Raw genomic sequence first — 220,610 nt, 5'->3', positions numbered from 1 at the left:
AACTCCCGTGCGGGCCAGGCGTGCCACGCTCCGCACGGCCCACCCAGCAGGGCTCACGCCACAAGCAGCAGCAACAGGGAGGGGTGGTGACGGGCAGTCGGGACGGGTGAGGGAGTACGGGGCCGGCCTCTCGGGCGAATGGTGCGGATTGAGGGCCCGTCAAGGCCCCTCGGGGGCTTGCGATAGAGAAAGACTAACAGCTTTCGGCCACGTTCGGGGGAATCTCGGGATTCCGTGTGTCTCTTTTCTAGGACAGGGATAGACTCTGGACTCAGAGCACCCCACCCCGGAGCGCTCCGAGAGGTTTTCGAGATCCACCGCACGGCCCGACCGGTGATCGGTGAGGCAGAGTCACAAGCCGACCGCGCCAGTTCGACCCTAGCTCTCCACAAGCTCTCTAGGTGCAGGTTTCCCGTTTCCCGCCGCTCCAGTCGACCGGACGGCATCCACGAGAAGGCAGACCGATATGTCGACCACTAACCGCGTTGACCAGCGCGAGGCAGCCCAGCGAGAAGCCATTGACGCGGTCGTGCGCGCCCTCGAATTGCCTGCAAGATCACTTGTGCCCGAGCGAGGGCTCCGGACGCAGGTGATCATGGCGACCGGGTCCGGGAAGACCCGGGTGGCGGTCCGCAGCGCGGAGGAGCTCCACGCGGGCCGTGTGCTGGTGCTCGTGCCCTCGCTGGACCTGCTCGCCCAGACCGAGTCCGCGTGGCGCGAGGGCGGCCGCCGGGGGCCGATGATCGGGGTGTCCTCCCTGCGGGGTGAGGAGGTGTCCTTCCCCAACACCACGGACGTGGACGAGTTGGTGGAGTGGACACGGGGCCTGGACAAGGTCACCGTCTACGCCACGTACGCCTCGCTCGGTCTGGGCACGCTGGAGCGGGCGCACGCCGGGGGCCTCGCGGCCTGGGACCTGATCGTGGTGGACGAAGCCCACCGCGTTTCGGGCCGGATCGGGAAGCCGTGGGCGGTCGTCCACGACAACCAGAAGATCCCCTCGTTGCGCCGTCTCTACATGACGGCCACGCCCCGGCTGTGGCAGCTCGGGGACGAGGACGAGGCCGGCGCCCCGGGCGAGCTGGTGGCGAGCATGGAAGACGACCCCGAGGGCCCCTTCGGCAGCCGCTGCTTCACCCTGACCCTCTCGGAGGCCATCGACCGGGGAATCTGTGCCCCCTACCAGGTCGTGTGCGTGGACGTCACCGACACCGCGCTCCAGGCCGCGCAGCTCCTGGGCGCGGAGGGCCGCTCGGCAGAGGTCCGCGGGGCCCGGCTCGCCGCGCTCCAGACCGCCCTGGTGAAGGCGTCTGCGGAGGAGAACTTCCGGCGCACGCTCGTCTTCCACCACGTGGTGAAGGAGGCCGAAGCGTTCGCGGCCGGCCTTCCCGACGTCGCCGCGCAGCTGCACGCCAGCGACCCCGTGCTGTACCCGAAGACGATCTGGGCGGACTGGCTGTGCGGGGACCACAAGCCGCTCCACCGCCGCCGCCTCCTGGGCGAGTTCGCCGCCGGGGTCGCCACGGACGGCACCGTCGTGGAGAAGTGCTTCCTCTGCTCGGTGAAGGTCCTGGGCGAGGGCGTCGACACCAAGAACTGCGACTCCGTGTACTGGGCCGACGTGCGCGGCTCGATGCCCGACCTGGTCCAGGCCGTGGGCCGGGCGCTGCGGATGCAGCCGGGCGAGGGCAAGATGGCCAGCCTGGTCGTGCCGGTCCTGCTCGGGCCGGGCGAGACGGCGGACAACATGCTGACGTCCCGGGCGTTCGGCGGGCTGGCCAAGCTGTTGGAGGCGCTGCGGGCGCACGACGCGCGGATCGTGGAGACGCTCGCGGAGCAGCAAGCCCCGAGCCGCTACAAGCCCGTCAGGAAGGACGAGAGCGGGAAGAGCACGGGCGGGAGCGGCGAGGGCTCGGGGGGCGTCAGTGCCCCCGCCAAGGCCCTGCTGAAGTTCAGTACGCCGCGCGACCCGGCCGCCCTCGCCGCGTTCATCAACCTGCGCGTCCTCAACCCCGAGCACGAGCACTGGCGGCGCGGCGTGGAGGCGGCCGTGATCTACGCCCGCGAACACGGAGACCTGCGCGTCCCGTTCACGTTCCGCGTTCCCGCCGCCGCCGTCGACGGCCAGGAGGCGGAGGGCGCGGTGTGGCCGGCCTCGCTCGCCAACTTCCCGCTGGGGCAGTGGACCGCCGACGCCCGCCGGTTCTACGCCCGCGGCGAGATGGACGAGGACCGCGTCGCGCAGCTGGAGAAGCTCGGCATGATCTGGAGCCATTTCGACGTCGCCTGGGAGGAGGGCCTCACGGCCGCGCGCGGATGGGCTGCCGAGAGCGGGCACCTCCTGGCGCCGCTGGACGCCACCTTCCAGGGCGCGGCGGTGGGCATCTGGCTCAAGAACGCGCGGGCCGCCGCGAGGAAGGCCGCAGAGAACGAGCGTCGGCGCGCGGAGGGTCTGCCGGTGGAGTCGTCGGCCGGGGCGCTGTCGGACGAGCGGCGTGAGCAGCTGGAGGAGATCGACGCCTCTTGGTGCCCGTCGTGGCCGGTGACCTGGCAGCGGGCCTTCCACCTGGTGCGTATGCACCTGGACGCGGGCGAGGCGCTGCCCACCGAGGCGGGCGACGTCCTGCGTCAGGGCGAGGACCTGGGGCGGTGGGTGCAGTCGGTGCGGTACGGGTGGGACGAGCTCACGACCGTGCAGCAGTGGATGTGCGAGCAGGTCCTCGGGATCGAGCCCGCGCCCGAGGAGGAGAAGCCGCAGCGGCCCCGTACGCAGGCCGACAAGTGGGCCCTCAACTACCAGGCCGCCAAACAGTACTACCAGCGCGAAGGACACCTACGGGTACCGAGGAAGCACATCGAACGGATCACCACCGGCGGCAACGGGAGCGGCGGCAGCGGCGACGACCAAGAGGTTCGGGAGCTTCGGCTCGGTGCATGGATCGGAAACCAGCGCTCCCGGGCGGCGACGCTGACACCGGAGCGAATGGAGCTGCTGTCCGCGATCGGGATGCGGTGGTCGTAGTTGTGGAGGCCGGGGAAGAGCCAGGTGAGTGCATATGCTGCATCGCAGGCGGGCATGCACTCACCCATCCTTGGCAGCCTGGCTCTCAAGATCGGCGTGTCTCTTCCACGGGTAGCTGTCCCAGGCCGCATCCAGAATCGCGTTGCGGCCGCCGTTCCGGCCGACGAGAGAAGTATTGAGGGAGTACGTCGACGTCAGGGGGTCCCCGTGTCGTTCGAGGAGGAGCTGGCTTGCCGAGGTGTCCCTCAACGTGACGAGGTGCTCGAGTTCTGTGGCGCTGCAGACGGTGACAGGTATGTCTGTGCTCGGCCGCACTTCCTTCTGGAATGGCGCGTTGGCAGTGTGGAAGGGCTCCATGGTCACAACCAGACCGTGCATAGGCCGGTCTACGGGGATGTGCCTGAAGCTCGGATTTCTATCGGTGATCAGCGCTGCGGTGGTCTCCAACTGCTTGTAGGCGTGCTTGATCTGGCGTAGGGCCGCGCTGGTGCGATCCAGTACGCCGAGCCGTAGCTGTTGGGTTGGCCGCGTGGACTTCACTTCGACAAGCAGGACCAGATCCTCGAAGAGGACGATCCAGTCGACGCTGCGTCGCTCGTCTCGGTAGACGATCTCGGCATGGACCTCCGCGTCGGGAAGCTGGCGCAGCTGGCGTCCTACGTACTGCTCGAACAGGTCCCCGAGCTCCCGGGCGAAGTCGTTCCCGAAGTGGGCCATGCCCATGTAGTACAGACCGAGAGGGCTCCCCTTGGGAATGATCAAGTGTGATGAGGGGGCCAGATAGCCCGTGCCGAAGCCGGACAAGAAGGGGCGCCCTCGCAGCGGGTTGTACTCGAAGTGGCGCAGGTGGGGATCTCGGCTAAGCCGCCGTGCCTCGTTATCGGCTTTGAAGGCCTTCTGGTCGATGACGAAGTGACGCTCAGTAACTTCCCGTATGGTGCGTTCGGGAATGACGGAACAGATCTGCTCCATCTGGGGCTGGCGCAGCCAGGCCGGATCGAAGCGGCCTTCGTTTCGTAGTGCCGACACCTGCAGGAGTTGGGTGACGCCGACATAGTCGGCCAAGGAGCAACCAAGAAGTTCCTCGTCCCATCCGTCGACAAGACATCTCGGTGTACGGGTGGAGGACGTCTGGCTGAACAGGGCGGCGGTCCGGGCAAGATCGTTGAATCCGAACTCCTGGTAGGTGAACTGCTCACCTGAAGTACGCAGCAGCCAGCTGGCGATGGATTCGGTACTACCGTTGTCACGGACCATAAGATCGGTCAACGCCGCGTATGCGGCAAGCATGCTCAGTAGGTCGCGCTCAGTACACCCGCCGTCCCCGCGGTACTCATTTCCGTAGGCAAGGCTGGTGCGAGCGACATCGGCGAGAGCCCACGGCGTGTATTTCCGGGCCGGGCTGTTCCACCATGTGTCGCTGTGCCAGTGAGCTGATGCTGCGGCGATGACGGGCAGCAGGGCACTGGGGCGCTGCTGCCTGACTCGCTGTACGTACTCGTGATCCGTGACCATCCGGTCGTAGAGATATGCCGCCACTGACCAAGCGTGGCTGACTGAGTGGGGCGTTGTCGCAGGATTTTCCCACTCTGAGCCAGCCAGGCGGGCGTCTCCCCCAGCTCCAGCGAGGTGTACGTACTTCAGGGCGTCCCAATCGGTGGCCATGAGGTGGAAGCTCTTGCCGAGTAAGCCAGCTACAGCGGGTGCTCCTCACGGTCCACCTACCACCCTGGCAGCCGCTGCTGACGGGGACCAAGCGCGTCGGCAGCGGCCTCCCTGACTTGTTGGATCACTGCTCCCAGGGGGCTTTGTGCCCCTCGGGATCCAGTGCTGCGGCTGCACGAAGATCCCGTTCATTCCCCTTGGCTCGCTCGCGATCCCAGTACGCAGTCCGCGCGGGATCAGCATCAAGTGGCCGCCCAAGCATCTGATACGTCTCACTCCGTGCGCGAGCATGCCCGTCGCTGGCCCGCGCCTCGACGGCAGCTCGGAGCTGGCGAGCAGCTTCAACCTCCCCAATACGGTGCATATGAGCAAATGCCTGCTTAACGAAGGTCGCGCAGTCCTCCCAGCCCGTGCGTTCTGTCATCTGGTAGGTGGCAATCACCGCAAAGAGCAGTAGTTCCTGAATCCCACCTTGATCGCCCCATACCTTTGGAGCGATTGCCTGCATGACGTAGGCGGCGCCGTAGTCCGCCCTCTCTCTCAGGTTGGGATCACGGCGGGCTTCGACCAGCAGGCCGTAAGCGTGTCCCTCTGGGTCTTCGAGACCAGCGAGCCACTCCTCTACATAGGCACGGAGGTCTCGGCCAGCAACGACGTATTCGTGGTCGTCTGTCACGGGCACTTCCTGTTCGTCTAGTCCCTGTCTACCTGTGCGCACCGCACCGCCATTGTGGCGCTCAGCACCGACAGCGCGGTCGTCCAGAACCACCGCGCTGCGTCAGCACCCGGATCATGCGCGGAAGCGGGAGAGCCATGTGCCGCCGGCCTTCTGCTCGGGCACAGCTTGGTCGTGCTCCTGGTGCTCGGGCCCGGCCTGCTCGACTTGGTGTTCGGCAGTGATGGCGCGCTGCTTGCAGCGGTCGCACAGGTGCAGGTGGGTGTCGCGTGGGGCGCCCCACCCGGAGGGCTCGATGGCCTTCCACCGTTCGTCGGTGAACCGGGTGCCGCAGCCGGCGCACACCGGGCGGCTGGCCTCGCGCTCGGCCTTGTGCTGCGCGGCGATGCGGCGCAGCTCCTCCTGGTGCTCCCGCTGGCGGGCGGCGTACTCGGCCTGCCTGCGGGCGTCGTGGGCTTCGCGGCGCGGGTTGCCCCGAGGAGCGTCTGGTTCTGCGGTCGTCCGAAGCGCCGGAATACCGCTCCGGCCGGGCCGTGCTCCTGGAGCTGCTTCATGCCGGTGACCACGATGGGCAGCGTGCCGTCGTACATGTGGAAGCCGCCGTCGTACGCGGTGCCCTTCCAATGCCGCTCTGTCAGCTCGGCCAACTGCGTGATGACGGTGTTGGGATTGCGGGGGCCGATCCGGTTGAAGACGAGCAGCAGCGGCGGGTGCGGCTGGTCGCCGTGGCGGCACAGGACGAGCGTCATCGACGCGACGAACACCGAGCCGCGAGTCCGGGCTGACCTCGTGAGTGCTTTGGCAAGTGGAATCGGCATGATCAACGCTCATCGGTTACTTGCGCTCTAAACACGGATGATCACGGGCAAGACACCTCCGGTTGCTTCACGGACAAACAATCCATACCGCGGCGAATACGGCTTCAGTGCCGGGCGCCGCGTCGGCAGGCTCCATGAAAGGCGGAAGTCATGAGCATGATCCAGACCGGCAAGGTTCAGCTGAGCTCCTCCAGCGCTGCGGAGACCACCGGGGGTGCCACCTCGACGTTCACCCAGGTCACCTTCCCCTCGCCCTTCCCGGACAACGCGTCGGTGATCGTGGTCCCGTTCGTCCAGACCTTCAACGGCCCGGACACCCCGGGCCTGCGGATCGCGGACGTCACCACCGCCGGCTTCAAAATCCGCATGAATGAACTGGTCGGCGGCGGCAAGGCCATCTCGGACGGCCTCCACACCTCCGAGACGGTCGGCTGGATCGCCAGCACTGTCTGACCCCGCCGCCCGCAGGACCATGCGCTGCCCAGCCCGCACCCGGGGACGCCGCGGCATCGGATGCACTCAATGGCCGGCCTCCCGGCCGCGGTGCGGTCCGGGCTCCTGCGGGCGGTGCGCCCGCTGGTCGTCCGGGCGCACCGGGTGCACTGCATCGGCATCGTCCGGTGCGGTCCAGCGGGCCGCGCGGGCGCGGGCGTCCTCTCCCGCCTTGGTGTACACGTCCTGAAGGTGGCGCAGCCGATCGAGGGATTCCACATCCGTACGGGACGCCCGCACGGCCCGCAGCACCGTCATGTCGATCGCGTCGCGGCGGCCGGGCTTCGGCTCCTGGTCGTCGTGCTCGGGGTCGGCCGGCTCGGGTGCGAGCAACTCCTCGGGCATCGCCGCCTGCTGATGGGCGACGACGTCGTACGCCCGGCCCCGCACGGCGGTCGCGGTGGTGGTGCGCAGCTTCTGCCGGACCGCCGCGCCGGCGAGGACGGCGCGCTCGCACGGGAGCGGGATGCGGGGGATCTCCCACTCCCCCGCGTCCTGGCCCGGGGGCCGGTGCGCGGCCGGCTTGCCTGAATCGGCTGGGCGTTGCCGGTCCGGGTCGGGCGCGGCGGCCGGGGGGCGGGGGCGGGCGGGGAGGTCGGACATGGACCACAGGGCGGTGTAGAGGCGGTAGCCGGCCTCCAGGCCGCGCACGGTCTTCGGCTCGCTGATGTCCAGGCAGTGGGTGGAGATGGCGGCGGCCACGATCTCCTCGTCCAGGCCGGGGTCGCGGCGGCGGCCGCGCAGGACGAGGGCGAGGTAGCGGCGGGCTTCAGCGAGCAGGTGCCGGCGGTGGAAGCGGTCGCCGTCGTTCATGACGAACACCGTCGCGGTGACGTCGACGGCCGCCAGGGCGACGTCGACCACGGCCGCGACGCGGGCCCGGATCGCGGCGGCCGCGGCGCGGGCGTGCTCGAGGAGGGAGTTGATGACGTCGGCGGAGACCTTGGAGGTGAGGATCGCGCTCACCTTCCACCAGGCACGCAGTTGCGCGAGCGGCCGGGTCTTCCGCTTGGGCGGGCGGGTCTTGCGGGCGGCGATCTGGTTCATCTTGGCGCGGGCCCGCTCGGAGACCACGGGCAGGAACCGCGGCTCGCCGTCGTCGTCGACGGCGGTGACGTACTCGTGCTCCAAGTCGGCGAGGCAGGCGGCGATCTGGTCGCTGCGCCGGGCAGTCCAGCAGATCAGCTCGTGGGGCACCCCGGCAATCTCCATCACCGGCCGGCGTCCCGGGGTGACGGTGCGCGGCTCGGTCGCCAGCCCCAGCGTCTCGCAGACCTCCGCGGCCACGATCTCGCTGTAGAGCGCGGAGGCCGCCACGGTGTTCTCGTACAGGGCCGTGGTGTGGATCGAGCCCCACTTCCCGTCCAGGCGCTGCCCCTTCACGGACAGCAGCAGGTGGTCATGGAGCAAGGGGCGGCCGGAGCGCGCCTCGTGGTGGCGGAAGCGGGCGGCGACGAGACCGCCGGGCGGGCGCACCCGGTAGATGCCGTCCTTGCCGTACCGGATCACGGCCACCTCGTCCTCGATCCACTCCAGCACCCGCTCGATCGCCCGCTCGTGCGCGGCCTCGATCACCCGCCGCGTTTCCTCGTCCCCGAATGCCCACAGGAGGTAGATCGTCGGCTGCGGCCGGAAGACGAAGTCCACGCCCGTGACCGTGACCCGGCGTCCCAGGGCGCCCGCCTTGAACGCCTTCTTCGGGGAGTCGCCCGCGGCGAGCCGGTCGGCCTCGATCCGGTCCGCGTACGGGTAGCGGCCCCGTTCGCCGAACAGGTTCCGCAGCTGCGCCTCGGTGACCTCCTCACCCGGCGCCAGCCCGAGCGCGGCAAGCCCCCGGCCCATCCAGCGTCCGACCGGGACCCCGGCTTGCTCCTGGGCGGCGCGCAGCGGTGTGCGGGCCGGGCGGCGGCCGTCACCGACGACGGTCTCGCGGAAGAAGTAGCGGTACATCTGACCGGCCCGGATGACCCTGATGTCGACTGTCATGCAGACCACGCCACACGGCCCTGACCTGCAAGAAAAGGCCGATCAGCAGCACGTCCCGCCAGGCGGGAGCAGTAGCCGAACTTTCTTCTCAGGTGCCCGCCTGGCGGGAAGCGGCCCCGGGCCGGACGCGAATGTCATCGCTCTCCGGCAGCCCTCACATCCCAACTCGAACATGCCAGCAAGCGCCATCGAGCACCACCACACGCCAAGGAAGACACACCACCAACGAGCACCGCCTACAGCGGCCCCCGGCACCCGCCGGGGGCTTCGTCGTGCTGCCCGGAGGACACCACCGTGCCCACCTTCGAGACCTGCCCCCGCTTCACCGCCGACCTCCAGCACCTCACCCCTGCCCAGCGCCAGCGCTTCCGCCGCGTCGTCCTGGACGCCTTCGTCCCCGACCTGCGCACCGGCCGCCAGTTCCGCCCCGGCTTACGGAAGGCGTGCGCCGCGCGCCGGGCGTCTATGAGCTCACCTGGGCACCGGACGGCCGCGCGACGTGGTCCTACGGCCGGGCGGTGGTCGCCGGGCTCACCCACATCGTGTGGCACCGGATCGGGACCCACAGCATCCTGGACCGCCCCCTGGCCGAAGACCATCTCGCGGGCCCACGGCACCGGTTGGCCGCCTGACCGTCCCCACGACCAGCAGGGGCACAGCGTCGCGCACCACGTCGAGCGCGGCTCGTACTCCAACAGCAAGGACGGCGGCAGTCGGCGCACGAACCCCAGGCGAGTAACTGCTGCAGCGGGCCGGGCTTCAGGGGCATCGCATCACGCTGACTGTCGTGCCGCTCGTTGGGAACGACGAAGCCCGTGGCCCCTCGAGGAGCGCGGGCCTCAATGTGTCTCACCGAACGCACCCGGTCGGCCGAAGCAACCGCGCAACTTGTAACCATCTGGTCGACAAGGCAGACCCGGAGCGGTTCAGAGTCGGCGGCCTTCACGCGCACCGTTCGAGGTCGGTCTGCCAGCAACCGCTACTGGGAGCTGGCCGTCTCCATAAGCATGGTTTCCTCCGGCGCTCCCGACCCCACCCCGCCTCCTTGGCAGCACTGCGACTACGGAAACGAGGCGGGAGAGCCAGACGAATGCCACGGCAGCGCCGTCGCACCGTACGGCCGGTGTTTGCAGCATCTTGATGCTGCTACCCGGAGCGCCTACCTCGCGCGCCTGTCCCCTGGCAGCGACATCGATCACCGTGGCACGCATTTAAGCCCGGCCCTGCTCAACGAGCTACTGACCGCGTTGCAGGATCCCGCTACCGGGCGGCCTCAGTTCGGCCACGCATGGTTCGGCATGGCAACGTTCACCGGCGACACCCGGTTCGCCAACGCAATGTTCGCCGGCCAAGCTCAGTTCAGCATGGCGACGTTCACGGACTTGGCGGCCTTTCATGGAGTGTTCTTCGCCAGCAGTGCAGCCTTCGACAGGGTGACGTTCGCCGGCGTTACTTCGTTCGCTCGGGCGACATTCGCTGGCAGCGCTCTGTTCGGCGCTACTTTCAACGACACGGCGTGGTTCGGAGAGGCGACGTTTCACCGCGGCGTCGACTTTCGGGGCTCCGTCTTTGAAAAGGTGACGAATCTCGGGCCGCTGGTCTGCGCTGGGACCGTCAATCTGTCAGTCACGGAATTCCGTGGCCCGATGGCTGCCGAGTTGGCGGCGCACAGGGTGCTGTGCTTCCGCACGCGGTGGGCAGCCACCGCCGCTCTGCGACTGCGCTATGCCACAGTGGATCTCACCGACGCAGTTCTTGAGTACCCGCTCACGATCACGTCGGCTCGCACCGCCTTCGGGAGGTCCCCGGGTGAGATCATGTACGAGGCGCGACTGATGGGCTTGGCCACTCGGGCGCGGGTGGCCTCGGTCAGCGGAACCAGTGCGGCCCATCTCGTGCTGAGCGATCTGGATCTCTCCACATGCCAGTTCGCAGGGACCTTCAATCTCGACCAGCTTCAAATGGACGGCGGTTGTTCTTTCGCCTCGGCTCCGAGCGGTGTGAGGCGCCGCGGAGCCCTGCTGACCAAGTGGACCTCGCGCCAGGCACTGGCCGAGGAGCACCACTGGCGGTTCACTCGCGGGCAGCCCGGCTGGACCGCTGCACCTGGCACTGGCATAAGGGCAGAGCCGGTGGGGCCAGCGGAACTGACCCGAATGTACCGCCAGTTGCGCAAATCGTTCGAAGACGCCAAGAACGAGCCGGACGCCGCGGATTTCTACTACGGCGAGATGGAGATGCGTCGACTGGATCCGGCTCGTCCCCGCGGGGAACGGCGCCTGCTGGCTTTGTACTGGGCGCTCTCCGGCTACGGGTTGCGGGCCTCTCGTGCGCTGGGCTGGCTACTGTCCGCCATGACCGCCACCGTGCTGTTGATGATGCTGTGGGGCATACCCAAGGAGGCGCCAAAGCCGCAGAGCGCCGGGACACTAACCGGCCGACACCTCACCTTCAGAACTGACACCCCCGACCCCGTCTATCCGGCGGGGCCACTTATGGCCCGTCTGACTGAGCAGCGTTTCGACAAATCGTTGCGCATAGTGATCAACTCGGTGGTTTTCCGCTCCTCTGGTCAAGACCTCACCACGGCCGGCACCTATATAGAAATGCTTTCCCGCGTCGGCGAACCCACGCTCCTGGGCCTCGCCGTCCTGGCAGTTCGCGGCCGGGTCAAACGGTAACCGCCAGCCGAGGCGACCGTCTGGTCGCTGTATGGCTTCGCAGTTGGGAGAGAGGGTGTCTCAGGAGACACAGCGAAGTCTGGAGAAGGACGGATTCCGGGCGCTGTTCTCCGTCGATGCGGGCCGGGTCATGCTGCGCTCCAGGCGCGGCACCGAGTGGCGGCGTCGTTTCCGGAGATCGCGGCCGGGGCAGCGCAGCTCCCGGATGCGACGGCCCTGGACGGCGAGCTGGTCGTCTGGGACGCCGCGGGCCGCCTCGCGTTCGAGCGGCTGCAGAACCGGCTGGCCCGGCGCGGTGCCGGAGCGGCACGAGCGGCGCAGGAGTGGCCGGCCCACTTCGTGGCGTTCGATCTGCCGCGGTTGTCCGGGACAGAGACAAACGAGCGGGTCGCCGACCCTGGTCGAGCCGAAGGCGCGGCGAGCGCCTCCACGAAGGCGTCGTGCCGGCGGCGGTCCACGATCAGCGCCCGTGATCTCTCGCCCACCATCGGAGAGAACGCCGAGACGCAGCGACCCCGCCACCGACGGGGGACGGTGGCGGGGCCTGGCATCAGTGTGCCCCGGACCAACCGCCGCACACGGCCTGGACTCCCGCTCTGATCCTGCAACCGCGGCGGGGCTGGGCGCATCGGGATGAGCCACGTGTCACTGTCATCGCCGTCTGCTGTCGGCGGCGGTCACGCATACAGGCGGCTGCTGTCGGGGGCGCACGCACCGCCGGTCGATACGTCAACTTCACGTGACGTCTGCCCTCGCCGGCATCGCGCGGGAGGTCGGGGTCTGCGCTCCGACTGCGTCGGAGGTCCTCGCGCGCAGCGACCCCGCAGACAGGAGGAGCAGGGTTCCACTGCTGGGTCCGCGGGGCCGGTGCATCACTCACATACCCTGCGGTGCATCCGATACGCCCGATCCCTCCCAACCTCTCGCACAGGGAAGCCTTTTACGCGAGTGGGGTCCGGCCGTATCCGGCCGGACCCCACTCACTCTCGCGTGGCGCGCTCAACGCACCCTGCCGTCTATCGGCTACCAGCGGTACCAGCGGCCCTTGCGGCCACCGCTGTCCGCAGTGCGGACGACAAAGCCCAGCAGCCACACGACAAGCACGATCACCGCGATCCACCACAGCGCCTTCAGCGCGAAACCCGCACCGAAGAGAATCAGAGCCAGCAGAAGAACCAGAAGCAGGGGAACCATCGTTATCAACCTCCTGGCCACCGGATGCCCTTACCTCAAGCCGTCAAGCCCGCGAAACGAGAGTTATTTCCGCGCGGTCCGGGGCATATGCGCGAGCCGACGCGCCATGCCTCCTTCCCCCTGCCTAGCCGTGGGCGGGCCAGGCAGCCAGCACCTCACACGTCTCCTCGTCGGTGAGGACGAGACGGGCGCCGGGCATGTCGCCGTACTCGCCGATCCAGCGCCGGAACTTGTCCCGCGCGACCGCCTCACTGCCCCACCAGCCCTGCTGCACCGGCCGGAGGCTGGTGGCGAGCAGCAGGTGGTAGCGGCCCATGCCGGCCATACGCGCGGGGAATTCGGTCATGAGGCGCGCCGGGCTGGCATGGCCGCGGCGGGGCCGACCGCGTCGGGGCCGAACCTGTGACGGATGCGGTCCATGGCGTCTTCGGCGACGAGCCGGGCTTCGCGCGTCCGGTCCAGGCTGATCTGCTGTGCGACCCGGCCGGCGGCGATCAGGTCGTCGCCCTTGAGGGCGAGACCGGTGAGGCGGGCGCGTTGCAGGCCAGTGGCGTCCATCAGCTGGTAGGCCGCCGTGCGCAGGTCGTCTTCGTGGGCGGAGGGTTCGGGCAGGCGTCGGGTCTTCTCCCAGCCGGTGCCGTCCGAGTGCAGCGCTTTCAGGACGGACTCGCCAGGCATGGTCGCGGCGTCGGCCGCCCGGCTCGTCGACAACTCCGTCGAGGGCGTCCTTGAGGACGCCGTCCCGTGTGACGGGACGCGACCTGAGCTTGTTCTTTATGGTCTGACCTCGAACGATGCGCCGAACGTGCTCGCTCGAACGAGGATTCCGGGAACATGAACACGGCCTTCGTCTGATCCTGTGCTCCGACGAAAGATGCACTTGACCAGTACGAAGGCCGTGGGGGAATGAGTCTGCTGCATCACGATGTCCGGCGGGATGCGTTCGCGGTGGCGTCACACTTCCGAGACGACTTCTTCGACTCCCTGACCGTGCGCGGGGACACGCTGTTCGAGCTGACCGACGCCCTGTTGTGTGCGGACGGGCCGGTGAAGGCGCCGGTCGACCTCACGCTGACCGCCGAACACCGGCGCGGGCACGGCGCGATGTACGAAGCCTTGAACGGCGGGAACGTCGATGTGCCGCGGTTGCGGCAGGTGCTGGCCGGGCTGCCGCAGCCCGAGGCCGCCGACGGGCGCCTGGTCCTGGCGGTGGATGTCACCCACTGGCTGCGGCCGGACGCGCCGACCAGTGCGGACCGCTTGTTCTGTCACGTCTACGGCCGCAGCGGACGCTCCTCGGACCAGTTCGTGCCCGGCTGGCCCTACTCGTTCATCGCCGCGCTGGAGTCGGGCCGGACCTCGTGGTGTCAGATCCTGGACGCGCTGCGGCTGGGGCCGGCCGACGATGTTGCCGAGGTCACTGCCGCCCAGGTCCGCCGGGTGGTCACCGACCTCATCGAGATGGGGCGTTGGAAGCCGGGTGACCGCGACATCCTGGTTGTCTTCGATGCCGGATACGACGCTCCGCGGATGGCCCATCTCCTGGCCGGACTACCGGTGGAGGTCCTGGGGCGGATGCGCACGGACCGTGTGATGCGCAAGCCGGTTCCGGTCCCGTGGATCTCTCCGCCACAGGGAGGACGCCCGCCGAAGCACGGCAAGGAGTTCCGCTTCGCCAAGCCTGATTCCTGGGGCGATCCGGACGCGGAGACCGTGCAGGTCACCGACCGCTACGGCACCGCTCGCGTGATGGCCTGGGACCGCATTCACCCGAGGCTGACCACACGCTCGGCATGGATCGACCACACCGGCGAACTCCCGGTCATCGAAGGCACGTTGATCCATCTGGAGGTCGACCGTCTGCCCGGCGGCCACGATCCACTGCCGGTCTGGCTGTGGTCGTCGGCGACCGGCATGTCGGGTGAGGACGTCGATCTGCGCTGGCAGGCGTTCTTGCGCAGGTTCGATCTGGAGCACACCTTCCGGATGATCAAGCAGACGCTGGGCTGGACCCGCCCGAAGCTCCGCACGCCCGCGGCGGCGGACCGGTGGACCTGGCTGATCATCGCCGCCCACACCCAACTCCGCCTCGCCCGGCCCCTGGTCGCCGACCTTCGCCGTCCGTGGGAGAAGCGGGCGGACCCGGGCCGACTCACCCCGGCCCGAGTCCGCCGGGGGTTCAGGAACCTCCGCCCGAACCTGCCCTGTCCGGCCCGTGCGCCAAAACCCAACCGGCCCGGCCCCGGCAGGCCGCTCGGCTCGAAGAACCGGCGCCCCGCCACCCGCTACGACGTCGGCAAGACCACCAGACGCCCCGAAAGCATCACCGAACGCGACCAGCTCAGACGCTGAACACGGCTTCAGAAGGGAACGACCAGCCCGGCTTCTCGCAACCCAAGCAATGCCTTGCCCATGCACTCGGCGGCCGAGGCCCCATCGGCCCTCATCCCACCATCCAGGGGCCCACCAGAGGCTGCGAATGTCCACGCCGGCTGACCGTCACGCATCCGCTCCGCGTCGACTCGGATCATGGCACCTACACCCTGCTCGCCGAGCCACTCCAGGATGAGCATCGTCGCGTCCTCGACGCCGCTGTCCAGATCCACCTTGGGCCGTCGCCCCATTCCCTTGGCCATGGCCACAACCCTACTCAGGGGCTGGATTGGCCTTGTCGCACGCTTTCAGGCGGCTCAGACCATAAAGAACAAGCTGAGAGCCTGTTTTTAATCTATGCCGGTCTGTTTACCCAGGTCAGGAGCCGAACGGCGCGAGGATGCGGGCATGGGGGGCTATTGGGTCGGTTTTTTCGGGGTGCCGGCTTGCCAGCCACCCGTCATGGGTAGATCGACGCGGGTCGGCACCGGGCCGGCCGAGAGGGAAGGTGGACACATGACCGACGAGCAGCCCCACGCGAACGCCAAGGGGCCTGCCCCAATCGTCCGGCCGGTGAACTACCAGGCCCGAAGGCAGGAGCTTGAGAGCAAGGTCTCTGACCTCTCGTCCTCCCTGAACGAGTTTCAGGAAGCCCCCGTTGAGATCAGGCAAGAGGTCGCGGCGGCCCTGCGCCCGATCGTTGCGTGGTACGAAGAGCTGACGTAGCCCCTGCCTAAGTTGTGCCGGTAGCCCAACGCCCTGGTGCAGGCCGTCCAAGGTCCGTACCAGAGCGGAGTGTTGTGAGTGCCAGGCGCTGAACCCGCATGTGGAGGGTCAGCACCGCCACGGACGAGAAGATCCGCACAAGTGCCAGCCTGTTCGTCGCCACCCCCTTCCTCGGCTGGGGAACCGACGAAATGCGCTGTCTGGGGTGACGGAATGCGGCTTCGCCCGGTGCCCGCCTGGCCGGGTGGTGCGGCTCGCGGCAGGCTAAATGTCGCCGACGGCGAACTCGTTGATCGTCGAGGCGTAGCTGGTGAGACCGGCCGAAGCGCAGGCTGCACTGATCTCGATGAGGTTGCTGGTGGTCCGGCCGTTGGCGCGGGCGTAGCCGCCGGCGAAGCCGCCGGTGGCGCTCCCGCCTTCCAGGGAGAAGGACCGTTCGTCGCCGCGGAAGATCGACTGGTCGATGACCGTCTTGGTTCCGTCGTTCCAGTTGATGGTGGCCTTGACGTAGCCGGGCCCGAACGGTCCGGGGCAGTTCGCGGTGAGGGAGGCTTCGAGCTTCACCGCTCCGCCGGTGATCTCCGGGTGTTGGCTGGAAGAACATGTTCCCATCTCGCCGCTGGCGGACATCCGGACCGTGCTCCTGAAAAAGGTGGCGCCGGGGTTGAACTGCACCGTGAGGGAGCCGCCGTGGCAGATGATGTCGCCAATGTCGGAAGGGCCCGCGGCCGACGCTGTGCCGAGGGGGGACAGAGCGATAACCGCGGCTGCTGCGACCGTCGCCTGCATGAGAGGACTGCGCACGTGAAGGGCCTCATTCCACTTCTGAGATGGGAGCGAACACGACAAAGCGAACACTCTTCCGCTTGCACCAACCAGAGCCACGCCAGCAGCCGCCCGAAGCCTCACCTGAACGGCAGAGATGGTCGGGGAATCTCCACCGTTCAACGCGGGAAATCCACACGCCGCATCACGCGAAGCAGCAGGTCAGCGAATTCCGCCGGTTGGCCCGGCGACAACCGGCCCTGGCCATCCAGAGCCGCTGCCCACACCGCGATATTCGAGTGGATCGAGAGCTGGTACAACTTGCACCGGCTTCACAGCAGCCTCGGCTACCGCAGCCCCGCAGAATACGAGACAGCCTTGGCGGCCTGACCAACACACCAACGGTGTCCGTCAAAGCGGAACAAGCTCAGTCCGGTTGCTGCTGGCAATCCAACGCCACCGATGACCTCTTGTGCAGCAAGGGTTGGTTCCACAGGATGTCCGCGCACCCGGAGCCGCGGCACAGCCGGGCGGAGTCTGCCTCGTTGGCGAACAGCAGCCCGTCCTCGTCCGGGCGGCCCACGGGTCGGCCTCTCTGTCCTTGTACACCTCGATAGCGGCGAGGCGGGCCCGCTGCCGTACGCCAGGCTCGCGTACGGCAGCGGGCCGAGCAGTACTGCCGTGAGTGTCGGCTCCTAGTAGAAGGCGACCGACCAGGCGTGCGGCACCGTACGGACGTAGGTCGGCAGCAGAATGTCGACGAGGTCCTTGCAGGCCAGGTCCGAGTACACGTAGGCGATGCTGTCGGTGGCGTTGACGATCGTGGCGGGGTCGCCTGGCCAGTTGCTCGCGTGGCAGCCCGTGGGGTTCTCCCAGCGGCCACCGTTGAAGATCAGAACTCCGTTCGCGGCCGAGGCCGACTGAGTCGCACCGAGCGTGAGCGCAACACTCGCGCCGAGTACTCCGAGTGCGGTGGCAAGACGCCGCATACACATCTCCCTTGAATCGAACCCTCGGTGCCGCCCCGCGCCAGAGCGGCGGGACGGCACCTGGACGATCCGAGCCTGCCGGGCACCCCGTCCGCGCCGCCACAATATCCAGGTACTTCGGGACGCTGGAACGCGGAAACACCCGGTGACCAGGGCAGCCGCAAGCAGGCTGGAACGCGGGCTGGAACGCCTGGGCGCTCCATCAGTCCCCCTGGCGGACAGGGCACTCGGGATCGGCCTGCCGACGCCCTGACCTCGGCCGGGGGGGATCTGTCTCTGGGCGGCGCGAGATGCTGGTGCCCCCTGCTAGCCGGTCGCCTCTGCGGTCCGGGCCGGGCGTCGAGGTTGCGTCGGCCCTTGGTGCCCGGTTGCCGCGGTGTCGTTGCGGCAACCGGCATGCGTCACCTGTGGTTGTGTGTGCGGCGGCCGGTGTGCGGGGGCCGCGTCGGCATCACCCGATCGTGTACGGCGTCAGCTCGTCCGTGCTGACGGGTAGGACGCCAGCGAAGACACCGGAATCAGGATGGCCCCGACGCAGAGCATCCGGGGTCCGCTCCCGGCCGCGCATCCGCGAAAGAGACAGCCAGTACTCGCCGCGTCCGCGCCCATGTGCCTTCCGCCGTAACTCCCTTCGGCGAAGAACGGCGCGGTTTGCGTGCTGTGCGGGCGGACCGTGGTCGGCTCCGATGCCGGCGAGTACCTCTTACGCGGCGCCGGGGGCCCGGCCGAAGCGGTGTGGGAGACCCGGCATCCGCCGGCGCGGCGCTGCGCGGACCAACCGGCGCGCACCTGGGAGGAGTTCCAGGCCGAGCAGGCGCGTACGGCGCAGGCCGAGGCGATTGCGGAGGCCGGCACCCGCCGCCGGGACGACGGGGTGGGTACCGGCGGCGGACTCTGCGGCCTCCCCACGAGGGGGATCGGCGAGGCCGCGGGAGCTGCCCCGGCGCGAGCGGGTCGAAGGCATAGTGCTGTGCCTTCTCGGCCCCCGGGTCAGGCGGTCCGGGGCAGGAGCGGGCATGTCCGCCCACCCGTGCCTCATGGTCGCCGCCGTGCTGCCGCATGTCGTCACCGCGATCCCTCCGCTTCTGCCGACTGTGTTCTTCGACCAGCACACCGCAGGTTGGCGGACGACCACAGGGGGCAAGACCGTGAACGCTGTGAATGTCGGATCGCTTGTGTGAATCCGCGTGAAACAAGAGCCCGGACCAGCAGCCTGCATCGGCCGCTGTTCGGCACCTCGCGCGAGCCGAGCTGTTGGTCGGCGCGGCGGTGCTGGCCAAGCGGAGCATGGGCGGCGAAGGTGACGGCGGATACGGCTTTGCGTTGGGCTCCTACGCGACTACGAAAACAAAATGTCGGCGAGCGGTTCGGCGTCCGCCGTGGACTATCGAGGCGCCCTGCCGGAGGCTGCCCGTAGAGCAGCTTCTGGTGGGTGGTGCGGCTGTCGAGTCGTAGGCCGAGCCCTCCCACGACGGCCAGGCCGCCCTTGCATCCGGCAAGTCCGCGGCAGCCGCCCGGCAGCAATTGCCGGTGCTACACCCACGTCTGCGCGGAGATCCTCACCCGCACCGGAACCCCGGCCAAGATCACCAGCGACCGCTTCGAGGTGGCCCCCGCGAGCGACTGGCGCCCGGTCGTCCCCGACCAACCGGGCGGGCGTATCCGCGCCACCCCCGTCATGGCCGCTGGCCTGCTCGCCCGAGCCGGCCAGGTCCGCTTCCCCCTGCCGGGCGGCGACGCCTTCACGCATCGCCTCATCGACCGTCACCTGGCCGCCATGGAGGCCGCCGGCGCCACGCTGAGCGTCACCGCCTCCCATGTCGAGGCCCGCCTGCCGGTCCCGGGCGCCGTGCCGTTCGCCGTCGACGTGATGACCCAGAAGTGGGGACCGAGCCTGGGGGCCACGGTCACCGCGATGCTGCTCGCCGCCCGCGCCCGCGGCGCGTCCACCATCCTCAATCCCAACAGCGAGCCGGAAGTCCTGGCAACCGCCGCGCTGCTCGCGGCAGGCGGTGTCGACATCAGGTGGCAAGGCGCCACCGCACTCCACATCACCGGCACCGATCGCGTCACCGGCGGAACCGTCGACATCCCGCCGGACCGCCTGGAAGCCACCACGCTCGCCCTGGCCTGCGCCATCACCGGTGGAGCCGTCCACCTCAGCAACGTTCCCGTCGCGACCTTCCCCGCCGCCCTGGTGACGATGCTCGGCGACTGCGGGATCGAGCTGGTCCCGCAGGACGACGGCACCCTCGCCCGCTCTCCCGGCGGGCCCCGGCCTGTGCAGACCGCCACCGTCTCCGCCAGATGCAGCGATGTCCAGCCCCAGCTGACCGCATACCTGACCCAGGCCCCGGGCACCTCCCGCATCGAAGAGCGGATCTACACCGCCCGCGACAGCCACGTCGCCCCGCTGCGCGCCTTCGGCGCCGCCGTCACCTCCGACGGCTCGGCCATCACCGTGCACGGCCCGTCCCCCCTCACCGCGGCCCGCGTGGCCGGCGAGGACATCCGGGCCATAGCCGCCCTGGTGATCGCGGCGCTGGCGGCCGAAGGCACCTCGACCGTCCAAGGCGTCTACCACCTGCAACGCGGCTACGACAACCTGCTGTCCAAGCTCGCCACAATGGGTGCCGAACTGGAGGTCATACAGGAATAGAAACCCCGAGACCCTGCGGAGCGACCACGACCCTCGTTCTCGCCCAGACCGAGGCCTCCGGCCATCCGCCCGACGCTGCTCAGCGTGGCCTGGACGCTCCCGACCGGGTGCCGCCGAACCGCCCGCACCCGGCCGCAGCGGCTGGAGGAGCTGCTCGCTGCCCGGCCCGCCGAATGTAGCCGTTCTACACGAACGCCTGCGCGCCCTTCCGCCTCCCCTGGGACGCGTCCGGCACCGCCTCGGCATGACGGCCGCCAGTCTCCGCTCCCGTGCGCCATGAACGCACAGCAGCGTCCCGTCGCCCCCAAGGTCCGGGTTCGGGGGACGTGAAGGCTCAGAAGCATGTCTGACAGCCTCCCGGCGAGCAGGAGCACGCCCGTGTGCTGTGTTGGCCCTGCGGTCGAAGCCGGACGGTTGGTGCCGTGACGGCCTCCCAGCCGCCACCGACACGCTCCTTTCGATCAGCCCTTCGGGGCGGCGGCGCTGCCGGGAGCCGGGTTCAGGCGGAGCCACGCCGTCAGGGCAGCCTGGAGCTCGGCGACTTCCCCATGCGTGAGGGTCTCGCCTCCAGCCCCTACGTTCAGACGTACGTCGTCGGCGGTGACCCGCCAGCGGATCGACCGGCGTCTCGGGGAGGTGATGGCGGAGCCGCGGGCGAGAACGCGGAGCGCTCCGTCAGCTCGAGGGGAAAGAGCTGCCGGCGTCGGCCCTGGACGGATGAGACGCTCGGGGCGTGTCGGCAGACCGATGGCCACGTAGAAATCGCGCAGCGCCTCGTCGAGGTCCCGAGAGGCGGACGGTGCGAGGCCGATGAAATCCTCCAGCAGCTCCGGATGTGCGGCGGGGGCATTCGGTCCGTACGGGTGCGCGTGAAGTGGGTGCTCGGTAACTTCCAGTCGCACGCAGGCGGGTGCGACCAGCACACGGCCATAGCCCTTCTTGGTCAGCTCGGCATGGATCTCCCGGAACCTCGTTGCTTGCCGCGGAACCGGATAGGGGTCCCCGGGGACGGGCACGGACGGCTTGACCGGTTTGGGGGCCGCGCCCATCGGGCCATTGCAGCGGTGCAGGACACCAGCCTGCGTCAGCACGACCGTCACCTGACGGCCTTGCCTGTCAGACCCGAGCCGGAACCCCACAACGGTTGTAGGCACTCAACCTCCCTGCGGTCGTTGAACCGCTCCGGGTCTGATGGAGGCTCGATTCCCTGAGAGGATCGAGTCATGGCACGTCCGTCCCCCTATCCTGCTGAGCTTCGTGAGCGTGCGGTGCGCATGGTCGCGGAGGTCCGCCCGAATTACCCGACCGAGTGGGCCGCGATGAAGGCGGTCGCCGCGAAGCTCGGGATCGGTGCCGCTGAGACGGCGCGGACCTGGGTCCGCAAAGCCGAGGTCGATGCCGGCCAGCGTCCAGGCGTGACTTCGGACGAGGCTGCAGAGATCAAGCGCCTGAAGGCGGAGAACGCCGAACTGCGGCGGGCGAACGAGATCCTCAAGGCGGCCTCGGCTTTCTTCGCGGCCGAGCTCGACCGGCCGTCGAAGCGCTCGTAGCGTTCATCGACGAGTTCAAGAAGGTGTTCGGAGCCGAGCCGATCTGCCGAGTCCTGACCAGCCATGGACTGAAGATCGCGACGAGCACCTATTACGCGGCGAAGAACCGCACACCCAGCACCCGAACAGTCCGCGACACCGAACTGAAGGCGCAGATCAGCCGAGTCCACACGGACAACTTCAGCGTCTACGGGGTCAGGAAAGTCTGGAGGCAACTGCATCGCGAGGGCATACCGGTGGCCCGCTGCACCGTCGCCCGGCTGATGCGCGACCTGGGCCTGGAGGGCGCCCGGCGAGGGAAGAAGATCCGCACCACCATCCGGGACGACGGCCATGATCGGGCAGGTGACCTGCTGCAACGCGATTTCACGGCGTCCCGGCCGAACGAAAGATGGGTCGCGGACTTCACCTATGTCGCCACCTGGTCCGGGATCGTCTACGTCGCGTTCGTCGTGGACGTGTTCTCCCGGGCGATCGTGGGCTGGTCCGCCGCCACCAGCAAGCGGGCCAAGCTCGTCCTCGACGCCCTCGACATGGCTCTGTGGCGCCGCGACCGCGCCGGAACTCCCGCTGGCCCGGGGCTGGTTCATCATTCGGATGCAGGCAGCCAATACACGTCTTTCGCGTTCACCGCGCACTTGATCGAGGCGGGTACCGATGCCTCGATCGGCACTGTCGGCGACGCCCTGGACAACGCGCTCATGGAATCCCAGATCGGCCTCTACAAGACCGAGCTGATCAAGCCCCGCAGGCCCTGGCACGGCCTCGCCGACGTCGAACTCGGCACCGCGGAATGGGTCGACTGGTTCAACAACCAGCGCCTCCACACCGCGATCGGAGACATCCCGCCCCACGAGCACGAGACCAACCACTACGCTCAACACCAGCCCCAACCGGCGGCTGGAGTCAGCGCATAGAGCCTCCACCGATCCCGGAGCGGTTCAGTCCCACGCATGACCATGACCTGAGATTACCGCTCCGGATTCCGTGGAGACGCTGGTCACCTGCTGGTCTGCGCGATGGTCCCCACTGAGGTCAGCGCCGTCATTACTCGAAGTCGTGAAGCCACTCAGGTATCCGAGCCGGCGCTGGTACGGCGCTGTCCCCTCCGGCTGCCATGCCAGTCCAGCACCATCGTGGTCGCGTCGTCGGGCAGAGACCCTCCGCAGGCATCGAAGACCGCTGAAGTCAAAGCCCGGACCACTTCGCGAGGATGCTCGGCACGGGTTGCGTGCATGATGGCGGCCAGGTCGACAGAGGCGGCGGCGCGTTCGCACATCCCGTCGGTCAGCAGCATCAGGCGGTCGCCGGGTTCCAGACGCAGCTGCTGCACCTGGTAGGTGACCGGGGCCGGCACGCCGAAAGGCATGTTCACCTCGACGGCCACCTCCTCCACCCGGGCACCCCGCAGCCGCAGGGGCCAGGGGTGGCCGGCGTTGACGAGTTCGCAGGCGCCGGTGTCCAGCCGGACGCGCAGGAGCTGCCCGGTGATCAGGCCGCGGGTACGGGCGGTGATGGCCCGGTGGGCGGTGTAGGCCTGCTCGAGGATGCTGTGGCCGGCGCGGCGGGCTCCGCGCAGGGCGTTGACGGTGAGCGTGGCCAGCAGCGCGGAATCGGTGTCGTGGCCCATGGCGTCGGTGATCGACAGGTGCAGGAGGTTCTGGTCGAGGGCGTAGTCGTAGGTGTCGCCGCCGATGTCGTCCGCCGGTACCAGGCCGCAGGCCAGGGTGAACTGTGCGGCCTCGCAGCAGGGCGCCGTCGGCAGCAGCTGGTGCTGGATCTCCGCCGCCAGACTCACCTCGGTGGTACGGCGCCCCCAGTGGTAGAGGTCGGTGAAGCGGCGGTCGGTGACCACGATGTAGGCGAGTGCGTGCGCGGTCTGCGACACCGCCTCGCGCACCGCATCGTCGGCTTCGGGAACGACCATCTCCAGGACGCCGAGGCAGTCGCCGCGGTTGGTCACCGGCGCCACCAGTCGGCAGCCCCCCTCACCGTCGTCCTCCTGGTGCAGACGCTGCGAGCGCAGGACCCGGTCGTACACGCTGCCCACCAGATCGAACCTGTCGGCCCGATCGCGTGGCTGGCCCGCCCGACCGGCCCTGGGTAGCCGCACGACCTCCTGCCCGAGCAGGTCGACGAACAGGAACGACACGTCAGTCGCCGAGAACCGCTTTTCAAGATTGGACGCGACCACATCCACCGACTCCACCGGAGCGGCGTCCTCCGCAGCACCCAGCACCTCGTCCAGGCCCAAGTCCCCGTCACCGGTCACAGCAGGCACCTCCTCATCTCGCCGATCCAGCTCACCGGGTTCCCGGCACCGGCCGTGTTCCCGACAGTGACCGCCCTGCCACGCCGGCGCCGGCACCACCATGCGGGCAAGGGCCGCTTCACCGGACCGGGTGACTGCCCGAGTGGCCTTGTCCTGGCCGGGTACGCGCCCCGTGAAGCCGGACGGGCCCCGGTAGACGATCACCCGCGCCAGGGCGCCAGGGCCCGTCCGGCTCACCACATCCTCGGCCCGACAAGCCCGCGTGCGGACGGGAGCCCGGCATCGGCTGCGCAGGCAGGGCCGCAAGGGGACGTGCAGGCGTCTACCGGCGGTCGTGGCTGCGGCAGGACCGCGAATGCGTAGGCGGCCTGGTGCTGTGTCCCCTGGGGCAAACCGGCCCCCATCGGCAGGGAAATCGTTCACCACCAGGTTGTCGTGCACGAGGCGGCAGCGAGTTCTTATGAAATGGCGGAGCGGTCCTCGCCGGCACGGCGTCGTCCGCAGGCCTCAGAGGACGCGTCGGACACCATCGACATGCTGGTGGAATCACTGGGACGCCTCGGTGTGCCCGTGGCCGGGGCCCTGGCGCCGGTCGGTCCCGCCACGGACGCGCTCAGGGGGCTGATCGCCGCCTCGCGGCCGCCGACACCTGCGGCCCGCACCGCTGGGAAGGACGGCGATGCCCCGGCTCCCGCCTGCTCCCGCCCGGCGGTGCTTCCGTATAAGCGGCCGGGCGAGGAATGGCTCAGCCGCGACCCGCTGCGCGCGGAACGCGAGTATTTGAACGCCCACCGGGCATCGTTGGAGCCCTCGGAGACCGACAGGCACTTCAGCGCGCTGCCCGGCCGGGCGAAGATCGCCGCTCTGAAACGTATCCGGGCGGGCGAGGACCGGGATGCTGTGGTGGCAGACCTGCACCGGCGGCACTGCGGGCCTCCCGCTCGGCCTTGTGCTGTACGGCGATGCGGCGCAGCTCCTCCTGGTGCTCCCGCTGGCGGGCGGCGTACTCGGCCTGCTGACGGGCGTCGCGGGCCTCGCGGCGCGGATTGCCGATCGCCTCGAGGAGCGTCTGGTTCTGCGGCCGGCCGAAGCGCCGGAAGACCACTCCGGCCGGGCCGTGCCCCTTCAGCTGCTTCATGCCGGTGACGACGATGGGCAGCTTGCCGTCGTGCATGTGGAAGCCGCCGTAGTAAGCGGTGCCCTTCCAGTGCCGCTCGGTCGGCTCGGCCAGCTGCGCGATGACGGTGCCCGGGTTGCGCGGGCCGATCCGGTTGAAGACGAGCAGCAGCGGCGGGTGCGGCTGGTCGCCGTGGCGCCCGTCGGGCACCCACCAGCGGGTCGCCACATCGCCCGCTCCTTGCCGTCGACGGCCATCACCTACCGCTGGCCAAACCGCATGTACTTGTCGATCTAGGCGGCGAGGACCTGCGCGGACTCGAAGCAGTTGTCGATCTCCACGAACAAAGGCGGCACCCCCTCCTCGGACGCGGTGATGACGATGTCCGCCTGGGCGCCACCCTTGCCGGGGTTGGACCAGGTGCCCGTCGCGGGCAGCGCCACCTCGGTCGCGCAGGAGGCGATGGCGCCCAGTCCGGCGGGAGCGTCGAACACGGCCCACGCGACGCCGCGGACATCGGCCGACTCGCTGGCGAGCTGGCGAGGTCCGGCTTCGGGCGCAGCAGGGCGAGTACGGCCTCGTTGACCGTCATCGGGTGGGAGGCGCCCGTGCGGCCCGCGCCGCGGGCCGGGTCGCCCATCTCCCCCACCGGCCGCCCCAGCTCGCGGGCGGCGGCCTTCAGACTCATGGGCGTCAGGTTACGCAGCCTGTCCCCGCCCGGGATCTGCCCGCCGTTCTCCGCCAGGCCGTGCAGGCGCCGGCGTAGTCGGCGGCAGTCGCCGCGCACCACCTGCTGCCGGCCCCTTGAGAGGACATCCACAGCGACAGGGCTCTTTCTGTCCGGACGTCTGGCGGCCGTAGGCGGCCTGCGAGTCCAACTCGACGCAGAGCACGCCGGCGACGATCACGACCAGACCCAGACCCGTCAACGCGGTCAGCGGGTCTCCGAAGAGGACCGTAACCATGACTGCGCTCAGTGCGACCTCGCTCGCGCCCCAGAGCTGGAGCGGCCGGCGCGCTGCGCGCCCGGTCGAGGCAAGGGCCGTCCCGTGATCAGCCAGAGCGCCCGTCGGCCCAGGGCCACGGTGAAACCGCTCCGAGGAGCCGGTTTCACTGCACCACTTGATGCCCACGGACGTGACCACGGCGGCCGCTGGTCCCCACTGGCGACAGCAAGGTGTGCGCCCCGAGCTAGCGGGGCGCATACCGGCAGTCCATGCTGAAAAGGAGCAATCAAGGCAGTACCCGAGGGCACGTTGTTTGATCTTTGGTGGCCTTGCGCTAAGCGGGTAAGGACGACGTTGCACGTACATGCGAGCGATTCGCAGCAGCCTAATGCCTTTCGGCTCGGTGTTGTCGTCGGGACGATCGGTTCAGTGGTCTACAGCTCGTTCGCGCTGGAAGCCTGCTTCCGTGCACGTCTCAGCGAACTGTGCCTCGCGGGCAGGCCGTCCGCTTTTCTGTTCCGCGCAGGTGCCATCGCCGCTGGCTGTGGGCTTCTGGTGCTGGCCGCCGTCCTGGTCCGGCGGTTGTCGGCCAGGTGTCCTCGCGGCCTGCGATGCGTGGCTATGGCTCTCACCGCGGCAGCCTCGATCACAGGGGCTCTTCGGCCAGTGGCCTCCGCCGCCCCGGTCTGCCCTGCCGCAGACAGCGCCGATCTGGGGCAGCGGTTCCGCCTGGTGAACAGGCTGTCGCACAAGCACCGCCGCACTCGGCGCGACGGAGATCGCCATGGTGGTCACCGGATTCCGCCGGCTCGGCCAGGGCGGTCCGCAGGATCCGAACGCCCGCGCCACAGAGGACTGCGGGCCACCTGCGCCACTGCGGCGGCCCTGCTTGCAACTGCAGGTTCCCCGGCCACGGTCGCTGACGCCGCTACTCCCGCTTCTTCTGGACCTGACTGCACCGTTGTCCGGTGTGTGGCGCTGACATTCGACGACGGCCCCACCCAGTACACGCCCTCCATCCTGCACCTGCTGGAAGCACACCACGCGGTGGCAACGTTCTTCGTGATCGGTCCCCACGCCTTGCAACGGCCGGCCATCGTCCGGCGCGAGCAGCACGACGGTGACGCGATCGGCGACCACACCGTCACCCACCCCCACCTCACAGCCCTCTCCTCCGCCCGTATCCGCCTCGAACTCGATGGGGCGGCCAACGACGTCGTCTCGGTCGTCGGCCGCCGGCCGACGCTGCTGCGCCCGCCGTTCGGTGCTTACAACACGCGTGTCAGCCGCGTGGCCGGACAGACAGGACTCGCCGTGATCATGTGGAGTCTGGATCCACAGGATTGGAAGAAAATCACCCCCCAGGCCATCGAGCGGCGTGTCATCAATCGAATGCGCCCCGGCGACATCGTCTCTCTGCACGACCGGTACGCGCGCACGCCCAAAGCGCTCCCACTCATCCTCACAGACCTGGCCAATCGCGGCTACACCTTCGTCACCATCCCCCAACTGCTCGCCAGTAGCGGAGGAACACGGCCCGGCCTGGTCTACCACCACGGCCCAAGACGCTGACCCGCCGCATAAGCGGCCTGACCGCACCCGCCCGTCAGCGGTCCGCCGCCCTCGTCGGCGCCGTCCCCGACCGGCACCGGCGCGGTGACGGACCGCAGGCAGCGCTCCGGTCGCTGTGGCGAAGGCGTTGCATCGCCGTGACACCCATAACGAACGGAATCGGCAGGCTTCGTGGTGTCAGGAGTCCGGGGCGGCGGCCCCACGTACGACAGCGAGACACGGAGAGTCGACCATGACCAAGTCCACCAAGTTCGTGATGGCAGTCGCCGGCGTTGCACTGGCGGGAATCGCCGGCACGGGTGTCGCGCAGGCGTCCGCCACCGCGCACCCGGCCGGCTCCGGTGCGCCGTCCTCGTGCCGCCCCGCCAACCTCAAGACGAAGATCACGCCGGACACCGCCAGCTCCGGGCACCGCCACTACCGCGTCACGCTGACCGCGGCCCCCAAGACCAGCGCCTGCCAGCTGGCCGGCTCCCCCCGCGACGTGAAGTTCTACGACAACGGCTCCCTCAAGGGCATCACCGCGAAGCCGTACGGCGCGCAGAACACCAAGGTGACCTTCGGCCCCGGCCACCCGGTCCACTTCGACATCCAGGTGCCCAACACCTCCAAGGGCGCGACCGCCAACCGCGCCGTCTTCACCCTCCGCACCCCCGGCGGCGGAATCATCCCGGGTGACCAGGAAGCCGACGGCAAGCTGTCCGTCGACTTCGGCACCCAGATCGGCCCCGTCCAGCCCGGCGCCTGACCCACACCACGACCGACCGCGTACGGCCCGCCACCGTCGGAAACTCTGTCCGATCAAGGGCTGATCTTGGTTGTTGAGTCAGTTGCTGGTGGTGGGGGGAGCGTCCTTCGAAGGCGATCTGGAAGGCGTTCAAGGGTGCCTTCCAGCGCTTCGTCGGGCGGCGGTGCCCCTCGCGCACTGGAGCATCCCCGACGCCGACTGGCCCTTCGTCGACACGGCGCGCAGCCATCTCCTCCTCGAAGCATCCGCCCCGCCCAGTGACTCCCGGACACAGCTGCCCGAAATCCTGCTCTCCGCACTCATCACCCGGCCGCACCCGGTGTACGCCGAAGCACGGCTCACCCCTCAGGCGTTCCGATTGTTCCGCTCCAGCGTCGAAGCGCACTCCCGGCAGCACCACGACGCCGGCTACTACGCCCGTGCGCTGGGATACGCGCCCCGCACCCTCTCACGAGCGGTGCAGCAGGCCACCGGCCGCACCGCGAAGGCGTACATCGTCGAACGGATCGTCCTGGAGGCCAAACGGCTCCTCGCACACGCCCGCCTGACCGCCGCCCGCTGCGCCGACGTACTCGGTTTCCCCGACGCATCCAACTTCTCGGTGTTCTTCCGCACAGCGACAGGCATGCGCCCGGGCGCGTCGCAGGCGACGGTGGCCGCCGAGTGAGGGCGACCGGCTCAGAGTCCTCGGCGGCTTCTTCCACCAGGGTTCGCTCGATGCGAACGAACCCGCTGTTCCGCCGGTGCCGGTCTTTGGTGCCGATGTCTCAGGAGGCGGCGCGGCATGCGGGTCGTCCGGCCTCTCGTGCAGAACGCGCGCGAAGGCAGCCGTCACGTGCAGGTCGGCAGCGAGGCGGTCGGCAAAGGCGGAGGCGGCTCATGTCCGCGGCCGTCAACCGGTCGGGATGTCCGCGGACCGGACTTTGAAAGCCTGGACGTCGTCACTGCGACGGACGACGTCCGGGACGAGACCGAGGTGCGCGGTGGCCCAGTCGACGAGGTGGCCGGTGTAGCCGCCGTCGGCCCAGACCCGTGACAGCCGCCGGAAGCAGCCCGTCGCCGCCGGCAGCAGGGTCCGGGCGGCGTCCCGGTCGGTCGCGGACGCCGGCGTGACCCGCACGGACAGCAGCAGTCCGAGGGTGTCGGTGAGCAGGTGCCGCCTGCGTCCATTGATCTTCCTCCCGGCGTCGAAGCCCCGCGAGGTGAAGGCGACGGTGGCATCTGCCTTCACCGACTGCGAGTCGATGACCGCCGCACTCGGCTCCTCATCACGGCCCTCAGCCCTGCGGACGGAACCGCGTAGCCGGTCGTGCAGCTCGGCGATCAGCCCCGTGTCCCGCCAGCGGGCGAAGAAGACGTACACCCGTGGCCAGGGTGGGAAGTCCGAGGGCATAGCGCGCCACTTGATGCCGTTGTCGACGAGGTAGCGGATCGCGTCGATCATCTGTCGGTGGCAGTAGCCCTCGGGCCGCCCGCCCCGGCCGGCCATCCCGGAACCGGCAGCAGATCCCGCACCAGGGCCCACTCGTCATCGCTCATGTCCGAGCCGTACCGGGGCCGGCGCTCCGGCCGGTCGGCCGCGTTCCCGAACCTGTGGGCGAGACAGTCACACCCAGGAGTGGCCGGACTGGACCCGGCAACCATGACCACGCGACACTTCGACAACAGGGCCTCTTGCTCCTCGCTGGACTCGACATCCGCGTGCTACCAAGAGGCCCTTCTTCTTTGCGTCCGCACCGGCAGACTCACCCGAACCAGGCCCCTGTTCGAACCCGACTGACCACCCGAGCGGAAAGAGAACAGCCAGTGAGGCAACGTCCAGCCCCGTCCTGTACCCGGCCTGCGTGTAGTGGGACGTTGGAGGGCCTGCGCCACTCAGGCGGCAAGCTCTCCAACTGCTGCAGAGAGGATCGATCATGGCCTCGGACCACGACACGCTGTGGCGTCGCTGCGCGTATCTGGGACGCGTCCTGCTGCCACTGGTGGACAAGGAGCCATGGCGTCAAGATCACCGCCGAGAGCGGCTTCACTCCTGGGACATTGAAGTGTCGGTCGGGGAACGACTCATTGAAATCTTCGCGGCCTTAGCCGCCCACGCCGTCGCAGTGGACACTTTTTTGCCCGCATCAGAGTTGAAGACCCTGCCCCTCAGCGCCGTGGCCGGCGCAGCCACCAGCAAGCAAGACTTCGAACTACTCGCCGGGCTCCCCGACACCTTCGCCGACGAACGCGACGACATCGCGGTCAAGGTCTTCCGCCTGTACGCATACAAAGGCGGTCAAACCAGTCTCCAGCTCCTTCGGCTGAGCACGGAAGTACGCCACACGCTGACCGTCCTTGCCGCCCGCGAGGCGGTGCCCGCCCCCACATGCGGAGACATCTTCCGCCAGGCGGACCAGGCCGACCTGCCGCAGTAAGCACGGAGATCACCCGCTCCGAGCCGTTGGCGCCAGCAACACAAACTGACGGACGATCTACTTCGCAGACTGCCGCCGACGACCAGCATGAGCGCCCCGACAACCGGCCACGCCAGCCCTTTGACCTGCGATTTCAAGTTGGCGGAGGTCCGATGCAGTTCATCTGTCACCGGTGCCGTGCAGGGACATAGGACTCCCGCACAATGTCGCCCACTCTCCACTCGGTGGACTCCACTGGGTGGAGTCCACCGAGTGGAGAGGATGCGCGGCATCGCCGGTGCGATGCACAGCATCGGATGCCCGTGGTGCGGTCCGGGCTCCTGCGGGCGGTGCGCCTGCTGGCCGTTCTCGCGCACCGGGTGCGGCTTCTGGGCATCGTCGCGGTGGGCGTGGCGGTTCATACGAAGGTGATGGCGGGGCACGAGGAAATGTGCCCCGCCATCACCGACCGCGAGCACGGGAGCGTACGCATGCCACGGCTCCGGTAACGCAGCCCCATGCCTGCGGTGTTGTACTCCCGCAGCTTGTCAGGGGTGTGTAACAAGCCCTTGTGGCTCCTGGGGCCGGCGGGTTCCGGTGTGATCAACTGCAGATGCCTCGGGTAACCCCCGTAGCGCACCGGCGTGTTGTGCGGTCGCGGAAACGTGACCGTGCCGGGCGCGAGGCGGGTCGCGTGGTAGCTCGTGGCCCCTGCTCAGCGGCCATGTGCCTATTCGGCGCACGTGCCCACAGACAGAATTGGAGCGAAGAATGCGCAAGAACCTCAAGAAGGCTGCAATCGTCGGTGCCGGCGTCCTGGCGTTCTCCGGCATTGCCACCGGCATGGCTCAGGCGTCGGTGTGGCAGGGCGCGGACATCCCGGGCAAGGGCCCCCTCCAGGAGTGCACCAACTGGGGCAACGCCCTGCAGGCCCACGGGACGATCGTGGGCTTCGCCTGCATGGAGGACGAAGGCGGCAACTCCTGGGAGTTGACCCCCTACTACTCCAACTGACCCTCTCTTGACACGTCCCGACGGGACAGGCGAGATCCCCGACTACTGAGCGTTCAGGAAAGCTCCCGCCCAGGAGGACGGACGAAGCCGAGTTCGGGCCGGTCGGCGAGGAGGTCGGCAACGTCCGTGACGTAGACATGAGCAGTGCCGACGGATGTGCAGCGGACGGCCGCCACGCGAGTCGATGAGCATCATGGCCCACGTGACCAGGGCGCCGGGCAGGCCGAGTGAGACAGGGCCAACCAACTAGGTTGACTCAGCGGGGAGTTGAGGCTCCAAACCTCTCTCGACGGTGCGGGAGCCACCCACAACCACACCAACGACCGACCTGGCCATCAGCCACCGCAACACCGTTGCAGTACTAGGTGTATTGATCACGAGCATTGTTGACACTGGTCGGGCTTGATCATGGCGAAGACCTCCGGTGTGGTGAAGCTGTCTAGGACTGCACCGCACGGAGGTCTTCGTGTCCCACCGTAATGCCCGGCTGACCGTTCACGGCAGGCGACTGCTCGTCGAGCGTGTCGGCGCAGGCCGCCCTGTCGCGCATGTTGCGACCGAGATGGGCATCTCCCGCACGACCGCCCACAAGTGGATACGCCGCTGGCGGACGGAGGGCGAGGCCGGCCTGCACGACCGTTCCAGCCGCCCCCTGACGACACCGCACCGCACTGCGCCGACGGTGGAGGCTCAGGCGTGTCAGCAGCGACAGATACGCAAACTCGGACCGGCCCGCCTCGGCCCGGTCCTGGGCCTGCCCGCCTCGACCACCCACCGGATCCTGACACGTCACGGCCTGAACCGGCTGGCCCACCTGGACCGGCCGACCGGCCAGGTCATCCGCCGCTACGAACGCGACCGGCCCGGCGAGCTGATCCACGTGGACGTCAAGAAGCTCGGCCGCATCCCCGACGGCGGCGGCCACAAGGTGCTGGGCCGCCAGGCCGGCCGGGCCCGACGCAGCAACGTGGGCTTCGACTATGTCCACTCCGCTGTCGACGACCATTCCCGCCTGGCCTACAGCGAGATCCACCCGGACGAGAAGGCCGACACCTGCGCAGCGTTCCTCCGCCGGGCCGCCGCTTTCTTCGTCGCGTCGGGGATCGACCGCATCGAGCGGGTCCTGACCGACAACGCCTGGCCCTACCGCAAAAGCTTCGCCTGGCGGCAGGCGCTGGCCGATCTCGGCGCGGCCGGCAAGCTCACCCGCGCCTACCGGCCACAGACCAACGACAAGGTCGAACGCTTCAACCGCACCCTGCTCGACGAATCGGCCCACCTACGTCCCTACACCAGCAACACCGAACGCACCGAGGCCCTGGCAGACTTCCTGCACACCTACAACCACCACCGCTGCCACACCGCACTCGGAGGCAAGCCACCAATCAGCCGCGTGAACAACGCTCCGGGTCAATACAACTAGTACTGCAACGGTGCTTGCCGTGGGTCTGTCAAACGAGCGGTTTAACTAGGGTAGTTGGGGCTACTGACGGGCTGCCGACAGGCGGCCGTCGAAGGTGATGTCGAAGGCGTTCAGCGCGGTCTTCCAGCGCATGGTCCAGCGGGCCTGGCCCTTGCCCGTGGGGTCGAGGGACGTGATCGCCATGTAGACGCACTTCAGGGCGGCCTGCTCGTTGGGGAAGTGTCCACGGGCCTTGACCGCCCGGCGGATCCGCGCGTTCACCGACTCGATCGCGTTGGTGGTGCAGACGATGCGGCGGATCTCCGTGTCGAACCGCAGGAAGGGGGTGAACTCTTCCCAGGCTCTCACAGCTTCACGATCGCCGGATACTTCCGGCCCCAGGCGTCGGCGAACTCGGCGAACCGCTCCAGGGCAGCCTCCTCGGTCGGCGCCGTGTAGACCGGCTTCAGAAGCTTGGCGATTTCAGAAGCTTGGCGATCTTGTCCCAGTCCTGGCGGGCGGCATAGCGGAAGGAGTTCCGCAGCAGATGCACCACGCAGGTCTGCACGACGGTCCGGGGCCAGACGGTCTCCACCGCCTCGGGCAGGCCCTTGAGCCCGTCGCAGACCAGCATGAGGACGTCGTTCACGCCGCGGTTCTTGATCTCGGTGAGGATGTGCAACCAGTGCTTGGCGCCCTCGCCGCCGTCGCCGGCCCGCAGGCCCAGGATCTCCCGCCGGCCCTCGGCAGTGACGGCCAGGGCCACATAGATCGGCCGGTTGGCGACCGCGCCGTCGCGGATCTTCACGTGGATGGCGTCGATGAAGACGACCGGATAGACGGTGTCGAGGGGCCTGCTCTGCCACTCGGTCATGCTCTCGAGCACCTTGTCGGTGATGGTGGAGATGGTCCGGCGGGAAACGTCAGCGCCGTAGACCTCGGCCAGGTGGGCCTGCACCTCGCCGGTGGTCAGGCCCTTCGCGGCCAGCGAGATCACCATCTCGTCGACCCCGGTCAGGCGCTTCTGCCGCTATTTGACGATCTTCGGCTCGAAGGAGCCGTCCCGGTCGCAGGGGCACGACGATCTCCACCGGCCCCACGTCGGTCAGCACGGTCTTGGAGCGTGTGCCGTTGCGCGAATTGCCCCCGTTCTTGCCCGCCGGATCGTGCCTTGCATAGCCGAGGTGGTCGGTGATCTCGCCCTCCAGGGCGGACTCCAGCAGCCGCGTGGTCAGCTGCTGCAACAGCCCGCCCTCACCGGTCAGCTACAGGCCCTCGGCCTGAACCCGGCTCACCAGTTCGTCGATCAGCTGGTCGTCCACGGCCTTCGCCGACACAGCCGCTGCCGAATCGACAGTCTCCTGCCCAGCCACGTTCTCACTGGTCATCGATGCATACTCCATGATCGGGAGTTACACCGAACGATTTACAGTCCCATCAGCAAGCTCACCAGCTACCTGCGGCCCAGCGTCCTGGTGGTCGACGAGGTGGGTTACCAGCCGCTGGAACGGGCCGAGGCGAACCTCGTCTTCCAGGTGATCTCCAAGCGTTACGAGAAGGGCTCGATCATCCTGACCTCGAACAAGACCTTCGGTGAGTGGGGCCAGGTCTTCGGCGACGAGGTCCTGGCCACCGCGATCCTCGACCGCCTCCTGCACCACTGCGAAGTCGTCTCGATCAACGGCAACAGCTACCGGCTCAAGAACCGCCTCCAGGCCATCGAACGGGACACCGACGTGGCTTAATCAGTGGTGCACATAACTTCGTACTCGGTGGTGCACTCGGACGAGTACCTGGACACAGGGGGCTGCGAGATGACCTGTGTCAATCCGAGTGCTGCGCCCAAGATGCGATCACCCATGCGGTGACTAGCGTGGGGTGCATGAGGGGTTGGCACGGAGGCGCATACGCGATCCGGCAGATTCCCTCCCAGCACGCGGCCGTCGCAGCGCGGTCCGCGAGGCTCGGCCTGCGGGCATGTGGAGCCGCGACAGATGTTCCACGCGTACATGGCGAAGCGAAAGCCGTGACAGGCCGCGGTCAATGCACGCGCCTGACAGCGTGCGCCTCGATCAAGGAATTGGAAGTGTATCGATCATGCGAGCACGACGCCTGAAGCACCTGGTCGCCGTTTCGGCGGCAGGCGTTCTCGTGGCCGGCGGTGCCGCGATCGGCGCGGCCGGGACCGCGGTCGCATCCGCTCCGGCTCACGCTCCCCAGGTCTCCGTCGGGTACCACAGCGACCACGGTGGCGGTGGTGACCATGGTGGCGGTGGTGACCACGGTGGCGGTGGTGACCACGGTGGCGGCGACTACGGCGGTGGCGACCACGGTGGTGGTGACCACGGCGGTGGCGACTACGGAGACTGATTCGGCCCCACATTGACAGAGCGCGGCCTGCGGTAGAAGGAGCCGCAGGTCGCCCTGCCAGCCGGGCCTACGCCCGCAATCTGCAGGAAGTGACCGCCCGCCGCAAGACCGCGACGTCGTCGCGTGCGACGGGCGGCGCCCTACGCGCAGTCTCTGAGCGCGGGCGGACGGCCCGCGGAGTTTTCCGGAAATCCAAGCACCCTAAGGGGCGCATCATGCGCGCGCAAAGCACCCGGATCAAGAGAGTGGCCATCGTGATTTGCTCGGTACCGATCCTGGCCATCACGGCCGGGGCCGGAGCCGCCCACGCAGCTACCACCACCCCCACCGCTGCACCCCAGAGCGTTGTCTCCTACCACCACGGCGGCGGAGGCGGGGGAGACGGCGGCTGGGGGTGGGGCGACGACGGCTGGGGCTACGGGGGCTGGGGGTACGGCGGTGGCTGGGGCCACGGGGGCTGGGGAGATGACGGCGGCTGGGGCTGGGGCGGCGGTTACTGGGACTGAGTTCCAGCAGTGAGCCACATCCTCTGACGAGAACAAGCGATCATCCCAGGAGGGAGACAGCACGATGGCCGTGTCAGACACCCTCGCTACCCTCGCCGAGCGGGCCAAGGCTGCCGAAGATCACGTGTCCCAGGCCGCAACCAAGAACCGCGAGCAGTTGCAAGCCGAGGTCGACAGGGCCCGCGAAGACGCCCAGGCACAAGCCGCCGAACTCCAAGAGTCGGCGCGCGACGCCGAAGCGAAGATCTCGCAGTGGTGGGCCGAGATGCAGCAGAACTGGCGCAACCACACGGCCAAGGTGAGCAGCGACATCGAGACCCGCAAGCGCGAACACAGCGCCGCTCGCGCTGCGCACGAGGCCGACAGGGCGGAGGCGGACGCGGCCGCCGCCGTCGAATTCGCGTTGGCCGTCATCCAGGAAACCGAGTATGCGGTCCTCGACGCGCGACTGGCTCGCATGGAGGCCGATGACAAGGCTCGATAAGACGTCATTCCAGTTGGCGTGATCTTGCGGCAGTCTGGGGTGATGACTGCTGCGCTTGTCGAGCGATGGCGCCGGAAGAGTTGTGGACGTTGTTCCAGCGGGTGGTGCCGCCGGCACCGGTTCGCCCGCAAGGGGGAGGGCATCGCCGGCGAGGGGACCGCGAGGTGCTGGCCGCGATCGTCTTCGTGGCCACGTCGGGCTGCACCTGGAATCCGCGTGTCCGCGTCGAGGGCGGCGGTCGCGGAGTGGTTTCGCAGGCCGGTGCGGTGCTGCTGGTCAAGACGGTCCGCAAGTCCGGTCTGGATACGGCGATATCGGCGGCACTTGAGCCGTGGCGGAAGGCCCGGGCGGTGCACGATCCGGGCAAGATCTTGCTGGATGTCGCGCTCGCCGTAGCGCTTGGCGGGGACTGCCTGGCCGATGCGGGCATGCTGCGGGCGGAGCCGGCCGTGTTCGGGCCGGTGGCCTCCGATCCGACAGTCTCTCGCCTGATCGGCCGACTGGCCGCAGGAGGGAAGCGGGTTCTGGCCGCGCTCCGCATGGCCCGGGCCGAAGTTCGTGAACACGTCTGGAATTTGGCCGGTGATGCGGCGCCGGACGCGGGCGGCCAGGTGATCGTGGACATCGACGGCGTCCTCGTCCTGGCGCACTCCGAGAAGCAGGACGCCGCCGCGACCTGGAAGAAGACGTTCGGGCACCACCCGCTGATGGGGTTCGTCGACCATGGCCGGGGCGGGTCCGGTGAGCCGGTCGTGGGTCTGCGGCGGCCTGGCAATGCGGGTTCCAACACCGCCGCCGACCACATTGAGGCCACCAAGCTGGCCCTGGCCCTGGCCCAGCTGCCCAAGCGGTTGCGGCGCGGCCGGCAGACCTTGATCCGTACCGATTCCGGCGGCGGCACCACGAGTTCGTCGCCTGGCTCGCCCGGCGTGGGAGGTGGCTGTCGTACTCGGTCGGGATGACCATCACCGACGCCATCCACCAGGCCGTATTGAAGGTGCCGGCCTCGGCCTGGACGCCGGCCGTGGAACCCGACAGCGACATACGCGACGGCGCCTGGGTGGCCGAACTCGCCGGTGGCTGCCTGACCGGCTGGCCGAAGGGGCTGGACCAGCGGGCGCTGTCCGGCCTCGCGTCGCCACGCCAGCGCGTACCGGCTGGGTCCCACGCCGCTGACCGGGCGGTGACGACCCAGCCCAGGCTGATCAGCTCGGGGCCTGAAACCCGCAGATCAGGGGTGCAGGGCGTCGTGTAGGGCGCGTACTTGGTCGGCCAGGCTGCGTTCGCTGATGCGGGCGGAGGGGAAGAGGATGTCGAAGCCGTGGACAGCGCCGGGTACTTGGACGAGTTCGGTGGTGACGCCGGCGGCGGACAGGCGTGCGGCGTAGTCGCGGCCCTCGTCGCGCAGTGGGTCGATCTCCGCCACGGCGATGTAGGTGGGCGGCAGTGCGCCAAGGTCCGTGGCGCGGATCGGGGAGGCGTAGGGGTGGGGGTGGGTGTCCTTGGCGTAGTACTGCCAGGCCAGTTCCATCGCACCCCGGTTGAGGACGGGGGTGTCGGTGAACTCGCGCACCGATGCGGAGATCAGGCTGCCGTCCACGCCCGGGTAGGTCAGCAGCTGGAAGAGGATGTGCGGGCCCGCCTGGTCGCGGGCGCGCAGCACGGTGGAGGCGGCGATGTTGCCGCCGGCGCTGCCACCGGCCACGGCGATGCGTGCCCGGTCGCCGCCGAGTTCGGCTGGGTTGGCGGCGATCCAGAGCAGGGCGGCGTAGGCGTCGTCGGCCGCGGCGGGGTAGGGGTGTTCGGGGGCGAGGCGGTAGTCGACGGATACGACGACGGCCCGGGCGTCGCGGGCGTAGCGCAGGGAGCGTCCCTCCTCGGCCTCGGGGGATCCGTAGGTGAAGGCGCCGCCGTGGATGTAGAGGATCACGGGCAGGACTTCGGTGGTGTCGGGCCGGTAGACGCGCAGCCGCAGGTCTCCTCCTGCGGGGCCGGGGATGTGCAGGTCCAGCACCGTGACCTGGTCGTCGGCGGGGGTGTCGGGGTAGGCGCGCAGGAGTGCGTAGCGCTGGGGGTCGGCGAGGACGGCGTCGAGGCCGTAGACGGGGAAGATACCGGTGTCGGCGGTCTCCAGCAGGGTCCGGATCTCGGGGTCGACTGCGGGGACGGGCATGGCTGGATGGCCACCTTCCGGGTGCGGACCGGGTCGTGCCCGGTGCTGGTGTGCGGAACTGACCTCAGTCTCTGCCGATCTCCAGCGGCGCAGAAGTGGCCCTGGGGCCACCATTTGCAACTATTGGGCCATGACCGTTGCGACACCTCATCATGTGGCCGTTCTCGCCCTCGCGCCGGTGGTGGCCTTCGACCTCAGCATCCCGGCCCAGATGCTGGCCGGGGTCGAGACCCGGGCGGGACAGGCGGCCTACGAGGTACGCACCCTGTCCCCGGACGGCTCGCCGGTGCCGACGGTGAACGGGTACGGCGTCACGCCCCAGGGCGACCTGTCCCTGCTGGAGCACGCCGACACGGTGATCGTCGCGGGGACCCGCTGCCCGGACGTGGTGGAGAAGGGAGCGGTGGACGCCGGTGTCGCGGAGGCGTTGCGTGCGGCCCGGCAGCGCGCCCGGCTGGTGTCCTTGTGCACCGGCTCGTTCGTCCTCGCGGCGGCCGGCCTGCTGGACGGCGGCCGGGCCGCGACCCACTGGCGTTATGCCCAGCAATTCAGGCGGCTCTTCCCCACGGTCGATCTCGACACCAACCCGTTGTACGTCGCCGATCGCGGGATTCTGACCTCGGCGGGCGGTGCGGCGGCCATCGATCTGTGCCTGCACCTGATCCGGGAGGATCATGGCAGTTCCGTGGCGAACCGCGTGGCCCGGTACAACGTCGTCGCGCCGATGCGGGAAGGCGGGCAGGCTCAGTACATCGAGCACCCGGTCCGCGAGGACGCGGGGATCTCGACAGCCGACGCACGGGCGCTGATGACGCAGCACCTCGACCGGCGGCTCTCCCTCAAGGACCTCGCGGCGCAGTGCCACATGAGCGTGCGGACGTTCACCCGGCGGTTCCGGCAGGAGACCGGGCTCTCCCCCGCCGCCTGGCTCACCTCCGCCCGCCTGAAGCACGCGCGCCACCTGCTGGAATCCACCGAACTGCCCGTGGACGACATCGCCACCAAAGCCGGCCTCGGCAGCGGGACAAACCTGCGCAAACACATGCGCAACGCTCTGAACACCACCCCCACCGCCTACCGCAGGGCGTTCCGCTCCCCCGCCACGCATACGCAGTAGGACCGTGCCTCGCCGGCCTCCATGCCTGCCACCTCGTGCGACACGTGCCGCCGCGCGGGTTGGCAAGAGACGGCGGATGCGACGCCTCCCATGCGGCGCCTCAGGAATGACCCCAGCGGTCTGCCCCGCCCGTGTCGCGTCCCTACTCTGAGAGCCGGCCGTGGGCCGGGCGGCCTGCGGCCCGGTGCAGGGCGAGCGCCGGCAGGGCGTCAGGGGCAGGGCCAAGCGGCAGGGATTGCAGAAGGACCTGCGGGCCCTCGCGGCCAACATCCGCGCCGATGCCGAGGGCCGGTACGACAGCGCGGAGCCTGGGTGGCGCTCCGGTGTCGAGTGGGCGCTGCTGTGGATCGAGAACACCGCCAGCCATCTGACCGAGGGCAGGCCGGGCGCCGGGGCCGGCGGCCGGGGTCAGGGCGTGTCGCCGGAGTAGTAGAAGCGGCACACCACACCCGGGCCTCTCGATGGGCGCGGGTCGTCGGGGCGCGGATCGTACAGCGCCCGGCCGCCGGGCCACCGCCCCAGCTCGGTCATCAGGGCCGCGCCGTCATCTACCTCCTCCGGCCACCAGACGGTGATGTCGAGCAGCAGTCCGTCCAGCGGACCGCCGACCAGCGCGGCGTACGTCTGGTGCGGCAGCGGGCCGGGGTGGGCGTCGTCGAGGTCACAGCCGTACACCCGGCCGCGCAGCAGCTGCTCGTCATCGGCGTTCATCCGGCCAGCCTCGCAGCCGCCACCGACAAGCACCCCGGCCTCCGAGGCCGCCGGCTACCGGCGGCGCCCGATGCCGAAGCGGCTGCGCGGCTTCACCGCCGGCACTTCGGCCGCCGCGCGTTCGGCTTCCTCCGCCCGGTCGGCGGCCTCCCTCGCGCACGGCCCGCACAGCCGGTCCCGCTCGCCAGGCCACGAGGACCGCATCGTCTCCTGCCAGCGGTCGTCGGTTAACACGACGCCGGTACCGGTTGGGACGGCACGACGACCCTGGTCGTCGGTGCCTATCCGGTGCGCGGCGAGATCAGTCGCAGGCTGCTGGACGCGCTGCCCGTCGTACTGCGCGTGGGATCCGGCGGCGGGCCCGACCCTGTGTGGGACCACCTCGCAGCCGAGGTCGCCGCCGACAGGCCGGGGCAGCAGGTCGTCCTCGACCGGCTGCTGGACTGGATGCTGGTGTGCGCGCTGCGCGAGTACTTCGACCGGCCCGACGGTACTCCGCCGGGCGCGACCCGGTGGTGGGCGGCGCGCTTCGCCTGCTGCACGAGGAACCGGCAGCGCCGGTTGCCTCGCTTGCTAGCCGGGCCGGGGTGTCGCGGGCCACGCTGGCGAAGCGGTTCACCGACCTGGTTGGCGAACCGCCGCTGACCTATCTCACCCGCTGGCGTATGACGCTCGCGGCGGACTCGCCCGCGCCGTGGGCTACTCCGACGCGTTCGCGTTCAGCGCGGCGTTCAAACGAACCCGCGGCATCAGCCCCAGCGCGTATCGGCGCACTGCGACGAGCCCACCCACGCAGCCGGCCGGCACACCCCGGCCCGGCATCGCATTCAGCAGCTCGGGGCCGTGCTGGTCACCGTGACGCTGAACGCGCTGAGGCGCAGGCCCTGGCCCTGCTCCTCAGCGCGTTTACCCTCCCGGGCGCAGGCGCGGCATGGCGGCGATCACGGCTGGGAGCCGGGGCGGCGGAGACTGCGGCCGCCGCGCCCGCCGACTCCCTTCGCGCGAACCGGCAACCTCGCCCGGTCTTTAACACGGCAGTGCCGTGTCAGGAGCCCGTGTCATTCTATTGACGGCTCGCCCGTCGTCCCACCGCCGACTCGGGTGGGCCAAACCGTACGTGCGTACCGACCGCGGTCGGGTGCAACTCGCTGACCAGGGGCGAGAGCACCTCCTGTCCGGCTGGCGCCTCGTGGCCCGAGGCCCGCTTCAGATTTGGTTGAGGCCGCCGTCGACGAAGAGTTCCGTACCGGTGATGAAGCTGCTCTGGTCGCTGGCAAGGAAGAGCGCCGCGGCGGCTGCCTCATCGGGGCGGCCCATGCGGCCCAGGGGCACCTGGCTCGCGAAGAAGCCCCACAGCTTGGTCGCCTCGTCCGCATCGGGGGCGAGGCCGGCGTTCCCGGGTGTCTCGATGGGGCCGGGGACGAGGGTGTTGACACGGATCTCTCGGTGCCTGAGCTCGTTGGCCCAGGTACGGGAGAACGAACGGATGGCGGCTTTGGACGCGGCGTAGACGCCGAACGCCTCGCCACCGGAGGTCGCGGCGGTGGAGCCGGTGAGGATCACCGAGGCACCGTCGTTCAGCAGCGGCAACGCCTTCTGGACAGTGAAGAGGGTGCCCCGCACATTGGTGTCGAAGGTGGTGTCGAAGTGCTGCTCGGTGACTTGCTCCAGGGTAGAGAACTCACCGCCGCCCGCGTTGGCGAACAGGACGTCCACCCGCCGCCCCTGGTCGGCGACGGCGGCCCAGAGCCGGTCGATGTCGGCCGGATCGGAGATGTCGCTGCGGACAGCGGTGGCGTTCGGGCCGATCTCGGCGAGTGCGGCGTCCAGTGCCTCCTGCCGTCGCCCGGTGATGAATACATGCGCGCCCTCGGCGGCGAAGCGCTTGGCGCTGGCCAGTCCGATGCCACTGTTGCCACCGGTTACCACGGCGGTCTTTCCGTCAAGCTGCCCCATGGTTAGAACTCCAGTTCTATAAAGAGGGTCGGGGCCGGCCCAGAATGACGGCGCCACCCGGCAGAGCCCTGCACAGGAGGGGCACCGGCAGCGTGCTGAGCCGGCCTCCAGGGTTTGCGCGAAGCGATTCGATGGTTACCGCGACGCCAGGACGTCCCGCAGGACCTCGGCCAACGTGACCCGGGCCAACTCAGCGCGAACGGCTTCCTCGACACGGGCGTATACCGGACGCATCGCGGGCTGGATACCGGAACCGACCGGACAGCCGAGGTTGGGGTCCGAGCGGTGCATGGCAAACAGCGGTGAGGGCTCGATCGCCTCGTAGACGTCCCGCAAGGTGATGTCCTCCAGCGGTCTGGCAAGTACCCATCCCGCGTCGGCTCCTCGTCGCGAGTGCACCAATCCAGCATCGCGCATCCGCCCGAGTAGCCGCCGGATCACGACGGGGTTGGTGTTGACGCTGCCCGCGACCCCTTCGGAGGTCGCCGTTCCGTCCCCGATCCTGCGGTGCAGTTCGATCCACGCCAGCGCGTGCGCCGCCACGGTGAGCTGGCTGTTGCCCGCCACGATGACCACCTCCCTGGACGTAACAGTAATTGTTACATCGGATGGGGTCAAGTGAGCGCCGACGACACTGGCAGAGCCCCGCCGGCACCGTCCGCGGTCTCATCGGCTCGCGCCCCGCCTGCGGAGTTTCGCCCCCCGATCAGCTCTCCGGCTCCGCTGGATCCCGCCGCGTCAACTGCGAAAACGCGAGAACCACCCGCCGTCCGGCCTCGGCTCGGGCACGGCCTGGCCCTGCTCCGGCCCCGCACCGTCAGCGACCGGGGGCAGGCACCCCCGCCTCCAGGCTCGTGCTGGTCAGTCAGGCAGACGACCGGCGTCGTCGGCCTGGCGCATGAGGTCTGCGCACGTCGGGGATGGCGTGGGTGATCGGTCTGCGAGCACGGTGAGGGATGGCGCAGTTCGCGGCTCAGCTGAAAGAGCATGCGGCTGAAGGAGCCGCCTTTATAGGCGTAGAGGCGGAAGAGGCTGACGGCCTGTTGGTCCCGGTCGTCGGTGAAGCGCTCCGGAAGGCCGGCGAGTAACTCGATGTCGCGCTTGCCGGTTACCGCCGAGGCGACGGCGCTGAGGGGCACCGCGTCGATTCCTGCCGCGGGTGAGGCGGCGTCGCTCAGGGCCGCGTGCGCGGCCAGGGCCGCGAAGGTCTCAAGCAGTCGCTCGCCGACCCCCGGGTCGATACCCCACGTCCGCAGATTGTCGTGGCGGCTGGCCTGCTGCCCCGGCTCCTGGTCGATCAGGGGCAGCACGACACGACCGGGATGGGCGCAGCGCCGCCACACCGCGTCAGGGGACGAAGACATGCTCGGATCCTTTCCCGGGGAACCTGCGGGAGGGCCCGCAGCCGGAGCGAGCGCTGCAGGCCCTCCAACTTCCCACTACGTGCAGGAGACGAACAAGACGGGGCTCTCCGCGTCGCCGCTTCCCACTTGACCGCCGGAACTCACAAGGGTGCCGATCGTCATGGTGCGCCAGCCCACGCTCGGGTCACCGGGGTGGTTCACGCAGGTTGCCGCCGCCGTCGAGGACCGCAGCGGTAACGCGCACTGGGACTGGCGGGACGTCGCCGCCGTCATCCACATGCGCGAGAAGTCGCCGAGGTCGCCCCGCCCGCCTACCGCGGCCGGCTCGACCTCTGTAGAACACCAGGTCGGACTCGCTGTTGCAGGCCGCCGGGGCGCCGACGCACGTCTTGATGCCGCCGGTACCGGTCATCCGAGAGCCGCTGTGGTTGGGCCTCAGCGCGTTGAACGTGCAGGACATATCCCCTCAGCACCGTGCGGCCAGGAGTCTCAGGATGGCGCTGCGCCCGCGGTCCGGGACCGTCCACAGCGTCTGCCCCCGCACTCCCCACCGCCGCAGCAGGGCGTTGGCCGCGAGGAAGCCGCTCGTCGCCGCCCGCTCCATGAGCGCCACGGGCAGGCCGGTACGGACCTGGTCGCCGGCCAGGACCAGCCGGGGGTGGGGGGTGCGGACGGTGGGGCGGTCGCGGTAGCCGCCCACCGGGAACAGGGGGCAGTCCTCATGCCATTCGTGGCGGCTGTCGAGGACCGTGGCCGTGCGAGTCTCCGGGTAGACGCGGTGGAGCTGGCCGAGGAGGCGCTTCTGCTCGACGTCCCGGGCGGCTCCGGCCGGTACGGCGTAGGCGTGCAGTTCGACGACCGATCCCCCGGTGCGCGCGCTCCAGCGGGCGGCCTGGTCCTCGTAGCGTTCCAGCACGCTGATGTTGTCGAGGCCGCCGAAGCCACTGGTGCCGAGGAAGCCGGGCCGGTCGGGCGCGACGGGCCGGTCCAGCCACAGCCGGGTCACCAGGAAGGGCGGGGCCGTGCGCAGCCGTCCGATCCGTTCGCGCCAGGCCGCGTCGCCCAGTTGCCCGCAGCGTTCGACCAGCGTGCGCAGGCCCGCGCTGTCCAGGGCGAGGACGACTCCGTCGTAGGGACGTTCGTCCCGCTCGGAGGCGACCACCAGAGCCCCGCCCCGGGCGGTTGCGACGTGCTCGACAGAGGTGCCGATGCGCACGTCCGCGTGGTGCCGGGTCAGGTAGCCGGCGAGCGGATCCCACAGGGCGGCCGGGAAGGGGGCGCGGGGCACGTCGAACAGCAGCCCTTCGGCGGAGCCGAGGAAGTAGATGTGGAACATCAGCGCCATCTCGGCCGCCGACAGTTCCCTCGGGTCGGCGAAGAAGCTGCGGGAGAACACCTCGAAGGCCAGGTGGCGGGCGCTCTCGGGGAAGCGTACGGCGTCCAGGAGGGCCTGGGCGCTGGTGCCGTCCAGCCGGTCGTACACCTCGGGCACCCGCACGTCCAGCAGGGGCAGGGCCGCCATGGGGTTCATAGCGCGCAGGTCCGGGAGCCGGAAGGAGGGGCTGAGCGCCACGAAGCCGAGCGCGCTGAGCGGCGGGGTGCGCGGGACGTGCCGGAAACTGTCGTGGAGGCCGCCGGCGTGGCGCAGCGGGTAGTCCGGGAGGCCGGTGAGCCGCTGAAGGCCGGGGTCGGTCCGGCGCAGCAGCCCGCGCAGGTTGTAGTACTGGCGGAAGAAGGCGTGGAAGCCGCGGCTCATGGTCACCGGGGTACCGTCGCTCAGCTGGGTGGGCCAGCCGCCGACCCGACCGCCGAGGTAGGGCCGCTTCTCGTACAGGGTGACGGCCACACCGCGCTCGGCGAGGGCGGTGGCGGCGGCCAGGCCGGCGATGCCCCCGCCAATCACCGCCACCGACGGCGGGTTTCCCGCGACCCGGGCGGCACCGGGCGGGGCGGGCAGCATCCGGGCCCGGCGGTCGCGCCCCCGGCGCGCTGGGCCCTGGCGTGCCGCCCTCATGCGTTCTCCCTCCGCTCGTGCGGCCTGTGGGTGACCTGGTCGTGGGCCGGGTGGGTGACCGCGGTGCGGGCGGTGCCCGTCCGCCGCTCCGGCCGGGGCAGGGCGCGGGTCCGGTGCGTGCCGTCGTGGAAGCGGGAGGCGTGGTCGTCAGCGGCGGCGAGGTGCTCGTCGCGCGGCGGGTTCATGCGGTCTCCGTCGGGGGGAGGTGCCCGGTGGCGGGAGCCGTGGGCAGATCGAAGGGGCGGCGGGGCAGGCGGGGCAGCTCCAGGGCGGATCGCAGCATCGGCCCGACCGGCGTGCGCAGGCCGATGGACAGGTCCTCGTGCGGGCGGGTGTCTCCGTCGAGGAAGCGCAGCAGTCGTGCCATGGGCACGCGGGCGAAGAGGCGGCTGAACAGTTCCGGGCCGTCCACACGTCCACTGTCCAGGGCGCGCAGCAGGACGGCGTCCATGAGGCGCGAGCGCAGCGGGTGGGCGGCGGGGGGCGCCGGGTGACGTCCGCGGCGCAGGGCGTCTGCGACGGCCCTGGTCTGGCGTTGCAGCCCGGCGAAGGTGTAGCCGGTGGCGGGGCGGGTCGCTCCGCCGGCGGCGCCGATGCGGAAGACGGAGGCGCCGGTCTGCCGCGGGACCGGCGCGTCGGTCATCGTGATGACGCCGGTCTCGCGGGCCAGTACCTGGCGTTCGCCGAGCCGCAGGACGTCGTCCACGTAGTGGCGGACGGCCGCCTCGTATCCGTCCGGGGTGAGGGGGTGCGCGGAGAACTCGGTGTACTCCACGAGGGCCTCGCAGGGGCTGGTGGGCAGGACGTAGCCGAAGGACAGGCCGTGGGCGGGCTGGGGGGTGCGGAAGTCCATCAGCTCGACGGCGGCCGGGTCGAAGACGGGCCGGGCGGTGCGTACGAACCAGCCGTGGAAGTGCTGGAGCAGGGTGGTGCGGGCGGCCGGGAGGCTGCCGGGAGGGCGTGAGTCGAACACCCAGCGGGCGCTCAGCACCCGTGTTCGGCCGTGCGCGTCCCTCAGCCGGACGTGCGCCCCGCCGGGTACGTCCTCGACCGCCTCGACGGTCGCTTCGAGGCGCCGCACGGTGGGGCTGCGGGCCAGGTCGTGGGAGACGAGGCGTTCGAAGTCGTCGGAGCGGATCATGCGGTACCGCAGCGGGCCGGTGTTCCCTTCGACCGGAGCGCCGGTGCGCGGGCGCACCCTCAGCCGCTGCCATTCGGCCCGCACCGCCGCGTCGAACCGTCCGGGTTCCGCCGTCCAGTAGCACCAGGTCCGCGGTGGTGGACGCAGCGGGCCCGGCGGCGCGTCCACCAGGACCACGGACGGCGTCCGCAGGCCGGGAACGCTCTCGGCGAGCCGGTGGGCCAGCGACAGCCCGGCCGCGCCCGCGCCCACGACGACCACGTTCGCCTCCGGCACGGCGTCTCCTTTCGTCGGTGTTCTCCGATCCGGTCCGGACGCCGGTCGCGGCGGCGGCTGCCCGGGACGGTGACGGGCCGCCGTGGACAGGATGCCCGTGTGGCCCCGGGGTGGTCTTCCGGACGGCGTACCCGGACGGATGCAGGGCACCCCCCGGCGGCCTGCGGACGAGCGCCGGACACCGCACGGTGGAGGGGGCGGACGCCGAGGGCGCCGCGCATCCGTTCACGCCGCCGGGACCGAAGCAGTCCGTACGACAAACGACGGAACCGTACGACAGACGACGAACTCCGTACGTCAAATCGACGGACACGGACACGACGGAAGGAACCGGGATGCGTCCCACCCACGCGAAGGACCACCCTGTGGCCTCGCCGCCGCGGCCGGTCGCGGCAACGGTGGCCCAGCTCCCGCGCGGCCCGGTGGCCGGCGACGGCGCGGGGCAGGGAAAGGCCGAGGCGTGCTCCACGGCGGGCGGCCCGTTTCCGGCCGGTCCCGCCGAGGTGCGGCTGATCGACGCCGACGTGCCGGGCGCCGTCGGCCGGGTGCTCGACGAGGCACTGGCGGAGCGCCTGCGCCGCGCGCGGACGGCGGATCCACTGTTCGCACGGGACGTGGCCGAACGGATGACGCGGTTCACCCTTGAGGGTGGAAAGCGCACCCGCGCACAGTTGGCGTGGTGGGCCTCGCGGGCCTGCGCCGGCCGGGACGCGGCCGTCGCGGCCGCGGCCCTGCAAATCGGCGCCGCCCTGGAACTGCTCCAGACGTGCGCGCTCGTCCACGACGATGTGATGGACCGGGCCACGCTGCGACGGGGACGGCCCACGCTGCACACGGAGCTGGCCTCGGGCCACGAGGACCGGGTGGGCCCCGAGCGGGCCCGGCGGTTCGGGCAGTCGGCAGCGGTTCTCGCCGGGGACCTGGCTCTGGCCTGGGCCGACGATCTGGTGGCGGAGACGCCGCTGGCAGTGTGGAAGGCCGTGGTGGTGCGCCGGCTGTGGAGCGACATGCGCACGGAGATGGTGGCGGGCCAGTACCTGGACCTGCACGGTCAGGCCACAGCGGCACGGAGCCTGGCCCGCGCGCTGCGCGCCGCCTGCCTGAAGAGCGCCCTGTACTCGGTCGAGCGGCCCCTGGCCCTGGGGGCGGCCGTGGCCGGCGCGGACGATGTGACGCTGCGCCGGCTGTGCGACGCCGGACGCTGTGCCGGGATGGCGTTCCAGCTCCGCGACGACCTGGACGACGTCTTCGGGGATCCGCTGGAGACGGGCAAGGCGAGCGGCGGCGACATCCGGGAGGGCAAGTCGACCTATCTGGTCGCGGTCGCCCGCGCCCGGGCCGAGGCCGCCGGCGACGGCACCGCCCTCGCCGTGCTGGACCGGTGGCTCGGTGACACGGCCCTCACCGAGCGCGGACTGGACGAGGTGCGGGAGGTGCTCGTGGCGACGGGCGCGCGCGCCACCGTGGAGACCAAGCTGGACCGGCTCGCCGCGCAGGGGCTGCGGCACTTCGACGGCGCCCTGCTCGACCCGGAAGGCGCGGCGCCGTTGCGGGCTCTGCTGCTCGCAGCGGCCGGGGTGCTCCCCGGCCTAGAAGCCGCCTCGCGGGGCCGGTACGCGCCCCTTCCCCGGGACGGCGCGGAGAGCGGCCTGTGACCCGCACCATGCCCGGGCCCACGGACCACGTCGTGGTCGTCGGCGCGGGACTCGCCGGACTGTCGGCGGCGTTGCACCTGCTGGGCGCCGGCCGCCGGGTCACCGTCGTCGAGCGCGAGGAACTGCCCGGCGGCCGGGCCGGACGCCTGGACGTGGCCGGGTACCGGATCGACACGGGGCCCACCGTGCTGACGATGCCCGACCTCGCCGACGAGGCGTTCGCCGCCGTCGGGGACAGCCTGTACGAGCGGGTCGAGCTGATCCCCCTGCACCCGGCCTACCGGGCGTGCTTCGCGGACGGCAGCAGTCTCGACGTGCACACCGGCGCGGACGCGATGGCCGCGGAGGTGGAGCGGTTCGCCGGGGCGGCCGAGGCGGCGGGCTACCGGCGGCTGCGCGACTGGCTGGAGCGGCTGTACCGGGCGCAGATGCGCCGTTTCATCGACGCCAACTTCGACTCGCCGCTGGGCCTGCTCACCACCGATCTCGCCCGGCTGGCCGCCCTCGGCGGCTTCGGCCGCCTGGACGCGCGGATCGGCCGGTTCCTGAACGACGAGCGGCTGCGCCGGGTGTTCTCCTTCCAGGCCCTGTACGCGGGTGTGCCGCCGGCTCGGGCGCTGGCGGCCTACGCGGTCATCGCCTACATGGACACCGTCGCGGGCGTGTACTTCCCCCGGGGCGGCATGCATGCCCTGCCGCGGGCGATGGCGGACGCCGCGGCGGCGGCCGGGGCCGATCTGCGGTTCGGGCAGCGGGTGACCCGCCTGGAGCGGTCCGGGGAGCGCGTCACGGCCGTCGTCACCGACGGGGGGCGCGTTCCGTGCGACGCCGTCGTGCTCACCCCCGACCTGCCCGTCACCTACCGGTTGCTCGGCCGCGAGCCGCGTCGGCCGCTGAGACTGCGCCATTCGCCCTCCGCGGTCGTCCTGCACGTCGGCACGGACCGCACCTGGCCCCGCCTCGCGCACCACACGATCTCGTTCGGCGCGGCGTGGCACGCCACGTTCGACGAACTGACCCGCGGCGGACGGCTCATGAGCGACCCCTCGCTGCTCGTGACCCGCCCCACCGCCACCGATCCGGGGCTCGCGCCGCCGGGCCACCACCTGCACTACATCCTCGCCCCCTGCCCCAACACCGACATCGGCCCGGACGCGGCTGCCTGGTCCGACCTCGGCCCGCGCTACCGGGACGCGCTGCTGCGGGAACTGGAGCGGCGCGGTCTGGAGGGCCTCACGGCCGCCGTCGAGGAGGAGTGCCTGGTCACCCCGGCCGACTGGCACGCCCAGGGGCACGCCGCCGGTACACCCTTCTCCGCGGCCCATACCTTCGCGCAGACCGGGCCGTTCCGGCCGCGCAACCTGGTGCGCGGCACCGAGAACGCGGTACTGGCCGGCTGCGGCACCACGCCCGGCGTGGGCGTGCCGACCGTGCTGCTGTCGGGGAAGCTGGCCGCGGCCCGCGTCACGGGAGCGCCCGCACGCGGGAACCCCCGCTCGCGCCCCTCGCGCCCCGCCGCGAGCGCCGCCCTGCCCGGCCGGACCGGTGACCGGGCCCCCGCCGGCCCCCCGGTCCCGTCCGCGTCCCGCCCCGGCGGACCGGGGCAGGCGGCCGGACCACGAGCGCGCGACACACCCCCCGGCCCGCCCCCCGCCGCACAGGAGCCACCGCTCCCCCCGCCGCATGACCCGGCCCCCGCGGCACGGCTCAGGACACCGCAAGACCCCCCGGCCTCCCTAAACAGCGAAGGCAGGACAGGATGAGCGATCGAGAGCTGGAGGCGGCGGGGATCACCGATCCGGCGCTGCGCGCGGCCTACCGGCACTGCCGCGCCCTCAACGCGCGGCACGGCAGGACGTACTTCCTCGCCACCCGGCTGCTGCCCGTCGAACGCAGGCCCGCCGTGCACGCCCTGTACGGCTTCGCCCGCTGGGCCGACGACATCGTCGACTCGCTCGCGCCCGGCACCGGGGCCGACGCGCGGGCGCGGGCGCTGGCCGGGCTCCAGGAGGAACTGGAGGAAGGGCTGCGGCGGGGCGGCGGCGGGGAGCCCGTGGTGCACGCCCTCGCCGACACCGCCCGCCGCTACGCCATCGACCACGCCCACTTCCGGGACTTCATGACGGCGATGCGTTCCGACCTGACCGTGACGGCCTACCCCACCTACGCGGACCTGCGCGCGTACATGCACGGCTCGGCCGCGGTGATCGGGCTCCAGATGCTGCCGGTGCTGGGCACGGTGGCGCCACGGGAGGAGGCCGAACCGTACGCAGCGGCGCTCGGCGTCGCCTTCCAGCTGAGCAACTTCCTGCGGGACGTCGGTGAGGACCTGGACCGCGGGCGCGTCTACCTGCCCGCCGATCTGCTCGCCGGACACGGCGTCGACCGGGAGCTGCTGGTCCTGAGCCGCGCGACCGGCCGCCCGGACCGCCGGATCACCGCCGCGCTCAGGGAGTTCGCGGAGCTGACCCGCGGGGTGTACCGGGCGGCGATGCCCGGTGTCGAACTGCTCGAACCGGTGTCCCGGCCCTGCATCCGCACCGCGGCAGTCCTGTACGGCGGCATCCTGGACGCCGTCGCCCGCGACGGCTGGGCCGTGCTGCACCGGCGGTCGGTGGTGCCGCGACGGCGCAGAGCGGTCGTCGCCGTCGACGGGCTGGTCCGATTGGCGGCGGCCCGGCTGCGCGAGCGCTTCGGTGCCGGACACCAGGGGCCGGCGCCGGTCCGTGCCGTGTCCACGGCCGTTCTCCCGCCGGCGGCGGCGCCGGCCGTCCGCTCCGCCGAGGAGGTCGCGTGAACCGCCGTCGTCTTCCGTTGTCGCTTCGCCGCCACGCAGTGCCGTGGGAGGGCCAGCGCCCCACCTGGCGCGAGGCGCGGCCCGGCGTGATCGCCGGGGCACTGAAGCGGGCGCAGGCCCGTCCGTCCGGGAACTGGTTCGTGGTCGGCGCCTCCCGCGCCCTGCGGGGGGACGGCAAGCTGGCGCGGACGGTGGCGGGGCAGGAGGTGGTGGTGTGGCGGGGGCCCGGCGGGCGCCTCGTCGGCGGACCGGGTGTCTGCCCGCACCTGGGGGCGCCGCTGCGGGACAGTCCGGTGCGGTGCGGCACACTGGTGTGCCACTGGCACGGACTGGCGCTGGACGGCGGCCCGTACGCGGGCTGGGCGCCGCTGCCGGTGCACGACGACGGCGTGCTGGTCTGGGTGCGCCTGGACGAGGTGGGCGGCGAGGACCCCCTGGACGCACCCGTCGTACCACGGCGTCCCGGGCGTCCGGGCGCCCTGGACGCCGTCTACACGGCAGTGGGTGTCTGCGAGCCCGAGGACGTGGTGGCCAACCGGCTCGATCCCTGGCACGGGGCCTGGTTCCACCCGTACTCGTTCGTCGACCTGACGGTGATCGACGCGCCCGGGGACCGGACCGGTGCGGCGGGCGACGGGCCGGACGCGCTGACCGTCGACGTGTCCTTCAGGGTGGCGGGCCGGCTGGTGGTGCCGGTCCGCGCCGTGTTCACCGCCCCCGAGCCCCGCACGGTCGTCATGCACATCACCGAGGGCGAGGGCGCGGGTTCCATCGTGGAGACCCATGCCACCCCGCTCGGCGCGGACGCGGCCGGCCGGCCCCGGACCGCCGTGATCGAGGCAGTGGTCGCCGCCTCGCACCGTCCGGGTTTCACCGCCGCCCGCCGGGCCGCGCCCCTGCTGCGTCCACTGATGCGGGCCGCGGCCGGGCGTCTGTGGCGGGACGACCTGGCCTACGCCGAGCGGCGCTGGCTGCTGCGGTCCACCGGCCGGTTCCCGGGCTGAGCGGCGCCCGGCGCCCGTGGCTCGCGCGGCCGTCCAACCACCCGCGGCCACCGGACACCCTGGGCCCGTCGGCGGAGGAGCGGGGTGAGGTCGTACGCCCGGCCGGGCCCGTCGCGCGCCGAGGGGCCATGCCGCGCTCGCCGCGAGCCTCGCGGTGAATCTGTCGCCATCCGGGGGACCGTCGTTCCGTTCCGCCTTCGCCGAACAGATCCACGCGTCCCGGCTTCCCGGCAGATCCATGCGTCCCGGCCTCCGGTCCGGGGAACCTCACCCGCGCGTCCCGCCGTCACGGTGCGGCGGGCGGGGAGGGGCGGCCGGCGGCCGTACGTGGCCGGGCGCGTCCGGCGCTTCCAGGTCGTGGCCGAAGCCTGCCGCGCGCTCCTCGCGGGCGAGACCGTCACCCTCGACGGCCCCGAGGTGCGCGCCCGCCAGGCCCGGCTGACCGGTCCGCGCCCGGTCCGGGGCGATGTGCCCTTCACCTTCGGGAGCGGCAACACCACGCTGCTGCGCTGGGCGGGGGCGCACGCGGACGTCGTGGCCCTGAGCGGGCTGGGCCGCACCCTGCCCGACGGCCACATGTACGAGCCGCGCTGGAACGCCGCGGACATCGACCGCCAGATCGACCTGATCGAGCAGGGCGCCGCCGGCCGGTCCACCGCCCCGGCACGCGAAGCCCTGGTCCAGATGGTGGAGGTCACCGACGACGCCGAGGCCGCGGCCCACCGCATGGCCGGGCAGCTGAACTGCTCTCCGGCCGATGTGCTCGCCTCGCCCTACGCATGGGTGGGCACGGCACGGGAGATCGCGGCCGCGCTGGACGAGCACCGACGCCGTTGGGGGATCACCCGCTACGTCGTCCGCGAGCCGCACCTGGACGCGGTGGACCGCCTGCGCGCCTGCTTCCCCTCCCCCTCGTAGAACTGGGCCGCTACAGCTGGATCTCGATCTGTTCGATGTCGGTGAATTCCACGCCCAGGCCGTGGGCGCGGGTGTCGTTGGCGCGGAAGTACATCTGGGCGAGGCCGTCGGCGGCGATCTGCTGGAGCTGGTGTTCGGTGGCGCCCTGCTCGCGGGCGGTGAACAGCCGGGCGGCGAACTCGGGCGGCAGGGCCTGGATGATGTCGCGGATACGGGCGTCGTCGGTGGTGCCCGGCGCCGCGGTGAACCCGAACCGGGCGCGGGTGGAGACGACCAGGCCGTCGGTGGTGGCCGCCCTCCTGCGGGCCCTGGCGCGTACCTGGGGCTGCCAGCGCTTGTGGACCTCACGCTCTATGCGGTCGCGCAGCTCGCGGCGGGGTCGTTTGAGCTGGCCGGCCACGTACCGTTCCACGGTGCGCTGGGAGATCCTCAGAAGCCGGGCGACGGCTCTGGTGCCCTTGAGCTGCTTGACGAGGTACTTCATCTGCGCCTGGGCGCTCTGCGGGGGGCGGCGGGTGAATGCCGACTCCAGCGCGCGGTCCAGGCCGTCTCCGATCGAGTCCACCATGGGTTACTCGCCTTCCCCGGCGGTCGGGTCGGTCTTGACGAGGTTGGCGATGTTGAAGACGCCGCCGTGCTCCTCGAATTGCTGCTCTGCCCACAGCACGGTCCGGGTGCCCTGGTGCTTGACCATGCCGGGTGAGACGCCGAGCCGGAACGAGCCCGGCGCGGGCTTGCCTTCGGCCGTGTGCGGCAGGAAGTCCAGCGGGGAGGGGCCGGGTGAGGGGTAGACGAGGGCGTCGGTGCCGATCGCGACGGGATAGACGCCGGCCGCGGCGGCGGTCTTCATCATCTTGCGGTGCATGCTGATGCGGACGCCGGCCAGGACGGCCGCCCGAATGTCGGGACGCCAGGTGGGGCGTTCCAGGGCGGGCCACGGCTCGTAGTACGGCACCTGGCCGCGGTTGCGCTGCCGCAGTTTGCCGATCCCGCCCTTCGCCGTGGCCTTGATGGCCTTCAGGACGAGGAGCAGGGCCGGGTCGGCGTCCCTGGAGCGGGCCATGGCGTCCAGGAACTCGCTTCCGCCCATGCCGGTGGTCACGCCGAGGTCCGCCATCGTCGTGACGTAGGCGTCGCGCAGCCGCTTGTACCAGGGGTCAAGGTAGCGCCCGGTCCGGGTGCGCACGTACGCCTCGATCGGGGCGACGTCGAAACCCAGTTCCTGTGCGTAGGCGACGGTCGGGGTGGCGTACCAGGCCGGACCGTCGGGGCGGTCGCCGGTCGGTGTGAACGGCGAGGGGAGCCGGTCGGCGTCGACAGAGCGGCCGTTGACCTGGACGCGGGAGAGGTCGACGTGGGAGAGGTCGACCAGCCACGAGCCGGGCAGCGCCGGGTCGAACCGGGGGTTGCCGGTCAGGTGGGTGGGGCCGTTCAGGCCGACGGTGAGGCCGTTCGCGGCGGCGGCGAAGGCCATGTTGACGTCGATGGCGACCAGGTACGGCCGCATGCACTCGTCGTCGGTCAGCTGTCGGCACCAGTTGTAGGGCTCCTCCATCAGCATCTCGGCCGGGGTGCGCTGGTGGTGCCGGGCGTACCTTCCCCTCAACTTCGGGTGCTCGTCGGGGATTTCGCACTCCACCACGTCGTAGAGCCGGGTGAGTGCGTCGTCGTTCGGCGCCGGTTTGAACTCTCCGGTGGCCTCGTCCCGCTCCGCGCGGGTGGGGGGGCGCAGCGCCGTCATCAGCTCCAGGCCGGTGACCGCCGTAGTACCGCGCGGCGTCATCACCCGGTCCGCGTACGTGCCGAGGAAGCGGGCCAGTTCCGCGGCGTGCATGGTGGGCAACCGGGGATCGTTCTTGTTGTCCCACTCGTCGATGGGCAGCGCGCCCCAGGCCGGGATGCACAGCTGCACGCAGCGGCGCCGGGAGCCCTCCGGCTCGCGGAAGACGCGCGCCCACGCGCCGAAACCGCGCCGGGTGAGCTGCTGCCCTGCCCTGGCGATCTGCTTGATCACTTTGTGGTCGGCCGGCAGCCGTCCGGCGCGCCGGTCCTCAGGCGACAGTTCGGCGGGCAGGCCGTAGCGCTCCAGCGCGGCGGAGGTGAGGACGAGGACCGGGTCGGCGTCCTTGCCGTGCCAGTGCAGCCGGGCCTGACCGAGCTTGGCCTCGGTCAGCGTCCAGTCGACCAGCGCGGGCAGGGTCTTGGCGGGCACGTCCAGGACCAGGCCGCCGACGCAGTACGCGGCGACCTGGCCCTCGTCGTCGACGTCGACCACGGCCAGCGGGCCGTTCTCGAACCGGCCGTCGGCGGCTGCCGTGGTGGCGGGCCCCTTCGCCGTCCCCTTCGCCGCCTTCTGCACGCCGGGGCGCTGGGAGGAGGTGGCCGGCCTCGCGGCGGGCGCCGGTCGTACGGCCGAGGTCGGGGCCGTCTTCACGGGCGCCGGAGCGGGAACGGGCGCCGGGGCGGGCACCGGGAGGGGAACGGACGCCGGGGCGGGGAACGACTCCGGCTCCGGGGCGGGCGCCTCGTCGGGGGTCGGGAAGCGCTCGGCCAGCTTCTCCAGCAGGCGGGCGTAGGCGGCGCGTTGTGGCGGGCGGGGTTCGTTCCTGCCGGATTCCCAGCTCGCGACCGTTTCCCGGCGGGTCTTCAGTGCGGACGCCACCTGGGCCTGGCTGAGCCCGGCGGCCTCTCGCAGGCGCTTGCGCTCGGCGGGGCTCGGGAGCGCGTCCTGAGCGACTTGCTCAAGCAGCGCATCCACCGCGCTGAACAGTTGGTCCTCAGTGGCCACAGGGCTCACCTCCACGAGACACCCTATCCAAAGCGCTCATTGAATCGGACGAAGTGTCGCCTGTGGATCGCACATGGAGGTGCGGGAGGTGGGAGTGAGTGATTACGGCGTAATCACTCAGGGCGGAGGAGAGCGAGTGGGCGGGAGCCGGCGTCGGGTGATTACGGCGTAATCACCCGAGCACTCCCCCAGCCGGCATCAGGATCCTGAGTTGGCGTCAGACGAAGAAGGCGTTCATACCGGGAACGTCGGACAGGTAGGTCTCGATTTCGGCGATCTTGCCGTCCCGCAGGCGGCAGACGGTGGACAGGTACTCGTCGAGGATCGCATCCGGGCGCTGGGCGGTGTTGTGCAGCGACAGGGCCATGTTCTCGCGGCTGACCAGGATGTGCAGCAGCTCGAAGGACAGCCCGTACGAGGCGATCTTCTGAGCGCGCTCGACCACGGCGTCCGCGCCGACGGCGGTGCCGCTGATGGTGTTGTCGCCTGGCAGGGTCCATGTGGCGTCGTCGTGGAGCAGAGACCGGATGGCCGACCAGCCGGCGGAGGTGAGGGCGGCGTGGAAGCGCCGGCCGAGGTCGTGGGCGGTGGTGGTCATGGCGGTCCCCTTCAGAGTGCGAGCGATAGCCCGGCTCAGCGCAGCCAGCAACCCACCGCCAAGCGTCCCGGTGGCCGCAGCGCCCGCGTCCAGGCGGCCGTCCACCAAGCCGTCATCGACCTGGCCGGTGAACGCGCCGTGACCCAGCTGACGATCCCCGCAGTGGCCGAACGCGCCGGGGTCAACGCCACCACCATCTACCGGCGCTGGGGCACGCTGCAGGCCCTGCTCGCCGAGGTGGCCGCCCTGCGCGGGTCCGCCGCCCCGCCTTCCTCCAGCGGCGACCTCCGCACAGACCTGGAGGCCTACGCGATCCGGACACTGGCCGATCTGACCCGGCCCGGCGGGATCGCGTTCTTCCTGGCAGAGGTCTCCCCCGACATCGACGAGCGCCGCAGCGGCCTGCGGGAATGTCTGCGGCGCGCCACGGCCGGCCTCGACACGATCCTCGAAGCCTCCCGCGATCGGGGCGAGACACCTCCCCCACTGGAGCGGCTGCTCGATCAGATCGTCGCCCCCCTCTACTTCCGCACCGTCTTCTCCGTGCCCGACACCGACGAGACCTACGCCCGTGCCCTGGTGGCCGACCTGTTCAGCGGGACCTGGAAGTCGGCCGTCACATCGCACTGAGCCCCGCCAGACGTCTCTGGCAGAGGCAGGACGGTGAAGACGGGCGCCGAGAGCCGGCGCCGGGTGATTACGGCGTAATCACCCGACCGGTGAGAGCGCCGGGGAGCCGGTGGCGCGCCATGCCGAGGGCGCCTCGGTTGCGGCGCTTCCTCCGGTGTGGTGCGTGATGATTACGCCGTAATCACTCTGCTCCGCGACCAAGGGTTGACGGAGAGGGCGGACCGGTGATTACGGCGTAATCACCTCGCACCGGAGCTGACGCGGTAACAAAGAGGCTTAACTAACGTGTCGGTGAGGGAGATGATCACGCGCGTTAGTATGGTGTCTTCATGAGTTCGCCAGCCAACGATCGCGAGAAGGTCGTCTCCAAACTGCCGGGCTGGCTCCGGCAGAGCCTCAAAGTCAGAGCCGCTCAGTACGGCGTCGAAATCCAGGTCGCAGTCGAGCAGGGCATCACGGACTGGTGCCGACTGGCCTCCACCGCCGCAACCATCGATACCTCCGGCGCCGACTCCTTCTCCACCTTCCTGCCTTCCGGGCAGTGGGAGGAGTTCAGGCAGATCGCGACGGACCGACGGGTCTCGCTCATCCAGGGGCTTGCCCAGTCCGTCCAGCTCTGGCTCGACGCCAATCCCGCGCCGGAAGTCGAACGGCCCGAGATCACCCGCCGGATCATCGTCTGCAACCAGAAGGGCGGGGTCGGCAAGACCGCGATCACCGCAGGGCTGGGAGAGGCGCTGGCCGAGGACTCCGAAGCCCTGCACCCCGTACGGGTCGCCAAGGCGCTCACCAAGGCCCTGCGGGACAGTGAGACCCAGTCAGGCGACATGCCGCCGCTGGACGACCCGCTCGACATCGAGAACCTTCCCGGTCCGGGCCTGAAGGTGCTGCTCGTCGACTTCGACCCGCAGTGTCACCTCACCAATCAACTGGGCGCCACGCCGCTGCCCATGAACGGCGACAGCCTCACCAACCACATGGCGGGGGACCCCAAGGGCGACCTCCGCGACCTCATCGTCTCCATCGACGAGGACAACTTCGGCGGCAGGCTCCACCTTCTGCCCGCCTGCAACGACGCCTTCCTCCTCGACGTACGCCTGTCCGCCGTGCGGGCCCGTGAGGCCGCGCTCGAACGGGCACTCGCGCCGCTGGAAGCTGATTACGACGTAATCATCGTCGACTGCCCGCCCAGCCTCGGCCTGAGCATGGATGCCGCCGCCTACTACGGCCGACGCCGTGACGGGGAGAAGCCCGGCCAGTCCGGCGCGTTGATCGTCGTCCAGGCCGAGGACAGTTCCGCGGATGCCTACGAGCTGCTCACCACCCAGATCGACGACCTTCGCGGCGACCTCAAGGTCGACATCGACTACCTCGGCATCGTCGTGAACCTCTACGACTCCCGCCGCGGCTACATCGCCACCTCATCGCTCCAGGGGTGGGTCGACATAAAGGATCCACGCGTCGTCGGCCTCATCGGTGACCTGAAGGAGCAGAAGGAAGCCGTCCGGGTGAAGAAGCCCCTGCTGTCCTACGCGCCCAAATCGCAGCAGGCCGTGGGGATGCGGGCCCTGGCGAAGGAGGTCCTGTGAGCAAGGCCGACCAGCTGGGCAGTGGCCGTTTCGGCGGGGGAGTGCGCCCCATCAGCGCCCGCCGCCAGGCCGTGGCCGCCGCGACCGGGGTTCCCACCGAAGGCGTCGCGGCCCCCACGGAGCTTCCCGTTCACCGCATCAGCCCCAACCCCGACAACCCGCGCTCCGCTCTCGGGGATCTCACCGATCTTGTCGGCAGCCTGAAGACCCACGGGCAGAAGCAGGCGATCACGGTCATGAACCGTGATGCCTACGTCAAAGCCAACCCTGGGCAGGAGGGCGCCCTTGAGCCGGACACCACCCATGTCGTCGTGGACGGCAGCAGCCGCCTCGCCGCCGCCCGCGAAGCCGGACTCGCCACCATCAAGGTGATGGTCAGCGACGACCAGGGAGCCACCTCCGAGGAACTCCTCGAATCCGCTCTGGTCGCCAACATCCACCGTCAGGACCTGGAGGAGATCGACGAAGCGCGCGCTCTCCAGAGGCTGCTGGCCATCCACGGGAGTCAGCGAGCTCTGGCCAAGCGCCTGCACCGCTCGCAGGGCTGGGTGTCACAGCGTCTCGCCCTGCTCAATCTGACACCCGAGCTCCAGGCCCTCGTCGGGGAAGAGCCCATCGACCTGCTGCGCGCGGTCGGCAACAAGCCGGCCGATGAGCAGGAGGCGGCCTTGCGGGAGCTGAAGGCGGACCGGCTCCGCCGGGAGGAGGAGAGGTCTCGCGCGGCGAAGACTCAGCGCGAGCAACCCGCTGGGGGCGTGGCAGAGGGCATCACGGAGCCTCGCCTCGGTGATTACGGCGTAATCGCCGAGGCGCCGCAGAGGGCACGGGCGGAGGGCACCTCCGACAGTGTGCGGGGCGCGGACTCCGTTCCAGCCCCAGCCCCAGCCCCAGCCCCAGCCCCAGCACAGGCTCCGGCATCGGCATCGGCATCGGCGGAGCCGGGCGTCACCGATCGGTCGGTGGTTCCCAAGTCGGCGAGCAGGGAAGACGCTGGGGCTGTCGACGGGGCCGAGGAGGCTGCTCCCACGACGGTGCCGGTCCAGGCCACAGCCGCCGATACGACGGCCGGTGCGGGGGGATCACAGCCGAAGCGGTTCCCCTACGAGAACGGCACGGACGCGGCGTACTTCCTGATCCACAAGATGCCGCCGCAGGAGTTCGACAAGATGCTGGATCTGCTGATCAAGCACAGGGACAGCCAGGCCGTCCACGCTGGATGAACGCATACGGGCCCGCGGGCACCCTCGGCGACACCCCGACGCGGAGCTGGGCGCCGGGGTGATTGCCGGATGGTGAAGGAACACGTCCTGCGGACCGCACCTCATTGACGTGACGTACATGAGGTGCGGTCCGCAGGACGTCATGTCGCGCGTCGGAGAGGGATGACGACGTGCTCGCCGAGACGCTTGGGGTCGAGCCGGTAGTACCTGATATGGCCGATCCTCCCGGTCTCCTCAAGCCAGCCGGCTTCGATGACCTGCTTGCGGGTGCGGGAGAAGACGGGGGCTGCCATCCCGACCAGCTCCGCCAGGTTGGCGGCGGTCTCGAGGACCGCTCCGGAGCGGTCGGTCGGGTGGAGCGCGTAGAGCATGACGACGAGTCGCTGATTCGCTGTCATGCCTGCGGTCTTTTCGAGCAACTCGAGGTTCTGCTTCTTGTCGTCGCTGCTGTTCACTGGGCCTCCCACCGTGCAGGGATTTGGTCATCGAATCCGGGAATGTCCGGCGGGTTGCACGTCTTCACTGCTTCACGTTGTTCGAGCCCCGTTCCATGGAACGCGATGTAGGGGCTGATCCGGTAGAAGTTGTAGTTCCCGACGCGACCTCGGACAACCAGGATGCGATGCTTTACCAGCTTCCTGTTGATCTTGCCGACGGCGTCGGCGGACATCCCTACCCGCTTGGCGATGTCCGCACCGGTGGCCCGCAGCGGTTCCATCCCCTCGGGGGAGACTCCGATCCACCACAGGACGAGGAACTTCTGACTGGGTGTGAACGCCTTGGACTCGGTGATCGCCTCTACCCGCGCCTTGTCTACCTGTGTATGACGACCGGAGAAGGCGTACGGCGCATAGGGGACCGGCTCGCCTGTATCGGCGTCGACCAGCCTGCGTACTGCTCCCAATGAGCCCTCCGAGCGAGAGGTTGACTACCGGTTCACGAGGGGTGGCTGCGAGGCCGACCAGATGAACCTAACGTACATGAACGAGACGTCAATCAAGTCCGCCTGAGGGACGTGTCGTCTGCCTCCACGCTCATGTCGTACGGCGCCAGAAACCCCGGCTTTCGGGCTCTCCTCATGTACTCCACGTCAATCTAGGGCGTTCCTAGGAACCGGGTATCGGGTCACAGGATCTGGGCACTCAGTTCCTAGGAACGCCCTCCACGATCGTGAGAACTGCCTGCCAGTTCTCACGATCGTGGTCGTCAAGGGTGTCTATGCAGGTCAAACCGCGTTTGGCGGCCGCGCTCTCTTACTTGGGCAAGCAGCACCGCCGTCGGGGTCTCTGCCAACCCACTCAGGGCCCGCGTCTACGACCACTCGACACGACGTCAGGAACTACCCCGTTCCCCGCTTCGACGCATCACTGCTCCTGCCCACGACGTCCAGCCGGTTCACAGCCACCCCGCTCACACCTCAGCTCTCAGCGCCGTACGCCACCCCCTTCCGGAACGCCGGAACCGAGCAACCGCCCACCACGGCCCGCCGCTTCCTGGCGCGCACGGTCTGCGCCACGACGAAACGGCTGCGCGCCAGGAAGCGGCGGGGGAGCGGGGTCCAGGGGCCGGCGAAGGCCCCTGGCACCACGCGCCCGCACCACGTGCAGTCCCCACCTACGACCTCCGCTTCCCCTACGGGCAGTACCAGTCCATGAGCTCGGGGTTCTGACCTGCGGGTGGGGGCCCACAGGACCCGGCAGAAGACTTCTGCGGCGAGCGACTGAAGGCCAGCGACTCAACCAGGAGTTGATAGCTGGTGAGACTGAGCTCAGTCGCTCGGAGAAAGCCCAGGTCAGAGACACTCTCAAAGTCGATGAGCGACCCAAGCGACTGAAGTTCAGGGGATATCACTCAGTTCATAAGTGCCTGCGTTCGTCGCCATATGCAGAAGCCTTCAGTCGCTTCAGTCGCTGATCCTCAGGTACATGGACTCTGACCTGCGGATTGCTCAGCGACCGAGGCAGCGACCGAAGCTCAAAACGCAAGGGGTCGGTCGCTCGGAGAGGGTCGTGGGTCGCTGAGGTGGTTGCCACCAGTGACCGCAGCGGGGGCTGGGAAAGACAGGAAGCGTGGCTGAGACCGGGGAGGGGTTGCTGTGGCACACGCGCGCCTGACACGACGTCGAGCGGCATCGTCGTGGCGGGCTTTCGGTGGCGCGGGACCAGACGGGACTGGGGCTGTGGTTCAGTCCCGCTTCAGTCCCGCAGGCAAAATGCCTGTTCAGAGGCTTGTCTCGGTGCGGAACGGGACTGACGGGACTGACAGTGCTAGTTATACCGATCAGGCGTGCGCGTATGCGCGCGTACGTATGTAAGTAGTACTACGCGTGTTTTGTAGCTCATATATAGGACGTTGAGTCCCGTCAGTCCCGTCAGGGCAGCGTTGAGCCTTCTGACCTGCGGTTTTATCGACGGGACTGAAGCGGGACTGAAATGATGCCGGGTCCGTCGTGCTCTCTCGCCCACCGTGAGGTTCATGCTGTGCGGGGCTGACGGGACTGAATGTTCGACACGCGGTTGCTGAGGATGCTGCCAGGACGAGGTGTGCGCTAGCCTCTGATCGCAAACGGAAGCTTCAGTCCCGTCAGCCCCGTCGGTCCCGCCCGAGAGACGGAGGCGACGCGATGGACAGGGTGTCCGTGGGGTTGCTGCCCCAGACGAAGAAGAACAGCTAGGACAAGGACTCGCTAGTGCCCGGCCAGTGTGCGGCAGGCCCGTCAGAACCCCGCGGTGTCCTCCGCGTCGGAGGTTGTGACGAGCACCGCAGCCGTGCTGATCTCCCGTCATCCGCAGGGGCCTTTGCGCCGGGCGTGGACGAGGGACGCTCATGAGCGGTGCCGAGCCGGCGCACCTGGGCTCGGCGGCCGCCGAGCAGACCAGGCAGACGAGTCTCGATCTCGGTCTGGCTGGAGACCATGCGATGGTGCCCGCACAGGCGGGAAGCGACGGAGGCCGACGAGGCGCCCCGACGGGCCTGTTGCCGGACGAGCTGACGGACCGGGGCAACGCCAAGCTGTTCGCGCGCCTGTACAGCGATCGCTTCCGCCATGTGGAGGGCTTGGGGTGGTACTCGTGGGATCAGTACCGGTGGAAGCGCACCGGCGGCGAGAAGGGCGCGATGTGGGCAGCCGGTGACATGGCCGAGCAGATGCCGCGCACCGACCCGCACGGCACGTTCAGCAATCGGGAGCTGGCCGCGCACCGGCGTCGCACCCAGTCCACCGCGGGCGTGAAGGCCCTCCTCCAGCAGGCACAGGCGGCGCCGGGACTCAGTCTCGATCCGGACTCCATGGACGGCGACATCTACGCTCTGTGCACGCCGGGGGGAGTCGTCGACCTGCGCACCGGTGAGTTGCGCAAACCCGACCCGCTGGCGGACATGCACTCGCGTGCCACCACGGTCGGACCGGAGGACATGCCGCTGCCCCGATGGCACAGCTTCCTGCGCGACACCTTCGGCGACGATGCCAAGGGGCGGGAGACGATCGCGTTCCTGCACCTGCTGCTGGGCTACTCCGTCACCGGGGACGTGGGCGCGCAGATCCTGCCGTTCCTCTACGGGTCCGGTGCCAACGGCAAGTCCGTGTTGCTCGAGGTGATGATGCAGATCCTCGGGGACTACGCCAACGCGGCGCCGCCCGGCTTCCTGATGGAGAAGGGAAAGTTCACCGAGCACAGCACCGAGCTGACCGAGCTGCACGGCCGGCGCATCGTCGTGTGCTCCGAGCTCAAGCCCAACGACAAGTTCAACGAGGCCCGCGTCAAGCTCCTGACGGGTGGCGACACCATCACCGCCCGCCGCATGCGCCAGGACTTCTTCACCTTCCGGCCGACCCACAAGCTGTGGCTCCTGGGCAACCACCGGCCCGAAGTCGGCACCGGCGGCTACGCGTTCTGGCGCCGCATGAGGATCATCCCGTTCGAGCGGAAGGTCCCCGATGAGCTCAAGATCGACAACCTCGCTCAGGAACTCGTCCGTGACGAAGGCCCCGGCATCCTGCACTGGCTCATCCAGGGCGCCCAGCACTACCTGGCCACCAGGGACCCGCTGCACGGACCGGCCAGCGTACGGCTGGCCACCGAGGCCTACGAGAAGACCGAGGACCACATCGGCCGGTTCATCGCCGAGCGCTGCACCAAGGGCGAGGGCGGCCAGCCCAATCCCGAGCTGCGGGTCGAGCAGAAGCTCCTCTACGCGTCGTACGGACGCTGGTGCTCGGAAGAGGGGATCCGCCCGGCCACGAGTCGTGCCTTTGCCAGCCGGATCCGCCAGGAGCTCGGCCTGGCCTCCCCGGCAGAGATGATCAAGAACAACGACCGCAAGCTCTATCCCGGCCTGGCCCTCCTCGCCGACGCCGCGACGGAGCCCGGCCCATGACGGCACGGGTGGAGTCCGGCGGCAACCCGGTCAGGACTCTTGCGATAATGGCCCGCACCAGACGACCAGCGGTGAGCGTGCCGCACGAACCGGCCAGAGGCCGGCCCACGGGACAGGAGGGTCCGCGGCCATGAGCTCGATGCTGCAGGACAGCCAGCTCACCGACGAGAGCGAAGTGGTCTGGCTGGAGGACCCGGAAGACCTCGACTACGTCCGGCAGGCCCTGGACAAGGTCCCCACCCGCAAGGGCAAGCCCCGTTACTCGCGCGACGGCCGCCTCATCGGCTACACCAACCTCCATCCGGGCGCCGCCAGCGACCCCGACTCCGGTCTCTTCGCCCGCCGTGCGTTCTTCCTGCTGCCCCACGACCGTGACAAGGAGCCTCAGGGCCCGTACTCGGTAGGAGCTCCGGGCGAGGCGGTCGACCCTCGCACCATCGAGCCGGGCAAGGTCGGAGCCAAGACTCTGCGGTCGCAGAAGGGCCGCACCGCGGAGATAGCGGCGGCCTCGGGATGAGCGGCATCGACCTGGGCGCGCACGCACCACGGGACTGACGGGACCGGCCCGTCGGGAAGGCCGTAGGCGGGCTGAGACCAACAGGCCGAGCTGCTCGCGGAGGATGCCGATTCCTCAGTCCCGTCAGTCCCGTGGCTGCGGGCGGCGTGCTTCGGCGACTGGACGGCGTCGGCACGCCGCTCTCCGTGTGGTTCTCGGTGAGCGGCGTGCCGTGTGGTGCGGAGAGGGCAGGATTCGAACCTGCGTGGACCCCTGAGGATCCGACCTTGAGGCGTGCTCGCTGGTCCCCGATCAGCCACTCCGGGCACCTCTCCTCGCTCCCGACCTCCGTGGTTTCCGAGGTCGTTCACGTGAAAGAGAGTGGCACGGGCTCCTGACACGGGGCTGACATTCCTCCGTGCCTCACCATGGGCGAGCTCCGCGGGTGAGGTCAGCCGCGTTCGGCCATTGCCTCGATGCCCGCCACCAGCAGGTCCAGGGCGTAGGCGAAGTCGAGGTCGAGCATCTCGTTGACCGTGTCCCCACCGCGGGCCGCCACGAGGTGCCGGGACTCCTCCACGGCCTCGGCGGCCACCGGGGTCTCGGCCACCATGGCCAGGGCCTGCTCGTGGTATTCGTCGGCGTTCAGCCCGGAGTCCGCGATCCGGGTGGAGATGTGCGCCTCGGTCATGCCGTAGCCGTAGACGAACTGGAAGACCGCCGAGATGGCCCCCATCACCCCGCGCGGGGGCAGCCCCGCCCGGCGGACCACCCGGAGGATCACGCGGGAGAAAGCCAGTGCGTTCGGACCGATGTTGAGGAAGCGGCCCACGAGGGGCGACAGCCAGGTGTGGCGCACCAGCAGCGCCCGGTACTCGGCGGCCAGCATGCGCAGCTGGTCGCGCCAGTCCTCGTCCGCGGCATCCGGGTCGGGCAGCCGCAACTCGCCGAACGCGGCGTCCAGGACGAGTTCGAGCAGGTCGTCCTTGGTGTCGACGTACCAGTACAGGGACATCGCGGTGACGTTCAGCTCCGCGGCCAGCCGCCGCATGGACAGCTTCTCCAGCCCGTCGTGGTCCAGCATCCGTACGGTCACATCGGTGATCCGCTGCCGGTCGAGGCCGGAGGGCTGGGCGCTGCGTCCGCCGCGCCCGGACTTGCCCCCCTGCAACCACACACTGGCCCGCACCGACCGCGTACCTTGCTCCACCACCGGTGCTCCTCCTCTTGCGACCACGGCCGAGTTCTCCCACCTTAGAGGCGTGTGACTGTCATGCGGTCACCCGTTCGGCCCGCCGCAACAGCCCCGCCGCCAGGAATCCTCCGGCCAGCACGGCAACCGCTCCGACCAGCTGGCCGGCGTTCAGGCCGGAGGCCAGCGACTTGCCCGAGGCGACGGAGGCGCTGAGCACGGCACCCAGTACGGCCACGCCGAGACCGTTGCCGAACTCGGCGAGGGTGCCGTTGACCCCGGCCCCGATACCGGCCTTCTCCGGCGGGATGGAGCTCATGATGGCGTGTGCCATGGCCGGGTTGGCGATCGCCGCTCCCATGCCGATCAGCACCAGGCCCAGCAGGGTTCCGACGTACCCTCCGGAGTCGAGCTCGGCGATCGCGACGAGCCCCGCGGCCATCAGCACCATGCCGAGCACGATGGACAGCGGTGTGCCCAGCTTGCCGGAGAGCTTGGCGGACAGTCCGGTGAAGTTGAGCAGGATCACCGTCACCGCGAGCGGAGCGGTCCGCAGTCCCGCTTCCAGCGGGCCGTATCCGAGCACGAACTGGAGGTGCTGGGTCAGCAGGAACATCGCCCCGCCCATGCCGAACATCAGCAGCAGGGCTCCGGCGACCGCGCCGGTGAACCGCCGGTTCCGGAAGAAGTGCAGGTCGAGCATCGGCTCGGCGACCTTGTTCTCCCACCAGGCGAAGGTACCGAGCACCAGCACCGCCACCGCGGCCGCGCCGAGCACGCGCGGCGAGGTCCAGCCGTGGCCAGGACCGGAGATGATCGCGAAGACCAGCGAGGCCATGCCGATGGTCGACAGCAGCGCGCCGAGCAGGTCGGGGCGGCCGCTGCCGGGGCTCTTGGACTCCGGTACGAGCACGACCACCGCGATCAGGGCCAGCACCGCGACCGGGATGTTGATGAGGAAGATCGCTCCCCACCAGAAGTGGTTCAGGATGAAGCCGCCGATGAGCGGACCGCCGCCGAAGCCGAGCGCGTTGATCGCGCTCCAGATGCCGATCGCCTTCGGCTGCTCCTCGGCCGTGAAGATCTGCATCACGACGGCCAGCGTGGTGGTCAGCAGCAGCGCGCCGCCCACGCCCATGCCGGCCCGCGCGGCGATCAACTGGGTGGTGGAATGCGCGAGTCCGGCCACGAGCGAGCCGATGCCGAACAGGGCGAGACCGATCATCAGCATTTTCTTGCGGCCGTAGCGGTCGGCGGCGCTGCCCGCGGTGAGCAGCAGGCCGGACTGCACCAGGGAGTAGGCGTTGATCATCCACTGGATGTCCGAGGTGGCCGCGTGCAGCTCGCGGGTCAGCGAGGGGATGGCCACGTTCAGAACGGTGTTGTCCAGCAGGACGGTGAGCTGGGCCAGACAGATGACGCCGAGGATCACCCAGCGCTGGGGATGACCTTGGGAAGTAGACATGCTGTACACCGTAGAAGGGTCCTTCTACGGTGTACAGCATATTTTCGGTCAGGGCCAGAGCAGGGTGCCGGCCGCCAGGCAGACCGCGGCCACGACGACCACCATGGCGGCGAAGGTCAGCCGGGGGCTGTCCGCCAGCGGGGCCCAGGTACGGAGCGGGTCCTCGACCAGGCGCTTCGACGCGTACGACAGCAGCAGCGCCGCCGCCACGATGCCCAGGTGCACGGGGAGGGTCTGGGCGCTGCCCGGCATGGCGAGGGGCACCAGCATGAGCAGCGGCCAGTGCCACAGGTACAGCGAGTAGCTGATGCCGCCGAGCACCTGGACGGGCTTCGACGAGGTGAGCACGGTGTGCCACTGCCGCGGTGAGCGGAGCCCCGCGGCGATGACCAGGGCCGCGCCCAGGGCCGGGACCAGTGCGGCGGAGCCGGGGAAGGGCGTCCTGCCGGTGAAGAGGAACGCCGAGCCCAGGATCGCGGCGAAACCGAGCAGCGAGGCCGCGTTGGCCGCGGTCGTACGCAGGGCGAGCCTCGACTCGGCCAGCACGATCAGCGCGCCGAGCACGAACTCCCAGACGCGCACCGGGGTGATGAAGTACGCCGGGACCGGGTCGGTGGCCGTGAGGTGGACGCAGTAGAGCAGTGAGACGACCCCCAGGCCCGCGACGCTCGCCAGACGCGCCCAGGGCGCCCGCAGCTTGAACAGCAGCAGGAGCAGCAGCGGCCAGCACAGGTAGAACTGCTCCTCGACCGAAAGGGACCAGTAACTCGCCACCGCGGTGACCTTGGTGACGTCGATGGGGTGTGCGCCGAGCAGCCAGTTCTGGGCGTACAGGGCGCTGGCCATGACCTGGTGCGCGTTGTCGGCCCAGCTCTCGCGCGGGGCGAGGACGCGCACGGCGACGACGACGCAGAGCAGTACCAGGCAGGCGGCGGGGAGCAGACGGCGTACCCGGCGTGCGTAGAAGTGCGCGATCCGGATGCGGCCGGTGGTCTCGATCTCGCGGACCAGCCGGCTGCTGATGAGGTAGCCGGAGATGACGAAGAAGACGTCGACACCGACGAAGCCGCCGGAGAGCAGGGTCGGCCATACGTGGGTGAGGACGACGAGCGACACGGCCAGGGCGCGCAGGGCCTGGATGTCGGGGCGGAAGCCGGTTGCCGCGGCGGTGGTGCGGCTCGGTCTGGAAAGTGTCGTATCCGGGCTGGACATGGCGCTCCTGGGGCACTGGGCGTGGGTGGTCGCGCCGGGCGGACGAGAGGTCTCGTGGGCTGCGCGCCCACCGGCACGTCGTGCGTGAGGGCCGAGGGCGAGAGGAACGCTGCCGGGCCGTTCGTCACTATGGGCGTGGCGGCTAGAGAACCGTTCGAGGGCGCGCTCATCCGCACGGCGGGTGTCCCGGCGGGACGTGCCGGTGGCGAAGCGGTCTTTCGGAATCCGGTCCACCGCCGGTCCAGAGTCGCTCAAGTCGCCTCGGGTACGGGGGCGGTGGTACGGCGGCCGAAACCGTGGCGGAAAGGCGGCCCCGCCGCCGTGTGGAGCTCCGGCCGGTCCGCCGTTCCCCGGACGCGGAATGGAATGCTCCCGCACCCGGTCCACCTGTGGTCGATGCTTCGCTAGTGTGTTCCTGTTGTTGAGTCGCTTCGGTCGCTGACGGGGGAAAGACATGGCCGATGAGCTGAGGATTTCGCACAGCGACTCACGGCCTGTTCCCGCCGCGGCGGGCGCCTCGCGGTCCCTCGCCGCCGACCGGCGGTGCGCCGGTCGCGGCCGGCCGGTCCATCCACTGGCTCGGGGACGCGAGACGCCCGCAGGCACCAGCGCGAACTGCCGTGAGTCGCGGCCCACTTCTCGGGCATGCCGCTGCCCTGCGGCCGTCCGGCGGGTGGGGCACCGGGCTTCGGGAGGGCACCGCCGGACGTACTTCTCCGGCTCGGGCGGCGGCCGGGCGCCGGGCCGGCGGATCGGCATACGGGTGCGGGGCGGCCACATCGCCGCGCCGGGCACCGCGGCAGAGGGCACCGGGGCAGCCGTCCGCGTGTCCGGGCCCAAAGCGGCCGGGTTCGGCGGCTCGAGCGGCCGCGGCGGTCTCGGCGCGGGGCGTACCCGCCCGCCGGCTCCCGGAGGCCGGCGATGACCCGTGAGCGCGGCAACGCCGTCTTCGACGCGGGGGCGGCCGCGCCGCGGACACTGGCCCGGCCCGTGACCGCGGTGCGTTCGGTGGGCGGGGACGGTCTTCAGGCGGGGGAGGCCACCGCCGACGGATTGTTGCCGGACACGTTGAGCGATCGGGGCAATGCCAAGTTGTTCGTGAGTCTCTATGCGGACGACTACCGGCACGTTCCCGGTCTGGGCTGGTTCCGGTGGGACGGCACGCGGTGGCAGGTGGACGAGGACGACACCGTCCTGTGGGCTGCCGGGGATCTGGCCGAGTTGCTCGCCAGCACCGATCCGCGGGGCGTCCACAGTGCGGCGGCGTTGCAGCGGCACCGGCGGCGCGCGCTGAGCACGAGCGGGATGAACGCGATGCTGACGCAGGCGAAGTCCGCGCCCGGCATGGTGCTCAACGCGGCGTTACTGGACGCCGATCCCTACGCGCTGTGCACCCCGGCGGGCATCGTCGACCTGCGCACGGGGCAGACCCGTACGTCTCATCCGGACCGGGATTTCCATTCCTGTTCCACGGCTGTGGCTCCGGAGGCGGTGCCGACGCCTCGGTGGGTCCGGTTCCTGACCGACACCTTCGGAGAGGGGGCCGAGGGCCAGGAGATGATCGGCTTCCTCCAGTTGCTGCTGGGGTATTCGATCACGGGTGACGTGGGCGCGCAGGTGATGCCGTTCCTGTTCGGTTCGGGCAAGAACGGCAAGTCGGTGCTGCTGGATGTGCTGATGAAGCTCCTCGGTGACTACGCCGATGCCGCGCCTCCGGGATTCCTGATGGCCCGGCCGTACGAGGGGCATCCCACGGATCTGGCCGAGTTGCACGGCCGTCGGGTGGTCGTGTGCAGCGAGGTGAAGCCGGGGGACCGGTTCGACGAGGCCCGCGTGAAGCTGCTGACGGGCGGGGACCGCATCAAGGCGCGGCGGATGCGGCAGGACTTCTTCAGTTTCCGGCCCACCCACAAGCTGTGGCTGCTGGGCAACCACCGGCCCGAAGTGGGCACCGGCGGCTTCGCGTTCTGGCGCCGGCTGCGCCTCATCCCGTTCGAACGCGTCGTTCCCGACGACCGGAAAGTCGACAACCTCGCCGACATCCTCGTCACCGAGGAAGGCCCCGGCATCCTCAACTGGCTGATCGTGGGCGCACGGCGCTACCTCAGCGGGGAGAAGGACCTCACGGGGCCGGAGCGGGTCCGGATCGCCACCACCGCCTACGCGGAGACCGAGGACCACACCGGCCGGTTCCTCGGCGAGTCCTGCACGATCGAGCCGGGTCTGAGAGCGGAACAGACCCAGCTGTACGCGGCCTACCGGGCCTGGTGCCAGAACGAGGAGGCCCCGGCCGTCTCCTCCCGCGCCTTCGCGGCGCGGGTCCGTGAGCTGGTCGGCCTGGCATCGCCCAAGGAGATGATCCTGTCCAACCAGCGCAAGTACTATCCGGGCATCGGACTGGTCGCCGCCGAGGAGACGGCGTAGGCGCTCCCAACCGGCTTGGTACGCCCGCGCGTCGGCCGCGTCCGAGCGGGCTCGGCGGGTGTCGCGGACGTGAAGGCGGCGGACGGCAGACCGCAGTCGGCCGCCAGGTCGGCGGCCCGCCTGAGGAACGCGGTGCCGGTGGTGTCGCCGAGGGCGTCGAGGGCGTCGGCCGACGCGGCCAGGCCACGGGCCAGCTCGACCCGGTCCTTGCAGCGCCGTGCCTCGCCGACGGCAGCGGCGAGGGTGCGCACGCGCTGGTCGGGGGTGTCGGTGGCGGCGAGCAGGCGCAGGGTGACAGCCCGGTGCCGGGGGCCGCCGGCGGGGACGGCGAGTTCCTCGGTGAGCAGGGCGCGGGCCTGGCCCGGCCGGCCGCAGCACAGCAGCGCTTCGGCGATGTCGATGCGCCAGGGCACGTACGGCAGCCGGCCGCAGCCGCGCCGGCGGGCCAGGCGGGCGGCGGCCAGGAACGTGCCGAGGGCTTCCTGGCGGCGGTGCGTGGCGAGCTGGAGCCGGCCACGCGCGCGCAGCAGCGGCAGGCAGGACCGGCCGGAATCAGCCTCGGCCCGGTCGAGACGGGCGGCGGCTTCGCCGAACCGGCCCAGGGTGATGAGGACCTCCGCGTGTACGGCGGTGGGCCACAGGTGCAGCGAGGCGCAGCGGTTCCCCATGGCGTCCCGTGCCGCGGCGGCTTCGTGCCCGGCGGCGGCGAGGTCGCCGAGCTGGAGGAGGGCTTCGGCACGCAGCGTGCGGAACGCGGCCGCCCACGCGGGGGTCTGGGCCTGCGGGTGGAGCCGTGCGCACCAGGCGGCGGCCCCGTCGGGGACGCCGTTGTGCAGCAAAACGCGGGCCGCGTGGAGCAGGGCCGGGTACGCGGCCGGGGCCACGGTGGTGGAGCGCAGCAGCCGTTCGGCAGGGCGGGCGTCGCCGGGCCGGACGGTGGGGTGACCGGTGTGCCAGTGGGGCGACGCGCAGCGGCCGCCGTGCGCGGGCCGGGCGGATCGGGGAGTGCTGCCTTCGGGGCCGTCGGACCGCTGCGGCCGGAAGGCGCGTCGGGTCATCGAGGTGGACTCCATTGGGTCAGTGAACCCGACGGCTGCGGCGGGGAACAGCAACCTCAAGCCGCTCTTGAACGGTTCTCTCGCCGCGTGGGGGAGAGCGGGGCAGCGACCGGGCGCGGCTCGGTCGCCCCGTGAAAGGGCCAGGCCACGGCGGGATTCCGCACGCGGCATGCCGGCGCGTACGGGCGGCACGTTGCGGAAGTTTGAGTCGCTTCGGTCGCTGTTCGGCCGCTCGTGGGCGCCTGACCTGATGTTTTACCGGTCCGTTGGCCGAGCGACCGAACGTCGCACGGTCACTGTGGGCCGGGAACGGTCGCTGACGACTTGCACGGCTTGACGCGTCCTGCCGGGCCTGGTGTCAGAATGAGGAGGTCCCGGCTGTCTCGTCCCGGTCCTCCGCGGCCCGGTTCGTGAACGGGTCGGACTGTATCGCCCGAGGAGATGGTCCTGTCCAACCAGCGCGAGTACCACGCGGGCAGCGGACTGGTCGCCGACGAGGAGACAGCATGAGCGCCCTCATCACAGAAGCCGAGCTCGTCCACGAGGCCGCATTCGTCTGGCTGGAGGACACGGACGCACTCGACTATGTGCGCCAGAGTCTCGACCGGCTGCCGACGCGGCGTGGCAAACCCGCCTACCACCGCGACGGACGCATGGTCGGCTATGCGCTGCTCGGCCCGGAGGCCAAGCCCTCCCGCTCGTCGGGCACCTTCCGCCGGCGCGTGTTCTGGCTGCTCCCGCACGACCGCGACACCGCCCCCGAGGGGCTGTACTGCACCGGGGCCCCCGCCGAGGCGGTCGATCCCCGCACACTCAGGCCGGGCGGCAAGGGCCGTAAGACCGAGCGCTCCGAAGGCGGGCCGCAGTCGCCGGAGATGCGGAAGCTGGGCATCACGCTGCCGCTGTGAGCGCGGGCGGCGACGGCTTTCCGGCCGGGCCGGACGGTGGTGCCGGGGGACGGGCGCCGGGCGTGCTCCCTGCCCGAGGCCGTCACGGCCGGTGCGCGCCGAGGGACGCCGCCGGTTCCGCCCTGTCCGGGACCGTACGCGCGAGGGGGCCGCCGGCATCGTGGCGAGCGGCATGTCCGGTGTGACTCCAGTGGGACTCCAGTCCGGGCAGCCAGCGTTGAGCCGGGAAACAGCGGGAAAAGCCCGCGGCACGACCGTGATGTCACCTCTCAGGTCGGCGGACACCGGGACGGCGACTCCGTTCCTGCCCTGTGGAAAGACCGTTTCTGAAAGGAATTCCTGGCCGTGTCTCGAGCACCGGAGCAATTCGGAACATGGGTGCGCCGATTCCACCCGGCGCCGGACAGCGCTGTCCGACTCGTGTGTCTGCCGCACGCCGGAGGGTCTTCGAGCTTCTACTTTCCGCTGTCCAGGGCGCTCTCGCCCGCGGTGGAGGTGCTGGCGGTGCAGTATCCGGGCCGGCAGGACCGGCGCCTGGAGCCGCACATCGACAGCCTGCCCGAACTCGCCGACCGGATCGCCGAGGTGATACGCCCCCTCGACGACCGGCCCCTGGCGCTGTTCGGGCACAGCATGGGCGCCGTCCTCGCCTACGAGGTCGCGCTGCGGATGCGCGACGCGGGCCTGCCCGCGCCGGTACGGATCTTCGTCTCCGGTCGCCGGGCCCCGTCCCGCGACCGCGACGAACGGCTCCACCTGGCGTCGGACGCGGATCTCCTGGCGGAGGTGCGCGGGCTGGGCGGTCCGCACGCGGCGCTGCTCGGCGACCCGGAGATCATGGACATGGTCATGCCGGCGCTCCGCAGCGACTACCGTGCCGTGGAGAAGTACCGCTGGGAATCCGGGCGTGTCCTGGACTGCCCGGTCACGGTGCTGACCGGGGACAGCGACCCCCGGCTCTCCATCGAGGAGGCGGCGGCCTGGGAAGACCACACCACCGGCCTGACGGAGCTTCAGGTGTTTCCGGGAGGCCACTTCTACCTCGTCGAGGAGAACGCTCGCGTGAGCGCGCTGATCGAGGACCGGCTGGCCCGCCGGGACGCCGGCGCGCGTCACGAAACCGCGGCTCGCCGGTGACCGGGGCGCACACCGCACCCGTACCGGCCGCCGGCCGGCTTCCGATACGCGGGTGCCCGCTCCGGCCGCGGTAGCCGCGCTCGTTGCGCCCTTCCGGGTACGCGGCTGCCGGTCGCCCGGCAGCTCACGCACCGTGCACACCGGCCCGCCCACAGACCAGGGCCGGGGGCGCCCCCCGTCGCCTCCGGCCCTGCCCCGGCTGACCCTGAGGGGCGCGGGCCGGCGTACCGGCGAGGGCGCGAAGCCCACCGTCATCTCCGTTGCCCGTTCCCGTGCCGGCACTCAGTCCTGGACCACGGGGCCCGAGATCCGGGCGGTGAAGACCTCGTCGTCGTCCTGCCGCCCGGTGATCAGGGCGTGGAACGTTCCCGATCCCGTGACCGCCAGCCCGGACGCCTCGATCCAGCACGGGCTGGTGAACTCCACGTACCGCCTGAACTCGGTGGAGACCGTGGCGGGGATCAGCGTGGAGCCCGGTGGGAGCAGGGCGCAGGCGGCCTGCCGGGCGGATTCGAGGAGGACCATTCCGGGCACGTGGTCGCCCTCGTGGTCGAAGAGGATGGGGTGGCTCGTGTCCGCGTTGAGCCGCCAGCGATTGGGCGCCCCGCCCGGCGCGAGCACCACGTCCCTGGGCGCCGTCCTGCCGAAGTCGGACGGCGGGAGGGGGGCGGGCTGGTGCGATGCGGCCTGGTGGGCGGTGGTGGCGGGCGCGGAGCGGCGCAGCCGCCGGTACATCGCCTCGGTGATGCACGTGAAGCGTCCGCCGCCGTTCGCGACGAGGTGACCGTCCCGCTCGATGGTGATGACCAGGCGGAACTCGACGAGCTTGCCCCGCCTGCGCACGACGTCGACGCAGGTCGCCTCCACGTCGAGATCGGTGGGTGTCCGTCCGACGCCCAGGTGCTCGACGCGGCTGACGAAGGACATGTCCCACATGATGAAGTGGTGGCCCAGCGGCACGTCGAACTCCGCGTGCGCGAGGTGCAGACCGACCTGGCGCATCGTCTCCGCTATCTGCATCGGGTCGTGCCGCCGACCGTCGGGGCTGAGGAAGAAGGTGTGTGCGCGCGGCCACTGACCGGTGAGGAGGAACCGCGTCTCGTGGATCCTGGTGCACCTGGTCAGGAAGACCTCGGCCAGTGAGGCCCGGTGCACGTACTCCCGCGGAACTGTCGTGGTGAGTGGGGTCAGCCAGGACGTGTCGCCCGGCGACAGTCGCGTGTCACGGTCCGACCGGATGCTGTCGCCGTCCTGCTTGCGAAATGCGTGCACATTCATGGACCTCTCCCCGCCTGAGGTGAACGAAAGCGTGCGGCCAAAGATACATACTATCCGGTTTGATTTTCAATGGGTTGGCGGCGGAGGGCTCCCGACCGGCCGTCGTTCCCGGCACCTCCGGGCGGCTGAACGGCGCTTCGGCTCCGGTTAATTCATGGGTGAATATCTGAAAACCGGCCTTATCGGCCGTTGTTAAAAACCAGCTACCCGGTTTACTGTCCTGGGGCTGGCAGTCGCTCGTCGGCCCTATGAACGACCCACAGGAGGCAGTGATGCTTCGTCAGGAAGCGCCCTACGTCATCGATTCGGCCGGCCGTGACCTGCCGGGGGAGGCGGCACGGCTGCGGGAGCGCGGCCCGGTCGTACGGGTGGTGCTGCCGGGGGGTGTCTCGGCGTGGGCGGTGACGGACCTCGACCTGATCAAGCAGCTGCTGACCGACTCGCGCGCCTCGAAGGACGCCTACCGGCACTGGCCGGCCTGGGCCGGCGGGGAGGTGGACGAGTCCTGGCAGATGTCCATGTGGGTGTCGGTGCGCAACATGCTGACCGCGTACGGCGAGGAACACGCCCGGCTGCGCCGCCTGGTGGCCGGCGCGTTCACCGCGCGCCGCACCGCCGACCTGCGGCCGCGGGTGGAGCGGATCACCGCGCGGCTGCTGGACGGCCTGGCCGCGGTGCCCCCCGGTGCGGCCGTCGACGTGCGCAACGAGTTCGCCCGCCCCCTGTCGGTGCTCGTCATGGGCGAGACGCTGGGGCTGCCGGAGGACCTCCACGCCGACCTCCAGCGCATGGTCGACGTGCTGTTCAAGACGACAGCCGAGCCCGAGGAGGCCCGTGCCAACCAGTACGAGCTGTACGCACTGCTGACGGAACTGGTGGCCGCCCGGCGCAGCGCCCCCGGCACCGACCTCACCAGCGAACTGATAGCGGCGCGGGACGAGGACGGGGGAGAGGGGCTGAGCGAGAAGGAGCTCGTCGACACCCTGCTGCTGCTTATCGGCGCGGGTACGGAGACCACCGTCAATCTCATCGACCAGGCCGTGCACGGGCTGATCACCCACCCCGCCCAACTGGCGCTGGTCCTCGGCGGCGAGGCCACCTGGGACAGCGTCATCGACGAAACGCTGCGCCATCAACCCGTCGTCGCCAATGTCCCGTTCCGTTTCGCGGTCGAGGACATCGAGGTCGGCGGGGTCACGATCCCGAAGGGCGATCCCATCCTGCTCTCCCTGGCCGCGGCAGCCCGCTGCCCGCACCGGCACGGCGCGGACGCCGACCAGTTCGACGTGGCCCGGCCGAGCCGCCGGGACCACGTCCCCTTCGGTTACGGCGTCCACCACTGCGTCGGCCGGCCGCTGGCCCGGCTGGAGGTCTCGATCGCCCTGGAGTCGCTGTTCGCGCGCTATCCCCGGATGGCGGCGGCGGTGCCGGAGGCGGAACTCGCGGTGCGCGAGTCCTTCATCTCCAGCGGGCATGTCGCACTGCCGGTCGTGCTGGTGCCCGGAGCCGCGGCATGACGGCACGGCATCTGCGGCTGGTCGCGGTGAACATCGACGGGGTGCTCCTGAACGACACGTTCAGCCCGGTCATCCACCGCTTCGTGGTCGGCCGGGGCGGCCGCTACACCGCCGAACTGGAACGCGCTCTGTTCTCCCAGCCGCAGCGGACCGCGGCAGCCGCCGCGGCGGCCGGCTGCGGCTGGCAGGCGAGCCCCGAGGAACTGCTGGCGGCCTATTTCGCGGAGCGGGAGGCCTACCTCCGGGACCACCCGGTCCGGGTCCTCGACGGCGCGCAGCGGCTGCTCGCCCGGCTCCGGGACCTGGGCGTGACGGTGGTCTGCTACGGAGGGCTCGACCGGTCGCACTTCGACCGGCACCTGGGCGGCCTCGCCGGGTACTTCGACGCACCCGGCTATGTGTGCACCGACGGCTTCCGGCCCGGTGTCAAGGAGATCACCCGCGACATCGTCGGGGTCCGTTTCGACCAGGCGCTGTTCATCGACGACGTGGCCCGCGTCGCCGAGACCGCGCGCTCGCTGGGCGCGGCCTTCATCGGACATCCGAGCCCCTTCGCGCACGGCTTCCAGGCGGAGGCGATGCGCCGGGCGGGGGTACGGCACGTGGTGCGCTCCCTCGACGCGATCGACGAGCGGCTGCTGCACGCCCTCGACGCGGAGGCCGCCGCCGTTCACCGCGCGGGTCCCGGCGCCGGGGGAACCGGAGCGGGGTTCGACCACCCCGTCACCGGCGGCTGACGGGCGCGGCCTGCGGGCCGGTCGCCGGAGAGTATCCGGAATCACGCCGTCCGCGCTGTTTGCCGACCCCTTCCGCAGGACAGGTGCCCGGCGAAGTCCGGGCTTTCCCCCTACTTCCGGTAAGGGGGCCGGTTCGAGGGTCTGTAAGATTCGTCGCAGGCGGTTTCTTTTTCCTCCCCTCGGGTGGGCCGAACCCAACAGGTACGCAGGAGGTGTTCCGTGGCACAGCAGGAACGGGCGATCCGGACCCGCCGCGCGGTTCTCGAAGCGGCAGCCACGGTATTCGCCGAGCACGGGTACGCCGCCGCGACCGTGGCGGACATTCTCAAGGTGGCCGGCCTGACCAAGGGCGCCCTGTACTTCCACTTTCCCTCCAAGGAAGCGCTTGCCCGCGGCATCCTGGAGGCCCAGGTGCCGCAGCAGCTCGTTCCGCAGCAGCTCAAGCTCCAGGAATGGGTGGACGCGGGCATGACGCTGGCGCACCAGCTGCCGCGGGACCCCGTGCTGCGCGCGGGCGCCCGGCTCTCGGCGGAGCACACCGGGAGCGAGCAGCACGGCAGCGCCTTCCCCACCTGGATCGCCTTCTCGGCCTCGCTCCTTGAGCAGGCGAAGCGGAACGGGGAGGTCCTGGGCCACATCGAGCCGGCCGAGACCGCCGAATGCGTCCTCGGCTCCTTCCACGGCATCCAGCTCCTCTCCCAGTTGCAGACGAACTGGGCGGACATCGAGCAGCGTGCCTCCGCGCTGTTCCGGCACGTCCTCCCGGCCGTGGCGGTGCCCTCGGTGCTGGTGCGGCTGGACACCGCCCCGGACCGGGGGGCCCGCGTCGTCGCCGAGCTGGAGGCGATGGCGGCGCAGCCGGACGGGCTGGCCTCGCTGTCGAGCTGAACCGCCGGCCGCCGGCGCCCCGGACCGGGGAACCCGACCGGGGGACCGGGTCATGGGCGGCGCGCCCGGCGGATCAGGGCGCCGATCAGCCCTTGTCCAGGGTCTTTGCCGAGGCCCTTGCCCACATCCTTGCGGAGGTCCTACAGGCCCCCGCCGCCCGAGGCGTCCAGGCACTGACCGGTGATCCACCGGGAGTCGTCCGAGGCGAGGAAGGCGACGATGTCGGCGATGTCCGCGGTCTCTCCCATGCGCCGGAAGACCGAGAGGGCCGCGTGCGCGGCCTCGCCCTCGGGTGTGGCCCAGCGCCCGGCGTTCATGTCCGTCTTCACGAATCCGGGCGCCACGGCGTTCACCGTGATGCCGCGCCGGCCCAGGTCCTTGGCCAGCGCGCGAGTCATGGCCTCGACGGCCGCCTTCGCCATGCAGTAGGCGATGGACTCGGGAAGGGCCACCCTGGTCGCGGCGGAACTGATGTTGACGATCCGTCCGCCGTCGCGCAGCCGGCCCAGCGCGTGCTGGACGAGGAAAAGCGGCGCCTTGGCGTGCAGGGCCATCAGCTCGTCGAAGTCCGGCGGCGTCACATCGGACACCGAGCCCCGTGTGTTGGTCCCCGCGTTGTTGACCAGGATGTCGAGGGCCGGTTCCGCGCCCTGCTCCCTCAGCGCCGCGTCGAATCGCTCGTACAGGTGCCGCGCGTCGTCGGGCACGCCGAGCGGGGCGTGCACCATGACGGCGCGACCACCGCTGTCCGTGATCATCGCGACGGTCTCGCGTGCCGCGGTCTCGTCGGCCCGGTAGTGGACGGCGACCAGCGCGCCGTCCGCCGCCAGGCGACGGGCGATGCCCCGGCCTATGCCCCGTCCCGCCCCTGTGACCAGGGCCGTCTTGCCTGCCAGCGTACCCATGTCGTTCCCTCTGATGGTGTCCTTGCGCCGCCTCTTGTCGAGCGGTGCCCGAGCCATTCTCGATCTTCCGGCACCAGCGTGGTCGCAAAGGTGAGGAGGCCACCATGGGCAATGGTCCAGGGCACCCGCGGGCGGTGCTGCGGGTGGAGCGGGGGCAGGCCACCAGTGAGGAACTCGCCGCGGTCACCGTGACGTTGCTGTCCCGGCTGGCAGACCTCGCCGGCCGCCGGTCCGCGCGCCGGTCCGAGCGCCCAGGGGCCGCCCCCAGGTCCGGCTGGGACACGCGCCGGGTGTACCGGGCGCCCCACAGCTGGCGCTGAACCCGCACGGCCCGTACATCCGGGGCGGCAGTGCCGCGTGCTCACTTTAAACCGCATGGACGGTTTGCTAGCCTCGCGAGGTCGGTGTCCGCGCACGGGTACGGACGGACGGAAGGAACTGGCGTGTCGATGGTGGAGCGGGCGTGGTCCGGAACGTCCACCGATGCCCGGTCCCAGGGGGCGGAACCCGGACGCCGACGCGCGGGACGGAGCGGTCACCGGCGGGGACGACGGCCGGACAGGCCGCCGCGGCACGCGTACCGCGAGGCCACCGGCGCGCGCACCGCACCCGTACGCGAGACCGCCGCGACGGGCGCCGCGGGCGTCGTCTTCCGGCGCCGGAGCGCCGGGGCGGCGGAGCAGCCCGCGGACCTGCCGTCCCGCACGCACGGCGATCCGCCCCGATGACCCACACCCACCGCACGCACCACCACAGCGCCCGAGCCACGTCGTCGTCGCTCGCCGGCCGCAGGAGAACTCGAATGGCCATGCAGGAACGTGCGGTTCGCACGAGAACGTCGTTGCTCCGGGCCGCCGCCGCGGTGTTCGCGGAAGAGGGGTACGTGCCGTCGTCCCTCGCGGCGATCAGCAAACGGGCCGGTGTCAGCAACGGCGCGCTGCACTTCCACTTCGAGAACAAGAAGGCGCTCGCCCGAGCGGTGGAGGACCAGGCCGCCGACGCGGTCCGCAGGCTCGTCCAGCCCGTGCACGGCGCAGAGACGGGTGCGCTCCAGGCCGTCGTCGACGCGACCTACGGACTGCTGGGCAGCTTCCTGGACGACATCGTCGTACGCGCCGGTTTCGAGCTGGGTTCGCAGCACGCGCTCGGCCCCGAGGCCCGGATGCTGCACGTCTGGCACGAGTGGGTCGACCAGACGCTGCACCGGGCCAAGGCGGAGGGCCAGTTGGCTCCCGGTGTCTCGCCGGGCGACGCCGCGAAGGCGGTCGTGGCGGTGGCCGTGGGCCTCCGGGTGCTCGCCGTGGGCGATCCGCGGTGGCTCGCGGAGCGGCGGATCGCCGCGTTCTGGGAACTGCTCCTCGCCTCGATCGCCGCCGAGCCCGGCCGGATCCGGGTCCGGCCCCGATCCCGCGAGCAGGCGCACCGAGGCCGGTCGGGCGCGAGGCGGCCGACGGCGGCCGCGCCCCGGCAGGATCCAGCCCGACAGTGAGGAACCCCCTGTGGAAACAAGGCAGTTGCTGCGCAGCATGGTCCGCATCCGGTGCATCGAGGAAGAGATCGCCGACGTCTACCGCGACGAACAGCAGATGCGCACCCCCGTCCATCTGTCCATCGGCCAGGAGGCCGTGGCCGTCGGGGTGTGCGCCGCACTGCGCACCGAGGACGTCGTCTACAGCGGCCACCGCTGCCACGCCCACTACCTCGCCAAGGGGGGCGGTCTTGGCGCCATGGTGGCCGAGCTGTACGGCCGGGAGACCGGCTGTGCCGCGGGCCGCGGCGGCTCGGTGCACCTCGTCGACGAGGCCGCCGGGTTCGGTGCCTCCTCCGCGATCCTCGGCGAGATGATCTCCGTGGCCACCGGGGCGGCCTGGGCGTTCGCCCGGCAGGAGGCGCCCAGGGTGGCCGTCACCTTCTTCGGCGACGGCGCCTCCGAGGAGGGCGTCTTCCACGAATCGCTGAACTTCGCCGCGCTGCACCGGCTCCCGGTGGTCTACGTGTGCGAGAACAACCAGTACTCGCTCTCCTCGCCACTGGCCGCGCGCCAGCCCCCCGGCACGAGCATCAGCGGGCGGGCCCGCGGCTACGGCATCCCGGCGGCCCGCGTCGACGGCAACGACGTCGCGGCGGTCCACGCCGCCGCGGTGACGGCCGTCGAGCACTGCCGTTCGGGCACTGGCCCCTATTTCCTGGAACTGGACACCTACCGGTGGCGTGAGCACGTCGGCCCCGGCTGGGACCACGAGTGCGGCGCCCGCCGCCCGGACGAGGTGCTGTCCTGGACGAAACGCTGTCCCATCCGCCGGGCCGCCGACGCCCTGCGCGGTGCCGACCCGGACGTGGACGAGTGGATCACCGCCTGGGAGCGGGAGTTCCGCGCGGAGACGCACGCCGCGATCGCGGCGGCCGAGGCAGCCCCATTTCCCCGTGTCGAGGACCTGCTCGTCGGCACCTACGGCGACCGCGGCACACACGCCGGCTGACGGGCGCCGGTCCGAAGGAGGAAGCGCAGCAATGAGGTCCCTCACCTACAGCCAGGCCATCAGCGAGGCCACGGTCCAGTGCATGGAGGCCGACCCGGCCATCGTCCTGGCCGGCCAGAGCGTCGACGACTACAAAGGGGTGTACGGCACCACCGGCGAGGCATTCGCCCGCTTCGGCAGCGCCAGAGTGATCGACATCCCCAACGGGGAGAACGCCTTCGCCGGCATCGCGATCGGCGCGGCCACCATCGGCCTGCGCCCGCTGCTCGTCCACACGCGCGACGACTTCATGTTCCTGGCCATGGACGCCCTCATCAACCTGGCCGCCAAGTGGCGCTACATGTACGGCGGCAAGCGGGGCGTGCCCGTCGTCTCCCGTGGTGTCGTCGGCCGCGGCTGGGGGCAGGGCGCCACCCATTCGCAGAGTCTGCAGTCCCTCTTCGGGCACTTCCCCGGCCTGCACGTCGCCACCCCGGCCAGCCCGGCGGACGCCAAGGGCCTGCTGGTCACCGCCCTCCAGGGCGACACACCGGTCGTCCTGCTGGAGAACCGCGGACTGTACGACCTCCGGGGCGAGGTGCCGTCCGAGCCCGTCGCCGTACCGTTCGGCAAGGGCCGGGTCGTCCGCGCGGGCGACGACGTGACGATCGTCGCCGCGTCCCTCATGGTGCACGAGGCCGAACGTGCCGCCGGCGTCCTCGCGGCTCGGGGCATCAGCGCCGAGGTCGTGGACGTCCGCAGCATCCGGCCGCTGGACGACGCCCTGATCTGCGCGTCCGTCGCGAAGACGGGGCACCTCGTCGTGGCGGACACCAGCTGGGCGCGCTACGGCTTCACCGCCGAGGTGGCCGCGGTCGTGGCGGAGAACGTGCCCGGCGCCCTGAAGGCGCCCGTGCGCCGGGTGACACCGCCGGACTGTCCCGCGCCCGTGTCCTGGCCCCTGGAGAACGCGTTCAACCCCGGCGCGGAGACCGTGGTCCGGGCCTGCCTGGAGGTCCTGGGAGTGGCCGGCGGTGCCGTGCCGCGGATACGGAACGTCATGGCCGGATTCGCCGGCCCCTACTGACCCCCCGTGCGGTGCCGCCGAGGCAGGCCCGGCTGAGAGTCGCATGCGGAGCGCTTCAGGAACGCTGGAGGAATCCGGCGCCTCGCGTACCCGCCGCTACCGTGCTGAGCAGGGCGAATCCGTTTCGCTGCCAGAGTTGTGCACGTGAGGAGGGGGAGGGGCCTCGCCCCGGATGCCGATGTACGACGGCCGTGCCATTGCCGAACGCCGCCCCGACGCGCCGATGACCGTGGTCATCGGTCCCGAGCGGACGCCGTCCGGTGCCCCGCCCGCGCTGGAGATCCGGGGCCCGCTGGCGGCCGGCCGGGTGGCGGCCGTGCTTGACCACGTCGCCACGCGTCTGCCCGGCGGCCGGCCCTGGCGGCACAGCCTGCGACGGCTCGGCCCCGACCATCACCTGCTGCACATCGAGCCGCCCGCCGGCGACTCGTACGAGTGCCCCGACGCCTTCCCGGCCGGGCTGGTCGCGGACCTGCTCACCGCCCGCGACCGGCCGGCCGTCCCGCTCGCGCCGGCCCAGCTCGACCTGGTCCGGCGGGCCGGGGACGCCCCGGACCACCACCGCTTCCGCGCGCTGAACACCGCCGAGCCGCTCGACCCGGCCGCCGTGGACGCCGCCCTGCGGGCCGTGGTCCGGGCGCACCCGCTGCTCGGCGCCCGGATCGGGGCCACGGCGGGCGGCGGCATGCGCACGGTGCCGCTCGGATACGCGGCCGGGCGCACGGACAGCCGTGACGTCCCGCGCGCCCGCGAGTGGGAGGCCGTCGCCGACGCGGCCCGGCTGCTGGACCCGGCGACCGGGGCCACGCTGCGCGCCCTGCTGCTGCGCAAGCGGCGCAGGCTCGTGCTGGTCGCCCACGAACTCGTCGCCGACGAGGCATCGCTGGACATCCTCATGGCCGATCTGCGGGCCGCGCTGGCCCGGCCCGAGGAGGAACTCCCGGCCGAGGAGGTGCGGTACCCGGACTGGGCCGCCGCGCAGCCCGCGGTGGCCTCCGACGCCCGCGAGACCGAGCACTGGCGCACCGTCGCCGAGGGGCGCGCCGCCACCCGCGCACTACGCCCCCGCGCCCCGCTGCCGGACACTGGACCGCGCCGCCATCCCGGCTTCGTCCTGGGCCGTGCGGCCACCCGGCGGCTGACCGGCGCCCTGCCGCGCCGCTTCGGCCTCACCCCGGCCCAACTGCTCACCGGCGCCATGGGGTTGGCCCTGATCCGCTGGCGGGGCACCGAGTGCGCCTCCTTCGACGTGTGCGTCGACGGGCGCCAGGGCGGACCGGCGCTCGCCCGGACGGTGGGGGTGCTCGCCGAGACCGAGCCGGTGCTGCTCGCGGGCGGCCGCGGCGAGAGCGCGCACCAGTTCGTCGGCAGGGTCGCCGCGAGCCTCGGCGCCGTGGGACGCGGCGCGTTCGGCGCGTGCCGGGAACACGCCCCCGACGCGGCGCTCCGGCTCGCCCTGCGCGAACCCGTACCGGTCCCGGTGCGCTTCACCCCGGACACGCGGGTCCGTGCGGCCGGACGGCCGCCGGGCACCGCCGCCGGGTACGCGCTGGACGCCGGCGCGCGCCTTCGCGGCGGCCGGCTGTGCGTCGGGCTCGACTGGCTGCCCGCCGCCCGCGACGGCGTCACCGAGGAGTCCGCCGCCCGGCTCCTGGACCTCCTGCACGGCGTCCTCGGGGAGCTGGCCGGGAGCACCGGCACCGCGCCCGCCACGACCACCACCGTCGCCGCCAGCCCGCTGCAGCGCGAGATCCTGGCCGACGCCGACGCGCACCCCGGCAGCGGACGGCAGATCGAACAGCTCGGCTGGGTCTGGCACGGCCCGCTGGACGTCGCCCGGTTCACGGCCGCCTGGCAGTCCGTCTTCGACCGGGAAGCTGTCCTGCGGGCCGCCTTCGACCACGGCTCCGACCCCGCGATCACCATCCACGACCGGGTCGTGCCGCAGGTGGCGCGGCTGCCGTACCGGGGTGCGGACCACTCCGACGACCTCGCCCGCGACCGGCTCCGCGGGCTCGATCCGCGCTCTCCGGGGCCGGTGCGGATCACGCTGTTCGACGGTCCGGGGGACGGCGGTGCGGCCCCGCGCTCCACACGGGTGCTGCTGACCTACCATCTGGCGCTGCTGGACACCTGGAGCGTGCGCCTGCTCGTGGCGGAGTTCTGCCGCGCCTATCTCGCGGACGGCGCGCTGCCGGGCGGCGACCGGCGTCCCGACGTACGCGACTACGCCCGCTGGATCGAGGCACGGGACCTCGCTCCCGCGCGGGACTTCTGGCTGCGGTCCGCGCCCCGCCCCACGACGGCGGCGGCGACGTCGCCGGCCTGTGCCGTCCCCGCCGCCGCGGGCCGGGAGGCGGGGACCGGGCGGGCGCGCGTGCGGCTCGGCTCCGCCGAGGCCGCCCGCCTCGACGCGTGGGCCGCCCGGTGGGGAGCCACGGAGAGCGGAGCGCTCCAGGCCGCCTGGGCGCTCCTCCTGTACCGGGCCGCCGGTACGGACGGCTCGCTGCCCGTGCGCTTCAGCGTCGCGGTCTCCGGGCGGGGCATCCCGCTGGAGGGCGTGGAGCGCCTGCCCGGTGCCCTGCGCAATCCGCTGCCCGTCTCGGTCGAGGTCGACCCCGCGGCCACCGTGCCCGAGCTGCTGGCCGCGCTGCGCGACCAGGCCATCGACATCTCGTCGTACGAGTGGGTCTCGGCCGGTCAGATCCGCGGCTGGGCCGGCACGGCGCCGGACGGGGCCGCCGGGGCCGAGCGCACCGCCGGGAGCCTGCTCGTCTTCGAGAGCGGGATGGACCCGCTGCACCGGTTCGAGCCCCTGTTCGCCGCCCAGGGCATCCGTCTCGGCTTCCCCGAGACGACGGGTGCCGCGAACGCCTTCCCGGTCACCCTCGCCGCCCACCGCGACGCGGCCGGCGGCCTGGTGCTGTCCCTGGTCCACGACCGGGCCCGCCTCGCGGACGGCGGCGCCGGGCTGCTGGCCGACTGCGCCGAACTGCTGCGTGAACTGCCCCGCGCGGCCGACGGGACCACGCCCATCTCCGTGCTGCTGGAGGAACTGCCGGTCACGGCGGGCGCCCGGCCCGCCTTCGTGACCCTGCGTCAGGGGACGGCCGGCGTCGTCTGCCTGCTGCCCTCGCCGGGCGTCCCCGGATCCTGGTACGCCCGGCTGGCCGCGCGGTACGGGGGGCCGGAGACGGTGATCCTGCTGCATCCGGAGCAGCAGGGGCCCCAAGCCTGGCGCGGGGTGCTGCGCCCGCTGGCCGGCGCGGGACAGCGGCTGCTCCTCGTGGCCCTCTCGGGCGGGGGAGCCGCCGCCTGCCGGACGGCCCGTCTGCTCGCGGCGGACGGGAGCCACCCGGCGACGGCCGTCCTGACCGGCGGCGGTGGCGATCAGGCGGTGGACGATCTGGCGCGGCTGCTGGCGGAGGCGGCCCGGCGGCCCGGCGCGCGGGATCGTGGAAGCCCGCACCAGAGCCGGTCGTGAGCGTCTTGAAAGACGCTTGAACGAGTCGAACACAGACCGAGTAGTTGGTTTTCCTGCGGGGTTGAGGCTGACAGTGCGTCGACCTCCCCTTGTCGTCGTCGAGTTGTGCGGCTTTTCAGAGCTTCTGCCCCACTCTGCTCCCTCCCTTGAGAAGCAAGATCCATCGGTCCATACAAAACAGCTTGGTCGGTTTGATATTGACAGGGCGAGCGTCCTGCTTTTAACTCGACGAGCCGGATGCGGAACCAAGAGGGGGAAAAGGCGTGGACATCGACGTACTGGGCACGTTGGCCGTCAAGGAGAACGACGTCTCGGTGACGCCGCGGGCGCCGAAGCCACGGCAGGTGCTGGCCCTGCTGGCGCTCCACGCCGACCAGGTCGTGCCGATCGCCTCGCTCATCGACGAACTCTGGGGCGACCGGCCGCCGCGCAGCGCGCGGACCACCCTCCAGACCTACATACTCCAGCTGCGCGAGATGATCGCGAAGGCGCTGGAGCAGGACCCGCAGGACGCCCCGCCGCGTACGCCGAAGGACGTGCTCGCCACCGCCCCCGGCGGATATGTGCTGCACACCTTCGGCGGCACCAGCGATGTCCGCGAGTTCGAACGGCTCGCCGGGCTCGGCTACCGGGCCATGGACGCCGCCGACTTCCCGCGCGCGGCCCGAGAGCTGGGCGAGGCCCTCGCGCTGTGGACCGACTCCGCGCTGTGCGACGTACAAGCGGGACCCCAGCTGGAGATGCAGGCCAGGCGGCTGGAGGAGACCCGGCTGTGCGCACTCGACCAGCGCATCGAAGCCGATCTGCGGCTCGGCCGGCACCGGGAGCTGCTCGGCGAACTGAGCGTCCTGGTCAGCCGCTACCGCACGCACGAGAACCTGCACGCCCAGTTCATGCTCGCGCTGCACCGCTCGGGGCGCCGCAGCGAGGCGCTCGACGTCTACCACCGGCTGCGGTCGACTCTCGTACGGGAGACGGGACTCGAACCGTCCGCGGGGGTGCGCCGGCTCCAGCAGTCGATGCTGATGGCCCACCCGGAGCCCGTCGCCGCGCAGCCGGTCGCCGAGCGTGAGCGGCTGCACCGGGTCGGCTGACGGTCCTCAGATGACCGGCGGCCCGTCGAAGGGGCCTGTGCACTAAGGGACTCGGGAGAGGTGAACGGCGATGCAGACCAGATCGGAACGGACCCGGCGCAGCCTGATCCAGGCGGGCGGGCGCCAGTTCGGCCGGCACGGATACGCCGGCGCCACCCTGGATCGGATCGCGGCGGACGCGGGCCTGACGAAAGGGGCGCTGTACTTCCACTTCGCCTCCAAGGAGGTGCTCGCCGAAGCGGTGCAGCGGGAAGGCGGTGCGCGGCTCGTCGGCTTCCTGCGCGAACGGGAGGAGCACGGCGCCCCGCCCGTGCAGATCCTCATCGACATGACGCACTGGCTGATCCGCGCGCTGCGCGAGGATCCGCTGGTCGGCGCGGGAGTGCGGATCGCCCAGGACCGCATGGACGGCGACCCCCCGGCCACCGGCCTGTACCGGGCATGGGACCACGAGGTGCTGCGGCTGCTGCGCCGGGCCGGTGAGGCGGGCGCCCTGCGGGCCGCGGGCCGGGGCGAGGGCGCGGCAGCGCTGCTGTGGACGACGGTGTGCGGGCTCGCGGCCGTGGCCGGGGCGCTGCCCGCCGGGGAACTCGACCGGCGGCTCACCGCGTTGTGGGACCTGCTGCTCACCGTGCTCGTATCGCAGGACGAGGCCGCCCGGTACCGCACCCACGCTCCCGCCCCGCCCGGCGACCTGGCCGGCGCCGCGTGATGCGCGCGGTCCTCGCGGCCGGGCCGCAGCCGCCCGCGCCCGGCCGGCGAGGGCACCGCCCCCATCCCACCCAGGACCATTGGAGCCCCGCCATGCCCGCTCGACGACCCAGCGCCCGCACCACGGCGCCCGCCGCCCACGACACCGGCGTGCTCGGCCAGGTGGTGCGCATGCTCGCCGACGTACTGCGTCTGAAGCCCGAGAAGATCGACCCCGCGCAGACCTTCCGCGTGTGCGGGGTCGACTCGCTGCTCGCCGTGGAGTACGTGGCCACCGTCAACGCGCACTACGGCACCGCGATCAAGCCCGCCGCGCTCGTCGACCACCCGACGCCGGCGGACTTCGCCGGGTACGTGGCGCGCGAGACGGGGGCGGCGCCGGCCGAGATGCCGCAGGTGTCCCTCCGCGCGGCCGCGGCGCCGCTGCCGTCCGCGGCCCCGTCCGTGAACCTCGCGGCGGAGTTCCCCGGCCCGGTGCCCGCGCCGCCCGTCCTCGACGTCCTGCGCGAGGAGATCGCGCGCATCCTGTGCTGCGACCCGTGGGAGATCGGTACCGCCGAGCCCTTCTCCGCCCTCGGCGTGGACACCGCGCTGGGCGCCGAGTTCATCTCCGTGGTCAACCTCGTCTACGGGCTGCGCGAGCGCGCGGCCGTCCTGTACGACCACCCGAACCTCACGGCGCTGGCCGCCCACATCGGCGCGCAGCTGCCCGCCGGACCCGGCCCGGTCGCGGCGCCGGCGCAGGCGCCGATGCCGGTGGAGGCGCTGCTCGACGCGGTGCGCGACGGCCAGGTCAGCGTGGAGCAGGCTCTCGCCCTGCTGCCCCGGCGGGACTGAGGCGGCGGACGGACATGCACCGCAACGGCGTACGCGTCCGACGCGAGGGCGGTGTCCTCGGCCGCGGGAGTGAGCCGGCCGGATGACGTCTCCCGCAGCGGCGGGCCGTCCGCAGCATGCGGCGCCGCACCCCGAGGCGCCCGTCAAGCTGTGGTTCTGCCCCAACGACGCGCTGGACCCGCGACTCGCCGCGGACCTCGCACGCCACTGGCTGGACGAGCAGGAGCAGCAGACCGCCGGGCGCTTCCTGTTCGACCGTGACCGGCGCCAGTACCTGGCGGCGCACGCGCTCGTCCGCCGGGTCCTGGCGCTGGAGAGCGGCATACCCGAGGCGGAGGCCGTGCTCTGGCGTTCCTCGCGCGGCAGGCCGTTCCTGCGCAAGCCCGTGGAAGGACTGCCGCGCGGCGGCCGGGAGCTGGACTTCAACCTGTCGCACACCGACGGGTACAACCTGCTCGGCGTGGTGCGCCGTCACCGCATCGGCGTCGACGTGGAACGGCTCGACCGGGACGACCGGGGCTTCGAGGCCATCGTGGAGAGCTTCGCGCCCGAGGAGACCGCCTGGGTGACCGCGGCGGCACCGGGCCGGGCCCGCGACCGCAGGACGCTGCGGCTGTGGACGCTGAAGGAGGCGTACGCCAAGGCACGCGGCCTCGGACTCGGGCTTCCGTTCGACTCCTTCGCCTTCACGCTCGCCCCGGACCGGGGCGTGCGCGGCTTCAGGCCGCCGGACGGCGAACCCCCGGAGCGGTGGCGCTTCGCGGAGCTGGAGCCGGAACCCGGTGTGCTCGTCGCCGTCGCCGTCATGACGGGCTCCGACGAGGAGACCGTACTGGAAGTGCACCGCGGCTTCCCCTGGAGCCGGCAGGCGCCGCGCCGGCTGATCCTGCCCCAGCCGGTCGAAGCCCTCTGCTGACCCCGCCCGGCCGCACCGCACGCGGGCGCGCCTTCCGGATGGCGCGGACCCTTGCGGGCGGACGCGCGTGGGGGCTCCTCGGGGCCGTTTGAGACGCCCGCGGGGGAGCAGCCGGCCGTGGCCCGTACGGCACCGCGCGGTCACGGTGGCGGACAGGGGGCACGCCGTCACGGTGGCGTACAGGGGGCCGTGGCGGGCGCGGGCGCGCTCGGGTGCTGGTGGAGAAACGCGCGGGCGGTGGTCGTGGCGACGGGTTTCCCCCGGCGGCTGGAGCAGGCCGTTCCCCGGAGTGCAGGCGGTGGTTCGCCGGACCGGGCGGGGGAGCGCCGCTTCCGCTTGGAGTGGGGCTCGAACGGCGGTGGAGATACCGGAGCCGGACGGGAGAACGCGGCTACGGTGCAGACGCGCCGGTGGTCTCGCACCACCGCGGACTCGTCCGGGTATGGGAGGAAGCCGTGAAGATCCAGGTTCTGGGCCCGTTGAGCGCCGACGTCAACGGGGTGTCCATCGTTCCGACCGCCGGCAAGCCGAGGCAGATCCTCGCGCTGCTGTCGTTCTATCCGGGGCGGGTCGTACCCGTGACCACGCTCATGGAGGAGATCTGGGGCAGCAACATGCCCCGCAGCGCGATGACCACGCTGCAAACCTACATATTGCAGCTACGCCGCCGCCTCGGCACCGCGATGGGCCCCGACTCGCCCGGCAACGCCAAGGAGGTGCTCGCCACCCGGCACGGCGGCTATCTGCTGCAAGTGCCGCCCGAGTGCGTCGACGTGCACCTGTACGAGCAGCGGGCCGCCGCGGGGCAGGCGTCGTTCGAGAAGGGCGACGACGAGCGGGCCGCCGCGCAGTTCCGCGACGCGCTCGCGCTGTGGGAGGGCGCCGCTCTGGTGGACGTGAGCACCGGGCCGATCCTGGAGATCGAGGTGCTGCGCCTGGAGGAGAGCCGCCTCGTCACCGTCGAGCGCCGTATCGACGCCGATCTGCGGCTCGGCCGGCACGCCGAACTGATCGCCGAGCTCACAGATCTGATGGCTCGTCACCCGCAGCACGAGGGGCTGCACTCGCAGGCGATGGTGGCCCTGTACCGCTCGGGGCGCCAGGCCACCGCCCTCGACGTCTACCGCAGGCTGCGGATCAGGCTCGTCGAGGAACTCGGCGTCGAACCCTCGCCCCAGCTCCAGCGCCTGCACCAGGCGATGCTCGCGGTGGACCCGGCCCTCGACGTGCTCAGCGGCCCGCGCCGCGGCTCCACCTTCAACCTGTACGCGGCCTGAGTCCGAGCGGCGGTCGAGAGGCCCCTGGCAGTCTCGCGGTCCGAGGCCCGCGACCGGGGGCCCACGATCGCGCACCGCCCCCCGCCGGTGCGGTGCGCACGCCCCGAGGAGGACGCCGTATGCCCGACGAACGGCCGCTGCGGGTCCACTGCTTCGCGCATGCCGGGGCGGGCGTCTCCGCCTTCGCCGGCTGGCGCCGCGACCTCGGCCCCGGCGCGCAGCCCGTGCCCCATCTGCTGCCCGGCCGTGACGGCCGGCGCCGCGAGCCGCGCGTCACCGCACCCGAGGCCCTGCTCGCCGAGACGATGGGCCACTTCACCGGGGAAGGCGGCGCCGGATCCGCCCCGTACCTGATCTACGGGCACAGCCTCGGTGCGCTGATCGCCTACACGCTCGCCCGCGCCCTGCGCGAAGCGGGCCTGCCCGCCCCCGCGCTGCTGGTGGTGGGCGCCTGCCCGCCGCCGGACGCGGCGTCGGACCTGCCGGACGCCCGCCGGGCCCCGGACGAGGACCTGCTGCGGCTGCTCGGCGGCGCCCGGCCCCTCCCGGCGGGCGCGGAGCCCGGCGGGGTGTGGCACCGGCTCGTGCTGCCCGTGCTCCGCGCCGATCTCCAGCTCGCCGACGCGCTGCGCACCGCCGCCCGCCGGCCGTCACCGCACGGACCGCTCGACGTGCCGGTGCTGGCCGTGGCCGGCCGCAGCGACCCGCTGGCCCCGCCGGAGTCGATGGCGCCGTGGCGGCGCTGGACCACCGGCCCCTTCGCCCTGCGCACGGTGCCGGGCGACCACTTCTTCGTACGGGGCCGCGCACTGCCGCGTCTGATCGGGCGGGCGAGCCGGGTCGTACGGCGCCTCGCGCCTGCCGCGGACCGCCGCGGCCCGACCGGTACGCCACCGCACAGGGAGCCGAGTGACATGGGGGGAAGCCGATGAGACGGGTCGTCATCACCGGGATCGGGGTGGTCGCGCCGGGCGGCGTCGGCACCGCGGACTTCTGGGCGCTGCTGACCGAGGGGCGTACCGCCACCCGCCGTATCACCCTCTTCGACGCCTCCTCGTTCCGCTCCCGGATCGCCGCCGAGGCCGACTTCGACCCCGCCGGGCACGGTTTCGCCCCCGACGAGGCGCGCCGCCTGGACCGCGTCGCGCAGTTCGCCCTGGTCGCGGCGCGGGAGGCGGTCGCCGACAGCGGGCTCGTGCTCGCCGCCGAGGGGGAGCGCACCGGGGTGAGCCTGGGCACCGCGGTCGGATGCAGCAGCGGCCTCGACGAGACCTACGCACACGTCAGCGAGTCGGGCAGCCGCTGGCTGCTGGATCCCGCACGGGCCGAGGCCCGGCTCGGGGACTACCTCGTGCCCAGCTCGGTCGCCGCCGAGGTCGCCCGCGACAGCGGCGCGCTGGGCTCGGTCGCCGTCGTGTCCACGGGCTGCACCTCGGGACTCGACGCGCTCGGCCACGCGACCGAGCTGATCCGCGAGGGCAGCGCCGACATCATGGTGGCGGGCGGCGCGGAAGCCCCCATCACCCCCATCACCCTCGCCTCGTTCGACGCCATCCGCGCCACCTCGGCGCGCAACGACGAGCCCGAGACCGCCTCCCGCCCCTACGACCGCACCCGCGACGGGTTCGTGCTCGGCGAGGGCAGCGCGGTGCTCGTCCTGGAGGAGCACGACCGGGCGGTACGGCGCGGCGCCCGCATCTACGCGGAGGTGAGCGGGTTCGCCACCCGCTCCAACGCCTATCACATGACCGGACTGCGCCCGGACGGCGGGGAGATGGCCGAGGCCATCCGGGTCGCCCTGGACGAGGCCCGCCTGAACCCCGCGGACGTCCACTACGTCAACGCCCACGGTTCGGGGACCAAGCAGAACGACCGGCACGAGACGGCCGCGTTCAAGGCGAGCCTCGGGCAGCACGCCCACCGGGTGCCGGTCAGCTCCGTCAAGTCGATGATCGGGCACTCGCTCGGCGCCATCGGCGCGCTCGAAATCGCCGCCAGCGCGCTGGCCATCGCCCATGACACGGTGCCGCCCACCGCCAACCTGCACGAGGCCGACCCGGCCTGCGACCTCGACTACACGCCGCTGACCGCACGCGAGCAGCGCACCGACACGGTGCTCAGCGTCGGCAGCGGCTTCGGCGGCTTCCAGAGCGCGATGGTGCTCACCAGCCGGCACACGGGGGCGGCCGCGTGACCGCCGCGGCGAACGGGAGCACCGGCCTGACGCGGCGGCGCGGCGCGGCCGTCACCGGGCTCGGCGTCGTCGCCCCCGGCGGCATCGGCGTGCGGTCCTGGTGGGAGGCGATGCTGCGCGGCGAAACCGCCCTCGGCCCCGTCACCCGCTTCGACGCCTCCGGCTACCCGGCGACGCTCGCCGGAGAGGTCACGGGCTTCGCCGACGAGGACCACGTACCGGCGAAGCTGCTGCCGCAGACCGACCGGGTGACGCGGCTGTCGCTGGCCGCCGCCGCCGAGGCACTGGACGACGCGGGCCTGGAGCCGCGGGACCTGCCCGACTACGCCATGGGTGTCGTCACCGCCAACTCCACGGGCGGCTTCGAGTTCGGCCAGCGCGAACTGCAGGCGCTGTGGAGCAAGGGCCGCCGGCACGTCGGCGCCTATCAGTCGTTCGCCTGGTTCTACGCCGCCAACTCGGGCCAGATCTCCATCCGGCACGGGCTGCGCGGGCCGAGCGGCGTCGTCGTCAGCGAGCAGGCGGGCGGCCTGGACGCCGTCGCGCAGGCCCGCCGCCGACTGCGCGCCGGTGTGCGCGCGGTGCTCACCGGCGGCTTCGACTCCGCCGTGTGCCCGTGGGGCTGGACCGCGCTGCTGGCGGCGGGCGGCATGAGCACACGCGACGACGCCGAACGCGCCTACCTGCCCTTCGACGCCGACGCGTGCGGGCATGTGGCCGGAGAGGGCGGCGCCCTGCTGGTGCTGGAGGAGGCCGGCGCGGCCCGCGCCCGCGGCGCCGCCGTGCTCGGCACGGTCGAGGGCTGCGCCGCCACGTTCGACCCGGCGCCCGGCGCCGGCCCGCCGCGGCTGCTCGCCGCGGCCCGGCTCGCCCTGGCCGACGCCCGGATCGGCCCCGCGGACGTGGACGTGGTCTTCGCCGACGCGGCCGGCGAGCGGGACGCCGACCGGGCCGAGGCCCGAGCGCTCGCCGAGCTGTTCGGCCCGTACGGGGTGGCGGTCACCGCGCCCAAGTCGCTGACCGGGCGGCTGGGCGCGGGAGGTTCCGCGCTCGATCTGGCGGCCGCCCTGTGCGCCCTGCGCGACCAGGTGATCCCGCCGACGGCCGGCGCCGTCCGGGTGGCCGGCGACTGCCCCGTGGACCTGGTGCGCGGCGCCCCGCGCCCGGCCCGGCTGCGCCATGCCCTGGTCCTGGCCAGGGGCCGCGGCGGCTTCAACGCGGCGACGGTCGTCCGCGCGGCGCGCTGACGCACTTGCGGCACGGCACCAGGAAATCCAGGAAACCGAGGAAGAGGGGAACACCATGGAACGGTTCGACCGGAGCGAACTCGCCGACCTGCTGCGCGAGGCGGCGGGCGGCGACGAGGGGGCCGTGCTGGACGAGGGCGCCCTGGACACCCTGTTCCTGGACCTGGGCTACGACTCCCTGGCGCTTTTGCAGGTCACCGGCGTCATCGAGCGCGACCACGACGTGGTGCTCGACGAGGAGGCGCTGGCCGAGGCACAGACGCCGCGCCAGTACCTCGACCTCGTCAACGGGGCGCTGGCCGCCCGTGCCGCGGCCTGACCGGCGCCCGGCGGTGCCCCGATCCACCAAGGAGACGACCGTGACCGTCCCGTCGGCCACCCGGCGCCCGGCGGCGGGTTCCGCCGCGCCGGACCACGCCCCCACCGCCGGCCGCTTCACCGAGGTCGCCGATGGCGTCCACGCCTATGTGCAGCACGACGGCGGCTGGTGCCTGAACAACGCCGGGCTCGTCGTGGCGGACGGCGAGAGCCTCCTGATCGACACCGTGGCCACCGAGGCGCGGGCCCGCGCGCTGAGGGAGCGCGTCCTGCGCCGGGCCGGCCGGCCGCCGCGGCTCCTGGTCAACACGCACTTCCACGGCGACCACACCTTCGGCAACTTCGTCTTCCCCGAAGCCCTCGTCGTCGGCCACGAGCGGGCCCGCGAGGAGGCCGCCGCGGCCGGGACGCACCTGACGGGCCTGTGGCCCGACGTGTGCTGGGGCGATCTGGAGGTCGTCGTGCCCGCCGTCACCTACCGGGACCGGATGACCCTCCACGTGGGCGCGCACGAGGCGCGGCTGCTGCACACCGGGCCCGCGCACACCACCGGCGACACCGCCGTATGGCTGCCCGGACCACGGGTGGTGTTCGCCGGGGACCTGGTGATGTCGGGCGTCACGCCGTTCTGCCCGATGGGGTCGGTGTCCGGGTCGCTGGCGGCCCTCGCGCGGCTGCGCGCCCTGGACGCCGTCACCGTCGTACCGGGGCACGGCCCGGTCGGCGGCCCGGAACTGCTCGACGCCAACGAGGGCTATCTGCGCAGGCTCCAGCGCCTCGCGGCCGAGGGCATCGCGGCCGGCCTCACCCCGCTCCAGACGGCACGGGAGGCCGGGCCGGGCCCGTACGCGGACCTGCTCGACGCCGAGCGCCTCGTGCCCAATCTGCACCGCGCCTACGCCGAGGCGCTCGGGGCCGCCCCCGGCGACCCGCTCGACATCCCCGCCCTGTTCCGGGAGATGAGCGACCACCACGGCGGCCTGCCGGCCTGCCACGCCTGACCACGACCGCCCCGCCCGGTCCCCGCACCGCTTGGGCGGGGTCGGCCGGGGAGGGAGGGGCGGGCCCCTGCTTCCTGTGCGTGCGCCCCGCGCGGGCGCGACCGCCGGGGGCGGGTCACCACGCCGACCGCGTTCACAGCCGTACCCCCTCCCGCGCGGCGGCCCCTTGTCGGCGGCCCCGGTCCTCCACGGGACGCCGACACGTTCTGCGGTGCTGATCGACCACTCTTCGAAGGTTCCTCTAGCGCTCCGGCGGACGGTGAGGACAGCCGGCGGCTCTCACCCGCCGGACCGGACCAGGAGGAGAACGAGCGTTGCCGAACTTCGCATACCCCGATCTCCCCGTCGACGGACTGCTGCGGCGAGCGGCGCGGCGCGCGCCGGACCGGGTCGCCGTCCGCACCGCGACCCGGTCCGTCGGCTTCGCCGAACTCGACGCGTGGGCCGACCGGATCGCCGGCTTCCTGCACCGCACGCTCGACGGAGCCGCGGGCGCCCGCGTGGGCGTGGCCAACGTCCTCGACCCCGTCTTCGCCGCCGCCTACTACGGCACGGCCCGCAGCGGCGCCGTCACCGTCCTCGTCAACCCGCTCGCCGGCGAGGACGCTCTGCGGCACGTCTTCACCACGGCACGGGTGGAACTCGCGCTCGTGCCCGCGGCCACCGCCGGCCTGCTGGCCAAGCTCCGCGCCGACCTGCCCGCACTGCGCGCGATCATCGTCACGGACGCCCCCGGCGGCGTGGTCCCCGACGGCACCGTGCCCCTGCACCAGGCCGTGGACGCCGCCCCGGAGCGCACCCCGGTCCGGCCGCCGCGCACGGCCGCCGCCCCGGCCGATCCGGACACCGTCGCCTGTGTGCAGTTCACCACCGGGACCACCGGCCGCCCCAAGGGCGTGCTCCTGACCCACCGCAACCTGGTCGCCAACGCCAAGCAGGTGGCGCTCGCGCACCGCGTCGGCGCCGACTCGGTCACCGTGAACCATCTGCCGCTCTACCACGTGATGCACCTCAACTCCGGTGTCTACGCCGGTGCCTGCCAGGTGCTGTGCCCGGACCCCGACCCCATCGCCTCCCTCGCGGTCGCCGCCGCGGCCGGCGCCACCCACTACTACGGGCTGCCCGCCCGGCTGCACGCCCTCGCCGAGGACGAGCGGCTCACCGGCGCGGTGCGTCCCGGACCGCGGCTGACCGCCGTGCTGTCCGGCGGCTCGGCACTGTCCCCGCGGGCGGCCGGCATCCTGCGCGAACGGCTCGGCGTGCCCGTCATCCAGGGCTACGGCATGGCCGAACTCTCCCCGCTCACGCACTGCCAGCAGCCCGACGGCTACCGGCCCGGACTGGTCGGCGCCGTGGTGCCCGGCACCGAGTGCCGGCTCGTCGACCTGGCCACCCGCCATCCCGTCGGCACCGGGGCGATCGGGGAAGTCCAGGTGCGGGGGCCGCAGTTGATGGCCGGCTACCTCGACGGCGGACACGAGGAGCGGATCGACGCGGACGGCTGGTTCGCCACCGGTGACGTCGGCCTGCTCGACGCCGGCGGCGCCCTGCGGCTGGTGGACCGTCTGTGCGACGTGTTCAAGCACGACAACGAGATCGTCGCGCCGAGCCGCGTCGAGGACATCGTCCGGCAGGATTCGCGCGTCGCCGACTGCGTCGTGGCCGACTGGCCCGACCCCGAGCACGGAGCGGCGGTCTGGGCGGGCGTCGTCCTGGCCGCCGGCGCCGGGCACGAGCCCACGGCGGCGGACACCCGGCCGGGCGCCGGCATCCTCGACTCGATCACCGCACGGGCCAACGAACACCTCGCCCCCTGGGAGCGGATCCGGTTCGCCGAGGCGATCGACGCGGTGCCGCGCACGCCCACCGGCAAACCCCAGCGCCGGCTCGTGCGCAACGAGTTGAGACGCCGAGCCGCCGTATGACCGGCCGGCCGCCCGCCTCCGCGACCCGCGGCAGACCCTGGAGCAGACCATGCTGAACACCCCCGGCGGGCCGTCCGCGCCCGCCTCCGCGACCCAGGTGCTGGTCGCCGGCGCGGGCCCCGTCGGACTGACAGCCGCCCACGAACTCGCCCGCCGCGGCCTGCGCGTGCGGGTGGTCGACGCCGCACCGGGCCCCGCCCGCACCAGCCGCGCCGTCGCCACCCACCCGCGCACCCTGGAGACGTACGACCAGATGGGCATCGTCGACGACGTGCTGCCCCGCGGACGGCGCAACCAGGCATTCACCATGTACGCCGGGGGCCGGCGCCGCGTGCGTCTGGAGGCCGACTACGCGACGATGCCCACCCGCTACCCGTACACCCTGGTCGTCGGGCAGACCGAGACCGAGGACGCGCTGCGGACGGCGCTGGCCCGGCTCGGGGTGCGCGTCGAATGGGGCGTACGCCTGGTGGACTTCACGCAGGACGCGCGGGCGGTGCACGCCCGGCTGCGCCACGCCGACGGCCGCGAGGAGCGGTGCACGGCGTCCTGGCTGGTGGGCTGCGACGGCGGCCACAGCACCGTACGCAAACGCCTCGGGCTGGAACTCCTCGGCGAGAGCAGCGAGACGTGGATGCTCGCGGACGCCCCGGTCGACACCGACGTGGTGCCCGACAGCATCTACTGGGCCCACACCGGCCGGCAGTCGCTGATGATGGTGCCCTACGCCCGCGACGGGCACTGGCGGCTGCTGGACACCGCACCCGCCGCGCGCGCAGGGGAACCCGGCCGTGCCGAGGAGCAGTTCTCCCGCAAGCTCAGCGCGGGCCTGGGCCACCGGGTACGGGTCGGGGAGGCGTCCTGGACGTCCGTCTTCACCTTCCAGCAGCGGATGGTGGAGCGCATGCAGGACGGTCGCGTCCTCGTGGCCGGCGACGCCGCGCACGTGCACAGCCCCGCCTCCGGACAGGGCATGAACACCGGGATCCAGGAGGCGTACAACCTCGCCTGGAAGCTCGCCATGGTCGAGCAGGGCCACGCGGGACGGGCCCTGCTCGACACGTACAGCGAGGAACGCGTCCCGCTCGGCGCGGCCCTGCTGGGCTCCACCCGCACCGCCACCGCCCTGGTGCAGCTGAAGAACGCGCTCGCGGGAGTCGTCCTGCCCCTCGCCCTGAGCCTGGTGCGCGCGGTACGGCCGCTGCGCCGGGCCGTGCAGCGCAAGGTGCTGGGCGGCATGTCGGGCCTGCGGATCGGCTACCGCACCTCGTCGCTGACCACCGCCGCCCCCTGCTCCCGGCTCGCCGACGCGGGGGCGGTCCTGATGAGCGCCCGCGAACCGGTCCGGGGCCCCGCACCCGGCACCCGCGTCACCGCCGCCCCGGTGCACCACGGGGACGGCCGGGCCTTCCGCGCCGAGCTGCGCGATCCGCGCTGGACGCTGCTGCTCGCCGCCGGCGGCCGCGGGCCCGGTGACGGCCCCGCCGGCGTGGCCGTCACCGCCGCCGCCCAGTACGGCGAGTGGCTGTCGGTCAGGACCGTCGGCGGCAGCGGGCCCGACGGCCCCGCCCCGCTCGCCGACCCGGACCGCCGCCTGCGCGACGCGCTCGGCCTCGTACCCGGCGGGTGGCTCCTCGTCCGCCCCGACGGCTACGCCGCCGCCCGCGGAACCCTGCTGACCCGGCCCGTCCTGCGCCGGGCACTGGCTCCCCTGCGGACCCCCGTCCCGCTCGCCGGCGAGGCACCGCGCGAGCCGGTTCCCGCCATGCCCGCCGCCGCCCACGACCTGGAGGACCGCTGACATGCCCGACCACCACCCCGTCGCCCTGGTGACCGGTGCCACGAGCGGCATCGGCCTGGAGACGGCCCGGCAACTGGGCCGGGCCGGCCACCGGGTCTTCCTGTGCGCCCGCACCGCGAAGGACGTGCAGGACACCGTCGAGGCCCTGCGCGCGGAGGGCCTCGACGCCGCCGGGCAGGCCGCCGACGTGCGGGCACGCGAGTCCGTGACCGCCCTGGTGGCCGCCGCGGTGGAGACGTTCGGACCCGTCGGCGTGCTCGTCAACAACGCGGGGCGCAGCGGCGGCGGCGTCACCGCGGACCTCACCGACGACCTCTGGTACGACGTCATCGACACCAACCTCAACAGCGTGTTCCTGGTGACGCGCGAGGTGCTCAGGAACGGCGGCCTGGCCGGTGCCGCATCCGGCAGGATCATCAACATCGCCTCCACCGCAGGCAAGCAGGGCGTCCTGCTCGGCGCCCCCTACAGCGCCTCCAAGCACGCGGTCGTCGGCTTCACCAAGGCGCTCGGCCGGGAACTCGCACCGAGCGGCGTCACCGTCAACGCGGTCTGCCCCGGCTATGTGGAGACCCCGATGGCCCAGCGGGTGCGCCAGGGGTACGCGGCGGCCTGGGACACCGGCGAGGAGGACGTGCGGTCGCGCTTCGAGGCGAAGATCCCGCTCGGCCGCTACTCCACGCCCGCGGAAGTGGCCTCGCTGGTCGTCTACCTGGCCTCCGAGTCCGCCGCCTCGATCACCGCGCAGGCCCTCAACGTCTGCGGTGGCCTGGGCAATTACTGACCCCTGTCGAGGAAGCGAGGAAGACGTGTACCTGGTGAGAGACGAGCGGGTGCACCGTACGGTGCACTCCGTCGAGGTGGACGCGGGAGCCGGAGTCGTCTACGGGCTGATCGCGGACGTGGTGCGGTGGCCGCTGTACTTTCCGCCGAACGTGTACGTGGAGCGGCTGGAGTTCGACGGCACGCACGAGCGGCTGCGCATGTGGGCCACGGCCAACGGCGAGATCCGCTCGTGGATCTCGCAGCGGGTGCAGGACCCCCGCGCGCGGCGGATCGAGTTCCACCAGACCCGCCCGCAGGAGCCGGTGCGCACCATGCGCGGGACCTGGATCGTGGAGGAACGGCCGGGCGGCACCAGCCGGCTGACGCTGCTGCACGAGTTCACGGTCGCCGGTGACCGCCCCGAGGACGCGGCGTGGGTCGAGCGTGCCTGCGACACCAACTCCCGCTCCGAGCTGGACAGTCTCAAGCGTCTCGCCGAACGCTGGACGCGCCTGGACGATCTCGTGCTGTCCTTCGAGGACTCCGTACGGGTCAAGGGCCCGGCCGAGCTGGTCTACGACTTCCTGTACCGGGCGGCCGACTGGCCCGAGCTGATCCCGCACGTGTCCCGCCTGGACCTGACCGAGGTCAGCCCCGGTGTGCAGGTCATGTCCATGGACACGGTGACGGCCGACGGCAGCGCGCACACCACCGAGTCGGTGCGGATCTGCTTCCCGCACGCCGGGCGCATCGTCTACAAGCAGACGGCCACACCCGGACTGCTGGAGGCGCACACCGGCGAGTGGTCGGTGCTGCCCGACGAGACGGGCGTGACCGTCGTCGCGCAGCACAGCGTGGTGCTCCGCGAGGACGCGGTGGAGCGGCTCCTCGGACCGGGCACCGACCTGGCCGCGGCCCGCCGCCAGGTGCGCCGGGCGCTCGGCCACAACTCCCTCGCCACCCTCGGACTGGCCAAGCGGCACGCGGAGTCGGCGATCCGCACGCTGTGACCCCGTGACACGCGCCGGCGTGGCCCGCGCGGAGCACCCGAGACGATGGCGCGACCCCGGCCCTGCCGGTCCGGTTCCACGAGCACCGAGGAGGCGCAGATGAGCATGGCCCGGACGAACACCGATGCCGCCCCGGCGCGGCCGACCGCCGACGCGCTGGCCGCGCGGCTGCGCGAGGAGGTCGCCGGCCTGCTCGCCGTCCCGTCCGACGCGGTGCACGCCGACCGCCCACTGCCCGAACTCGGCCTGGAACCGGCCCAGATGACGGAACTCGTGCGCGCGGTCTCGCGGTGGCTGCGGCGTCCCGTGCCCGCCTGGACCGTGTGGCAGTACCCCACGCCGGCCGCGCTCGCCGCGCACCTCACCGGTGACGACCGCGCCGCGCGGGCCGCCGCCGGGCGCCGCGCGGCCGGGCACACACCGATCGCGATCGTCGGCCTCGGCTGCCGTCTGCCGGGCGGCATCGGCAGCGCCGACGCGCTGTGGCAACACCTGCTCACCGGCCCCGCCACGGCAGCCGACCACCGGCCCACCGCTGCCGGTTGCTCTACCGAGGGCTGCTCCGCCGACGGCTGCCCCGTCCGCCAGGGCGTTCTGCCGGATGATCCCGGCGGGTTCGACGCGGAGCTGTTCCCCCTGCCGGTCGCCGAGGCCCTGCTGATGGGCCCCCATCAGCGCCTCGCCCTCCAGACCGCGTGGGCCGCGCTGGAGGACGCGCGCCTCGTCCCCGAGACGCTGGCCGCGCGTCGTACCGGTCTGTTCCTCGGGGTCACGGAGCCGGGCTCCCCGGCCACCGGCGCGGACGGCGGCTCCCCGTGCCCCGTGCCCGGCTGGGACGACACGACCACCGCCGCCCGCTTCGCCCGAGCCCTCGGCCTCGACGGCCCCGCGCTCGCCGTCGCCGCGGCGAACGCCTCCGGGCTCGGCGCCGTCCATCTCGCCGTGCGCGCCCTGCGCGAGAGGACAGTGGACCTGGCGCTCGCGGGCGGCGTCCACGCGCCGGCCGGCCCGGCCGCCGACAGGCGCTGCGACGGGCCCGACCCGGTGCGCGGCGCGGGCGGGGGCGTCCTCGTGCTGCGCCGCCTGTCCGACGCGCTCGCCACCGGCGACCGCGTCTACGCCGTGATCCGCGGCACCGCCGTCCACCGCGCCGGCGCCCGCGGGCAGGCGGCGGCCACCGGCGTCCGGGACCGCGCGGACGTGCTGCGCGCCGCCTGGCAGGACGCCGGCATCAGCCCCCGGCGCGTCGCCTACGTCGAGGCGGTCGGCTCCGGCACCCCGCCGGGCGACCTCACCGGGGCCGGGGCCCTCCGTGCCGTCTTCGCCGACGGGCGCGCGGGCGCGCCGCGCATCGGCTCCACCCAAGGCGGCCACCTGCGGGCCGCCGCGGGCACCGTGGGCCTGATGAAGACAGCGCTCGCCCTGTACCACGGCGAGCTGCCCGCCGTACCGCTCGCCGGAGCCGGGGAGGGCCACGACGCGGCCGCCACCGAGCGCACGCCGTGGCCGGGCGACGGCTGCCGCTACGCGGGGGTCGGCGACGACGGCTCGGACGGCGCCCCCGTTCACCTGGCCCTGGAGGAAGCCCCGTACCGGCGGCGGCTGTTCGTACCGCTCGCCGCCGACAGCGCCGACGGCCTGCGCGCGGCCGCCGACGCGCTCACCGGCCGGGCCCGCGCGGGCGGCGCCTGGTACGCGCCCGAACACCTCGGCCGCGCCGCCGGCGCCCACCGTGTCGTCGCCACCGCCGGCCACCCCGGCGACCTCTCCGGCGCGCTGGACACCCACCTCGCGGCCCGCCTCCAGGCCCCCGCCGCCCGGCCGGACGCGCTCGCCTTCTGCTTCTCCGGCCCCGGCTCGCAATGGCACGGCATGGGCCGCGACCTGCTCGGCGAACCCGTCTTCCGGGCCGCCTTCGACGCGTGCGACCAGGCTCTGCGCCCGTACACCGGCTGGTCGGTCACCGAGGAACTCCTCGCGGACCGGGCCGGCCCGCGCCTGGGGCGCACGGACGTCGCCCAGCCCCTCCTGTTCGCCCTGCAGACGGCTCTCGCCCGCACCCTGGGCGAGTGGGGCGCCGAGCCCGGCGTCGTCTTCGGGCAGAGCGTCGGCGAAGTGGCCGCCGCCGTCTTCGCCGGCGCGCTCCCGCTGGACGAGGGCGCCCGGCTGATCGCCGTCTGGTCCCGGCTCGTCACCGAACGCGCAGCCGGCGACGGCGCCCTGACCGTGTGCGAACTCTCCGTCGAGGAAGCCGAGTCGCTGCCCGTGGTACGCGCGGGACGGCTCTCGCTCGCCGGCCACCTCGCCCCCGGACAGGTGTGCCTGTCCGGGCCCCGCGAGGCCGTCGGCACCCTGGAACGCGACCTGGAGGGCCTGGGCGTACGCGCCGTTCGCGTCAACATCGACCACGCCGCGCACAGCGCCCGGCTCGCCCGGCTGGCACCCGAGTTCGAGCGGCGTCTGGGCGCGCTGCGCACCCGCCCCACCGCGGTGCCGTTCTGGTCGACCGCCACCGGCGGCTACGCCGAGGGCACGGACCTCGGTGCCGCGTACTGGGCCCGCAGCATGTGCACCCCGATGCGGCTTGCCGAGGCCACCCGCGCGCTCGCTGGCGGACGCCGCCTGCGGGTCGTCGAGATCACGCCGCACCCCGTGGTGAGCCACTCGCTGCGGCGCGGCCTCGACGCGGTCGGCGGCGACCAGCCGCGCATCCTGAGCACGGGCCGGCGCGGCCAGGGCGCCCGGCAGAGCCTGGAGGACGTGGCCGCCGCGCTGTGGTGCGACGGAGCCGACGTGCGCTGGGGAGCCGTCACCGGCCGGCGCCGGCGCAGCGCCGCACCCCTCCCGGTCGCCCTCACCGTCTCGGGCCGTACCGCGCGGGCCCGCGCCGAGAACGCGGCGCGGCTCGCCGCCAGGCTCGACGGCACCCCCGACGCCGACCTGCCCGACGTCGCGTACACCGCCGCCCGGCACCGCTCCCACCTGGAGTACCGGGCGAGCGTCGTCGCCGCGTCGTCCGCGGAGGCGGCCGGGGCCCTGCGCGCCCTCGCGGACGGCCGGACCCACCGGGGCCTGATCACCGGGCGGGCGGCCGCGGGGCCGGGGCTCGCCGTGCTGTTCACCGGCGAGGGCGATCGACGCCCCGGCGCGGGACGGGGGTTGTACGGCGCGTTCCCGGAGTTCCGGCGGGCGCTGGACGAGGCGTGCGCCGCGCTCGACCCGTATCTGCCGCTGCCGCTGGCGGCCGTGCTGTTCGCCGCCGGGGACGGCCCGGACGCGAAGCTGGTCCACGACCCGCGGTTCGCGCAGCCGGGGCTGTTCGCCGTCGGCGTCGCCTTGTTCCGGCTGTGGCGGCTGTGGGGCGTGGCGCCCGCCGCAGTGGCCGGCCGCGCGGCGGGCGAGATCGCGGCGGCCCACGCGGCGGGGGTGCTGGACCTGGCGGACGCGGCACGGCTGGTGGCGGCACGGGGGCGGCTGACGCGGGCCCGCGAGTGGTCCGGGGCGACAGCGGCGGCGGTGCGGGAGTTCCGGCAGGTCGCGGCCGAGTGCGTGTTCCGTGAGCCGTCGATCGCCTGGGCGTCGACGGTGACGGGCGGTGTCGCGGCGGCCGGTACCGTGGCGGACCCGGAGTACTGGGTGCGGCAGGCGTGCGCCGCGCCGCGGTTCACGGACGCGCTGCGCGCGCTGGAACGTGCGGGCGCGGGCCGGCGGCTGGAGTGCCGTCCGGCCGGGGTGGACGAAGTCCGTTCGCTGACACGGGCGTTGGGCGCGCTGCACGTCGCCGGGCAGGACATCCGCTGGGAGCGGGTCTTCGCGGCCGGCGTCCCGGTGGACCTGCCGGGCCATGCCTTCCGGCGCGCGTCCTGTCCGAGAGTCGCCGCGCGGACTTTGCCCTTGAGCGGATCTTGAGTGAGGATGCAGATCCGGTCTTGAAAGTAGTGCTGGAATTCTGCCAGAACTGTTCCCCATGACAAGGAGGACCGGATGACTGAAACCCCGAACAAGGACCACCACGAGGACGAGGTGCGTGCCAAATTCAAGGAGGCGCTGGCGCGCAAGTCCCAGGCCTCGCAGGCCAAGCACGCGCAGGAAGAGGCGCGCAGCAAGACCAAGAACATGAGCGGTCGCGTGGGCCAGAAGCGGAACTTCCGCCGCAAGGCCGGCTGATCGCGGATCCGTCCGGAAAAAAAGTTGCCGCACCCTGTTTCCGGGGTGCGGCAATTTTTTCCGGCCGCAGGACCGCTTGAGAAGCGCTGGAGAAATGGTCCGGGAATGCCACAGGAGCGCTTCCGGCGCGCTGCGGCCGCGGCGCAGGGGCACCGCACCCTGCGTCGAGAGTGCTTCCGCCCGGACTCGAGGCGGACCGGGCAGGCTCGGCGTACGGGTGCGCACGCGGCGTCCCGTGGACGCGACGAGGGAGCTGACCAACGCCGCCATGACCACGACCGCCGAGACCATCCACCCGCCGGGCACGCCGTCCGGACGGACCGCGGCGGACGCCTTCGCGCGGGCCGCCCGGCTGGAGGCGCTGCTCGGCGACCCGTACGACCCCGCCAATCCGCACGGTCTGCGGGCCCTGTTCGCGGCCGACGCCCGGCGCGTCCCGCCCGCCGAGACCGAGTCACTGCTCGCCGGGACGGGACTCGGCGCCGAGTTCGTCCCCGCCGTCCACGGCGGCCGGCTGACGCGGGCCGATCTGCTGGTGCGCGCCCTGCGCCCGGTCTTCCGGCGCGACGTGGCGCTCGGCTTCGGTTACGGGATCACCTCCCTGTTCGCCGCCGGCGCCGTCTGGGCGGCGGGCGACGCACGGCAGCGCCAGGACGTCGCCGACCTGCTGCTGCGCGGCGGGCGGGCGACGATCCTGCACCATGAGCTCGCGCACGCCAACGCGATCCTGCGCCACGAGTTCAGCGCCCGTGCCACCGCGCGCGGCTACCGGCTCGACGGCCGCAAGGACGTGATCATCAACGCGGCCCGCGCCGATCTCCAGGTCGTCTACGCCCGCACCGGCACCGCCCGCGGCCCGCGCAGCCACTCCGTGTTCCTCCTCGATCCCCGGTGCGCTCCGCCGGGCAGCGTCCGGCACCTGCCGCGCGTCGAACTGCCCGGCATGCGCGGGGCCCTCTTCTCCGGTCTGGAGTTCACCGGCGCGCCGGTGCCGGCCGGGGCGCTCGTCGGCGGCACGGGGGACGGGGTGGGCCTGGCGCTGCGGGTGTTCCAGGTCAACCGCAGCGTGATCTGCGGGCTCGTCACCGCGGCGGCCGGCACGGTGCTGGACGCGGCCGTACGGTCCGCGGCCGGTGGTCGCGGCGCGACCGTCACGGGGCGCCGGCGGGCGCCGCTCGCGGGCGTCTTCGCCGATCTGCTGGCCGCCGACGCCATGTCCATGGTCGTGCTGCGGGCGCTGAGCCTGCTGCCGGACCGGGCCCATCTCTTCGCCGCCGCCGTCAAGTACGTGGTGCCCGACCTGCTGCGGGAGGGCTTGCAGGAACTCGCCACCGTGCTGGGCGCGCGCGGCTTCGACCACGCCGGGCCCGAGCACGGCGCGCTCGACAAACTCGTGCGCGACCTGCCGGTGGCCGGCCTCGGTCACGCGGGCAGCGCGTCCTGCCAGGCGGTGCTCGTCCCGCAGCTGCGGGGTCTGGCCGAACGGTCCTGGTTCGCCGAGGACGAGCCGCCGTCCGGGCTGTTCCGCGCCGACGGCGAACTGCCCGACCTCGACTACCGGTTGCTCGGCATCGCGGGCGGCGGCGACTTCATGGCCGCCTCGCTGGTGGGCAGCGCCGCCCGGCTCGCCGGCGCGCGCGGCGCGCCGGGGGCCCGCGGAGCACTCGCCGGCCTCGCCGAGGCGTTCGTCACCGAACTGCGCGCCCTGCGGGAGCAGTGCCGCCGGCTGCCGGCGTCCGGCACCGCCCTCGCCGGCCCCGCGGCGCTCGTGCTCGCCGACCGCTACACCGGTGTCGTCGCCGCCGCCGCGGTACTCGGGGTCTGGGAGAGCCAGGACGGCACCGACCCCTTCCTCGCCGGCCCGGCCTGGGCCGTCCTCGCCCTGTCCCGGCTCGCCGGCCGGATCGGGGTGCCGGTGCCCACGCTGCCCGCGGGCGTCCAGGAGGAGGTGCTCGGCGAACTGCTGCGCCGCCAACGGGCAGGGCTGGGCTACGACCTCGACGCGGTCGCGCACACGCCGTGACCCCGCGCCCCGCCACCTCAGGGAGGGTCCCATGACGACCCCTGTCCCCACCGGCGCCGGGCGTATCGGCGCCCCCTTCCACGTCAGCGGTCCGGACGCGCCCTGGCACCGGGTGCGCGCGGCGATGGACCGGCACGGCACCGCCGTCGTCCACACCACCTGGGGCGAATGGCTCGCCGCCGTCGTCGCCGAACCCGCGCTGCGTCCGCTGCTCGGCCGCGACTGGCAGCGCTACCGGCGCACCGCCGACCCCACCGTCCGCTACCGTTTCGTCGCCTCCCGCCTCGTCACCAAGTACACGGCCGCCGCCGCCCTGCACACCGAGCCGGTGGAACTCGACCTGGCGTACCGGACCGGCGGCCGGCCGTATCTGCGCGGCCTCGACCAGATCGACGTGAGCCTGACCCACACCGACGACCTGATCGCCGTCGGCATCAGCCGCGTCGGCCGCATCGGCGTCGACGCCGAACCGGCCGGCCGCCGCATGTCGTACGAGTTGCTGGGCCGCACCGTGCTCACCCCCGCCGAACGCGCCGCCCTCGAACCCCTCGCCGACGCCGAACGCGCCGCGGCCATGCTGCGACTGTGGACCCTGAAGGAGGCCTACACCAAGGCGCTGGGGCAGGGACTGCGGCTCGGCTTCGACGAGTTCGGCTTCGACGCGGACGGCAGCGGCCTGGCCGCCCCGGACGGCCGGCCGGTGCGGCGTGACGCGTGGACCTTCGCCACGTACCGCGTCCTCGGCCGCTACGTGCTCAGCGTGGCCCGCCATGACGCGGGGCTGGACAGCTCACCCGACACGGCGGCGCACACCATGCTCGACGAGGGCTTCATGGACGCTGTCGGCGAACTCCTGCCCTGAACTCCCTTACGGGGTGCCTCGGTTGCCCCGTCCGGCCGGGAGCCCGTCCGCCTGGCGGCAATTGACAAACCGACCGTGCTGTTTTTTACTTCGGGGAGTTCAGCCCGCTGCTCGTCTTGACCGGTGCGGAAGAGATGGCCGCGCCAACGAGGGGATGACGATGAACATCCAGGTACTGGGCGCCCTCGCCGCACAGGTGAACGGCATGTCGATCACACCCACCGCCCCCAAACCGCGCCAGGTGCTCGCGCTGCTCGCGCTCCACGCCGGCCACATGGTCCCCGTGGCCGCGCTCACCGAGGAGCTGTGGGGCGAGAACCCGCCGCGCAGCGCGCGCACCACGCTCCAGACGTACGTGCTCCAGCTGCGCGACCTGATCGGCGCGGCCCTCGCCCGGCGGGCCGACGGGGGAGCGGTCAGCGCCAAGGACGTCCTCGTGACCCTGCCGGGCGGCTACCGGCTCGACACCCGTGACGGCCTGCTCGACTTCCGCGAGTTCGAGCGGCGCGCGGGCGCGGGCTACCGGGCCATGGACGCCGGCGACCACGAGGACGCCGCCAGGCGGTTGCGCGAGGCCCTGTCCCTGTGGCACGGCGCGGCGCTCGCCGACGTCCAGGCCGGCGGCCAGATCGCCATGGAGGTCAGGCGTCTGGAAGAGGCCCGCCTGTGCGCCCTGGACCAGCGCATCGAGGCCGACCTGCGGCTCGGCCGGCACCGCGAGCTGCTGTCCGAACTGACGGTCCTGGTCAACCGGTACCGGATGCACGAGAGCCTGCACGGCCAGTTCATGGTGGCGCTGTACCGCTCCGGCCGCCGGGGCGAGGCGCTGAGCGTCTACCGGCGCCTGCACACCGCGATGGTGCGGGAACTGGGCCTCGAACCCTCCCCGGCGCTGGGCCGCTTGCAGCGGTCGATCCTCAGCGCCCACCCCGAGCCGGCGGCCACCGGGCCCGTCGACGTGCCGGCCGGTCACCCCGCGCGGGACCTCCACAGGGCCCAGACCCGCCACCTGGCGGGCCACGCGCTGTGACCGCGACCCCGGCTCCGGCTCAGGTACCGAGGTGGCAGCGCTCGCCGTTGTGGTCGAGGATGATCAGGATCTCGGCGGGGCCCCGGTTGCTGCACCGCACCGGGGCCGCATCCTGGCCGTCCTGGACAGGCCACCACCGACGCCCGCACCGGCATGGACCGCCAACCACCAGCCAGCCGCGTCACCAACCTCTCCGGACAGCACATCTAGCCCGTCGCCAGGGTCAGGGCCGTCATCAGGCACCGGGCCTGCACGTTGAGGTAGTTGCCGTGCCGCAGCAGTGCCTGGACCTGGGCGACGGAGACCCAGCAGAAGTCCGGCGGCAGTGCACGCACCGCCGCCTCGTCCGTCTCCTCCAGCTCGACGATCCGATTGCGGGTCAGCGCATGGTGGAAGCGCCCGCCCTCCTCGGACTGCTCGGTGTCGAACACCACCCGCCCGGCGCGCGGCGCGAGCAGGGTGTCCAGGAACTCGGGGCGGTGCGCTCCCCGTTCGCTGAGATGACGCGTCGAGCACTGCACCGTGGGACCGAACTCGGCCACGTTCAGCGTGCCCGCCTCGACCCTGGCCCGGAGCAGCACGTGCGGCACCCCGCCGACGCGCCGCACCAGCAGGCCGGCGAGCCCCGCCACCGGGGCGAGCAGCGGCTGGGACCAGCGGGCCACCTCGCGCGCCTGCGCCTCCACGGTCACGCCGAGCACGGTGAAGTGGCGGCCGTCGTCCCGCCCGATGCCGTCGCCGGTCCGCCGCCACGGACCGGCCGAGGACTCCAGGACCTCCCGCAACGGCAGCTGCTCCTGGGACAGTTCGTACCGGAACCGGGCGTCGGCCAGGACCGAGAGCACCTCGGTGAGAGAGCACAGGGCGTCGTCCTCGCCCGCCGGGCCCGGCCCGGTGCCGCGGCAGGGGAGCACCTGGGGCGGCAGCGCCGACAGGACCGTACGGCTGTCCATGTTCATCAGGTGGTCGCGGCGCAGCAGCGCCCCGATCTGACGCAGCGACAGCCAGCGGAACCCGTCGAGCGCGGGCACGTCCTCGTCCGTCATCACGACGACGTTGCGGTTCCGCTTGTGCAGGAACCACCAGCCCTGCTCGGACTGGAGCGAGTCGGCGAGCACCCGTGCGCCCCGCCGGTCCCCGGTGAAGTACTCCGTGTACGGCACCCGGCGGCCCCGGTGCACGCCCGTGTAGTTGCTGCGGGTGGCCTGGACGGTCGGTGACATCTGCACCCCGTTGAGGTTTCCCGGCTCCATCTTGGCCTGGAGCAGGCAGTACACCTCGCCGCGGTGCTCCTTGAGCAGAACGCCGAGCACCCCGACCTCGCGCTGCACGATGACGGGCTGGGTCCAGCTGTGCGGCCGGCCCTCCCCGGTGCCGTAGTCGGTGGTGACGCGCAGCCCCGACACGGAGAAGAACCGGCCCGAGGAATGCACCAGGTCTCCGGTGTCCCGGCTGAAGTGCCAGCCCGGCAGCGCCTGGAGCGGTACCCGCCGCACGGTGTGGTGCTGCCCGCGGCGCTGCTCGTCCAGCCACTGGTCGAAGGGGACGTCTCCGGCCGCGGGCGGAGTCGGTGCGGTCGACGATGAGGCCATGCGGGCATCGTCCGGGGCCCGGCTCGAGGCCCGGTCGACGACGGACGGTCGGCCGCTCGACTCCACCGGGCCCGGCGCCCCGCGGCCCCCGTGCTCCGGGCCGCGTCAAGCCCTCCTTGAGGAACCGTCCGCACACTTACCGAACATGAAGGCGCTCATACTGTCAGGGGGGACGGGGTCCCGGCTCCGCCCCTTCACCCACTCGACCGCCAAACAACTGCTGCCCGTGGCCAACAAGCCCGTCCTCGTGCACTGCCTGGAGAACATCCGCGACGCGGGCGTGACCGAGGCGGCCCTCGTCGTCGGCGCGCACGCCGCGGAGATCTCCGGGGTGGTCGGTGACGGTTCGGCGTTCGGACTCGACCTCACCTACCTGCACCAGGACCGCCCGCTCGGCCTCGCCCACTGCGTACAGCTCGCGGGCGACTTCCTCGGCGACGACGACTTCGTCATGTACCTCGCCGACAACGTGCTCGCGGACGGCATCGGGAAGGCCGCCCGCGCCTTCGCCGCCGAGCGCGCCGACGCGCTGCTGCTCGTGCAGCCGGTGGCCGATCCGCGGGCGTACGGAGTGGTCGAGGTCGGTGCCGGCGGCCACGTGCGGCGGCTGGTGGAGAAGCCGGCCGAACCCGCGGGCGACCTCGCCGCGCTCGGCGTGTACTTCTTCACCTCCCGCATCCACGAGGCGGTCGCCGGGCTGCGCCCGAGCGCCCGCGGCGAACTGGAGATCACCGACGCCATCCAGCGTCTCGTCGAGGACGGCGCGCCGGTGCGCGCCGAACGCTACGACGGCTACTGGAAGGACACCGGCCGGGCCGAGGACCTGCTCGACTGCAACCGGGAACTGCTCGCCCGGCTGACCGGTCCCGCCGTGCACGGAGAGGTCGACGGCACCAGCACCCTGAGCGGTCCGGTCGTCATCGAACCGGGAGCCCGCGTGCACGGCAGCCACCTGAAGGGGCCGCTGGTGATCGCCGCCGGGAGCACGGTGACGAACTGCACCGTCGGCCCGTACGTCTCCGTCGGGCGCGACTGCGTCCTGCGGGACACCGTCGTCGCCGACTCCATCCTCCTGGAGGGGGCCGCCGTCGACGGCGTCCCCGGCCTCGACCACTCGATCATCGGCCGCTGGGCCCGGATCGGCCGCTCCGCCGCCTCGGGTCACCAACTGCTCGTCGGGGACCACGCCAACGCGGAGGTGGCGGCGTGACAGCGCGCCGGCTCCACCGGCCCGCGTGCCCGGCTCGACGGGCGCCCGGACCGGACACGAGCGAAAGGCGAGCCGCCCCAAAGAGAGTGGCCGTCGAGCCGCGTGCGCCGCGACCGGGCCCGCCACGGCCCGGCGGCGGCACCCTTCGCGCGCGTCCGGACACCGCCGTGCCCCGGCAGGCCCGGACGGCGGAACTCCCCGGTGAGCGGCGCCGGAGACCGGCGGGCGCGCCGTGCGCGGCCCCCTGACACCGTTCCCCGCCGACCGCCGCCCTGTACCCCCTACAAGGAACTGGAGAGCCATGTCCCGCCGTCTGTTCACCTCGGAGTCCGTGACCGAGGGCCATCCCGACAAGATCGCCGACCAGATCAGCGACGCCATCCTCGACGCGCTGCTGCGCGAGGACCCGGCGGCCCGCGTCGCCGTCGAGACGCTCATCACCACCGGCCAGGTGCACGTGGCCGGCGAGGTCACGACCACGGCGTACGCGGACATCCCGGCCCTGGTGCGCGAGAAGATCCTGGAGATCGGCTACGACGCCTCGCAGAAGGGCTTCGACGGCGCCTCCTGCGGCGTCTCCGTCTCCATCGGCGCCCAGTCCCCGGACATCGCGCAGGGCGTCGACAGCGCGTACGAGAAGCGGGTCGAGGGCGCCTCGGCGGACGCGGCCGACGAGCTGAGCCGGCAGGGGGCGGGCGACCAGGGCCTGATGTTCGGCTACGCCAGCGACGAGACCCCGAACCTGATGCCGCTGCCGATCGAGCTGGCCCACCGTCTCTCGCACCGCCTGGCCGAGGTCCGCAAGGACGGAACGCTTCCCTACCTGCGCCCCGACGGCAAGACCCAGGTCACCATCGAGTACGAGGGCAGCCGGCCGGTCCGGCTCGACACGGTCGTGGTCTCCTCGCAGCACGCGGCCGACATCGACCTGGAAGCGCTGCTCACGCCCGACATCCGGGAGCATGTCGTGGGCCCCGTCCTCGACCGGCTCGCCCGCGACGGGATCAAGCTCGACACCGAGGACTACCGCCTGCTGGTCAACCCGACCGGCCGCTTCGAGATCGGCGGCCCCATGGGCGACGCCGGCCTCACCGGCCGCAAGATCATCATCGACACGTACGGCGGCATGGCCCGGCACGGCGGCGGCGCCTTCTCCGGCAAGGACCCGTCCAAGGTGGACCGCTCCGCCGCCTACGCCATGCGCTGGGTCGCGAAGAACGTCGTCGCGGCCGGCCTCGCCGCCCGCTGCGAGGTCCAGGTCGCCTACGCCATCGGCAAGGCCGAACCGGTCGGTCTGTTCGTCGAGACCTTCGGCACCGCGACCGTCCCGCAGGCGGCCATCGAGCGGGCCATCTCCGAGGTCTTCGACCTGCGCCCGGCCGCCATCATCCGCGACCTCGACCTGCTCCGCCCGGTCTACTCCCGGACCGCCGCCTACGGCCACTTCGGCCGCGAACTGCCCGAATTCACCTGGGAGAAGACCGACCGCGCCGAACGGCTCAAGACCGCCGCCGGGCTCTGACCCGCCCCCACCGACCGACGACCGGCCCGTGCGGGCCGGTCGACCGAACGTCCTCTGCCCCGGCCCACGCGCCCAACGGGAGTGCTCACGTGCGTATCGCGGTCTCCGGCTCGATCGCCATCGACCATCTGACGGTGTTTCCCGGCAGGTTCACGGACCAGCTGATCCCCGGACAGCTGGACCATGTCTCTCTGTCGTTCCTCGTCGACGACCTCGAAGTGCGGTACGGCGGTGCCGCCGCCAACATCGCCTTCGGCCTCGGCGGCCTCGGCCTCGCACCGCTCCTGATCGGCGCGGCCGGTGCCGACTTCGGGCCGTACGAGGTGTGGCTCAAGGACCACGGCGTCGACACCGGCGGCGTCCTGGTCTCCGGCGAGCGGCAGACCGCCCGGTTCATGTGCACCACCGACGCGGACGCCAACCAGATCGCCTCGTTCTGTACGGGCGCGATGGCCGAGGCACGCGACATCGACCTGGCGGCCCTGATCGGGGAGGACCCGGCCGCCGGGCCCGACCTGGTGCTGATCGGGCCCGACGACCCCGAAGCCATGCTCCGCCACACCCGCCAGTGCCGACAGCTCGGCATCCCGTTCGCCGCCGACCCCTCGCAGCAGCTCGCCCGCCTCGACGGCGCTCAGGCACGCGACCTGGTGACCGGTGCTCGCTGGCTCTTTGCCAACGAGTACGAGTCCGCCCTGCTGCTCGAACACACCGGCTGGACCCGTGCGGAGGTCCTCGAACGGGTCGGCACCTGGATCACCACGCTCGGCGAACGCGGCGTCCGCGCCGAACGCGCCGACGGCAGCACCCTCACGGTGCCCGCCGTACCCGGCGTCCCGGTCGCCGATCCGACCGGCGTCGGCGACGCGTTCCGGGCCGGGTTCCTCGCCGCCCTCGCCCGCGGGCTGGGCCTGACGGCCGCGGCCCGGCTCGGCTGCGCGGTCGCGTCCGAGGCGATCCGCACCGTCGGCTCCCAGGCGTACGAGGCCGCCCCCGGCCGGCTCCTCGCCGCCCTCACCACCGCGTACGGCGCCGACGCCGCCGCGGAGATCGCGCCCGCCCTGCCGGCCACCGTGTCCGAAGGGGGCGAGGCGTCGTGACGGGCGCCGAGACCCTGAGGGAGGCGCTCGCCACCCGTGTGGTGGTCGCCGACGGAGCGATGGGCACCATGCTCCAGGCCCAGGACCCGACCCTGGACGACTTCCAGCAGCTGGAGGGCTGCAACGAGATCCTCAACGTCACCCGACCGGATATCGTCCGCTCGGTGCACGAGGCGTATTTCGCGGTCGGTGTCGACTGTGTGGAGACCAATACCTTCGGTGCCAACCACGCGGCCCTCGGCGAGTACGACATCTCCGACCGTGTCCACGAGCTCTCCGCGGCCGGGGCCCGTGTGGCCCGCGAGGTGGCCGATGAGTTCACGGCCCGTGACGGCCGCGCTCGCTGGGTGCTCGGTTCGATGGGGCCCGGCACCAAGCTGCCCACCCTCGGTCACGCCCCGTACCGCACTCTGCGCGACGCCTACCAGGCGAACGCGGAGGGCCTGGTCGAGGGCGGCGCCGACGCCCTCTTGGTGGAGACCACCCAGGACCTGTTGCAGACGAAGGCAGCGGTGCTCGGCGCCCGGCGCGCCCTGGCAGCGGCTGGAGCGGACTTGCCGGTGATCGTCTCGGTGACGGTCGAGACCACCGGCACGATGCTCCTCGGTTCGGAGATCGGCGCGGCGCTGACGGCTCTGGAGCCGCTGGGCATCGACATGATCGGTCTGAACTGCGCCACCGGTCCGGCCGAGATGAGCGAGCATCTGCGCTATCTCGCCCGCAACGCGCGCGTCCCGTTGTCCTGTATGCCGAACGCCGGTCTGCCGGTCCTGGGCAAGGACGGCGCCCACTACCCACTCTCGCCCGGTGAACTGGCGGAAGCCCAGGGGACGTTCGTGCGGGAGAACGGGGTGTCACTGGTCGGCGGGTGCTGCGGTACGACCCCCGAACACCTGCGTCAGGTGGTGGAGCGCGTGCGGGGTCTGGCCCCGTCGGCGCGTGATCCGCGTCCGGAGGCAGGGGCGGCGTCGTTGTATCAGTCGGTGCCGTTCCGGCAGGACACCTCGTATCTGGCGATCGGGGAACGGACGAACGCGAACGGGTCGAAGAAGTTCCGTGAGGCGATGCTGGAGGCCCGCTGGGACGACTGTGTGGAGATCGCGCGGGAGCAGATCCGCGAGGGCGCGCACATGCTGGATCTGTGTGTGGACTACGTCGGTCGTGACGGTGTGGCGGACATGGCGGAGCTGGCCGGGCGGCTGGCGACGGCGTCGACGCTGCCGATCGTGCTGGATTCCACCGAGGTCGATGTCATCGAGGCGGGTCTGGAGCGCCTGGGCGGCCGCGCGGTGATCAATTCGGTGAACTACGAGGACGGGGACGGTCCCGAGTCGCGGTTCGCGAGGGTCACGGCGCTGGCGCGGGAGCATGGTGCGGCGTTGATCGCGTTGACGATCGACGAGGAGGGTCAGGCCCGCACGGCCGGGCACAAGGTCGCGATCGCGGAGCGTCTGATCGCGGATCTGACCGGGAACTGGGGGATCCGCGAGTCGGACATCCTGATCGACACGCTGACGTTCACGATCTGCACGGGTCAGGAGGAGTCCCGCGGGGACGGTGTCGCCACGATCGAGGCGATCCGCGAGCTCAAGCGCCGTCATCCGCGGGTGCAGACCACGCTCGGGTTGTCGAACATCTCCTTTGGTCTGAACCCGGCCGCCCGCATCCTCCTCAACAGCGTCTTCCTGGACGAGTGTGTGAAGGCGGGCCTGGACTCGGCGATCGTGCACGCCTCGAAGATCCTCCCCATCGCGCGTTTCAGCGAGGAAGAGGTGCAGACGGCGCTCGACCTCATCTACGACCGCCGCGCCGAGGGCTACGACCCGCTGCAGAAGCTGATGCAGCTGTTCGAGGGCGCGACGGCGAAGTCGCTGAAGGCGGGCAAGGCCGAGGAGCTGGCGGCGCTGCCGCTGGAGGAGCGGCTCAAGCGGCGGATCATCGACGGTGAGCGCAACGGTCTGGAGGCCGACCTGGACGCCGCGCTCCGGGAGCGTCCCGCTCTGGACATCGTCAACGAGACGCTGCTGGACGGGATGAAGGTCGTCGGGGAGCTGTTCGGTTCGGGGCAGATGCAGTTGCCGTTCGTGCTGCAGTCGGCCGAGGTGATGAAGGCCGCGGTGGCCCATCTGGAGCCGCACATGGAGAAGTCGGACGCGGACGGCAAGGGCACCATCGTGTTGGCCACCGTGCGCGGTGACGTCCATGACATCGGCAAGAACCTGGTCGACATCATCCTGTCGAACAACGGCTACAACGTGGTCAATCTGGGCATCAAGCAGCCGGTCTCCGCGATCCTGGAGGCCGCCGAGGAGCATCGCGCGGACGTGATCGGGATGTCCGGGCTGCTGGTGAAGTCCACGGTGATCATGAAGGAGAACCTGGAGGAGCTCAACCAGCGCGACCTGGCCGGCACCTACCCCGTCATCCTCGGCGGCGCCGCCCTCACCCGCGCCTACGTCGAGCAGGACCTCCACGAGATCTACCAGGGCGAGGTCCGCTACGCCCGTGACGCGTTCGAGGGTCTGCGTCTGATGGACGCGTTGATCGGCGTCAAGCGGGGCGTGCCCGGCGCGAAACTGCCCGAACTGAAGCAGCGGCGGGTAGCCGCGCGGCGGGCGGTCCCGGAGGAGCCCGCGGAGGCCGGCCGCTCCGACGTCGCCACCGACAACCCCGTGCCGGCACCACCGTTCTGGGGCACCCGTGTCGTCAAGGGCATCCAGCTCAGGGAGTACGCCTCCTGGCTCGACGAGGGCGCCCTGTTCAAGGGCCAGTGGGGGCTCAAGGGCGAGACCATCGAGGGCGAGGGGCGGCCCCGGCTGCGCATGTGGCTCGACCGGCTGCTGACGGGGAACCTGCTGGAAGCGGCCGTGGTCCACGGCTACTTCCCCTGCGTCTCGAAGGACGACGACCTGATCGTCCTGGACGAACACGGCAACGAGCGCACCCGGTTCACCTTCCCCCGCCAGCGCCGCGGCCGGCGCCTGTGCCTGGCCGACTTCTTCCGCCCGCAGGAGTCGGGGGAGACCGATGTCGTCGGCTTCCAGGTCGTCACCGTCGGCTCCCGCATCGGCGCGGAGACCGCCAAGCTGTTCGAGGCCGACGCCTACCGCGACTACCTCGAACTGCACGGCCTGTCCGTCCAGTTGGCCGAGGCACTGGCCGAGTACTGGCACGCCCGCGTGCGTGGCGAACTCGGCATCGGCGGCAGCGACCCGGCCGCCATGGAGGGCATGTTCCGCACGGAGTACCAGGGCTGCCGCTACTCGTTCGGCTACCCGGCCTGCCCGGACCTGGAGGACCGCGCCAAGATCGCCGAGCTGCTGCGGCCCGAGCGGATCGGCGTCCACCTCTCCGAGGAGTTCCAGCTCCACCCGGAGCAGTCCACCGACGCCCTCGTCGTCCACCACCCCGAGGCCGGCTACTTCAACGCGGGAGGCCGCGCATGACGACGTTCTCCTTCGAGTTCTTCCCGCCGAAGACGGCCGCGGGCGAGCAGGCGCTGTGGCGGGCCGTCCGCCGCATCGAACCACTGGCGCCCGACTTCGTGTCCGTCACCTACGGCGCGGGCGGATCCTCGCGGGAGCGCACCATCCAGCTCACCCAGCGGATGGTGACCGAGACGACGCTGCGCCCCGTGGCACACCTGACCGCCGTCGGGCACTCGACTGCCGAACTGCGCCGCATCATCGGCCAGTACGCGGACGCCGGGGTGCGCGACGTGCTCGTCCTGCGCGGCGACCCGCCCGGCGACCCGAGGGGGCCGTGGCAGCCGCACCCCGAGGGCCTCACCCACGCCTGCCAACTGGTCGAACTGGTGCGGTCGCTCGGGCAGTTCACCATCGGGGTGGCGGCGTTCCCGGAGAGGCACCCGCGCTCGCCCGACTGGGACAGCGACATCCGGCACTTCGTGGCCAAGTGCCGCGCGGGCGCGGACTACGCGATCACCCAGATGTTCTTCGACGTCGAGGACTACCTGCGGCTGCGCGACCGTGTCGAGGCGGCCGGCTGTACGACGCCGATCATCCCGGAGATCATGCCGGCCACGGACGTCCGGCAGATCCGGCGCTTCGCCGAACTCTCCGACGCGGCCTTCCCGGAGGACCTGGCCCACCGCCTCGAAGCCGCCCGCGAGCGGCCCGACGACGCATACCGGATCGGGGTCGAGCACGCCACCGCCATGGCGGACCGGCTGCTCGCCGAGGGCGCCCCCGGCCTGCACTACATCACGCTCAACAAGTCCACGGCAGCCTTGGACATCCACCGCAACGTACTGAGCCGCTCAAGGAGCCTCCATGCCCGCTGAGTTCACCGACTTCAAGGTCGCCGACCTGTCCCTGGCCGAGTTCGGCCGCAAGGAGATCACCCTCGCCGAGCACGAGATGCCCGGCCTGATGGCGATCCGCAAGGAGTACGCCGGGAGCCGGCCGCTGGCCGGCGCCCGGATCACCGGTTCCCTGCACATGACCGTGCAGACCGCCGTGCTGATCGAGACCCTGGTCGCCCTCGGCGCCGAGGTCCGCTGGGCGTCCTGCAACATCTTCTCCACCCAGGACCACGCGGCCGCCGCCATCGCCGTCGGCCCGGACGGCACCCCGGACAACCCTCGGGGCGTCCCGGTCTTCGCCTGGAAGGGCGAGACCCTGGAGGAGTACTGGTGGTGCACCGAGCAGGCGCTGACCTGGCCGGACAGCCCCACCGGCGGCCCGAACATGATCCTGGACGACGGCGGCGACGCCACCCTCCTCGTCCACAAGGGCGTCGAATACCGCAAGACCGGTGAGCTGCCGCCGGCCGACAACGAGGAACTGGCCGCCGTGGCCGCCCTGCTGAAGGCGAGCAACCTCGACTGGACCGGCATCGCCTCCGAGATCCGCGGGGTGACGGAGGAGACCACGACGGGTGTGCACCGGTTGTACGAGATGCAGCGTGACGGTGTGCTGCTGTTCCCGGCGATCAATGTGAACGACGCGGTGACGAAGTCGAAGTTCGACAACAAGTACGGGTGCCGGCATTCGCTGGTGGACGGCATCAACCGTGCGACGGACGTGCTGATCGGCGGGAAGACCGCTGTGGTGTGCGGGTACGGTGATGTGGGCAAGGGGTGTGCGGAGTCCCTGCGGGGGCAGGGCGCGCGGGTGATCGTCACCGAGATCGACCCGATCTGCGCGCTGCAGGCGGCGATGGACGGTTATCAGGTGACGACGCTGGACGAGGTCGTCGAGACGGCGGACATCTTCGTCACCACGACGGGCAACAAGGACATCATCATGGCCTCGGACATGGCCAGGATGAAGCACCAGGCGATCGTGGGGAACATCGGTCACTTCGACAACGAGATCGACATGGCCGGTCTGGCGCGGGTTCCGGGCATCGTCAAGGACGAGGTCAAGCCGCAGGTCCACACGTGGACGTTCCCGGACGGCAAGGTGATCATCGTGCTGTCCGAGGGCCGTCTGCTGAACCTGGGCAACGCGACCGGGCACCCGTCGTTCGTGATGTCGAACTCCTTCGCGGACCAGACGCTGGCGCAGATCGAGCTGTTCACCAAGCCCGACCAGTACCCGACCGGCGTGTACACGCTGCCCAAGCACCTGGACGAGAAGGTCGCCCGTCTCCACCTCGACGCCCTCGGCGTCAAGCTGACCACGCTGCGCCCGGAGCAGGCGGCGTACATCGGAGTCGAGGTCGAGGGCCCGTACAAGCCGGACCACTACCGCTACTGACCGCACGACCATCGACCGCGCGGAGCGGCCGGACGCGGCGAACCCCGCCGGCCGGCCGCTCCGCGCTGGTCCCTACAGGGCCGCCTCCCGCGCCAGGCAGGTCTCGTAGTCCGGCAGAATGCCCGCCTCCAGAGCCCCGGCCAGCGAGGGAGCCGCGACATCGCGCTCGGACAGCACCGGTTCGACGTCGTCGAGCCTGACGGGCAGGCCGAGCGCCGGGTCCAGCGGGGAGACCGCCAGCTCGTTCTCCGCCACGTACGGACCGGACATGAGGTACACCATCGTGGTGTCGTCCTCCAGCGCCACGAACACATGGCCCACGCCGACCGGCAGATACGTCGACCGGAAGCTCTCCCCGCCGAGCTGGACGGTGTCCCACTTTCCGAAGGTGGGCGAGCCGACCCGCAGGTCGACGACGAAGTCGAGCGCCCGGCCCCGCCCGCAGTAGACGTGCTTGGCCATGCCGGGAGGCGTCGAGGTGAAGTGCACACCGCGCACCACACCGCGGCGCGAGTGGCTCTGGCAGGTCTGGAAGACGGGGAAGGAGTGCCCGGTCGTCTCCGTGAACTGCGGTTGCTGATACGTGGTCACGAACAGGCCGCGACTGTCCGGGAACACCGTGGGGGTGAACTCGTAGGCGCCCTCGACGGCGAGTTCCCGGACGGTCGTGGGCGCGGTCGCGCCGATGGGTCGAGTCGTCATCGCGGAGACCGGCGATCCGTTCACTCGCCCCACTTCAGGTAGATGACCGGCGGCTCGCGGCCGGGCAGCTGGCGCAACGGCGCGTGGTCCAGGCCGAAGACCTCCCGCAGCGCGGTGGTCTCACCGGGCCACTTGGGGTGGGCCAGCTCGTCGAACGCGAGGATGCTCCCCTTGGTCAGATGCGGCCGGATCGCCTCCAGCAGTTCCCTGGTCGGCTGGTAGAGATCCAGGTCGAAGTAGGCCATGGCGATGACCGTCTCCGGGTTGTCCGCCAGGTACTGCGGCACCGTCTCGCGTACGTCGCCCTGGACGACGAAGGAACGCTGCGTGTGCCCGAAGGGCTCGCCGGCCTCGTGCGCCGCCAGGACCTCGCGCAGATGGCCGACCTCGTCCTCCGGCACCGCGAAGCGTCCGGGATGGGCGCTCGTGCTGACCTTGTCCACGTCGTCGATGTCGTCGGGGAAGCCCGTGAAGGTGTCGAAGCCGATGATGCGGCGCAGCGAGTTGTACGGCTCGTAGATGCTGCGCAGGGCCGTGAGCGTGGCCAGGTGACGGCCGTGCAGTACCCCGAACTCCATGATGACGCCCGGTATCTCGGGCAGCATCCGGTACAGCGCGTCCATGCTGAGCAGATCGGCGAGCTGATGGCGGCGCAGATAGACGGGCAGGTTGTCGATCAGGTACTTCGGAGGGATGGGGCTGTCCACGAGGAGCTTGGTGAGCCGCTCACGCGCGTCCCGTTCCTGCTCCGACTCGTGGGGAACGATGCGCGGGTCGGTGAAGCCGTCCTTGGCCATGAGGGGCCGTTCCTTTCGCCAGTGGTTCAGAAGAACCGGAACGTGGTCACTTGCCGGGGGGCCGGTCCCCGCGAACCGCCGGAGGGGACCGGCGGGGGAGTCCGCACGGCGCCGCGCCACTGCGCGTACCGACTCCCCCCGGCGAACCCCGAGGATCGTTGCACGGGGTGCGTGACAGGAACAGCCGGATCAGTCGCGGATCGAGCCGTCCTCCAGCCGCACCGTGCGGCCGTTGAACCGCCTTTCGAGCATGCGGTCGTGGGAGACGACGACCAGTGCCCCGCGGTAGTGCGACAGGGCCTCTTCGAGGTCCTCCACCAGCGCCGGCGACAGATGGTTCGTCGGCTCGTCGAGCACCAGCAGGTCCACCGGCTCGTGCAGGAGACGGGCCAGGGCGAGCCGCCGGCGCTGGCCGACGGAGAGCCGGCCCACCGCGGTGGCCAGATCCGACGGCCGGAACAGCCCGAGGCCCAGCAGCGCCCCGCGATGTGCCTCGGCGTCACCGGGCAGCCCCTGGCTGAACGCCTCCAGGAGGCTGAGTCCGGGCGAGGTCACCGGGGTCTCCTGCGGCAGCCAGCCGGTGCGCGCCGGATGGACGCTCGTGCCCCGGTCCGGTTCCAGGTCCCCGACCAGCACCCGCAGCAGGGTGCTCTTGCCGGCTCCGTTCGGACCCGTGATCAGCACGCGCTCCGCCGGGCGCACCTCGAAGTCCGGCACGTGCAGCCGGTCCGCCACCTCGACGTGGTACAGCCCGGCGACCACCGAGGTGCCCGCGGCGTCACCGCCCTGGATCCGGGGGGCGAAGCGCATCGGCCTGGGCGGGCGGGGGACCGGGTTCTCCTCCAGCCGGCGCAGCCGCTCCTTGGCGTTGCGCACGCGCGCCGAGATCTGCTTCTCCACACTGCGCTGGTGACGGCCGTTCGTCCGGTCGGTGTTGCCCCGCGGCCCGGCGGCCGCGTGGTCCGCCGCGGCGCGCGTCAGCTCGCGCTGGCGGGCCAGGTCCTCCTTCCACTCCTGGTGCTGCTGCTCCCAGCGCAGTCGCGCCGCCGCCTTGGCCTTCACATAGCCGGCGTAACCACCGCTGTGCCGGTGGATGGTGTGCTGTTCGCCGTCGACGTCCCACAGGGCCGTCGCGACCCGCTCCAGGAAGACGCGGTCGTGGGAGACGACCAGGACGCTGCCGCGGTGGGAGCGCAGGTGCTCCTCCAGCCATTCCAGCGCGCTCCGGTCCAGGTGGTTGGTGGGCTCGTCGAGCAGCATCAGCTGCGGTGCGGCGGCCAGCACACAGGCCAGGCCCAACCGCGCCTGCTCACCGCCGGACAGGCTGGCCAGCCGCCGTGTGGTGTCCACGGACGCCAGGCCCAGGCCGTGCATGGCGGCCTGCACGCGGGCGTCGGCCGCGTAGCCGTCGCGCGCCTCGAAGGCCTCCATGAGATTGCCGTACTCGGCCAGCAGGTCCGTGAGTTCGTCACCGTCCGCCTCGGCCATCGCCGCTTCGCAGCGGCGCAGTTCCTGCTCCAGCGCGCGCAGTTCGGCGAGGGCGTGGTCGATGGCGTCCCGCACGGTGTCGTCGGGTGCCAGCTCGGGTGTCTGCGGCAGGTAGCCGGTGCCGCCGGGGGCACGCACCAGCACCCGGCCCGCGTCGGGCTTGTCCAGCCCGGCGAGCAGCCGCAGCAGGGAGGACTTGCCGCAGCCGTTCTCCCCGATGACGCCGATGCGTTCGCCGAGGGCGACGGACTGGTGCACGCCGTCCAGCAGGCGGCGGTTGCCGCGGGTGAGCTGGATGTCGTCCAGGACGACCTGGAAGCCGCCCGGCGACTGGGCGTCCGGTGCCGCCGGGCGCTCCTCGACGAGGGCGGGGGAAGAGGAAGTGGAGGGGGAGTTATGCATGAGTACGCACGCCGTTTCATCCGTGGGCCCGAAAGGTCGACCGAGGGCGAGCACTGCTCGAACGGGTTGCCGGAGAAAGGCATGACCGCATGGCGCAGGACACGGAACAGAAGGCTGTCGTGACAGACCAGTGCGGTGCTTGAACGACGCTGGAGGGCCGCTGGAGGAGCGGCGCGCGCCGTGCCTGTGGCGCCCGGAGCCTGAAGTGCTCGCGGGGGCGGCGTCAGATGTAGTAGAAGCCTGCGGCGGCGAAAGCGGTAATCACGCATTGGATCTTAGCAGAGATCCCGATGCGGCGGGACGCCATCCGGACGGAACCGGCCAAGCCCCGATCGTTTTCGGCACCCGTGGCGGCGGGCAGACGCGCACTCGCGCCCGCGCTCGTTCTTCCCGGCGAACCGCCCAGCACCGAAATGAGCACAGCCCTATGTTCCGTCGCCACATCGCGATGATCGGCAGCCCCATCGTCAGCCACGTCCTGCCCGGCATCGAGGTCATCCGGGAACTCGTCGCGCGGGGGCACCGGGTGACGTACGCCGACGCCCCCAACGTCGCCGACCTGATCCGGTCCACCGGCGCCGAGTTCGTCCCCTGCCCCACCACCCTGCCCGTCGCCGACAACGACTGGCCGCACGACCCGATCGCGGCGGCCTCCCTCTTCCTCGACGACGCGATGCAGGCCCTGCCCCGGCTGCGCGCCCACTACGACGAGGACCCCGCCGACCTCTACCTCTACGACATCGGCTCCTTCGCGGGCCGCGCCCTCGCCGAGGCGCACCGCCGCCCGCTGGTGCAGCTGTCCCCGAGCTACGTGGCCTGGAAGGGCTACCAGGACGAGGTCGGGGACCTGCTGAATCAGCTGCCGGGCGCCGACGCGTACCGGCGGCGGTTCGCGTCCTGGCTGGCCGGGTGCGGCGCGACCACGCTGGACGTGGACACCTTCACCGGCATGCCCGCCCGCACCGTCGCCCTGATCAGCAGGGCCATGCAGCCCCACGCGGACCGCGTGGACGGCGGCGCCGTGACCTTCGTCGGCCCCTGCCTGGGGGACCGCAGCGAGCAGGGCGGCTGGACCCGGCCGCCGGGCGCCCGGAAGGTGCTGCTGGTCTCCCCCGGCTCCGCCTACACACCGCCCCCGGAGTTCTTCCGCGAGTGCCTGGCGGCCTTCGGCCCGCTGGCCGGCTGGCACGTGGTCCTCCAGATCGGCAGGCGGACCGACGCGCGGGAGCTCGGGGAGATCCCGCCCAACGTCGAGGTGCACCACTGGGTGCCGCAACTCGCGATCCTGGAGCAGGCCGACGCCTTCGTCACCCACGCCGGCATGGGTGGCAGCAGCGAGGGGCTGTACACCGGCGTGCCCATGATCGCCGTGCCGCTGGGCGCCGAGCAGTCCGGCAACGCCGACCGGCTCGTCGCGCTCGGCGTGGCCCGCCGTATCGACACCGCGGACGCCACCGCCGATACTCTGCGCACGGCGCTGCTGGAGCTGACCGCCGACCCGGAGGTCCGCCGGCGCTCGGACGCGCTGCGCGCCGAGGTGCGGGCCGAGGGCGGCACCCGGCGGGCCGCCGACATCATCGAGTCCGCCCTGCCCTAGGGGCTTTCGGCTGGATCAGGCCGGATCAGGGAGCGGCGCCGGGGCCCGCGGGTCCGGCAAGATCCAGCGGGAGGTCCCGGCGCCCCCTGCCCGCTCGGGCCGCCTCGGGGCTGCGGCGACGGGCCCCACGCTGCGCCACGAGGAGGAACTGCCATGGACAGGGTACGGATGGGCGTGCTGGGCTGCGCCGACATAGCCTGGCGGCGCATGCTGCCCGCGCTCGCCTGCCATCCCGGCGTCGAGGTGGTCGCGATCGGGAGCCGGGACGCGGCCAAGGCGGCCGTGTTCGCCCGGCGGTTCGGCGGCGAGCCGGTGACCGGGTACGAGGCCGTGCTCGACCGGTGCGACCTCGACGCCGTCTACATCCCGCTGCCACCCGCGCTCAACGCCGAGTGGACCCGGCGGGCACTGGAGGCGGACAAGCACGTCCTGTGCGAGAAACCCATGACCGTCTCCGCACGGCAGGCGGCCGAACTCCGGGACCTCGCCCGCGCCCGCGCCCGCGCCCTGTTCGAGAACTACATGTTCCTCTGCCATCCCCAGCACCGGGTGGTCGACGACCTGGTCGCCGCCGGAAGGATCGGTGAAATCCGTTCCCTGACAGCTGACTTCACCATTCCCGGCAAACTGCCCGGCGACATACGCCACCGCCGGGACCTGGGCGGGGGCGCGCTCACCGGCGTCGGCGGCTATCCGCTGCGCACCGCCCTGCGCTACCTCGGCCCCGGCCTGCGGGTCGTCGGCGCGCATCTGAAGCGGGACGCGCGCACCGGCGTCGACACCGGCGGGGCGGCGCTGCTCGCCGCGCCCGGCGGCGCCGTGGCCCACCTCGGGTTCGGACTGGAACACGCCTACCGCGGCCGCTACGAACTGACCGGGTCCACCGGACGCATCGTCGTCCCCAGGGCCTACACACCGCCCCCGGACCACACCGCCGTCGTCCGCCTCGAACGGGACGGATCCCACGAGGAGTTCGCCGTGCCCCCGCACGACCAGTTCCGCTCCGTGCTGACGGCCTTCGCCGAGGGCATCCGCTCGGGCACCCCGTCCCCGCTCACCGGCCGGGCCCTGACGGACCAGGCCGCGCTGGCCGAGGACGTCTACGCGGCCGCGCGGCGCGGCGGCTGACGGCCCGCGCTCGTCAGCGCGCCGGTGCCCGGCGCCGGGCGACCGCCGCCACGACGTCGTCGACGGCCCGGCTCAGCGGGACCTCGGGCCGCCAACCGGTCACGTCCCGGAAGGCCGAGGAGTCGACCCGGAGGTCGTGGAAGTCGCCCGTCTCGGCGTACTCGGGCGGGGCCACCGACCGCACCGGGACCGGCGGGCGGCCGGTGTGGCGGGCCGCGCTGGCGGCGATGGCCCGGAACAGCTCGCCGAGCCCGACGACGTGCCCGCCGACCGCGCAGGCCCGGCCGTCGAGGTCCGCCGCGTGGTCCAGCGCGGTGACGAGCGCGCGGGCCGCGTCGGTCACATCGAGGAACTCGCGCCGCACGGCGCCGTCGTGCCACAGGGTGAGGGCCTCGCCCGCCAGGGCCCGGCCGGCCATCGCGGGGGCCACGCCCGCTTCGCTGCCGACCGTGGTGGGCAGGCGCAGCGCGATACCGCGGACGGTGCCACGGAGCGCGGCATCGAGCAGGTGCCGCTCCGCGGCGGCCTTCTGCCGGGCGTAGGCGCTGCGCGGGGGGCCGCCGTCCGTCACCTGGTTGGTGCTGGCGAGGACGACCGTGGGGGCCGGCCGCCCGCCGGAGGGCGCCGCGCAGCGTTCGACCACCTCGCGCACCAGGTCCACGTTCACCCGCTCCGTCTGCGGGTCCGAGGCGGCCGACCGCCACGAGCCCCGCCCCGTCATGCGGGCCACCAGGTGGATCACCGCGTCGGCGCCCCGGACGGCCTCGGCGACGGCGTCCGGCGCGGTGAGGTCGGTCCGCATCACCGCCGTCTCCGCGCGGCCGCCGGCCGGCACGGTGAACGGGCCGCGCGCCACGGCGCGCAACCGCACCGGACGGCAGGCGAGTTCCCGGACCACGGCCGATCCGATGTACCCGGAGGCGCCCAGGACGACGATCAGGGGACGGCGGGAGGTGTCCCGCCCGGTGCCGGGGGAAAGGGGACCGGCCATTGCTGCTGCCTCTTTTCGTGGGGTGCCGCCGCGCCCCGCCCTCGAGAGAGACTCGTCCCCCTGTCCAGGGAGGATCGCCTCGCGTAGGCAGAACGCGGCCGCCTCGGCAGAATCACCGACCGTCCGTCGGTTGTTTTCGAGTCTGGGGAGTCGGCTCATGCGTGTGCTCATCGCGGCTTTCGCACACACCTCGCACTTTCACGGCATGGTGCCCCTCGCGGGGGCGCTGCGTGCCGCGGGACACGATGTGCGCGTGGCCAGTCAGCCCGGCTTCGCGGACGAGATCACCGGCGCCGGGCTCACGGCCGTACCCGTGGGGGCGGACCACCGGCTGATGGAGGCGATGCAGGAGAAGGGCGCGGAGATCCAGCGGTACTCCGCGGACATCGACCTGTCCCGCCCCGAAGTCTTCGACTGGGACTACGTGTTCCGTCTGTACGACCTGTCGGTGCCCTACTTCTACTCGGTGATCAACGACGAGTCGTTCGTCCGGGAGCTGGTCGGGTACGCCCGCCGGTGGCAGCCGGACCTGGTGCTGTGGGAGCCGTACACGTTCGCCGGGGCCATCGCGGCGCGGGCGTGCGGCGCCGCCCACGCCCGTGTGCTCGGCGCGAGCGACCTGAACGCCTACTTCCGCCGGACGTTCCTCGACCGGCTCGCCGAGCAGCCCGCCGGACGGCGCCCCGACCCGCTGCGGGAGTGGCTGGCGGACGCCGCCGGGCGCCACGGGGTGCCGTTCGACGAGGAGCTGGTGGTCGGCCAGTGGAGCGTCGACCTGCTGCCCGAGCGGTTCCGGCTCGACCTGTCGCTGCCGACGGTGCCGCTGCGGTACGTGCCGTACAACGGCCGGGCCGTCGTGCCGGACTGGCTGCGCACGGCCGGGCCCCGGCGCCGGGTGTGCCTGACGACGGGCTCCACGGGGACCGGCTTCACCGCCGACCCGGCCGTCTTCCACCGTTACCTCCGGGTGCTCGCGCAGGTCGACGCGGAGATCGTCGTCACCGCCGACGCCGCCGCCCTGCGGGCGGTCGGCCCCCTGCCGGACAACGTCCGGGTCGTCGGCTTCGCCCCGCTGGACGTCCTGTTGCAGACGTGCGCGGCGGTGGTCCACCACGGTGGCTTCGGCACCTGGTCGACCGCCCTGTACCACGGGGTGCCGCAGGTCATGGTGCCGTTCATCTGGGACACCGTCCTGCGGGCGCAGCAGACGGCCGCCGCCGGCGCCGGCCTGTTCCTGCGGGAGGGCGAGGTGACCGCCGAGGGCCTGCGGGACAGCGTGGCGCGGGTGCTCGCCGAACCCTCCTTCCTCGACGGGGCCCGCCGGCTGCGGGGCGAGGCCCGCGCGGAGAGCAGCCCCCACGACGTGGTGCCGGTGCTGGAGGAACTCACCGGCAGGCACAGGGCCGCCGTGCCCGTGGCGGCGGCCGCGGGCTGAGCCGCGGGGCACGCTCACGCCGGAGCGTCCGCGCCCAGCAGGCCCCGGTACGCCCCCCAGCCGTCGGCGACGTCCTGCTCCATCTGGTTCAGCCGGGCCGTCACGACCTGGTCGAATCCGTCGAGGAAGAACTCGTCGCCGGGCCGCGGCTCGATATGCGGATTGCTCTCGACGAACGCGCGGACGACGTCGTGCAGGCTCCTGTCCGGGGTGACGCGTCCGGCGATGTAGCGGTCCGCGCCGGCCAGGCCGGGGAAGCCCGACTCGCGGTAGAGGTACACGTCGCCCAAAAGGTCGACCTGCACCGCGATCTGCGGGTGCGCGGAACCGCGCATGGCCGCCGGGGTGATGCGCGGCAGCCGGGCGTCCACCCCGCTGCGCAGGCTCTCCAGGGCGTACCCCAGATCGATGTGCAGCGAGGGCGTCCGCTCCCGCGCGTACGCGGTGAAGTCCCGCAGCGCGTCGCGCAGCCGGGCGCGCTCGTCGGCCGCGAGCCGGCCGTCGTCCCGCCCGCTGTAGTCCTCGCGCACCGTCACGAAGTCGAGAGGACGGCCGGGGGAGCGCTCGTCCAGGCCGGCCACGAAGTCCACGAGGTCCATGAGCCGGTCGGCCCGGCCGGGCAGGATGATGTAGTTGAGGCCGAGCCGCGTCGGGGCGCCGTGCTCCGCCCGCCTCTCCATGTACGCGCCCAGGTTCTCCCTGACCCGCCCGAAGGCGCGCGGCTTGGTCGTGGTGGCTTCGTACTCCTCGTCGCTCAGCCCGTACAGCGAGGTGCGGATCGCGTGCAGCGACCACAGCCCCGGCTGGCGCTCCAGCGTGCGGTCGGTGAGCGCGTAGGCGTTGGTGTACAGCGTCATGTCGAGGCCGCGCCGGCCGCCGCGCGCCGCGAGTTCGCCCAGCCCCGGATTGGTGAGCGGTTCCAGCCCGCCGGAGAAGTAGACCGTCGAGGGCTGTGTCTCGGGCACCTCGTCGATGACGGACGCGAACATGGCGTTGCCCGCCTTGAGCGCGGACGTCTCGTAGCGCGCGCCGGTGACGCGCACACAGAAGTGGCAGCGGAACATGCAGGTCGGCCCCGGATACAGACCGACGCTGTAGGGGAAGGCCGGGCGGCCGTGTACCGCGGCGTCGAGCGCGCCCGTCCGCTCCAGCGGCAGGATGGTGTTGGTCCAGTACTTCCCCTGCGGGCCCCGCTGCACGGCCGTGCTCAGCTCGGGTACCCGGTGGAAGAGACCGAGCAGCGCGGCGAAGGCCGGGCGGTCCACGCCCAGCAGGTGGCGGGCCTCTTCCAGGGTGGTGAACGGGTGGGAGCCGTACCGCGTCGCCAGGTCGACGAGGTGCTCCGCCCGCTGCCGGGCCCCGTCGCCGGTGTCGCCGAGCTGGCCGAGGCGGATGCGCACCGCCTCGATCGCCGCTGCACGGTCGCCTCCGGGGCGTGCCGCGTCCTGTATCGCGGGGGCGGGCGCTGCCGCTTGGACGGTGTCCACGAGAACTGTTACCTCCGGGTCGGACTGGGGGACGGACGGCGCTCAGGAGAGCGCTGTTTGGGCCCACATCGCATCGATCTGCGCGCCGCGCTCCGCGGCGAGCCGGATGATGCTGCACACCCGGCGGATGTCCTCGAAGGACACCGACGGCCCGGTGGGCAGCGCGAGTACCTGCTCGGACAGGCGCTCGGTGTGTTCCAGCCGCAGCGGGGGGTCGGTCCGGTAGGCGGGCATCAGATGGCAGGGGGGTGAGAAGTACAGCTGGGGGAAGACCTTTTCGGCCTGCAGCAGGGCCCGCAGCCGGTCGCGGTGCAGACCGGTGACGGCGCGGTCCGTCCGCAGGATCACGTACTGGTGGTTGTTGCGTTCGTGCTCGTGGAAGGAGAGCACCTCGGTGCCGGGGACGCCGGTCAGTTCCGCCTGGTAGAGGGCGTGGTTCTCACGATTGCGCTCGCGGGTCGCCGGGAAGGCGTCGAGGGAGGTCAGACCCATGGCGGCCGAGCACTCGCTCATCTTGGCGTTCATGCCGACCGCGGTCACGGACTTGTCCCGGTCGATGCCGAAGTTGCGCAGGGCCACGAGCCGTTCGGCCAGTTCGCCGTCGTCGGTGGTCACCGCGCCGCCCTCGAAGGCCATGACCGTCTTGGTGGCGTGGAAGCTGAACACCTCCGCGTCCCCGAAGCCGCCGACCGGCCGGCCGCCGGCGGTGCAGCCGAAGGCGTGGGCCGCGTCGAAGAACAGTCGCAGCCCGTGCTCGGCGGCCAGCTTCTCCAGCTCCAGGACCGGGGCCGCCCGGCCCCACAGGTGGACGCCGAGGATGGCCCCGGTCTCGGGGGTGATCAGCTTCTCGACCCGGCCGGGGTCGAGGCAGCCGGTGACCGGGTCGACGTCGCAGAACACCGGTTCGAGCCCCACCCAGCTCGCCGCGTGCGGAGTCGCCGCGAAGGTCAGCGAGGGCATGATCACCTGTCCGGTGATGCCCGAGGCCTTCAGGACCAGTTGCAGCGCCGCGGTGGCGTTGCAGGTCGCCACGGCGTACCGCACCCCGGCGATGTCGGCGATGCGGCCCTCCAGTTCGGTGGCCAGCGGGCCGCCGTTGGTCAGCCACTCGTTGTCCAGGGCCCATTCGAGCCGGGCGAGGAACCGCGCCCGGTCGCCGACGGTGGGCATGCCCACCAGGAGCGGGCGCAGGAACGCCTCGGGACCCCCGAAGACCGCGAGATCGGTGAGCGCGCGCTTCATGGACTCACCCCCAGGAGACGGGCAGCTCGACCGGGCCCCGCATGAAGGCGTGGCGCCAGGTCAGGTCGGATGCGGAAGCGGCCAGTCGCAGGTCCGGGAAGCGCTCCAGGAGGGCCTCGAAGGTGACTTCCGCCTCCGCCCGTGCCAGCGCGGCGCCCAGGCAGTAGTGGATGCCGTGGCCGAAGGTGAGGTGGCCGCCGTCGTTGCGGTCGACCCGGAAGGACTGCGGGTCCTCGAACCGCGCCGGATCCCGGTTGGCTGCGGCCAGGTTGATGAGCACGGTGCTCTGCGCGTCGATGGACACCCCGCCGATCTCGACGGGCTCCAGGGTGTGCCGGCTCGTGATCTCGATGGGTGCCATGTAGCGCAGCATCTCCTCCACGGCCGGCCCCAGCAGCGCGCCGTCCGCGCGGAGCCGGGCGAGCTCGCCGGGGTGGGTCAGCAGCAGGAAGGTGCCGGTGCCGAGCACGTTCACCGTGGTCTCGATCCCCGCGACGAGCAGCAGGAACACCGTCGAGATGAGTTCGTTCTCGGAGAGCCGGTCCGCCACGTCGCGCAGGTCGACCAGTGCCGACAGCAGGTCGTCTCCCGGTTCGTCGCGCCGGCGGCGGATCAGGGAGCGGACGCACTCGAACAGGCTGCGGTACGAGACGGCGTTGCGCTCCGCGAACTCCGGGCTGCTCTCGACGATGTGCTGGGACCAGGTCTGGAAGTCCGCGCGGTCCTCCTCGGGCACGCCGAGCAGTTCGCACATGACGGTGAGCGGAAGCGGGCGGGCGAGCGCCTCCACCAGGTCCCCGCCGCCGGTGGCGGCGAACTTCTCCAGCAGGTCGTCGGCGATCTGCCGGATCCGCGGCCGCAGCGCGTTGATGCGCCGCACGGTGAATTCCCTGGTGACCAGCTTGCGCAGCCGGCCGTGGTCCGGCTCGTCGCTGCGGAACATGTTCCGCTGGAAGTACTCGATCAGGTCGGCCGGGATGCCGGTGGCCGCCGAGAGGTCGATGTCCGACTGCTTCATGGGGTCGTTGCTCAGCCGGGGGTCGGTCAGCGCGGCCCGTACGTCCTCGTGGCGGTTGACCAGCCAGACCAGGGAACCGTCGTAGAAGCGGACCCTGGTGACCGGACGCTGCTCCAGGATCTCCCGGTAGGTCGCGTACTGGTCGGTGTGGAACAGCTCGCTGTTCAGGGCCGGGATCTCGGGCAGTTGCGGCTGGTTCATGGTGTCCTTTCACCGGTGAGGGGTTCGGATCGCCCGGATGCGCGGGCCGGCTCACGGGGCGCGCGGGCGGTCGCCGGAGGGCGGCCCCAGCGGCGCATGGCGGGTGTCTCGACCGCGGTGTGCAGGAGCCAGGCCGCCGCCCAGCAGACGAAGAACAGCGCGACGGCCACGCCGGTGAGCCCGAGCAGACCCGGCCGGAAGCCGTCCGGCAGCACGGCGGTGAAGCAGGCCGTCAGGATCATGTGGTGCACCAGGTAGAAGGCGAAGGAGAGTTCGCCCAGCCGGATCAGGCGCGGATGGCGGGCGGCGGAGGGCAGGCCGCTCCGGTCGCGGGAGGCGGCCGTGGCGATGAGGACCGCCAGCGGGATGACGGTGGCGCTCACCATCGCCCACAGGTGGGGCAGCTTGGTGACCATCGTCGTGACACCGGCCACCGCGTACCCGGCGCAGCACAGGACGACGGCGAGCCGGACGCTGACGAGGGGCCACATGCCGTTGCGCACAAGGAGAGCGAGCACGATCCCGAGCGCGAACTCCAGCAGGCGCACCGGGGGCGCGGTGTAGACGAACCAGAACTGCGTGAGGCTGTACCCCGCCAGCGGCATGACCTTGCCGGGCAGCAGAGTGGCCAGCTGCGGTACGGCCAGGATCAGCGCCGTCAGCAGGCCCGCGGCCGGCCACAGCCCCTGCCGCGGCAGCCGGCGCAGCGCCCGGAGCAGGAAGGGGAACAGCAGGTAGAAGAACAGCTCGCAGGCGAGCGACCACGAGATCGGGTTGACCGTGGCGGTCATGATCATGTGCGGCCACCACGCCTGCACGAGGAAGAGGGCGGCGGCCGTCGTCCCGGCCGACAGGGCGGCGCCCGTGGCGAGGACCAGGACGAGACCGGCCACCCACGTCACGACATGGTTCGGGTAGATCTTCGCCATCCGCCGCCGCCAGAAGCCGAGAACGGTATCGCCCGGCCGCGCCGCGTACGTCAGCACGAACCCGCTGAGGACGAAGAAGAAGGAGACCCCGACGGGGCCGGCCGGCAGCAGGAAGTAAGCCAGGTTTCGCGAGGCGGTGTCGGCCTGCGGGTTGAACTGGCTCCACGCATGGCAGACGAACACCAGGAGCGCGGCGAAGAACCTCAGCCCCGTCAGCGACGGCAGCCGGTCGGCCCGGCCTCCCGCTGTGCCGGCCGCGTCGGCAGGGGAGGGCTTGAGGGTTTCGTCCATGGGTGGCAAGGGTCACCGGCCCTTCTCTTCGTTGCCGCTGTCCGGGAGGTCCGGACCACTCTTAGCTGGTAATGCCGGGCGGGCGGGACCGAAGGCGAATGGGGTTGCCCGAGCCGTTCGTATTCCGGCAGGAGGATGATTCCGGGGGGTGGTCGAATCCGGCTAAAGGGAAACTAGAGGATTGCGCCGCAGTCGCCGAAAAAAACTGATGAAGCCTCACTATAGCTGTGTGACCTGCTGGTTCGCTGAAATTCCGGGGATTGGTCGAGTGAGATTCAATCGGTTCGGAAGGGGGGCGGGTATACCTTCGACTGACCACTGGCCGACGGTAGCCGACCGTTTATGGTCTGCGGACTCTCAGGTGGTCGGCATTTCCTCAGGTCGTCATTCGCGCAGGCCCGGTCCCTGGTGACGTGCGGACAACTAGGAGTCAGGTGTGAACGCCAGCCCCCTACAGGGTGAGAACATTTCCGCCGCCACCCGAGGGGCGGCCCGGCCGTGGGTTCTGTCGGCCGCGGACGACCGCGCGCTGCGCGTTTGGGCGCGCCGGCTGCTGGACCACCTCCGCGCGCACCCCGAATCCGGCGCCGACGGCGTCGGCGCCGCGCTCGCCCACCAGGACCGGCGCCTGCCGCGGCGCGCGGTGATCGTCGGCTCCTCCCGCGCGGAAATCCTGGACGGACTGGCCGCAGTCGCCGACGACCGCCCGCACCCGGCGGTCGCGCGCGGAACGGCCGCCGCCCCGGCACCCGTCACCTTCGTCTTTCCGGGCCAGGGCTCCCAGTGGCCCGGCATGGCAACCGAACTCCTCGGCGAGTCGGCGGTGTTCGCCGATGCGATCGAGCGGTGCGCGCAGGTCTTCGCCGCCGAGTCCGGCTGGTCCCTGACCGAGGCCCTGGAGACCGCGGCCGCCCCCGGCACCGTGCCCCGCGTCGAGATCGTGCAGCCCGCCCTCTACGCGGTGAGCGCCGCCCTCACCGAGCTGTGGCGCTCCTTCGGGGTCGAGCCCGACGCCGTCGTGGGACACAGCATGGGCGACCTCGCCGCCGCCCATGCCGCGGGCGCTGTCACGATCGAGGACGGCGCCAGGGCGGTGGCGCGGTGGAGCAAGGAGCTGCGACCCCTCGTCGGCAAGGGGGACATGGCATCGGTGGAGCTGCCCGCCGACCTGGTCGCACCGCGGCTGGCCGACTGGGGCCCGGACCTGGTGCTGGCCGGGATCAACGGCCCGCGCTCGGTGCTGCTGGCCGGCGCGACCGACGCGATCGAGCGGTGCGTGGCCGAGCTGACCGCCGAGGGGGTCCGCGCCCGGACGATCGGCGTCTCGATGGCCGCGCACTCCCCGCACATGGACCGGGTCGTGGCCCGCGTGCGCGCGGCGCTGGACTGGTTCACACCGGGTGCGGGCGCGGTGCCCCTCTACTCCAGCCGCACCGGCGCCGTCCTCGACACACGCGAGCTGACGGCGGAGCACTGGTGCGCCAACTTCCGCGGCCGCGTCGAGTTCGAGCGCTCGGTGCGCGACTGCGCCGCCGAACGGGGCGGCGTGTTCCTCGAACTGAGCCCGCATCCCGTCCTCGCCGCCGCCGTACGCCAGACGCTCGACGCGGCGGGCTCCGGCCACCCGGTGCTCGCCACGCTGCGGCGCGGGCAGGGCGGGCTGCGGCGATTCCTGGCCGCGGCGGCCGACGCCTACACGAACGGGGTGGACATCGACTGGTCGGCCGCCTTCCCCGGCGCCGGACCGGCCACGGACGCCGGCCTGCCGGACCTCCCGGAGGCCGGAGCGGACCTCCTGGACGCCGGAGCGGACCCGGCGGAACCGGGCGTCCGGGCCGCCGCGCCCACCCGGCCGCAGCTGTGCCCGCCCGGCACACCGGAGCACGAGGTACGGCAGCGGCTGGCCGGCCTCGTGCACGCGGAGACCGCCGCCGTCACCGGAGCACAGGCCGCGGACGGCTCGCTCACCTTCGCCGAACTCGGGATCGACTCGGTCCTCGCGGTGCAGCTGCGCGACCGCCTCGCGGCGGCCCTCGGCCGGGACATCGCCATCGCCACGCTGTTCGACCACCCCACCCCGCAGGCCCTCACCGAAGCGCTGTACGACCTGATCGGCCCGCGCGCCGAGCACCGCGCCCCGGCCGGCCGGCCGGACCCGCGGCGGCGGGAGGAGGCGGCCGGTCACACCCCGGACGAACCCATCGCCGTCGTCGCCATGGCCGTACGGCTGCCCGGCGGGGTGCGCACCCCCGAGCAGTTCTGGGAGCTGCTCGCGGACGGGCAGGACGCCGTGGCGGGCCTGCCCACGGACCGCGGCTGGGACCTGGAGGCGCTCCTGCACCCGGACCCGGCGCGGCCCGGCACGGTCCGGCAGCGCTCCGGCGGCTTCCTGCACGACGCCGCCGACTTCGACGCGGACTTCTTCGGCATATCGCCGCGCGAGGCACTGGCCATGGACCCGCAGCAGCGGCTGCTGCTGGAGACCGGCTGGGAGGCGCTCGAACGGGCCGGTATCTCCCCCGAGTCGGTGCGCGGCACGCCCACCGGCGTGTTCACCGGCGTCATCGCGCAGGAGTACGGCCCACGCCTCGCCGACGGCGGCAAGGACGTCGGCGGCTATCTGGTGACCGGCACGACCACCAGCGTCGCCTCCGGACGGATCGCCTACACCCTGGGCCTGGAGGGGCCGGCCCTCACCGTGGACACGGCCTGCTCCTCCTCGCTCGTCGCCCTCCAGCTCGCCTGCCGCTCCCTGCGCACGGGCGAGACGGACCTGGCGCTGGCCGGCGGCGCGACCGTGATGCCGGCACCCGGCATGCTCGTCGACTTCAGCAGGCTCGGCGCGCTCGCCCCCGACGGCCGGTGCAAGGCCTTCTCCGCCGACGCCGACGGCTTCGGGATGGCGGAGGGCGCCGGAATGCTGCTGCTGGAGCGGCTGTCCGACGCCCGGCGCCTGGGCCACCCCGTGCTGGGCCTGATCCGCGCGGCGGCGGTCAACCAGGACGGCGCGAGCAACGGGCTGTCCGCGCCCAGCGGCCGGGCCCAGGCCCGCGTGATCCGGCAGGCGCTCGCCGAGGCCGGACTGTCCGCGGCCGACGTGGACGCGGTCGAGGCGCACGGCACCGGCACCCGGCTCGGCGACCCGATCGAGGCGCGGGCCCTGATCGAGGCGTACGGAGCGGACCGCCCCGCCGGCCGCCCGCTGTGGCTGGGCTCGGTCAAGTCCAACATCGGCCACACCCAGGCCGCCGCCGGTGTGGCGGGCGTCATCAAGATGCTGCTCGCGATGCGCCACGGCACGCTGCCGCGCACCCTGCACGCCGACCGCCCCTCCACGGAAGTGGACTGGTCCCGCGGCGAGGTGCGGCTGCTGAGCGAACCGGTCCCGTGGGCCGGCGCCGCCCGCCCGCGCCGCGCGGGCGTCTCGTCCTTCGGCATCAGCGGCACCAACGCGCACGTCGTCCTCGAAGAGGCACCACGCGACGTCCGGGCCGCCGGCTCCTCTGCCGGGCAGGGCGCCGCCCCGGACCGGCGGGCCCGGATCGTGGCGCCGTGGGTCGTGTCCGCGCACAGCGAGGCCGCGCTGCGGGACCAGGCCGGCCGGCTCGCCGCGCACCTGCGCGAACAGCCCGGCCACACCCCCGCGGACGTGGCGTTCTCGCTGGCCACCACCAGGGCGGCGGCGCGCCACCGGGCCGCGTTCGTGCCCGGCGGGTACGACGCGGCGCTGGACGCGCTCGACGAGCTGGCCGGAGGCGGCACCGAGGGCGTCGTCACGGGCACGGCCCGGCCGGGAGCCTCGCCCGTCTTCGTCTTCCCCGGCCAGGGCTGGCAGTGGGCCGGCATGGCGGTGGCGCTCTACGACAGCTCGCCGGTGTTCGCGCGCGCCCTGGACGAATGCGCCGCGGCCCTGCGGCCGCACCTGGACTTCTCCGTCCTCCCCTTCCTGCGCGCGGAGGCCGCCGCCGCGGCCGGCCGCCCCGACGCCGACCTGTCCAGCGACCGCGTCGACGTGGTGCAGCCCGTCCTCTTCGCGGTCATGGTGTCGCTGGCGGCGCTGTGGCGGGCCCACGGCGTGGAACCGGCCGCGGTGATCGGGCACTCCCAGGGCGAGATCGCCGCCGCCTGCGTCGCCGGTGCGCTCTCCCTCGACGACGCCGCCCGGCTGGTGGCCGTCCGCAGCCGCGTCATCGCCGGGATGCGGGGCGGCGGCGGCATGGCCGCGGTCGCCGCGACCGCCGCCGACCTGGCGGAGCGGATCGCCCGCTACGACGGCCGGCTGGAGACCGCCGCGCTGAACGGGCCGCGCTCGGTGGTGGTGGCCGGACCCGACGACGACCTGGACCACCTCCTCGCCGCCCTCGGCGCCGAGGGCGTACGGGCCAGGCGCCTGCCCGTCGACTACGCGTCGCACACCGCGCACATGGACGACGCCCGCACCGCCCTGCACGAGGAACTGGCGGACATCGAGCCGCTGCCCGGCGGCGCCGTGCCCTTCTACTCCACGGTGACCGGCGATTGGGCGGCCCCCGCGGCACTGGACGGCGCCTACTGGTTCCGCAACCTCCGCGAGACCGTACGCCTCGAACCGGCCGTAAGGGCGCTCACGGAACAGGGATACCGGACCTTCATCGAGGTCAGCGCCCACCCCGTGCTCACCACCGCCATCGAGGAGACCGGGCAGGACGCCGGGGCGGACCTGGCGGCGGTCGGCACCCTGCGCCGCGGCCAGGGGGGAGCGGAGGACTTCGCCCACGCCCTGGCGACGGCCTGGACCGCCGGCGTACCAGTGCGCTGGGAGTCGGTGTTCCTCGGCACGGCGGCCCGCGCGGTGCCGCTGCCCACCGCGCCGTTCCAGCGCGAACGCCACTGGCTGGAGCCCGCGCCGCAGGCCACGGCCCCGAGCGGGACGGCGCACGACGCGGCCGACGCGCTGCGCTACCGCATCGACTGGCAGCGCATATCCGCACCGGAACCCGCCGCCACCGGCCCGCGCCGCTGGCTCCTGGTCCGGTACGACGGGGCCGCGGAACCGGCCGCGCGGGCGGCGCGCGCCGCACTCGAAGTGGCCGGCGCGACCGTCACGGACCTCGTGGTCGCCGGGGCGCCGGCGCCGGACGCGCTCGCGCTGGAGCTGCTCCGCGCCGCCGAGGGCGCGGACCGGATCGGGGTGCTCTCGCTGCTGGCCGTGGACGAGCGGGGGGAGGGCGCCGCGACCCCCCTCGGCCTGCCCTCGCTCGGCGGCACCGTCGCCCTCGCCCGCGCCCTCGCCGGCTCCGGACTCGACGGCCTGCTGTGGTGCCTCACCGAAGACGTCCAGGTCACCTCGGCGGACGAGCGCCCCGGTGACCCCGCGCGGGAGGCCCTGTGGGGACTGGGGCGGGTCATCGCCCTCGAACACCCCGGCCTGTGGGGCGGTCTGATCGACGTGCCCGCCGGTTCCACCGCCGAGCTCACCCGGTCGCTCGCCGGGGTGCTGACCGGCGGCAGCGGTGAGGACCAGCTCGCCCTGCGGCCCGCCGGGGTGTTCGCGCGCCGCTGGAAGCGGGCCGCACCCCGGACCGCGCCCGGCGGCTGGGAGCCCACCGGTACGGCGCTGGTCACCGGCGGCACCGGCGGCATCGGCCGCAACGTCGCCCGGTGGCTCGCGCAGCACGGCGCCCCGCACATCGTCCTCGTCAGCCGCAGCGGCCCCGAGGCTCCGGGAGCCGGCGAACTGGCCGCCGAACTGCGCGCCCTCGGCTCCGCGGTGACCCTCGCGGCCTGCGACGTCACCGACCGCGAGGCGCTGCGCTCGCTCCTGGCGGCGCTGCCCGCGGACCAGCCCCTGACCTCGGTGTTCCACACCGCGGCCACCCTGGACGACGGCACCCTCGACACCCTGACCGGAGAGCGGATCGAACAGGCCGGCCGCGCCAAGACCCTGGGCGCCAGGAACCTGCACGAACTCACCGCGGACGCGCCCCTGACCGCGTTCGTCCTGTTCTCCTCCTTCGCCTCCGCGTTCGGCGCGCCGGGCCTGGGCTGCTACGCGCCGGGCAACGCCTACCTGGACGGCCTGGCCCGCCGGCGGCGCGCCGACGGGCTGCCCGCCACCTCGGTGGCCTGGGGGACCTGGGCCGGCAGCGGCATGGCGGAGGGCCCCGTGGCGGAGCGCTTCCGCCGGCACGGCGTCGTCGAGATGGCCGCGCCCGAGGCCCTCGACGCGCTGCGGACGGCACTGGACCGGGCGGAGGTCTGCCCGGTGATCATCGGGGTCGACTGGGAGCGCTTCCTGCTCGCGTACACCGCGCAGCGGCCCACCCGGCTGTTCGACGCGCTGCCCGAGGCCCGGCACGCACACGAGGCGCTGCGCCGGGAGCACGGCGCACCCGCGGGCCCGGCCGGCGGCCTCGCGGAGCTGCCCGCCGCCGAGCGCGGACGCGCGCTGCTGGACCTGGTCCGCCGGCACGCCGCCTCGGTACTGGGGCACCGGGACGCGGAACGGGTCCCCGCGGACCGGGCGTTCACGGAACTCGGGTTCGACTCGCTGGCCTCCGTGGAACTGCGCAACCGGCTCACGGCCGCGACCGGCCTGCGGCTGCCCACCACCCTGGTGTACGACCACCCGCACGCGCGGGCCGTCGCCCTGCGCCTGGAGGCCGAACTCTTCGGCGGGGCGCGGCCCGAGCCCGCGGCCGGGGTCGCCGGTTCCGGGTCCGGCGGGTCCGGCGGGGACGGCGGGGACGACCCGGTGGTGATCGTGGGCATGGCCTGCCGGCTGCCCGGTGGCATCGGTTCCCCGGAGGACCTGTGGGAGTTCGTCGCCGCCGGCCGCGACGCGGCCGGCGCGGCGCCGGACGACCGGGGCTGGGAGCGGCGCGCCGCGCCGGGCACCGGTACCGGCCGCCCGCAAGGCAACTTCCTCGACGACGCGGGAGGCTTCGACGCGGCGTTCTTCGGGATCAGCCCGCGTGAGGCGCTGGCGATGGACCCGCAGCAGCGCCAGGTGCTGGAGGCGACCTGGGAGGCGCTCGAACGGGCGGGCATCCGGCCGGAAACCCTGCGCGGCAGCGACACCGGCGTGTTCGTCGGCATGTCCCACCAGGGGTACGCGGCGGGCCCGGTGGAGGGCCGGGACGAGGTCGAGGGCTATCTCCTCACCGGCAGCACCGCCAGTGTCGCCTCCGGCCGGGTCGCGTACCTGCTCGGCTTGGAGGGGCCGGCGTTGACGGTGGACACGGCGTGTTCGTCGTCGTTGGTGGCGTTGCATCTGGCGGCGCGGTCGTTGCGGGACGGGGAGTGCTCGCTGGCGGTGGCCGGTGGGGTGTCGGTGATGGCGGGTCCGGAGGTGTTCACGGAGTTCTCGCGGCAGGGGGCGCTGGCGGCGGACGGGCGGTGCAAGGCGTACTCCGACGACGCCGACGGCTTCGGCATGGGCGAGGGTGTGGCCCTGCTGGTGCTGGAGCGGCTCTCGCAGGCGCGGCAGCGGGGGCACCGGGTGCTCGCCGTGGTCCGGGGCAGCGCGGTCAACCAGGACGGAGCCAGCAACGGGCTCGCGGCGCCGAGCGGCCCCGCGCAGCAGCGGGTGATCCGGCGCGCCTGGCAGGCCGCCGGGATCTCGGGCGCGGACGTCGACGTCGTGGAGGGTCATGGGACGGGGACGGCGCTGGGTGATCCGATCGAGGCGCAGGCGCTGCTGGCGACGTATGGGCAGGGGCGTGATCCGGGTCGGCCGTTGTGGCTGGGGTCGGTGAAGTCGAACATCGGGCATGCGCAGGCGGCGGCGGGTGCGGTGGGTGTGATCAAGATGGTGCTGGCGCTGGGGCGGGGTGTGTTGCCGGGGTCGTTGCATGCGGGGGTGCCGTCGTCGCATGTGGACTGGTCTTCGGGTGGGGTGCGGGTGCTCGGGGAGGCGCGTGCGTGGCCGTCCGGTGGGCGGGTGCGGCGTGCGGGGGTGTCGGCGTTCGGGGTGAGCGGGACGAACGCGCATGTGATCGTGGAGGAGGCGCCGTCGTTGCCGGTGGAGGCCGGTGCTGCGGGCGGGCCGGTGGGGGTGCTGGAGGCGGCGGGTGTGGTGCCGCTGGTGGTGTCGGCGCGTACGGAGACCGCGCTGGCCGCCCAGTCCCGCCGCCTGGCCGAACACCTGACGCAGCATCAGGACACGGTGCTGCGGGACGCGGCCGGGACCCTCACCGGGGCACGGCAGCACTTCGACCGGCGGGCCGTGGCCCTCGCGCGCGGCGTGGCGGACGCCACGGGCACCCTGCGCGCCCTCGCGGAGGGGTTGCCGGCTCCCGGTCTGGTCACGGGTGTGGGTGGTGGGGGTCGTCGTGTGGTGTGGGTGTTTCCCGGTCAGGGGTCGCAGTGGGTGGGGATGGGCCGCGGGCTGCTCGATGTGCCGGTTTTCGCACAGGCGTTGGCGGAGTGTGATGCGGCGCTGGCGGAGGTGGCGGGTTTCTCGGTGGTGGATGTGGTGCGGGGTGTGGAGGGGGCTCCGGGGCTGGACCGGGTGGAGGTGGTGCAGCCGGTGCTGTTCGCGGTGATGGTGTCGCTGGCGCGGTTGTGGCGGGCGTGCGGCGTGGAGCCGGATGCGGTGGTGGGGCATTCGCAGGGCGAGATCGCGGCGGCGTGTGTGGCGGGGGCGCTGTCCTTGCCGGACGCGGCGCGGGTGGTGGCACTGCGGGCCCAGGCCCTGGCCGAACTCGCCGGCCCCGGCGCCATGATGTCGCTGCGCACCGGCCGCGCAAGCGCCGAGGAACTGCTCGGCGGCGCGCCCGGCGCACCGGAGCTGGCCACGGTCAACGGCCCTGGCGCCGTCGTGGTGGCCGGTGACCCCGAGGCGGTGCGCGGCTTCCGGGACACCTGTGCCGCGGCGGGCGTCGACGCGCGGATACTCCCCGTCGACTACGCCTCGCACACCTCCCATATGGAGCCCCTGCGGGACGCGGTCACCGCACCGCTGTCCGGCATCGTCCCGCGCACACCCGCCGTTCCCCTCTACTCCACCCTGCGGGGCGCCTTCGTCGAAGGACCCGAGCTCGACGCCGGCTACTGGTTCGACAACCTGCGCCACACCGTGGAGTTCGAGGCCGCGGTCGAGGCGCTCGCGGCGGCGGGCCACGACGTGTTCGTCGAGGTGAGCCCCCACCCGGTGCTGAACGGCAGCATGCAGGACACGCTCGGGGACACCAGCGCCGTACTGGGCTCCGTCCAGCGCGACGACGACACGCCCGAACGCTTCCTGTCCGCCCTGGCCGAGGCGCACGTCAACGGCGTCACGGTGGACTGGCGGACCGTGCTCGGCGACGCCGAACCGGCCGACCTGCCGACGTACCCCTTCGAACACCAGCGGTACTGGCTGATGCCCGACGCGACCGGGCCGTCGCGGCCGGACGCCGGCTGGCGCTACCGCATCGGCTGGCAGGAGACCGCCGTCACGGACGCCTCCGCCGGCCCGGCCGGCCGCTGGCTGCTCCTGCTGCCCGCCCCGTCCGGCACCGGCCCCGGCCGGCCGGTCTGGTACGAGGCAGCCGCCACCGCCCTCGCCGAACACGGGGCCCGGCCGCACCCGGTCACCGTCCCGCTCGACGACCCGCAGGCCCTGACCACCGCCGTCCGCGACGCCCTCGCCACCGAGGCGGCGTCCGGCGCCTACGCGGGCGTGCTCTCCCTGCTGGCCCTCGACGACGCGGACACCGGCGCCGAGGCCACGCTCGGCCTGCTGCGCGAACTGGCCGCGGCGGACGCCGACACGCCCGTCTGGCTGGCGACGTGCGGCGCCGTCGGCACCGGCGCGGACGACCCGGTGACCTGCCCGGCCGGGGCGCAGGTCTGGGGCCTCGGCCAGGCGGCCGCCCTCGAACGCGGCGCCCGGCACACCGGCCTCGTGGACCTGCCACCGGAGGCGACAGAGACCCAACGCGCCCTGTTCGCCCGTGCGTTGACCGGCACGGAGGACCAACTCGCCATCCGGGCACAGGCCGTGCTCGCGCGGCGGCTGCTGCCCGCCGCACCCGGCGCGGACCGCATGCCGGCCCCCGCGGACGGCCTGGTGCCGCAGGGCACGATCCTCGTCACGGGCGGCACCGGCGGCCTTGGCGCGCTCACCGCGCGCCGGCTGGCGGCCAGGGGCGCCCAGCACCTGGCCCTGGTCAGCCGCCGGGGCGCGGCGGCACCGGGCGTCCCCGAACTGGTTGCCGAACTCACCGGACTCGGCGCTCGCGTCACCGTGCACGCCTGCGACGTCAGCGTCCCCGAGCAGGTGGCCGCGCTGACCGGCGGACTGCGCGCGGACGGCGCGACGATCACCGGCGTGGTGCACGCCGCCGGAGTGAACCAGCAGAGCGCCGTACGGGAGATGACCCGCGAGGAGTTCCGTACGGTCCTCGCCGCCAAGGTGGACGGCGCGCGCAACCTCGCGCACGCCTGCCCCGGCCTGAGCCTGTTCCTGCTGTTCTCCTCCGGCGCCGCCGTGTGGGGCAGCGCCGGACAGGGCGCGTACGCGGCGGGCAACGCCTTCCTCGACGCCTTCGCCCAGCACCGCCGCGCCCGCGGCCTCGCCGCGACGTCCGTGGCCTGGGGACTGTGGGCGGAGGGCGGCATGGCGGACGACGCGCAGGCCGTCGCCCGGCTCCGGGACCAGGGCGTGCGCCCCATGCCGGGGGAGCGGGCGCTCGACGCGCTGGAGACGGTGCTGGCCGGGGCCGAGACCGCCGTGGTCGTCGCCGACGTCGACTGGCCGCGGTTCACCGAGACCTACACCGCCCTGCGCGCGCGCCCCCTGCTCGACACGGTCCCCTCGGCCCGGCCCGCCGCCCCCGCGCGGCCGGAACCGGCGGCGGGAGCGACCCTGCGCGACCGGCTCGCCGGCCGGCCCCCGAGCGAACAGCACCAGGAACTGACCCGGCTGGTGCGCTCCCACGCCGCCGCGGTCCTCGGCCACCAGGACACCCGCGCGGTGGCGGTCGACACCGCCTTCCGCACCCTCGGCTTCGACTCGCTCGCCGCCGTACGCCTGCGCAAGAGCCTGGCCGAGGCCACCGGGCTCGCCCTGCCCACGACCCTCGTCTTCGACCACCCCAACCCCGCCGCCCTGGCCGACCACCTGCGCTCCCAGCTGTGCGCGGACCCGCACGACGAGGACCTCGCCACGGCCGTCCGCGACGGACTGGACCGCCTCGAAGCCGGACTCGCCGACGTGCCCGCCGAGCGGCGCGCCGAACTGGCCCAGCACCTCGACCGCGTACTGACCGCCCTGCGGGCCGGTACGCCCGGCACCCGGCACGACGGCGACCTCCGCCCCCCGCACACCCCGGAGCCGGATCTCGCCGAGGCCGGATTCGACGAACTGCTGGAGGCCCTCGGCCACGAACTGGGCGACAACGAACAGCCGACAGCGAACAGGTAAAGGACACAGACGGTGACGGACAACGACAAGGTCGCTTCATACCTGCGCCGGGCCACCCTGGACCTGCGAGCGGCCCGGCGGCGCATCCACGAGCTGGAGGCCGACCCGGTCGCGATCGTCGGCACGGCCTGCCGGCTGCCCGGCGGGATCGAGACCCCCGAGGCCTTCTGGGAGGTGCTGGCGGCGGGCGAGGAACGGCTGTCCGCCTTCCCCGAGGACCGCGGCTGGGACCTGACCGGCCTCTACCACCCGGACCCCGACCACCCCGGCACCACCTACGTGCGCACCGGCGCGTTCCTGGAGCGCGCGGGCGAATTTGACGCCGCCTTCTTCGGCGTCTCCCCGCGCGAGGCCGCCGCGATGGACCCCCAGCAGCGCCTTCTGCTGGAGACGAGCTGGGAGCTGATCGAGAACGCCGGACTGGACCCGCACAGCCTGCGCGGCACCGACACCGGGGTGTTCCTCGGCGTCGCCCGGCACGGCTACGGCGACACCGGCGGCTCCGCCGAGGACGCCGAGGGCTACACGGTCACCGGCGCGGCGCCCTCCGTCGCCTCCGGCCGGATCGCCTACACCCTCGGTCTCGAAGGCCCCGCCATCACCCTGGACACGGCCTGCTCCTCCTCCCTCGTGGCCCTGCACCTGGCGGTGGCGTCGCTGCGCCGCGGCGAGTGCGGCCTCGCGATCGTGGGCGGCGCCGCGGTGATGGCCGGCCCCGAGGTGTTCGTCGACTTCGCCCGGCAGCGCGCCCTCGCCGCCGACGGCCGATCCAAGGCGTTCGGCGCGGGCGCCGATGGCTTCGGCTTCGGCGAGGGCGTCGCGGTGCTCCTCCTGGAGCGCCTGTCGGACGCCCGGCGCCGCGGGCACACCGTGCTCGCCGTCGTCCGCGGCACCGGCATCAACCAGGACGGCGCCAGCAACGGCCTGGCCGCACCCAGCAGAGCCGCCCAGCGCAAGGTCATCGAACAGGCCCTGGCCAACGCGGGCGTGGCCCCCGGCGATGTCGACGCGGTCGAGGCGCACGGCACCGGCACCACCCTCGGCGACCCCATCGAGGCCCACGCCCTGCTCGACACCTACGGCCGGGGCCGCGGCCCGCAGCGGCCGCTGTGGCTCGGCTCGGCGAAGTCGAACATCGGCCACACCCAGGGCGCCGCCGGCGCGGTCGGCGTGCTCAAGATGGTGCTCGCCCTCCGGCACGAGCGGCTGCCCAGGACCCTCCACGCCGAGGAGGCCTCGCCGCACGTCGACTGGTCCTCGGGCGCGGTCGCGCTGCTCGCCGAGGAGCAGCACTGGCCGCGCGGCGAACGGCCCCGGTACGCCGCCGTGTCGGCGTTCGGCATCAGCGGCACCAACGCCCACGTCGTCCTCCAGGAAGCCCCCGCACCCGAGGAGACCGGCGAACGCGCGGCCCCGCGGCCGGCCACGCCGCAGCACCCGGTGCCGCTGGTCGTCTCGGCCCGCAGCGAGGAGGCCCTGCGCGCCCAGGCACGGCGGCTGTCCGACGTGCTCGCGGACACCGACGCCGAACTGCCCGGCATCGGCCTGACGCTGGCCACCGCACGGGCCCGGCACGAGCACCGCGCGGTGGTCGTGGCCGGCTCCCGCGACCTCGCGCTGCACGGGATGCGCGAGGTGGCCGCCGGTGCGGCACGCCTCACGGGCACCGTCGAATCGGGCGGGCGCTCCGCCGTGTTCCTCTTCCCCGGCCAGGGCTCCCAGTGGGCGGGCATGGGCGCCGACCTGCTGGCCTGGTCCCCGGTGTTCGCCGAGACGATCCGGGCCTGCGACGAGGCGATGGCCCCCTGGCAGGACTGGTCGGTGGCCGCGGTGCTGCGGCAGCAGCCCGGCGCCCCCGGACTCGACCGCGTCGACGTGGTGCAGCCCGCGCTGTTCGCCGTGATGGTGTCCCTGGCCGCGCTGTGGCGCTCCTACGGCGTGGAACCGGCGGCCGTGGCGGGACACTCGCAGGGCGAGATCGCCGCGGCGTACGTCGCCGGGGCGCTGACACTGGAGGACGCCGCCCGGCTCGTGGTGCTGCGCAGCCGCCTGCTGCGATCACTGGCCGGAAAGGGCGCCATGGCGGCCGTGGCGCTGGACGAGGCCGCGGTCCGCGAGCTGCTCGTGCCGTACGCGGGCGCCGTCGAGGTGGCCGCGGTCAACGGGCCCGCCTCCGTCGTCGTCTCCGGCGAACCCGCCGCGGTGGACTCCTTGGTGGCGGACTGCGCCGGCCGCGGAGCGCGCGCCCGGACCATCGACGTGGACTACGCCTCGCACTCCGCGCAGATGGAAGAGGTCCGCGAGGAACTGGCCGCGGCCCTGCGGGACCTGCGCCCCGGCCGCGCGCGGGTCCCGTTCTACTCGACGGTGACCGGCCGCCCGATGGACGGCGGGGAACTGGACGCCGGCTACTGGTACCGCAACCTGCGCGAGCCGGTGCGCCTGCACGACGTCGTACGCCTCCTCGCGGACGCGCACCACGACACCTTCATCGAGGTCAGCCCGCACCCGGTGCTGGCGGCGACGGTCGAGGAGACGCTGGAGGCGGCGGGCCGGGAGCCCGGCGCGGCCCTGGCCCTGGGCACCCTGCGGCGCGGCGCGCCCGGCCCGGAGTCCTTCCTCACCTTCGCGGCGAGCGCCCACGTCGAGGGCGTGGACGTGCGCTGGCAGCCCGCCTTCGGCGACGACGCGCGGCCCGTCGCGCTGCCCACGTACCCGTTCCAGCGCAAGCACTACTGGACGGCCCCCGCCGGGCCCGCCCGCGCCACCGGCGGGGTGACCTACCGCGTGTCGTGGACGCCGCTGCCCGCCCCGGAGCCGGCCGACGCGCGCGGGCCCTGGCTGATCGTCGGCCCGGCCGCGTCCCCGGCCTGGGCCGGCCTGCTGCCGGCCGCGGTCCGCGAGGCCGGCGGCACGCCGCTGGAGTGCGCCCTGGACCCCGGCCTGGACCGCGCCGGGGCCGCCGCCGCGCTCACCGCGGCCCTCGCGGGCACCACCGGTGTGCGGGGCGTGCTCTCGCTGCTCGCGGCCGACGAATCGGACCACCCCGGCCGGCCGGGCGTGCCCGCCGGCGCGGTCGCCACCCTCACGCTCGCGCAGGCCCTCGCCGACGCCGGGGTGGACGCGCCGCTGTGGTGCCTCACCCGCGGCGCCGTGCAGACGGACGAGGACGACGGCATCGGGTCGTACGCGCAGAACGCCGTGCACGGCCTGGGCCGGGTCGCCGGTCTGGAACTCGGGCGGCGCTGGGGCGGCGTGCTGGACCTGCCGCACCCGGACGGGGCCGACGCGGCCCTGCTCGGCCGGGTGCCGGGCCTCCTGGCCGGCGCGCACGCCGCCGAGGACCACCTCGCCCTGCGGCCCGGCGGCCTGTACGGGCGGCGGCTGGTGCCGGTGCGGACCCCAGCCACGACGGACGGCACCGGCCCGCGCCTGCACGGGACCGTACTGCTGACCGGGGCGGACAGCCCGATCGGCGCCCGGCTCGCCCGGTGGGCGGCCGACAGCGGCGCCGACCATCTCCTGCTCGTCGGCGAGGCGGACGAGGAACTGCTGAACGCGCTGCGGGAGCGCGGCACGACGGCCACCCGCTGCGCGGCGGACGAGGACGCCCTGCGGGCCGCCGTCGAAGCCGCCCCGCACGACATCAGCACCGTCGTACACGCCGCGACCCGCACGGAGTTCGGGCCGGTCCTCGCCACCGACCCGGAGGACTTCGCCGCCACCCTCCAGGCCAAGACCGGACTCGCCCTGACCCTCGCCGCGGTCCTCGACGGCCGGCCGGTGGAGCGGGAGATCCACTGCTCGTCGGTGGCCGGCGTCTGGGGCGGTGCCGGCATGGCCGGATACGCGGCCGGCAGTGCCTGCCTCGACGCGTTCGCCGCCCACCGGCGGGCCCAGGGCCACCCGAGCACCGCCGTGGCCTTCAGCCCCTGGGCCCTGCCCGGCACCGTGCCGTCCGCCCCGCAGGCGGCGCAGCGCGGGCTGCGCGGCCTGAGCGCCGACCGCGCCCTCGCGGCCCTCACGTCCGCACTGGACTCGGGCGAGAGCGCCGTCGCGGTGTCCGACGTGGACTGGCCCGCCTTCGCCGCGGGCTTCGGCGCGGTGCGGCCCACCGCGCTGTTCGCGGAGATCTCCGAAGCGCGCGAGACGGCGGAGCCCCCGGCGGCGCCCGCCGCACCGGACGGCTCACCGGCCGCCGACCTGGCCGCCCGGCTCACCGCCCGCACGCCCGCGCAGCGCGAGGAGCTGCTGATCGGCGTGGTCGCCGAGGCCACCGCGGCGGTCCTCGGACACGACAGCGCCGAGGACGTCAGCGCACGGCGGGCGTTCACCGAACTGGGCCTGGACTCGCTGGGCTCGGTGCAGCTGCGCAAGCGGCTCTCCGCGGCCACCGGTCTGCGCCTGCCCGCCTCCCTGGTGTTCGACCACCCGACCGTCACCCGGCTCGCCCGCCATCTGCTGTCCCTGCTGGCCGCCGACTCCGGCCCGGAGCTCGCCGCCGCGGTGGGGAGCGCGCCGCCGAGCGCCGAGGACGAGCCGATCGCCATCGTCGGCATGAGCTGCCGCTTTCCGGGCGGCATCGGCTCGCCCGAGGAGCTGTGGCGGGCCGTCGTCGACGGACAGGACCTCACCGGCGAGCTGCCCCGCGACCGGGGCTGGGAACTGGGGGCCCTGTACCACCCCGACCCCGACCACCCCGGCACCAGCTACTCCGACCGGGGCGGGTTCCTCGCCGACGCGGCGGGCTTCGACGCGGAGTTCTTCGGCATCACCCCCCGCGAGGCGCTCGCGATGGATCCGCAGCAGCGGCTGATGCTCGAAGTCGCCTGGGAGGCCGTCGAGCGGGGCGGTATCGACCCGGACGCGCTGCGCGGCAGCCGCGTCGGCGTGTTCGTCGGGTCCAACGGCCAGTCGTACATGCCGCTCCTGCGCGGCGAGGCCGACCGGGTCGAGGGCTACCAGGGGCTCGGCAACTCGGCGAGCGTGCTCTCGGGGCGCCTCGCCTACACCTTCGGCTGGACGGGGCCGGCCCTCACCGTGGACACGGCGTGCTCGTCCTCCCTGGTGGGCATCCACCTGGCGATACGGGCCCTGCGCGACGGCGAGTGCGCCATGGCGCTGGCCGGCGGGGTCACCGTGATCTGCGACCCCTACACGTTCGTGGACTTCAGCAGACAGCGCGGTCTGGCCGCCGACGGGCGGTGCAAGCCGTTCTCGGCGCAGGCCGACGGCTTCGGTCTCGCCGAGGGGGCCGGCGCCCTGCTCCTCGAACCGCTCTCCCGAGCCATCGAGTCGGGCCACCCGGTGCTCGCCGTGCTGCGGGGCAGTGCGGTCAACCAGGACGGCGCGAGCAACGGACTGGCCGCGCCGAACGGTCCCGCCCAGGAGGAGGTGATCCGGCAGGCGCTCGCCGACGCCCGGCTGTCGGCGGCCGACATCGACCTGGTGGAGGCGCACGGCACCGGCACCCGGCTCGGCGATCCGATCGAGGCCGGCGCGCTCCAGGCCACCTACGGCGCACCGCGCGCACGTCCTCTGGCGCTGGGCTCGGTGAAGTCAAACATCGGCCACACCCAGGCCGCGGCCGGTGTCGCCGGTGTGATCAAGGCGGTGCTGGCGATGCGGCACGGCGTCATCCCGCGCAGCCTGCACGCCGAGGAACTCTCCCCCGAGATCGACTGGTCGCCGGGGACGATCCGGGTCCAGCGGGAGAACGAGGACTGGCCGGCGGGCCCGCGGGTGCGCCGGGCCGGCGTGTCCTCGTTCGGGGTCAGCGGCACCAACGCCCACGTCGTCCTGGAAGAGGCCCCCGCGGTCCCGGAATCGGCACCGGCCGGCGCGGAAGCGGCCCCAGTGCTGCCGGAAGCGGTGGCCGCGAACGTGGCCGCACCGGCCGGGCGGCCTGGCGGACGCGGTCTCGCGGCGGACACCGCGGCACTCGTGCTCTCGGCCCGTACACCGAGCGCGGTGCGCGCGCAGGCCGGCGCCCTCGCGGCGCTGCTGCGCACCTCGCCGGCGACCCCCCTGGCCGACACCGCGCGGACGCTCGCGACCGGCCGGACCCGGTTGGACATCCGGGCCGCGGTACTGGGCGACGACCGGGACTCGGTGTGCGCGGCGCTCGACGCGCTGGCCGCCGGCGAGGCGGCCGCCGACGTCGTGCCGCCGCGCACGGCGGCCCCCCGCAAGGCCGTCCTGGTCTTCCCCGGCCAGGGCTCGCAGTGGGCCGGCATGGCCGCCGACCTCCTCAGCCAGTCGGAAATCTTCGCCGCCGCCATGGCCGACTGCGCGGCGGCGCTCGCCCCGTACACCGACTGGGACCTGCTCGCCACGCTGCGCGGCGACGGCCCCGAGGACGCCTTCGAACGGCCCGACGTCGTCCAGCCGCTGCTGTTCGCGGTCATGGTGTCGCTGGCGGCGCTGTGGCGCGCCCACGGCGTCGAGCCGGCCGCCGTGGTGGGCCACTCGCAGGGCGAGATCGCCGCCGCCTGCGTCGCCGGGGCCCTCACCCTCGACACCGCCGCGAAGGTCGTCGCGCTGCGCAGCAAGGTGCTCGGCGAGCTGAACGGGCAGGGCGGCATGGCCTCCGTCACCGCCGCGCCCGGCGAACTCCGCGAAGCCCTGGCCCCGTGGGACGGCCGGCTGAGCGTCGCCGCCGTGAACGGGCCGCGCTCCCTCGTCGTCGCCGGCGAGGCCGCCGCCCTCGACGAGTTCCTCGGCTCCCCGCGGGCCGAGGAGATGTCCCCGCGGCGGATCGCGGTGGGCTACGGCTCCCACTCCCCGCAGGTGGCACAGGTCGAGCAGCGGCTCGCCGATGTCCTGGGCACGGTCCCGGCCCGGTCCGCCGCCGTGCCCTTCTGCTCGACCGTCACCGGCGCCCCGCTCGACACCGCCGGACTCGACGCCGCGTACTGGTACCGCAACCTGCGCGGCACGGTCCGCCTCGACCAGGCCGTACGCACCCTCATGGAGCAGGGCTTCGACACCTTCGTCGAGGTCAGCCCGCACCCGGTGCTGCTCCCCGGCATCGAGCAGACCGCCGAGGACCTCGGCCGGGACGTCGTCACCCTCGCCTCCCTGCGCCGGGACCGCCCCGGCGCGCGCACCTTCCTGCGCAACCTGCTGGAGGCACACGCCGACGGCCTGCCCGTCGACCTGCTGCCCGCCCTGGAACCCGGCGGGACGGCGGAACTGCCGACCTATCCGTTCGAGCACACCTCCTACTGGCCACGCCCCTGCCGCACCCGCGCCGACGCGGCACCCTCGGGCATGGACAGCGTCGCCCACCCCGTCCTGTCCGCAGCGCTGGAGACACCCGACGGCGGACACGTCCTGACCGGGCGGATCACCCTCGGGGACCAGCCGTGGCTGGCCGACCACGCCGTCGGCGGCGAGACCCTGCTGCCCGGCAGCGCACTGGTCGACCTCGCCCTGACGGCCGGCCGCCACGCGGGCACGCCGGCCGTGGCGGAACTGGTGCTCTGCGCCCCCCTGTTGCCCGGTGCGGCCACCGCCGTCCGCGTGACGGTCGGCGCCCCCGCGGCGGACGGCACCCGCACGGTGGACATCCACGCCCGCGACACGGACGCGCCGGGCACGCCCTGGACCCGGCACGCCACCGGCGTCCTCGGCGAGGCCGCGCCGCCGCCGGCCACCCCCGCGGTCTGGCCGCCGGCGGATGCCCGGCCGATCAACCTGGACGCGGCCTACGCACGCCTGGCCGACCGCGGTTACGGCTACGGGCCCGCCTTCCGGGCACTGCGCGCGGCCTGGCAGCGCGGCGCGGAGGTGTTCGCCGAGGCCGAACTCCCGGCGGCGGCGGGCCCCGACGACGCCGAGAGCGCGGGCTACCTGCTGCACCCCGTGCTCCTCGACGCCGCCGCCCAGACCCTCGGCCTCGGCCCCCTCGCCGACCGGGACGGCGCGTTCCTGCCCTTCTCCTGGACCGGGACCACGCTGTACGCGTCCGGGGCCACGACGATCCGGGTGAGCGCGGCCCCCGCCGGCGCCGACGCGATGAGCCTGTCGGTGACCGATCCCGCGGGAGCGCCGGTCGCCGTCGTGAGCGCCGTGACCGTGCGTCCGGCCGGCGGGGAGCCTGGCCCGCGCGCCGGGGAGGAGACCGGCGCCGACGACCTCTACCACCTGACCTGGCGGCCCCTGCCCGAGACCACCGGCCGGGCCGTCGGCTGCGCGACGATCGGCGGCCCCTGCGGACTCGGCAAGGACCACCCGGACCTGGCGGCACTGGCCGCGGCGGTCGCGGCCGGCGAGCCGGAACCCGAGGCCGTCGTCGTGCCGTGCCGTCCATGGCAGGCGGCGGACCCGGCCGGCTCCGTGCGCGAGAGTGTGCTGCACGCCGCCGGGCTCGTGCGCCAGTGGCTCGATGCGCCCGAACGCACCGGCCGCCTGGTGTTCCTCACCCGCAACGCCGTGAGCACCGGCCCCGCCGACACCGCGGCGGACCCCGCACAGGCCGCGGTCTGGGGCCTGGTCCGCTCCGCCCAGGCGGAGTCACCGGGGAACTTCGCGCTCGTCGACATCGCCGACGGCGCCGATCCCGCGGTCCTCGCCGCCCTCCCGGCCGTGCTCGACCACCCGCAGCTGGCCGTGCGCGGCGACCTCGCGCTTGTGCCCCGGCTGGCCTCGACGCGCACCGCCCCGGCCCTGCTGCCGCCCCGCACGCCCGCCCGCCTGGAGCCCGCCGGTACCTCCCTGGACGCCCTCGCGTTCGCGGCGGCACCGGACGCCGGCCGGCAGCCGGGACCGGGTGAGGTGCGGGTCGAACTGCGGGCCTGCGGAGTGAACTTCCGCGATGTCCTGATCGCCCTCGGCATGTACCCCGGTGCCGCCGTCATGGGCACCGAGGGCGCCGGGGTCGTCACCGCCGTCGGCCCGGACGTGACGGGCGTCGCGGTGGGCGACCGGGTCATGGGCCTGTTCGAAGGCGCCTTCGGGCCGGTCGCGGTCACCGACCACCGGCTGGTCACCCCGGTCCCGCCGGGATGGAGCACCACCGAGGCCGCCGCCCTGCCCATCGCCTTCACCACCGCCCACTACGCGCTGCACGACCTCGCCGGAGTGCGGCCCGGACAGGCCGTCCTGGTGCACGCCGCCGCCACCGGCGTCGGCATGGCCGCGGTCCGCCTGGCCCGGCTGGCCGGGGCGGAGGTCTTCGCCACCGCCAGCCCCGCCAAGCAGGGCGTGCTGCGCTCGCTCGGACTCGACGACGACCACATCGCCTCGTCCAGGGAGCCGGGATTCGGCCGGCGCTTCAGGGCCGTGCGCGGCGGACGCGGCATGGACGTCGTGGTCAACTCGCTGACCGGCGCACTGCTCGACGAGTCGGCCGAACTCCTCGCCGAAGGCGGTGCGTTCGTCGAGATGGGCAAGACCGACCTGCGCGACGCCGACCGGTTCCGCGGGCGCTACCTGCCCTTCGACCTCGCCGAGGCGGGAGCGGACCGGCTCGGCGCGATCCTCGCCGAGGTCGCCTCCCTGGCGGCCGGCGGCGAACTCGGCCGCCAGACGGTCACGGCCTGGCCGCTGCAACGGGCGTCGGCCGCCCTCCAGCACATGAGCACGGGACGGCACACCGGAAAGCTGGTGCTCGTCCAGCCGGCCCCGCTCGACCCCGAGGGCACCGTGCTCGTCACCGGCGGCACCGGCACCCTGGCCAGGCTGCTGGCCCGCCATCTCGTGACCGAGCACGGCGTACGCCATCTGCTGCTGCTCGGCCGCCGCGGGCCCGACGCGCCGGGAGCGGCCCGGTTCGAAGCCGAACTGGGCGAACTGGGCGCGACCGTGACCACGCGCGCCTGCGACGTCTCCGACCGCGCCGCGCTCGCCGCCGCGCTCGACGGCATCCCGGCCGGGCACCCGCTGACCGGCGTCGTGCACACCGCGGGCGTGCTCGCCGACGGCCTGGCCGCGTCCCTCGGCGAGGACGAACTGGGCACGGTCCTCGCGCCCAAGGCGGACGCCGCATGGCATCTGCACGAACTCACCGCGGACCGCGAACCGAACTTCTTCGTCCTGTTCGGTTCGGGCGCCTCCGTGCTGGCCGGACCGGGCCAGGGCGCGTACGCGGCGGCCAACGCCGCACTGGACGCGCTGGCCCGGTACCGGCAGGCCCGCGGGCTGCCCGCGACGTCCCTCGGCTGGGGGCTGTGGGAGGAGGCCAGCGGCCTGACGGGCGCTCTGGACGAGCGGGACACCCGGCGGATGGCCCGCGCGGGCATGCGGCCCCTGCCGACCGCGCGGGCGCTGGCCCTGTTCGACCTCGCGATCCGGCGCGGCGATGCGGTGGCGTACCCGCTGCACCTGGACACCGCGCGGGCGCAGGGCGCCCAGGACGCGCCCGAGGTGCTGCGCGGGCTGCTGCACACGCCGCTGCGCCGGGCCGCGCGGGACCAGTCCGGCGGTGACGGACTCGCCGCCCGCCTGGCGCCGCTGCCGCGCCCCGACCGGCTCGCCGCGCTGACCCATGCCGTACAGGCGCAGGCCGCCGCCGTCGCCGGGTACGACACGGCCGACGCGGTGGCAGCCCGACGGCAGTTCAAGGACCTCGGCTTCGACTCCCTGGCCTCCGTCGAACTGCGCAACCGGCTGGGGTCCGCGCTCGGCCTGCGGCTGCCGAGCACTTTGGTCTTCGACCACCCGACACCCGAGGCGGTGGCCGTCTTCGTGGACGGTCGGCTGTTCGCCGGCGCGGACGCGGCCGGCGCCCCGGCGCCGGAGCCGGGGCGCTCCGTCGCCGAGCACCTGGCGGCGCTGGAGGCGGTGCTGGAGGGCTGGCAGGAGGCCGGCGAGGACACGGCCGGTGAACGCCGGGCCATCGGGGCGCGGTTGACGGCCCTGTCCGACCGATGGAGCGCCGTGGCCGCCGGGGACTCCCGCACGGCCGTCGACACCGTCGACGACGAGGAACTGTTCGCACTGCTCGACCAGCGGTTCGGTGAGGGGAACGAGGAACGATGAGCGGGAGCCAGGAGACCAGCGGGACCACCGGGTCCACCGAGACCACCGAGGACAAGCTGCGCCGCTATCTGCGGCGGACCGCCGGGGACCTGGAGGCCGTCAGCGCGCGACTGCGGGAGACGGAGTACCGGGCCGGCGAACCGATCGCGGTCGTCGGCATGGGCTGCCGCTTTCCGGGCGGCATCGACGGCCCCGCCGCCCTGTGGGACTTCCTCGTGGCCGACGGCGACGCCGTCTCCCCCGCGCCCGCCGGCCGCGGCTGGGACAGCGCCGCCCTCGACGGCTGCACCGGCGGGTTCCTGCACGACGCCGCCGGTTTCGACGCGGACTTCTTCGGCATATCGCCGCGCGAGGCACTGGCCATGGACCCGCAGCAGCGGCTGCTGCTGGAGGTCGCCTGGGAGGCACTGGAACGCGCCGGCTTCGACCCCGCCGCGCTCGGCGGCACCGCCACCGGCGTCTTCGCCGGGGTCGGCGCCGTCGACTACGGGCCGCGCCCCGACGAAGCGGCACCGGAGGTACTGGGCTACCTCGGCACGGGCACGGCCTCCAGTGTGGCCTCCGGCCGGGTGGCGTACACGCTCGGCCTCGAAGGCCCGGCGCTGACCGTGGACACCGCCTGCTCCTCCTCCCTCACCGCGACCCACCTGGCCATGCAGTCGCTGCGTCGCGGGGAGTGCACGACCGCCCTCGCGGGCGGCGCCACCGTCATGAGCACCGCCGGGGCCTTCACCGAGTTCCGCGCCCAGGGCGGACTGGCGGCGGACGGTCGGTGCAAGCCCTTCGCCGAGGCCGCCGACGGCTTCGCGCTGGCCGAGGGCGTCGGCTTCCTCGTACTCCAGCGGCTGTCCACGGCCCGGCGGGAGGGCCGCCGGGTGCTCGCCGTGCTGCGCGGCAGCGCGGTCAACCAGGACGGTGCCAGCAACGGCCTGACCGCGCCCAACGGTCCCGCCCAGCAGCGGGTCATCCGGCAGGCGCTGGAGGACTCCGGGCTCGGCCCCGCCGACGTCGACTACGTCGAGGCGCACGGCACCGGCACCACGCTCGGCGACCCCATCGAGGCACACGCCCTGCTGGCGGCCTACGGTGCCGGACGGCCCGCGCACGCCCCGCTGTGGATCGGCTCGGTGAAGGCCAACATCGGCCACACCCAGGCGGCCGCCGGCGTCGCGGGGCTCATCAAGACGGTGCTCGCCCTCCAGCACGGCCGGCTGCCCCGCCTCCTCCACTTCGACGCCCCCTCCTCGCGGATCGACTGGGAGAGCGGAGCCGTCGTACCGCTCGCCGAGAGCCGGCCGTGGCCGCGCGGCGGCAGGACACGCCGCGCGGGCGTCTCCTCCTTCGGTATCAGCGGCACCAACGCGCACATCATCGTCGAGGAGGCCCCCAAGCCCGACCCGGAACCCGACCCGGTCCCCGAGGCGCCCGCCGCCGACCGGGAGACGGGCCCCTACCCGATCCTGCTGTCCGGCCGCGGCGAGGAGGCCCTGCGGGCCCAGGCCGAACGGCTCGCCGCCCACCTGGAGCGGCCCGGCGCCGACCCGTTGCCGGACGTCTCCTTCACCCTCGCCACCCGGCGTACCGCCTTCCCGCACCGCGCCGTGGTCGTCGGCGGCCCTGCGGACGTGCCGGCCGCCCTGCGCGCCGTGGCCCGCGAGGAGCCGCACGCGCAGGCGGTCACCGGCACGGCGCGCGCGGGCCGCAGGATCGTGATGGTCTTCCCCGGCCAGGGCTCGCAGTGGGAAGGGATGGCCGCCGGACTGCTGGCCGCCTCACCGGTCTTCGCCCGCTCCGTGCGCGAGTGCGAGCAGGCGCTGGCCCCCTACGTCGACTGGTCGCTGACCGAGGTGCTCGCCGGCGGCGCGCCGCTGGAGCGGGTGGACGTCGTCCAGCCCGCGCTGTTCGCGGTCATGGTGTCGCTGGCGGCGCTGTGGCGGGCCCACGGCGTGGAGCCGGACGCGGTGATCGGCCACTCGCAGGGCGAGATCGCCGCCGCCTGCGTCGCCGGTGCCCTCTCGCTCCAGGACGCCGCGAAGGTGGTCGCGGTGCGCGCCAAGGCGCTGCGATCCCTCGCCGGCAGCGGCGGCATGGTCTCCCTCGCCCGCTCCCCGGAGCAGACCGAGGCACTGCTGGCCCGCTACGGCGGCGCCCTGACGATCGCCTCGGTCAACGGCCCGGACGCGGTCGTGGTGGCCGGTCCCCGCGCGGACCTGGACGCGCTGCTGGACGCCTGCGCGGCCGACGGCGTCCGGGCCCGGAACATCCCGGTGGACTACGCCTCCCACTCGCCCATGGTCGAGCCGCTGCGCGCGGAGCTGACGGCCGCGCTGTCCGGCGTGGTCGCCCGCACGGCCCCCGTACCGCTGTACTCCACGACGACCGGCGCGCCGATCGACACCGCCCTCATGGACGGCGACTACTGGTACCGGAACCTGCGGGAGACGGTGCGGTTCGAGACGGGGACGCGGCTGCTGGCCGAGGCGGGCTTCGACACCTTCGTCGAGGTGAGCCCCCAGCCCGTCCTCGCCGCGGGGATCGAGGCGACCCTGGAGGCGGCGGGCGCCGACGCCGCCGTCCTGAGCACACTGCGGCGCGGCGCGGGCGGCCCGGACCGGTTCCTGACGGCGCTCGGCGAGGCCCATGTGCGCGGCGTCCAGGTCGACTGGAGCCCCGCGCTTTCGGCCGGCGCCGTGACCGAACTGCCCTGCTACCCCTTCCAGCACCGCCCGTTCTGGCACACCGCCCCCGGCCGCCGCGCCGAACCCGCCGGCCGGGAACGGCGCTACCGGGTGCGGTGGCACGACGCCGGGTGGGCGGCGGCCCCGCTCACCGGCCGCGTCCTGCTGGTGACCGGCCGCCGGGTGCCGGACGCCTGGTACGACACGGTCCGCGCGGCCCTCCAGGACGCCGGGGCCACGGTCGGCACCGTCGACTGCGACGCACCGGAGCGTGCCGCGACGGCGGCGGCCCTGCGCGCGGCCACGGCCGCCGGGGAACCGGCGGCGGTGGTCTCGTTGCTCGCCCTGGACACCGCAGGGGAATCCGCCGACGACACCGCCGGGGAATCCGCCGCCGCGCCGCACCTGCCCGCCTGGCGGACCCTGAGCCTGATCCAGGCGCTGGGCGACGCGGGCGTCGAGGCGCCGCTGTGGGTGCTGACCCGGCGCGCGGTGGCCGTGACCGAGCAGGACGGGGAGCCGGACCCCGCGCAGACGGCGGTGGCCGGCCTCGGCCGGGCCGCCGGCCTGGAACACCCCGCGCGCTGGGGCGGGTCGATCGACCTGCCCGCCCCGGACCGGGACCTGCTCGCGCGGCTGCCGTGGGTGCTCGCCGATCCCCGCGACGAGGACCAGGTGGCCCTCCGCGCGAGCGGCGACAGGGTCCCCCGGCTCGTGCCCGCCCCGGCGGACGCCCCGGCCGGTGCGGACGGCTGGCGGCCCGGCGGCACCGCCCTGGTGACCGGCGGCACCGGCGGACTCGGTGCCCATGTCGCACGCCGTCTGGCCCGCGCCGGCGCCACCCGTCTCGTCCTCACCAGCAGGCAGGGCCCGAACGCGCCGGGCGCCGAGTCGCTCAGGGCGGAACTGACCGCGCTGGGCGCCCAAGTGACCCTCGCGGCCTGCGACGTCACGGACCGGGCGGCGCTGGCCGCGCTGATCGACGCCGAGCGCGCGCACGGCCGGGCGATCGACGCCGTCTTCCACACGGCCGGCGTGCCGCAGTCCACGCCGCTGGAAGCCATCACCGAGGAGGAGTTCACCCGCGTCACCGCCGCCAAGATCACCGGGACGGCGCACCTCGACGAACTGTGCCCCGACGCGGACACGTTCGTGCTGTTCTCGTCCAACGCGGGCGTGTGGGGCGCGTCCCGCGCCGGCGCCTACGCGGCGGCCAACGCCTTCCTGGACGGCTTCGCACACCGGCGCCGCCGCCGCGGGCTGCCCGCGCTGTCCGTCGCCTGGGGGCTGTGGGACGGACCGGGCATGGCCGGCGACGCGGGCCAGGACTTCCTGCGCCGCCAGGGCATGCGGCCCCTGCCGCCCGAGCAGGCCCTCGCCGAGCTGGGCACGTGCCTGGCGGGCGCCGAAACCTGTGTCTCCGTGGCCGACCTCGACCGGCGCGCGTTCCTCGACCTCATGGGCGCGGTCCGGCACCGGCCGCTGTTCGACGAACTCGCCCGTACGCTGCCCGCCGCGCCGTCGGCCGGAGAGCCGCGGGAGGAACCGGAGGGCCGCTCCCGGCTGCGCGACAAGCTCCTGCCGCTGCCGGCCGGGGAGCGCCGCGAACACCTGCTGCGCCTGGTGCGGGCCGAGGCCGCCGCGGTGCTCGGGCACGCCGACGCCGGGGCCGTCGACCGGGACCGCGCCTTCCGGGAACTCGGCTTCGACTCGATGTCGGCGGTGCAGCTGCGCAACCGCATCACCGCGGCGACCGGCCTGCGCGAGGCGACCACCCTGGTCTTCGACCGGCCCAGTGTCACCGCGCTCGCCGACTATCTCCTCGACCGGCTGTTCGGCTCCGAGGAGATCCCGGCGGACGGGGCGGAGTCCGCGGCGGGGCCCGCCGGACCCGCCGCACAGGCGTCCGGCGGGTCCGGCGGGGACGGCGGGGACGACCCGGTGGTGATCGTGGGCATGGCCTGCCGGCTGCCCGGTGGCATCGGTTCCCCGGAGGACCTGTGGGAGTTCGTCGCCGCCGGCCGTGACGCCGTCGCGCCGATGCCCGCCGACCGGGGCTGGGACCTCGACCTCCTCGGCGCCACCACCGCCGACGGCGCGAGCGGACCCCGCCACGGCGCCTTCCTCGACGACGCGGCGGGCTTCGACGCGGCGTTCTTCGGGATCTCCCCGCGTGAGGCGCTGGCGATGGACCCGCAGCAGCGCCAGGTGCTGGAGGCCACCTGGGAGGCGATGGAGAACTCCGGCATCGATCCGCGCGCGCTGCGCGGCAGCGACACCGGCGTCTTCCTCGGCGCCGCCTACCAGGGCTACGGCCACGGGGCCGAGACCCCCGAGAGCAGCGAGGGCTATCTCCTCACCGGTGGTTCGCCCGCCGTCGCCTCCGGCCGGGTGGCGTACGTACTGGGTCTGGAGGGGCCGGCGTTGACGGTGGACACGGCGTGTTCGTCGTCGTTGGTGGCGTTGCATCTGGCGGCGCGGTCGTTGCGGGACGGGGAGTGCTCGCTGGCGGTGGCCGGTGGGGTGTCGGTGATGGCGGGTCCGGAGGTGTTCACGGAGTTCTCGCGGCAGGGGGCGCTGGCGGCGGACGGGCGGTGCAAGGCGTACTCCGACGACGCCGACGGCTTCGGCTTCGCCGAGGGCGTGGCCCTGCTGGTGCTGGAGCGGCTCTCGCAGGCGCGGCAGCGGGGGCACCGGGTGCTCGCCGTGGTCCGGGGCAGCGCGGTCAACCAGGACGGAGCCAGCAACGGGCTCGCGGCGCCGAGCGGCCCCGCGCAGCAGCGGGTGATCCGGCGCGCCTGGCAGGCCGCCGGGATCTCGGGCGCGGACGTCGACGTCGTGGAGGGTCATGGGACGGGGACGGCGCTGGGTGATCCGATCGAGGCGCAGGCGCTGCTGGCGACGTATGGGCAGGGGCGTGATCCGGGTCGGCCGTTGTGGCTGGGGTCGGTGAAGTCGAACATCGGGCATGCGCAGGCGGCGGCGGGTGCGGTGGGTGTGATCAAGATGGTGCTGGCGCTGGGGCGGGGTGTGTTGCCGGGGTCGTTGCATGCGGGGGTGCCGTCGTCGCATGTGGACTGGTCTTCTGGTGGGGTGCGGGTGCTCGGGGAGGCGCGTGCGTGGCCGTCCGGTGGGCGGGTGCGGCGTGCGGGGGTGTCGGCGTTCGGGGTGAGCGGGACGAACGCGCATGTGATCGTGGAGGAGGCGCCGTCGTTGCCGGTGGAGGCCGGTGCTGCGGGCGGGCCGGTGGGGGTGCTGGAGGCGGCGGGTGTGGTGCCGCTGGTGGTGTCGGCGCGTACGGAGACCGCGCTGGCCGCCCAGTCCCGCCGGCTGCTCCCGGTGCTGGACGACGACGCGCCCGACCCGGACACCCTGGACCGCGTCGGCCGCACGCTCGCGACCGGACGCACCCACCACGAGCAGCGCGCCGTCGTCCTCGCCGAGGACACCGGCATGGCCCGAGACCTGCTGCACCGGCTCGCGGAGGGGTTGCCGGCTCCCGGTCTGGTCACGGGTGTGGGTGGTGGGGGTCGTCGTGTGGTGTGGGTGTTTCCCGGTCAGGGGTCGCAGTGGGTGGGGATGGGCCGCGGGCTGCTCGATGTGCCGGTGTTCGCACAGGCGTTGGCGGAGTGTGATGCGGCGCTGGCGGAGGTGGCGGGTTTCTCGGTGGTGGATGTGGTGCGGGGTGTGGAGGGGGCTCCGGGGCTGGACCGGGTGGAGGTGGTGCAGCCGGTGCTGTTCGCGGTGATGGTGTCGCTGGCGCGGTTGTGGCGGGCGTGCGGCGTGGAGCCGGATGCGGTGGTGGGGCATTCGCAGGGCGAGATCGCGGCGGCGTGTGTGGCGGGGGCGCTGTCCTTGCCGGACGCGGCGCGGGTGGTGGCACTGCGGGCCCAGGCCCTGGCCGAACTCGCCGGCCCCGGCGCCATGACCTCCGTCGCGCTGCCCGAGGACCGGGCGCGGGAACTGATCGCCGAGTGGCCGGAGCGCGTGAGCGTCGCCGCCGTCAACTCCCCGGCGTCCGTGGTGGTGGCCGGCGACCCCGAGGCGCTGACCGCGTTCGAGGAGCGCTGCGCCGCCGACGGGATCCGGGCCCGCCGCATCCCCGTCGGCTACGCCTCGCACTCGCCCCACATGGAGCGGCTCCGCCGGCGCGTCCGCACCGACCTGACGGGCGTGACCCCGCGCCCGACCGGGACGCCCCTGTACTCCACGCTGCGCGGCGAACGCTGCGACACCGGCACGATGGACGCCGCGTACTGGTACGACAACCTGCGCTCCCCGGTCCGCTTCGAGGCGGCCGTCCGCGCCGCCGTCGAGGACGGCTACGACACCTTCGTCGAGGTCAGCCCGCACCCCGTGCTCACCACCAGCGTCCAGGAGACCGCCGAGCGCCACGGCAGCGAGGTGCTCGTCCTCGGCAGCCTGCACCGGGACGAGGGCGAGCGGCACTTCGTCCGCGAACTCGCCCGCGCACACGCGGGCGGCGTGTCCGTCGACTGGCGGGCCGTCTTCCCCGACGGCGCGCCCGCCCGGCTGCCCAACTACCCCTTCGAACACGAGCGGTACTGGCTGGCGCCCGAGATCCCCGACCGGGTGGGCGACTGGCGCTGCCGCATCGAATGGCGCCCCCTGTCCCCGGCCACGGACCCGCTGAGCGGCACGTACCTGGTGGTCGGCACCGGCACCGGTCCGCAGGAGGACACCCTGGCCGGTGCCGTGGAGGACGCCGGCGGCACGGTGCTGCGGGTCACGGCCGACGCCGTGGCGACCGGACGCGAGGAGCTGGCGAGGACGCTGCGGGAGGCGGCCCCCGGCGGCGTCACCGCGGTCGTCTCGCTGCTGGCCCTGGCAGCCGACCCGTCCGACCCGTCCGGCCCGAACGACCCGTCCGGCCCGGACGACGAGCTGCGGGCCGCCACCGCCGCCCTCACCCTGCACCAGGCACTCGGCGACGCGGGCGTCGAGGCGCCCCTGTGGCTGGTGACCCGCGGGGCCGTGGCCGTCGGACAGGACGCGGCGGACGACACGGCCGACCCGGCGCAGGCCATGGTCTGGGGCATCGGGCGGGTGATGGGCCTGGAGGCCCCCGGACGCTGGGGCGGCCTGCTCGACCTGCCCGGCGAACTCACCCCGTCCGTCCTGCGGTGGTTCACCGCCTGCCTCCAGCAGGCGGGGGACGAGGACCAGCTCGCGCTGCGCGAGGGCGGCTGCTTCGTCCGACGGCTCGTCAGGGCCCCGCTGGAGCCCGTCGCGGCTCCCTGGCAACCGGCCGGCACGGCCCTGGTCACCGGCGGCACCGGCGCCCTCGGCGGTCATGTCGCCCGCCACCTCGCCCGCGCCGGGGCGGACCACCTGGTGCTGGTCGGCCGGTCGGGCGGACCGGCGCCGCAGCACGCGGAACTGGCCGCGGAACTGACCGCCCTGGGCGCCCGCGTGACCTTCGCGGCCTGCGACGTCACCGACCGCGCCCGGCTGACGGAACTGATCGACGGGCTGCGGCGCCAGGGAGAGCCGGTCCGTACCGTGATGCACCTCGCCGGTGTCCCCGACGGACGCGCCCTGACCGACCTCGACCCGGACGAACTGGCGCGGGTGACGCGGGTCAAGACGGTCGGCGCCCGGCTGCTGGACGAACTCTGCCCGGACGCCGAGACGTTCGTCCTCTTCTCCTCCGGCGCGGGGCTCTACGGCAGCGGCCTGCTCGGCGCCTACGCCGCGGGCAACGCCTACCTCGACGCGCTGGCGCACCGGCGCCGGGCCGCGGGCAAGCCCGCGACCAGCATCGCCTGGGGAGCCTGGGCCGACGGCGGCATGGCCGACGCCGACCTGCCCGGTCTGATCCGCCGCGGGATGCGCCCGATGGCCCCCGACAAGGCGGTGCGGGCCCTGCAACAGGCCCTGGACCAGCGGGACGTCTGCGTCTCGATCGCCGACATCGACTGGAACCGGTTCGCCGTCGGCTTCACCGCCGCCCGGCCGCGCCCGCTCATCGAGGACCTGCCCGACGCCGCCCGGCAGGCACCCGCCGAACCCGCCCACGACGGGCCCGGCCGCCGCTCCACCTGGCCGGAACGGCTGTCCGGCCTGCCCGCGGACGAGGCCGAGGCCATGCTCGCCACATGGATCCGCGCACAGGTGGCCGCCGTCCTCGGCCACCGGGACCCGGACGCGGTGGGACTGCACCAGCCCTTCGCCCAGCTGGGCTTCGACTCGCTGTCGGCGATGGGGGTGCGCAACAGGCTGCAGGACGCCACCGGCCTGCCGCTGGCCACCACCCTGGTGTTCGACCACCCCAGCGTCACCGATGTCGCCGCCTACCTGCGGCCCCTGCTCACCTCGGAAACGCCGCACCCCGCGGCCGACGGCGGCGGCATGCTGCGCGGCCTCTACGAGCGATCCGTCCAGCAGGGACGCTTCGACTCCTACCTGGAGCTGCTCGGCGAACTGGCGGGCCACCGGGACCACTTCACGGGCCCCGAGGACCTGGCCGCATCCGTCGACCTCGTGGAACTGGCCTCCGGTCCGGGGGAGATCCGGCTGATCTGCGTCGCCGGTACGGCGCCGGTGGCGGGCCCGCACGAGTTCCTCCGGCTGGCCGCCGCCTTCGAGGGCAGCATGCCGGTGTCCGCGCTTCCGCAGCCGGGCTACGAGCCGGGCGAGCAGCTTCCCGCGTCGCTGGCGGCGGTCCTCGGCGTCCAGGCGGACGCCGTCCTGAAGTCCGCGGACGGGCCGTTCGTGCTCGTCGGCCACTCGGCGGGCGCCCTGATGGCGCACGCCCTGGGTGCCGAACTCGCCGACCGCGGCCGTCCGCCGCACGGCATCGTCCTGATCGACGTCTATCCGCCGGGACGGCAGCAGGCGGTGCAGGGCTGGCTCGCCGAACTGACCGACACCATGTTCGGCCGCGAGGGGGTGCGGGTGGACGACACCCGGCTCACCGCCCTGGGCGCGTACCACCGCTTCACCAGCACCTGGCAACCACGGGAACTCGCCGTCCCGACCCTGCTGGTACGGGCCTGCGAGCCGCTCGGAGAGTGGCCGGACGGCACGTCCTGGCAGTCCACCTGGCCGTTCCCGCACACGTGCGTGGACGTGCCCGGCAACCACTTCTCGATGGTGCAGGAGCACGCCGGCGCAGTCGCCGAACGCATCCGCACATGGACAGGGAACGAGGCATGACCACCACCGACCGACGCCGGCTCGGCAGCCGGCTCCAGATGGCCCGCGGCTGGTACTGGGCCTTCGGCGTGAACGGCGACCCGTACGCGATGCTCCTGTGCGGGCAGGACGACGAACCGGGCCACTGGTACGAGCGGATCCGCACGGCCGGCGCGGGGATCTTCCGCAGCCGCTGCGGGGCCTTCGTCGTGACCCGCTATGACGCCGCCGCCCGGATACTCGACGGCCCGGAGTTCAGCCGGGCCGCGGGGGAGACGGCCCCGGACTGGGCCCGGCCGTTCCTGGACCTGCGCACGGCCGCCGGCCCGCCGCCGCCCGCCGTGGAGGAGCTGGTCCCGCACTACCGCGCGGCGCTGCCGGGCACCGGCACGCGCTTCGACCTGATGCGGGACTTCGCCCGCGAGGTCCCGGTCCGTGCCGAGGCCGCGCGCCTCGGCGCGGACGGCGCGGACGCGGAAGGCATCGCCGCCCTGCTGCGCTCGGCCGCCACGGCACCGGACGCCCGGCTGACCCCGCAGACGCTGGCCGTGACCGAACAGACGGTGGCCGCGCTCCGGGCGCTGCGCGAACAGGCGGGGGCCGCGGGCCCGCCGGCGGCGGCCGGCTGCGCGATGGCGGCCAACACGGTGTGCAACGCCGTGCTCGCCACGCTGCGCACTCCGGGGCTGGCCGGCCGGCTGGCCGACGACCCGGACCTGGCGGACCGCATCGCGGCCGAGACCCTGCGCACCGCGCCCCCGGCCCACCTCGAAAGCCGCCGCGCCACCGCCGCACAGATCATCCAGGGCACCGCGATCGCGGCGGGCGACGAGGTGGTGGTGGCCGTCGCGGCGGCCAACCGTGACCCGGAGGTGTTCGCCGGGCCCGACCGGTTCGACGTGGACCGCGCGGCCGCGCCGCCGCCCCTGACGTCGGGCCTCGGCTGCCGGGACGGCCTGGACGAGTTCGCCGCCCGGCACGCCGCCGCGGCCCTGCGCGCCCTCGCCGGGACGCTGCCCGGCATGACGCGGACGGGCCCCGTGGTCCACCGCCGCCGTTCGCCCGTCGTGCGGGGCATCAGCCGGTGCCCGGTCGAGATCTAAGGACTGTCCAGATGCGCATCGTCTTCTCCGCCATGACGAGCAAGACCCACTTCTACCCGCTCGTCCCGCTCGCCTGGGCCTGCCGCGCGGCCGGCCACGAGGTGCGGGTCGTCGGCTCACCGGGGCTGACGGACATCACCACCGCCGCCGGTCTGACCGCGGTGCCCGTGGGCGAGGACGTCGACCTCGTCGGGCACATGAGCGCCGTCGGCGAGGACATGATCAAGTACGTGCGGTCGCTGGACTTCACCGACGCGGGACTCCAGAACGCGGGCTGGAACCACGTGCTGGGCATGCAGACCGCCCTCACCCCCAACCTCTACGGGCTGATGACCCCTGACTCGCTGATCGACGGGATGGTCGACTTCTGCCGTTCCTGGCAGCCAGACCTGCTGATCTGGGAGCCGCTGACCTTCGCCGCCCCGATCGCGGCCAGGGTGACCGGAGCGGCCCACGCCCGGCTGCTGTGGGGCCCGGACGTCGTCACCAAGTCCCGCCGGGCCTTCCTGGACCTGCGGGACCGGCAGGAGCCGGAGCACCGGGAGGACCCCTTCGCGGAGTGGGTCGAATGGCACCTGGACCGCCACGGGGTGGCGACCGGTCGGGGCTTCGACGAGGAGCTGGCCACCGGCCAGTGGACCATCGACCCGGTGCCGGCGAGCATGCGCCTGGACCTGGGCCTGCCGACCGTGGGGATGCGCTACGTCGACTACAACGGCCCCTCCGTCGTACCGGAGTGGCTGCACGAGCCGCCCGCCCGGCGCCGGGTGGCCCTCACCCTGGGCGTCTCGGGACGCGACAGCGGGGTGGAGGTCATCACCACCGACCAGATCCTGGACGCCGTCGCCGGCATCGACGCCGAGTTCGTCGCCACGCTCGACGCCCACCAGCTCGAATCGGTGGCGCACGTCCCGGACAACGTCCGCGCGGTCGACTTCGTCCCCATGCACGCCCTGCTGCCCACCTGCGACGCGGTCGTCCACCACGGCGGGCCGGGCACCTGGCACACCGCGGCGATCCACGGCGTGCCGCAGGTCATGATGCCCGTCGGCTGGGACACCGACCTGCGGGCCCGCGGGACGGTGGACAGCGGCATGGGCCTCGCGGTGCCGCTCGCGGAACTGACGGCCGACCGGTTCCGGGAAAGCGTCGTCCGTGTTCTGGAAGAGGCGGAATTCCGCGAGGGCGCGGCGAAAGTAAGGGACGAGATTCTGTCCGAGCCGGCGCCTACCGAAGTCGTCGCGGTTCTGGAGAAGATGACCGCCGAACGGCGCCTGCCCCGCCCCTGAGCAGGAATTTCCTGGGTTCCTCGCAACTGCCTCGCAACGGGGTCGAGTTCGGATCGAGAAGCCTTGAGGGGCAACTGGCGGCCTTGCTACGGTCGCTGCGGATACCGAGGCGTCTGTGCGCCGGAATTCTTGGCTACGGAGACACCACCTGCCGGGAAGAGAGAAATGAAACGACGAATATGGGTGCCCTCCGTATTTCTGACGGTGCTGGCGCTGCTCAATCTGGGTTCCGCACCGGCGTCCTCCGGTACCGGGGAAAGCCGCGTCGATCGTCTCGTCGACCAGATGACGCTGGACGAGAAGCTCTCGTTCGTGCACTGGGACTACTCCACGACGGACCCCACGGCCCTCGTCTACCTGCCGGGCGTACCCCGCCTGGACATCCCGGAGGTGCGCGCCAGTGACGGGCCCGCGGGCGTCACGATCCACCGCCCGTCGCTGGCGATGCCCGCGCCCGTCAGCCTCGCCTCGTCCTTCGACGACGGCCTCGCCGAGAAGTACGGGCAGGTACTGGGCCGCGAGGGCCGCGCGTTCGGCATGGACGTCCTGTTCGCCCCGATGGTCAACGACATCCGGGTGCCGCAGGCCGGGCGGAACTTCGAGACGTTCAGCGAGGACCCGCTCCTCACCGGGCGCACGGCGGCCGCCGAGGTCACCGGCATCCAGAGCCAGGGCCTGATGGCGACGGTCAAGCACTACGCCGCCAACACCCAGGAGAACAACCGCATGGGCGTGGACGTCGAGGTGGACGACCGCACGCTGCACGAGACGGAACTCCCCGGCTTCGAGGCCGCCGTCGGCGCCGGGGCCGCCGCGGTGATGTGCGCCTACCCCCGCGTCGACGGCGAACCCGCCTGCGGCAGCGACACGTTGCTGACCGGCATCCTCCGCGAGCAGCTGCACTTCCAGGGCTTCGTCACCTCCGACTGGCTGGCCACGCACAGCACCGACGCCATCACCAAGGGACTCGACCAGGAACTCGGCATCGACTCGACCACCGCCATCCCGCCCGGCGGGCAGGTCCCCGGCGGCAAGTACTTCGGCGACACCCTGAAGAAGGCCATCACGGACGGAACCATCCCCGTGTTGGTCCTCGACCGGTCGGTGCGCCGCATCCTCGGCCAGATGGACCGCTTCGGCCTGCTGGCCGAGAACAAGCCGCCGCGGCCCCAGCGCGACCTCGCGGGCGGCACCCGCGTGGCCAGGCAGGTCGCCGAGTCCGGCGCGGTGCTGCTGCGCAACCAGGACCGCATGCTGCCGCTGGACGCCGCCGCCACGGACCACCTCGCGGTGATCGGACCGACGGCCAAGACCCCCAAGGTGACGGGCCTCGGCAGCTCCTACATCGTCCCCGACACGGCCACCGCCCCACTGGACGCCATCACCGCGAAGCTGGGCCGGGGCGCGCAGGTCTCCTACGCCGAGGGCGAGGACGTCGAGGGCGAGCCGATCCCGGCCGCCGCCTTCGAACCGCCGTTCTCCGGCGGCACGGTCCTGCAACCGGCCCGCAGCGGCGTCGTCTACGACGGCAGGCTGACCGTGGACAAGGCGGGCCTCTACCGCATCGCGGCCCGCGTGACCGGCGGCAACGGCTCCCTCCAGATCGACGGCGGCGACCCCGTCAGCTTCGGCGAGGTGTTCGGCAAGCTCACCAGCGTCCCGCTGCGGCTGAGCGCCGGCACGCACACCGTCAAGATCAGCGGCGGGGCGCTCGTCGACCAGCCGATGAGGCTGGACCTGAGCTGGGTGACCCCGGCCAGGGCACAGGAGGCGATCGACCAGGCAGTGGAGACCGCCCGCAAGGCCACCACCGCGGTGGTCTTCGCCTACGACGACGGCGCCGAGGGCAGCGACCGCACCTCCCTGTCCCTGCCCGGCTACCAGGACGAGCTGATCAAGGCCGTCACGGCCGCCAACCCCCGTACGGTCGTCGTCCTGAACACCGGCTCGTCCGTCACCATGCCCTGGCTCGACAAGACCCGTGCCGTGCTCGACATGTGGTACCCCGGCCAGGCCGGCGCGGAGGCCACCGCCGACCTGCTGTTCGGCGACGCCGAACCGGGCGGCCGGCTCAGCCAGACCTTCCCCGCCTCCGACCAGGCCACCCCCGTCGCCGGCGACCCCGCACGCTATCCCGGCGTGGACGGCGTCGTGCACTACTCCGAAGGCATCTACAGCGGATACCGCTGGTACGACCACGAGGGCGTCAAGCCTCTCTTCCCGTTCGGCTTCGGCCTGTCCTACACGTCCTTCGCGTACGAGGACGAGTCCGTCACCCGCACGGCGGACGGACTCGACGTCGACGTGACCGTGCGCAACACCGGCGACAGGCCGGGCAGCGACGTCGTGCAGGTCTACCTCGGGCCCAGCCCGCGCCTCGCGCTCGACCAGGCCGACAAGGCCCTGGCCGGCTACCGGAAGGTGGCACTGGACCCCGGCGAGTCCCGGCGCGTGCGCATCCACGTGGCTGAACGCGCCCTCCAGTACTGGGACACCTCGGGCGGCGCCTGGAAACTCGCGGGCGGCGAGCGCCGCGTCCTCGTCGGCTCCTCCTCGGACCGGATCCGGCTGACCGCGACCGCGCAGACCGACCGGCCCGGCCGGTAGGGGGGACCGTGTCCGCAGACCAGGCCCGACCGGAGCAGGAAGCCATGACCGACACCGCGGAACCGGACCCGTACGTACGGCTCGGACGCCTGGCCACGCGGGTGAGCCGGCTGTGGCTCGGCACCGTCAACTTCAGCGGCCGCGTCACCGACGAGGACGCCCTGCGCCTCATGGACGAGGCCCTCGACCGCGGGATCAACTGCGTGGACACCGCCGACATCTACGGATGGCGCGTCCACAAGGGACACACCGAGGAACTCGTCGGACGCTGGCTGGCCCGAGGCGGCGGACGCCGCGACAGGGTCGTCCTCGCGACCAAGGTCGGCGGGGAGATGAGCGAACGGGTCAACGACGGCGGCCTGTCCGCCCGCCACATCGTCACCGCCTGCGAACAGTCCCTGCGCCGGCTGGGCGTGGAGTGCATCGACCTCTACCAGATGCACCACATCGACCGCGCCGCGCCGTGGGACGAGGTGTGGCAGGCCATGGACCGCCTGGTGGCGAGCGGCAAGATCTGCTACGTCGGCTCCTCCAACTTCGCCGGATGGCACATATCCGAGGCGCAGGCGAGCGCCCGGCGCCGCGGCTCGCTCGGCCTGGCCTCCGAGCAGTGCCTGTACAACCTGGCGGTACGCCACGCCGAACTGGAGGTCCTGCCCGCCGCCCGCCACCACGGCCTCGCGGCCGTCGCCTGGTCGCCGCTGCACGGCGGCCTCCTCAGCGGCGTACTGGACAAGCTGCGTTCCGGCACGGCCGTCAAGTCCGCCCAGGGGCGGGCCCAGACCCTGCTGCCCGCGCTCCGCCCCGCCATCGAGGAGTACGAAGCGTTCTGCCGCGGCATCGGCCACCACCCCGCGGAGGTCGGCCTGTCCTGGGTGCTGTCGCGGCCGGGCGTCACCGGCGCCGTCATCGGACCGCGCACCACCGGGCACCTCGACTCCGCGCTGCGCGCCACCCGCCTGCGCCTCGGCGACGCCGAACTCGCCGCACTCGACCGCATCTTCCCGCCGGTCGGCCAGGGCGGCCCGGCACCCGAGGCATGGGCCCACTGACCCCCACCACCCGGCCCCACCAGCGCGACCAAGAAACGAAGGGACGAACCGCATGACTTCCGGAGCACAGGCACCCGAGGACCGGGTCGAGGACAAGGTCGTCGATTTCTACGACAACTTCACCGAGGTCTTCAGGGAGATCTGGGGCGACAACCTGCACGTCGGCTACTGGCACGACGACGCCGACGACGCCCCCATCGAGAAGGCCACCGACCAGCTCACCGACCAGCTGATCGCACGGCTGGCGCCCGCGCCGGGCCAGCGGATCCTGGACGTGGGCTGCGGCGTCGGCGAGCCGGCCTTCCGGCTCGCCCGCACGGCCGACGTCGAGGTCGTCGGCGTCTCCATCAGCGCCTACCAGGTCGGCCGCGCCGGCGAGCGGGCGCGCGACTTCGGCCTGGCCGACCGGGTGAGCTTCCGGCACGCCGACGCCGCCGAACTCCCCTTCCCCGACGCGTCGTTCGACGGCGGCTGGGCCTTCGAGTCGCTGATCCACATGCCGGACAAGGAAAAGGTGCTGCGCGAGATCAAGCGCGTCCTGCGGCCGGGCGCCACCCTGGTCCTCGCCGACATGTTCAGCCAGCCCGACACCGAGCTGACCTTCCAGGACATCATCACCACCCCGGAGATGGCCGACTACCGCGCCGTCATCGAAAGCGCCGGACTCGTCGTGCGCGAGTTCACCGACATCACCGCCCACACCCTGGCCCCGCCGGCGGTGCGGGAGAGCGTGGCCGCCGACCTGCTGGCGCGCAAGGACGACGTCATCGCCATGACCGGCCCCGAGGAGTTCGCGCGGATGGTGGACGGCGTGCGGGTCCCCAAGGCCTACGGCTACCTCCTCGCCACGGTCACCACCGACTGAGAAACGGGCAGAAGATGGTCATCACCCAGTGCCGTGTCTGCGGCAATCACGAACTGCTACCGGTCCTCGACCTGGGGGAGCAGGCGCTGACCTGCGTCTTCCCCAAGAGCCCCGACCAGAAGGTGCCCGCGGTCCCGCTGGAACTGGTCAAGTGCTCGCCCGCGGGCTGCGGCCTGCTCCAGCTGCGGCACACCCCGGACCTCGGCCTGATGTACGGCGACGGCTACGGATACCGGCCGGGCATCCGGCCGTTCATGGTCAACCACCTGCGGGGCAAGGCGGTCGCCGCCGCCGAACTCACCAACCTCCAGGCCGGCGACGTGGTCGTCGACATCGGCAGCAACGACGGCACCCTGCTGCACCAGTACCCCGTCGAGGGACTGCGCCTGGTCGGCATCGACCCCTCGGGCGAGAAGTTCCGCGAGCACTACCCGCCCGCCGAACTGATCGCGGACTTCTTCACCGCCGAGGCCTTCACCGCGCGGTACGGCAAGCAGCGCGCGAAGGTCGTCACGACGACCGGCATGTTCTACGACCTCCCGGACCCGCTGCGGTTCATGCAGGACATCCACACGATCCTCGACGAGGACGGCGTCTGGATGACCGAGCAGAGCTACATGCCGTCCATGCTGGAGGCCAACGCCTACGACGTGGTGTGCCACGAGCACCTGGAGTACTACGGCTTCCAGCAGATCGAGTGGATGGCCGCGAAGGTGGGCTTCACCGTGCTGCGGGCCGAGGTCACCGATGTGTACGGCGGCAGTCTCTATGTGACCCTCGCCAAGAACCCGGACCGTCATCCGCGTGACGAGGCCTCGCTGGTCGCGCTGCGCGAGCGCGAGGCCGCGGCGGCCCTCGACACCATGGCCCCCTACGAGGCGTTCGCCCGCCGGGTGCGCCAACAGCGCGACGACCTGCGGGGGTTCCTCGACGACTCCCGCGCGGCCGGCCTGCTCACCTGCGGGTACGGCGCGTCGACCAAGGGCAATGTGACCCTCCAGTACTGCGGCATCACCGCCGCCGACCTGCCCTGCATCGGCGAGGTCAGCGAGGAGAAGGCGGGCCGCTTCACCCCCGGCAGCAACATCCCGATCGTGTCCGAGGAGGAGGCCAAGGCGTTCCGCCCCGACCAGCTGCTCGTCCTGCCCTGGATCCACCGCGAGGGATTCGTCGAGCGCGAGCAGGCCTACCTCCGGGGCGGCGGCAAGCTCGTCTTCCCGATGCCCGCGCTCACCGCGGTGACCGCCTGACCGTGCCGCCACCCGACGCAAAGGGAAACCGCAGTGACGACTGACGCGCACACCGCTGTCCCCAGCCTGGACAGCGATCTCTTCCACATCGACCAGTACGAGACCTACGCCGCGCTGCGCGAGCGCGAACCGGTGAGCAAGGTGAGCTTCATCGGCCGGGAGGCCTTCCTGATCACCCGGCACGCCGAGGCCAAGGCCGCCCTGGGCGACCTGCGGCTCAGCAACGATTTCAAGAAGCAGCCGCCCGGCGTGGAACTGCCCACCTACCACGGGATTCCCGAGGACGTCCGGCCGTACTTCGCCAACAACATGGGCAGCAACGACCCGCCGGCCCACACCCGGCTGCGGCGGCTGGTCTCACGGGAGTTCACCGCACGCCGGGTGGAGTCCATGCGCACGCGGGTCGCGCAGCTCGCCGAGCACCTGCTCGACGGCCTCGCCGGCGAGCGGGAGACCGACCTGGTCGAGCGCTTCGCCTACCCGCTGCCCATCACCGTGATCAGCGAGCTGCTCGGCGTCGAGGAGCGCTACCAGGGCGATTTCGGCCGGTGGAGCAACGAGTTCCTGGTGATCGACGCCGACCGGGTGGAGCAGCGCGAGCATGCCGCCCGCGCCCTGGTCGGCTTCATCCTCGAACTCGTCGACCGCCGCCGCGCCGACCCCGGCTCCGACCTGCTCTCGGCGCTCATCCACGTCCACGACGAGGACGAGGACCGGCTCAGCACCGACGAACTCGCCTCGGTGGTGCTGATCCTGCTCATCGCCGGCTTCGAGACCTCGGTGAGCCTCATCGCCATGGCCACCTACCTGCTCCTCACCCACCCCGGCGAACTGGCCAAGGTCCGCGCGGACCCGTCGCTCGTCCCGAACGCCGTGGACGAGGTGCTGCGCTTCCTCGGCCCCGCCGAGATCACCACCCGCGGAACGCTCGAACCCGTCGAGATCGGCGGTGTGCACATCCCCGCGCACAGCACCGTGCTCATCGCGGGCGCCGCGGCCAACCGCGACCCCCGCCGGTTCCCCGACCCCGAGCGGTTCGACGTCACCCGCGACACCGGCGGACACCTCTCCTTCGGCCACGGCATCCACTTCTGCGTGGGCGGCCCGCTGGCCCGGCTGGAGGGCGAGATCGCGCTGCGCGCCCTGCTGAACCGCTTCCCCGGCCTGGACCTCGCGATCCCGGCGGAGCAGGTGCGCTGGCGCCGGTCCTTCCTGCGCGGCATCGAGAGCCTTCCCGTGAGGCTGGGGCGATGAACGACGCCGACGCCGCGGCCGGGACCTGGCTGCGGCGGTTCGGGCCGCCGGGCGAAGGGGCGATGCGGCTCGTCTGCTTCCCGCACGCCGGGGGCGCCGCGAGCAGCTACCGCTCCCTCGCCCGCGCCCTGGGCCCGGAGGCCGAGGTCCTGGCCGTGCAGTATCCGGGCCGGCAGGACCGGCGGCACGAGCCGCCGGTGCCCCGGCTGGACGAACTGGCGGACCGGATCACCGGGGTGCTGGCCGCGCTCGACACGCCGGACCCGGCGCCGTACGCCCTGTTCGGCCACAGTCTGGGGGCGCTCGTCGCCTACGAGACGGCCCGGCGCCTGGACCGCCGCGGCAGCACCCCGCACCGGCTGTTCGTGTCCGCGCGCTGCGCGCCGACGGCCGGGCCGGGGCCGACCGACGGCCTGGACGGCGATGCCGCCCTGCTGGCCGAGGTCCGCAGGCTCGGCGGCGGCGACGCGCTCGACGACCCCGAGGTGCAGGCCCTGGCGCTGCCCGCGCTGCGCGCCGACTACGCGGCCCTGAAGTCCTACACCTGGCGGGAGGGGCCCGCGCTGCGGTGCCCGGTCACGGTGCTCACCGGCACGGACGACCCCCTGTGCACCCCCGAGCAGGCGCTCGGCTGGCTCCGGCTGGCGGTCGTACCGGGGCGCTCACGGGTCTTCGGCGGGGGCCACTTCTATCTGGAGGACCGTGCCACCGAGGTGGCGTCGGCCGTTCTGACCGATCTCGGACTGCGTGCGCCGCAAGCCGCCCTGTCCCGTGCGACCGACACTTGAGAAAGGGAAGCCCGTGCGTTTGCTCGTCACCGGCGCCGCCGGATTCATCGGGTCGACCTATGTGCGCAACGTGCTCGCCGGAGCCTACGGCGAGGCCGGCGAAGTGCGGATCACGGCACTGGACAAGCTCACCTACGCGGGCAATCCCGCCAACCTCGCCGAGGTGCGGGGCCACCCGGACCTGACCTTCGTGCAGGGCGACATCTGCGACACGGAGCTGCTCGCCGACCTCGTGCCGGGGCACGACGCGGTGGTCAACTTCGCCGCGGAGAGCCATGTGGACCGCTCGATCGCAGGTGCGGACGACTTCGTGCGCACCAACGTCCTCGGCACCCAGGCCCTGCTGTCCGCGGCGCGTGCCGCGCGGGTGCCCCGGTTCGTGCACATCTCCACCGACGAGGTGTACGGATCGATCGAGTCGGGCTCCTGGACCGAGGACTGCGCCCTGCTGGCGAACTCGCCCTACGCCGCCTCCAAGGCCGGGGCCGACATCCTGGCGCGCGCCTACGCCCGTACGTACGGGATGGACGTGAGCGTGACCCGGTGCAGCAACAACTACGGCCCCCGCCAGTACCCCGAGAAGCTCATCCCGCTGTTCGTGACCAACCTGCTGGAGGGCGAGCGGGTGCCGCTGTACGGGGACGGCCTGAACGTCCGGGACTGGCTGCACGTGGACGACCACTGCCGGGGTGTGCAGCTGGTGCTGGAGAAGGGCAGGGCGGGTCAGGCGTACAACATCGGCGGCGGCGAGGAGCTGACCAACCTCGAACTGACCCGCCTGCTGCTGGCGGAGTGCGGGGCCGATCCGGAGCGGATCGTCCACGTGCCCGACCGGCCGGGCCACGACCGCCGCTACTGCGTCGACGACAGCAGGATCCGGGAGCTGGGGTACGCCCCGCGCGTCCCCTTCCGGGACGGCCTGGCCCGCACGGTCGAGTGGTACCGCGACAACCCGCAGTGGTGGAAGCCGCTGCGCCGTACGCCGGCGGTCGCGGTCTGAGGCCGCCGCACACGGTCGCGAAACGGCCCGGACAGTCGCTGTCCGGGCCGTTTCCCATGCCGTGGGCCGCAGGTCAGCGGCCGCCGGGGGTGAAGCGGTAGAGCTTGTTGTTGTGGCCGCTCAGACCCTCGCCCACATTGGAGATGTAGTAGCCGGAGCCCCAGTACACGCTGCCGTCGACCACGGCCGCGCCGCCCCAGACGGAGCCGCCGCTGGCGTAGTCCCACAGGATCTTGCCGGTGTCGGCGTCCAGCGCGTACATGTTGGTGCCGCTCGGGGCAGAGGAACCCGCGTACATCACGCCGTTGGCATGGGTGATGAAGGAGTCGTCCAGCCACTTGCCGGCCTTGCCCTGCGGGTCGGCGGTCTGCCACTCGATCTTGCCGGTGGCGGCGTCGACCGCGGCGAAGAAGCCGCTGTCCACCGTGGACTTGGTGCCGTCGGCCGCGGTGATGGTCCAGGGCAGGTGGTCACCGTTGCCGATGCCGACGTAGATGCGCTTGCCGTCGGTGGCCGAGCCCCACTGGATGCCGCCCAGCGCGCCGCCCGGACCGACCTGGGTCTGCCACACGACCTTGCCGGTGGCCGGTTCGAGTGTGTAGTAGACGCCACTCTTCTGGCCTATGCCGAGCAGTTCCTTCGGCTTGCCGTCGATCTCGGTGGTGTAGAGGTTCGGGGCGGAGCCGAAGTCGAAGTCGGGCGCCTGGTTCTGCTGGTACATCATCCAGGTGTCGGCGGTCAGCGTGTGGTGCGACCACCTGATCCGGCCGGTCTTCAGGTCCAGCGCGAGCACGCTGTCGAAGTGGTCGTCCTCGGCGGGCGGGGTGCAGTCGGTCTGCTTCGGGTTGAGGCAGACTCCGGGCGGCGAGGTGTAGTTGTTGCCCGTGCCGACGAACACCAGGCCGGTCTTGTGGTCGACCACGGGCTGGCTGCCCCACACGGAGGCGCCGGTGTAGCCCTCGGGGATGGTGTAGGTCTTCCACAGGATTTTGCCGGTGTGCGCGTCGAGCGCCATCACCGAGCCGCGGAATCCCGGCGCGTCGTGGAGGGTCGACGCCTTGGAGGACACGCCCACGTAGACGACCCCGTCGTCCACCGTGGGGGAGGAGGTGACGACGGCCGTCGGATCGTCGTCGACCTTGGTCATCCACTGCTTCGCGCCGGTCCTGGCGTCGACCGAGATGATGTACGCGCTTTTCAGCGCGGTCGTCGTCAGCGTGCCGGTGCCGAGGTACAGGCTGCCCTGCCAGTACGCCGGGCTGGTCCGGGACATGTGTCCCTCGACGCCGTCGTAGTCGGCGATGCTGTGCGACCAGACCGCCTTGCCGCTGTCGGCGTCGACCGCCCACAGTTTGCCGCCCCAGTCGGGCACGTACACGGTGCCGTGTACGACGGTGGGGGTGGCGGAGATGTCGCCGTCGGCGGTGAAGACCCACTTCGGCGCCAGCGTGCCGACGTTCCGCGGGCCGATGGTGTGCTCGGTGGCGGCGTTGCGGGTGTTGTGGTTGTTCTGCCCCGCGCTGGCCCACTCGGGCTGCACGGGCACGCGCCGGGCCGCGGCGGGCCCGGCGCCGGTGGCGGGGGCGCCGGTGGCGGCGGGCGTGACCGTGGCCAGCAGGAGGGCGGCGCAGCCGGCCGCCGCGGCGGCCAGCCGCCGCCACGGCCTCGGCCGCGGTGCGGACCGTGGACTGGTCCTGGTGCTCATGGGGTGATTCCTCGTTCCCTCGGTAGGGGGCGGCCGGCACGGGACGGGGCCGGGAGCCGTCTCGGGGCTCCCGGACCTCGGCCCGCGGCGCGGTGCGCCCCGGAGTGGCCGGCCGGCCGGATCGCCGGCCGCGTGTGATGGGGCGCGCGGGGAGCGCGCTCAGGGTGTGGCCGTCACGGGTGCGTCGCACCAGTCGGCGACCCGCACCTCGACGACGCCGCAGGCGTCCTCGGCGCCGATGGCGCTGCCGGAGATCTGCTGGAGGAACCGGCGCGCGGGTGCGTTGCGCCGGGTGGGCCGGTAGGGGAGCCGCATGGTGCGGCAGCCGGCCGCGCGGGCCTTCTCGCCCAGCATCCGCAGCATGCGCGTCTCCACCTGGCGGTTGAGGACGCGGCAGCTGAGCAGGAAGACGGGCACGTCGAGCACGCCGCCGTCGGCCCGTGCCAGGACGAGCCCGACGGTGCCGTAGTCGCCGAAGACGTCGCTGACCCGTACCGTCCAGCCCTGTCCGCCCTCGTCGAGCAGCCGCCGCAGCTCGGGCACCGTGAAGGCGGTGCCCGCGAGGGTGAACTGCGTGGTGCGGGAGGTCAGTTGGGCGGCCCGGTCCAGCGCGGCGTCGGTCAGCCGGGTCATCGTGACCTCGATGGCGCAGCGGGCCAGGAACTCCTCGTAGTCCGCGACCGACCGCTCCAGCTCCCGGCGCTGCGGCTCGGCTCCGTACCAGTCGGCCCGCAGCCGGTCCTCGTCGGTCACCGTGAGCTGGTCGAAGGCCGTCTCGCGGGCCAGTTGGCGCGCCGCCGCGTCGTCGTCGCGGGTCAGCTCCACCACGGCGACCTCGGGCAGCTGCGCGCGCACCGAGGCGCATTCGACGGCGTCGTCGTCCACGAAGACGAACGAGTTCAGCGCGAGTCCCAGCTCGGCGGAGAGCTCGGCCAGGTACTGGGCCTTGGGCTGCCAGCCGATCCGGTGGGCGGTGACGTCCTCCATGGCCAGGGCCATGCCGGGGTTGCCGGCGAACACGGCCCGCACGTCCGCCTCCTCGTTGCGGCTGCACAGGCACAGCAGCTTTCCGCGGGCGCGCTGGTCCAGCATGAACTCCTGCACCTTGCGCCGCCCCGGACCGATCTCCACCCCGAGCGGTCCGTCCTCGCCGCACACCCCGGTCCACAGGGTGTTGTCGCAGTCGAGCACCACGACCTTGCGGGGCCGGTGCCAGGTGGTGGCGGCCAGCCGCACCAGCCAGTCGGCCAGCGCCTCGAAGTACGCGTCGCTGTAGGGGAGATGGGCGATGCGGTCGGCGTACTCGTCGTGCGTCTCCGGTACCTCGTAGCGCTCCGCGAGGTCGTCGAGCGGGACGAGATGCATACCGGGCAGCGGCTCGACGGCCCCGGCGATCCGCCGGGCGGCGGTCTCGATCCACCGGGCGGCGGCCGGGTCGGCGAGGGCGCCCGGCGACGGCGGGGTCAGCGCCACCAGCCAGGTGGCCGCGCTGCGGGTGGGGGCGGCGGACAGTACCGAGAGCAGCTCGTCCAGCAGCCGGTCGCCGGCCGAGGGGTGCGCGGCGCCCCGGTACAGGTCCTCGGCCCGCACCAGCAGCAGGTTCACCCCGGCGTGGGACAGCAGCACGCTGTCCGGGTCCAGCATCGGCTCCACCAGCTGGCCGTACGGCGCCGCCTGGATCTCGCGTCCGCTCTCCCGCAGCCGCCGGGCCAGGGCGTCCCTGAGCCCGTCCGAGGTGAAGGTCGCGGCGAGGGCGACGCCCGCGCTCCTCGCCTCGCTCATGCGGCCTGGCCGTTCAGGCGGGCGTGGACGGCCGTGGCGAGTTCGGCGGCGGTGGTGTCGTTGCCGAGCGCGTGCACGGGCAGTTCCACGCCCAGTTCGCGCCACAGCCGCGACAGCACGCGCACGGCGCGCATCGAGTCGCCGCCCAGCGCGGCGAAGGGGACGTCCGGGTCGACCGTGTCCAGGCCCAGGACACCACACCAGGCTTCCAGCACCGTGCCTTCCACAGCCTTCAGTTCGTTCGCTTCCATCTCGAGAGCACCCTCGTTCCGGCCGTGACCGGCCAACGCATACGGCGGAAAATGTGAAGCAGGCAGACGGCCGAAATCCGATGGCCGGATACAGGCCTGGAGGCCGCTCGTCGGACGCGGCGCGATGGATTCGGGATCGTACCTGTTCGAGTTCTTCGGTGTAGCGTGCACGATGGCGGTCGCGGTCGGTCAAGTACGTTCGCTGGAGCGCCGGTTGATCGGGCGCCGACGGCACAATCCGTCAACCCCGCGCGATTCCAGGTGCGTTAGGATGCCCGCCCGCGGTCGTTTACCCCCCACCGGTCTGCCAGGAGTCGAGAAAGCAATCATGCGTAAAAACGGGTTGGCCAGTCTCATCCCCCTTTACTTCATCATCCTGATCGACAACCTGAGTGTCAGCCTCATCATTCCGGTGCTGATTCCCATCTCCTACGACGCCCATATCGGCATCATGCGGAGCGCTGAAACCAGTACGCGCGACCTGTTTTACGGGCTCGCCATCGGAAGCTATTCGCTGGCGATGTTCCTCGGTGCCCCGCTGCTGGGCTCGCTGTCGGACCACTTCCGCCGCAAGAAGACGCTGACGCTGTGTCTGCTGGGGCTGGCCCTGGGCTACGCGCTGACGATCACCGCGCTGGTGCGCCGGGACGTCACCCTGTTCGTCGTCGGCCGGGTGGTCGGCGGCCTGTTCTCCGGCAGCCTGCCGGTCGCCCAGGCGGCCATCCTGGACGTGACGCCGAAGGAACGCCGGGTGAACGTCATCGGCCTGATCATGTTCTGCGTCTCCACCGGGTACGTGGTGGGCCCGCTCATCGGCGGATACCTCAGCGACTCCAGCCTGGTCTCCTGGTTCAGCCTCCGGACGCCGTTCGTCTTCGTCGCCGGTGTCACCGTGCTCAACCTGCTGATCCTGCTGCTGACCTACCGCGAGGAGCCGGCCCCCCGGCCCGCCGGGCGCATGGCCTTCCCGAACCCGGTCAAACACCTGATGGAGTCCTTCACCTTCCCCGGCGTCCGGGTGCTCTGCGGCGCCCTGCTCCTGATGTCCCTGGGCTGGACGGCCTTCTTCCAGTTCATCGGCCTGTACCTGACGGCGAACCAGGGCTTCGACCAGCGCGCGGTCACCAACCTCATCTCGGTGGTCGGCGTGGGCCTCGCGGCGGCCTTCCTGTCGCTCGTGCCGCTGTCGATGAAGTACCTCAAGCCGCGCATCGCGGTGGCCGGAGCGCTGGCGGTGATGACCGTCTGCATCGCCGGCACCGCGCTGACCGGCTCGAAGGCCGTGCTCTACGTGCTGTGCCTGGTCGGCGCGGCCACCTACGGCATCTCCTACAGCGGTCTGGTGGGCATGATGTCGGGTGCCGTCGACGACAGCCACCAGGGCTCCGTCATGGGCACGGCCGGTGCCATCGCGGCCATCTCCGCGGGCGCGTCCGGCGTCGTCTTCGGCGCCGTCAGCGGCTCCAACTCGGTGCCCGTCTTCTCCGCCGCGGCCTTCGCCTTCCTCGCCTTCGTGCTGTCCGCCGTGGCGGGCCGGAGCGCCGGCGGTTCCGCCAAGGAGGCGCAGGAGGAGAACGCGGACGACCCGGACCGGACCTCCGCACTCTGACGTCCCCCGCCGGCCGCCGGCGCCACGAGGCCCGGTGCCGCAAGCGGCACCGGGCCTCGTGGCGCCGCCTTACAGAACACCCGGCCCCGCTGCGACGGGCTCGGCGGGCAGGGCGATCAGTTCGGGGACCGGGGAGGTCGGCGGCGGGTCCAGCAGGCGGCGCACCAGCCGCGCCGCCACCGGTTCCACCGGGCCGGCCGTCTCCCGCGCGCTGGGCGAGTTCGTCTGCTCGGTCCACAGCATCCCCGGCCGCGCGAGGAGGAACCCCACGCCGGGATGGTGCCGGGCCGCCCAGTGCACCAGGCCCTCGACGGCGGACTTGGCCGCGACGTAGTGCGGCCAGTCGCGGGGCGGCTCGCGCAGGGCGGCCGAGGAGACCACCAGGCAACTGCTCCGCCCCGGCCGCAGGAGCGGGAGCAGCCCCGCCAGGGGCGCGCTGACCAGCCGCAGCGAACCGGTCAGGAACGCGTCCATGCGGTCCAGGTCGGTGGCGGCCAGGCCGAGGGTGCGCAGCGGCGGCGCCGCGCTGCACACCAGGAAGTCGAGCCCGCCGCACTTCTGTTCGGCGCGGGCGCGCAGTCCGTCGCTCCAGCGCGGGTCCGCGGCGTCTCCGGGCGCGGAGCGCAGCAGCCCCGGCAGCCGGCCGGCGTCGTCCAGCAGGCTCTGCGGCAGCGTGCTCCGGTGCCCGACGAAGACCTCGCATCCCTGCGACACCAGGGCCAGGGAGAGCGCCGCGCCGAGTCCGCGGCTGCCCCCGACGACGACGGCCGAGGTACCCCGCAGCCGGGTGGACGGGCTCAGATGCGCGCCCAGCGCGGCCGCGGTGGCCAGCGGAGCGGGCTCGCGGACCATCGCCTCGATCTCGGCCACGGCCACGACCACGCCGTCCGCCGAGACCTCCCCGGCGATCGTCAGCAGCCCGAAGCGGGGGTCGGCATGGACCACGCGGGCGGTGTACGACAGGCGCGCGGGGCCGCTGACGGCCACCGGCCGGAAGTCCAGCGCCACCCGGCCGAGCAGGCAGTTCTCACCCGGCAGACGCATCCCGGCGAGGTGGCTCGACCACAGCAGACAGGCCAGGGGCAGCCGCCCGAGCAGCCGGGAGGCGACCGGGAACCGGTCGCACAGCGCGTCCAGCCCGTCCGGGCCGTACGTGCCGGACACCGTGGTGCCCGGCGGCAGTTCCCCGATGGTGTGCCGGGGTGCCGTGCGCACCGGCGGCGCGGGCAGCGGCTCCACGTCCGGCGGGGTGCCGGGGCGCACGCGTACCGTCAGGCAGGCGCGGTCCCCGTCGAGCAGCCGGCGGCCCGCGCCGGCCCGAACGCCGCCGAGCGCCTCGGAGCGATAACGCACGCCGGGGAAGACGGGGTTGCCGAAGTCGACCTCGATCCCGCCCGCGCCCGCGCCCTCGGGCGCCTGTTCCTCCAGCGTCCCCAGGGCGGCGAGGACGCCGTGGGCGACCGTCCGGCCGAAGGGCGTGCCGCGGGCGTAATCGGGCCGGCAGTGCAGCGCGTTGTGATCGCCGCTCACCCGCGCGAACAGCGCCACGTCGTCTTCCGAGAGCAGCACGTGGATACCTCCGATGGGATGTCCGCAAGACCGGACGCTTGAGTACCGCTGCATTCGCGGGTGTTCAATCGAGGAACGGCCGCAGTTGAACACCGCACGGCGCGAGGGCTCCCGTGCATGCTGGTGACGGCGGATTCCCGCACGGCATTATGGGCGCGGTGGGGCGCCCGCCCGCAAGATCTACCGGGATTCGAGTGCAGATGCACCGGAGCGGTGTACCAATTATTCGGTGGCCTCGGCGGTTGAAAGGTCTGTGTCTGCATGACGGAGCGTCAGGCAAGCGCCTACGAGCGCTTTCAATGGTATCGGTACCAGCGGAATCCCGATGATCCGGGACTCACCGTCGGCTATGTGTACGCGCTGACCGGAGAAGTCGACACCGACCGGCTCGAAGACGCACTTCGGGAAGTGGTTTCCACGGCTTTCCCGCGCCTTCTCGACTATTTAACCGAAGTCGGCGGGGAACTGATCGCGAAGAGTCGTCCGCTGCCCCGGCGGATATTGCGGCGGTGCGAGCGGCAGGACGTGCTCCTCGACTCCGGTGGCATCGACCCCACCGGACAGGAGCTGTTCCGCTTCCGGTACTGCCGGGTGTCCCCGCAGAAGCTGCTGCTCCGCCTGGACTTCAGCCACGTGGTGTTCGACGGCGGCTGCTACGCGCCGTTCTGCGCCGCGCTCAGCGCCTGCTGGGAGGGCGAAACCCCGGTGCTCGAAAGGCAGTTCGGCGCGGCGCCGCGCTCCGGCGACGGCGCGGACGCCGCCTACTGGCGTTCGATGCTGGCCGGCCGCCCCCTGCACCAGCCGCTGCCCTTCTCCGCCGCGGAGCCCCGGCGCGACGGCCGGCGCATCTCGGTCAAGGAGACGATCACCGGCGACCAGGCCGAGGACATCCACCGGTTCCTGCGCCGGCACGAGCTGAGCCTGCTGCAGTTCGTGGTGGGCGTCACCGGCGCGCTCGTGCACGCCTACGGCGACGACGACGAGCGCGGCGTCGTCGTCGCGCACACCGTGGACACCCGGCCGTACGGAGCCCCGTACGGCTGCCACACCAATCTGCTGCCGCTGTGGCTGGACGTCCGGGCGGAGCGAGACGCGCTGTCGCTGCTGGAGCAGGTGCGCGCCCAGCGCGAGAACCTCCGGGACCACCAGGGCTTCCCGGTGTCCGATCTGCTCGCCCTGGCCGCGGGCGAGCACGGCCGCACGGTGGACCAGGGCGGCAGCGCGCTCAACCTCGTGGTGAACGCGTCCTCGGCGATGCTGCCGACCACGGTTCCGCGGCTGAGCGGGCTGGACGTCTCCTGGGTCCGCAAGCCCGACACCGGCAGCTCCAGCGACCTGAGCGTCAACTTCAGCTCCGACGAGCAGGGCATCCACCTCTCCTTCGACTCCGCCACGCACGTGCTCTCGCCCGAGGCCCTGTCCGCGCTGGCGGCCAACTTCCTGCGCATGGCCCGGTTCGTGGCCGCCGATCCGCACCGCCCCACGGCACAGTGCGACCTGTCGCGCCCCCTGGAGCCGGTGGCCGAGGGGGCGGTCCCGGCCGCCGGGACCGGCGAGGGCCTGGGCGCGGCGCTGGTCCGGACCGCCCGGCAGAACCCGGACCGGGTGGCCGTCGTGGACGACCACCGCTCGCTCACCTACGGCGAACTGCTCGACGCCGCACACCGGCTCGGCCAGGACCTCTTTGGCGACGCCACCCCGGCCCGGCCCGGCACGGCGCCCGTCGGCGTGTTCCTTGAGCGCTCGGCGGCGATCCCCGTCGCCTATCTGACCGCGCTGGCGCTGCGGCGGACGTTCGTACCGATGGACCCCCGACTGCCGGACGCCCGACTCGCGTACATGGCCGCGGCCGCGGAACCGGGCGTCATCCTGGTGGACGCGGCGACCCGTGACCGGGCGGCGCGGCTGTTCCCCGGCATACCCAGGCGGGAGGTGGACGGCGCACCCGCCCCGTCCGCCGGCCCGCACCGTGCCGGCATCCGGCCCTCCACCCCGGCCGACGGCGACCGCACCGCCTACGTGATGTTCACCTCGGGCTCGACCGGGAACCCCAAGGGCGTGGCGGTGAGCGAGGGCAACCTCGCCAACTTCCTGCACTCCGTGCGCCAGGACCCCTCGATGGGCCCGGACGACCGCATCGTGGCCCTGACCCCGATCGGCTTCGACATCTCCCTGCTGGAGATCCTGCTGCCGCTGCTGTGCGGCGCGCGCCTGCGGATGCTCTCCGACGAGACCAGGAGCAGCGGGGCCCTGCTGGCCGAGCACATCGACGCCGCCGGCGCCACCGTCGTCCAGGCCACCCCCTCCACCTGGCGCATCCTGAAGGCGGCCGGCTGGCGGGCCCGGCAGCCCATGACCCTGCTGTGCGGCGGGGAGGCGCTGGACCGCGACCTCGCGGAGTACCTGCTGAGCCAGAGCGCGGCCGTCTACAACATGTACGGCCCGACCGAGGCGACCATCTGGGCGAGCTGGCAGCGCGTGACCGGCGCGGGCCACATTCACCTGGGGGAGCCCGCGCTGGGCACCCGGTTCTACGTCGTGGACGCCGACGGCCGCTCCGTGGCACCCGGCATGGCGGGCGAGCTGATGATCGCCGGCGACTGTGTGGCCCAGGGGTACCTCAACGCCCCGGCGACGGCCTTCGGCAGCCTGCCCGACGGAACGCCGTCCTACCGGACCGGCGACCTGGTCCGCTACGAGGGCCCCGCGCGTGTCACCTACGTCTCGCGCAAGGACGGCCAGCGCAAGGTCAACGGCCACCGGATCGAACTGGACGAGGTGGCCGCCGCGGTGACGGCACGGGTGCCGTCCGCGACCGTCGTCGCCGTCGTACGGCCCGAACCCGAGCCGCACCTGCGCTGCTTCGTGTGGCTGCCGGCCGGCGAGAGCTTCGACGCCGCCGCCGTCCGGGAACGCCTGCGGGACACCCTGCCGTACTACATGGTGCCGCAGGCCGTGCACCGGCTGACCCGGATCCCGCTGACGGCCAACGGCAAGACCGACGTCAGAAAGCTGAGCGAGGCCCCCCTGTCCGCGCTGGACCTGTACCCGCAGGACGAGGCGTCCGAGCGGCCGGCCGACGCGGCGCGCGCCGCGGTGGACACCGGCGCGGCGGGCGGCCCGGACACGGGTGCGGCGGACGGGCCGGACCTCCTCGGCGAGCTGCGCCGGCTCGTCGCCGCCGAACTGGGCCTGCCGGAGCCGGACGCCGACCGGCCCCTGGGCTACCAGGGCGTCACCTCGCTCGGCTACAACATCCTCGCCGCGCGGATCGGCGAGCGGTACGGGATCACCGTCCACGCGCACGACTTCTACCGGATGAACACCCTGCGCAACGTCGCCGAGACCGTCGCACGGCTGTCCGAGGGGCGGACCGGGGAACGGCCGGAGGCCCGGCCGGCCACCGCGCCGCGACCGGGACCGGCCGACGGCCGGCCCGGCGCCGACGGCCGGCTGGCCATCGTCGGCCTCTCGGCGGTCCTGCCCGGCGGCCCGGACCCCGACGCGTTCTGGCAGACCCTGCTCGACGGCAGGGACTGCGTCACACCCGCACCGGCCGGGCGCGGCCTGCCCGGCGAGTTCGCCGGATTCCTCCCCGGCGTCAGGGGATTCGACGCCAGGTTCTTCTCCATCTCGCCACGCGAGGCGAGCTGGATGGACCCCCGCCAGCGGCTGCTGCTCCAGTCCGCCTGGCACACCCTGGAGGACGCCGGGTACGCACCCTCCGACCTGAGCGGCTCGCGCACCGGGTGCTACATCGCGGCCACCGGCAACGACTACGCGCTGCTCCAGGCCCGCGCGGACGCCCGGCAGATCCCGTACTCGCTGGTGGGGCACTCGCTGAGCCTCATCGCCAACCGCGTCTCCTCCTGGTTCGACTGGCACGGCCCCTCCGCGGTCCTCGACACCGCCTGCTCCGGTTCCCTGGTGGCGCTGGTCCGGGCCTGCCGCGACCTGCGCGCCGGGGTGTGCGACGCGGCCCTGGTCGGCGGCGTGAACCTCATCCTCGACTCCCAGATCAACGAGGGACTGCACGCCGCGCGGTTCCTCTCCCCGGAGCACCGCTGCGCCACCTTCGACGCCGCCGCCGACGGCTATGTGCGCGGCGAGGGCTACGGCACCTTCCTGGTCAAGCGGCTGGCGGACGCGCTCGCCGACGGCGACGACATCCGGGCGGTCGTCGAGAGCGTGGCGGAGAACCACGGCGGCCGCGCCAACTCGCTCACCGCGCCCAACCCCAACGCCCAGTACCGCCTGCTCCTGGACGCCTACACGCCCGAACTCGCCGCCCGCACCGGGTACATCGAGACCCACGGCACCGGAACGGCACTGGGCGACGCGATCGAGATCGACGCGCTGAAGCGGGCCTGGCGGCACCTGGTGCCGCGGTCCGCGGGCGGCCGGGTCCGGCTCGGCGCGGTCAAGTCCCACATCGGGCACCTGGAGCCCGCCGCGGGCGTCGCCTCCCTGACCAAGGTGGTCAAGGCGTTCGAACACCGGACGCTGCCGGCCAACCTGCACTTCCAGGACCCCAACCCCGGCATCGCCCTGGAGGAGGGGCCCTTCGAGGCGGTGCGCAAGACGGTCCCCTGGGGCGAGGACGGCGGCGAACTCGTCGCGGGCATCAGCTCCTTCGGCTTCGGCGGGTCCAACGCGCACGTCGTCCTGTCCGCGCCGCCGGGCCGCGCCGCCCGGCGCCCGGTCTCCCCGCGCCCCCGGCTGGTCCCGCTGTCGGCGCGCACCCCGCAGGCGCTGCGCCGTCTGACGGCCGCGCTGCTCGACCGTGTCGAGCGGTCCGGTCCGCTCTCGGACCACGACCTGCTCGACCTCTCGTACACCCTGTGCCGCCGGGAGCACCTGCCGTGCCGCCTGGCGTGGTGCCCGTCCTCCGGCGAGGAACTCCTGCGCGCACTGCGCACGGCCGGCGAACCGCGCCACGCGCCGCGCACGGAGCGGGAAGGCGGCGTGTGGCAGGCGACCCCCGAGTCGGCCCGCGACCGGTTCCTGGCCGGCGGCCCGGTCGACACGCAGGCCCTGTTCGCCGCCGACGCCCCCCGCCGGCTGCGGCTGCCCGGCTACCCGTTCGAGGAGACGGACCTGTGGTTCACGGACGAGGAGCGGACGGCATGACGACCCGAGCCGACCAGACCGCCGGCCCGGCGGCGGTGGAGCCGCCGCGGCTGCTCGACACCGGCGAACCGGACACCTTCCGGGTGCCGGTCGAGACCGGCCACCCCTACCTCGCTCAACACCTGGTGCAGGGCCGGCGCGTGCTGCCCGGCGTCGCCTGCCTGGAGATGGCACTGCGCGGGGCCGCCCGGGTCCGCCCCGGCGCGCGGCCGTTCGCCGTCCGCGACGCCGCCTGGCTGCGTCCCGTCTACGGCGACGAGCCGCTGGACGAGCTGTCCGTCGCCTTCCGCACCGCACCCGGCGCTCGGGAGACGGACTACACCGTCACCAACCGCGGCGCGCTCTGCGCCATGGGCACCCTCCTTTTCGAACCGCAGGACCGCGCGCTCGCGGTGGGACTGGAGGTACGCGACGAGATCTGCGCGCACACCCGGTCCCATCTCACCCGAGCGGAAATCTACGAAGAATTCTCGAACATGGGCATCGACTACGGCCCGTATTTCCGCCGCAACAGCTATGTGCAGCGGCACGGACAGCGGTCGCTCGCCTGGCTCTCGCACAACGACGGCACCCGGATCGGGCTGGTCAACCTTCTCGACTGCGCCTTCCAGTCCGGCATGGCGATCTCCATCGGAGAGCACCGTGACAGCTTGATGCCCTTCTCCATGGGCCATATGGTCTTTCACGCGCCGACGCGCTTTCCGCTCGGTTCCGCTTTCGTCCTGACGGAAAAACTCTCCCCCTTCAGGACCAACTTCACCTTGTTCGACGAGGATTACGAACCGCTTCTGTCGGTATTCGACCTCGGTGTGAAACCCGCTCTTTGAATCCGGCGTCCTAGGCATAGGGGATTTTGTTGAGTCGCAACGAATGGCGAAGCGGAGATTCCGCGTCCGGTACAGCGCGCCCCGATGTCCCGCTGGTTCGCCGTGCCGCCGTGGACTCGATGGTGTTCGCCCCGCAGTGGACGCACGGCCGGCTGGAGCGGCCGCGCACCGGCGGGGACGGACCGCGCACCTTCCTGGTGCCGCCCGGACAGCACCGGCTGCACCAGGAGCTGACGGAGCAGTGCCCGGACAGCAGGGTGCTGCTGCTCGACGACGCGGCGATCGCCTCGCTCGCCGCCGCTCCGGCCGCCGACGAGCACCTGGTGTTCGTCAGCCGCACCTCCTGGGCCGACGGCATCCGGGACGCCGATCTCACGGCGTTCCTCGGCCTCGTGCACGCCCTCGACCGCTGGCCGCGGGTCCGCCTCGACGTCTTCACCGACAAGGCGGTGCCCAGCCCGCTGTTCACCGCCGCCACGCATCCGGTGGACGGCGTGTACGTCGGCCTGGCACAGGCCCTCGCCAAGGAGCGGCCCGACTGGTCGGTGCGCTGCTTCTGCCTCGCGGACCTCACCGCGGCCGCGCTGTCCGAGGCCCTGGAGCGGCCCCTGCCGACCGTGCCGGACAAGCCCGTGTGCGTCCGCGGCGACGAGTACGCCGTCGCGTCCATGGAACCGGCGTCCCTCCCGGCCTGGCCCGCCCGCTCGGCGTTCCGCACCGGGGGCACGTACGTCATCGTGGGCGGCACCGGCGGACTGGGCGGGCTGCTCGCCGAGTACCTGGCCGCCGTCCACCGGGCCGAGGTGGTCGTCATCGGGCGCCGCCCGGCCGAGGACTTCGCCCCGGCCGCGCAGGCCCTGCGCGAGGCGGGTGCCCGCGCGGTCCACTACCACCAGGCCGACCTGGCCGACGGCCCGGCACTCAAGCGCGCGCTCGACGCCCACGAGGTCGTCCACGGCGTGGTGCACTCCGCGCTGGTGCTGGAGGACTCCGCCCTCGCCACCATGAGCGAGCGGGTGCTGCACGACGTACTGCGCCCGAAGCTGCACGGCACCCGCCATCTGATCGAGGCGCTGCGCGGCCGGGACCTCGACTTCTGTCTCTTCTTCTCCTCCGTGCAGGCCTACATCGCCAGCGCCGGGCAGGGCAACTACGCCGCCGCGTGCGTGGCCAAGGACGCCTGCGCGGACCTGCTCGACCACGCCCTGCTGATCGACGCCAAGGTCGTCAACTGGGGCTACTGGGGCGGGATAGGCGTCGTCGCGAAACCGGAGTACCGCGCGCGCATGGAAGGGCTGGGGATCGGCTCGATCGAGCCTGCCGAGGGGCTGGCCGTCATCGAGCGGTTCCTCGCGTCCGAGCACCGACGGATCACCTGTGTGAAAGGAACGGAAGAGGCGTTGGAGCGCATGGGAATCACGCCGCACAAGCCCGCCGCCACGGTGTCGTCCGCCGATTCCGCGACCGTCCTCGACGACGTGGTGCCGGCCTTCAGGGACGAAGACACGGACGTCGCGCACAACCGGGACCTCGCCGAGCGGCTGGAGGCGTACACCCGGTGGCGGCTGGCGCAGGTGCCGCTGCCGGCGACGGCGATCGCCAAATACGCCAAGCTGCGGGAGGCCATCGCGGCCATGCCGCCGGCGCACTCCCTGCCGCTGGACGAACTCCTGCGCCGGTACCCGGAGCTGGAGGGCCACTGCAAGCTGCTCGACCGGTGCCTGAAACACCTGCCGGACGTGCTGAGCGGCGCCACCGACGCGGTGGAGGTGCTCTTTCCCGACGGGTCCTTCGAACTGGTCGCGCCCGTCTACCAGAGCAACCCCATCGCCGACTACTTCAACCGGATCTGCGCCCGCGTGGTCGCCGCCTACCAGCGCCGCTCGGCGGGGCGCCCGCTGCGCGTCCTGGAGATCGGCGCCGGCACCGGCAGCACCACCGGGTTCGTGCTGCCGGAGCTGGACCCGCACGGCGTCGACTATCACTTCACCGACCTGTCCTACGCGTTCCTGCACAAGGCGCGGGACGCCTTCGGCGCCGACTACCCGTTCCTCACCTACGAGATCTGCGACATCGAGAACCCGCCCGAGGACTACACCGGCCGCTTCGACGTCGTCGTCGCCACCAACGTCCTGCACGCGACGTCGAACGTCCCCGGCACGCTGCGCAACGTGCGCAGGGCGCTGCGCGAGGGCGGGATCCTGGTCCTCAACGAGATCACGGCACGGCAGGACTACGCCACGCTCACCTTCGGCCTCACCGACGGCTGGTGGCTCAGCAACGACCCGTACCGCATCGAGCACAGCCCCCTGCTCTCCAGCGACCAGTGGCGTTCGCTCATGCACGAGGCCGGCTTCGGCGCGGTGCGGCCCCACGGCGGCGACGGCCAGCAGGTCCTGGTCGCGCTGGCCGGCCCGGCGGACGAGCCGTCCGCCGCCGTCCCGGCTCCCGAGGCGGCGGGGGCCGTCGGTGTGCGGGGTGCGGTGGAGGGGTTCGTGCGTGAGGTGATCGCGGGGACGATGCGGCTGGATGTGTCGGAGGTGGAGTGCGACCGGCCGTTCCGTGACATGGGGATCGATTCGCTGATCTCGATGGAGTTGCTGAAGCCGTTGCGTGAGCGGGTGGGGTATGTGCCCGCGACGGTGTGGTTCGAGTATCCGACGGTGGATCGGCTGGTGGAGTTCCTGGTCACCGAGTACGCCGACGCGGTGGCCGAGTCCTTCGGCGCCGCCACTGCCACCGCCACCGCCGCCGTCCCGGCTTCCGAGGCGGCGGGGGCCGTCGGTGTGCGGGGTGCGGTGGAGGGGTTCGTGCGTGAGGTGATCGCGGGGACGATGCGGCTGGATGTGTCGGAGGTGGAGTGCGACCGGCCGTTCCGTGACATGGGGATCGATTCGCTGATCTCGATGGAGTTGCTGAAGCCGTTGCGTGAGCGGGTGGGGTATGTGCCCGCGACGGTGTGGTTCGAGTATCCGACGGTGGATCGGCTGGTGGAGTTCCTGGTCACCGAGTACGCCGACGCGGTGGCCGAGTCCTTCGGCGCCACCGCCGCCACCGCCACTGCCGAGGAGCCGGTACGGCCGGAGCAGACCGAGGCCACCGCGCCGGCCGGGCAGACCGCCCTGAACCAGGGCGAGTTCGCGCCGCGCCCCGGCGACATCGCCGTCGTCGGCATCGCCGCGCGGCTGCCGCAGGCGTCGGACGTCCGGCAGTTCTGGGAGAACCTGCTCGACGGCCTGGACTGCACCTCCACCGTGCCCCCGGAGCGCTTCGCCACCCGCCTGACGGACGGCGCCGCACCCCTGTCGTACACCGACCGCGGTGCCTTCGTCGACGACATCGACGCCTTCGACCACACCTTCTTCGGCCTCACCCCGCACGATGCGGCCCGCATGGACCCCCAGGAACGCCTCGTCCTGGAGCAGACCTACCTGGCGATGCTGGACGCCGGCTACAGCCGGGCCAGGCTCGCCGGCAGCGACACGGGAGTGTTCGTCGGCGTCATGAACGGCGGATACGCCTGGCACACGACCACCGAGCCCGGTGCGCAGCCACCCACCTCGGCGTTCTGGTCGATGGCCAACCGCGCCTCGTACCACTTCGACTGGCACGGGCCCAGCATGGCCGTCGACACCGCGTGCTCGGCGTCCCTGACCGCGCTGCACCTCGCCTGCCAGTCGCTGCGCACCGGCGAGTGCGACCGCGCCGTCGTCAGCGGCGTCAACCTCATCACGCACCCCCGCCAGTACCAGCTCCTGTGCGGGCTGGAGATGCTCTCGCGCGCCGGGGAGTGCCGTCCCTTCGGCTCCGGAGCCGACGGCTTCGTGGACGGCGAGGGCGTCATCAGCCTGATGCTCAGGCCCGCCGAGGACGCCCTGCGCGACGGCGACCGGGTCTACGCGGTCATCAGCGGTTCGGCGGTCAACGCGGGCGGCCGGGCGAACGGCTACACCGCGCCCAATCCCGAGGCCCAGTCCGCGCTCGTCGCCAAGGCCCTCGCCGCGGCCCGGACCTCTCCCGAGGAAGTGGGGTACGTCGAGGCCCACGGCACCGGCACCGCGCTGGGCGACCCCATCGAGCTGCGGTCCCTGGCCAAGGCCTACGCGGCGGCCGGCACCGGCCGCATCCGGCTGGGCTCGGTGAAGTCCAACATCGGCCACCTGGAGTCGGCGGCCGGCCTGAGCGGGGTGCTCAAGGCGGTGCTCCAGATGCGCCACGGCTCCCTGGTGCCCTCGCTGCACGCGGAGCCCCCCAACCCGCACCTGGACTTCGACGCCACCCCGTTCACGCTCGCCGCACGGACCGAGCGCTGGCCCGCGGACCTCCCCCTGGTGTCCGCCGTCAGCTCCTACGGCGCGGGCGGGGCCAACGCCCACGTCGTCCTGCGCGGAGTGCCCGAGCCCCCCGCGCCCGCGGCGAACGCCACCCCGCGGCGGGACCGCTACGTCATCCCGCTCTCCCACCACACCGCCGCGGGGCTCCAGTTGGCCATGGACGGGCTGCGGGAGTGGCTGAGCGGGCGGCGCGTGGACATGGACGCCCTGGCCTACACGCTCGCGTGCTGCCGCGACAGCTTCGCGCACCGCGTCGCGATCGTCTGCCGCGACCAGGACGAGCTGGTCCGCGCCCTGGAGCGGGACCTGCCGCGCCGGCCCCGGCGCCGGACCGCGCCGGCACCGGCGGCGGCGGAACTGACCTCCCGCACGGCCGAGGACATCGCGGCCCTGTACGAGTCCGGCGGCACCCCGGACTGGGACCGCTACTACCCGAGGACCACCCCCGTCGAACTGCCCGCCTACCCGTTCCTGCGCCACCGCCACTGGGTCGACTCCGCGGAGTCCGGCTTCCGTTCCCTCGCCACGCTGGTGTCCGCCCACCGGATCGACGGCGTGGCCATGGCGCCGGCGGCCTGGACGCTCGCCGTCCTCGCCGACCGGGCGGAGGGCCGGGCGCTGGGCAACGTGCTGTGGCAGAAGCCGATCACCGACCCCGGTGCCCTCGAAGTCCGCGAGCGCGGCGGCGAGATGTCGCTCGTCGACCGCGTCACCGGCGACGTGTACTGCACCGCCGAGGCAGGGGCGCCCACACCGGTCGGGAACCCGCCCGACCTGCCCGCCGCCACGCGCAGGCAGTCCAGGACGGAGATCTACGACGCCTTCCGGCGGCTCGGCTACGACTACGGCGAACCGCTGCGCGGTGTGCGCTGGGCCGAGGTCGGACCGGACACGGTACGGGCCTTCCTCCACGTGGACCACGACTGGGGGTACGGCCTGTCGCCCGCGCTGCTGGACTGCGGAATGCAGCTGTCCATCCTGCTGGCGGCCGAACGGACGCCGGACGCCCCGGTGTTCGTCCCCTGCCACCTGGGCCGGCTGACCGTGGTCCGGGCCCCGCGCACCGAGGCGGTGTACTGCCACTGCGTGACCCGGCCGGGCGGCTCCTCCCCGAGGACCCGCACCTACGACTTCTTCTTCACCGACGAGAACGGCGACGTCCTCGTGGCCCTGGAGGAAGCGGTGTCCGTGGCGATCGACGGCAGCGCCCCGGCGGCGACCCGGCACGGCGCCCAGGCGCCCGCGCCGGCCGCCGCGCCGTTCACCGTCCTCGAACTGAACTGAGGGGGGCGGCGATGGCCGGCGATGTCGTGATGTTCCCCGGACAGGGCTCGCAGCGCATCGGCATGGGCAAGGAGGTGTTCGACGCCTATCCGCAGCTGTGCGACAGGGCCGACGAGATCGTCGGCCACTCGCTGCGCGAGCTGTGCCTGAAGGACCCGGACGGACGGCACAACGAGACCTCCCGCACCCAGGAGGCGGTCTATTTCGTCAGCTGCCTGATGTACCTGGCGTACGCCGAGGAGCACGGCGCGGAGCAGGTGCGCTGCCTGACGGGCCACAGCCTCGGGCTGTACCCGGCTCTCTTCGCGGCCGGCGTCTTCGACCTCTTCGAGGGACTGGAGATCGTCTCCCGGCGCGGCGCCCTGATGCAGGAGGCGCGGGACGGGGCGATGGTGGCGGTCCTCGGACCGCGGGCGAGCGAGATCGACGACCACCTCGCCCGGCTGGAGTTCTTCGACGTGGACGTGGCCAACTACAACAGCCCGGAGCAGGTCGTGCTCAGCGCCCTGAAGCCGCGCCTGGAGGAGCTGGTGCCGCGGCTGGAGGAGACCGGCCACCGCTGTGTGTGGCTGCCGGTCAGCGGGGCCTTCCACTCCCGCCACATGGAGCCGGCCCGGCTCCGGTTCGCGCAGTTCCTGCGGGACCGCACGTTCACGCCGCCCACCAAGCCCGTCGTCTCCACGACGAGCGGCCGGACGCTGGGAGCCCGTCACCTGCTGGAGGAGATGGTCTTCCAGCTCGTCAAACCGGTGCGGTGGTGGCAGACCGTGACCCATCTGTCCCGTACCGGACACAAGACCTTCGACGAGGTCGGTCCCGGCCGGGTGCTGACCAAATTGAGCGCAGAGATCCTCGGCGACGAACCCTCGCCGCAGGCCGAGCCCAGGAAGTGATGACCGTGGTAGAAGCAAAAAGCAGGATCGCCGTTGTCGGCGGCGGCGGCTCCGGGTCCGTCGCGGCCTGGCTGCTGGCCCGCAGGCACGACGTCACCCTCTTCGAGGCGGACGAGTACCTGGGCGGCCACGCCTACAGCCACCCGGTCGAGACGGACCAGGGCACCCTCCACGTCGACATGGGCGTGGAACACTTCAACGAGAAGCTCTCGCCCAACCTGTTCCGGCTGCTGACCGACTTCGGCATCGGCACCTATGTCGCCCCGTCCTCGGTGCACGTGGACTTCCCCGGCGAGCAGCAGTCGTGGAACAACCTCGACTTCCTCGGCGAGCTGCGCGAGGAACTGCACGAGGAGTTCGACCGGTTCCACCAGGAGATGAACCAGCTGCCCACCTCGGGCGACGACTCGTACAAGCAGATGAGCATCGGCGAGTACCTGGACAAGCACGGGTACTCCAAGAGCTTCAAGTACAAGGCGATGAACCCCATCCTGAGCATCTACTCGGGCTGCCACGCGCCGTCGCTCGACTACAACCTCATGTACGTCGCGCTGTCGTTCAGCATGAACCTGCTCTCCTTCTTCTCCGCCGGGTACTGGCGCAAGGCGCAGGGCGGAATCCACTCCTACCTGGCCAGGATCGAGAGCGACCTGGGCGAGCGGGTCCGCCTGAACACGCCCGTCGAGGCCGTCGTACCGACGCAGTCCGGGGTGACCGTGCTGGCCGGCGGGCAGGAGCACCACTTCGACCAGGTCGTGTTCGCCACGCACGCGGACGTGACGCTGCGGCTGCTGCGCACCTCCGACCAGCAGTACCGGGACCTGCTCGGGGACTTCGCCTACGTGCCGGTCGAGAGCGTGCTGCACCAGGACGAGAGCTGGCTGAGCCCGGCCGGCGGCGGCGCCTACTGCCAGTTCCGGATGCCGGAGGGCTTCGAACTCGCCCGCGCCGAGGAGCAGATGGGCAGCCTGACCCGCAACTGCAACGTGCTCCACCCCTACCGGAAGGTCTCCTCGCCCATCCTGATCACCTTCGACCCGCAGGAGGACGTCGACCCCGAGCGGGTCATCGTCCGCCGCGAGTGGAAGCTCCCCCAGCTCCGGCCGGTGGACGTGCGCCGCAAGAAGCGGCTGCACGAGATCCAGGGTCTGAACGGCCTCTGGTTCTGCGGCACCGACACCAGCGTCACCGGCCACGAGGGAGCGATCGTCTCCGGCATGGTGATCGCGGACCGGCTGGGTGTCCCGCACCCCTTCCCGGACGACGCCCCCGCCGCCGCGCAGTTCCGCGGCATCAAGGAATTCATGGGCGTGTGAGCCAGCACCCGCCCGCCTGTCGCAGCCTCACTTTCTCTCACGGGGATGACCCATGGAATCGCTAGCACCTCGATACACCGACCTCGCCGCCTCGGACCTGCCCGGCGCGCAGGCCGGAGCCACGGTGGTGATCACCGACCGGCAGGACATCGCGTCGGCGGCCCGCTCCATCGGCGCCGAGTGCTGGCACTGCGACCCCGCCACCGAGAGCGACGAACGGATCGGGCGGGAACTGGGCCGGTACGCCGCCCGGTGCACCACCCTGGTGGTGGCATGGGGCGACGGGCACGCGGACGGCACACCCGAGTACGACGCGGCGCTCCGGTTCGCCCGCGCCGGTCTGGCCCTGCTCCAGGCCGTGCGCGGGTCGGGGCGCCCGGTCCGTCTCGTCACGCTGTCCCGCACCGGGGACACACTGCCCGCGCTGCTCGACGGCATGGCCAGGACGGCGGCGCTGGAGTGCCCGCTCGTGCACACGGCGGTCGAGTGGAGCGGCACCGTCACCCCACGGCGGCTGCGCGCGTGGATCGATGCCGGTGCCGGCCGGCCGGGCGCGGTGCTGCGCGCCGAGGACGACCGGATCGGGCTCCTGGAGCACACGCCCCGCCCGCTGGAGGGCACCGGGGCGCGCGAGGTGTTCGGCGACGGCGACTCCGTCGTGGTCATCGGCGGGGCCGGGGGCATCGGACGGCAGCTGTGCCGGTATCTGAGCCGGCACTGCGGCGTCCGGGTGTTCGTCCTCGGCCGCGGCACGCCGGGCCCGCGGGTGCGGGAGGCGCTGAAGGAAGCGGGCGTGCACAGCCATCTCGGTGCCCCCGCCGACGACCCCGAGGCGCTCGACGGCGCCCTGCGCTACCTCCACGACCGGTTCGGGCCCGTCAAGGCGGTGTTCAACCTCGCCGGAGTGCTCGACGACTGCCTGCTGTACCACCTCACCCCCGACCGCCTGGAGCACGTCCTGCGGCCGAAGGTGGCCACCGGCCTCAACCTGGCGGCCCTCACCGGGCCGCACCGGCCCGGCATGGTGGTGCACTTCAGCTCGCTGACGAGCGTCACGGGCAATGTGGGCCAGGCGGCCTACGCGGCGGCCAACGCCTTCCTCGACCGGCTGAGCGCGCACCGGCCCGACTGGTACAGCATCAACTGGGGCCTGTGGGACACCGACGGCATGCGGATGCCGGACGACGACGGCTCCGGGCTGCGGGCGATGCCGCCCGAGCAGGCCTGCGACACGCTGCTGCGGGCCCTCGCCACGGGGACGCGCCGGCTGGTCGTCTACGACGGACAGCCGGGCCTCCTCGCCACCGGGACCGGGGCCCCCGACCCCTCCGCGCCGCCCCGCGGCGCCGCGGACGCGCCCGCGGCGGGCTCCCGCGACGGCGGGCCGTCCGCCGACGGCCTCCTGGCCGGCACGACCCGGTGGCTGCGGGAGCTGATCGTCCGCCACAGCGGGCTGCGGGGGCTGCGCGACGACGAGAACCTGCTGGAACAGGGGCTGGACAGCGTCGGCAGCATCCGCGTCAGCAGGGACATCGAGAGCTGCCTGGGCATCGCCGGCTCGTCCCGGCTGAGCCGCGCGGTCCTCTTCGAGTACCCGACGGTCGCCGCGCTCGCCGCCCACCTGGCCGAGACCTTCGCCCCGGAACTGGAGACCTTCCTCACCCGCGAGGACTCGCCCTCCCCGCAGCCCACCGCGCCCCCGGAATCCGCCCCGCCCCCGGAGTCCGCCGCCTCCCCGGAGCCCGTGCCGGCACCGGCGGTCCGCGCGGCCGGGACACCGCCCCGGCCCGCCGGGCGGCAGCGGGCGTCCGCTCCCGCGGCGGCCCGGTCCGAGGACGCTCCCGCGGCGGACGCCTACCGCCCCGACGACATCGCCGTCATCGGGATGGCCGGGGAGTTCCCCGGCGGCGCCGACACCGAGGCGTTCTGGCAGGCGCTGCTGCGGGGCGACGACGCGGTACGGGTGATCCCCGGCGACCGCTGGGACTGGCGCGAGAACCACTCCTTCGCTCCCGACGAGCCGGGCACCGCCTACGGCCGCCACGGCGGATTCCTCGACCACGCCCTGGACTTCGACCCCGTCTTCTTCAACATCGCGCCCCTGGAAGCCCGTTTCATGGACCCGCAGGAGCGCCGCTTCCTGCAATCCGTCTACCACGCCCTGGAGGACGCCGGGTACTTCGCCCGGCCGACCGGCGACATGGGCGTCTTCGTGGCCGCCATGTTCGGCCACTACCAGGACCTCACCGCCGCCGACCGGGTGATCGGCAGCTCGTTCGCCGCCATCGCCAACCGGGTCTCGTACGCCTTCGACCTGCACGGCCCCAGCATCGCCCTGGACACCATGTGCTCCGGCGGCCTCACCGCCCTGCACCTGGCCGTGCGCAGCATCCGCGCCGGGGACTGCGCGCTGGCCGTGGCCGGCGGGGTGAACCTGATGACGCACCCCGGCAAGTACCGCCTGCTGTCCGAGGGCAGGTTCCTCAGCCCCACCGGCCACTGCCAGGCCTTCGGCGTGGAGGCGGACGGCTACGTCCCCGGCGAGGGAACCGCCGCCGTGGTCCTCAAGCCGCTGTCCGACGCGCTGCGGGACGGCGACCGGGTGCACGCCGTCATCCGGGCGACGGCGGTGAACTCCGGCGGCCGCACGGCCGGTTTCACCGTGCCCTCGGAACGGGCCCAGCACCGGGTGATCGCCGCGGCCCTGGCCGAGGCGGAGATCGAACCGGGCGCGGTGACCTACGTCGAGGCCCACGGCACGGGCACCCGGCTCGGCGACCCGATCGAGGTGCGCGCCCTGAGCCGGGCCTACGGCGGACCCGAACAGGGCCGCGCCTACCTGGGCTCGGTGAAAAGCAACATCGGCCACCTGGAGTCCGCCGCGGCGATGGCCGGACTCGTCAAGGTCGTCAAGCAGCTCGCCCACCGGACCCTGGCGCCCACCCTGCACTGCACGCTGGAGAATCCCGACCTGCACCTGGCGGACTCGCGTTTCGCCCTGGTCAAGGAGACCCTGCCCTGGCCCAAGGGCAGCGGTCCCACGCGGTTCGCCGGACTCAGCTCGTTCGGCGCGGGCGGCGCCAACGGGCACGCGATCGTCCAGGAGTTCGTGGCACCCCCCGACACCGCCCCCGTCCCCGCGTTCCCGTGCTACTTCATCCCGCTCTCCGGGCGCGACGAGGCCGCCGTGCAGCGGCGCGCGGACCAACTGCTCGCCGCCCTGCGCGACGCCCCCGACACGGCGTCGTACCTGTACGGGCTGAGCTACACCCTGTGCTGCGCCCGCCAGCACTTCCGGGTCCGGCGCGGCTACTGGGCGACCAGCGTCGCGCAGCTGGCCGAGCGGCTGGAGCACGCGGCCGGCGCCGCCCCGGCCGTACCGCCGGCCGACGACGCCTGGGCCGAAGCGGCAGCCGCCTACCTGGCCGGCGAGCGGGCCGACTTCGCGGCGCTGTTCCCGCGGCCCATGCTGGTGGACGCCCCGCTCTACCCCTTCGCCCGCGAGCGGTACGTGGCCGAGACGCTCGACCACGCCAACCGGCCGCCCGCCCGCACGGCCCCGGCCGCACCGCAGGCCGGCCCGGCGGGGGACGACACCCTGCTGCTCACCCCGGTGTGGCGGCCGCACCCGGCCGAGGAGCCGGCCGGTGCCCCGCCGCCCTGCGTCCTCGTGCTCACCGACCGCGGCCCGCGGCCCCCGCTGCCCGAACCGCCCGCCGGACTCCGGCTGATCCGGGTCACCCCCGGTGACACGCTGGTGATCGAGGCGGACCGGATCGAACTGCCCGAGGGCGACGACACCGCCGCCCGGCGGGCCCTGGACCACCTCACCGGCGATCTGGGCCTGGACCACCTGTACTGGCTCGACCTGCGGCGCGAGGTGACGGCGGCGGCCCAGCTGTCCTTCGCCAAGGCGGTGCAGGGCTGCCGTACCCCGTCCACCGTCCTCGGCGTGACCCGCGAGAGCGAGGCGGCCGAGGCGCGCGCCTGGGCCGGATTCCTGCACGGACTGGCGGAGGAGAACCCGCATGTCCGCACGGTCCAGGCGCGCCGCGCCGGCGACGGTCCGGCGCTCGCCGACGGCTGGGGGCCGCTGCTGGACGAGCTGCGCGCCGCCCGCCGGCCGCTCACCGAGGTCCGGTGGGCCGACGGCACCCGGTACACGCGCGAGCTGACCGAACTCCGCCTCGCGGACGGGCAGCGCGCCGGCGTCCGGCTGCGCACCGGGGGGACCTATCTCGTCACCGGCGGCCTGGGCAAGGTCGGCCGGGCCATCACCGAACTCCTCGCCGAGCGGTACCGCGCCACGGTGATCGCCGTGGGCCGCTCCGCGCCGGACGCCGCGCAGCGGCAGTGGATCGCCGGCACACCGGGGCTGCACTACGAGCAGGCGGACATCACCTCCGCGGCCCGGACCCGCGAACTGGTCGACACCGTCCGCGCGCGCTTCGGCGGCATCGACGGCGTCGTCCACTGCGCCGGTGTCGTGCGCGACGCCCTGGTGCAGAACAAGTCGGCCGGGGACGCCGAGGCGGTGCTCGCCCCCAAGCTGCGCGGCACGCTGAACCTGGACCGGTGCACCGCCGACCTGCCGCTGGACTTCTTCTGCGTCTTCTCCTCCATCTCCAGCGTCATGGGCAACACCGGGCAGAGCGACTACATCGCCGCCAACCGGTTCCTGGACGAGTTCGCCGCCGAGCGCGCCCGGCGCGTGGCGGCGGGCGAGCGCGGCGGCCTCAGCCTGTCGGTCAACTGGCCGCTGTGGCTGGACGCCGAGGACGAACGGCGCGAGCAGTACCAGGCGCTCGCCGCCTTCCTGCGCGGCCAGTTCGGGATGGAGCCGCTCTCCGCGCGCCGCGGCGCGCAGTTGTTCCTCGACCTGGTCGACGGCCTGCCGGCGACATGCCATCAGGTCGTCCCCTGCGTCGGCGACCTCGCGCGGATGCGGCAGCGGCTGCTGCCGGGCGCCGCCCCGGCCGCCGCGCGCCCGGCCCCCCGCCCCGGCGCGACGCAGGAGGAGCTCGGCGCACGGCTCCTGGAACTGGTGCGCGCTCAGACCGGCCTGAGCGCCGAGGACATCGCCTTCGACAGCAGGTGGGGCGACCTCGGCTACGACTCGGTCATGCTCCAGCACCTGGCCCGGCGGCTCGGCCCCGAGTTCGGCGTGGAGACCCCGCCCAACGCCCTGTTCAAGTACAGCAGCATCGCCTCGCTGAGCGCCTATCTGCGGGACCAGGGCGCGGCCGGCGCACCGGACACGCCGGGCGAGGACGCGGCGGGCGCACCGCAGGGGCCGGACCGGGACGCACCGGACACACCGGCCGCCCCGGACCAGGGCCGGGCGCCGGCCGTGCCGCGGCCCGCGCCCTCCGGCACGGCGGAGCGGAGCACCGGACGCGGCCGGTACGCCGTGGTCGGCATGAGCGGCATCATGCCCGCGGGCGAGAACCTCGCGGACTTCTGGCGGCTGCTCGTCGAGAACGGCAGCGCCATCCGTCCCGTGGAACGCTGGAAGAACCGCGACCGGCAGTACTTCGCGGGCACCATCGACGACCACGACGCCTTCGACCACTCCTTCTTCGGACTCTCCGCCCGCGAAGCGATGCTGATGGACCCGCAGCACCGGCTCTTCCTCCAGAGCGCCTACAACGCTCTGCTGGACGCCGGCTACGCGCCGGGATCGCTGCGGGAGGTGGGCGTCTTCGCCGGAGTGCAGTTCAGCGAGTACCAGACGGCCCTGCAGCACAGCGAGGACCGCGCCCACCCGTACACCGTCACCGGCAACGCGCACGCCATGCTCGCCAACCGCGTGTCCCACCTGCTCGACTTCACCGGACCGAGCCAGACGGTCGACACGGCCTGCTCCAGCGGCCTGGTCGCGCTGAACCGGGGCGTGCTCTCGCTGGCGGCCGGGGAGTGCGACGTCGCTCTCGTGGGCGCCGTCAGCGTGCTCGTCGACCCGGCCGCCACCGACGCGGCGAGCGAACTGGGCGTGCTCTCCCCCGACTTCCGCTGCGCCACCTTCGACAAGGACGCCAACGGCTACGTGCGCGCGGAGGGCGTGGGGTGCGTGGTCGTCAAACGGCTCGACGACGCCCGGCGCGACGGTGACGCCGTGCTCGCGGTGATCGAGGCGGTGGCCGAGAACCACGACGGCCGCTCGAACTCGCTCACCGCACCCAACCCCGACGCGCAGGTCGCCCTGCTGAACCGGGTCTACACCCCGGAGCTGGCCGAGCGGGTCTCCCACATCGAGGCGCACGGCACCGGCACCAACCTGGGCGACCCCATCGAGATCGGCGCGCTGCGCACCGCGTTCGGCCGGCTGGCCCCGCACCGCGAGCCGGGCAGCGTCACCCTGGGCGCGGTGAAGACCAACGTGGGCCACCTGGAGCCGGCCGCCGGCATGGCGGGGCTGCTGAAGCTGCTGCTGTGCCTGCGCCACCGCCGCCTGCCGGCGAACATCAACTTCAAGGAGCTCAACCCGCTGGTGGAGCTGGCCGGTTCGCCCTTCCGGCTGCTGCTGGAGAACGAGCCGTGGGAGCGGGGCACCCCCCTGGTGGCCGGCGTCAGCTCCTTCGGGTTCGGCGGGTCCAACGCGCACGCGGTCCTCTCCGAGGCACCCGCCCCGGCGTCCGGGCCGGCGGCGTCGCGGCCGTACTGGCTCATCGCCCTCAGCGCCCGCTCCCGTGCCTCGCTCACCGCGATGCGCGACGGTCTGCTGGAGTGGCTGGACGGCCCGGAGGGCCGGCACGCGGAGCTCGGGGACATCGCCCACACCCTGGCGGTCGGCCGCGACCATTTCGAGTACCGCCTGGCCTGGGTCGTCTCCGACACCGCGGAACTGCGCCGGCGGCTGGCGCAGGCCCGGCCCGAGGAGGCGGCCAAGTGCCGGTCCCGGCGGCTGACCACACACCCGGTGCGGCTGCCGGCCCCGACGGACCCCGGCCACCGCGCGGCGCTGGACGAGGTACGGGCCCGCTACGCCGAGGGCGAGGAGTTCGCATGGGAATCGATGTTCGAAGGCGAGCGGTTCGCCCGGCTCCATCTGCCGGGCTACGCCTTCGAGAAGAACCGGTTCTGGTTCGAGTGACCGGCACCGGCAAGGCAACGGCGCGCCGGCGAACCGGCCAGGGAATCGAGAGTGGGAATGGACGAGCTGCTTGAGGACGACACCCCGGTCGTGGTCGGCATGGCCTGCCGGTTCGCCGGCAGCGACGGCCTGGGGGAGTACTGGGAGCGCCTGCGGCTCGGCCGCAGCGCCCTGGGCACCACCGGCCGCTGGACGGAAGAGGAGGACGCCGGGTCCTTCACCGGCGGCTTCCTGGACGGACACCAGGAGTTCGACGCGCGGTTCTTCCGCATCTCGCCGAACGAGGCGCAGTGCATGGACCCGCAGCAGCGCATCCTGCTGCAAACGGTGCAGCACGCCGTCGACGACGGCTATCTGACGGCCGCGGACCTGCGCGACCTGGACTGCGGGGTATTCGCCGCCGGGCTGCCCGGCGACTACCGCACCCTGGTGGCGCGGCGCGCCGACCTGGTCTACGGCACCCACAGCTTCCTGGGCAACGCGCCCTCGACGCTGTCGGGCCGCATCTCCTACTTCTACGACGTCAACGGCCCGTCCCTGACGCTGGACAGCGCCTGCTCCTCGTCGCTGGCGGCGCTGCACGAGGCGGCGCTCAACATCCGGGCCGGACAGTGCCGTGCCGCGATCGTCGGCGCCGTGTCGGTGTTCAGCACCCCGGAGGTGCTGCGCTTCGCCCAGCGTTCCAGGATGAGTTCCCCCGAGGGCGCCTCGCTGCCCTTCACCGATGCGGCCGACGGCTTCGTACCGGCCGAGGGCGCCGCCGCGCTCGTCGTCATGCGCCACGACGAGGCACGGGCCCGCGGACTGCGCGTCTACGGAGCGGTCCAGGCGACCGGCACCAACCACAACGGCACCACCAACGGCCTGATGGCGCCGAGTTCGAAGGCCCAGTCCCGGCTGATCGCCGAGCTGTACGACCGCGAGAAGATCGACGCCTCGCAGATCGCCTACCTGGAGACGCACGGCACCGGGACCCCGCTCGGCGACCCCATCGAGCTGGAGGGCCTGCGCTCCGCCTTCCGCCGGGCCGGCGCCGACGGCTGCCACCTCGGCGCCGTGAAGCCGCTCATCGGGCACACCCTCGTGGCCTCGGGCCTGGCGAGCGTCGTCAAGGCGCTGCTCGCCTTCCACCACGCGACGATCCCGCCGGTGGCCGCCGCCGGCGAGGCGGTCTCCTACCTCGACGTCGCGCCGTTCAAGGTCAACCGGGAACCGCTGCCGTGGCCCGAGGACAAGCCGCTGTGCGCGATCAGCGCCTTCGGGTTCACCGGCTCCAACGGACACGTGGTGCTGCGCCGGCTGCCGGACGCGCCGCCGACCGCGGACGCGGTGGACCGCCGGCCGGGGCGGGCGCTGCCCTTCTGCCTGTCGGCCGAGTCACCGGACAGCCTCGCGGCGCTGGCCGACCGCTGCCGGACGCTGGTCGCCGAGCTGCCCGGAGACCGGCTCTGGGACCTCTCCCAGCTGCTGCTGCGCCGCCCGAGGCTCGCCCACGAGTCGGTGGTCGTGGCCCGTACCCGAGACGAACTGGGCACCGCCCTCGAGGCGTTGGCCCACGGCGGGTCCGAGGGCCCGGCACCCCGGAGCGCGGACACCGCCCGTCTCGACGACGACCTGCGCGAGCTGGTCACCCGCTGGCGGGCACAGGACATGCCCGCCGTGCAGCGGCGGCTCGACGCACCGGCCGACCTGGCCCGGATCACGCTGCCCGCCTACCCCTTCGACGGCCGGCGGCACTGGCTGACCGGCGAAGCACCGGAACCGGCCGCGCCGCCGGTCCCGGACGTTCCGGAAGCGGCGACCGACGCCCTCGCCCGCGAACTGTGCGCCCGGCTGTCCGCCCTGCTGGGCTACGACGAGGACAGCGACCAGGTCGTACCCGGCACCAGGATCGCCTCGCTCGGCCTGGACTCGCTCTCCGCCGTCCAGTTGCTCAGTCCCTACCAGAAGGCCGGAAGCGCCATCAAGGCGCACGACCTCTTCCGCCACGAGACGGTGGCCGATCTCGCCGCGGCCATCGGCGGCCGGCCGCTCGCCCCGCCGCCGACGCCCCCGGCCCGCGAGCCCGGCACGACCCGCAGGGGAGGCGCCGGGCCGGACCACGCGCCGCTGATCCGGTGGTCGGCGTACGGCGACGCGGGCCGGCCCACCCTGCTGCTGCCCCCGCTCAACTGCGACGAGCGGGCCTGGGCCCAGCAGATCCCGGCCCTGCTCCGGGCGGGACGCACGGTCTACGTCCCGGAGTATCCGGGGCACAACGACACCCCCTTCGACGAGGAGCGCTTCTCCTTCGAGGCGCTCGCGGACGAGGTGGCCGGCTTCCTGCGGGACACCGCCGACGGCCCGGCCGACCTGGTCGGCTGGTCCCTGGGCGGCTGCGTCTCGACCCTGACCGCCCTGCGGCACCCGGAGCGCGTCGCCTCGCTGGCCCTCGTCAGCTGCGCACCCCGCTACGGCGAGGACGCCTTCGAGCGCACCCTCGACCTGCGCGAGGAGCTGCGGCTGCACGGGGGGCTGCTGGAAGCGGTGTTCGGCGAGGGCGGCAACCTGGCCGAGAAGTTCGGCGGGAACGCCTCCATGGACGTGCTGCGCTGCTACTACACGGACCTGACCGCCTTCGACGTCGTCGACCGGCTCCCGGACATCACGGCGGACTGCCTGGTGCTGCGCGGCGTCGGCGACTGCGTCCTCGACGCCGAAGCGGTCGAGCTGTACTCCAGGATCCCCGGAGTGCGGGTGCGCGAGTTCGAGGACCACGGGCACTATGTGCCCCTCACCGCGGCGCGCGCCGTCAACAGGACGCTGGCCGCGTTCTGGGCCGGGCGGGGCTGACCCCGCGAACGCCGTACGACATCCGGGAACACACCTACTCACGGGATTGGATCGGTCGCGGAACATGCTGGTACGCGCGGACAAGACGGCGGTCGTCCTCTTCGACATGCAGCTGGAGCTCATTCCGCTGCTGCTGGAGGGCACGCAACTGCTGCACAACACCTGCTGGGTCGCGGAGGTGGCGCGGGAGTTCGACCTCCCGCTGCTGCTGACCGAGCACAAGAAGCTGGGCGGACTCTCCCTGTCGCTGCACGAGGCGGCCGAGGACGCGCCCCGGCTGCCCAAGGAGCACTTCGACTTCCTGCGCGAGGAGCCCATCGCGCGGCATGTGGCCGACACCGGCCGGGAGCAGTATGTGCTGGCCGGAGCGGAGACCCATGTGGTCGTCCTCCAGTCCGCGCTGAGCCTGCTGGAGCAGGGCAAGACGGTCTTCGTGCTGGCCGACACCGTCTCCGCCCGCAACCAGGCGGACCACGAGCTGGGACTGGCCCGGCTGCGGCAGCTCGGGGTGCACCTGATCACGCGGGAGATGTTCTTCTTCGAACTGATCCGCAACTCCGAGGACGGCCGCTACCTCGAACTGGCCAAGAAGTACCTGGACGGCCGGTACATCCGCTGACCGGGCGGGTCCGGGGCGCCCGCCCCGGACCCCCCGCCAGCGGGCGGCCCGGCCCTCACCCGGAGGGCACCAGCCGCCCGCCGGCCAGCTCCAGGAGCCGGTCGCGGTGGCGCTCGCGCAGCGCCCGGTCGTGGGTGACCATCACGACCGGACCCGTGAAACGCTCGACCGCCGCCAGCAGTTGCTCCACCAGCACCAGGCTGAGGTGGTTGGTGGGTTCGTCGAGCAGCAGCAGATGCGGGCGCCGGGCGAAAAGCAGCGCGAGGTCCAGGCGCCGCCACTGGCCTACCGACAGCCGGTTCGCCGGGGTGGCGAAGTCCCGCGGAGCGAACAGCCCGAACCGGGTCAACTCGGACGCTGCGTCGTCGAGATGGGTCTCGCGACGCGCGGCGAAGGCCTCCAGCAGCCCGCGCCGCTCCGCACCGAAGTCGCTGTCCTGCGGCAGGTATCCGATGCGCAGCCCCGGCGCCCGCTCCACCACCCCGGCGTCCGGCTCCCGCTCACCCGCGAGCACCGACAGCAAGGTCGACTTGCCCGCGCCGTTCGGCCCGCTGATCACATAGCGGCTGCCGGCGGCCAGCGTCAGCTCCGCCCCCCGCAGCACCTCCCCGGCCAGCAGACCGGCGGCCCGCAGCAGCACACCGCCGGCCGGCTCCGCGACGCCGTCGGTCTCCTGGTCGGGCGCCGGGGGAGCGAAGTCCAGGGGCTCCGGCGGACGCGGCACCGCCTCGCCCAGCAGCTCCCGAAGATGCTGCTGGGCGGCACGGGTCCGGCGCGCGACGGCCGCCTCGGCGGCGCTGCCCATGGCGTTGTACGACAGCTTGTCGTTGTCGGCGCGGCCCGCGAACACCCGGCCGCCCGCGTGCGCCCGCTCCAGCCGCCGCCGGGCCTCGGCCACCTCCCGGCTCCACTCGCGGTACCGCTGCCACCAGCGCTCCTGGGCCGCCGCCCGCTCGGCCAGGTAGTCCCGGTAGCCGCCGCCGTAGCGCACGGTGGCACCGCTGGGGCCGTCCAGGTCGACGATGGCGGTGACGGCCGTGTCGAGCAGCGCCCGGTCGTGGGAGGCGATCAGACACGGTCCCTGGTAGGCCGCGAGCCACCGCACGAGCCAGTCCACCGCCCGGTCGTCCAGGTGGTTGGTGGGCTCGTCGAGCAGCAGCCCGGCCGGTTCGTCCAGGACCAGGCAGGCCAGCGCCAGCCGGGCCCGCTCGCCTCCCGACAGGGTCCCGATGCGGCGGTCCCGGTCCAGCCCGGCCAGCCCGAAGACGTCCAGCACCTCACCGACGCGGGCACCCAGCTCCCAGCCGCCGCGCCGGGTGAACTCCTCCTGGAGACGGCCGTATTCCTCCATCACGGCATCGAGATCGCCCGACTCGGACGACATCCGCTCCTCCGCGGCGTGCATGCGCGCGGACAGCTCCCGGAACTCCGCCGTCGCCTGTGCGAGCACGTCCTCGATGGTGGAGCCCGGCGGGAAGTCCGGCTGCTGCGCCAGGAAGCCCACCCGGCCCGTCACCGCGCGCACCACCCGGCCGCGCTGCGGGGCCAGCTCGCCGGCGAGGGCGCGCAGCAGGGTGGACTTGCCCCGGCCGTTCTCGCCGATCAGTCCCACCCGCTCGCCGCGGGAGACCGAGAGCGACACGTCGTGCAGCACCACCCGGTCCCCCAGCACGCAGCGCAGGTCCTCGGCGAGCAGGTGCGCCGAGCGGTGGTCGGCGGACAGGACGTCCTGCCCGTGGTCGGGCGGTGCGGGGGCATCACTCATCGGCGGGCCCCCCGGTCTCCAGCAGCCGGCCGTCCGCCAGCCGCAGCCAGCGGTCCACCCCGATCTCCTTGACGAACCGCTCGTCGTGGCTGACCACGATGAACGCGCCCTCGTAGGAGTTCAGGGCTCCCTCCAGCTGCTCGACGCTGTCCAGGTCGAGGTTGTTGGTGGGCTCGTCGAGCAGCAGCAGCTGCGGCGCCGGCTCGGCACCCAGGACACAGGCCAGGGTCGCGCGCAGGCGCTCACCCCCCGACAGGGCGCCGACCGGAAGGTGCGCCGCGGCGCCGCGAAAGAGGAAGCGGGCGAGCAGGTTCATCCGTTCCGCCTCCGGCTTGAGCGGCGCGTAGTCGGCCAGGCACTGCGCGACGGTACGGTCGAGCGGCAGGGTGTCCAGGCGCTGCGAGAGGTAGGCGATGCGGCCGTCGGCCCGCTTGAACTCGCCGCGGTCCGCCTCGAGTTCACCGCTGATCACGCGCAGCAGGGTGGACTTGCCGACGCCGTTGCTGCCGGTCAGCGCGATCCGCTCCGGCCCCCGGATGGTGAGGCTGACCCCGTCGCCGGCGAAGATCTCCCGCCCGCCGTAGCGCACGTTGATCCCCTCGCCGAGGAAGACGGTGCGGCCGGCCGGCACATTGGTGTCGGGCAGCTCCAGCGCGATCCTGCGGTCGTCCCGCAGCATCCGGCTCGCGTCGTCCAGCCGTGCCTTGGCGTCGGCGAGGCGCTGGCCGTGCGTGTCGTTCGACTTGCCCGCCGATTCCTGGGCGCGCCGTTTGAGCGTGCCCGCGGCCATCTTGGACATGCTGCCCTTGCGGTACGCCCTGGCCCCGATGCCGGCCCGGCGCACCGCCCGCTCCCGCGCCTGCTGCATCTCCCGCTTCTCCCGCTTGACCTGCTGCTCGGCGGTGCGGATGTTCTTCTCGGCGGTCTCCTGCTCGGCGCGTACGGCCTCTTCGTAGTCGGTGTAGTTGCCGCCGTACAGCCGCATCTCACCCGATTCGAGTTCGGCGATGGTGTCCATCAGGTCGAGCAGCGCCCGGTCGTGGCTGACCACCAGCAGGCAGCCGCCGAAGCTCTCCAGCACCTGGTAGAGCCGGCGGCGGGCGTCCAGGTCGAGGTTGTTGGTCGGTTCGTCCAGCAGCAGTACGTCGGGCCGCTTGAGCAGCTGGGTCGCCAGGCCCAGCGAGACGACCTGGCCGCCGCTGAGGTCGTGCAGCCGCCGGGTCAGCGCGATGTCGCCGAGCCCCAGGCGGTCGAGCTGGGCCCGGCTGCGTTCCTCGATGTCCCAGTCGTCGCCGATGGTGGCGAAGTGCTCCTCGCTCACGTCCCCGGACGCGATCGCGTCCAGCGCCTCGATGACCGGGGCGATGCCCAGCACCTCGGCCACGGTGAGGTCGCCGGTCAGCGGGAGGGTCTGGGGCAGGTAGCCGACCAGGCCCTGCACGGTCACCGAGCCGCGGTTCGGGCGCAGCGCGCCCGTGATCAGCTTGAGCAGGGTGGACTTGCCCGCGCCGTTCGGCGCGACCAGACCGGTGTGGCCTTCGCCGACGGACCAGGACAGGTCGTGGAACACCGGGGTGCCGTCGGGCCAGGAGAAGGAGAGATTCGAGCAGACGATGCTGGCGTCGGTCATGTACGCAGGCCTCGCAAGAAGATGCGGGCGCGCAGCGGCGCGCCCAAAGGATGGGAAGGTCAGAGCGCGTGGGGGTACGGCCACGGCACCGCGCACGCACGGTGCGCAGCGGTGGCAGTCGACATCCGGGGATCACCCGGTGATGTCGTCGTCACCCGCGATAACCACGGCTCCCTCTCCTTCGTCTACACCATCCGTGCTTCACGGTACCAGAAAAGATCCCTCCCCACAGGCGCTGTTCGGCCACGGACGCGACAGGACCGGTGCCTCAACGGGCCCGATTCGTGAACCGCTTGAGGAAAACCGGAGAGACATTGTGTGCCTTTCCCCGGCGTCGTTACCGTCCCCTCGTTCACTGTGAAATCCGTTCTGTGAAAAGGAGCACCGGCATGCGGACCTCCGGCAAGGAACTGCCCGCCAAGAAGGCATGGCACCGTCCCGATTTCGTCACCATCGACACCGGCATGGAAGTCACCGCCTACTTCAGCCGCTGACCCGCCGCTGAGAAAAGGACGCAGGCATGTCGATGTCCGTGACGCGCGAGGTGGCCGCCCCCTGGAGCGAGGCCGAATTCCGGCAGCGCCTCCACGCACTGGAGTCGTCCTACTGGGACCGGCACCCGTTTCACCGGCGGATGCACGAAGGACTCCTGGACGAGGGGGAGTTGCGGCTGTGGGCGGCCAACCGCTGGTACTACCAGCGCTGTCTGCCGCAGAAGGACGCGGCGATCGTGGCCAACTGCCCGCTGCCCGAGGTGCGGCGGCAGTGGCTGTCCAGGATCGTCTACCACGACGGGGCGGACGCCTGCGCGGGCGGTGCGGAGAAATGGCTGCGTCTGGCCGAGGCGGTCGGGCTGCGCAGGGACGAGGTGCACGACGAGCGCCTCGTCCTCGCGGGCACCCGCTTCGCCGTGGACGCCTACGTGGACTTCGCCCGCCGCCGCCCCTGGCTGGAGGCGGCCGCCTCCGGACTGACCGAGCTGTTCTCGCCGGGCCTGCTCGCCCACCGGCTGGGCCGCCTCAGGGAGCACTACCCGTGGATCGCGGAGGAGGGCTTCGAGTACTTCACCGCGCGCATCGAGGTGGTGGGCCCCGAAGGCCGTTCCCTGCTCGATCTGGTCGCCCGGCACGCCGTCAGCCGGGAACAGCAGGAAGCCTGCGTCCGCGCCCTCGCGTTCAAGTGCCGCGTGCTGAACGCGGTCCTGGACTCGCTCGACTACCACACCGGAAACGGAGCCACGCGGTCATGACCGGCCTGCCCGAACCCACCGTGCCCCGGCTGCGGCCCGGAGTCCGGCTGACCCGCGACCCCGCACGCGGCGAACTGGCCCTGCTGCCCGAGCGCGTCGTCGTCCTCAACGACACCGCCGCGGCGGTGCTCGCCCACTGCGACGGCACCACCAGCCTCGCCGGCATCGTCGAGCGCCTCGCCGAGGAGTACGAGGGCGTCAGCGCCGAAGACGTCCGCGAACTGCTCCTGCGCCTGGCGCAGCGCCGGGTGGTGGACCTGCATGGCTGACCCCGCCGTCGGCGCCCCCGCGGGGATGCTGATCGAACTGACCCACCGCTGCCCGCTGCACTGCCCCTACTGCTCCAACCCCCTCGAACTCGTGCGCCGCGAGGCGGAACTGACCTGCGAGCAGTGGACGGACATCCTCACCCAGGCCCGCGAACTCGGCGTCGTACAGATGCACTTCTCCGGCGGCGAGCCGCTGGCCCGCCCGGACCTGCCCGACCTCGTCGGCCACGCCCGGCGGCTCGGCGCCTACGTCAACCTGGTCACCAGCGGCGTCGGCCTGACCGCCGAACGCGCACACGACCTGGCGCGGCGCGGCGTCGACCACGTCCAGCTCTCGCTCCAGGACGCCGACCCGGCCGCCGGCCAGGCCATCGCCGGCGCCCGCGTGCACACCGCCAAACTGGAGGCGGCGCGGGCGGTCACCGCCGCCGGGCTCCCGCTCACCGTGAACATCGTCCTGCACCGCGGCAACATCGACCGCACCGGGCGGATGGTCGACCTCGCCGTCGACCTGGGCGCCGACCGGATCGAGCTGGCCAACACCCAGTACTACGGCTGGGGGCTGCGCAACCGCGCCGCGCTGATGCCCACCGCCGCCCAGCTCGCCGCCGCCCGCGAGGCCGTGCGGCACGCCCGCACGCGGTACGCGGGCGGCCCCGAACTGGTCTACGTGGCGGCCGACTACTACGACGACCGGCCCAAACCCTGCATGGACGGCTGGGGCAGCACCCAGCTGACCGTCACCCCCGCAGGCGACGTACTGCCGTGCCCCGCCGCGTACGCCATCACCACCCTCCCGGTGGAGAACGCGCTGCGCCGCCCCCTGTCGGAGATCTGGTACGCCTCGCGATCCTTCAACGCCTACCGCGGCACCGGCTGGATGCGCGAACCGTGCCGTACCTGCCCGGAGCGCCACGCCGACCACGGCGGCTGCCGCTGCCAGGCGTTCCAGCTGACCGGCGACGCCGCCGCCACCGACCCGGCCTGCGGCCTGTCCCCGCACCGGTCGCTGGTGGACGCGGCACTGGCGGAGGTCACCGACGGCCCGGTACCGGCGTTCGTCCCTCGGGGTCCGGTGCCGGCGTGAAGGTGATCCTGCTCGGCACCGCCGCGGGCGGCGGCTTCCCCCAGTGGAACTGCGCCTGTGCCCTGTGCGCCCGCGGCCGGCGCGGCGAACTGCCCGCGCGCTCCCAGGAATGCGTCGCCGTCAGCGGCGACGGACGCGACTGGTGGCTGCTCAACGCCTCCCCCGACATCCGCACCCAACTCCTCGCCGCGCCCGCCCTGACGCCCGGCCCCGGCCCGCGCGACACCCCCGTGCGCGGCGTGCTGCTCACCGACGCCGAGGTCGACCACGCGCTGGGGCTGGCCGTCCTGCGCGGCGCCACCGGTCTGACCGTGTACGCCGCGCCCCCGGTGCGTGGCGCGCTCAGTGCCGAGCTGCCCGTGCGCGGCCTGCTGGACCGCTACGCCCCCTGGGACTGGCGGGACGCCACCGCACCCGGCGGCTTCGCGGTGGCCGGCGGGCTCACCGTCACCGCGCACCCGGTCGGTACCAAGGCCCCCAAGTACGCGCACGCCCCGGACCCGGACGCCCCCTGGGTGTGCGCCTACCGCATCGAGGACCCGGCGACCGGCGGCGCCCTGGTCTACGCCCCCTGCCTGGCCACCTGGCCGGACGGCTTCGACGACCTGCTGGCCTCGGCGACCTGCGCCCTGCTGGACGGGACCTTCTTCAGCGCCGGCGAACTGGGCACGGCGACCTCCTCCGCGGGCGCCGGGCAGTCCCTGATGGGCCATCTGCCGGTGGCCGGACCCGGCGGCAGCCTCGCCGCCCTCGCCCGCCACCGGGGACTGCGCCGGATCTACACCCACCTCAACAACACCAACCCCCTCCTCGACCCCTCCTCCGCCGCCCACGCGGCGGTGCGCGAGGCCGGCGTGGAAGTGCTGCCGGACGGCAGCGAACTCGTCCTGTGAGCGCCGGTATTCCTCAAGCGTGGCTCAAGCGTTTCTCAAGCGTCGCTCCAGCATTATCCGACCCGTTCCGGTTTCCGGCTCGACCCGATCCGACACCCGCGAGGGCCGAATCCGGGTACGGTGCGGGAGCCAGACACATGGCGCGGCCGGCCCGGCGCCCGCCCCGATTCCGCGGTGCGTCAAGAAGGTGAGATCCGGGGGAGATGAGTCAGTGACATGGCCGATTCCAGTGCGTTCGACATCGACGTGACGCGAGGGAATTCCGACGCGCCCCTCATGACGGCGGCATTGGCGGGAAACCTCGACCAGGAAACCCGATCCATACCGATCTCGTCGCTCGTCCCCGGATATTCCCCCCGGCTGTGCGGAGAAGACGCCGAGCACGTCGCCCGCCTGGCGGATACCGACGAGGCGCTTCCGCCGATCCTCGTGGAGCGGTCCACCCTGCGCGTCATCGACGGCATGCACCGCGTCCTGGCCGCCAAGGCGAAGGGCCACACCACGATCGAGGTGCGCCTGTTCGACGGCGCGGCCGAGGAAGCGTTCCTTCTCGCGGTCCGCTCCAACATGACGCACGGCCTCCCCCTGTCCCGGCAGGACCGGCGGGCCGCGGCGCAGCGCATCCTCGCCCAGTGGCCGCACCTGTCGGACCGGGCCGTGGCCGGCATCGCGGGCATCGGCGCCAAGACCGTGGCGGCGCTGCGGCCCCTCGCGGCCGGCCCCACGCCGAACCCGCAGGCCCGCAGGGGCAGGGACGGCAGGATCCGGCCGCTGGACGGCACCACGGGCCGCCGCAAGGCCGCCGAACTGCTGGCGCAGCGCCCCCAGGCCTCGGTGCGCGAGGTGGCCCGGCACGCCGGCATCTCCCCGGCGACGGCCAGCGACGTCCGCAGACGACTCGCCTCCGGCCGGTCCCCGGTACCGGAACGGAACACGCCGGGGGCACGGCCGGCCGCCGGCACCGGGAGCCGGGCGACGCCGGGGGGCGGCGCGGCCCCGGAGCCCGTGAGCGTGGTCCGCCCGATCCGCCCGCCCGAGGACTCGCCGCTCGTCAGGCTGCTGCGCGACCCGTCGCTGCGGCACAAGGAGAGCGGCCGCCGGCTGCTGCGTCTGCTCCAGTGCGGGGCCGTGGAGCGGACGGCGCTGCTCGCGATGGCCCAGACGGTGCCCCCGCACTGCACGGACCTGGTGGCCGAGCTGGCCAGGGAGTACGCGGACCTGTGGGCCGAGTTCGCGCGCGAGGTCGCGCGGACCGACGGCTGACCCGCCGTCGCACCGCCGCTGGTCTCCTCCCACCCATCCCCTTCACGAAAGGCACGTTCCGCCATGCGCAGAAAACCTCGCGCGCTGCTGGGCATTCCCCTCGGGCTCCTCGTCGCCGTCCTCGCTCCGGCGCCCGCCGCGCACGCCTCGGCGGACACCTATGTCGGCACCTGGGCGGCCCCGCCCACCGCCGCACCGGCCGTCGACTCCACGGTGTACGAGGACCAGACGCTGCGTCAGACGGTGCACCTGTCGGTCGCCGGGGACAGTCTGCGCGTGCGGTTCACCAACGAGTTCGGCACGTCGCCGCTGACGATCGGCGAGGTGCACGCCGCCCGCCCGGCGGCGCAGGGTCCCGCGACGGCCGTCGACCCCGGCACCGACCGGGTGGTGCGCTTCGACGGCAGGCCGTCGGCGACGCTCGCGCCGGGCACCCAGCGCTGGAGCGACCCGGTCGCGCTGCCCACGACCGCGGGCGGCGACCTCGTCATCAGCATGTACCTGCCGCAGCGCACTCCCGGCAGCACCGTGCACTCGGCGGCCTACCAGCACAACTTCGTGGCCGCCGGCGATGTCACGGGCGCTCCCGACCTCACCCCGGTCTCCACCGCCACCTCGTGGCACTTCCTGTCGGGCGTGTCCGTCGACCGCCGCGCCGGTACGGCGGATTCGTCGGTGGTGACCCTCGGCGACTCCATCACCGACGGCGAACACACCACGCTCGACGCCGACCAGCGCTGGCCCGACCTGCTCGCCGAACGGCTGCGCCGGGACGGGGGACTGGCCGGCACGGGCGTCGTGAACGCCGGTATCGGCGGCAACCGCCTGCTGCGCGACCCGGACCCGGAGCCGGGCTCGGCCGCCGAGTCCTTCGCCGCGTACTTCGGCGAGAGCGCACTGAAGAGGTTCGACCGGGACGTGCTGGGCCAGCCCGGCGCCCGTGCCGTCACCGTGCTCCTCGGCGTCAACGACCTGGGCCAGCCGGGCATCGCCGCCCCCGCCTCCGACGAGGTCACGGCGGAGGAACTCATAGCCGGTTACCGGCAGTTGATCGAGCGCGCCCATGAACACGGCCTGAAGATCTACGGCGCGACGATCACACCCTTCGCGGGTGACACCATCGGCTACTTCACCCCGCGGCGCGAGGCGGTGCGGCAGCAGGTCAACGACTGGATCCGCACGAGCGGCGCGTTCGACACGGTCCTGGACTTCGACGCCGTGCTCCGCGACCCCGCCCGGCCCGACCACCTCCTGCCCGCGTACGACGGCGGAGACGGCCTGCACCCGAACGACGCCGGCATGGCCGCGATGGCGCGGGCCTTCCCGCTGGATTCCCTGCGCTGAACGGAGCACGCGGGGCCGGCGCCGGGCGGTGATGTCGCCAGAGCGGATGCGCGGCACGCACCCACCGGGGCCGGCCGCCGCTTTCCGCGGCGGCCCGCGCCGTGAGCCGGGAAACCGGCGCCGAGATTAGGGTGCGCGCATGGAGATCGAAAGCGAAGACATCGCGGACGGCGTGATACTCCGGCTCGCCGGACCGGCGGACGCCCCGCGCTGTGCGCCGCGTACACCGAGAACCGGACGCACCTCGAACCCTGGGAACCGCGCCGCCCGGAATCCTTCTTCACCGTGGCCGGTCAGCAGCGGCGCCTGGCGGAACAGCTTCGCCAGCCCGTTGTACGGCCGGCTGGTGAGCATGTTGTCGGCGGTCTCGCCGGGGTCGAGCAGGACCGGTACCACGAGGGAGGCGACCTTGCCCTCGCCTGGGTGCATGCGTAGCGCGCGGCCGACGGCTTGGACGAGGTCGGGCATCGAGCCGCGCACGTCGGCCCAGTACACGGAGTCGCAGTTCTTGGTGTCGACGCCCTCGCCCAGGACCTTCACCGAGCAGAGGAAGCACTTCTCCACGACGGTGCCGTCCGTGGCGACCCCGGCGGCGAACTCGCCCAGGAGGCGGCGGCGGTGGAGCGGCTTGTGGTCCCCGCACAGCCAGTCCGCCCAGATCGTCTTCGGGTACAGCACGGGGTCGCTGGCGTGCAGCTGCGCGGCGACGTCGGGAAGGCCGGCCGCGAACGCTTCGGCCTCCTTCACCACGTGGTGGAAGACGAGCGTGCGCCGGAAGTTCTCCTCCGCAGACGCCTTCACCAGGGCGGTCTGGAGCGCGGCGAGCCGGGCCCCGCGGACCTCTGCCGAGCGGCCCTCCGCGCCCAGGAGCTGCGCGGCCTGGAGCGCGGTGTCGGTGACGTCCACGCACACGACCTGGTAGGGGGCACAGATTCCCCGGTCGATGGCCTCCGAGAGGGTCAGGGTGAAGCAGCGGCTGCCGAAGGGGCCCTCGGGGTCGTCTTCCATGCTCGCCACCAGCTCGCCCGGGGCGCCGGCCTCGTCCTCGTCCCCGAGCTGCCACAGCCGGGGCGTGGCCGTCATGTAGAGACGGCGCAACGAGGGGATCTTCTGGTTGTCGTGGACGACCGCCCACGGCTTCCCGATCCGGCCCGAAACGCGGTGGGCTTCGTCCACCACGATCAGGTCCCAGGCCGCGAGGCCCCCGGCGTGCGCCCGCTCCAGCGTGCCCAGACCGAGCGAGGCGTACGTGGCGTAGACGGTGACCTTGTCCAGGCCCCGTGTCCACTCCACCAACTCGTCCACGTCCGTGGTGTTGGGGAAGGACACCTCCTCACCCCGCAGGGAGGACACCCCGATCATCGGCCCCCGGCGGCCGCCCTCGCGCCACGCGGACTCGGTCTGGGCGAGCAGGTCCA

Annotated in this window: 147 protein-coding genes and 9 pseudogenes; 102 read left to right on the top strand and 54 right to left on the bottom strand. The window is 72.7% G+C overall.

Features of this window, described 5'->3' with window-relative positions; all coding sequences use genetic code 11:
- Positions 1–466: 466 nt before the first annotated feature.
- Positions 467–3,022 carry a DEAD/DEAH box helicase gene (locus HEP81_RS40030; protein ID WP_190276124.1) on the top strand — a complete coding sequence of 852 codons (2,556 nt, stop codon included), beginning with the start codon at positions 467–469 and terminating at the stop codon, positions 3,020–3,022.
- Positions 3,023–3,082: 60 nt separating this feature from the next.
- Here the strand turns inward: HEP81_RS40030 and HEP81_RS40025 are convergent, their stop codons facing one another.
- Positions 3,083–4,561 (bottom strand): hypothetical protein, encoded by a 1,479-nt coding sequence (locus HEP81_RS40025; RefSeq protein ID WP_167739903.1) that lies wholly within the window; start codon positions 4,559–4,561, stop codon positions 3,083–3,085.
- A gap of 250 nt (positions 4,562–4,811) precedes the next feature.
- Positions 4,812–5,363 (bottom strand): hypothetical protein, encoded by a 552-nt coding sequence (locus HEP81_RS40020; protein WP_157854711.1) that lies wholly within the window; start codon positions 5,361–5,363, stop codon positions 4,812–4,814.
- Positions 5,364–5,537: 174 nt separating this feature from the next.
- Between HEP81_RS40020 and HEP81_RS40015 the strand changes: the two genes are divergently transcribed.
- Together HEP81_RS40015 and HEP81_RS40010 are read left to right on the top strand one after the other, a co-directional pair.
- Entirely contained in the window at positions 5,538–6,212 is a 675-nt protein-coding gene (locus tag HEP81_RS40015) for a hypothetical protein (protein WP_157854710.1), read from the top strand.
- A gap of 119 nt (positions 6,213–6,331) precedes the next feature.
- Positions 6,332–6,634, top strand: coding sequence for a hypothetical protein (locus HEP81_RS40010; protein WP_011113215.1), 303 nt, complete (start codon positions 6,332–6,334; stop codon positions 6,632–6,634).
- A 66-nt stretch (positions 6,635–6,700) separates the two neighbouring features.
- Here the strand turns inward: HEP81_RS40010 and mobF are convergent, their stop codons facing one another.
- Entirely contained in the window at positions 6,701–8,659 is a 1,959-nt protein-coding gene (mobF, locus tag HEP81_RS40005) for a MobF family relaxase (RefSeq protein WP_190276123.1), read from the bottom strand.
- Between the two features lie 443 nt (positions 8,660–9,102).
- Between mobF and HEP81_RS42470 the strand changes: the two genes are divergently transcribed.
- Both HEP81_RS42470 and HEP81_RS39995 read left to right on the top strand, forming a co-directional pair.
- Entirely contained in the window at positions 9,103–9,291 is a 189-nt protein-coding gene (locus HEP81_RS42470; protein WP_244312138.1) for a hypothetical protein, read from the top strand.
- A 495-nt stretch (positions 9,292–9,786) separates the two neighbouring features.
- Positions 9,787–11,340 (top strand): pentapeptide repeat-containing protein, encoded by a 1,554-nt coding sequence (locus HEP81_RS39995; RefSeq protein ID WP_037664455.1) that lies wholly within the window; start codon positions 9,787–9,789, stop codon positions 11,338–11,340.
- 1,023 nt (positions 11,341–12,363) lie between these two features.
- Here HEP81_RS39995 and HEP81_RS39990 read toward each other — a convergent pair.
- The 3 genes from HEP81_RS39990 to HEP81_RS39980 form a co-directional block, all read right to left on the bottom strand.
- Entirely contained in the window at positions 12,364–12,534 is a 171-nt protein-coding gene (locus HEP81_RS39990; RefSeq protein WP_011113206.1) for a DUF5670 family protein, read from the bottom strand.
- Between the two features lie 124 nt (positions 12,535–12,658).
- Positions 12,659–12,880, bottom strand: a complete 222-nt coding sequence (locus HEP81_RS39985) for a hypothetical protein (protein ID WP_157854699.1) — start codon at positions 12,878–12,880, stop codon at positions 12,659–12,661.
- A complete protein-coding gene (locus tag HEP81_RS39980; RefSeq protein WP_037664452.1) occupies positions 12,877–13,245 on the bottom strand; it encodes a DinB/UmuC family translesion DNA polymerase in 369 nt (122 codons plus the stop codon). The genes HEP81_RS39985 and HEP81_RS39980 overlap by 4 nt, the downstream gene beginning before the upstream one ends.
- A gap of 195 nt (positions 13,246–13,440) precedes the next feature.
- On the opposite strand from HEP81_RS39980, the gene HEP81_RS39975 reads away from it, so the two are divergent.
- On the top strand, positions 13,441–14,886 hold the full coding sequence (locus tag HEP81_RS39975) for an NF041680 family putative transposase (RefSeq protein WP_037664450.1): 1,446 nt from the start codon (positions 13,441–13,443) through the stop codon (positions 14,884–14,886).
- A gap of 8 nt (positions 14,887–14,894) precedes the next feature.
- On the opposite strand, the gene HEP81_RS39970 is transcribed toward HEP81_RS39975, so the two are convergent.
- A complete protein-coding gene (locus HEP81_RS39970) occupies positions 14,895–15,170 on the bottom strand; it encodes a hypothetical protein (protein ID WP_051850781.1) in 276 nt (91 codons plus the stop codon).
- Positions 15,171–15,423: 253 nt separating this feature from the next.
- Here HEP81_RS39970 and HEP81_RS39965 point away from each other — a divergent pair, with 253 nt between their 5' ends.
- Positions 15,424–15,633 carry a hypothetical protein gene (locus tag HEP81_RS39965; protein ID WP_037664446.1) on the top strand — a complete coding sequence of 70 codons (210 nt, stop codon included), beginning with the start codon at positions 15,424–15,426 and terminating at the stop codon, positions 15,631–15,633.
- Positions 15,634–15,897: 264 nt separating this feature from the next.
- Here the strand turns inward: HEP81_RS39965 and HEP81_RS39960 are convergent, their stop codons facing one another.
- On the bottom strand, positions 15,898–16,422 hold the full coding sequence (locus HEP81_RS39960) for a hypothetical protein (RefSeq protein ID WP_157854698.1): 525 nt from the start codon (positions 16,420–16,422) through the stop codon (positions 15,898–15,900).
- A gap of 243 nt (positions 16,423–16,665) precedes the next feature.
- Here HEP81_RS39960 and HEP81_RS42020 point away from each other — a divergent pair.
- Positions 16,666–16,788 (top strand): annotated as a pseudogene (locus HEP81_RS42020) (IS3 family transposase); the annotation flags it as partial.
- A gap of 305 nt (positions 16,789–17,093) precedes the next feature.
- Here HEP81_RS42020 and HEP81_RS39955 read toward each other — a convergent pair.
- Positions 17,094–17,387 carry a hypothetical protein gene (locus HEP81_RS39955; protein ID WP_037664442.1) on the bottom strand — a complete coding sequence of 98 codons (294 nt, stop codon included), beginning with the start codon at positions 17,385–17,387 and terminating at the stop codon, positions 17,094–17,096.
- Positions 17,388–18,403: 1,016 nt separating this feature from the next.
- Between HEP81_RS39955 and HEP81_RS39950 the strand changes: the two genes are divergently transcribed.
- Entirely contained in the window at positions 18,404–18,568 is a 165-nt protein-coding gene (locus HEP81_RS39950) for a hypothetical protein (protein WP_157854697.1), read from the top strand.
- Positions 18,569–18,873: 305 nt separating this feature from the next.
- Positions 18,874–20,046, top strand: coding sequence for a hypothetical protein (locus tag HEP81_RS39945; RefSeq protein WP_051850779.1), 1,173 nt, complete (start codon positions 18,874–18,876; stop codon positions 20,044–20,046).
- 461 nt (positions 20,047–20,507) lie between these two features.
- On the opposite strand, the gene HEP81_RS39940 is transcribed toward HEP81_RS39945, so the two are convergent.
- Positions 20,508–21,146, bottom strand: coding sequence for a hypothetical protein (locus HEP81_RS39940; RefSeq protein WP_243279861.1), 639 nt, complete (start codon positions 21,144–21,146; stop codon positions 20,508–20,510).
- 123 nt (positions 21,147–21,269) lie between these two features.
- Here HEP81_RS39940 and HEP81_RS39935 point away from each other — a divergent pair.
- Positions 21,270–22,513 (top strand): IS3 family transposase gene (locus tag HEP81_RS39935; RefSeq protein ID WP_190276122.1). Its coding sequence is split into 2 segments (ribosomal slippage): positions 21,270–21,552 and positions 21,552–22,513, totalling 1,245 coding nucleotides; the frame shifts between segments, so codons are not numbered across the junction.
- Positions 22,514–22,665: 152 nt separating this feature from the next.
- On the opposite strand, the gene HEP81_RS39930 is transcribed toward HEP81_RS39935, so the two are convergent.
- The 3 genes from HEP81_RS39930 to HEP81_RS42015 all read right to left on the bottom strand — a co-directional run bounded on the left by HEP81_RS39930 (position 22,666) and on the right by HEP81_RS42015 (position 25,479).
- Positions 22,666–23,868 (bottom strand): PP2C family protein-serine/threonine phosphatase, encoded by a 1,203-nt coding sequence (locus tag HEP81_RS39930; protein WP_037664416.1) that lies wholly within the window; start codon positions 23,866–23,868, stop codon positions 22,666–22,668.
- An 829-nt stretch (positions 23,869–24,697) separates the two neighbouring features.
- On the bottom strand, positions 24,698–25,213 hold the full coding sequence (locus HEP81_RS39925; RefSeq protein ID WP_051850778.1) for a hypothetical protein: 516 nt from the start codon (positions 25,211–25,213) through the stop codon (positions 24,698–24,700).
- 65 nt (positions 25,214–25,278) lie between these two features.
- The gene (locus HEP81_RS42015) at positions 25,279–25,479 is read right to left on the bottom strand and encodes a hypothetical protein (protein ID WP_051850777.1); all 201 of its coding nucleotides are present in this window, start codon (positions 25,477–25,479) and stop codon (positions 25,279–25,281) included.
- Positions 25,480–26,904: 1,425 nt separating this feature from the next.
- On the opposite strand from HEP81_RS42015, the gene HEP81_RS39915 reads away from it, so the two are divergent.
- The 3 genes and pseudogenes from HEP81_RS39915 to HEP81_RS39905 form a co-directional block, all read left to right on the top strand.
- Positions 26,905–27,504 (top strand): polysaccharide deacetylase family protein, encoded by a 600-nt coding sequence (locus HEP81_RS39915; protein WP_051850776.1) that lies wholly within the window; start codon positions 26,905–26,907, stop codon positions 27,502–27,504.
- Between the two features lie 232 nt (positions 27,505–27,736).
- The gene (locus HEP81_RS39910) at positions 27,737–28,252 is read left to right on the top strand and encodes a DUF4232 domain-containing protein (RefSeq protein ID WP_051850775.1); all 516 of its coding nucleotides are present in this window, start codon (positions 27,737–27,739) and stop codon (positions 28,250–28,252) included.
- Between the two features lie 166 nt (positions 28,253–28,418).
- A pseudogene (locus HEP81_RS39905) lies at positions 28,419–28,919 on the top strand (AraC family transcriptional regulator); the annotation flags it as partial.
- Between the two features lie 225 nt (positions 28,920–29,144).
- Here HEP81_RS39905 and HEP81_RS39900 read toward each other — a convergent pair.
- Positions 29,145–29,696, bottom strand: a complete 552-nt coding sequence (locus HEP81_RS39900) for an IS5 family transposase (RefSeq protein WP_190276121.1) — start codon at positions 29,694–29,696, stop codon at positions 29,145–29,147.
- 472 nt (positions 29,697–30,168) lie between these two features.
- Between HEP81_RS39900 and HEP81_RS39895 the strand changes: the two genes are divergently transcribed.
- From HEP81_RS39895 to HEP81_RS39885, 3 genes are all read left to right on the top strand, one after another.
- Positions 30,169–30,669 (top strand): hypothetical protein, encoded by a 501-nt coding sequence (locus tag HEP81_RS39895; RefSeq protein WP_037664414.1) that lies wholly within the window; start codon positions 30,169–30,171, stop codon positions 30,667–30,669.
- A 750-nt stretch (positions 30,670–31,419) separates the two neighbouring features.
- Positions 31,420–31,662, top strand: coding sequence for a hypothetical protein (locus HEP81_RS39890; RefSeq protein ID WP_037664407.1), 243 nt, complete (start codon positions 31,420–31,422; stop codon positions 31,660–31,662).
- Between the two features lie 466 nt (positions 31,663–32,128).
- Positions 32,129–33,085, top strand: coding sequence for an IS481 family transposase (locus HEP81_RS39885; protein ID WP_037664405.1), 957 nt, complete (start codon positions 32,129–32,131; stop codon positions 33,083–33,085).
- Between the two features lie 60 nt (positions 33,086–33,145).
- On the opposite strand, the pseudogene HEP81_RS39880 reads toward HEP81_RS39885, so the two are convergent.
- Positions 33,146–34,452, bottom strand: a pseudogene (locus HEP81_RS39880) (IS256 family transposase).
- 51 nt (positions 34,453–34,503) lie between these two features.
- On the opposite strand from HEP81_RS39880, the pseudogene HEP81_RS39875 reads away from it, so the two are divergent.
- Positions 34,504–34,809, top strand: a pseudogene (locus HEP81_RS39875) (ATP-binding protein); the annotation flags it as partial.
- Between the two features lie 295 nt (positions 34,810–35,104).
- Here the strand turns inward: HEP81_RS39875 and HEP81_RS39870 are convergent.
- Positions 35,105–35,410 carry a hypothetical protein gene (locus tag HEP81_RS39870; protein WP_037664699.1) on the bottom strand — a complete coding sequence of 102 codons (306 nt, stop codon included), beginning with the start codon at positions 35,408–35,410 and terminating at the stop codon, positions 35,105–35,107.
- 239 nt (positions 35,411–35,649) lie between these two features.
- Between HEP81_RS39870 and HEP81_RS39865 the strand changes: the two genes are divergently transcribed.
- The 4 genes and pseudogenes from HEP81_RS39865 to HEP81_RS39850 form a co-directional block, all read left to right on the top strand.
- Positions 35,650–35,940, top strand: coding sequence for a hypothetical protein (locus tag HEP81_RS39865; RefSeq protein WP_182790337.1), 291 nt, complete (start codon positions 35,650–35,652; stop codon positions 35,938–35,940).
- A 64-nt stretch (positions 35,941–36,004) separates the two neighbouring features.
- Positions 36,005–36,424 (top strand): hypothetical protein, encoded by a 420-nt coding sequence (locus HEP81_RS39860; RefSeq protein WP_037659274.1) that lies wholly within the window; start codon positions 36,005–36,007, stop codon positions 36,422–36,424.
- A gap of 42 nt (positions 36,425–36,466) precedes the next feature.
- A pseudogene (locus HEP81_RS39855) lies at positions 36,467–36,636 on the top strand (transposase); the annotation flags it as partial.
- Positions 36,610–37,532, top strand: a pseudogene (locus HEP81_RS39850) (IS1380 family transposase); the annotation flags it as partial. The pseudogenes HEP81_RS39855 and HEP81_RS39850, both read left to right, overlap by 27 nt.
- 123 nt (positions 37,533–37,655) lie before the next feature.
- Here HEP81_RS39850 and HEP81_RS39845 read toward each other — a convergent pair.
- A complete protein-coding gene (locus HEP81_RS39845) occupies positions 37,656–38,597 on the bottom strand; it encodes an alpha/beta hydrolase (RefSeq protein WP_037659270.1) in 942 nt (313 codons plus the stop codon).
- A gap of 130 nt (positions 38,598–38,727) precedes the next feature.
- Here HEP81_RS39845 and HEP81_RS39840 point away from each other — a divergent pair, with 130 nt between their 5' ends.
- Together HEP81_RS39840 and HEP81_RS39835 are read left to right on the top strand one after the other, a co-directional pair.
- Complete coding sequence (locus HEP81_RS39840) at positions 38,728–39,714, top strand: GlxA family transcriptional regulator (RefSeq protein ID WP_011113197.1); 987 nt, start codon at positions 38,728–38,730, stop codon at positions 39,712–39,714.
- A gap of 160 nt (positions 39,715–39,874) precedes the next feature.
- Positions 39,875–40,144 carry a hypothetical protein gene (locus tag HEP81_RS39835; RefSeq protein WP_037659269.1) on the top strand — a complete coding sequence of 90 codons (270 nt, stop codon included), beginning with the start codon at positions 39,875–39,877 and terminating at the stop codon, positions 40,142–40,144.
- Here the strand turns inward: HEP81_RS39835 and HEP81_RS39830 are convergent.
- Both HEP81_RS39830 and HEP81_RS39825 read right to left on the bottom strand, forming a co-directional pair.
- The gene (locus HEP81_RS39830) at positions 40,123–40,425 is read right to left on the bottom strand and encodes a hypothetical protein (protein ID WP_037659268.1); all 303 of its coding nucleotides are present in this window, start codon (positions 40,423–40,425) and stop codon (positions 40,123–40,125) included. The genes HEP81_RS39835 and HEP81_RS39830 overlap by 22 nt on opposite strands.
- Before the next feature lie 54 nt (positions 40,426–40,479).
- Positions 40,480–40,659 (bottom strand): hypothetical protein, encoded by a 180-nt coding sequence (locus tag HEP81_RS39825; protein WP_037659266.1) that lies wholly within the window; start codon positions 40,657–40,659, stop codon positions 40,480–40,482.
- A 12-nt stretch (positions 40,660–40,671) separates the two neighbouring features.
- On the opposite strand from HEP81_RS39825, the pseudogene HEP81_RS39820 reads away from it, so the two are divergent.
- A pseudogene (locus HEP81_RS39820) lies at positions 40,672–41,284 on the top strand (helix-turn-helix transcriptional regulator); the annotation flags it as partial.
- 347 nt (positions 41,285–41,631) lie between these two features.
- Here the strand turns inward: HEP81_RS39820 and HEP81_RS39815 are convergent.
- The 6 genes from HEP81_RS39815 to HEP81_RS39790 form a co-directional block, all read right to left on the bottom strand.
- Positions 41,632–42,381, bottom strand: a complete 750-nt coding sequence (locus HEP81_RS39815; protein WP_037659263.1) for a glucose 1-dehydrogenase — start codon at positions 42,379–42,381, stop codon at positions 41,632–41,634.
- 135 nt (positions 42,382–42,516) lie between these two features.
- Entirely contained in the window at positions 42,517–42,948 is a 432-nt protein-coding gene (locus HEP81_RS39810) for an Rrf2 family transcriptional regulator (protein WP_011113194.1), read from the bottom strand.
- 47 nt (positions 42,949–42,995) lie between these two features.
- On the bottom strand, positions 42,996–43,745 hold the full coding sequence (locus tag HEP81_RS39805) for a hypothetical protein (protein WP_157854509.1): 750 nt from the start codon (positions 43,743–43,745) through the stop codon (positions 42,996–42,998).
- A gap of 466 nt (positions 43,746–44,211) precedes the next feature.
- A complete protein-coding gene (locus tag HEP81_RS39800; RefSeq protein ID WP_243279860.1) occupies positions 44,212–45,759 on the bottom strand; it encodes an FAD-dependent oxidoreductase in 1,548 nt (515 codons plus the stop codon).
- Positions 45,756–45,944, bottom strand: a complete 189-nt coding sequence (locus HEP81_RS39795) for a hypothetical protein (protein ID WP_011113190.1) — start codon at positions 45,942–45,944, stop codon at positions 45,756–45,758. The genes HEP81_RS39800 and HEP81_RS39795 overlap by 4 nt, the downstream gene beginning before the upstream one ends.
- Positions 45,941–47,176, bottom strand: coding sequence for a lycopene cyclase family protein (locus HEP81_RS39790; protein WP_011113189.1), 1,236 nt, complete (start codon positions 47,174–47,176; stop codon positions 45,941–45,943). Before HEP81_RS39790 ends, HEP81_RS39795 begins: the two co-directional genes overlap by 4 nt.
- A 335-nt stretch (positions 47,177–47,511) precedes the next feature.
- Here HEP81_RS39790 and HEP81_RS39785 point away from each other — a divergent pair, with 335 nt between their 5' ends.
- The 5 genes from HEP81_RS39785 (at position 47,512) to HEP81_RS39765 (ending at position 53,550) form a co-directional block, all read left to right on the top strand.
- Positions 47,512–48,831 (top strand): polyprenyl synthetase family protein, encoded by a 1,320-nt coding sequence (locus HEP81_RS39785; RefSeq protein ID WP_037659257.1) that lies wholly within the window; start codon positions 47,512–47,514, stop codon positions 48,829–48,831.
- Between the two features lie 8 nt (positions 48,832–48,839).
- Positions 48,840–50,594, top strand: a complete 1,755-nt coding sequence (locus HEP81_RS39780) for a phytoene desaturase (protein WP_220512524.1) — start codon at positions 48,840–48,842, stop codon at positions 50,592–50,594.
- Positions 50,591–51,628 (top strand): phytoene/squalene synthase family protein, encoded by a 1,038-nt coding sequence (locus HEP81_RS39775; RefSeq protein ID WP_011113186.1) that lies wholly within the window; start codon positions 50,591–50,593, stop codon positions 51,626–51,628. Before HEP81_RS39780 ends, HEP81_RS39775 begins: the two co-directional genes overlap by 4 nt.
- Positions 51,625–52,632, top strand: coding sequence for a Rieske (2Fe-2S) protein (locus HEP81_RS39770; RefSeq protein ID WP_037659254.1), 1,008 nt, complete (start codon positions 51,625–51,627; stop codon positions 52,630–52,632). The genes HEP81_RS39775 and HEP81_RS39770 overlap by 4 nt, the downstream gene beginning before the upstream one ends.
- 327 nt (positions 52,633–52,959) lie before the next feature.
- On the top strand, positions 52,960–53,550 hold the full coding sequence (locus HEP81_RS39765) for an LLM class flavin-dependent oxidoreductase (protein ID WP_051850401.1): 591 nt from the start codon (positions 52,960–52,962) through the stop codon (positions 53,548–53,550).
- Positions 53,551–53,560: 10 nt separating this feature from the next.
- Here the strand turns inward: HEP81_RS39765 and tpg are convergent, their stop codons facing one another.
- The 3 genes from tpg to HEP81_RS39750 all read right to left on the bottom strand — a co-directional run bounded on the left by tpg (position 53,561) and on the right by HEP81_RS39750 (position 56,936).
- On the bottom strand, positions 53,561–54,118 hold the full coding sequence (tpg, locus tag HEP81_RS39760) for a telomere-protecting terminal protein Tpg (protein WP_011113183.1): 558 nt from the start codon (positions 54,116–54,118) through the stop codon (positions 53,561–53,563).
- A gap of 3 nt (positions 54,119–54,121) precedes the next feature.
- Positions 54,122–56,338 carry a telomere-associated protein Tap gene (gene tap, locus HEP81_RS39755; protein WP_011113182.1) on the bottom strand — a complete coding sequence of 739 codons (2,217 nt, stop codon included), beginning with the start codon at positions 56,336–56,338 and terminating at the stop codon, positions 54,122–54,124.
- 217 nt (positions 56,339–56,555) lie between these two features.
- A complete protein-coding gene (locus HEP81_RS39750; RefSeq protein WP_011113181.1) occupies positions 56,556–56,936 on the bottom strand; it encodes a nuclear transport factor 2 family protein in 381 nt (126 codons plus the stop codon).
- Here HEP81_RS39750 and HEP81_RS39745 point away from each other — a divergent pair.
- The 3 genes from HEP81_RS39745 (at position 56,919) to HEP81_RS39735 (ending at position 60,375) form a co-directional block, all read left to right on the top strand.
- On the top strand, positions 56,919–57,566 hold the full coding sequence (locus tag HEP81_RS39745; RefSeq protein ID WP_078967540.1) for a TetR/AcrR family transcriptional regulator: 648 nt from the start codon (positions 56,919–56,921) through the stop codon (positions 57,564–57,566). The genes HEP81_RS39750 and HEP81_RS39745 overlap by 18 nt on opposite strands.
- Positions 57,567–57,895: 329 nt before the next feature.
- Positions 57,896–59,155 carry a ParA family protein gene (locus tag HEP81_RS39740; RefSeq protein ID WP_011113179.1) on the top strand — a complete coding sequence of 420 codons (1,260 nt, stop codon included), beginning with the start codon at positions 57,896–57,898 and terminating at the stop codon, positions 59,153–59,155.
- Positions 59,152–60,375, top strand: a complete 1,224-nt coding sequence (locus HEP81_RS39735; RefSeq protein WP_037659251.1) for a ParB/RepB/Spo0J family partition protein — start codon at positions 59,152–59,154, stop codon at positions 60,373–60,375. The genes HEP81_RS39740 and HEP81_RS39735 overlap by 4 nt, the downstream gene beginning before the upstream one ends.
- Positions 60,376–60,515: 140 nt before the next feature.
- Here the strand turns inward: HEP81_RS39735 and HEP81_RS39730 are convergent, their stop codons facing one another.
- Together HEP81_RS39730 and HEP81_RS39725 are read right to left on the bottom strand one after the other, a co-directional pair.
- Positions 60,516–60,773, bottom strand: coding sequence for a hypothetical protein (locus HEP81_RS39730; RefSeq protein ID WP_051850404.1), 258 nt, complete (start codon positions 60,771–60,773; stop codon positions 60,516–60,518).
- A 53-nt stretch (positions 60,774–60,826) separates the two neighbouring features.
- A complete protein-coding gene (locus HEP81_RS39725) occupies positions 60,827–61,279 on the bottom strand; it encodes a helix-turn-helix domain-containing protein (RefSeq protein WP_011113176.1) in 453 nt (150 codons plus the stop codon).
- A gap of 1,922 nt (positions 61,280–63,201) precedes the next feature.
- On the opposite strand from HEP81_RS39725, the gene HEP81_RS39720 reads away from it, so the two are divergent.
- Entirely contained in the window at positions 63,202–64,752 is a 1,551-nt protein-coding gene (locus HEP81_RS39720; protein WP_037659245.1) for a DNA primase family protein, read from the top strand.
- 130 nt (positions 64,753–64,882) lie between these two features.
- Positions 64,883–65,269, top strand: coding sequence for a DUF6009 family protein (locus HEP81_RS39715; RefSeq protein WP_011113174.1), 387 nt, complete (start codon positions 64,883–64,885; stop codon positions 65,267–65,269).
- A 219-nt stretch (positions 65,270–65,488) separates the two neighbouring features.
- On the opposite strand, the pseudogene HEP81_RS39710 reads toward HEP81_RS39715, so the two are convergent.
- The 4 genes and pseudogenes from HEP81_RS39710 to HEP81_RS39695 all read right to left on the bottom strand — a co-directional run bounded on the left by HEP81_RS39710 (position 65,489) and on the right by HEP81_RS39695 (position 69,117).
- A pseudogene (locus HEP81_RS39710) lies at positions 65,489–65,583 on the bottom strand.
- A gap of 116 nt (positions 65,584–65,699) precedes the next feature.
- Positions 65,700–66,461, bottom strand: a complete 762-nt coding sequence (locus HEP81_RS39705; protein WP_381129899.1) for a TetR/AcrR family transcriptional regulator — start codon at positions 66,459–66,461, stop codon at positions 65,700–65,702.
- Positions 66,462–66,519: 58 nt separating this feature from the next.
- Entirely contained in the window at positions 66,520–67,905 is a 1,386-nt protein-coding gene (locus HEP81_RS39700) for an MFS transporter (RefSeq protein ID WP_181393160.1), read from the bottom strand.
- A gap of 48 nt (positions 67,906–67,953) precedes the next feature.
- Positions 67,954–69,117, bottom strand: coding sequence for an acyltransferase family protein (locus HEP81_RS39695; RefSeq protein ID WP_051850400.1), 1,164 nt, complete (start codon positions 69,115–69,117; stop codon positions 67,954–67,956).
- Positions 69,118–70,038: 921 nt separating this feature from the next.
- Between HEP81_RS39695 and HEP81_RS39690 the strand changes: the two genes are divergently transcribed.
- Positions 70,039–71,541 carry a DNA primase family protein gene (locus tag HEP81_RS39690; RefSeq protein ID WP_037659243.1) on the top strand — a complete coding sequence of 501 codons (1,503 nt, stop codon included), beginning with the start codon at positions 70,039–70,041 and terminating at the stop codon, positions 71,539–71,541.
- Here the strand turns inward: HEP81_RS39690 and HEP81_RS39685 are convergent.
- Positions 71,499–72,599 (bottom strand): hypothetical protein, encoded by a 1,101-nt coding sequence (locus HEP81_RS39685; protein WP_157854507.1) that lies wholly within the window; start codon positions 72,597–72,599, stop codon positions 71,499–71,501. The genes HEP81_RS39690 and HEP81_RS39685 overlap by 43 nt on opposite strands.
- A 506-nt stretch (positions 72,600–73,105) precedes the next feature.
- Between HEP81_RS39685 and HEP81_RS39680 the strand changes: the two genes are divergently transcribed.
- Complete coding sequence (locus HEP81_RS39680; RefSeq protein WP_011113168.1) at positions 73,106–73,507, top strand: DUF6009 family protein; 402 nt, start codon at positions 73,106–73,108, stop codon at positions 73,505–73,507.
- Between the two features lie 378 nt (positions 73,508–73,885).
- Positions 73,886–74,644, top strand: a complete 759-nt coding sequence (locus tag HEP81_RS39675; RefSeq protein ID WP_037659238.1) for a thioesterase II family protein — start codon at positions 73,886–73,888, stop codon at positions 74,642–74,644.
- 282 nt (positions 74,645–74,926) lie between these two features.
- Here HEP81_RS39675 and HEP81_RS39670 read toward each other — a convergent pair whose 3' ends face one another.
- A complete protein-coding gene (locus HEP81_RS39670; RefSeq protein WP_011113166.1) occupies positions 74,927–75,922 on the bottom strand; it encodes a ScbA/BarX family gamma-butyrolactone biosynthesis protein in 996 nt (331 codons plus the stop codon).
- Between the two features lie 272 nt (positions 75,923–76,194).
- Here HEP81_RS39670 and HEP81_RS39665 point away from each other — a divergent pair, with 272 nt between their 5' ends.
- The 3 genes from HEP81_RS39665 (at position 76,195) to HEP81_RS39655 (ending at position 79,064) form a co-directional block, all read left to right on the top strand.
- Positions 76,195–77,439 (top strand): cytochrome P450 family protein, encoded by a 1,245-nt coding sequence (locus HEP81_RS39665; RefSeq protein WP_011113165.1) that lies wholly within the window; start codon positions 76,195–76,197, stop codon positions 77,437–77,439.
- A complete protein-coding gene (locus tag HEP81_RS39660) occupies positions 77,436–78,176 on the top strand; it encodes an HAD family hydrolase (RefSeq protein WP_011113164.1) in 741 nt (246 codons plus the stop codon). The genes HEP81_RS39665 and HEP81_RS39660 overlap by 4 nt, the downstream gene beginning before the upstream one ends.
- 219 nt (positions 78,177–78,395) lie before the next feature.
- Positions 78,396–79,064 carry a ScbR family autoregulator-binding transcription factor gene (locus HEP81_RS39655; protein ID WP_011113163.1) on the top strand — a complete coding sequence of 223 codons (669 nt, stop codon included), beginning with the start codon at positions 78,396–78,398 and terminating at the stop codon, positions 79,062–79,064.
- A gap of 140 nt (positions 79,065–79,204) precedes the next feature.
- On the opposite strand, the gene HEP81_RS39650 is transcribed toward HEP81_RS39655, so the two are convergent.
- Positions 79,205–79,969, bottom strand: coding sequence for an SDR family oxidoreductase (locus tag HEP81_RS39650; RefSeq protein WP_037659236.1), 765 nt, complete (start codon positions 79,967–79,969; stop codon positions 79,205–79,207).
- A 104-nt stretch (positions 79,970–80,073) separates the two neighbouring features.
- Here HEP81_RS39650 and HEP81_RS39645 point away from each other — a divergent pair, with 104 nt between their 5' ends.
- The 24 genes from HEP81_RS39645 (at position 80,074) to HEP81_RS39530 (ending at position 110,177) form a co-directional block, all read left to right on the top strand.
- A complete protein-coding gene (locus HEP81_RS39645) occupies positions 80,074–80,289 on the top strand; it encodes an acyl-CoA carboxylase subunit epsilon (RefSeq protein ID WP_037659234.1) in 216 nt (71 codons plus the stop codon).
- Between the two features lie 482 nt (positions 80,290–80,771).
- The gene (locus HEP81_RS39640; protein ID WP_063755258.1) at positions 80,772–81,458 is read left to right on the top strand and encodes a ScbR family autoregulator-binding transcription factor; all 687 of its coding nucleotides are present in this window, start codon (positions 80,772–80,774) and stop codon (positions 81,456–81,458) included.
- 10 nt (positions 81,459–81,468) lie between these two features.
- A complete protein-coding gene (locus HEP81_RS39635; protein WP_244312116.1) occupies positions 81,469–82,449 on the top strand; it encodes a thiamine pyrophosphate-dependent dehydrogenase E1 component subunit alpha in 981 nt (326 codons plus the stop codon).
- A gap of 31 nt (positions 82,450–82,480) precedes the next feature.
- On the top strand, positions 82,481–83,515 hold the full coding sequence (locus HEP81_RS39630; protein WP_037659227.1) for an alpha-ketoacid dehydrogenase subunit beta: 1,035 nt from the start codon (positions 82,481–82,483) through the stop codon (positions 83,513–83,515).
- Between the two features lie 172 nt (positions 83,516–83,687).
- Entirely contained in the window at positions 83,688–86,999 is a 3,312-nt protein-coding gene (locus HEP81_RS39625) for a condensation domain-containing protein (protein ID WP_051850398.1), read from the top strand.
- 263 nt (positions 87,000–87,262) lie between these two features.
- A complete protein-coding gene (locus tag HEP81_RS39620) occupies positions 87,263–88,093 on the top strand; it encodes an AfsR/SARP family transcriptional regulator (RefSeq protein ID WP_011113156.1) in 831 nt (276 codons plus the stop codon).
- Positions 88,094–88,163: 70 nt separating this feature from the next.
- Positions 88,164–88,805 (top strand): ScbR family autoregulator-binding transcription factor, encoded by a 642-nt coding sequence (locus tag HEP81_RS39615; protein WP_051850397.1) that lies wholly within the window; start codon positions 88,164–88,166, stop codon positions 88,803–88,805.
- Between the two features lie 92 nt (positions 88,806–88,897).
- Positions 88,898–89,641 carry an acyl carrier protein gene (locus tag HEP81_RS39610; RefSeq protein WP_051850396.1) on the top strand — a complete coding sequence of 248 codons (744 nt, stop codon included), beginning with the start codon at positions 88,898–88,900 and terminating at the stop codon, positions 89,639–89,641.
- A gap of 82 nt (positions 89,642–89,723) precedes the next feature.
- On the top strand, positions 89,724–90,557 hold the full coding sequence (locus HEP81_RS39605; protein WP_037659224.1) for a 4'-phosphopantetheinyl transferase family protein: 834 nt from the start codon (positions 89,724–89,726) through the stop codon (positions 90,555–90,557).
- 455 nt (positions 90,558–91,012) lie between these two features.
- Positions 91,013–91,834, top strand: a complete 822-nt coding sequence (locus HEP81_RS39600) for an AfsR/SARP family transcriptional regulator (protein WP_011113152.1) — start codon at positions 91,013–91,015, stop codon at positions 91,832–91,834.
- A 119-nt stretch (positions 91,835–91,953) separates the two neighbouring features.
- Complete coding sequence (locus tag HEP81_RS39595; protein ID WP_011113151.1) at positions 91,954–92,766, top strand: thioesterase II family protein; 813 nt, start codon at positions 91,954–91,956, stop codon at positions 92,764–92,766.
- Positions 92,763–94,028, top strand: coding sequence for a beta-ketoacyl-[acyl-carrier-protein] synthase family protein (locus HEP81_RS39590; protein ID WP_037659220.1), 1,266 nt, complete (start codon positions 92,763–92,765; stop codon positions 94,026–94,028). The genes HEP81_RS39595 and HEP81_RS39590 overlap by 4 nt, the downstream gene beginning before the upstream one ends.
- Positions 94,025–95,275 (top strand): beta-ketoacyl synthase N-terminal-like domain-containing protein, encoded by a 1,251-nt coding sequence (locus tag HEP81_RS39585; RefSeq protein WP_011113149.1) that lies wholly within the window; start codon positions 94,025–94,027, stop codon positions 95,273–95,275. Before HEP81_RS39590 ends, HEP81_RS39585 begins: the two co-directional genes overlap by 4 nt.
- 55 nt (positions 95,276–95,330) lie before the next feature.
- Positions 95,331–95,594, top strand: a complete 264-nt coding sequence (locus HEP81_RS39580; protein WP_011113148.1) for an acyl carrier protein — start codon at positions 95,331–95,333, stop codon at positions 95,592–95,594.
- Positions 95,595–95,634: 40 nt separating this feature from the next.
- The gene (locus tag HEP81_RS39575) at positions 95,635–96,594 is read left to right on the top strand and encodes an MBL fold metallo-hydrolase (protein WP_011113147.1); all 960 of its coding nucleotides are present in this window, start codon (positions 95,635–95,637) and stop codon (positions 96,592–96,594) included.
- A 314-nt stretch (positions 96,595–96,908) separates the two neighbouring features.
- The gene (locus HEP81_RS39570; RefSeq protein ID WP_037659218.1) at positions 96,909–98,519 is read left to right on the top strand and encodes a class I adenylate-forming enzyme family protein; all 1,611 of its coding nucleotides are present in this window, start codon (positions 96,909–96,911) and stop codon (positions 98,517–98,519) included.
- A 49-nt stretch (positions 98,520–98,568) separates the two neighbouring features.
- Positions 98,569–100,320 (top strand): FAD-dependent oxidoreductase, encoded by a 1,752-nt coding sequence (locus tag HEP81_RS39565; RefSeq protein WP_051850395.1) that lies wholly within the window; start codon positions 98,569–98,571, stop codon positions 100,318–100,320.
- A 1-nt stretch (position 100,321) separates the two neighbouring features.
- Positions 100,322–101,104, top strand: a complete 783-nt coding sequence (locus HEP81_RS39560) for an SDR family NAD(P)-dependent oxidoreductase (RefSeq protein WP_011113144.1) — start codon at positions 100,322–100,324, stop codon at positions 101,102–101,104.
- Between the two features lie 34 nt (positions 101,105–101,138).
- Positions 101,139–102,095 (top strand): aromatase/cyclase, encoded by a 957-nt coding sequence (locus tag HEP81_RS39555; RefSeq protein ID WP_037659283.1) that lies wholly within the window; start codon positions 101,139–101,141, stop codon positions 102,093–102,095.
- Positions 102,096–102,194: 99 nt separating this feature from the next.
- Entirely contained in the window at positions 102,195–106,004 is a 3,810-nt protein-coding gene (locus HEP81_RS39550) for a type I polyketide synthase (RefSeq protein WP_037659216.1), read from the top strand.
- A 75-nt stretch (positions 106,005–106,079) separates the two neighbouring features.
- Entirely contained in the window at positions 106,080–106,262 is a 183-nt protein-coding gene (locus HEP81_RS39545; RefSeq protein WP_011113139.1) for a DUF5302 domain-containing protein, read from the top strand.
- A 235-nt stretch (positions 106,263–106,497) separates the two neighbouring features.
- Entirely contained in the window at positions 106,498–108,285 is a 1,788-nt protein-coding gene (locus tag HEP81_RS39540) for an acyl-CoA dehydrogenase family protein (protein WP_181393156.1), read from the top strand.
- A gap of 31 nt (positions 108,286–108,316) precedes the next feature.
- Positions 108,317–109,147, top strand: a complete 831-nt coding sequence (locus HEP81_RS39535; RefSeq protein WP_037659213.1) for a 4'-phosphopantetheinyl transferase family protein — start codon at positions 108,317–108,319, stop codon at positions 109,145–109,147.
- Between the two features lie 160 nt (positions 109,148–109,307).
- A complete protein-coding gene (locus tag HEP81_RS39530; RefSeq protein WP_011113136.1) occupies positions 109,308–110,177 on the top strand; it encodes an AfsR/SARP family transcriptional regulator in 870 nt (289 codons plus the stop codon).
- Positions 110,178–110,383: 206 nt separating this feature from the next.
- On the opposite strand, the gene HEP81_RS39525 is transcribed toward HEP81_RS39530, so the two are convergent.
- On the bottom strand, positions 110,384–111,769 hold the full coding sequence (locus tag HEP81_RS39525) for an NDP-hexose 2,3-dehydratase family protein (RefSeq protein WP_037659275.1): 1,386 nt from the start codon (positions 111,767–111,769) through the stop codon (positions 110,384–110,386).
- Between the two features lie 145 nt (positions 111,770–111,914).
- Between HEP81_RS39525 and HEP81_RS39520 the strand changes: the two genes are divergently transcribed.
- From HEP81_RS39520 to ahcY, 6 genes are all read left to right on the top strand, one after another.
- The gene (locus tag HEP81_RS39520) at positions 111,915–112,979 is read left to right on the top strand and encodes a glucose-1-phosphate thymidylyltransferase (RefSeq protein ID WP_011113133.1); all 1,065 of its coding nucleotides are present in this window, start codon (positions 111,915–111,917) and stop codon (positions 112,977–112,979) included.
- A 301-nt stretch (positions 112,980–113,280) separates the two neighbouring features.
- Positions 113,281–114,501, top strand: a complete 1,221-nt coding sequence (metK, locus tag HEP81_RS39515) for a methionine adenosyltransferase (protein ID WP_011113132.1) — start codon at positions 113,281–113,283, stop codon at positions 114,499–114,501.
- A gap of 89 nt (positions 114,502–114,590) precedes the next feature.
- Positions 114,591–115,601 (top strand): carbohydrate kinase family protein, encoded by a 1,011-nt coding sequence (locus HEP81_RS39510; RefSeq protein ID WP_037659210.1) that lies wholly within the window; start codon positions 114,591–114,593, stop codon positions 115,599–115,601.
- A complete protein-coding gene (gene metH / locus HEP81_RS39505) occupies positions 115,598–119,047 on the top strand; it encodes a methionine synthase (RefSeq protein ID WP_421673964.1) in 3,450 nt (1,149 codons plus the stop codon). Before HEP81_RS39510 ends, metH begins: the two co-directional genes overlap by 4 nt.
- Entirely contained in the window at positions 119,044–119,904 is an 861-nt protein-coding gene (gene metF, locus HEP81_RS39500; protein ID WP_011113129.1) for a methylenetetrahydrofolate reductase [NAD(P)H], read from the top strand. Before metH ends, metF begins: the two co-directional genes overlap by 4 nt.
- Positions 119,894–121,324: an adenosylhomocysteinase gene (gene ahcY / locus HEP81_RS39495; protein ID WP_190276120.1), complete on the top strand. Its 1,431-nt coding sequence runs from the start codon at positions 119,894–119,896 to the stop codon at positions 121,322–121,324. Before metF ends, ahcY begins: the two co-directional genes overlap by 11 nt.
- 72 nt (positions 121,325–121,396) lie before the next feature.
- Here the strand turns inward: ahcY and HEP81_RS39490 are convergent, their stop codons facing one another.
- The 4 genes from HEP81_RS39490 to HEP81_RS39475 all read right to left on the bottom strand — a co-directional run bounded on the left by HEP81_RS39490 (position 121,397) and on the right by HEP81_RS39475 (position 125,134).
- Positions 121,397–122,026 carry a dTDP-4-dehydrorhamnose 3,5-epimerase family protein gene (locus HEP81_RS39490; RefSeq protein ID WP_051850737.1) on the bottom strand — a complete coding sequence of 210 codons (630 nt, stop codon included), beginning with the start codon at positions 122,024–122,026 and terminating at the stop codon, positions 121,397–121,399.
- 20 nt (positions 122,027–122,046) lie between these two features.
- Entirely contained in the window at positions 122,047–122,823 is a 777-nt protein-coding gene (locus HEP81_RS39485) for a class I SAM-dependent methyltransferase (RefSeq protein WP_037663946.1), read from the bottom strand.
- A gap of 189 nt (positions 122,824–123,012) precedes the next feature.
- Positions 123,013–124,713 (bottom strand): TlrC/CarA/OleB/SrmB family ABC-F type ribosomal protection protein, encoded by a 1,701-nt coding sequence (locus tag HEP81_RS39480; protein WP_078967794.1) that lies wholly within the window; start codon positions 124,711–124,713, stop codon positions 123,013–123,015.
- Between the two features lie 223 nt (positions 124,714–124,936).
- Positions 124,937–125,134, bottom strand: coding sequence for a hypothetical protein (locus HEP81_RS39475; RefSeq protein ID WP_157854680.1), 198 nt, complete (start codon positions 125,132–125,134; stop codon positions 124,937–124,939).
- A 6-nt stretch (positions 125,135–125,140) separates the two neighbouring features.
- Between HEP81_RS39475 and HEP81_RS39470 the strand changes: the two genes are divergently transcribed.
- Complete coding sequence (locus HEP81_RS39470) at positions 125,141–126,310, top strand: macrolide family glycosyltransferase (protein ID WP_011113124.1); 1,170 nt, start codon at positions 125,141–125,143, stop codon at positions 126,308–126,310.
- A gap of 153 nt (positions 126,311–126,463) precedes the next feature.
- Positions 126,464–127,438, top strand: a complete 975-nt coding sequence (locus HEP81_RS39465) for a Gfo/Idh/MocA family protein (protein ID WP_037663948.1) — start codon at positions 126,464–126,466, stop codon at positions 127,436–127,438.
- A gap of 13 nt (positions 127,439–127,451) precedes the next feature.
- Here the strand turns inward: HEP81_RS39465 and HEP81_RS39460 are convergent, their stop codons facing one another.
- The gene (locus HEP81_RS39460) at positions 127,452–128,429 is read right to left on the bottom strand and encodes an NAD-dependent epimerase/dehydratase family protein (RefSeq protein ID WP_051850733.1); all 978 of its coding nucleotides are present in this window, start codon (positions 128,427–128,429) and stop codon (positions 127,452–127,454) included.
- Positions 128,430–128,586: 157 nt separating this feature from the next.
- Between HEP81_RS39460 and HEP81_RS39455 the strand changes: the two genes are divergently transcribed.
- A complete protein-coding gene (locus tag HEP81_RS39455) occupies positions 128,587–129,864 on the top strand; it encodes an activator-dependent family glycosyltransferase (protein WP_011113121.1) in 1,278 nt (425 codons plus the stop codon).
- Between the two features lie 14 nt (positions 129,865–129,878).
- Here the strand turns inward: HEP81_RS39455 and desII are convergent, their stop codons facing one another.
- The 4 genes from desII to HEP81_RS39435 are packed head-to-tail and all read right to left on the bottom strand — an operon-like array spanning position 129,879 to position 135,032.
- The gene (gene desII, locus HEP81_RS39450; protein WP_011113120.1) at positions 129,879–131,351 is read right to left on the bottom strand and encodes a dTDP-4-amino-4,6-dideoxy-D-glucose ammonia-lyase; all 1,473 of its coding nucleotides are present in this window, start codon (positions 131,349–131,351) and stop codon (positions 129,879–129,881) included.
- Positions 131,352–131,393: 42 nt separating this feature from the next.
- Positions 131,394–132,593, bottom strand: a complete 1,200-nt coding sequence (locus HEP81_RS39445; protein WP_011113119.1) for a dTDP-4-dehydro-6-deoxyglucose aminotransferase — start codon at positions 132,591–132,593, stop codon at positions 131,394–131,396.
- Between the two features lie 4 nt (positions 132,594–132,597).
- Positions 132,598–133,812, bottom strand: coding sequence for a cytochrome P450 family protein (locus HEP81_RS39440; RefSeq protein ID WP_011113118.1), 1,215 nt, complete (start codon positions 133,810–133,812; stop codon positions 132,598–132,600).
- Positions 133,809–135,032: an acyltransferase family protein gene (locus HEP81_RS39435; protein ID WP_051850734.1), complete on the bottom strand. Its 1,224-nt coding sequence runs from the start codon at positions 135,030–135,032 to the stop codon at positions 133,809–133,811. The genes HEP81_RS39440 and HEP81_RS39435 overlap by 4 nt, the downstream gene beginning before the upstream one ends.
- 436 nt (positions 135,033–135,468) lie before the next feature.
- On the opposite strand from HEP81_RS39435, the gene HEP81_RS39430 reads away from it, so the two are divergent.
- The 12 genes and pseudogenes from HEP81_RS39430 (at position 135,469) to rfbB (ending at position 178,448) form a co-directional block, all read left to right on the top strand.
- Positions 135,469–146,421: a type I polyketide synthase gene (locus HEP81_RS39430; protein ID WP_190276119.1), complete on the top strand. Its 10,953-nt coding sequence runs from the start codon at positions 135,469–135,471 to the stop codon at positions 146,419–146,421.
- A gap of 12 nt (positions 146,422–146,433) precedes the next feature.
- Positions 146,434–157,404 (top strand): type I polyketide synthase, encoded by a 10,971-nt coding sequence (locus HEP81_RS39425; RefSeq protein WP_051850753.1) that lies wholly within the window; start codon positions 146,434–146,436, stop codon positions 157,402–157,404.
- 137 nt (positions 157,405–157,541) lie between these two features.
- Positions 157,542–167,261, top strand: a pseudogene (locus HEP81_RS42010) (SDR family NAD(P)-dependent oxidoreductase); the annotation flags it as partial.
- A complete protein-coding gene (locus tag HEP81_RS39385; RefSeq protein WP_037663510.1) occupies positions 167,258–168,343 on the top strand; it encodes a cytochrome P450 in 1,086 nt (361 codons plus the stop codon). The pseudogene HEP81_RS42010 and the gene HEP81_RS39385, both read left to right, overlap by 4 nt.
- An 11-nt stretch (positions 168,344–168,354) precedes the next feature.
- Positions 168,355–169,632: an activator-dependent family glycosyltransferase gene (locus tag HEP81_RS39380; RefSeq protein ID WP_011113112.1), complete on the top strand. Its 1,278-nt coding sequence runs from the start codon at positions 168,355–168,357 to the stop codon at positions 169,630–169,632.
- A 165-nt stretch (positions 169,633–169,797) separates the two neighbouring features.
- Positions 169,798–172,239 carry a beta-glucosidase gene (locus tag HEP81_RS39375; RefSeq protein ID WP_037663515.1) on the top strand — a complete coding sequence of 814 codons (2,442 nt, stop codon included), beginning with the start codon at positions 169,798–169,800 and terminating at the stop codon, positions 172,237–172,239.
- A 44-nt stretch (positions 172,240–172,283) separates the two neighbouring features.
- A complete protein-coding gene (locus tag HEP81_RS39370) occupies positions 172,284–173,291 on the top strand; it encodes an aldo/keto reductase (RefSeq protein WP_011113110.1) in 1,008 nt (335 codons plus the stop codon).
- A gap of 52 nt (positions 173,292–173,343) precedes the next feature.
- Positions 173,344–174,156, top strand: coding sequence for an SAM-dependent methyltransferase (locus tag HEP81_RS39365; RefSeq protein ID WP_011113109.1), 813 nt, complete (start codon positions 173,344–173,346; stop codon positions 174,154–174,156).
- A gap of 14 nt (positions 174,157–174,170) precedes the next feature.
- Positions 174,171–175,406: a class I SAM-dependent methyltransferase gene (locus HEP81_RS39360; protein WP_037663517.1), complete on the top strand. Its 1,236-nt coding sequence runs from the start codon at positions 174,171–174,173 to the stop codon at positions 175,404–175,406.
- A 33-nt stretch (positions 175,407–175,439) separates the two neighbouring features.
- Positions 175,440–176,660, top strand: a complete 1,221-nt coding sequence (locus HEP81_RS39355) for a cytochrome P450 family protein (RefSeq protein ID WP_037663518.1) — start codon at positions 175,440–175,442, stop codon at positions 176,658–176,660.
- Positions 176,657–177,448: a thioesterase II family protein gene (locus HEP81_RS39350; protein ID WP_037663519.1), complete on the top strand. Its 792-nt coding sequence runs from the start codon at positions 176,657–176,659 to the stop codon at positions 177,446–177,448. Before HEP81_RS39355 ends, HEP81_RS39350 begins: the two co-directional genes overlap by 4 nt.
- Positions 177,449–177,461: 13 nt before the next feature.
- Positions 177,462–178,448 carry a dTDP-glucose 4,6-dehydratase gene (gene rfbB / locus HEP81_RS39345; RefSeq protein ID WP_037663520.1) on the top strand — a complete coding sequence of 329 codons (987 nt, stop codon included), beginning with the start codon at positions 177,462–177,464 and terminating at the stop codon, positions 178,446–178,448.
- A gap of 73 nt (positions 178,449–178,521) precedes the next feature.
- Here rfbB and HEP81_RS39340 read toward each other — a convergent pair whose 3' ends face one another.
- From HEP81_RS39340 to HEP81_RS39330, 3 genes are all read right to left on the bottom strand, one after another.
- Positions 178,522–180,153, bottom strand: coding sequence for an outer membrane protein assembly factor BamB family protein (locus HEP81_RS39340; protein ID WP_051850689.1), 1,632 nt, complete (start codon positions 180,151–180,153; stop codon positions 178,522–178,524).
- A gap of 159 nt (positions 180,154–180,312) precedes the next feature.
- Positions 180,313–181,935: an HAD-IIIC family phosphatase gene (locus tag HEP81_RS39335; RefSeq protein WP_037663522.1), complete on the bottom strand. Its 1,623-nt coding sequence runs from the start codon at positions 181,933–181,935 to the stop codon at positions 180,313–180,315.
- Entirely contained in the window at positions 181,932–182,186 is a 255-nt protein-coding gene (locus tag HEP81_RS39330) for an acyl carrier protein (protein ID WP_011113102.1), read from the bottom strand. The genes HEP81_RS39335 and HEP81_RS39330 overlap by 4 nt, the downstream gene beginning before the upstream one ends.
- Before the next feature lie 343 nt (positions 182,187–182,529).
- Between HEP81_RS39330 and HEP81_RS39325 the strand changes: the two genes are divergently transcribed.
- Positions 182,530–183,795: an MFS transporter gene (locus tag HEP81_RS39325; protein WP_063755295.1), complete on the top strand. Its 1,266-nt coding sequence runs from the start codon at positions 182,530–182,532 to the stop codon at positions 183,793–183,795.
- A gap of 69 nt (positions 183,796–183,864) precedes the next feature.
- On the opposite strand, the gene HEP81_RS39320 is transcribed toward HEP81_RS39325, so the two are convergent.
- Positions 183,865–185,364: an SDR family NAD(P)-dependent oxidoreductase gene (locus HEP81_RS39320; protein ID WP_037663524.1), complete on the bottom strand. Its 1,500-nt coding sequence runs from the start codon at positions 185,362–185,364 to the stop codon at positions 183,865–183,867.
- Positions 185,365–185,625: 261 nt separating this feature from the next.
- On the opposite strand from HEP81_RS39320, the gene HEP81_RS39315 reads away from it, so the two are divergent.
- From HEP81_RS39315 to HEP81_RS39280, 8 genes are all read left to right on the top strand, one after another.
- Positions 185,626–190,494 (top strand): beta-ketoacyl synthase N-terminal-like domain-containing protein, encoded by a 4,869-nt coding sequence (locus tag HEP81_RS39315; protein ID WP_078967760.1) that lies wholly within the window; start codon positions 185,626–185,628, stop codon positions 190,492–190,494.
- A complete protein-coding gene (locus HEP81_RS39310; protein ID WP_037663527.1) occupies positions 190,491–191,321 on the top strand; it encodes a polyketide synthase dehydratase domain-containing protein in 831 nt (276 codons plus the stop codon). The genes HEP81_RS39315 and HEP81_RS39310 overlap by 4 nt, the downstream gene beginning before the upstream one ends.
- Before the next feature lie 119 nt (positions 191,322–191,440).
- Positions 191,441–196,939 carry a beta-ketoacyl synthase N-terminal-like domain-containing protein gene (locus HEP81_RS39305; protein ID WP_243279862.1) on the top strand — a complete coding sequence of 1,833 codons (5,499 nt, stop codon included), beginning with the start codon at positions 191,441–191,443 and terminating at the stop codon, positions 196,937–196,939.
- A gap of 11 nt (positions 196,940–196,950) precedes the next feature.
- Entirely contained in the window at positions 196,951–197,832 is an 882-nt protein-coding gene (locus HEP81_RS39300; RefSeq protein ID WP_190276117.1) for an ACP S-malonyltransferase, read from the top strand.
- A complete protein-coding gene (locus HEP81_RS39295; protein WP_051850692.1) occupies positions 197,832–199,148 on the top strand; it encodes an FAD-dependent oxidoreductase in 1,317 nt (438 codons plus the stop codon). The genes HEP81_RS39300 and HEP81_RS39295 overlap by 1 nt, the downstream gene beginning before the upstream one ends.
- 52 nt (positions 199,149–199,200) lie before the next feature.
- Positions 199,201–206,241: an SDR family NAD(P)-dependent oxidoreductase gene (locus tag HEP81_RS39290; protein ID WP_106980096.1), complete on the top strand. Its 7,041-nt coding sequence runs from the start codon at positions 199,201–199,203 to the stop codon at positions 206,239–206,241.
- A 57-nt stretch (positions 206,242–206,298) separates the two neighbouring features.
- Positions 206,299–209,073, top strand: a complete 2,775-nt coding sequence (locus HEP81_RS39285; RefSeq protein WP_037663532.1) for an alpha/beta fold hydrolase — start codon at positions 206,299–206,301, stop codon at positions 209,071–209,073.
- 64 nt (positions 209,074–209,137) lie between these two features.
- Positions 209,138–209,692 (top strand): hydrolase, encoded by a 555-nt coding sequence (locus tag HEP81_RS39280; protein WP_011113092.1) that lies wholly within the window; start codon positions 209,138–209,140, stop codon positions 209,690–209,692.
- A 55-nt stretch (positions 209,693–209,747) separates the two neighbouring features.
- Here the strand turns inward: HEP81_RS39280 and HEP81_RS39275 are convergent, their stop codons facing one another.
- A complete protein-coding gene (locus tag HEP81_RS39275) occupies positions 209,748–211,457 on the bottom strand; it encodes an ABC-F family ATP-binding cassette domain-containing protein (protein WP_063755296.1) in 1,710 nt (569 codons plus the stop codon).
- Complete coding sequence (locus HEP81_RS39270; RefSeq protein WP_011113090.1) at positions 211,450–213,087, bottom strand: ABC-F family ATP-binding cassette domain-containing protein; 1,638 nt, start codon at positions 213,085–213,087, stop codon at positions 211,450–211,452. The genes HEP81_RS39275 and HEP81_RS39270 overlap by 8 nt, the downstream gene beginning before the upstream one ends.
- A gap of 389 nt (positions 213,088–213,476) precedes the next feature.
- Between HEP81_RS39270 and pqqA the strand changes: the two genes are divergently transcribed.
- From pqqA to HEP81_RS39235, 7 genes are all read left to right on the top strand, one after another.
- Positions 213,477–213,581 (top strand): pyrroloquinoline quinone precursor peptide PqqA, encoded by a 105-nt coding sequence (gene pqqA / locus HEP81_RS39265; protein ID WP_011113089.1) that lies wholly within the window; start codon positions 213,477–213,479, stop codon positions 213,579–213,581.
- Positions 213,582–213,607: 26 nt separating this feature from the next.
- A complete protein-coding gene (gene pqqC / locus HEP81_RS39260) occupies positions 213,608–214,336 on the top strand; it encodes a pyrroloquinoline-quinone synthase PqqC (protein WP_011113088.1) in 729 nt (242 codons plus the stop codon).
- The gene (gene pqqD / locus HEP81_RS39255; protein WP_011113087.1) at positions 214,333–214,605 is read left to right on the top strand and encodes a pyrroloquinoline quinone biosynthesis peptide chaperone PqqD; all 273 of its coding nucleotides are present in this window, start codon (positions 214,333–214,335) and stop codon (positions 214,603–214,605) included. The genes pqqC and pqqD overlap by 4 nt, the downstream gene beginning before the upstream one ends.
- Positions 214,598–215,692, top strand: a complete 1,095-nt coding sequence (gene pqqE / locus HEP81_RS39250; RefSeq protein ID WP_011113086.1) for a pyrroloquinoline quinone biosynthesis protein PqqE — start codon at positions 214,598–214,600, stop codon at positions 215,690–215,692. Before pqqD ends, pqqE begins: the two co-directional genes overlap by 8 nt.
- Positions 215,689–216,585: a pyrroloquinoline quinone biosynthesis protein PqqB gene (pqqB, locus tag HEP81_RS39245; RefSeq protein WP_037663534.1), complete on the top strand. Its 897-nt coding sequence runs from the start codon at positions 215,689–215,691 to the stop codon at positions 216,583–216,585. Before pqqE ends, pqqB begins: the two co-directional genes overlap by 4 nt.
- A gap of 216 nt (positions 216,586–216,801) precedes the next feature.
- On the top strand, positions 216,802–217,848 hold the full coding sequence (locus HEP81_RS39240; RefSeq protein ID WP_243279856.1) for a ParB/RepB/Spo0J family partition protein: 1,047 nt from the start codon (positions 216,802–216,804) through the stop codon (positions 217,846–217,848).
- 63 nt (positions 217,849–217,911) lie between these two features.
- Complete coding sequence (locus HEP81_RS39235) at positions 217,912–219,192, top strand: SGNH/GDSL hydrolase family protein (RefSeq protein ID WP_037663536.1); 1,281 nt, start codon at positions 217,912–217,914, stop codon at positions 219,190–219,192.
- Positions 219,193–219,318: 126 nt separating this feature from the next.
- Here the strand turns inward: HEP81_RS39235 and HEP81_RS39230 are convergent.
- Positions 219,319–220,610 (bottom strand): helicase-related protein (locus HEP81_RS39230; RefSeq protein ID WP_421673963.1); only part of this gene is annotated, 1,292 nt, incomplete at its 5' end.

Source organism: Streptomyces griseofuscus (assembly GCF_014673495.1).
GTDB lineage: Bacteria > Actinomycetota > Actinomycetes > Streptomycetales > Streptomycetaceae > Streptomyces > Streptomyces murinus.
This window is presented reverse-complemented; position numbering and strand designations above follow the sequence as displayed.

Excerpts from the sequence above, each read along its gene's own strand:
- HEP81_RS39445 (WP_011113119.1), bottom strand. The coding sequence starts at position 132,593 with ATGAAGCGCGCGCTCACCGATCTCGCGGTCTTCGGGGGTCCCGAGGCG.
- HEP81_RS39565 (WP_051850395.1), top strand. The coding sequence starts at position 98,569 with ATGCTGAACACCCCCGGCGGGCCGTCCGCGCCCGCCTCCGCGACCCAG.
- HEP81_RS39985 (WP_157854699.1), bottom strand. The coding sequence starts at position 12,880 with ATGACCGAATTCCCCGCGCGTATGGCCGGCATGGGCCGCTACCACCTG.
- HEP81_RS39470 (WP_011113124.1), top strand. The coding sequence starts at position 125,141 with ATGTTCCGTCGCCACATCGCGATGATCGGCAGCCCCATCGTCAGCCAC.
- HEP81_RS39435 (WP_051850734.1), bottom strand. The coding sequence starts at position 135,032 with ATGGACGAAACCCTCAAGCCCTCCCCTGCCGACGCGGCCGGCACAGCG.
- HEP81_RS39560 (WP_011113144.1), top strand. The coding sequence starts at position 100,322 with ATGCCCGACCACCACCCCGTCGCCCTGGTGACCGGTGCCACGAGCGGC.
- HEP81_RS39335 (WP_037663522.1), bottom strand. The coding sequence starts at position 181,935 with ATGAGCGAGGCGAGGAGCGCGGGCGTCGCCCTCGCCGCGACCTTCACC.
- pqqC (WP_011113088.1), top strand. The coding sequence starts at position 213,608 with ATGTCGATGTCCGTGACGCGCGAGGTGGCCGCCCCCTGGAGCGAGGCC.
- pqqD (WP_011113087.1), top strand. The coding sequence starts at position 214,333 with ATGACCGGCCTGCCCGAACCCACCGTGCCCCGGCTGCGGCCCGGAGTC.
- HEP81_RS39670 (WP_011113166.1), bottom strand. The coding sequence starts at position 75,922 with ATGAATGTGCACGCATTTCGCAAGCAGGACGGCGACAGCATCCGGTCG.
- HEP81_RS39460 (WP_051850733.1), bottom strand. The coding sequence starts at position 128,429 with ATGGCCGGTCCCCTTTCCCCCGGCACCGGGCGGGACACCTCCCGCCGT.
- HEP81_RS39270 (WP_011113090.1), bottom strand. The coding sequence starts at position 213,087 with ATGACCGACGCCAGCATCGTCTGCTCGAATCTCTCCTTCTCCTGGCCC.
- HEP81_RS40030 (WP_190276124.1), top strand. The coding sequence starts at position 467 with ATGTCGACCACTAACCGCGTTGACCAGCGCGAGGCAGCCCAGCGAGAA.
- HEP81_RS39545 (WP_011113139.1), top strand. The coding sequence starts at position 106,080 with ATGACTGAAACCCCGAACAAGGACCACCACGAGGACGAGGTGCGTGCC.
- HEP81_RS39775 (WP_011113186.1), top strand. The coding sequence starts at position 50,591 with ATGAGCGATCGAGAGCTGGAGGCGGCGGGGATCACCGATCCGGCGCTG.
- HEP81_RS39480 (WP_078967794.1), bottom strand. The coding sequence starts at position 124,713 with ATGCATAACTCCCCCTCCACTTCCTCTTCCCCCGCCCTCGTCGAGGAG.
- HEP81_RS39955 (WP_037664442.1), bottom strand. The coding sequence starts at position 17,387 with ATGCGGCGTCTTGCCACCGCACTCGGAGTACTCGGCGCGAGTGTTGCG.
- HEP81_RS39805 (WP_157854509.1), bottom strand. The coding sequence starts at position 43,745 with ATGTCTTCGTCCCCTGACGCGGTGTGGCGGCGCTGCGCCCATCCCGGT.
- metK (WP_011113132.1), top strand. The coding sequence starts at position 113,281 with ATGTCCCGCCGTCTGTTCACCTCGGAGTCCGTGACCGAGGGCCATCCC.
- HEP81_RS39380 (WP_011113112.1), top strand. The coding sequence starts at position 168,355 with ATGCGCATCGTCTTCTCCGCCATGACGAGCAAGACCCACTTCTACCCG.
- HEP81_RS39520 (WP_011113133.1), top strand. The coding sequence starts at position 111,915 with ATGAAGGCGCTCATACTGTCAGGGGGGACGGGGTCCCGGCTCCGCCCC.
- HEP81_RS39455 (WP_011113121.1), top strand. The coding sequence starts at position 128,587 with ATGCGTGTGCTCATCGCGGCTTTCGCACACACCTCGCACTTTCACGGC.
- metF (WP_011113129.1), top strand. The coding sequence starts at position 119,044 with ATGACGACGTTCTCCTTCGAGTTCTTCCCGCCGAAGACGGCCGCGGGC.
- HEP81_RS39975 (WP_037664450.1), top strand. The coding sequence starts at position 13,441 with ATGAGTCTGCTGCATCACGATGTCCGGCGGGATGCGTTCGCGGTGGCG.
- HEP81_RS39615 (WP_051850397.1), top strand. The coding sequence starts at position 88,164 with ATGCAGACCAGATCGGAACGGACCCGGCGCAGCCTGATCCAGGCGGGC.
- pqqE (WP_011113086.1), top strand. The coding sequence starts at position 214,598 with ATGGCTGACCCCGCCGTCGGCGCCCCCGCGGGGATGCTGATCGAACTG.
- HEP81_RS39700 (WP_181393160.1), bottom strand. The coding sequence starts at position 67,905 with ATGTCTACTTCCCAAGGTCATCCCCAGCGCTGGGTGATCCTCGGCGTC.
- HEP81_RS39645 (WP_037659234.1), top strand. The coding sequence starts at position 80,074 with ATGGGCAATGGTCCAGGGCACCCGCGGGCGGTGCTGCGGGTGGAGCGG.
- mobF (WP_190276123.1), bottom strand. The coding sequence starts at position 8,659 with ATGACAGTCGACATCAGGGTCATCCGGGCCGGTCAGATGTACCGCTAC.
- HEP81_RS39685 (WP_157854507.1), bottom strand. The coding sequence starts at position 72,599 with ATGACCCGACGCGCCTTCCGGCCGCAGCGGTCCGACGGCCCCGAAGGC.
- HEP81_RS39485 (WP_037663946.1), bottom strand. The coding sequence starts at position 122,823 with ATGGCCAAGGACGGCTTCACCGACCCGCGCATCGTTCCCCACGAGTCG.
- HEP81_RS39530 (WP_011113136.1), top strand. The coding sequence starts at position 109,308 with ATGAACATCCAGGTACTGGGCGCCCTCGCCGCACAGGTGAACGGCATG.
- HEP81_RS39815 (WP_037659263.1), bottom strand. The coding sequence starts at position 42,381 with ATGGGGCAGCTTGACGGAAAGACCGCCGTGGTAACCGGTGGCAACAGT.
- HEP81_RS39590 (WP_037659220.1), top strand. The coding sequence starts at position 92,763 with ATGAGACGGGTCGTCATCACCGGGATCGGGGTGGTCGCGCCGGGCGGC.
- HEP81_RS39740 (WP_011113179.1), top strand. The coding sequence starts at position 57,896 with ATGAGTTCGCCAGCCAACGATCGCGAGAAGGTCGTCTCCAAACTGCCG.
- HEP81_RS39330 (WP_011113102.1), bottom strand. The coding sequence starts at position 182,186 with ATGGAAGCGAACGAACTGAAGGCTGTGGAAGGCACGGTGCTGGAAGCC.
- HEP81_RS39990 (WP_011113206.1), bottom strand. The coding sequence starts at position 12,534 with ATGGTTCCCCTGCTTCTGGTTCTTCTGCTGGCTCTGATTCTCTTCGGT.
- HEP81_RS39360 (WP_037663517.1), top strand. The coding sequence starts at position 174,171 with ATGGTCATCACCCAGTGCCGTGTCTGCGGCAATCACGAACTGCTACCG.
- ahcY (WP_190276120.1), top strand. The coding sequence starts at position 119,894 with ATGCCCGCTGAGTTCACCGACTTCAAGGTCGCCGACCTGTCCCTGGCC.
- HEP81_RS39290 (WP_106980096.1), top strand. The coding sequence starts at position 199,201 with ATGGAATCGCTAGCACCTCGATACACCGACCTCGCCGCCTCGGACCTG.
- HEP81_RS39965 (WP_037664446.1), top strand. The coding sequence starts at position 15,424 with ATGACCGACGAGCAGCCCCACGCGAACGCCAAGGGGCCTGCCCCAATC.
- HEP81_RS39800 (WP_243279860.1), bottom strand. The coding sequence starts at position 45,759 with ATGAGGGCGGCACGCCAGGGCCCAGCGCGCCGGGGGCGCGACCGCCGG.
- HEP81_RS39625 (WP_051850398.1), top strand. The coding sequence starts at position 83,688 with ATGCCGATGTACGACGGCCGTGCCATTGCCGAACGCCGCCCCGACGCG.
- HEP81_RS39895 (WP_037664414.1), top strand. The coding sequence starts at position 30,169 with ATGGCCTCGGACCACGACACGCTGTGGCGTCGCTGCGCGTATCTGGGA.
- HEP81_RS39385 (WP_037663510.1), top strand. The coding sequence starts at position 167,258 with ATGACCACCACCGACCGACGCCGGCTCGGCAGCCGGCTCCAGATGGCC.
- HEP81_RS40010 (WP_011113215.1), top strand. The coding sequence starts at position 6,332 with ATGAGCATGATCCAGACCGGCAAGGTTCAGCTGAGCTCCTCCAGCGCT.
- HEP81_RS39340 (WP_051850689.1), bottom strand. The coding sequence starts at position 180,153 with ATGAGCACCAGGACCAGTCCACGGTCCGCACCGCGGCCGAGGCCGTGG.
- HEP81_RS39970 (WP_051850781.1), bottom strand. The coding sequence starts at position 15,170 with ATGGCCAAGGGAATGGGGCGACGGCCCAAGGTGGATCTGGACAGCGGC.
- HEP81_RS39300 (WP_190276117.1), top strand. The coding sequence starts at position 196,951 with ATGGCCGGCGATGTCGTGATGTTCCCCGGACAGGGCTCGCAGCGCATC.
- HEP81_RS39860 (WP_037659274.1), top strand. The coding sequence starts at position 36,005 with ATGGCCGTGTCAGACACCCTCGCTACCCTCGCCGAGCGGGCCAAGGCT.
- tpg (WP_011113183.1), bottom strand. The coding sequence starts at position 54,118 with ATGGTGGACTCGATCGGAGACGGCCTGGACCGCGCGCTGGAGTCGGCA.
- HEP81_RS39650 (WP_037659236.1), bottom strand. The coding sequence starts at position 79,969 with ATGGGTACGCTGGCAGGCAAGACGGCCCTGGTCACAGGGGCGGGACGG.
- HEP81_RS39780 (WP_220512524.1), top strand. The coding sequence starts at position 48,840 with ATGCCCGGGCCCACGGACCACGTCGTGGTCGTCGGCGCGGGACTCGCC.
- HEP81_RS39280 (WP_011113092.1), top strand. The coding sequence starts at position 209,138 with ATGCTGGTACGCGCGGACAAGACGGCGGTCGTCCTCTTCGACATGCAG.
- HEP81_RS39795 (WP_011113190.1), bottom strand. The coding sequence starts at position 45,944 with ATGAACCCGCCGCGCGACGAGCACCTCGCCGCCGCTGACGACCACGCC.
- HEP81_RS39630 (WP_037659227.1), top strand. The coding sequence starts at position 82,481 with ATGAGGTCCCTCACCTACAGCCAGGCCATCAGCGAGGCCACGGTCCAG.
- HEP81_RS39310 (WP_037663527.1), top strand. The coding sequence starts at position 190,491 with ATGACGACCCGAGCCGACCAGACCGCCGGCCCGGCGGCGGTGGAGCCG.
- HEP81_RS39440 (WP_011113118.1), bottom strand. The coding sequence starts at position 133,812 with ATGAACCAGCCGCAACTGCCCGAGATCCCGGCCCTGAACAGCGAGCTG.
- HEP81_RS39695 (WP_051850400.1), bottom strand. The coding sequence starts at position 69,117 with ATGTCCAGCCCGGATACGACACTTTCCAGACCGAGCCGCACCACCGCC.
- HEP81_RS39305 (WP_243279862.1), top strand. The coding sequence starts at position 191,441 with ATGGTGTTCGCCCCGCAGTGGACGCACGGCCGGCTGGAGCGGCCGCGC.
- HEP81_RS39610 (WP_051850396.1), top strand. The coding sequence starts at position 88,898 with ATGCCCGCTCGACGACCCAGCGCCCGCACCACGGCGCCCGCCGCCCAC.
- HEP81_RS39785 (WP_037659257.1), top strand. The coding sequence starts at position 47,512 with ATGCGTCCCACCCACGCGAAGGACCACCCTGTGGCCTCGCCGCCGCGG.
- HEP81_RS39690 (WP_037659243.1), top strand. The coding sequence starts at position 70,039 with ATGACCCGTGAGCGCGGCAACGCCGTCTTCGACGCGGGGGCGGCCGCG.
- HEP81_RS39840 (WP_011113197.1), top strand. The coding sequence starts at position 38,728 with ATGACCGTTGCGACACCTCATCATGTGGCCGTTCTCGCCCTCGCGCCG.
- HEP81_RS39845 (WP_037659270.1), bottom strand. The coding sequence starts at position 38,597 with ATGCCCGTCCCCGCAGTCGACCCCGAGATCCGGACCCTGCTGGAGACC.
- HEP81_RS39720 (WP_037659245.1), top strand. The coding sequence starts at position 63,202 with ATGAGCGGTGCCGAGCCGGCGCACCTGGGCTCGGCGGCCGCCGAGCAG.
- HEP81_RS39315 (WP_078967760.1), top strand. The coding sequence starts at position 185,626 with ATGACGGAGCGTCAGGCAAGCGCCTACGAGCGCTTTCAATGGTATCGG.
- HEP81_RS39900 (WP_190276121.1), bottom strand. The coding sequence starts at position 29,696 with ATGATCGACGCGATCCGCTACCTCGTCGACAACGGCATCAAGTGGCGC.
- HEP81_RS39830 (WP_037659268.1), bottom strand. The coding sequence starts at position 40,425 with ATGAACGCCGATGACGAGCAGCTGCTGCGCGGCCGGGTGTACGGCTGT.
- HEP81_RS39240 (WP_243279856.1), top strand. The coding sequence starts at position 216,802 with ATGGCCGATTCCAGTGCGTTCGACATCGACGTGACGCGAGGGAATTCC.
- HEP81_RS39490 (WP_051850737.1), bottom strand. The coding sequence starts at position 122,026 with ATGACGACTCGACCCATCGGCGCGACCGCGCCCACGACCGTCCGGGAA.
- HEP81_RS39525 (WP_037659275.1), bottom strand. The coding sequence starts at position 111,769 with ATGGCCTCATCGTCGACCGCACCGACTCCGCCCGCGGCCGGAGACGTC.
- HEP81_RS39660 (WP_011113164.1), top strand. The coding sequence starts at position 77,436 with ATGACGGCACGGCATCTGCGGCTGGTCGCGGTGAACATCGACGGGGTG.
- HEP81_RS39910 (WP_051850775.1), top strand. The coding sequence starts at position 27,737 with ATGACCAAGTCCACCAAGTTCGTGATGGCAGTCGCCGGCGTTGCACTG.
- HEP81_RS39665 (WP_011113165.1), top strand. The coding sequence starts at position 76,195 with ATGCTTCGTCAGGAAGCGCCCTACGTCATCGATTCGGCCGGCCGTGAC.
- HEP81_RS39550 (WP_037659216.1), top strand. The coding sequence starts at position 102,195 with ATGAGCATGGCCCGGACGAACACCGATGCCGCCCCGGCGCGGCCGACC.
- HEP81_RS39950 (WP_157854697.1), top strand. The coding sequence starts at position 18,404 with ATGTCCGCCCACCCGTGCCTCATGGTCGCCGCCGTGCTGCCGCATGTC.
- HEP81_RS39580 (WP_011113148.1), top strand. The coding sequence starts at position 95,331 with ATGGAACGGTTCGACCGGAGCGAACTCGCCGACCTGCTGCGCGAGGCG.
- HEP81_RS39465 (WP_037663948.1), top strand. The coding sequence starts at position 126,464 with ATGGACAGGGTACGGATGGGCGTGCTGGGCTGCGCCGACATAGCCTGG.
- HEP81_RS39375 (WP_037663515.1), top strand. The coding sequence starts at position 169,798 with ATGAAACGACGAATATGGGTGCCCTCCGTATTTCTGACGGTGCTGGCG.
- HEP81_RS39235 (WP_037663536.1), top strand. The coding sequence starts at position 217,912 with ATGCGCAGAAAACCTCGCGCGCTGCTGGGCATTCCCCTCGGGCTCCTC.
- HEP81_RS39275 (WP_063755296.1), bottom strand. The coding sequence starts at position 211,457 with ATGAGTGATGCCCCCGCACCGCCCGACCACGGGCAGGACGTCCTGTCC.
- HEP81_RS39285 (WP_037663532.1), top strand. The coding sequence starts at position 206,299 with ATGGACGAGCTGCTTGAGGACGACACCCCGGTCGTGGTCGGCATGGCC.
- HEP81_RS39365 (WP_011113109.1), top strand. The coding sequence starts at position 173,344 with ATGACTTCCGGAGCACAGGCACCCGAGGACCGGGTCGAGGACAAGGTC.
- HEP81_RS39295 (WP_051850692.1), top strand. The coding sequence starts at position 197,832 with ATGACCGTGGTAGAAGCAAAAAGCAGGATCGCCGTTGTCGGCGGCGGC.
- HEP81_RS39605 (WP_037659224.1), top strand. The coding sequence starts at position 89,724 with ATGACGTCTCCCGCAGCGGCGGGCCGTCCGCAGCATGCGGCGCCGCAC.
- HEP81_RS39350 (WP_037663519.1), top strand. The coding sequence starts at position 176,657 with ATGAACGACGCCGACGCCGCGGCCGGGACCTGGCTGCGGCGGTTCGGG.
- HEP81_RS39535 (WP_037659213.1), top strand. The coding sequence starts at position 108,317 with ATGACGACCCCTGTCCCCACCGGCGCCGGGCGTATCGGCGCCCCCTTC.
- HEP81_RS39640 (WP_063755258.1), top strand. The coding sequence starts at position 80,772 with ATGGCCATGCAGGAACGTGCGGTTCGCACGAGAACGTCGTTGCTCCGG.
- HEP81_RS39890 (WP_037664407.1), top strand. The coding sequence starts at position 31,420 with ATGCGCAAGAACCTCAAGAAGGCTGCAATCGTCGGTGCCGGCGTCCTG.
- HEP81_RS39370 (WP_011113110.1), top strand. The coding sequence starts at position 172,284 with ATGACCGACACCGCGGAACCGGACCCGTACGTACGGCTCGGACGCCTG.
- HEP81_RS39680 (WP_011113168.1), top strand. The coding sequence starts at position 73,106 with ATGAGCGCCCTCATCACAGAAGCCGAGCTCGTCCACGAGGCCGCATTC.
- HEP81_RS39730 (WP_051850404.1), bottom strand. The coding sequence starts at position 60,773 with ATGACAGCGAATCAGCGACTCGTCGTCATGCTCTACGCGCTCCACCCG.
- HEP81_RS39750 (WP_011113181.1), bottom strand. The coding sequence starts at position 56,936 with ATGACCACCACCGCCCACGACCTCGGCCGGCGCTTCCACGCCGCCCTC.
- HEP81_RS39960 (WP_157854698.1), bottom strand. The coding sequence starts at position 16,422 with ATGCAGGCGACGGTCGCAGCAGCCGCGGTTATCGCTCTGTCCCCCCTC.
- HEP81_RS39865 (WP_182790337.1), top strand. The coding sequence starts at position 35,650 with ATGCGCGCGCAAAGCACCCGGATCAAGAGAGTGGCCATCGTGATTTGC.
- HEP81_RS39595 (WP_011113151.1), top strand. The coding sequence starts at position 91,954 with ATGCCCGACGAACGGCCGCTGCGGGTCCACTGCTTCGCGCATGCCGGG.
- HEP81_RS39715 (WP_011113174.1), top strand. The coding sequence starts at position 64,883 with ATGAGCTCGATGCTGCAGGACAGCCAGCTCACCGACGAGAGCGAAGTG.
- pqqA (WP_011113089.1), top strand. The coding sequence starts at position 213,477 with ATGCGGACCTCCGGCAAGGAACTGCCCGCCAAGAAGGCATGGCACCGT.